221 protein-coding genes, 1 tRNA gene and 4 pseudogenes (2 of these 226 cut by a window edge) are annotated in these 219,747 nt (G+C 61.2%); 101 read left to right on the top strand and 125 right to left on the bottom strand.

The window, feature by feature from the left end:
• The 3 genes in view from AC1RTQ_RS01620 to AC1RTQ_RS01610 are tightly spaced (at most 59 nt apart) and all read left to right on the top strand, a layout consistent with a single transcriptional unit that may run on beyond the window.
• Window positions 1-247 carry the end of a chemotaxis protein CheW gene (locus AC1RTQ_RS01620; protein WP_304352161.1) on the top strand. 281 nt of this gene lie to the left of the window's left edge, so 247 of the gene's 528 nt are visible here — the last part of the coding sequence; the start codon falls outside the window, past its left edge; it ends in the stop codon at window positions 245-247.
• Window positions 248-266: 19 nt separating this feature from the next.
• Complete coding sequence (locus tag AC1RTQ_RS01615; RefSeq protein WP_492873877.1) at window positions 267-2,510, top strand: methyl-accepting chemotaxis protein; 2,244 nt, start codon at window positions 267-269, stop codon at window positions 2,508-2,510.
• A gap of 59 nt (window positions 2,511-2,569) precedes the next feature.
• On the top strand, window positions 2,570-9,298 hold the full coding sequence (locus AC1RTQ_RS01610; protein WP_492873875.1) for a hybrid sensor histidine kinase/response regulator: 6,729 nt from the start codon (window positions 2,570-2,572) through the stop codon (window positions 9,296-9,298).
• Between the two features lie 706 nt (window positions 9,299-10,004).
• Here AC1RTQ_RS01610 and AC1RTQ_RS01605 read toward each other — a convergent pair.
• The gene (locus tag AC1RTQ_RS01605) at window positions 10,005-11,495 is read right to left on the bottom strand and encodes a cryptochrome/photolyase family protein (RefSeq protein WP_492873874.1); all 1,491 of its coding nucleotides are present in this window, start codon (window positions 11,493-11,495) and stop codon (window positions 10,005-10,007) included.
• Between the two features lie 22 nt (window positions 11,496-11,517).
• Between AC1RTQ_RS01605 and AC1RTQ_RS01600 the strand changes: the two genes are divergently transcribed.
• From AC1RTQ_RS01600 to AC1RTQ_RS01560, 9 genes are all read left to right on the top strand, one after another.
• A complete protein-coding gene (locus AC1RTQ_RS01600; RefSeq protein ID WP_302089164.1) occupies window positions 11,518-12,117 on the top strand; it encodes a YqgE/AlgH family protein in 600 nt (199 codons plus the stop codon).
• Window positions 12,114-12,626: a Holliday junction resolvase RuvX gene (gene ruvX, locus AC1RTQ_RS01595; protein ID WP_492873871.1), complete on the top strand. Its 513-nt coding sequence runs from the start codon at window positions 12,114-12,116 to the stop codon at window positions 12,624-12,626. Before AC1RTQ_RS01600 ends, ruvX begins: the two co-directional genes overlap by 4 nt.
• Window positions 12,623-13,141 carry a bifunctional pyr operon transcriptional regulator/uracil phosphoribosyltransferase PyrR gene (pyrR, locus tag AC1RTQ_RS01590; RefSeq protein ID WP_003075383.1) on the top strand — a complete coding sequence of 173 codons (519 nt, stop codon included), beginning with the start codon at window positions 12,623-12,625 and terminating at the stop codon, window positions 13,139-13,141. Before ruvX ends, pyrR begins: the two co-directional genes overlap by 4 nt.
• A gap of 2 nt (window positions 13,142-13,143) precedes the next feature.
• Window positions 13,144-14,106: an aspartate carbamoyltransferase catalytic subunit gene (locus AC1RTQ_RS01585; protein ID WP_003051536.1), complete on the top strand. Its 963-nt coding sequence runs from the start codon at window positions 13,144-13,146 to the stop codon at window positions 14,104-14,106.
• Between the two features lie 186 nt (window positions 14,107-14,292).
• Complete coding sequence (locus tag AC1RTQ_RS01580) at window positions 14,293-15,585, top strand: dihydroorotase (protein WP_492873869.1); 1,293 nt, start codon at window positions 14,293-14,295, stop codon at window positions 15,583-15,585.
• A 186-nt stretch (window positions 15,586-15,771) separates the two neighbouring features.
• Complete coding sequence (locus AC1RTQ_RS01575; RefSeq protein WP_492873868.1) at window positions 15,772-16,533, top strand: lysophospholipid acyltransferase family protein; 762 nt, start codon at window positions 15,772-15,774, stop codon at window positions 16,531-16,533.
• 50 nt (window positions 16,534-16,583) lie between these two features.
• Window positions 16,584-17,492, top strand: a complete 909-nt coding sequence (locus AC1RTQ_RS01570) for a LysR family transcriptional regulator (RefSeq protein ID WP_492873866.1) — start codon at window positions 16,584-16,586, stop codon at window positions 17,490-17,492.
• A gap of 103 nt (window positions 17,493-17,595) precedes the next feature.
• The gene (locus tag AC1RTQ_RS01565) at window positions 17,596-18,984 is read left to right on the top strand and encodes an 8-oxoguanine deaminase (RefSeq protein ID WP_057093465.1); all 1,389 of its coding nucleotides are present in this window, start codon (window positions 17,596-17,598) and stop codon (window positions 18,982-18,984) included.
• Between the two features lie 286 nt (window positions 18,985-19,270).
• Entirely contained in the window at window positions 19,271-20,626 is a 1,356-nt protein-coding gene (locus AC1RTQ_RS01560) for a nucleobase:cation symporter-2 family protein (protein WP_492873863.1), read from the top strand.
• Between the two features lie 18 nt (window positions 20,627-20,644).
• On the opposite strand, the gene AC1RTQ_RS01555 is transcribed toward AC1RTQ_RS01560, so the two are convergent.
• On the bottom strand, window positions 20,645-21,655 hold the full coding sequence (locus tag AC1RTQ_RS01555) for a Bug family tripartite tricarboxylate transporter substrate binding protein (protein WP_492873861.1): 1,011 nt from the start codon (window positions 21,653-21,655) through the stop codon (window positions 20,645-20,647).
• A 133-nt stretch (window positions 21,656-21,788) separates the two neighbouring features.
• On the opposite strand from AC1RTQ_RS01555, the gene arsC reads away from it, so the two are divergent.
• The 9 genes from arsC to AC1RTQ_RS01510 all read left to right on the top strand — a co-directional run bounded on the left by arsC (window position 21,789) and on the right by AC1RTQ_RS01510 (window position 31,630).
• A complete protein-coding gene (arsC, locus tag AC1RTQ_RS01550; RefSeq protein WP_302089172.1) occupies window positions 21,789-22,169 on the top strand; it encodes an arsenate reductase (glutaredoxin) in 381 nt (126 codons plus the stop codon).
• A 160-nt stretch (window positions 22,170-22,329) separates the two neighbouring features.
• A complete protein-coding gene (locus AC1RTQ_RS01545; protein WP_492873859.1) occupies window positions 22,330-23,871 on the top strand; it encodes a Do family serine endopeptidase in 1,542 nt (513 codons plus the stop codon).
• Window positions 23,872-24,156: 285 nt separating this feature from the next.
• Window positions 24,157-25,716, top strand: a complete 1,560-nt coding sequence (locus tag AC1RTQ_RS01540; protein WP_492873857.1) for a phosphatase domain-containing protein — start codon at window positions 24,157-24,159, stop codon at window positions 25,714-25,716.
• A gap of 85 nt (window positions 25,717-25,801) precedes the next feature.
• Complete coding sequence (locus AC1RTQ_RS01535) at window positions 25,802-26,206, top strand: hypothetical protein (RefSeq protein ID WP_182284477.1); 405 nt, start codon at window positions 25,802-25,804, stop codon at window positions 26,204-26,206.
• Between the two features lie 146 nt (window positions 26,207-26,352).
• Window positions 26,353-27,012 carry a response regulator gene (locus AC1RTQ_RS01530; RefSeq protein WP_256494780.1) on the top strand — a complete coding sequence of 220 codons (660 nt, stop codon included), beginning with the start codon at window positions 26,353-26,355 and terminating at the stop codon, window positions 27,010-27,012.
• Complete coding sequence (locus tag AC1RTQ_RS01525; RefSeq protein WP_492873855.1) at window positions 27,009-28,376, top strand: ATP-binding protein; 1,368 nt, start codon at window positions 27,009-27,011, stop codon at window positions 28,374-28,376. The genes AC1RTQ_RS01530 and AC1RTQ_RS01525 overlap by 4 nt, the downstream gene beginning before the upstream one ends.
• A 156-nt stretch (window positions 28,377-28,532) precedes the next feature.
• Complete coding sequence (locus AC1RTQ_RS01520) at window positions 28,533-29,555, top strand: sensor domain-containing diguanylate cyclase (protein ID WP_492873854.1); 1,023 nt, start codon at window positions 28,533-28,535, stop codon at window positions 29,553-29,555.
• A 116-nt stretch (window positions 29,556-29,671) separates the two neighbouring features.
• On the top strand, window positions 29,672-31,141 hold the full coding sequence (locus AC1RTQ_RS01515) for a sensor domain-containing diguanylate cyclase (protein ID WP_492873852.1): 1,470 nt from the start codon (window positions 29,672-29,674) through the stop codon (window positions 31,139-31,141).
• A 183-nt stretch (window positions 31,142-31,324) separates the two neighbouring features.
• Window positions 31,325-31,630, top strand: a complete 306-nt coding sequence (locus tag AC1RTQ_RS01510; RefSeq protein WP_114863172.1) for an MliC family protein — start codon at window positions 31,325-31,327, stop codon at window positions 31,628-31,630.
• A 149-nt stretch (window positions 31,631-31,779) separates the two neighbouring features.
• Here AC1RTQ_RS01510 and AC1RTQ_RS01505 read toward each other — a convergent pair whose 3' ends face one another.
• On the bottom strand, window positions 31,780-32,670 hold the full coding sequence (locus AC1RTQ_RS01505; RefSeq protein ID WP_492873850.1) for a LysR family transcriptional regulator: 891 nt from the start codon (window positions 32,668-32,670) through the stop codon (window positions 31,780-31,782).
• A 166-nt stretch (window positions 32,671-32,836) separates the two neighbouring features.
• Between AC1RTQ_RS01505 and AC1RTQ_RS01500 the strand changes: the two genes are divergently transcribed.
• The 5 genes and pseudogenes from AC1RTQ_RS01500 to AC1RTQ_RS01480 all read left to right on the top strand — a co-directional run.
• Complete coding sequence (locus tag AC1RTQ_RS01500; RefSeq protein ID WP_492873847.1) at window positions 32,837-33,835, top strand: Bug family tripartite tricarboxylate transporter substrate binding protein; 999 nt, start codon at window positions 32,837-32,839, stop codon at window positions 33,833-33,835.
• Between the two features lie 76 nt (window positions 33,836-33,911).
• A complete protein-coding gene (locus AC1RTQ_RS01495) occupies window positions 33,912-35,195 on the top strand; it encodes a hypothetical protein (RefSeq protein ID WP_492873846.1) in 1,284 nt (427 codons plus the stop codon).
• 340 nt (window positions 35,196-35,535) lie between these two features.
• Complete coding sequence (chrA, locus tag AC1RTQ_RS01490; RefSeq protein WP_492873844.1) at window positions 35,536-36,891, top strand: chromate efflux transporter; 1,356 nt, start codon at window positions 35,536-35,538, stop codon at window positions 36,889-36,891.
• Window positions 36,892-37,046: 155 nt separating this feature from the next.
• Complete coding sequence (locus AC1RTQ_RS01485; RefSeq protein ID WP_492873842.1) at window positions 37,047-37,664, top strand: YdeI/OmpD-associated family protein; 618 nt, start codon at window positions 37,047-37,049, stop codon at window positions 37,662-37,664.
• Window positions 37,665-37,843: 179 nt separating this feature from the next.
• Window positions 37,844-38,200 (top strand): annotated as a pseudogene (locus AC1RTQ_RS01480) (IS30 family transposase); the annotation flags it as partial.
• Window positions 38,201-38,274: 74 nt separating this feature from the next.
• Here AC1RTQ_RS01480 and AC1RTQ_RS01475 read toward each other — a convergent pair.
• The gene (locus AC1RTQ_RS01475; protein WP_492873841.1) at window positions 38,275-38,775 is read right to left on the bottom strand and encodes a winged helix-turn-helix transcriptional regulator; all 501 of its coding nucleotides are present in this window, start codon (window positions 38,773-38,775) and stop codon (window positions 38,275-38,277) included.
• Window positions 38,776-38,929: 154 nt separating this feature from the next.
• Between AC1RTQ_RS01475 and AC1RTQ_RS01470 the strand changes: the two genes are divergently transcribed.
• From AC1RTQ_RS01470 to AC1RTQ_RS01450, 5 genes are all read left to right on the top strand, one after another.
• Window positions 38,930-39,715 carry an SDR family NAD(P)-dependent oxidoreductase gene (locus AC1RTQ_RS01470; protein WP_492873839.1) on the top strand — a complete coding sequence of 262 codons (786 nt, stop codon included), beginning with the start codon at window positions 38,930-38,932 and terminating at the stop codon, window positions 39,713-39,715.
• A gap of 27 nt (window positions 39,716-39,742) precedes the next feature.
• Window positions 39,743-40,177: a tautomerase family protein gene (locus AC1RTQ_RS01465; protein ID WP_492873837.1), complete on the top strand. Its 435-nt coding sequence runs from the start codon at window positions 39,743-39,745 to the stop codon at window positions 40,175-40,177.
• Between the two features lie 412 nt (window positions 40,178-40,589).
• A complete protein-coding gene (locus tag AC1RTQ_RS01460) occupies window positions 40,590-41,243 on the top strand; it encodes a cytochrome b/b6 domain-containing protein (protein WP_492873836.1) in 654 nt (217 codons plus the stop codon).
• A complete protein-coding gene (locus tag AC1RTQ_RS01455) occupies window positions 41,240-42,022 on the top strand; it encodes a molybdopterin-dependent oxidoreductase (protein WP_492873834.1) in 783 nt (260 codons plus the stop codon). Before AC1RTQ_RS01460 ends, AC1RTQ_RS01455 begins: the two co-directional genes overlap by 4 nt.
• Window positions 42,023-42,092: 70 nt before the next feature.
• Window positions 42,093-42,404 carry a hypothetical protein gene (locus AC1RTQ_RS01450; RefSeq protein ID WP_409814923.1) on the top strand — a complete coding sequence of 104 codons (312 nt, stop codon included), beginning with the start codon at window positions 42,093-42,095 and terminating at the stop codon, window positions 42,402-42,404.
• A 132-nt stretch (window positions 42,405-42,536) separates the two neighbouring features.
• Here AC1RTQ_RS01450 and AC1RTQ_RS01445 read toward each other — a convergent pair whose 3' ends face one another.
• Window positions 42,537-43,217 carry a phosphoribosyltransferase gene (locus tag AC1RTQ_RS01445; protein ID WP_492873832.1) on the bottom strand — a complete coding sequence of 227 codons (681 nt, stop codon included), beginning with the start codon at window positions 43,215-43,217 and terminating at the stop codon, window positions 42,537-42,539.
• A 386-nt stretch (window positions 43,218-43,603) separates the two neighbouring features.
• On the opposite strand from AC1RTQ_RS01445, the gene AC1RTQ_RS01440 reads away from it, so the two are divergent.
• On the top strand, window positions 43,604-43,972 hold the full coding sequence (locus AC1RTQ_RS01440) for a hypothetical protein (protein ID WP_492873831.1): 369 nt from the start codon (window positions 43,604-43,606) through the stop codon (window positions 43,970-43,972).
• Between the two features lie 649 nt (window positions 43,973-44,621).
• Here the strand turns inward: AC1RTQ_RS01440 and AC1RTQ_RS01435 are convergent.
• Window positions 44,622-44,828: a hypothetical protein gene (locus tag AC1RTQ_RS01435; protein ID WP_492873829.1), complete on the bottom strand. Its 207-nt coding sequence runs from the start codon at window positions 44,826-44,828 to the stop codon at window positions 44,622-44,624.
• Window positions 44,829-46,271: 1,443 nt separating this feature from the next.
• Here AC1RTQ_RS01435 and AC1RTQ_RS01430 point away from each other — a divergent pair.
• Window positions 46,272-47,465 (top strand): GmrSD restriction endonuclease domain-containing protein, encoded by a 1,194-nt coding sequence (locus tag AC1RTQ_RS01430; protein WP_492873827.1) that lies wholly within the window; start codon window positions 46,272-46,274, stop codon window positions 47,463-47,465.
• The gene (locus tag AC1RTQ_RS01425; RefSeq protein ID WP_492873826.1) at window positions 47,462-48,229 is read left to right on the top strand and encodes an MAE_28990/MAE_18760 family HEPN-like nuclease; all 768 of its coding nucleotides are present in this window, start codon (window positions 47,462-47,464) and stop codon (window positions 48,227-48,229) included. Before AC1RTQ_RS01430 ends, AC1RTQ_RS01425 begins: the two co-directional genes overlap by 4 nt.
• On the opposite strand, the gene AC1RTQ_RS01420 is transcribed toward AC1RTQ_RS01425, so the two are convergent.
• The 12 genes from AC1RTQ_RS01420 to AC1RTQ_RS01365 form a co-directional block, all read right to left on the bottom strand.
• The gene (locus tag AC1RTQ_RS01420) at window positions 48,166-49,278 is read right to left on the bottom strand and encodes a DNA cytosine methyltransferase (protein WP_492873825.1); all 1,113 of its coding nucleotides are present in this window, start codon (window positions 49,276-49,278) and stop codon (window positions 48,166-48,168) included. The two genes, AC1RTQ_RS01425 and AC1RTQ_RS01420, sit on opposite strands and share 64 nt — an antisense overlap.
• A gap of 123 nt (window positions 49,279-49,401) precedes the next feature.
• Window positions 49,402-50,541, bottom strand: a complete 1,140-nt coding sequence (locus tag AC1RTQ_RS01415; protein WP_492873823.1) for a tyrosine-type recombinase/integrase — start codon at window positions 50,539-50,541, stop codon at window positions 49,402-49,404.
• Window positions 50,526-50,762, bottom strand: coding sequence for a hypothetical protein (locus AC1RTQ_RS01410; RefSeq protein WP_492873822.1), 237 nt, complete (start codon window positions 50,760-50,762; stop codon window positions 50,526-50,528). Before AC1RTQ_RS01410 ends, AC1RTQ_RS01415 begins: the two co-directional genes overlap by 16 nt.
• A 16-nt stretch (window positions 50,763-50,778) precedes the next feature.
• Window positions 50,779-51,297 carry a DUF4406 domain-containing protein gene (locus AC1RTQ_RS01405; protein ID WP_492873821.1) on the bottom strand — a complete coding sequence of 173 codons (519 nt, stop codon included), beginning with the start codon at window positions 51,295-51,297 and terminating at the stop codon, window positions 50,779-50,781.
• Window positions 51,294-51,548 carry a hypothetical protein gene (locus AC1RTQ_RS01400; RefSeq protein WP_492873819.1) on the bottom strand — a complete coding sequence of 85 codons (255 nt, stop codon included), beginning with the start codon at window positions 51,546-51,548 and terminating at the stop codon, window positions 51,294-51,296. The genes AC1RTQ_RS01405 and AC1RTQ_RS01400 overlap by 4 nt, the downstream gene beginning before the upstream one ends.
• A 3-nt stretch (window positions 51,549-51,551) precedes the next feature.
• Entirely contained in the window at window positions 51,552-51,752 is a 201-nt protein-coding gene (locus AC1RTQ_RS01395; RefSeq protein WP_492873818.1) for a hypothetical protein, read from the bottom strand.
• A 26-nt stretch (window positions 51,753-51,778) separates the two neighbouring features.
• Window positions 51,779-52,006, bottom strand: a complete 228-nt coding sequence (locus AC1RTQ_RS01390; protein ID WP_492873817.1) for a hypothetical protein — start codon at window positions 52,004-52,006, stop codon at window positions 51,779-51,781.
• 21 nt (window positions 52,007-52,027) lie between these two features.
• Window positions 52,028-54,076 (bottom strand): replication endonuclease, encoded by a 2,049-nt coding sequence (locus AC1RTQ_RS01385; protein ID WP_492873816.1) that lies wholly within the window; start codon window positions 54,074-54,076, stop codon window positions 52,028-52,030.
• A gap of 2 nt (window positions 54,077-54,078) precedes the next feature.
• Complete coding sequence (locus AC1RTQ_RS01380; RefSeq protein ID WP_492873815.1) at window positions 54,079-54,513, bottom strand: hypothetical protein; 435 nt, start codon at window positions 54,511-54,513, stop codon at window positions 54,079-54,081.
• A gap of 13 nt (window positions 54,514-54,526) precedes the next feature.
• Entirely contained in the window at window positions 54,527-54,712 is a 186-nt protein-coding gene (locus AC1RTQ_RS01375) for a hypothetical protein (RefSeq protein WP_492873813.1), read from the bottom strand.
• Window positions 54,713-54,803: 91 nt separating this feature from the next.
• Window positions 54,804-55,379 (bottom strand): Ogr/Delta-like zinc finger protein, encoded by a 576-nt coding sequence (locus tag AC1RTQ_RS01370; protein WP_492873812.1) that lies wholly within the window; start codon window positions 55,377-55,379, stop codon window positions 54,804-54,806.
• Window positions 55,372-55,830 (bottom strand): hypothetical protein, encoded by a 459-nt coding sequence (locus AC1RTQ_RS01365; RefSeq protein WP_492873810.1) that lies wholly within the window; start codon window positions 55,828-55,830, stop codon window positions 55,372-55,374. Before AC1RTQ_RS01365 ends, AC1RTQ_RS01370 begins: the two co-directional genes overlap by 8 nt.
• Before the next feature lie 69 nt (window positions 55,831-55,899).
• On the opposite strand from AC1RTQ_RS01365, the gene AC1RTQ_RS01360 reads away from it, so the two are divergent.
• From AC1RTQ_RS01360 to AC1RTQ_RS01340, 5 genes are all read left to right on the top strand, one after another.
• Window positions 55,900-56,247 (top strand): helix-turn-helix domain-containing protein, encoded by a 348-nt coding sequence (locus AC1RTQ_RS01360; RefSeq protein ID WP_492873808.1) that lies wholly within the window; start codon window positions 55,900-55,902, stop codon window positions 56,245-56,247.
• Between the two features lie 64 nt (window positions 56,248-56,311).
• Window positions 56,312-56,845, top strand: a complete 534-nt coding sequence (locus AC1RTQ_RS01355; RefSeq protein ID WP_492873806.1) for a hypothetical protein — start codon at window positions 56,312-56,314, stop codon at window positions 56,843-56,845.
• A 12-nt stretch (window positions 56,846-56,857) separates the two neighbouring features.
• Entirely contained in the window at window positions 56,858-57,205 is a 348-nt protein-coding gene (locus tag AC1RTQ_RS01350; RefSeq protein ID WP_492873804.1) for a YdcA family protein, read from the top strand.
• 304 nt (window positions 57,206-57,509) lie between these two features.
• Window positions 57,510-58,049, top strand: a complete 540-nt coding sequence (locus AC1RTQ_RS01345; RefSeq protein WP_492873803.1) for a hypothetical protein — start codon at window positions 57,510-57,512, stop codon at window positions 58,047-58,049.
• 46 nt (window positions 58,050-58,095) lie between these two features.
• Window positions 58,096-59,025, top strand: a complete 930-nt coding sequence (locus AC1RTQ_RS01340; RefSeq protein ID WP_492873801.1) for a DUF6216 family protein — start codon at window positions 58,096-58,098, stop codon at window positions 59,023-59,025.
• A gap of 5 nt (window positions 59,026-59,030) precedes the next feature.
• On the opposite strand, the gene AC1RTQ_RS01335 is transcribed toward AC1RTQ_RS01340, so the two are convergent.
• The 28 genes from AC1RTQ_RS01335 to AC1RTQ_RS01200 all read right to left on the bottom strand — a co-directional run bounded on the left by AC1RTQ_RS01335 (window position 59,031) and on the right by AC1RTQ_RS01200 (window position 83,768).
• On the bottom strand, window positions 59,031-60,182 hold the full coding sequence (locus AC1RTQ_RS01335; protein ID WP_492873800.1) for a contractile injection system protein, VgrG/Pvc8 family: 1,152 nt from the start codon (window positions 60,180-60,182) through the stop codon (window positions 59,031-59,033).
• 9 nt (window positions 60,183-60,191) lie between these two features.
• Window positions 60,192-60,641 (bottom strand): phage tail protein, encoded by a 450-nt coding sequence (locus tag AC1RTQ_RS01330; RefSeq protein ID WP_492873799.1) that lies wholly within the window; start codon window positions 60,639-60,641, stop codon window positions 60,192-60,194.
• Between the two features lie 5 nt (window positions 60,642-60,646).
• Window positions 60,647-64,423, bottom strand: a complete 3,777-nt coding sequence (locus AC1RTQ_RS01325) for a phage tail tape measure protein (RefSeq protein WP_492873797.1) — start codon at window positions 64,421-64,423, stop codon at window positions 60,647-60,649.
• Between the two features lie 42 nt (window positions 64,424-64,465).
• Entirely contained in the window at window positions 64,466-64,636 is a 171-nt protein-coding gene (locus AC1RTQ_RS01320; RefSeq protein WP_492873795.1) for a hypothetical protein, read from the bottom strand.
• Window positions 64,637-64,646: 10 nt separating this feature from the next.
• Window positions 64,647-64,766 carry a GpE family phage tail protein gene (locus AC1RTQ_RS01315; RefSeq protein ID WP_149354373.1) on the bottom strand — a complete coding sequence of 40 codons (120 nt, stop codon included), beginning with the start codon at window positions 64,764-64,766 and terminating at the stop codon, window positions 64,647-64,649.
• An 8-nt stretch (window positions 64,767-64,774) separates the two neighbouring features.
• Window positions 64,775-65,116 (bottom strand): phage tail assembly protein, encoded by a 342-nt coding sequence (locus AC1RTQ_RS01310; RefSeq protein WP_280009666.1) that lies wholly within the window; start codon window positions 65,114-65,116, stop codon window positions 64,775-64,777.
• A gap of 41 nt (window positions 65,117-65,157) precedes the next feature.
• Window positions 65,158-65,667, bottom strand: a complete 510-nt coding sequence (locus AC1RTQ_RS01305) for a phage major tail tube protein (RefSeq protein WP_492873793.1) — start codon at window positions 65,665-65,667, stop codon at window positions 65,158-65,160.
• 26 nt (window positions 65,668-65,693) lie between these two features.
• On the bottom strand, window positions 65,694-66,902 hold the full coding sequence (locus tag AC1RTQ_RS01300; RefSeq protein ID WP_492873791.1) for a phage tail sheath subtilisin-like domain-containing protein: 1,209 nt from the start codon (window positions 66,900-66,902) through the stop codon (window positions 65,694-65,696).
• A 42-nt stretch (window positions 66,903-66,944) separates the two neighbouring features.
• Entirely contained in the window at window positions 66,945-67,226 is a 282-nt protein-coding gene (locus tag AC1RTQ_RS01295) for a hypothetical protein (protein ID WP_492873790.1), read from the bottom strand.
• Between the two features lie 123 nt (window positions 67,227-67,349).
• Entirely contained in the window at window positions 67,350-67,835 is a 486-nt protein-coding gene (locus AC1RTQ_RS01290) for a hypothetical protein (RefSeq protein ID WP_492873788.1), read from the bottom strand.
• A 7-nt stretch (window positions 67,836-67,842) separates the two neighbouring features.
• On the bottom strand, window positions 67,843-71,523 hold the full coding sequence (locus tag AC1RTQ_RS01285; protein ID WP_492873786.1) for a tail fiber protein: 3,681 nt from the start codon (window positions 71,521-71,523) through the stop codon (window positions 67,843-67,845).
• Between the two features lie 26 nt (window positions 71,524-71,549).
• Window positions 71,550-72,098, bottom strand: coding sequence for a phage tail protein I (locus AC1RTQ_RS01280; protein WP_492873784.1), 549 nt, complete (start codon window positions 72,096-72,098; stop codon window positions 71,550-71,552).
• A complete protein-coding gene (locus tag AC1RTQ_RS01275) occupies window positions 72,091-73,008 on the bottom strand; it encodes a baseplate assembly protein (RefSeq protein WP_492873782.1) in 918 nt (305 codons plus the stop codon). Before AC1RTQ_RS01275 ends, AC1RTQ_RS01280 begins: the two co-directional genes overlap by 8 nt.
• Window positions 73,005-73,355: a GPW/gp25 family protein gene (locus tag AC1RTQ_RS01270; protein ID WP_492873780.1), complete on the bottom strand. Its 351-nt coding sequence runs from the start codon at window positions 73,353-73,355 to the stop codon at window positions 73,005-73,007. Before AC1RTQ_RS01270 ends, AC1RTQ_RS01275 begins: the two co-directional genes overlap by 4 nt.
• Entirely contained in the window at window positions 73,352-74,023 is a 672-nt protein-coding gene (locus tag AC1RTQ_RS01265; RefSeq protein WP_492873779.1) for a phage baseplate assembly protein V, read from the bottom strand. Before AC1RTQ_RS01265 ends, AC1RTQ_RS01270 begins: the two co-directional genes overlap by 4 nt.
• A 453-nt stretch (window positions 74,024-74,476) precedes the next feature.
• A complete protein-coding gene (locus AC1RTQ_RS01260) occupies window positions 74,477-74,749 on the bottom strand; it encodes a DUF3850 domain-containing protein (RefSeq protein WP_492873778.1) in 273 nt (90 codons plus the stop codon).
• On the bottom strand, window positions 74,746-76,920 hold the full coding sequence (locus tag AC1RTQ_RS01255) for an NAD(P)-binding protein (RefSeq protein ID WP_492873776.1): 2,175 nt from the start codon (window positions 76,918-76,920) through the stop codon (window positions 74,746-74,748). The genes AC1RTQ_RS01260 and AC1RTQ_RS01255 overlap by 4 nt, the downstream gene beginning before the upstream one ends.
• Before the next feature lies 1 nt (window position 76,921).
• Window positions 76,922-77,521, bottom strand: coding sequence for a hypothetical protein (locus AC1RTQ_RS01250; RefSeq protein WP_492873774.1), 600 nt, complete (start codon window positions 77,519-77,521; stop codon window positions 76,922-76,924).
• A gap of 115 nt (window positions 77,522-77,636) precedes the next feature.
• Window positions 77,637-78,098 (bottom strand): phage virion morphogenesis protein, encoded by a 462-nt coding sequence (locus AC1RTQ_RS01245; RefSeq protein ID WP_492873773.1) that lies wholly within the window; start codon window positions 78,096-78,098, stop codon window positions 77,637-77,639.
• Entirely contained in the window at window positions 78,098-78,598 is a 501-nt protein-coding gene (locus AC1RTQ_RS01240) for a phage tail protein (protein ID WP_492873771.1), read from the bottom strand. Before AC1RTQ_RS01240 ends, AC1RTQ_RS01245 begins: the two co-directional genes overlap by 1 nt.
• Entirely contained in the window at window positions 78,595-79,083 is a 489-nt protein-coding gene (locus AC1RTQ_RS01235; protein ID WP_492873769.1) for a hypothetical protein, read from the bottom strand. Before AC1RTQ_RS01235 ends, AC1RTQ_RS01240 begins: the two co-directional genes overlap by 4 nt.
• The gene (locus AC1RTQ_RS01230; protein WP_492873767.1) at window positions 79,080-79,655 is read right to left on the bottom strand and encodes a glycoside hydrolase family 108 protein; all 576 of its coding nucleotides are present in this window, start codon (window positions 79,653-79,655) and stop codon (window positions 79,080-79,082) included. Before AC1RTQ_RS01230 ends, AC1RTQ_RS01235 begins: the two co-directional genes overlap by 4 nt.
• Window positions 79,652-80,116 carry a hypothetical protein gene (locus AC1RTQ_RS01225; RefSeq protein ID WP_492873766.1) on the bottom strand — a complete coding sequence of 155 codons (465 nt, stop codon included), beginning with the start codon at window positions 80,114-80,116 and terminating at the stop codon, window positions 79,652-79,654. The genes AC1RTQ_RS01230 and AC1RTQ_RS01225 overlap by 4 nt, the downstream gene beginning before the upstream one ends.
• Before the next feature lie 29 nt (window positions 80,117-80,145).
• Window positions 80,146-80,358 (bottom strand): tail protein X, encoded by a 213-nt coding sequence (locus AC1RTQ_RS01220; protein ID WP_492873764.1) that lies wholly within the window; start codon window positions 80,356-80,358, stop codon window positions 80,146-80,148.
• A gap of 2 nt (window positions 80,359-80,360) precedes the next feature.
• Window positions 80,361-80,948, bottom strand: coding sequence for a head completion/stabilization protein (locus AC1RTQ_RS01215; protein WP_492873763.1), 588 nt, complete (start codon window positions 80,946-80,948; stop codon window positions 80,361-80,363).
• A gap of 20 nt (window positions 80,949-80,968) precedes the next feature.
• A complete protein-coding gene (gpM, locus tag AC1RTQ_RS01210) occupies window positions 80,969-81,823 on the bottom strand; it encodes a phage terminase small subunit (protein WP_492873762.1) in 855 nt (284 codons plus the stop codon).
• A 68-nt stretch (window positions 81,824-81,891) separates the two neighbouring features.
• Window positions 81,892-82,905: a phage major capsid protein, P2 family gene (locus tag AC1RTQ_RS01205; RefSeq protein ID WP_492873760.1), complete on the bottom strand. Its 1,014-nt coding sequence runs from the start codon at window positions 82,903-82,905 to the stop codon at window positions 81,892-81,894.
• Window positions 82,906-82,943: 38 nt separating this feature from the next.
• Complete coding sequence (locus AC1RTQ_RS01200; protein WP_492873758.1) at window positions 82,944-83,768, bottom strand: GPO family capsid scaffolding protein; 825 nt, start codon at window positions 83,766-83,768, stop codon at window positions 82,944-82,946.
• A 306-nt stretch (window positions 83,769-84,074) separates the two neighbouring features.
• On the opposite strand from AC1RTQ_RS01200, the gene AC1RTQ_RS01195 reads away from it, so the two are divergent.
• Window positions 84,075-85,835 carry a terminase large subunit domain-containing protein gene (locus AC1RTQ_RS01195; protein ID WP_492874508.1) on the top strand — a complete coding sequence of 587 codons (1,761 nt, stop codon included), beginning with the start codon at window positions 84,075-84,077 and terminating at the stop codon, window positions 85,833-85,835.
• Entirely contained in the window at window positions 85,832-86,842 is a 1,011-nt protein-coding gene (locus AC1RTQ_RS01190; protein WP_492873756.1) for a phage portal protein, read from the top strand. Before AC1RTQ_RS01195 ends, AC1RTQ_RS01190 begins: the two co-directional genes overlap by 4 nt.
• A gap of 307 nt (window positions 86,843-87,149) precedes the next feature.
• On the opposite strand, the gene AC1RTQ_RS01185 is transcribed toward AC1RTQ_RS01190, so the two are convergent.
• The 3 genes from AC1RTQ_RS01185 to dmeF form a co-directional block, all read right to left on the bottom strand.
• Window positions 87,150-87,362, bottom strand: coding sequence for a hypothetical protein (locus tag AC1RTQ_RS01185; protein WP_492873754.1), 213 nt, complete (start codon window positions 87,360-87,362; stop codon window positions 87,150-87,152).
• 262 nt (window positions 87,363-87,624) lie between these two features.
• A tRNA-Arg gene (locus AC1RTQ_RS01180) sits at window positions 87,625-87,699 on the bottom strand.
• A gap of 51 nt (window positions 87,700-87,750) precedes the next feature.
• Window positions 87,751-88,710 carry a CDF family Co(II)/Ni(II) efflux transporter DmeF gene (dmeF, locus tag AC1RTQ_RS01175; RefSeq protein ID WP_492873752.1) on the bottom strand — a complete coding sequence of 320 codons (960 nt, stop codon included), beginning with the start codon at window positions 88,708-88,710 and terminating at the stop codon, window positions 87,751-87,753.
• Between the two features lie 71 nt (window positions 88,711-88,781).
• On the opposite strand from dmeF, the gene AC1RTQ_RS01170 reads away from it, so the two are divergent.
• The gene (locus tag AC1RTQ_RS01170) at window positions 88,782-89,057 is read left to right on the top strand and encodes a metal/formaldehyde-sensitive transcriptional repressor (RefSeq protein ID WP_003075449.1); all 276 of its coding nucleotides are present in this window, start codon (window positions 88,782-88,784) and stop codon (window positions 89,055-89,057) included.
• Window positions 89,058-89,096: 39 nt separating this feature from the next.
• Here the strand turns inward: AC1RTQ_RS01170 and AC1RTQ_RS01165 are convergent, their stop codons facing one another.
• Genes AC1RTQ_RS01165 through AC1RTQ_RS01135 form a run of 7 tightly spaced genes read right to left on the bottom strand, consistent with a single transcriptional unit; the run spans window position 89,097 to window position 98,510 of the window.
• Window positions 89,097-89,372, bottom strand: a complete 276-nt coding sequence (locus tag AC1RTQ_RS01165; protein WP_492873750.1) for a hypothetical protein — start codon at window positions 89,370-89,372, stop codon at window positions 89,097-89,099.
• A gap of 57 nt (window positions 89,373-89,429) precedes the next feature.
• Window positions 89,430-93,680 (bottom strand): translocation/assembly module TamB domain-containing protein, encoded by a 4,251-nt coding sequence (locus tag AC1RTQ_RS01160; protein ID WP_492873748.1) that lies wholly within the window; start codon window positions 93,678-93,680, stop codon window positions 89,430-89,432.
• A gap of 2 nt (window positions 93,681-93,682) precedes the next feature.
• Complete coding sequence (locus AC1RTQ_RS01155; RefSeq protein WP_492873746.1) at window positions 93,683-95,590, bottom strand: autotransporter assembly complex protein TamA; 1,908 nt, start codon at window positions 95,588-95,590, stop codon at window positions 93,683-93,685.
• A 4-nt stretch (window positions 95,591-95,594) separates the two neighbouring features.
• Window positions 95,595-96,782, bottom strand: coding sequence for a vWA domain-containing protein (locus AC1RTQ_RS01150; protein ID WP_053281880.1), 1,188 nt, complete (start codon window positions 96,780-96,782; stop codon window positions 95,595-95,597).
• Window positions 96,783-96,800: 18 nt separating this feature from the next.
• Window positions 96,801-97,403 (bottom strand): GNAT family N-acetyltransferase, encoded by a 603-nt coding sequence (locus tag AC1RTQ_RS01145; RefSeq protein ID WP_302089197.1) that lies wholly within the window; start codon window positions 97,401-97,403, stop codon window positions 96,801-96,803.
• An 11-nt stretch (window positions 97,404-97,414) separates the two neighbouring features.
• A complete protein-coding gene (locus tag AC1RTQ_RS01140) occupies window positions 97,415-97,636 on the bottom strand; it encodes a hypothetical protein (RefSeq protein ID WP_492873743.1) in 222 nt (73 codons plus the stop codon).
• 31 nt (window positions 97,637-97,667) lie between these two features.
• Window positions 97,668-98,510, bottom strand: coding sequence for an AAA family ATPase (locus AC1RTQ_RS01135; RefSeq protein ID WP_034366252.1), 843 nt, complete (start codon window positions 98,508-98,510; stop codon window positions 97,668-97,670).
• Window positions 98,511-98,626: 116 nt separating this feature from the next.
• On the opposite strand from AC1RTQ_RS01135, the gene AC1RTQ_RS01130 reads away from it, so the two are divergent.
• On the top strand, window positions 98,627-99,289 hold the full coding sequence (locus tag AC1RTQ_RS01130; protein WP_034366246.1) for a c-type cytochrome: 663 nt from the start codon (window positions 98,627-98,629) through the stop codon (window positions 99,287-99,289).
• Window positions 99,290-99,449: 160 nt separating this feature from the next.
• Here AC1RTQ_RS01130 and AC1RTQ_RS01125 read toward each other — a convergent pair whose 3' ends face one another.
• Window positions 99,450-99,902 carry a DUF1841 family protein gene (locus tag AC1RTQ_RS01125; RefSeq protein ID WP_302093200.1) on the bottom strand — a complete coding sequence of 151 codons (453 nt, stop codon included), beginning with the start codon at window positions 99,900-99,902 and terminating at the stop codon, window positions 99,450-99,452.
• 16 nt (window positions 99,903-99,918) lie between these two features.
• On the bottom strand, window positions 99,919-101,811 hold the full coding sequence (kefC, locus tag AC1RTQ_RS01120; protein WP_492873741.1) for a glutathione-regulated potassium-efflux system protein KefC: 1,893 nt from the start codon (window positions 101,809-101,811) through the stop codon (window positions 99,919-99,921).
• Window positions 101,812-102,013: 202 nt separating this feature from the next.
• Here kefC and AC1RTQ_RS01115 point away from each other — a divergent pair, with 202 nt between their 5' ends.
• Both AC1RTQ_RS01115 and AC1RTQ_RS01110 read left to right on the top strand, forming a co-directional pair.
• Entirely contained in the window at window positions 102,014-102,646 is a 633-nt protein-coding gene (locus AC1RTQ_RS01115) for a LysE family transporter (protein WP_034366236.1), read from the top strand.
• Window positions 102,647-102,778: 132 nt separating this feature from the next.
• Entirely contained in the window at window positions 102,779-103,243 is a 465-nt protein-coding gene (locus AC1RTQ_RS01110) for a MaoC family dehydratase (RefSeq protein WP_409814871.1), read from the top strand.
• A 102-nt stretch (window positions 103,244-103,345) separates the two neighbouring features.
• On the opposite strand, the gene AC1RTQ_RS01105 is transcribed toward AC1RTQ_RS01110, so the two are convergent.
• The 3 genes from AC1RTQ_RS01105 to AC1RTQ_RS01095 all read right to left on the bottom strand — a co-directional run bounded on the left by AC1RTQ_RS01105 (window position 103,346) and on the right by AC1RTQ_RS01095 (window position 105,113).
• Entirely contained in the window at window positions 103,346-103,720 is a 375-nt protein-coding gene (locus AC1RTQ_RS01105) for a DUF4148 domain-containing protein (RefSeq protein ID WP_492873739.1), read from the bottom strand.
• Between the two features lie 87 nt (window positions 103,721-103,807).
• Complete coding sequence (trmL, locus tag AC1RTQ_RS01100) at window positions 103,808-104,302, bottom strand: tRNA (uridine(34)/cytosine(34)/5-carboxymethylaminomethyluridine(34)-2'-O)-methyltransferase TrmL (protein ID WP_492873737.1); 495 nt, start codon at window positions 104,300-104,302, stop codon at window positions 103,808-103,810.
• A 70-nt stretch (window positions 104,303-104,372) separates the two neighbouring features.
• Window positions 104,373-105,113, bottom strand: coding sequence for a phosphoribosyltransferase family protein (locus AC1RTQ_RS01095; RefSeq protein WP_492873735.1), 741 nt, complete (start codon window positions 105,111-105,113; stop codon window positions 104,373-104,375).
• 90 nt (window positions 105,114-105,203) lie between these two features.
• Here AC1RTQ_RS01095 and AC1RTQ_RS01090 point away from each other — a divergent pair, with 90 nt between their 5' ends.
• The 7 genes from AC1RTQ_RS01090 (at window position 105,204) to AC1RTQ_RS01060 (ending at window position 111,879) form a co-directional block, all read left to right on the top strand.
• Window positions 105,204-106,112 (top strand): class I SAM-dependent methyltransferase, encoded by a 909-nt coding sequence (locus AC1RTQ_RS01090; RefSeq protein WP_492873733.1) that lies wholly within the window; start codon window positions 105,204-105,206, stop codon window positions 106,110-106,112.
• Between the two features lie 579 nt (window positions 106,113-106,691).
• On the top strand, window positions 106,692-108,266 hold the full coding sequence (gene coxB, locus AC1RTQ_RS01085) for a cytochrome c oxidase subunit II (RefSeq protein ID WP_492873731.1): 1,575 nt from the start codon (window positions 106,692-106,694) through the stop codon (window positions 108,264-108,266).
• 34 nt (window positions 108,267-108,300) lie between these two features.
• Window positions 108,301-109,944, top strand: a complete 1,644-nt coding sequence (gene ctaD / locus AC1RTQ_RS01080) for a cytochrome c oxidase subunit I (RefSeq protein WP_034366217.1) — start codon at window positions 108,301-108,303, stop codon at window positions 109,942-109,944.
• Between the two features lie 10 nt (window positions 109,945-109,954).
• On the top strand, window positions 109,955-110,065 hold the full coding sequence (locus AC1RTQ_RS01075) for a cytochrome oxidase small assembly protein (RefSeq protein ID WP_232538029.1): 111 nt from the start codon (window positions 109,955-109,957) through the stop codon (window positions 110,063-110,065).
• A 35-nt stretch (window positions 110,066-110,100) separates the two neighbouring features.
• Window positions 110,101-110,715, top strand: coding sequence for a cytochrome c oxidase assembly protein (locus AC1RTQ_RS01070; RefSeq protein ID WP_302089205.1), 615 nt, complete (start codon window positions 110,101-110,103; stop codon window positions 110,713-110,715).
• Entirely contained in the window at window positions 110,712-110,909 is a 198-nt protein-coding gene (locus AC1RTQ_RS01065; RefSeq protein ID WP_003051791.1) for a DUF2970 domain-containing protein, read from the top strand. Before AC1RTQ_RS01070 ends, AC1RTQ_RS01065 begins: the two co-directional genes overlap by 4 nt.
• 88 nt (window positions 110,910-110,997) lie before the next feature.
• Complete coding sequence (locus AC1RTQ_RS01060; protein WP_302089206.1) at window positions 110,998-111,879, top strand: cytochrome c oxidase subunit 3; 882 nt, start codon at window positions 110,998-111,000, stop codon at window positions 111,877-111,879.
• Window positions 111,880-112,010: 131 nt separating this feature from the next.
• Here AC1RTQ_RS01060 and AC1RTQ_RS01055 read toward each other — a convergent pair whose 3' ends face one another.
• Window positions 112,011-112,253 (bottom strand): twin transmembrane helix small protein, encoded by a 243-nt coding sequence (locus AC1RTQ_RS01055; RefSeq protein WP_302089207.1) that lies wholly within the window; start codon window positions 112,251-112,253, stop codon window positions 112,011-112,013.
• Window positions 112,254-112,267: 14 nt separating this feature from the next.
• On the opposite strand from AC1RTQ_RS01055, the gene AC1RTQ_RS01050 reads away from it, so the two are divergent.
• The 5 genes from AC1RTQ_RS01050 (at window position 112,268) to AC1RTQ_RS01030 (ending at window position 117,387) form a co-directional block, all read left to right on the top strand.
• Window positions 112,268-113,080 (top strand): SURF1 family protein, encoded by an 813-nt coding sequence (locus tag AC1RTQ_RS01050; protein WP_492873728.1) that lies wholly within the window; start codon window positions 112,268-112,270, stop codon window positions 113,078-113,080.
• Window positions 113,016-113,765 carry a redox-active disulfide-containing membrane protein gene (locus tag AC1RTQ_RS01045; RefSeq protein ID WP_492873726.1) on the top strand — a complete coding sequence of 250 codons (750 nt, stop codon included), beginning with the start codon at window positions 113,016-113,018 and terminating at the stop codon, window positions 113,763-113,765. Before AC1RTQ_RS01050 ends, AC1RTQ_RS01045 begins: the two co-directional genes overlap by 65 nt.
• A gap of 76 nt (window positions 113,766-113,841) precedes the next feature.
• The gene (cyoE, locus tag AC1RTQ_RS01040; RefSeq protein ID WP_304351127.1) at window positions 113,842-114,765 is read left to right on the top strand and encodes a heme o synthase; all 924 of its coding nucleotides are present in this window, start codon (window positions 113,842-113,844) and stop codon (window positions 114,763-114,765) included.
• Between the two features lie 6 nt (window positions 114,766-114,771).
• Window positions 114,772-115,386 (top strand): SCO family protein, encoded by a 615-nt coding sequence (locus AC1RTQ_RS01035; RefSeq protein WP_492873725.1) that lies wholly within the window; start codon window positions 114,772-114,774, stop codon window positions 115,384-115,386.
• A 225-nt stretch (window positions 115,387-115,611) separates the two neighbouring features.
• Window positions 115,612-117,387 (top strand): putative bifunctional diguanylate cyclase/phosphodiesterase, encoded by a 1,776-nt coding sequence (locus AC1RTQ_RS01030; RefSeq protein WP_492873723.1) that lies wholly within the window; start codon window positions 115,612-115,614, stop codon window positions 117,385-117,387.
• Window positions 117,388-117,405: 18 nt separating this feature from the next.
• Here AC1RTQ_RS01030 and AC1RTQ_RS01025 read toward each other — a convergent pair whose 3' ends face one another.
• The 12 genes from AC1RTQ_RS01025 to AC1RTQ_RS00970 form a co-directional block, all read right to left on the bottom strand.
• The gene (locus AC1RTQ_RS01025) at window positions 117,406-118,569 is read right to left on the bottom strand and encodes a hypothetical protein (RefSeq protein WP_492873721.1); all 1,164 of its coding nucleotides are present in this window, start codon (window positions 118,567-118,569) and stop codon (window positions 117,406-117,408) included.
• A gap of 30 nt (window positions 118,570-118,599) precedes the next feature.
• The gene (locus AC1RTQ_RS01020) at window positions 118,600-119,190 is read right to left on the bottom strand and encodes a hypothetical protein (RefSeq protein WP_492873720.1); all 591 of its coding nucleotides are present in this window, start codon (window positions 119,188-119,190) and stop codon (window positions 118,600-118,602) included.
• Window positions 119,187-119,828, bottom strand: coding sequence for a DMP19 family protein (locus tag AC1RTQ_RS01015; protein ID WP_492873719.1), 642 nt, complete (start codon window positions 119,826-119,828; stop codon window positions 119,187-119,189). Before AC1RTQ_RS01015 ends, AC1RTQ_RS01020 begins: the two co-directional genes overlap by 4 nt.
• A gap of 3 nt (window positions 119,829-119,831) precedes the next feature.
• Window positions 119,832-120,770 (bottom strand): DUF6999 family protein, encoded by a 939-nt coding sequence (locus AC1RTQ_RS01010; protein ID WP_492873717.1) that lies wholly within the window; start codon window positions 120,768-120,770, stop codon window positions 119,832-119,834.
• 31 nt (window positions 120,771-120,801) lie between these two features.
• Window positions 120,802-122,736 (bottom strand): iron-containing redox enzyme family protein, encoded by a 1,935-nt coding sequence (locus tag AC1RTQ_RS01005; RefSeq protein WP_492873716.1) that lies wholly within the window; start codon window positions 122,734-122,736, stop codon window positions 120,802-120,804.
• 17 nt (window positions 122,737-122,753) lie between these two features.
• Window positions 122,754-123,686: a fatty acid desaturase gene (locus tag AC1RTQ_RS01000; protein WP_302089218.1), complete on the bottom strand. Its 933-nt coding sequence runs from the start codon at window positions 123,684-123,686 to the stop codon at window positions 122,754-122,756.
• Window positions 123,687-124,430 (bottom strand): sterol desaturase family protein, encoded by a 744-nt coding sequence (locus AC1RTQ_RS00995; protein WP_492873713.1) that lies wholly within the window; start codon window positions 124,428-124,430, stop codon window positions 123,687-123,689.
• A 252-nt stretch (window positions 124,431-124,682) separates the two neighbouring features.
• Window positions 124,683-125,681 (bottom strand): Bug family tripartite tricarboxylate transporter substrate binding protein, encoded by a 999-nt coding sequence (locus AC1RTQ_RS00990; RefSeq protein ID WP_492873712.1) that lies wholly within the window; start codon window positions 125,679-125,681, stop codon window positions 124,683-124,685.
• A gap of 142 nt (window positions 125,682-125,823) precedes the next feature.
• Window positions 125,824-126,768, bottom strand: a complete 945-nt coding sequence (rpoH, locus tag AC1RTQ_RS00985; protein ID WP_304351268.1) for an RNA polymerase sigma factor RpoH — start codon at window positions 126,766-126,768, stop codon at window positions 125,824-125,826.
• 188 nt (window positions 126,769-126,956) lie between these two features.
• The gene (locus AC1RTQ_RS00980) at window positions 126,957-127,142 is read right to left on the bottom strand and encodes an integrase core domain-containing protein (protein WP_492873709.1); all 186 of its coding nucleotides are present in this window, start codon (window positions 127,140-127,142) and stop codon (window positions 126,957-126,959) included.
• Window positions 127,069-127,383 (bottom strand): hypothetical protein, encoded by a 315-nt coding sequence (locus tag AC1RTQ_RS00975; RefSeq protein ID WP_492873708.1) that lies wholly within the window; start codon window positions 127,381-127,383, stop codon window positions 127,069-127,071. Before AC1RTQ_RS00975 ends, AC1RTQ_RS00980 begins: the two co-directional genes overlap by 74 nt.
• Window positions 127,356-127,703: a hypothetical protein gene (locus AC1RTQ_RS00970; RefSeq protein ID WP_492873706.1), complete on the bottom strand. Its 348-nt coding sequence runs from the start codon at window positions 127,701-127,703 to the stop codon at window positions 127,356-127,358. The genes AC1RTQ_RS00975 and AC1RTQ_RS00970 overlap by 28 nt, the downstream gene beginning before the upstream one ends.
• Before the next feature lie 180 nt (window positions 127,704-127,883).
• Here AC1RTQ_RS00970 and AC1RTQ_RS00965 point away from each other — a divergent pair.
• From AC1RTQ_RS00965 to AC1RTQ_RS00955, 3 genes and pseudogenes are all read left to right on the top strand, one after another.
• A pseudogene (locus AC1RTQ_RS00965) lies at window positions 127,884-128,529 on the top strand (IS66 family transposase).
• Window positions 128,529-128,648, top strand: coding sequence for a hypothetical protein (locus tag AC1RTQ_RS00960; protein ID WP_367882815.1), 120 nt, complete (start codon window positions 128,529-128,531; stop codon window positions 128,646-128,648). The pseudogene AC1RTQ_RS00965 and the gene AC1RTQ_RS00960 overlap by 1 nt, the downstream one beginning before the upstream one ends.
• A 469-nt stretch (window positions 128,649-129,117) precedes the next feature.
• On the top strand, window positions 129,118-129,627 hold the full coding sequence (locus AC1RTQ_RS00955) for a DUF1993 domain-containing protein (protein ID WP_492873705.1): 510 nt from the start codon (window positions 129,118-129,120) through the stop codon (window positions 129,625-129,627).
• Window positions 129,628-129,647: 20 nt separating this feature from the next.
• On the opposite strand, the pseudogene AC1RTQ_RS00950 reads toward AC1RTQ_RS00955, so the two are convergent.
• Window positions 129,648-129,790, bottom strand: a pseudogene (locus tag AC1RTQ_RS00950) (transposase); the annotation flags it as partial.
• Between the two features lie 112 nt (window positions 129,791-129,902).
• Window positions 129,903-130,844, bottom strand: coding sequence for a LysR family transcriptional regulator (locus AC1RTQ_RS00945; protein WP_302093202.1), 942 nt, complete (start codon window positions 130,842-130,844; stop codon window positions 129,903-129,905).
• Window positions 130,845-130,952: 108 nt separating this feature from the next.
• Between AC1RTQ_RS00945 and AC1RTQ_RS00940 the strand changes: the two genes are divergently transcribed.
• The 3 genes and pseudogenes from AC1RTQ_RS00940 to AC1RTQ_RS00930 form a co-directional block, all read left to right on the top strand.
• Entirely contained in the window at window positions 130,953-132,119 is a 1,167-nt protein-coding gene (locus tag AC1RTQ_RS00940; RefSeq protein WP_492873703.1) for a mandelate racemase/muconate lactonizing enzyme family protein, read from the top strand.
• A gap of 35 nt (window positions 132,120-132,154) precedes the next feature.
• A complete protein-coding gene (locus AC1RTQ_RS00935) occupies window positions 132,155-133,138 on the top strand; it encodes a tripartite tricarboxylate transporter substrate-binding protein (protein WP_492873702.1) in 984 nt (327 codons plus the stop codon).
• A gap of 120 nt (window positions 133,139-133,258) precedes the next feature.
• A pseudogene (locus tag AC1RTQ_RS00930) lies at window positions 133,259-133,375 on the top strand (aromatic compound catabolic protein); the annotation flags it as partial.
• A gap of 250 nt (window positions 133,376-133,625) precedes the next feature.
• On the opposite strand, the gene AC1RTQ_RS00925 reads toward AC1RTQ_RS00930, so the two are convergent.
• Together AC1RTQ_RS00925 and AC1RTQ_RS00920 are read right to left on the bottom strand one after the other, a co-directional pair.
• Window positions 133,626-134,258, bottom strand: a complete 633-nt coding sequence (locus AC1RTQ_RS00925) for a LysE family translocator (RefSeq protein WP_492873701.1) — start codon at window positions 134,256-134,258, stop codon at window positions 133,626-133,628.
• Between the two features lie 612 nt (window positions 134,259-134,870).
• Window positions 134,871-136,016, bottom strand: a complete 1,146-nt coding sequence (locus AC1RTQ_RS00920) for an AraC family transcriptional regulator (RefSeq protein ID WP_492873699.1) — start codon at window positions 136,014-136,016, stop codon at window positions 134,871-134,873.
• Here AC1RTQ_RS00920 and AC1RTQ_RS00915 point away from each other — a divergent pair.
• The 6 genes from AC1RTQ_RS00915 (at window position 135,976) to AC1RTQ_RS00890 (ending at window position 143,831) form a co-directional block, all read left to right on the top strand.
• The gene (locus AC1RTQ_RS00915) at window positions 135,976-137,559 is read left to right on the top strand and encodes a long-chain-fatty-acid--CoA ligase (protein WP_492873698.1); all 1,584 of its coding nucleotides are present in this window, start codon (window positions 135,976-135,978) and stop codon (window positions 137,557-137,559) included. The two genes, AC1RTQ_RS00920 and AC1RTQ_RS00915, sit on opposite strands and share 41 nt — an antisense overlap.
• A 70-nt stretch (window positions 137,560-137,629) precedes the next feature.
• A complete protein-coding gene (locus tag AC1RTQ_RS00910; protein WP_492873697.1) occupies window positions 137,630-138,424 on the top strand; it encodes a crotonase/enoyl-CoA hydratase family protein in 795 nt (264 codons plus the stop codon).
• Window positions 138,425-138,468: 44 nt separating this feature from the next.
• Window positions 138,469-138,786, top strand: a complete 318-nt coding sequence (locus AC1RTQ_RS00905; protein ID WP_238707865.1) for a DUF485 domain-containing protein — start codon at window positions 138,469-138,471, stop codon at window positions 138,784-138,786.
• A complete protein-coding gene (locus AC1RTQ_RS00900; RefSeq protein WP_492873696.1) occupies window positions 138,783-140,351 on the top strand; it encodes a sodium:solute symporter family transporter in 1,569 nt (522 codons plus the stop codon). The genes AC1RTQ_RS00905 and AC1RTQ_RS00900 overlap by 4 nt, the downstream gene beginning before the upstream one ends.
• Window positions 140,352-140,375: 24 nt before the next feature.
• Window positions 140,376-142,202, top strand: a complete 1,827-nt coding sequence (locus AC1RTQ_RS00895; protein WP_492873694.1) for an acyl-CoA dehydrogenase — start codon at window positions 140,376-140,378, stop codon at window positions 142,200-142,202.
• A gap of 105 nt (window positions 142,203-142,307) precedes the next feature.
• Complete coding sequence (locus tag AC1RTQ_RS00890) at window positions 142,308-143,831, top strand: CoA-acylating methylmalonate-semialdehyde dehydrogenase (protein WP_149357367.1); 1,524 nt, start codon at window positions 142,308-142,310, stop codon at window positions 143,829-143,831.
• Between the two features lie 461 nt (window positions 143,832-144,292).
• On the opposite strand, the gene AC1RTQ_RS00885 is transcribed toward AC1RTQ_RS00890, so the two are convergent.
• Window positions 144,293-145,858 carry an MFS transporter gene (locus AC1RTQ_RS00885; protein WP_492873693.1) on the bottom strand — a complete coding sequence of 522 codons (1,566 nt, stop codon included), beginning with the start codon at window positions 145,856-145,858 and terminating at the stop codon, window positions 144,293-144,295.
• Between the two features lie 127 nt (window positions 145,859-145,985).
• Between AC1RTQ_RS00885 and AC1RTQ_RS00880 the strand changes: the two genes are divergently transcribed.
• Window positions 145,986-146,954 (top strand): LysR family transcriptional regulator, encoded by a 969-nt coding sequence (locus AC1RTQ_RS00880; protein WP_302089235.1) that lies wholly within the window; start codon window positions 145,986-145,988, stop codon window positions 146,952-146,954.
• A gap of 160 nt (window positions 146,955-147,114) precedes the next feature.
• On the opposite strand, the gene AC1RTQ_RS00875 is transcribed toward AC1RTQ_RS00880, so the two are convergent.
• The 8 genes from AC1RTQ_RS00875 to AC1RTQ_RS00840 all read right to left on the bottom strand — a co-directional run bounded on the left by AC1RTQ_RS00875 (window position 147,115) and on the right by AC1RTQ_RS00840 (window position 155,626).
• Window positions 147,115-147,975 (bottom strand): alpha/beta fold hydrolase, encoded by an 861-nt coding sequence (locus AC1RTQ_RS00875; RefSeq protein WP_003075542.1) that lies wholly within the window; start codon window positions 147,973-147,975, stop codon window positions 147,115-147,117.
• A 57-nt stretch (window positions 147,976-148,032) separates the two neighbouring features.
• Window positions 148,033-149,064, bottom strand: a complete 1,032-nt coding sequence (gene dmpG, locus AC1RTQ_RS00870) for a 4-hydroxy-2-oxovalerate aldolase (protein WP_492873691.1) — start codon at window positions 149,062-149,064, stop codon at window positions 148,033-148,035.
• A 14-nt stretch (window positions 149,065-149,078) separates the two neighbouring features.
• Entirely contained in the window at window positions 149,079-150,029 is a 951-nt protein-coding gene (locus tag AC1RTQ_RS00865) for an acetaldehyde dehydrogenase (acetylating) (RefSeq protein ID WP_492873689.1), read from the bottom strand.
• Between the two features lie 22 nt (window positions 150,030-150,051).
• Window positions 150,052-151,029, bottom strand: coding sequence for a Bug family tripartite tricarboxylate transporter substrate binding protein (locus AC1RTQ_RS00860; protein WP_492873687.1), 978 nt, complete (start codon window positions 151,027-151,029; stop codon window positions 150,052-150,054).
• A gap of 11 nt (window positions 151,030-151,040) precedes the next feature.
• Window positions 151,041-152,018: a Bug family tripartite tricarboxylate transporter substrate binding protein gene (locus AC1RTQ_RS00855; protein WP_256494736.1), complete on the bottom strand. Its 978-nt coding sequence runs from the start codon at window positions 152,016-152,018 to the stop codon at window positions 151,041-151,043.
• Window positions 152,019-152,083: 65 nt separating this feature from the next.
• The gene (mhpD, locus tag AC1RTQ_RS00850; RefSeq protein WP_034349610.1) at window positions 152,084-152,866 is read right to left on the bottom strand and encodes a 2-keto-4-pentenoate hydratase; all 783 of its coding nucleotides are present in this window, start codon (window positions 152,864-152,866) and stop codon (window positions 152,084-152,086) included.
• A gap of 22 nt (window positions 152,867-152,888) precedes the next feature.
• A complete protein-coding gene (locus AC1RTQ_RS00845) occupies window positions 152,889-153,854 on the bottom strand; it encodes a 3-carboxyethylcatechol 2,3-dioxygenase (RefSeq protein WP_302089248.1) in 966 nt (321 codons plus the stop codon).
• A gap of 2 nt (window positions 153,855-153,856) precedes the next feature.
• On the bottom strand, window positions 153,857-155,626 hold the full coding sequence (locus AC1RTQ_RS00840; RefSeq protein ID WP_492873685.1) for a bifunctional 3-(3-hydroxy-phenyl)propionate/3-hydroxycinnamic acid hydroxylase: 1,770 nt from the start codon (window positions 155,624-155,626) through the stop codon (window positions 153,857-153,859).
• Between the two features lie 327 nt (window positions 155,627-155,953).
• Here AC1RTQ_RS00840 and AC1RTQ_RS00835 point away from each other — a divergent pair, with 327 nt between their 5' ends.
• Complete coding sequence (locus tag AC1RTQ_RS00835; protein WP_003071383.1) at window positions 155,954-156,739, top strand: DNA-binding transcriptional regulator; 786 nt, start codon at window positions 155,954-155,956, stop codon at window positions 156,737-156,739.
• A 479-nt stretch (window positions 156,740-157,218) separates the two neighbouring features.
• Here AC1RTQ_RS00835 and AC1RTQ_RS00830 read toward each other — a convergent pair whose 3' ends face one another.
• Entirely contained in the window at window positions 157,219-158,163 is a 945-nt protein-coding gene (locus tag AC1RTQ_RS00830; protein ID WP_492873683.1) for a LysR family transcriptional regulator, read from the bottom strand.
• 115 nt (window positions 158,164-158,278) lie between these two features.
• Between AC1RTQ_RS00830 and AC1RTQ_RS00825 the strand changes: the two genes are divergently transcribed.
• The 5 genes from AC1RTQ_RS00825 to AC1RTQ_RS00805 all read left to right on the top strand — a co-directional run bounded on the left by AC1RTQ_RS00825 (window position 158,279) and on the right by AC1RTQ_RS00805 (window position 164,057).
• Entirely contained in the window at window positions 158,279-159,268 is a 990-nt protein-coding gene (locus AC1RTQ_RS00825) for a Bug family tripartite tricarboxylate transporter substrate binding protein (RefSeq protein WP_492873682.1), read from the top strand.
• A 2-nt stretch (window positions 159,269-159,270) separates the two neighbouring features.
• A complete protein-coding gene (locus tag AC1RTQ_RS00820) occupies window positions 159,271-160,320 on the top strand; it encodes a 4-hydroxythreonine-4-phosphate dehydrogenase PdxA (protein WP_492873680.1) in 1,050 nt (349 codons plus the stop codon).
• A gap of 60 nt (window positions 160,321-160,380) precedes the next feature.
• The gene (locus tag AC1RTQ_RS00815) at window positions 160,381-161,553 is read left to right on the top strand and encodes an L-rhamnonate dehydratase (protein WP_492873678.1); all 1,173 of its coding nucleotides are present in this window, start codon (window positions 160,381-160,383) and stop codon (window positions 161,551-161,553) included.
• Between the two features lie 11 nt (window positions 161,554-161,564).
• The gene (locus AC1RTQ_RS00810; protein ID WP_302089255.1) at window positions 161,565-162,494 is read left to right on the top strand and encodes a dihydrodipicolinate synthase family protein; all 930 of its coding nucleotides are present in this window, start codon (window positions 161,565-161,567) and stop codon (window positions 162,492-162,494) included.
• A 114-nt stretch (window positions 162,495-162,608) separates the two neighbouring features.
• The gene (locus AC1RTQ_RS00805) at window positions 162,609-164,057 is read left to right on the top strand and encodes an aldehyde dehydrogenase family protein (RefSeq protein ID WP_492873676.1); all 1,449 of its coding nucleotides are present in this window, start codon (window positions 162,609-162,611) and stop codon (window positions 164,055-164,057) included.
• 88 nt (window positions 164,058-164,145) lie between these two features.
• Here AC1RTQ_RS00805 and AC1RTQ_RS00800 read toward each other — a convergent pair whose 3' ends face one another.
• Window positions 164,146-164,358, bottom strand: a complete 213-nt coding sequence (locus AC1RTQ_RS00800; RefSeq protein WP_302089257.1) for a hypothetical protein — start codon at window positions 164,356-164,358, stop codon at window positions 164,146-164,148.
• A gap of 238 nt (window positions 164,359-164,596) precedes the next feature.
• Between AC1RTQ_RS00800 and AC1RTQ_RS00795 the strand changes: the two genes are divergently transcribed.
• Both AC1RTQ_RS00795 and cutA read left to right on the top strand, forming a co-directional pair.
• A complete protein-coding gene (locus AC1RTQ_RS00795) occupies window positions 164,597-165,601 on the top strand; it encodes a 2-dehydropantoate 2-reductase (protein ID WP_492873675.1) in 1,005 nt (334 codons plus the stop codon).
• 42 nt (window positions 165,602-165,643) lie between these two features.
• Complete coding sequence (gene cutA, locus AC1RTQ_RS00790) at window positions 165,644-166,018, top strand: divalent-cation tolerance protein CutA (RefSeq protein ID WP_302089259.1); 375 nt, start codon at window positions 165,644-165,646, stop codon at window positions 166,016-166,018.
• A 108-nt stretch (window positions 166,019-166,126) separates the two neighbouring features.
• Here the strand turns inward: cutA and ftsY are convergent, their stop codons facing one another.
• Window positions 166,127-167,293 carry a signal recognition particle-docking protein FtsY gene (ftsY, locus tag AC1RTQ_RS00785; RefSeq protein WP_492873674.1) on the bottom strand — a complete coding sequence of 389 codons (1,167 nt, stop codon included), beginning with the start codon at window positions 167,291-167,293 and terminating at the stop codon, window positions 166,127-166,129.
• 64 nt (window positions 167,294-167,357) lie between these two features.
• On the opposite strand from ftsY, the gene AC1RTQ_RS00780 reads away from it, so the two are divergent.
• From AC1RTQ_RS00780 to coaD, 4 genes are all read left to right on the top strand, one after another.
• Window positions 167,358-168,791 carry a M16 family metallopeptidase gene (locus AC1RTQ_RS00780; protein ID WP_492873672.1) on the top strand — a complete coding sequence of 478 codons (1,434 nt, stop codon included), beginning with the start codon at window positions 167,358-167,360 and terminating at the stop codon, window positions 168,789-168,791.
• Between the two features lie 17 nt (window positions 168,792-168,808).
• Entirely contained in the window at window positions 168,809-170,161 is a 1,353-nt protein-coding gene (locus tag AC1RTQ_RS00775) for a M16 family metallopeptidase (protein WP_492873671.1), read from the top strand.
• Window positions 170,158-170,868, top strand: coding sequence for a 16S rRNA (guanine(966)-N(2))-methyltransferase RsmD (gene rsmD, locus AC1RTQ_RS00770; protein WP_492873669.1), 711 nt, complete (start codon window positions 170,158-170,160; stop codon window positions 170,866-170,868). Before AC1RTQ_RS00775 ends, rsmD begins: the two co-directional genes overlap by 4 nt.
• A 160-nt stretch (window positions 170,869-171,028) precedes the next feature.
• A complete protein-coding gene (gene coaD / locus AC1RTQ_RS00765) occupies window positions 171,029-171,523 on the top strand; it encodes a pantetheine-phosphate adenylyltransferase (protein ID WP_302089263.1) in 495 nt (164 codons plus the stop codon).
• Window positions 171,524-171,527: 4 nt separating this feature from the next.
• Here coaD and AC1RTQ_RS00760 read toward each other — a convergent pair whose 3' ends face one another.
• The 5 genes from AC1RTQ_RS00760 to AC1RTQ_RS00740 all read right to left on the bottom strand — a co-directional run bounded on the left by AC1RTQ_RS00760 (window position 171,528) and on the right by AC1RTQ_RS00740 (window position 175,472).
• Entirely contained in the window at window positions 171,528-172,583 is a 1,056-nt protein-coding gene (locus AC1RTQ_RS00760; protein ID WP_492873667.1) for a zinc-binding metallopeptidase family protein, read from the bottom strand.
• 120 nt (window positions 172,584-172,703) lie between these two features.
• On the bottom strand, window positions 172,704-173,024 hold the full coding sequence (locus AC1RTQ_RS00755) for a BON domain-containing protein (protein WP_003074528.1): 321 nt from the start codon (window positions 173,022-173,024) through the stop codon (window positions 172,704-172,706).
• Window positions 173,025-173,096: 72 nt separating this feature from the next.
• Complete coding sequence (locus AC1RTQ_RS00750; protein WP_492873665.1) at window positions 173,097-173,639, bottom strand: hypothetical protein; 543 nt, start codon at window positions 173,637-173,639, stop codon at window positions 173,097-173,099.
• Between the two features lie 163 nt (window positions 173,640-173,802).
• The gene (locus tag AC1RTQ_RS00745; protein WP_003051882.1) at window positions 173,803-173,964 is read right to left on the bottom strand and encodes a DUF1328 domain-containing protein; all 162 of its coding nucleotides are present in this window, start codon (window positions 173,962-173,964) and stop codon (window positions 173,803-173,805) included.
• Between the two features lie 158 nt (window positions 173,965-174,122).
• Window positions 174,123-175,472 carry a sensor histidine kinase gene (locus AC1RTQ_RS00740; RefSeq protein WP_492873663.1) on the bottom strand — a complete coding sequence of 450 codons (1,350 nt, stop codon included), beginning with the start codon at window positions 175,470-175,472 and terminating at the stop codon, window positions 174,123-174,125.
• A 133-nt stretch (window positions 175,473-175,605) separates the two neighbouring features.
• Here AC1RTQ_RS00740 and AC1RTQ_RS00735 point away from each other — a divergent pair, with 133 nt between their 5' ends.
• Window positions 175,606-176,238, top strand: a complete 633-nt coding sequence (locus AC1RTQ_RS00735; RefSeq protein ID WP_003051886.1) for a response regulator — start codon at window positions 175,606-175,608, stop codon at window positions 176,236-176,238.
• Window positions 176,239-176,295: 57 nt separating this feature from the next.
• Here AC1RTQ_RS00735 and AC1RTQ_RS00730 read toward each other — a convergent pair whose 3' ends face one another.
• From AC1RTQ_RS00730 to gpmA, 4 genes are all read right to left on the bottom strand, one after another.
• Window positions 176,296-176,676, bottom strand: coding sequence for a response regulator (locus tag AC1RTQ_RS00730; protein ID WP_492873661.1), 381 nt, complete (start codon window positions 176,674-176,676; stop codon window positions 176,296-176,298).
• 106 nt (window positions 176,677-176,782) lie between these two features.
• Entirely contained in the window at window positions 176,783-177,550 is a 768-nt protein-coding gene (locus AC1RTQ_RS00725) for a HesA/MoeB/ThiF family protein (RefSeq protein WP_492873660.1), read from the bottom strand.
• Window positions 177,551-177,625: 75 nt separating this feature from the next.
• Window positions 177,626-179,137, bottom strand: a complete 1,512-nt coding sequence (locus AC1RTQ_RS00720) for a S41 family peptidase (RefSeq protein WP_492873658.1) — start codon at window positions 179,135-179,137, stop codon at window positions 177,626-177,628.
• Window positions 179,138-179,269: 132 nt separating this feature from the next.
• Complete coding sequence (gene gpmA, locus AC1RTQ_RS00715; protein ID WP_003066733.1) at window positions 179,270-180,013, bottom strand: 2,3-diphosphoglycerate-dependent phosphoglycerate mutase; 744 nt, start codon at window positions 180,011-180,013, stop codon at window positions 179,270-179,272.
• 285 nt (window positions 180,014-180,298) lie between these two features.
• On the opposite strand from gpmA, the gene AC1RTQ_RS00710 reads away from it, so the two are divergent.
• The 4 genes from AC1RTQ_RS00710 (at window position 180,299) to AC1RTQ_RS00695 (ending at window position 182,825) form a co-directional block, all read left to right on the top strand.
• On the top strand, window positions 180,299-180,706 hold the full coding sequence (locus AC1RTQ_RS00710) for a rhodanese-like domain-containing protein (protein ID WP_087080738.1): 408 nt from the start codon (window positions 180,299-180,301) through the stop codon (window positions 180,704-180,706).
• Between the two features lie 73 nt (window positions 180,707-180,779).
• Window positions 180,780-181,037: a glutaredoxin 3 gene (grxC, locus tag AC1RTQ_RS00705; protein WP_302089270.1), complete on the top strand. Its 258-nt coding sequence runs from the start codon at window positions 180,780-180,782 to the stop codon at window positions 181,035-181,037.
• 198 nt (window positions 181,038-181,235) lie between these two features.
• The gene (gene secB / locus AC1RTQ_RS00700) at window positions 181,236-181,697 is read left to right on the top strand and encodes a protein-export chaperone SecB (protein WP_003066740.1); all 462 of its coding nucleotides are present in this window, start codon (window positions 181,236-181,238) and stop codon (window positions 181,695-181,697) included.
• 117 nt (window positions 181,698-181,814) lie between these two features.
• Window positions 181,815-182,825: an NAD(P)H-dependent glycerol-3-phosphate dehydrogenase gene (locus AC1RTQ_RS00695; RefSeq protein WP_492873654.1), complete on the top strand. Its 1,011-nt coding sequence runs from the start codon at window positions 181,815-181,817 to the stop codon at window positions 182,823-182,825.
• A gap of 167 nt (window positions 182,826-182,992) precedes the next feature.
• Here AC1RTQ_RS00695 and AC1RTQ_RS00690 read toward each other — a convergent pair whose 3' ends face one another.
• A complete protein-coding gene (locus tag AC1RTQ_RS00690) occupies window positions 182,993-183,883 on the bottom strand; it encodes a DMT family transporter (protein WP_492873653.1) in 891 nt (296 codons plus the stop codon).
• A gap of 289 nt (window positions 183,884-184,172) precedes the next feature.
• Window positions 184,173-185,420 (bottom strand): diaminopimelate decarboxylase, encoded by a 1,248-nt coding sequence (gene lysA, locus AC1RTQ_RS00685; protein WP_492873651.1) that lies wholly within the window; start codon window positions 185,418-185,420, stop codon window positions 184,173-184,175.
• Window positions 185,421-185,525: 105 nt separating this feature from the next.
• On the opposite strand from lysA, the gene AC1RTQ_RS00680 reads away from it, so the two are divergent.
• Window positions 185,526-186,452 carry a LysR family transcriptional regulator gene (locus AC1RTQ_RS00680; protein ID WP_409814726.1) on the top strand — a complete coding sequence of 309 codons (927 nt, stop codon included), beginning with the start codon at window positions 185,526-185,528 and terminating at the stop codon, window positions 186,450-186,452.
• An 87-nt stretch (window positions 186,453-186,539) separates the two neighbouring features.
• On the top strand, window positions 186,540-186,911 hold the full coding sequence (locus AC1RTQ_RS00675) for a polyhydroxyalkanoate granule-associated phasin (RefSeq protein ID WP_302089275.1): 372 nt from the start codon (window positions 186,540-186,542) through the stop codon (window positions 186,909-186,911).
• Window positions 186,912-186,931: 20 nt separating this feature from the next.
• On the opposite strand, the gene AC1RTQ_RS00670 is transcribed toward AC1RTQ_RS00675, so the two are convergent.
• Both AC1RTQ_RS00670 and AC1RTQ_RS00665 read right to left on the bottom strand, forming a co-directional pair.
• Entirely contained in the window at window positions 186,932-188,413 is a 1,482-nt protein-coding gene (locus AC1RTQ_RS00670) for a SulP family inorganic anion transporter (protein WP_492873649.1), read from the bottom strand.
• 91 nt (window positions 188,414-188,504) lie between these two features.
• Entirely contained in the window at window positions 188,505-188,954 is a 450-nt protein-coding gene (locus AC1RTQ_RS00665; RefSeq protein ID WP_003072667.1) for a MaoC family dehydratase, read from the bottom strand.
• 99 nt (window positions 188,955-189,053) lie between these two features.
• Here AC1RTQ_RS00665 and AC1RTQ_RS00660 point away from each other — a divergent pair, with 99 nt between their 5' ends.
• On the top strand, window positions 189,054-189,455 hold the full coding sequence (locus AC1RTQ_RS00660; protein WP_492873647.1) for a hypothetical protein: 402 nt from the start codon (window positions 189,054-189,056) through the stop codon (window positions 189,453-189,455).
• 163 nt (window positions 189,456-189,618) lie between these two features.
• Here AC1RTQ_RS00660 and panC read toward each other — a convergent pair whose 3' ends face one another.
• Both panC and panB read right to left on the bottom strand, forming a co-directional pair.
• Window positions 189,619-190,458, bottom strand: coding sequence for a pantoate--beta-alanine ligase (gene panC / locus AC1RTQ_RS00655; RefSeq protein WP_302089278.1), 840 nt, complete (start codon window positions 190,456-190,458; stop codon window positions 189,619-189,621).
• 128 nt (window positions 190,459-190,586) lie between these two features.
• On the bottom strand, window positions 190,587-191,456 hold the full coding sequence (gene panB, locus AC1RTQ_RS00650; RefSeq protein WP_302089279.1) for a 3-methyl-2-oxobutanoate hydroxymethyltransferase: 870 nt from the start codon (window positions 191,454-191,456) through the stop codon (window positions 190,587-190,589).
• A gap of 202 nt (window positions 191,457-191,658) precedes the next feature.
• Here panB and AC1RTQ_RS00645 point away from each other — a divergent pair, with 202 nt between their 5' ends.
• The 6 genes from AC1RTQ_RS00645 (at window position 191,659) to yiaA (ending at window position 196,135) form a co-directional block, all read left to right on the top strand.
• Complete coding sequence (locus tag AC1RTQ_RS00645; RefSeq protein WP_492873645.1) at window positions 191,659-192,393, top strand: Crp/Fnr family transcriptional regulator; 735 nt, start codon at window positions 191,659-191,661, stop codon at window positions 192,391-192,393.
• A 130-nt stretch (window positions 192,394-192,523) separates the two neighbouring features.
• Window positions 192,524-192,823 (top strand): DUF4148 domain-containing protein, encoded by a 300-nt coding sequence (locus tag AC1RTQ_RS00640; RefSeq protein WP_409814710.1) that lies wholly within the window; start codon window positions 192,524-192,526, stop codon window positions 192,821-192,823.
• A 162-nt stretch (window positions 192,824-192,985) separates the two neighbouring features.
• Window positions 192,986-194,164, top strand: coding sequence for an aminodeoxychorismate synthase component I (pabB, locus tag AC1RTQ_RS00635; protein WP_492873643.1), 1,179 nt, complete (start codon window positions 192,986-192,988; stop codon window positions 194,162-194,164).
• 2 nt (window positions 194,165-194,166) lie between these two features.
• On the top strand, window positions 194,167-194,799 hold the full coding sequence (locus AC1RTQ_RS00630; RefSeq protein WP_492873641.1) for an aminotransferase class IV: 633 nt from the start codon (window positions 194,167-194,169) through the stop codon (window positions 194,797-194,799).
• Between the two features lie 49 nt (window positions 194,800-194,848).
• Window positions 194,849-195,421, top strand: a complete 573-nt coding sequence (locus AC1RTQ_RS00625; protein WP_492873639.1) for a DUF4274 domain-containing protein — start codon at window positions 194,849-194,851, stop codon at window positions 195,419-195,421.
• Window positions 195,422-195,616: 195 nt separating this feature from the next.
• Entirely contained in the window at window positions 195,617-196,135 is a 519-nt protein-coding gene (gene yiaA, locus AC1RTQ_RS00620) for an inner membrane protein YiaA (RefSeq protein ID WP_492873638.1), read from the top strand.
• Between the two features lie 27 nt (window positions 196,136-196,162).
• Here yiaA and AC1RTQ_RS00615 read toward each other — a convergent pair whose 3' ends face one another.
• From AC1RTQ_RS00615 to panD, 3 genes are all read right to left on the bottom strand, one after another.
• Entirely contained in the window at window positions 196,163-196,858 is a 696-nt protein-coding gene (locus AC1RTQ_RS00615; protein WP_492873636.1) for a tRNA-uridine aminocarboxypropyltransferase, read from the bottom strand.
• A gap of 125 nt (window positions 196,859-196,983) precedes the next feature.
• On the bottom strand, window positions 196,984-197,349 hold the full coding sequence (locus AC1RTQ_RS00610; protein ID WP_492873634.1) for a 5-carboxymethyl-2-hydroxymuconate Delta-isomerase: 366 nt from the start codon (window positions 197,347-197,349) through the stop codon (window positions 196,984-196,986).
• Window positions 197,350-197,387: 38 nt separating this feature from the next.
• The gene (panD, locus tag AC1RTQ_RS00605) at window positions 197,388-197,768 is read right to left on the bottom strand and encodes an aspartate 1-decarboxylase (protein WP_003065787.1); all 381 of its coding nucleotides are present in this window, start codon (window positions 197,766-197,768) and stop codon (window positions 197,388-197,390) included.
• A 347-nt stretch (window positions 197,769-198,115) separates the two neighbouring features.
• Here panD and AC1RTQ_RS00600 point away from each other — a divergent pair, with 347 nt between their 5' ends.
• Window positions 198,116-199,144 (top strand): porin, encoded by a 1,029-nt coding sequence (locus AC1RTQ_RS00600; protein WP_492873631.1) that lies wholly within the window; start codon window positions 198,116-198,118, stop codon window positions 199,142-199,144.
• Window positions 199,145-199,306: 162 nt separating this feature from the next.
• Here AC1RTQ_RS00600 and AC1RTQ_RS00595 read toward each other — a convergent pair whose 3' ends face one another.
• From AC1RTQ_RS00595 to AC1RTQ_RS00575, 5 genes are all read right to left on the bottom strand, one after another.
• Window positions 199,307-199,672 carry a 6-pyruvoyl trahydropterin synthase family protein gene (locus AC1RTQ_RS00595; protein ID WP_003065792.1) on the bottom strand — a complete coding sequence of 122 codons (366 nt, stop codon included), beginning with the start codon at window positions 199,670-199,672 and terminating at the stop codon, window positions 199,307-199,309.
• A 153-nt stretch (window positions 199,673-199,825) separates the two neighbouring features.
• Window positions 199,826-200,464 (bottom strand): 7-carboxy-7-deazaguanine synthase, encoded by a 639-nt coding sequence (gene queE / locus AC1RTQ_RS00590; RefSeq protein ID WP_492873629.1) that lies wholly within the window; start codon window positions 200,462-200,464, stop codon window positions 199,826-199,828.
• A gap of 136 nt (window positions 200,465-200,600) precedes the next feature.
• Window positions 200,601-201,458, bottom strand: coding sequence for a segregation and condensation protein A (locus AC1RTQ_RS00585; protein WP_302089288.1), 858 nt, complete (start codon window positions 201,456-201,458; stop codon window positions 200,601-200,603).
• 70 nt (window positions 201,459-201,528) lie between these two features.
• Window positions 201,529-201,735 (bottom strand): DUF3460 family protein, encoded by a 207-nt coding sequence (locus AC1RTQ_RS00580; protein WP_003051953.1) that lies wholly within the window; start codon window positions 201,733-201,735, stop codon window positions 201,529-201,531.
• A gap of 117 nt (window positions 201,736-201,852) precedes the next feature.
• Complete coding sequence (locus AC1RTQ_RS00575; protein ID WP_304350568.1) at window positions 201,853-202,311, bottom strand: hypothetical protein; 459 nt, start codon at window positions 202,309-202,311, stop codon at window positions 201,853-201,855.
• A gap of 106 nt (window positions 202,312-202,417) precedes the next feature.
• Here AC1RTQ_RS00575 and AC1RTQ_RS00570 point away from each other — a divergent pair, with 106 nt between their 5' ends.
• Window positions 202,418-202,924: an outer membrane protein assembly factor BamE gene (locus AC1RTQ_RS00570; RefSeq protein ID WP_302089290.1), complete on the top strand. Its 507-nt coding sequence runs from the start codon at window positions 202,418-202,420 to the stop codon at window positions 202,922-202,924.
• Window positions 202,925-203,247: 323 nt separating this feature from the next.
• Window positions 203,248-203,955: a YitT family protein gene (locus AC1RTQ_RS00565; protein ID WP_492873623.1), complete on the top strand. Its 708-nt coding sequence runs from the start codon at window positions 203,248-203,250 to the stop codon at window positions 203,953-203,955.
• 167 nt (window positions 203,956-204,122) lie between these two features.
• Here AC1RTQ_RS00565 and soxZ read toward each other — a convergent pair whose 3' ends face one another.
• The 11 genes from soxZ to AC1RTQ_RS00510 all read right to left on the bottom strand — a co-directional run bounded on the left by soxZ (window position 204,123) and on the right by AC1RTQ_RS00510 (window position 216,602).
• Entirely contained in the window at window positions 204,123-204,452 is a 330-nt protein-coding gene (gene soxZ / locus AC1RTQ_RS00560) for a thiosulfate oxidation carrier complex protein SoxZ (RefSeq protein WP_302089292.1), read from the bottom strand.
• Window positions 204,453-204,638: 186 nt separating this feature from the next.
• On the bottom strand, window positions 204,639-205,145 hold the full coding sequence (locus AC1RTQ_RS00555; RefSeq protein ID WP_492873621.1) for a thiosulfate oxidation carrier protein SoxY: 507 nt from the start codon (window positions 205,143-205,145) through the stop codon (window positions 204,639-204,641).
• Window positions 205,146-205,296: 151 nt separating this feature from the next.
• Window positions 205,297-206,628, bottom strand: a complete 1,332-nt coding sequence (locus AC1RTQ_RS00550) for an NAD(P)/FAD-dependent oxidoreductase (RefSeq protein ID WP_492873619.1) — start codon at window positions 206,626-206,628, stop codon at window positions 205,297-205,299.
• Window positions 206,629-206,816: 188 nt separating this feature from the next.
• Window positions 206,817-207,839, bottom strand: coding sequence for a YeeE/YedE thiosulfate transporter family protein (locus tag AC1RTQ_RS00545; RefSeq protein ID WP_492873618.1), 1,023 nt, complete (start codon window positions 207,837-207,839; stop codon window positions 206,817-206,819).
• A 187-nt stretch (window positions 207,840-208,026) separates the two neighbouring features.
• The gene (locus AC1RTQ_RS00540; protein WP_409814682.1) at window positions 208,027-209,304 is read right to left on the bottom strand and encodes an NAD(P)/FAD-dependent oxidoreductase; all 1,278 of its coding nucleotides are present in this window, start codon (window positions 209,302-209,304) and stop codon (window positions 208,027-208,029) included.
• On the bottom strand, window positions 209,305-209,649 hold the full coding sequence (locus AC1RTQ_RS00535) for a c-type cytochrome (RefSeq protein ID WP_409814679.1): 345 nt from the start codon (window positions 209,647-209,649) through the stop codon (window positions 209,305-209,307).
• A 324-nt stretch (window positions 209,650-209,973) separates the two neighbouring features.
• Entirely contained in the window at window positions 209,974-210,273 is a 300-nt protein-coding gene (locus AC1RTQ_RS00530; RefSeq protein WP_492873615.1) for a hypothetical protein, read from the bottom strand.
• A gap of 169 nt (window positions 210,274-210,442) precedes the next feature.
• Window positions 210,443-212,602: a methionine--tRNA ligase gene (gene metG / locus AC1RTQ_RS00525; RefSeq protein ID WP_492873613.1), complete on the bottom strand. Its 2,160-nt coding sequence runs from the start codon at window positions 212,600-212,602 to the stop codon at window positions 210,443-210,445.
• 229 nt (window positions 212,603-212,831) lie between these two features.
• Window positions 212,832-214,577: a diguanylate cyclase domain-containing protein gene (locus tag AC1RTQ_RS00520; protein WP_492873611.1), complete on the bottom strand. Its 1,746-nt coding sequence runs from the start codon at window positions 214,575-214,577 to the stop codon at window positions 212,832-212,834.
• 75 nt (window positions 214,578-214,652) lie between these two features.
• Window positions 214,653-215,939 carry a patatin-like phospholipase family protein gene (locus AC1RTQ_RS00515; protein WP_492873609.1) on the bottom strand — a complete coding sequence of 429 codons (1,287 nt, stop codon included), beginning with the start codon at window positions 215,937-215,939 and terminating at the stop codon, window positions 214,653-214,655.
• 93 nt (window positions 215,940-216,032) lie between these two features.
• The gene (locus AC1RTQ_RS00510) at window positions 216,033-216,602 is read right to left on the bottom strand and encodes a restriction endonuclease (protein WP_302093205.1); all 570 of its coding nucleotides are present in this window, start codon (window positions 216,600-216,602) and stop codon (window positions 216,033-216,035) included.
• A 123-nt stretch (window positions 216,603-216,725) separates the two neighbouring features.
• Between AC1RTQ_RS00510 and apbC the strand changes: the two genes are divergently transcribed.
• Both apbC and AC1RTQ_RS00500 read left to right on the top strand, forming a co-directional pair.
• The gene (gene apbC / locus AC1RTQ_RS00505; RefSeq protein ID WP_492873608.1) at window positions 216,726-217,817 is read left to right on the top strand and encodes an iron-sulfur cluster carrier protein ApbC; all 1,092 of its coding nucleotides are present in this window, start codon (window positions 216,726-216,728) and stop codon (window positions 217,815-217,817) included.
• On the top strand, window positions 217,817-218,788 hold the full coding sequence (locus AC1RTQ_RS00500; RefSeq protein WP_492873607.1) for a LysR family transcriptional regulator: 972 nt from the start codon (window positions 217,817-217,819) through the stop codon (window positions 218,786-218,788). The genes apbC and AC1RTQ_RS00500 overlap by 1 nt, the downstream gene beginning before the upstream one ends.
• Here AC1RTQ_RS00500 and AC1RTQ_RS00495 read toward each other — a convergent pair.
• Window positions 218,785-219,747: the end of a xanthine dehydrogenase family protein molybdopterin-binding subunit gene (locus tag AC1RTQ_RS00495; RefSeq protein ID WP_492873605.1), read on the bottom strand. It continues 1,404 nt past the right edge of the window; the window shows 963 of its 2,367 coding nt (coding positions 1,405-2,367); its start codon lies off the right edge, out of view — the gene reads right to left on this strand; the stop codon is at window positions 218,785-218,787. The two genes, AC1RTQ_RS00500 and AC1RTQ_RS00495, sit on opposite strands and share 4 nt — an antisense overlap.

The following is a 219,747-nucleotide window of genomic DNA, read 5'->3' as shown; positions in this document are numbered from 1 at the left end:
TGAGCAGGAACTGATGGACTGCAGCCTGCTGGCCTTCAACCCTGCCTTGGAGGTCAACGCGGCCCTGCTGGCCGATCGTCTGCTTGGCCTGCGTGGCGCCGACGCGTTTTCCAGGTCCGAGCCCGCGCCTGAGCACTCCCCGAGTTTCTTCGGAGCCGTCCATATCGATGCGAGCGGCCGCCGCTGGCAGGAGCTGAAATTGCAGCCCCTGTCTCAAACCGCCAAATTTTTGAGCATTCGTGCTTGAGGTTCCTGGATACAGCGCTATGTCCTTTGCACAGAAAATAAATCAGTTGTTCCGACGCAAGCCCAATGCGGCAGCCGCCAGTGGTGATAGCAGCATGATGGGAGACACGGTCGTACAGGATCTGTATGACGGCTCGCTCAACAGCGTGCAGGGAGCACCTTCCGTCTTCGGTGTCGAGGAATCGGCCCGTGCGGATGAGCTGGTGAGCCTGCCCATTCTCGGCACGGCCACGACGGCCAAGCACCAGCGCACCCTGTTCACCCTGCTCGGTGGCTCGGTGCTGGTACTGGTGGTGCTGTCGGCCTGGATGCTGCGCGAAGCCGGCAACTCCAACCAGCAGCTGGCGGCAACCGGTCAGGCGCTGATGCAGTCGCAGCGTCTGGCCAAGTCGGTCTCCATCGCCATGACAGGGGCAGCTCCCGCGTTTGCCGACGTCAAGGACAGCTCCGGTGTTCTGGCGCGCAACGTGCGAGCGCTGGCTGCCGGCGATTCCGATCTCGGCGTGAATGCACTGGGCGGTGGTTTGCAGGACGAGCTCAGCTCCATCAGCACCCTGATGGAGCGCGCTGAAAAGAGTGCGGGGCTGATCCTCGGGCAGCAAAAGACGCTGACCCAGGTGGGCGACGCGCTGCGCACCATTAACCGCCAGTCCTCCGATCTGCTGGAAACCGCAGAAACCATTTCATCGCTGAAGCTGCAGCAAGGCGCCGGCGCGGCCGAGATCTCTGCAGCCGGCCAGCTCGTGATGCTGACCCAGCGTATTGCCAAGTCGGCCAACGAATTCCAGACCCTGGAGGGTGTGAGCCCCGAGGCCGTTTTCCTGCTGGGCAAGGACTTGAACTCCTTCAAGGAAATCTCCGAAGGTCTGCTCAACGGCAACGCCGAGATGCGGCTGTCGGCGGCACGCGACCCCCAGGTGCGTGAACAGCTCGAGACGCTGATCAAGCAGTACGACGATACGCGCACGCAGGCCAGCGCCATTCTGGGCAATCTGCAAGGTCTGGTGTCGGCCCGTGAAGCGCAGGCCAGCATCAACAACGACAGCGAACTGCTGCGCCAGCAGCTGGAGCAGCTGCAGACGGCTCTGCAGGGACAGGGTGGGGTCAGCATGCTGCAGCTGGCTCTGCTGACCATCGCCATCTTGACCGTGGTTCTGAGCGGTGTCGGCATCTCGCGCGTGCAACTGCTGGACAGCCGGGCGCGCCAGCAGGAAGCCGAGCGCCACCAGGTCGATGCCCGTTTGCAGGAACAGGAAGCCAAGCGCATCAACGATGCCAACCAGGCCGCCATTTTGCGTTTGATGAACGAGCTGCAATCGGTGGCCGAAGGCGATCTGACGCAGGAAGCCACCGTGACCGAGGACATCACCGGCGCGATTGCCGACTCGGTGAACTACACGGTGGAAGAGTTGCGCGCGCTGGTAGGCTCGGTGCAGAACACCGTGACCCGCGTGGCCCAGACCACCGAGCAGGTGGACGTCACATCGACCGAGCTGCTGGCTGCATCGAACGAGCAGCTGCATGAAATTCGCGAAACCGGCAAGTCGATTCTGGACATGGCCGGCCGTATCAACAACGTCTCGGCCCAGGCGCAGGAGTCGGCCCAGGTGGCCCGCCAGTCGCTGCAGGCTGCGGACTCGGGTCTCAAGGCCGTGCAGAACGCCATCGGCGGTATGAACTCCATCCGCGATCAGATCCAGGACACTTCCAAGCGAATCAAGCGCCTTGGCGAATCGTCCCAGGAGATTGGTGAAATTACCGAACTGATTTCGGACATTACCGAGCAGACCAACGTGCTGGCGCTGAACGCCGCCATTCAGGCCGCATCCGCCGGTGAAGCCGGTCGCGGCTTCTCGGTGGTGGCCGAAGAAGTGCAGCGTCTGGCGGAACGCTCGGCAGACGCCACGCGACAGATTGCCGCGCTGGTGAAGGCGATTCAGACCGATACCCAGGATGCCGTGGCCGCCATGGAGCGTTCTACCCAGGGTGTGGTCGAAGGGGCCCGTCTGTCCGACTCTGCGGGTACCGCACTGTCTGAAATCGACAGCGTGTCGCGCCGACTGGCCGAGCTGATCGAGCAGATCTCCAGCTCCACTTCGCGTGAAGCCAATATGGCCAACGGCGTGGCGGAAAACATTCAGCACATTTTTGCCGTGACCGAGCAAACCGGCGAGGGCACCCGCACCACGGCACAGCAGGTGCGCGAGCTCTCCCATATGGCTGAAGAGCTGCGTCAGTCCGTTTCCCGATTCAAGATTGCCTGATTTGACTGGCTCTTTCTCTCATAAAAATGCACGACCCTTGAGGGTTAAGGAACTAGAGCATGTCAGTGGTTGACGACTCGCCAATACGTGCAGCCATGTCTGCAACTGCAGAGCAGGATCTGGGGCCGCTGGCCTGGGTGCTCGATGAAGTGCGCAAGTCGCTGGAGGCCGCGTCCAAGGCGGTGAACCGTTTCATGCGCGATGCGGATGCAGCCCGTTTGTCTGATCTTGAGGAGTTGGATACATCGGCACTGCGCATTGCTCGCCAGCAACTGCACCAGGCCTGTGGCGCGCTGGAGATGGTGGGCGTCAACGCTCCGGCGCAGGTGATGCGCAGCATGGAAGCTGCGGTCAACCGCTTTGTACAGCGTCCCGAATACTGCACGCAGGAAGCGGCGACCACGCTGGAGCGCACGCACTTTGCGCTGATGGAATTCCTGGAGGCCGTGCTGGCCGGCCAGCAGGTCTCCGCCGTAGCCTTGTTCCCCCAGTATCGTGAGACCCAGATGCTGGCCGGCAACGACAAGGCACACCCGGCAGACCTGTGGCCGGCGGAGCGCCGTGCGCGCGAGCCCCGCTGGACCGGAACCATGCCCGAGCCTCTGGCCTATGGCCCGCATGCACGTGCCATGCTGGACGGCGTGGTGCTGCGCATGGTCAAGAGCGACGACCGGGAGGCGGCAGCGCAGATGTGCGAGCTTTGCCGGCGCTTTGCAGCCGCTCAGCCCGAAGATGTGGCGGCGCGCAGCTTCTGGAAGATTGCCGCGGCCTTCTTTGATGCTCAGGCGCGCGGGCTCATCACGGCAGACATCTACGTCAAGCGCATGGCTTCGCGCGTGCTCATGCAGTACGCCAGCATGGCCAAGGGCGACAGCCTGCCGCCCGCCCGTCTGCTGCAGGACCTGATGTTCTTCTGCGCGCAGGCCAGGCCCCGCGAGCAGGCCGGCGACAGCCTGAAGGCCGTGCACGAGGCCTATGCCATGGAGCACATGCCGGTGGTGGACTACCACGTGGCGCGCTATGGCCGTTTCGATCCCTCGGTGCTGGTGCAGGCGCGCAAGCGCATTGCGGCCGCCGCCGAAACCTGGTCAGCGGTCGCCGGTGGTGATCGCAGCAAGATCAGATCCATGGCCGAGCAGTTCGGGCTGGTGTCCGAGTCGCTGGTCAAGTTGCAGCCTGTCAGCCACGGTCTGGCGCGCGCGCTGATTCGTGTCGCCGAGACGGTGGAGCGCATCGGCGAACCACCTCCGGCCGAGTTGGCTATGGAGGTGGCGACCGCAGTGCTGTATCTGCAGGCCAGCTTCATGACGGCCGGGCATGACGACGAAATACAGGCCGCCCAGTCCAGGGTGCTGGTGCAGCGTCTGGATGCGGCGCTGCATGGTGCTCAGTCCGAGCCGCTGGAAATCTGGATGGAGGAGCTCTACCGCCAGGCCAGCGACCAGCAGACCATGGGATCGGTGGTGGGCGAGCTGCGCATCACCTTGGGCGAGGCAGAGAAGCATCTGGATCTGTTCTTTCGCAACCCCTTTGACACCTCGGTGCTGGCCTCGGTGCCGGGCCAGATGGGGCAAATGCGTGGCGTGCTGTCGGTGCTGGGCTTCGAGCAGGCCGCGACCGCCATGCAGCGCATGCGTGACACCGTCGAGCATCTGATGCTCGGCGAGGTGACGGTCGAGAATCAGCCGCGTATCTTCGAGAAGCTGGGCAGCAGTCTGGGCGCCATGGGTTTTCTCATCGACATGCTCAGCTACCAGCGCAATATGGCGCGCAAGCTGTTCGTCTATGACGAGGAAAAGGACGAGCTGCGCATCGTCATGGGTCACAGCCGCAGTCGCGGCCCCGAAGCCTTCCGTCCGACCGTGGATATTCCCATGGACGGCGTGCCGTCTGCGCAGCCTGCGGTCTCTGCATCCGCCACAGTTGCCACACCAACAGCGGCCACCCCAGCAGCTGCCGCGGCCGTCGAGCCTTCGGTCGCTGCACCGCCGCCGCCCACCCAAGTGCGGCCGGTGGCCCAGCCGCAGCCCTTGCACGCCCGACTCACTGACGACGAGGACAGCCCGCCCTGGGCTGCGACCGAGCCCGGTGCCTTGCCCGATTTCGAGGCCATGGCCGCACCCGTTGTGGCCGAGCCGGCAGTGGCAGGCTCCGATGCTCTGGCCGATGCCATGGCCCAGGTGTTTGCGGACATGCAATCGGGCAGAGCGGCAGCGGATGACGCCGTCGCCGCCTCCCATTCAGGCCAGGATCTGACCGGCCCGAGCGGCGCAGCAGCGGCTGCGACAGAGCCCCCGTCTGCGTCCGCCGAGCTGAGTGCCGAAGAGCTCGATGGCGACGACGAGCTGCTGTCCATCTTCCTGGAGGAAGCCCGTGAAGTCGTGGATAACGGCCTGCAAGCCTTGCAGGCTCTGGCCGATGAGCCCGGCAACCTGAGCGAGCAGACCACGCTTCGCCGGGCGTTTCACACGCTCAAAGGCAGCTCGCGCATGGTGGGGCTGGATGAATTTGGCGAAGCTGGCTGGGCCATGGAGCAGATGCTCAATGCCTGGCTGGCAGAGCAGCGGCCCATGCCGCAGGCCATGCAGCAGCTGGCTCAGGACGCCCTGAAAGCCTTTGCTGTCTGGGCGCAGGATATCGAGAACCAGCAGGCGCAGAACTGGTCGGCCACGGCCTTCCGCGCTGCCGCCGACGCCATGCGCCTGCAGGGCGAGCGTGCCGATGTGGCCCTGGTTCCGCGTCGCTCCGAGCGCGTGCAGCGCACGGAGCCGCTGTGGGACGTGGCCGAGGCGTCAGCCTCCGCAGCGCAGGAACCAGTGCACGAGCCGGTGCAGGAGCTGCCGCCCGCTCTGGCCGAGGAGCTGGCCGAGGAGCTGGAGTGGCCGCCGCAGTCCGGGGCCGTGGCTGCAGAGCTCGGCGCCGATGCCCAGCCAGCCCAGAGCGAGCCCGCATTTGCCATGCCGGAACTGGACTTCTCCCTGGAGGAGCTGCCCTCCGTGCCTGTGCAGGAGCCTGAGCTTGTGCCTGAGCCGGAATCGGCAACGGCCGACTTTGCCTTGCCGCAGCTGGATATTCCCGACGATCTGCTGCAGCAGCTGGCAGCACCGGAGCTGCTCGAAGCATCCGCGCTGCCCACGCTGGAGTTGGAAGGCGAGCGCGAGCCGGAGCAGACCGAATACGCTGCTGCCGATGCGGTGATCGAGGCTCAGCCCTCGCCAGAGCAAAGCAGCGGTGTGGACGAGGTGCAGGAGCTGGACTTCGCCGCCTTCGAAGCGGCCATGCGCGAAAGCGAAGAGGCTGCCATCGCCGTGCAGACCGGCATGGAGACTGGCCCCGAGGAGACGGCCTCTGTTGAAACGGCCTCTGTTGAAACGGTGGCCGAGTTGCCATCCGCAGAGGCTGTGCGCGAGCTGGAGGCCATTGAAGCCTTGCTGGATGGCGTGCCCGAGCCGGTCATGGCCGAAGAACCCGTTCAGGCCGCAGAGCCCGTTCAGGCCGAGCCCGAAGTCCCGGCGATGGAGCCGGTGTCCGGGCAGACAGCCGAGGAGCCGGACGACGGCTATCGCAATATTGACGGCCTGCGCATCAGCGCAGCGCTGTACAACGTCTATCTCAACGAAGCGGATGACTGGTCCGAGCGACTGGGCGAGGCGTTGCAGCAGTGGCTGCAAGAGCCGGCCGAAGCCATTCCCGATGATGCGATCGCGCTGGCGCATTCGCTGGCAGGCAGCTCCGGCACCGTGGGCTTCAAGGCCTTGTCGGAGCTGGCGCGTTTGCTCGAGCATGCACTGCTGCATCTGCAGCCTCAGGGCTATGCCAGTGCGCTGCAGATTCAGCAATGCGTGACCGCATCCGATGAAGTGCGCCGTTTGCTGCATCAGTTTGCAGCAGGCTTCCTCAAGGACGCCTTGCCCGCTGTCGAAGACGCGCTGCGTGAAATCCTGAATACTCCGATCGATGCCGGTGCAGCAACTGACACTGCCGATCTTGAGCTGTCCGCTCTGACCGATCTGGCCGAGCTGGATGAGGCACAGTGGCCCGAGGTGCAGGTGCTGCAGCCGCCTGCAGATCCCAAGGACTTGCCACTGGACTTTGCTGCCGAGCTGTCGCAGGAGCCGAGCTTGCCCGAGCGTGCGGGTGATGGGCTCGAGGCGGTGGCCGAGGAAGACGCGGGAGCATCAACAGCCGACCCGTTGCTGGGTGCCGTGGTGCCAGCCGCAGATCAGGCACCGTATTCCATGGTGCCTGCCGCAGGCAGCATGGCGCATGAGGCCGAGCTGCAGCGCCGCATCGATGAAGCCATTGCTCTGGCGGTACATGCCGGAGATGACGAAGACGATATCGATGTGCTCGATCAGGTCGATGCCGACCTGTTTCCCATTTTCGAGGAAGAGGCCATCGACCTGCTGCCCAAGCTCGGTGCTGCACTGCGCCGCTGGCATGGGCGCCCGAAGCTGGATGAGGCTCGCAACGAAGCCCTGCGCGCGCTGCACACCATCAAGGGCAGTGCCCGCCTGGCGGGTGCCATGCGCATGGGTGAGATGGCCCACCGCCTGGAATCGGCGGTGGAGCGTATCGACCAGGAGCGTCCCGTAGCCGACGCGATAGAGCCGCTGCTGAGCCGCTTTGACGCTTTGCAAGCCAGCTTCGATGTGCTGCGCATGGCGGGTGAGCAGGAGCCCGAGCAGCCGCTGGCGCAACTGGACGACCACCTGGCACAGCCTGCACTGCATCTGGGTACGGCTGAGCCCGAGGCGACGCCGACCGCGACGGCTGCTGAAGCCGGTGAGAAGAGCACCACAGAGACCGCGCAGGCGATTCAGCTGCCTGCGCCGGTGGTGCCACGCGCCGCATCGCAGCAGACCGTGCGTGTGCGTGCGCAGCTGCTGGACCGCCTGATTTCCCAGACCGGTGAAGTGCTGATTGCCCGCTCGCGTGTCGATGCGCGGCTGTCGCAGGCGCGTTCGGCGCTCAATGACTTGACGGGCAACCTGGAGCGCCTGCGCACGCAGCTGCGCGACATCGAGGTGCAGGCCGAAAGTCAGATGCAGTCGCGTCTGGCCCTGTCCAAGGACACGGCAGCCGGTTTCGATCCGCTGGAGTTCGACCGCTTCACCCGCGTGCAGGAGCTCACGCGCATGATGGCCGAGTCGGTCAACGACGTGGCCACCGTGCAGCGCAATCTGCAGCGCGACCTGGCCGCTGCCGAAGACGATCTGGTGGCCCAGGGCCGGCAGGCGCGTGATCTGCAGCGCGATCTGCTGCGCACGCGCATGGTGGAGTTCGACTCCTTTGCCGAGCGTCTGTACGCCGTGGTGCGCCAGACGTCCAAGGAAATGGGCAAGCAGGTGCGCCTGAACATCCTGGGCGGCACCATCGAAATGGACCGCGGCATGCTGGAGCGCATGATGCCGGCCTTCGAGCATCTGCTGCGCAACTGCGTGGCTCACGGCATCGAATCTCCCGAGCGGCGCCAGGAGCTGGGCAAGCCGGCTGTCGGCACCATCGAGATCGTGCTGGGTCAGGAGCGCAACGACGTGGCGCTGTCCGTGGAAGACGACGGCGCCGGTCTGGATCTGGAGCGGATTCGCAGCAAGGCCATCAGCCTCAAGCTGTGGACCGACGAGCGCCCCATGACGCTGGAAGAGGCGGCGCGTCTGATCTTCGAGCCGGGCTTTACCACCGCCGCCGAGGTGACGGGCGTTGCCGGTCGCGGCATCGGCATGGATGTGGTGCGCTCCGAAGTCAACGCGCTGGGCGGTCGTATCGAGACCCATACCGAACCCGGCAGGGGCAGCGCCTTCCGTCTGGTGCTGCCGCTGACCACGGCCGTGACCCAGGTGGTGATGCTGCGCATGGGCGCCGTATCCATGGGCGTTCCCGCCAACCTGGTGGAAATCGTGCGCCGCGTGCCCGTCGATGTGCTGGAGGAAAGCTACCGCAAGCAGGAGTTCCAGGACGGCAGCGAAGTCATGCCTTTTTACTGGGCCGGCGCGCTGTGGCAGACCTCGCTGCGCAGCGAGGAGAACCTTGGCCGCACGCGCCCCGTGGTGATCGTGCGCAGTGCCTCGCAGCGCGTGGCGCTGCATGTGGACGAAGTGCTGGGCAACCAGGAAGTGGTGATCAAGAACCTGGGCCCGCAGTTGTCGCGCCTGCCGGGCCTGACCGGCATGTCCGTGCTGCCTTCGGGGGCCGTGGTGCAGATCTACAACCCGGTGGCGCTGGCCAACGTCCACGGCGAGCATGTGCGTGCCATGCTGGCCAAGGCCGAGCAGGCCGCAGCCGATGGCGAACTGCAGGCGCGTTCAGGCGGTGCCGATCTGCTGGGTGCCGAAGCTGCGCAGACCACGGTGCCACTGGTGCTGGTGGTGGATGACTCCATCACCGTGCGCCGCGTCACCCAGCGTCTGCTGCAGCGTGAAGGCTACCGTGTCACGCTGGCTGCCGACGGCCTGCAAGCCATGGAGCGTCTGCAGGACGAGCGCCCGACCCTGGTGCTGTCCGACATCGAAATGCCACGCATGGACGGCTTCGATCTGTTGCGCAATATTCGCGCCGATCAGAAGCTCGAAGGCCTGCCGGTGGTCATGATCACTTCACGCATTGCCCAAAAGCACCGTGAAATGGCCCGTGACCTGGGCGCCAATCACTACCTGGGCAAGCCTTACTCCGATGAGGAGCTGCTGGGTCTGATCCAGCACTACGCCTTGCAGCGCAGCGGCCCTGCACCCGAGCGCAGCCCGCTTGGCGGGCCCGTGGTGGATGGGGTGGGAGCTGTAGTCGAATAAGGTTTGCTACTGATAAGGGAGCGGCTTGCGCTGGTCATTATTGAATTTCAGATTGATATCAATCTGAAATGCATGAGGGACTTGCGCAAGCCGCTTCTGTTTTTGGTGTGTGCTTCTTTGGGTGTCGTGGTTTGTTTTTGATGCAGAGGCCGGGACTCACCCCCCAGGCGACCTTCTTTTCTTGCTCGTGCAAGCAAAGAAGGCAAAAGAACACGCCCCGATTGCCTGCGTCCCTGCGCTTCGCTCCGGGCAAACCTGCGTCACGCAATTCAGGCTGAGGTGCGGCAAAACTCGCTGCGCGCCCTTGGCGCTGCGTTCAAACACGTTGCCGCAAGCCAGATCGCAAAGCAACGCTGTCCTTCGGCAGCGTTGCCTGCCGCCTGAACCGCGTGCCGCAGGCGCAGCCAGACGGGTGGGAGCGGAGAGCCTGCAAGACTTGTGGCGAAATCGGGCTCAAGCGCTTGCCTGAATTGCGGTGGCAGCTATCAAATCTATTTCTGAGCTATTCCGTTTACGGTATGGCCCCTTTGTGCCCACGCTTGCGACGGCGGCCTCTTGCGGCGTGCAGTTGCACCGCAGAGTGAAACTGCATCGTTATCACTTGGGCAGCAGGGGCTGGCTCTTTGCCTGCTTTCTTGCTGAAGATGGTAGGTCGCCCGCCGCAGCGAATTTCCGGCCTCTGTCGCCAGCCAAGCAGAAAAAAACCTCAAGACTCCTTCTTCAAAACCCCATACCGCGCCAGCGTCCTCTCTCTGGCGACAGCATGATCCACCACAGGCAACGGGTAGCTGCTTCCAAGCACGACACCAGCGGCCGCCAGCTCCAGCGGCTTGGCCAGCCAGGGGGCATGCCGCAGTTTGCTCGGCAACTGAGCCACTTCAGGCACATAACGCGCGATGAACTTGCCGTCCGGATCGAACTTCTCGCTCTGGGTCACCGGGTTGAAGATGCGGAACCAGGGCTGGGCATCGCAGCCCGTGGAGGCCGCCCATTGCCAGCCGCCGTTATTGGCCGCCAGGTCGAAATCATTGAGCTTTTCGGCGAAATAGGCCTCGCCCCGGCGCCAGTCCAGGCCCAGGTCCTTGACCAGAAAGCTGGCCGTGACCATGCGCAGCCGGTTGTGCATATAGCCGCTGGTATTGAGCTGGCGCATGGCGGCATCGACCAGCGGGTAGCCGGTGCGGCCCTCGCACCAGGCGGCGAAGAGGGCCTCGGCCTCGGCTCCCGTCTCCCACTCGATAGCGTCATACGCAGGCTTGAAGCTGCGCTCCACGACATAGGGCTGGTGGGCCAGGATCTGGAAGTAGAAGTCGCGCCAGATCAGCTCGCTGAGCCAGGTGGCCGCGCCTTCGCGCGCCGCGGCAGACCAGTCCTCGTTGTGAGCCGCCTCGTGGGCGAGGCGGGCCAGCTCGCGTATCGAGACGGTGCCAAAGCGCAGATGCACACTGAGGTAGCTGGGCCCCTTGAGGGCCGGAAAGTCGCGCGCCGTCTTGTACTGCGGCAGGCGCGGAAGAAAGTCGGCCAGCAACTGGCGGGCGCCGCTGACGCCGGTGGGCAGGCGCAGGCCGGCCAGCGCGTCCGGGGCAAAGCCCAGATCCGCAGCCGAGGGAGTCGGGCGGCGCTCGGTGTCCGGCAGATCGGCCAGCCTGGCCGCGAGATCGCGCTCGCTGGGGTAGGCCGAGAGGTAAAAGGGCGTGACCTTCCTGAGCCAGGCGTTCTTGTAGGGCGTGAAGACCGAAAACGGCGTCAGGCTCTGGGTCAGCACCTCGTCGCGCGCAAAGATGCGGTGGTCCTTGAAGCGCAGCAGCAACTGCCCCTGGCTCTTGAGGCTGCGCGCCACCAGGGCGTCGCGGGCCAATGCCGCCGGTTCGTCGTCGTCGTTGCAGAAGACGGCACCTGCGCCCAGTTGCCGGGCCAGGGCCGGGATGATGTCCTGGGGCAGGCCGCGCCGGGTGATCAGCCCTGTCTGCGGGCGTCCCGAGGTCTCGCGCAGGGTTGCATCCAGCTCGGCCAGACTCTGGCAGATGAACTCCACACGGCGGTCGGCGTGGGGCAGGGCGGCAAGAATGCTGTCGTCGAAGACAAAGACGCAATACAGCTTTTCGCATTGCTGCAATGCATGGTAGAGGGCCGCGTTATCGGCCAGACGCAGGTCGCGCCGCAGCCAGATCAAGCCCACAGGGTAAGAAGGAGTCATGGATCGCCAGTAAAATCGCTGTATGTCTGCAGAATCTGCGCCTATCAACTTGACGCACCACTTCCTGATTGCCATGCCCGGCCTGGAAGATGAGTCGTTTTCGCGCAGCGTTGTCTACCTGTGCGAGCATAGCGAGCGTGGCGCGCTCGGTCTGATTATCAACAAGCCCTCCAAGCTCAGCCTGCAAGGCCTGCTGCAAAAAGTGGATTTGGGTCTCAAGCGCGATGACTTGCGCGACCAGCAGGTCTTTACCGGTGGCCCGGTGCAGACCGATCGCGGCTTTGTGCTGCATGAGCCCATGGTCATCGAAGGCGCACCCGAGAACGAATCGGCCTATGCCTCGACCATGACCATTCCAGGTGGCCTGGAGATGACCACTTCCAAGGACGTGCTCGAAGCCCTGTCGGATGGTGCCGGCCCCAAGCGCGTGCTGGTCACGCTGGGTTACTCCTCCTGGGATGAGGGCCAGCTCGAATCCGAAATCGGTGAAAACGCCTGGCTGACCGTGGAAGCCGACCCCGATGTGATCTTCAGCACCCCGGTGGAGGAGCGCTATGACCGCGCTCTGGGCCTGCTGGGACTGCAGCGCTGGATGTTGTCCCCAGAGTCGGGTCGCGCATGAACGATATTTCCTCTTCCAACAAGGCCGCCGATGCGGCCTTTTCCTCGACTTTTTCCTCGGCCGAAAATGCGGCTGCCAGGCCTGAGGCGGCGCCCGCACCGCAAAAGCCCGAGGTGCCGGCCCATTTCCAGCAGTTCCTGGGCTTTGACTTCGGCATCAAGCGCACAGGCTGCGCCTCGGGCAACCGCGTGCTGGGCGGCGCCAACCCGCTGCCCACCATCAAGGCCGAAGGGGCGGATGCACGCCTGGGCGCAGTGGAAAAGCTGATCCGCGAGTGGCAACCCAATGCCCTGGTGATCGGCGTGCCCTACCACCCCGATGGCGCGGCCCACGAGAACACGGCCCGGGCCCTGAAATTCGGCCGCCAGCTCAGAAGCCGCTTCAAGCTGCCGGTGTACGAGGTGGACGAACGCTACAGCACGACTGAAGCCCTGGCGGGTGGCGCACGCGACGCCGACGCGGCTTCGGCCTGCATCATTCTTGAACAGTTTTTGAGGAGTCTCCCATGAGTGAAACCATTGCGGGTCAGGGCAGCCTGATCCTGGACGCCGAAGCCCTGTATAGCGAGCTGCTGCGCGGCGTGCAGCGCATCATGGGGCCGAACACCCGGCTGGCGGGCATCACCTCGGGCGGTGCCTGGCTGGTCGAGCGCCTGCACAAGGATCTGAACCTCAAGGGCAAGCCCAGCGTGCTGTCTTCCTCGCTGCACCGCGACGATTTTGCCCAGCGCGGCATGGCTTCCAGCGCCCAGACCCAGATCGCCTTCGATGTGAACGGCGCCGATGTGCTGGTGCTCGACGATGTGCTCTACACCGGCCGCACCGTGCGTGCCGTGCTCAACGAACTCTATGACTACGGCCGTCCCGCCAGCGTGCGACTGGCCGTCCTGGTGGACCGGGGAGGGCGCGAGCTGCCCATCCAGGCCGACTTTGCCGCAGCGCGCGTGGCGCTGCCGGCCGACCGTTCCCTGGCGCTGGCGCGCGACGAGGGCGGTGTTTTCCACTTCCGTATTCAAGAGGCCTGATCGTGCTGTACAAGCGCAACCCCCAACTCAACAAGAACGGCGAGCTGATCCACCTGCTCTCCACCGAAGGCCTGTCCAAGGACATCCTGACCCAGATTCTCGACACGGCCAGCAACTTCGTCAGCGTCAACGACCGTGAAGTCAAGAAGGTGCCGCTGCTGCGTGGCAAGAGCGTGTTCAATCTGTTCTTCGAGAACAGCACGCGTACCCGCACCACCTTCGAAATTGCGGCCAAGCGCCTGTCGGCCGACGTGTTCAACCTGGACATCGCGCGCAGCTCTGCCAGCAAGGGCGAAACCCTGCTGGACACCATCGACAACCTCTCGGCCATGGCGGCCGACATCTTTGTCGTGCGCCACAGCGAGTCGGGCGCCCCCTATCTGATCGCCAAGCATGTGGCGCCCCATGTGCATGTGGTCAATGCCGGCGACGGCCGCCATGCCCACCCCACCCAGGGCCTGCTGGACATGTACACCATCCGCCACTACAAGCAGGACTTCTCCAATCTGCGCGTGGCCATCGTGGGCGACGTGCTGCACTCGCGCGTGGCGCGCTCGGACATCCACGCCCTGACCACGCTCGGCGCTGCCGAGGTGCGCGTGGTCGGACCGCGCACCCTGGTGCCCTCGGACATGGCCAGCATGGGCGTGCGCGTCTTCCACAATCTGGAGGAGGGCATCAAGGACTGCGACGTCATCATCATGCTGCGCTTGCAGAACGAGCGCATGAGCGGCGCGCTGCTGCCTTCGAGCCAGGAATACTTCAAGAGCTTCGGCCTGACCGAAAAGCGCCTGGAACTGGCCAAGCCCGATGCCATCGTCATGCACCCCGGCCCCATCAACCGCGGCGTGGAGATCGACTCCGCCGTGGTGGACGGCCCGCAGGCCGTGATCCTGTCGCAGGTGACCTTCGGTATCGCCGTGCGCATGGCTGTCATGTCGATCGTCGCGGGGAATGAGGCTTGAACACCCCCTGAGCCGCTGCGCGGCTTCCCCCTCTCTCGCGATGCGGGAGGGGGACGACGCCTTCGCTGCGAGGCGGCTCTTGCTCGGCGTCCCTGGCTTGGAGCGCGCCGGTTTTCAGATAAGTAATATTTTTGTAGCTGCTAGCGCTTGTGTGGCAAGGGCTGGAAGCCAATTTGGTGCCAAACCATGAAGATTCTGATTCGCAATGGCCGGGTGATGGACCCGGCACGAGGTTTCGACCAGCAGGCCGATATCGCCATCGATGGCAGCGTGATCGTCGCCATCGGCACGGTGCCCGATGGTTTTGTGGCCGAGCGTGAAATCGACGCCTCGGGCCAGTGGGTGCTGCCCGGTCTGGTGGACCTGGCCGTGCGTCTGCGCGAGCCCGGTCACGAGCATGAAGGCATGCTGCAGTCCGAGATGGCTGCTGCCGTGGCCGGCGGCGTGACCAGCCTGGTCTGCCTGCCCGATACCGAGCCCGTGCTTGATGAGCAGGGCCTGGTGGAAATGCTCAAGTTCCGTGCCGAGAAGCAGCACAAGTCGCGTCTGTTCCCCATGGGCGCGCTGACCATAGGTCTCAAGGGTGAGACGCTGACCGAGATGGCCGAGCTGACCGAGTCCGGCTGCGTGGCCTTCGGTCAGGCAGATGTGCCGCTGTCCAGCATCACCACACTGAGCCGTGCGCTGAGCTACGCCAACACCTTTGGCTATGCCGTGTGGCTGCGCCCGCAGGACAAGGATCTGGGCAGGGGCGTGGCCGCCAGTGGTGCGCTGGCCACCCGCATGGGTCTGGCCGGGGTGTCCGTGGCGGCAGAGACGATTGCGCTGCACACCATCTTCGAGCTGATCCGTGGCTCGCAGACCCGGGTTCACCTGTGCCGCATCTCCAGCGCCGCCGGCGTGGAGCTGGTGCGCCGAGCCAAGGCCGAAGGTCTGAACGTGACCGCCGACGTGTCCATCAACTCGTTGCTGTTGACCGAGAACGACATCGGCTACTTCGAAAGCAGCGCCCGTGTGGTGCCGGTGCTGCGTCAGCAGCGCGACCGCGATGCGCTGTCTGCCGCGCTGGCTGACGGCACCATCGATGCGCTGGTCTCCGATCACTGCCCGGTGGACGAAGACGCCAAGGTGCTGCCTTTTGCCGAAGCCGAACCCGGTGGGACCGGCGTGGAGCTGCTGCTGTCGATTGCCGTGAAGTGGAGCCGCGACTACAGGGTGCCGCTGAACCGCGCACTGGCTGTCGTGACTTCGGCGCCCGTTGCCGTGCTGGGCAGCGCCCTGGGCGAGCAGCAGTCTCTGCTGGGGCAGCTTAACGTGGGCGGCGTGGCAGATCTGTGCATCGTCGACCCAGAGGCTGCGTGGACGGTCGACCCCAAGGCGCTGCAAAGCCAGGGCAAGAGCACGCCATTCAACGGGTACGAACTGCCTGCGCGGGTGGTAACGACTATCGTTGACGGCGCTGTCGCTTATCAACGATAGGCTCCCCCTGAGCGGCTTTGCCGCTTCCCCCTCTCTCGATGCGTTGCATCGGGAGGGGGACGACACCCTCGGTGCGCGGCGGCGCTTCCTCGGTGCCTCTGACTTTGCATTGCGCCAGTCTTAGCGCTTGCCGGTTTCAAGTTGGTGCAACTTGTGCGAGGCGAGTCGCTACACTCATCGGAAATCATGGCAAACGGCTTGCAAAAAATCAGAACCGGCTCGCGTGCGGTATGGCGCGGACTGCGTCTGCTGGCCCATGTGGCCAAGGGCGCCTGGATCGTGGCGTTTCGCTTTCCACAGCTGCACTACCTGCAGCAGCACGAGCATGTGCAGGCTTGGGCCGCAACGCTGCTGCTGCGGGCCGGGGTGCAACTGCAGGTCAAGGGGCAGCCACCGGCCAAAGGGCCGGTGCTCATGGTCAGCAACCATATCTCCTGGCTCGATATTCCGCTGCTGCATGCGGCGCGCCATTGCCGTTTCATCTCCAAATCCGACGTCAAGGGCTGGCCCATCATCGGCACGCTGGCGACGGCTGCAGGCACGCTCTACATCCAGCGCAGCTCGCGCCGCGATGCCGTGCGCATGGTGGCAGCCATGGAAGATGCCTTCAAGCGCGGCGAAATCCTCGCCGTTTTTCCCGAAGGGACGACGGGCGATGGACGCAGCCTGCTCCCGTTTCACTCCAATCTGCTCGAAGCCGCCGTGCAATGCGATGCGCCGGTACAGCCCGTGGGGCTGCGCTTTGTCGATGGCAAGACAGGCAGCACCAGCTATGCCGCAACCTATGTGGGCGACGAGACCTTGCTGGGCTCCATCTGGCGCGTGCTTTGCTCGGAGCAGCTGATAGCCGTGGTGCACTATGGCGATGCGCAGAGCGCACAAGGTCGCGACCGCCGCGCCTGGGCCAAGGACCTGCACACCGAAGTGGACAGGCTGCGCCAGAACTAGGTGCTCTGCCGGCGCTTTGCGCACCCATTCAAACCCTGTAGGCTGCGCGCATGCACGCCAGAGTTTTGCGTTATCTCGATGAAGTGGTTCGCCGCGGCTCCATCCGCAAGGCGGCCGAGCACCTGCATGTGGCTCCCACGGCCGTGAACCGGCAGATTCTCGATCTGGAGGCCGAGCTCGGGGCGCCGCTGTTCGACCGCATCCACAACCGCCTGCGCCTGACGCCTCTGGGCGAGATGGTGCTGACCCATGTGCGCAGCACCTTGCGCGAACATGCAGCGCTGCGCGAGCGCATTGCCGACTTCAAGGGCATGAGACGCGGCGAGATCACGGTGGCGGCCACATCGGGCCTGGCAGGCTCCTTGCTGCCATCGCTGGTACATGACTTTCGCAGCAGCCATCCGGGCATGGTCGTGCGTGTCATCGACTTGCCGACACAGGCCATTGTGTCTGCCGTGGAAGCCGGGGAGGTGGATCTGGGTCTTGCCTACGATCTGACCCCCAGACCCGGTCTGCGCATGCTGGCGGCCAGCGAATGGCAGATCGGAGCCATCCTGCCGATCAAGCACCCGCTGGCCCATCATTCGTCGCTGCTGCTCAGCGAATGCGTGGGCCATCCGCTGATTCTGCCAGCACCGGCTCTGACCATACGCAGTCTGCTCAACGAAGCCTTCGCGCGCAGTGCCATCGAGGTGACGCCGGTGGCCGAGTCCACCTCCATGGCCTTGATACAGCGCCTGGTCATGCTGGGCGAGGGCATTGCCTTGCTCAACGCTCTGGATGTACTGGAGGAGCTCGATCGCGGTTCGCTGAGCTTCGTGCCTCTGCGCGATGCGCATCTGCAGCGCCAGACCCTGATGCTGTTCGTGCGCAAGGGCGCGGAGCTGAGCGCGGCTGCCGAGCTCATGGCGGCAAGCATCGAATCCGCGCTGGCGCGGCTCTACGCCAGAAAACACTGATTCACCGTCCACATTTTGTGGACATGCTTGGCTGAATTCAGCGCTATCGCGCGCTTGGGTGCCTCTCTAGACTTGCGCTTCTTGTTTAGAGAGGAAGAAACCCATGACCCTGATTGCCCTGAATGCCGACGTACTGGTCACCATGGATGCGCAACGCCGCGAGATCAAGGACGGTGCGCTGGTGGCGGACGGCCCGGCCCTGCTGTGGGTGGGTGCAACGGCCGAGCTGCCGGCGCAATACCGCCGCATGGCCGACGAGGGCCAGGCGCGCGTGCTGGACATGCGCGGCAAGGTCGTGACGCCGGGCCTGGTCAACACCCACCATCACATGTACCAGAGCCTGACGCGTGCCGTGCCGGCCGCCCAGGATGCCGAGCTGTTCTCGTGGCTGCAGAACCTCTACATGCTGTGGTCGCATCTGACACCCGAGATGATCCATGTCTCGACCCAGACCGCCATGGCCGAGCTCATGCTGTCGGGCTGCACCACGACCAGCGACCATCTGTACCTGTTTCCCAATGGCTCGCGCCTGGACGATTCCATTGCGGCTGCGCAGCAGATGGGCATGCGCTTTCACGCCGCGCGCGGCTCCATGAGCCTGGGCCGCAGCAAGGGCGGCCTGCCACCCGATGTGGTGGTGGAGGAGGAAGAGGCCATCTTGCGCGACAGCCTGCGCCTGATCCAGCAGTACCACGACGGCTCGCGCCACTCCATGCTGCGCGTGGTTCTGGCCCCATGTTCGCCGTTCTCGGTGACGCGTGATCTGATGCGCGAATCGGCGGTACTGGCGCGTGCGCACGGCGTCTCGCTGCACACCCATCTGGCCGAGAACGACAACGACGTGGCCTTCTCGCGCGAGAAGTTCGGCCTGACCCCGGCGCAATACGCCGAGGACCTGGGCTGGGTGGGGCGCGACGTCTGGCATGCGCATTGCGTCAAGCTCGATCCCGAGGGCATTGCGCTGTTTGCGCGCACCGGCACCGGTGTGGCGCACTGTCCATGCTCCAACATGCGCCTGGCATCGGGCATCGCACCCATCCGCAGCATGCGCGATGCCGGCGTGTCCGTGGCCCTGGGGGTGGACGGCAGCGCATCGAACGACGGTGCCCACATGCTGGGCGAGGCGCGCCAGGCCATGCTGCTGCAGCGCGTGGGCTACGGCCCGGCGGCCATGAGTGCCCGAGAGGCGCTGGAGATCGCCACGCTGGGCGGTGCGCGCGTACTCAACCGCGATGACATCGGCGCACTGGCTCCGGGCATGTCTGCCGACTTCGTGGCCTTCGACATGGAAGACGTCGGCTATGCGGGTGCCGGCCACGACCCTGTGGCAGCGCTGGTGTTCTGCACGCCGGCCAATGTGTCCAGCAGCGTCATCAACGGGCGTGTGGTGGTCGAGGACGGGCGTCTGCTGACCGCCGACCTGCCCGTGGTTCTGGGCCAGCACCGCCATCTTGCGTGCAGCCTGTTCGAGCGAGCTGCCGCAGGGCATTGAGACTTTTCGGTGACGGCCATCGTGGGTCCATTGCGATGGCCGGACATCGGTGTGAGAGAGATTCCAAGCCTTTGTGGCACTGGAAGAAAAGTGGGCTCGGGACTGGTGTCAGGTGACTTGGAGTGCCAGAAATTCTTTCTCGATGCTGGACACGCTATACGGCGCCGCGCATGGGCTGTATCGGCAACGGCATATGAGAGCTCCCGGTTGCGTGCTTAGTCTTGTGGCCTTCGCGGGGAAGCCTATTCCCCGGCGATTGCATACCTAAAAAACAGGAGACAAGACCATGGAAAAGCTGCTTTACGGGGTGGAAGACCGTCCACCCAGCCTCATCACCACCACGCTGCTTTCGCTGCAGCATCTGCTCGCCGCGCTGGGCGGCATCATCGCCGTGCCACTGGTGTTCGGCGGTGCGCTCAAGCTGCCGGCCGACCAGATCGTGGCCCTGGTCAATGCGGCGTTGCTGGGCTCGGGCGTGGTCACCATCATCCAGTGCCGTGGCGTGGGGCCGGTCGGCATACGCCTGCCTTGCGTGATGGGTACCAGCTTCGCTTTTGTTGGCGCGGGCATCAGCGTGGGACTGGAGCACGGCGTGCCCGGCATCCTGGGCTCCTCGCTGGTGGGCTCGCTGGTGATGATCATCGGCAGCTTCTTCATGCCGGTGATCCGTCGTTTCTTTCCGCATACCGTGACCAGCGTGGTCGTGACCATGATCGGGCTGTCGCTCACGCCCGTCGCGGTGGACTGGGCCGCAGGCGGCGTGGGCAGCGGCAGCTATGGTGCGGTGGGCAATCTGGCGATTGCCGGCTTTGTGCTGGCGCTGGTGATCGGCTTTGTGCAATGGGGCAAGGGCGTGATCTCGGCATCGGCCGTGGTTCTGGGCATTGCCTGCGGCTATCTGCTGTGCCTGGCACTGGGTCTGATCGATTTCACCCAAGTGCGCGAGGCGCCCATCTTCGCGATTCCCCAGCCGCTGCATTTCGGCATGAGCTTTCCGGTATCGGGCATCGTTGCCATGTCCATCGCCTTTCTCGTGACCATTGTCGAGACCACGGGCACTTTCATGGCCCTGGGGGCGGCAACACAGACGCCTATCCGAGGCAAGCGCCTGTCCAGCGGCATGTTGTGCGACGGCGTGGGATCGGCCTTTGCCGCCGTGATGTCGAGCCCGCCGGTTTCCACCTTCGCGCAGAACGTGGGCGTGGTGTCGCTCACCGGCGTGGCCAGCCGCCATGTGGTGATGCTGACCGGCGTGATGCTGCTGCTGGCCGGACTGTTCCCGGTGCTGGGAGCGCTGGTGGTGACGATTCCCCAGCCAGTGCTCGGCGGTGCGGGCCTGATGATGTTTGCCATGATCATCCTGGCGGGCATCCGCATGCTCAGCAGCGCCGAGCAAACACGGCGCAGCGGCCTGATCATTGCAGTCTCGCTGGGCTGCGGTCTGGCCGTGACGGTGCGCCCCGATCTGCTCTCCAAGATGCCTGCCTTTGTGCGCGAGGTTTTCGGCTCGGGGATTACCGTGGGTGCGCTGGTGGCCGTGGGCCTGAATCTGCTGCTGCCGGGGCGCGAGTTCGATGCCCACGAGGAAGAGCGGGAGTCCGCAACGGCAGCCCCGGTTGCGACCAGTTCCGCCGCAGCCTGAAGCGCAGGCCCTGGGCGCTTAAAGCGTCATCTTGCTGTCGACGATGACCTTGCGCCAGCGCGCGAGGTCCTTGACGATGAGGTCGGCAAAAACCTTGGGCGTGCTGGGCATGGGCTGGGCGCCTTCGCTTTGCAGACGCTCGAGGATGGCGGGGCTTCGGAGTGAGGCATTGATCTGCTGATTGATCTTGGCGACCACGTCGGCGGGCATATTGGCAGGGCCGACCACGCCATACCATTGGTCGGCCTCAAAGCCGGGCAAGCCTGCTTCGGCCACGGTAGGCACATTGGGTAGTGCAGGGATGCGCTGGGGTGATGAAACGGCGATCGCCTTGATCTGGCCGGAGCGGATTTGGGCCAGCACGGCAGGGATGCCGGTGAACAAGGCCTGAACCTGGCCGGCCACCAGGTCATTGACGGCCGGTGCCGTGCCCTTGTAGGGCACATGCTGCATCTTCAGCCCGGCTTGCAGGCTCAGATAGGCCATGGTCATATGCGCGGCACTGCCGTTGCCCCCCGAACTGAAATTCACTGCGCCCGGGTTGGCCTTGGCGTAGCTGATGAACGATGCCAGATCATTGACCGGCAGCGATGGATGCACGACCAGCACGTTGGGCACACGCGCCACCCAGGCCAGAGGCGTAAAGCTCTTGATAGGGTCGTAAGGCAGCTTGGGGTAGAGCGTGGGTGTAACGGCCAGCGTGCCGACATGGCCCATGAGCAGGGTGTAGCCATCGGCACTGGCCTTTGCCACGCGGTCCGCACCAATGCTGCCGCCTGCGCCGGCGACGTTTTCCGGCACCACGCTCTGGCCCCAGGCGGTCGTCAGCTCATGACCTATGGCGCGACCCAGAATGTCTGCAGAGCCGCCGGGCGTGAACGGGATGACCATGCGTATGGCTTTGCTGGGGTACCTCGAGTCCTGCGCAACAGCAGTGCCGGCCAGACTGCCCAAGGCGGTGGCTGCAGCCCATTGGCTCCATTGGCGACGGTTCAAAGTGGAGGGTTCACGTGCGGTGAAAGCGGGCATATTGTCTCCTCATGATGTTTTGCAGACAGTCTATGAGATGGCGCTCTGCCTGGTTCTGGTGCAGCCGGCATAGCTGCTATGCAGTGACTGCCTGCCAAGCCTTGGACAGGCACAGGCTCGCTACACTGCAGTCATGGCTACAAGTACAGACACCCCCGTGAATCGCCCTGACATCACCATTTTTCACAACAACCGCTGCAGCAATTCGCGCGGCGCGCTGGCGCTGCTGCGCGAGCATGGCATTGAGCCCAATATTGTGGATTACATCGCCACGCCGCTCACTGCGCCGGAGCTGGCCGAGCTGGTGGCGCATCTGGGCGTGCCCGTGCGTGACTTGCTGCGTAGCAAGGAAGCGCAGTTCAAGGAGCTGGGCCTGGATAACCCCGCTGTCAGCGATGTGCAGCTGATTCAGGCCGTGGCCGCGCACCCGGTGCTGCTCAATCGCCCCATCGTGGTCACGCCCAAGGGTGCCATGCTTTGCCGTCCGCCGCAGCGGGTGCTGGAGCTGATCTGAGGCTGCAAAGAGCCTGAGCACGCCGGACAGCGTGCGAGCCGGCGGCTGCCGGATCAGGCCTTTGGCCCACAGCTGCACGGGCCTAAGTCTGGCCTAAGTGTGCATGTTCAAACTCCCCTTCAACGACACCGATCCGGTGCTTTTCTTTGAAAGGATGACCATGAACACAATTCTGTCCACACCTCGCCGACTGGTGATGGCCCTGGTGGCTGCTGGTGCGATTGGCGCACTGGGCGCTACTGGCGCCGGCCTGGTGGGAACCCGCAGCGCTGCCCAGGCGCAGGTGACGCAATCTGCAGTGGCTGCGCAGCCCGCAGCCCTTAACCTGCCTGCGGTGAATGCCCCCAATTTTGCAGATATCACGGCGCGCAACGGCGCGGCCGTGGTCAATATCAGCGTGGTGGGTTCCTCTCGCGCCATGAGCGACGATGAAGGCGACCAGACCACCGAACGCCAGCAACAGGGCCCGGGCATCAGCCCCGACGATCCCTTCTTTGAATTCTTCCGCCAGTTCGGCATTCCAGGCATGCCCGGTGGTCAGGGCATGGGGCCGCGCGCGCAGCAGCCCGATACACCCATGCGCGGACAGGGCTCGGGCTTTATCGTGTCCAGCGATGGCGTGATTCTGACCAACGCCCATGTGGTGCGCGGAGCCAAGGAAGTGACGGTCAAGCTCAACGACCGTCGCGAGTTCAGGGCCAAGGTGCTGGGAGCCGACCCCAAGACCGATGTGGCGGTACTCAAGATTGACGCCAGCGGCCTGCCCACGGTCAAGCTGGGCCAGACCAGCCAGCTGCGTGTGGGCGACTGGGTGCTGGCGATCGGCTCGCCCTTCGGCTTTGAGAGCAGCGTGACGGCTGGCGTGGTGAGTGCCAAGGGGCGCTCTCTGCCTGACGACTCCTTTGTGCCTTTTCTGCAGACGGATGTGGCGATCAACCCCGGAAACTCTGGGGGCCCGCTTTTCAACGCACAGGGCGAGGTCGTGGGTATCAACAGCCAGATCTACACCCGCTCGGGCGGGTATCAAGGGGTGTCGTTTGCGATTCCCATCGAACTGGCAACCCGAGTGCAGCAGCAGATTCAGGCAACGGGTAAGGCACAGCATGCCAAGCTGGGCGTGAGTGTGCAGGAGGTCAATCAGGCCTTTGCCGATTCCTTCAAGCTGGATAAGCCCGAAGGCGCATTGGTGGCTAGTGTCGAAAAGAATGGCCCTGCCGCCAAGGCCGGACTGGAACCAGGCGATGTGGTGCGCAAGGTGGATGGCAAGCCCGTTGTTGGTTCGGGCGATCTGCCAGCCTTTATCGGACAGGCCTTGCCGGGGCAGAAGGTAACGCTGGAAGTCTGGCGCAAGGGTGAATCCAAGACTCTGAGTGCGACCCTGGGCGATGCCAGCGATAAGGCTGTGAAGGTGGCCAAGTCTTCTCCCGATGCAGACAAGGGCAAGCTGGGGCTGGCGCTGCGCCCCCTGCAGCCTGAGGAGAAAAAGCAGATTGGTGTGGACTCCGGCCTGCTGGTGGCTCAGGCCAGCGGCCCGGCTGCAGCAGCAGGCATCAGCCAGGGAGATGTGCTGCTGTCCATCAATGGCGCACCTGCCGGAAATATCGATGAGGTGCGGGCCGCAGTCGCCAAAGCGGACAAGACCGTGGCTGTGCTGATCTGGCGTGATGGCAACAAAATCTTTGTGCCGGTGCGACTGGGCTGACAGACGCACTTAATAAGCAGAAAACCGCAACCTCCCGGGTTGCGGTTTTTCTTTATCTGCTTTTATTGATTTAAAGCAAAAAATATATGAATAAATGAATATTCGATGATTTTTTACATAATGTTGTCATATTTCAAGAAGTAACGAGTTTCAGGAGAGGTAATGCCATAGACTGTCAAGTTGACGTATTCATTTGTCTTTTTGACGTCATGTGGTGGCGATTCAGCTTGACCGCAAATACATCGTGACGGCTCTTCGGAGCAGGCGTTGCGACGGGAGGAGTTTTTGAATCAGCAACACAGTCTGCAGGTGCAAGGCCTGGGCGTTTCATTTGGTCAACGGGTGGTTCTGGCTGAAGTGGATTTCACGCTGCCGCAATTAGGCGTAACCGCTTTGCTGGGTCCTGCGGGCACGGGCAAGTCCACGCTGCTGCGCACGCTGGCCGGGCTGAATGCGAGCAATCCGCGCTTTCGCAGCTGGGGGCAGGTGGTCTATGCCGCTCAGCCATTGCACATGCCTTTGAGCGTCGACGGCGCGCAGGCCTTGCCGCGCCTGGTACAGCAGCATGCCCGGCTTATGCGCGCCAGTACCCTGGATGCTCTGATCGAGAAAGCACGTCGGACCGAGCACCGTGCGCCACTGGAGTGGCGTCGGTGGGTGACTGCACAGCTGCAGCACTATGGCTTTGCCGAGCTGGCCCAGGCTCTGGATAAGTCCACCATGCTGTTGAGCGCGGTGCAGCAACGCGCCGTAGCCATTCTGCGCGAGGCCTGGGCCCGGCCTGCGGTGTTGATGGTGGATGAGCCAACGGCCGACCTGGAAGGCTATGAGGCATTTTTGTTGCTGGACTTGATCAGGCAGATCGGTCAGCAGCGCAGTGTGCTGCTGATCACGCACCAGCAGCAGCATGCCCAGGCTGCTGCGCAGCAGATGCTGTTGCTCGCAGGCGGGCGTATCCAGGAAGCCGCAGCAATGGCTGCGTTCACTCAGCGGCCGCTCAGTGCCGCCGGTCAGCAATTCCTGCGTACCGGCAGCTGCGCTGTCCCCATGCCGGGCACCCCCTTGAATGAGCTGGCCGACGATGTGCTGCCGCCACCTCCCTTGCCTGCCGCCGCCTTGGCGGCCATTGCCGAATTTTCCGACCTGCCTGCATCTTCGGCAGCAGTGAGTGAGGTCGTGGCTCCCCTCAAATTAGAACCCGTGCTGCCTGCGTCAACGTCGGTCTCTGCGCCTGAGCCTGCTCTGCCGCAACCGGCAGCGGTCGCGTCATCTGGCCTGTCCCCTGCAGCCCGCTATCAGCCTCGCACCCCGAATGCGGCTGTGCTGATGGAAATGCAGCCATTGCTGGCCGCTGAAAATGCCATGCCAGCCAGCCGTGGCCCGAACGGATTTTCCTGGCTGGTGCCAGGGAGGCTGGCAGGTACGCCCTGGCCGGGCGTGGTGCACGACATGGACTCCGACCTCAAAGCTCTGAGCCGTTGCGGCATCACCATGCTGATCACGCTGACGGAAAAGGACTTCCCGCAGGATGCCTTGACCCGCAATGGGCTCAAGAACTTTCACCTGCCGGTCTATGACCAAGAGCCACCGACAGTGGCACAGATGCAGATGCTGCTGGCACGCATGTCGGTCGCTCTGCGCCGTGGAGAAGTGCTTGCCGTGCACTGCCTTGCCGGATTGGGCCGCACCGGAACCGTGCTTGCCGCCTGGCTGGTGCGCGAGGGCCTGACTGCCGAAGAGGCTTTGCGCCGTGTGCGATTGATTGATGCTCAGTATGTGCAATCCGAGGCGCAGGAAGCGCTTCTTTATGAATTCGAAAACGCACTGCTGCAAAAGATGGCGTGATGTTTTCAAGATCACCAAAGCATGGCCGCTGCGGACTGCAAACGGCCATGACGCGAAAGATTAGCAACAGGAAAGTGAGAGCGTAATGAGTTTGGATACCGTATTGACGAAGGCCGTGGCTTCGGTCCCTGAGTGCCTGGCCGCTGGTTATGTGGATGCTGCTTCGGGCATGTTGCTGTCGATTCGCACCGTGGACTCCCATCCGCGTGAGGTGATTGATCTGGTGGCGGCGGCTACGGCCGACCTGTTCAACGGCCCCAATATCTCCATGATTGAGACCTTGTTCAAGCGTTCGCGCGGTCTCAGTGATGATGGTCACCACTATTTTCAGGAAATCATCGTCAACAGCGATAACCTGATTCACGTCTTTCTGCGTAGCAAGGCGGTGCCCGACTATGTGGCAGTCTTTGTCTGTCGCCGTACCGCCAACCTGGGCATGGCATTGACCAAGGCTCGTATGGCGATGCCCGGCATCGAAGCTGCGGTGTAACCGGCAGCCCCTCATGTGAGGTGGCGGCTTGCCCGCTTGGGCTGGGGCCGCCTCGCTTGCCGCCTTGCGGGCATGCAGGCCGCGTGCGATGCACCCTTTGTTTCTGGTGCTGGGCATTCCTGCTGTAGCGGCGCTATCCTTGCGCCATGCGTTTACTGCTCGTTGAAGATGACACCATGATTGGTCAGGCCGTGCTGGCGCTGCTGCGCGGTGAGGGCTATGTGGTGGACTGGGTTCAGGATGGAGCCCAGGCCGATACGGCCTTGCATGGCCACCAGTACGATCTGGTGCTGCTCGATTTGGGATTGCCCAAGCTTGACGGCTTGCAGGTGCTGCGCCAGTTGCGTGCGCGCAAGGATGCCACGCCGGTGCTGGTTGCAACCGCCAGGGACGCCGTGGGTGACCGCATTGCGGGGCTGGACGCCGGGGCCGATGACTATGTCATCAAACCCTATGACATGGATGAGCTGCTGGCCCGCATTCGCGCGCTAACGCGGCGTGCTGCGGGGCACCTGGATGCGGTGTACGAACATGGCGGCGTCATGCTGAACCCCAATACTCGCGAGGCCAGCGTGAATGGTCAGCCGGTCACTCTGTCAGGTCGTGAATGGGCAGTGCTGCAGGCATTGCTGGCAAGGCCGGGGGCCACGCTGTCACGTCAGCAAATCGAAGACAAGCTCTATGGCTGGGGCGACGAGGTCAGCAGCAATGCGGTGGAGGTCTATATCCACGGGCTGCGCAAAAAGCTCGGCGCCGCAGCAGTGCTCAATGTGCGCGGTCTTGGATATATGGTGCCCAGACCGTGAGCAAAAACCAGGCATTGAAGCGGCTGAAGCTGCCTGGTTCGCTGGGCGCACGCCTGCTGCTGTTCATCGGCATGGCGATTTTGCTGGTGGCTGTTCTGCAAGGGGCTTTTGCCTATCGCAATGCTCTGGAGCAGACCGATACCCTGTTCGACTACCAGATGCAGCAGACGGCGTTTGCACTGCGGGCAGGTCTGCCGGTCGACGCCAAAGGCAGGCCCCAGGGAACGCCGCCCGAAGATGAAAACAACGAGTTCATTGTCCAGGTCTGGACCAATGAGGGACTGAGAATCTTCGAGTCGGCTCTGGGCGATGCCTTGCCCCAGATGGCTGTGCTGGGCTTTGCCGATGTGCCTGCGCGTGGCACGACCTACCGTGTGTTTTCACTGCAGACACGCTCTCAGGTGATTCAGATTGCACAGGACATGCGCGTGCGTCAGATGCTCGCGCGTGATGCCGCCTGGCGCAGCTTGTTGCCTGTGGTGTTGCTGTTGCCGCTGCTGGCGCTGGCCGTGTGGTGGGTGATTCGCCGTTCACTGACTCCCGTGCATCGGGTGCGCAGGGAGTTGGCCCTGCGTCAGCCCCAGGATCTGGCACCCGTGGCGGAGCATGATCTGCCGGATGAGATGCGCCCGCTGGTAGAGGAGCTCAACAGCCTGCTGCAGCGCGTACGGCAGGCTTTTGAGGTCCAGCAGAATTTCGTGGCAGATGCAGCGCATGAGCTGCGCTCGCCGCTGGCCGCGTTGCAGCTGCAATTGCAACTGCTGCGCAAAGCGACGGACAGCGCTGAGCGCGAGGCAGCGCAGGCTCGTCTGGCCCAAGGGATCGAGCGCGCCAGGCGACTGGTGGAGCAGTTGCTGGCATTGGCCAGGCAGGAAGCCAGGCCGCAGAGTGAAGATGCGCCGCTGGCTGACTTGCGCGTGCTGGTCGAGCAGGCCCTGGCTGATGCCGCGCCGGCTGCCCAGGCCAAGGGGCTGGACATGGGCCTGAGTGAGGACCCGCAGCAGCAGTCCGCATTCAGCGTGCCTGCAGACGCCGGGGCACTGGCGGTGCTGCTGCGCAATCTGCTGGACAACGCGATCAAATACGTGCCTGGCGGAGGACGGGTCGATGTGGGCTGGTTGCAGGACGAGCACGGACGTGCACTGGTGGTGGAAGACTCGGGGCCTGGCATTGCACAGGCCGAGCGTCAGCGCGTCCTGCAGCGCTTTGTGCGAGGTCAAGGCGCTGGTGGCATGGCCGGCGGCAGTGGCCTGGGACTGGCCATTGCGCAAAGCATTGCGCAAAGCAGCGGTGCCCAGTTGTGGCTTGACGAGTCGCCGCAACTGGGCGGTTTGCGTGTCAGGGTTCTGTGGCCTTGGGCCTAGTCTGACAATCGATTGCTTGAAAATATGAGCGTCGGAATCTGGCTTTCATTGCATGATTGAAAGATAGTCTCAGTCGAATGAAAGTGATGATGCCCAGGCTCTAGGCTTTGCTTGAGCTGCCGCACTTGTCGTTCGGTCGTACCCCCAAATTGCACCATGCCATCAATTATTCAACGTCTTTCCCAGACAGTCTCCGCATCTCAGAATTTGCCCAGCTTCACGCGACCTCTTCTGGAAATCATGGTGGAAGTGACTGATCTGGAGTCGGCCTATCTCACCACCGTTGATGAGGCACGCGGTATTCAGAATGTTCTGTACTCCTTGAATACGGGAGGAATGAAGATCCCCGAAGGGCTGGAGGTGCCCTGGCACGACACCTTGTGCAAGCGCTCGCTCGACGAAGGGCGTACCTTTACTGACAATGTTGGCGAGTGCTGGGGCGACTCGGATGCAGCGCGTCAACTGGGTATCCAGACTTATGTGAGCACGCCCGTGCGTTTTTCCAATGGTGCGCTGTTCGGCACTTTGTGTGCAGCCAGCGACCATTCCGTCGCTCTGGCAGCAGAGGCAGAGGATCTGCTGCGCCTGTTTGCCAAGATCATTGCAGGTTTTGCCGAGCGCGAGCAACTGGTGAGATCGCTGCAGCATGCCAACCAGGAGCTGGCCTCGCTGGCCATGCTCGATGCCCTGACTGGATTGCCCAATCGTCGCTGCGTGACCGAGGAGCTCAACCGGCTCATTGCTCATTGCCGCCGCACTCGTGAATGGGTGCTGGTGGGCTTTGTGGATCTTGACCGCTTCAAGCAGATCAATGACCAGTTTGGTCATGAGGCTGGGGATGCGTTGCTGCGTGCCATGGCCGAACAATTGCGAGCAGGACTACGCAGCAGTGACATGCTGGCTCGTTTCGGTGGCGATGAATTCGTCATGGTCGGTGCAGGGCCTCTGCTGGATGAAGACGCTGAGGCCGTGATCAGGGAGATGCAGTTGCGACTGAGCAAAGCCTCTGTCGCCATCTTGCAATTGGCCGACGGACGTGAGATCAAGTACGCAGGAGCCAGCGTGGGCATGGTCTGTTTGATGCCCGATGACACCGATGTGGACGATGCTCTGCAGAAAGCCGATGCTGCGATGTACAAAGTGAAAGCCGCAAGGCAGAGACAGCCTGAGGTGATCTGACTTAAAGACTCCCTGGGAGTCTTTTTCATTGCTGCACGACAGTCGATCGACCTGGTAAAAGAGGGCCGCGTGCAGGCTTGAAGTCTCGGTAATAATCGTTGGCGGAGGTATTGTTTGTGAAAAATTCGCTCGCAGAAGGTCTGGACTTCGAGGATATGTTCAACCTGGCCCCGGTATCGCTCTGGATGGAGGATTACAGCGGCCTGAGACAGATTTTCGATCAATGGCGGGCGCAGGGCGTGAGCGATCTGCTCAGTTTTCTCAAAGAAGATCCGGAGCGGCTCAAGCTTTGCAGTCAGTCCTACAAGGTGCTGCGGGTCAATCAATACACGCTTGAGTTGTTCAAGGCCGAAGATGAGGAAACCCTGAAGAGCCGGCTGAGCGAGGTCTTTCGCGGCGACATGCTCGACAGCATCATGAGCGAACTGGTCGCTCTCTGGGAAGGTGCGCTCAATTTCGAGACCCGTTCGGTCAACTATGCCCTGGATGGACGGCGACTTGATGTGCAGGTGAGGGCGCGTGTACTGCCGGGTTACGAGAAAAGCTGGAGCCGGGTGCTGGTTTCTCTGGAGGATGTGACTGGGGAGGTGCAGAGCACGATGAAGCTTCAGCGCAGCGAGCAATACTCCAGAGACCTGTTCGAGTACTCGCCGGTGTCGCTGTGGGTCGAGGACTTCAGCGTGGTCAAGCGCCTGATGGACGATGTTCGAGCGCGCGGAATCACCGATTTCCGGACTTTTCTGAAAGTGCATCCGGAATTCGTGACCCGCTGCATGCAGGAAATCCAGGTGCTCGATGTCAATCGCCAGACGCTGCAAATGTTCGGTGCCCAGAGCAAGCAGCAACTGCTGCAGAATCTGTCCAAGGTTTTCAGGGGCGAGATGTACGATTCGTTTGCCGAGCAGCTGATAGACCTTTGGGAGGGTAAGCTGGTGCAGCAGCGGGAAGTGGTGAACTACGGGCTGGCTGGCGATGTGCTCCATATTCATATGGAGTTCGCCATCATGAGCAGCCATGCGGAGAAATGGGGCTTGGTGCTGCTGTCACTAGTGGATATCACCGCTCGCAAGAAGGCCGAGGCTTATCTTGAATATCTGGGCAAGCATGATGTGTTGACCCAGTTGCGCAACCGCGCTTTCTATACCGAAGAGCTGAACAGGCTGTCGCGCAAAGGGCCCTGGCCCTTGTCGATGCTTGCCATCGATATGAATGGACTCAAGGTCGTCAACGACGAGCATGGTCATACTGCAGGCGATGCCATGCTGAGGCGTATGGGAGAAGTTCTCGCCAAGGCAGTGGATGCGCCGGCCTGCGCCGCCCGCATCGGCGGCGATGAGTTTGTCGTGCTTTTGCCGGGAACCGATGAACGCGGTGCCGTGGCCTTGAAGGAGCGCATCTTGTCCTTGCTGGAGCTGAACAATCAGTTCTATCCGGGTCACAGCATCCAGGTCTCCATGGGCCATGCCTGTGGCCAGGAAGGCACGCCGATAGAAAGCATTGTTCAAGGGGCGGACAAGGCCATGTATGCCGAAAAAGCACGCCTTTACCGGGACAAGGAGCGCGACAGACGTGTGAGCTCAGCCTGAGCTCAGGTATGCGTCAATCAAGTTCCGCTTCGCGTTGCAGTCTGACTGCCGGAGCTTGTAGCGGGTTGGAGCATTCCAACCTGTCGAGGCAAAGGCGATCCGCCAAGTTCTGGAAGTGCTTCAAGACACAAGAGTTCTTCATGGCTGCCTGAGTCTTGCCCTGAAATATCACGGGAGAAGTCTATGAAAGTCATCGGGCTTGCCATGCTAGCCGCAATCGCCGTCAGTGCCTGCAGTTCTGCGCCGTCTCAAGATGCAGACCGTGAAGTTGCATTCACCTGTGCAAACGGAGAATCCATTTCGGTGCGTTTCTCGCCTGCCAACAGCAAAGCAGTCTTGATACGCGGCGGTCAAGGCATAGAGCTTCCACAGCAGCCAAGCGGCTCCGGATTTGTTTATAGCAACGGGCCCAATACCATCCGAGGAAAAGGACTGGATCTGACGGTCGAAGTCGGCCGCATGGTGCCGATCCAATGCAAGGCCCGGTAAGGGGCCCTCTGACTATCGCCGGAATTCAACCGCATCCATGCGCATATGCTCTGTTGCGGGCGCAGACCGTTGAGGCGCATTTGGCGTTCGCAGCCATCTGACGCTGGAGTCTTCTTGAGTGGTTAGCCTTTGCCGCAGAGCCGGGCTGCTTATGTTGCCAGCTGTTTTTGCAGCTCCTCGACGAAGCATTGCGTGCGTTCCGAAGGTGCCGAATGACTTGGCAGTGCTAGCGCCACCTCTACTGAGCACTCGGGCAGGAACGGTTTGATGCAGAGGCTTGACGCAAATGTTGCCGCCACGTAGGGGTTCACTACGCCCAAGCCTGTACCTTGCGCTGCGAGGCAGCAGATGGTGGAAGAGTAGGTGGTCTCGACAGTTGAGCTGGGCCGGACATCATGCTCGAGCATGGTTCGCTGCAGTTGCAGGTAGATGTTGTCGTCCGAATTCAAAGTCAGCAGCAGCTGGTTTTCCAGGTCCTGGACATGCAGGCTGCTGTGCTGTGCCAGCGGATGGCCCGGATGCATGACGCAGACGGCCTGGGTCTGATGCAGAACGCTTGCGTTGAGTTCAGGAGAGCCAATGGCCATGGTGCTGACCACCAGGTCAAACTGGCCGTGCAGCAGTCCTTGCCGAAGATGTGTAGTGCCTAGCGTCTGCAGACTGATGTGCGTGCCCGGGTAGTGCCGCAGAAAATTGTGCAGGGCCGCAGGAACGATGGACAAGCCCAGTGCCGGGGTGCAGCCTATGCGCAGAGTGCCTGCACCGAACTGCCGCAGCCCCTGAAGGTCGCGCTCAATGCGGTCCAGACCGACGAAATGTTGCTGCACCGTCGAAAAGAGCTCCCGCGCCTCTGCAGTCGGGCGCAGCCGCCCTTTATGCATATCAAACAGCTTCAGGTCCGCGCCCGTCTGCATCTGAGCCAGCAGACGGCTGATGGATGGTTGGGTGGTGTGCAGCAACTGCGCAGCGGCGATCGTGGTGCCGGTTTGCATCACGGCACGAAATGCTTCAATTTCTTTAAAACTCAAAGGGCGTGGCATGGCGCAATCGGTTGGATGCTGAGAGGCAAGGGTATACCAGCTGCGTATAGATGAGTTTGAAAAATGAATTTTTCCGATTAGGTTAGGCTTTCTACACTGACTTCCATACGAATAAGTGCATGCGTTTTCAGGAATTGAAGGCGCATCAAATCCAAGGAGTCATTAGATGGTTTGCATTAGCGCTCGTCGCTCTCTGTGTATGGGAATGCTGGCTGCCGCAACGTTGGCAAGTGTGGGCTCAGCCTGGGCTGAAGGCAGCTCCGCATATCCCAATCCTGCTCGTCAAATTCGCATCATCGTGCCGTTCACTGCGGGTGGCAGCTCGGACGTGCAAGCCCGTATGCTTGCCGACAGGCTCGGCCGTATGTGGAATCAAGCCGTGGTGGTCGAGAACAAGCCCGGTGCAGGCGGCCATCTGGGTGGGAAATACGTGTCCGATCAGCCGGCAGACGGCTACACGCTGATGGTGGGGTCGATCGGATTGCATGCTGCTTACGCGGTCTACAAAAAGCTGCCTTACGACCCTGCCAAGGAGTTGCGCGTTGTCACCGTGCTGGCGGAGATGCCCCATGTCGTGGTCGCAACCCCCAATCTTCCGGTCAGGAATCTGCAGGAGCTGACCGCGCTTGCCAAGCAGGAGCCAGGCAGCATCAATTTTGGCTCTGCTGGCGTGGGCTCGTCGGTTCATATGATGGGGGAGCTGTACAAGCTGCAGTCCGGTGCGCCTATTGTTCATGTTCCTTATCGTGGCAGTTCTGCCGCGCTCAACGATTTGCTTGGCGGCCAGATTCAGCTGATGTTCGAGAACCCACCGACAGTGCTGGCGCACGTCAAGGGCGGCAAGCTCAAGGCACTGGCGGTCACAGGCAATGAACGCCTGGCAGCATTGCCGGATGTGCCGACGGCCAGCGAGGCCGGAATGAAGGACTATGTGGCCACATCATGGACCACGGTCGCCGTGTCTTCCAAGGTGCCTCAGGCAGTGGTGCACAAGCTCAGTGAAGACATCCGCAAGGTGGTCAATACGCCCGAGTTCCGCAAGGGTCTGCAGGATCAAGGGATGAGTGCCGTGGCCAATACCCCGGCAGAGGCGCAGAGCCTTGTGGCCAGGGAAAAGCAGCGCTGGGATCAGGTGATCGCTGCCGGAAAGATTACGGCGAACTAATCAGGGCCGGGCTTCTTCATGCCCTGCATCGCTTTCGAGTCGCAGCCTGAGCTGCGACGCTACTGCTTGACATCCAATGACGACCTCTTCTCATTCTTCTTTTGCTCCCTGCCGACGCGTGGGTAACGGCAGCCTTCATCACTTCTTTGGCTACTACAACAAGTCCAACTGGGACAAAAGCAATCGCCTGCTGGCAGCCCAGCAAACGCCCTGGATGGACATCTATCTGACGCCAGAGGTCAAGGCCACGATTGGCTATTTCGACACGCAGGACGGTGACCGCTTTCACGCAGTGGGCGAGACCGGTGCCTGGAACTTCCAGATGGGCAGCCAGCTGCAATGGCTTGACGGCGCACCGGGCCGCAAGCTGATCTATAACGATCGCACGGGCGATATGTCCGCTCGTTACCCGGGCTTGGGTGCCGTGGTGGTGGATGTGGATTCGCAAGAGCGCCGCGTTATGCCCATGCCCGTGTATGTGGTGGCACCCAGCAGTGCCTGGGCGCTGTCGGTCAACTACCGGCGTCTGTACATCACGCACGAGACCATTGGTTACAGCGAGCCGGGCCAGCCTTTTGAATTGCCTCTGGCGCCCCCCGATGACGGCATCTGGCGCATGGAGCTGGCGACAGGCGATGCCCGGTTGCTGGTCAGCTATGCGCAACTAAAGGCATTCCATCATGTGCCGTCGATGGACAAGGCCATCCACTGGGTAAGCCATATCGAGATCAACCCTGCTTCCTCACGCATACTTTTTCTGCATCGCTGGACAGAGCGTGTGAAAGATGAGACCTGCTTTCTGCACCGCCTGATAACCATGAATCCGGACGGATCGGACATGCGCTTGCTGGAGTGCTCGGATCATCCGCTGCCGCAGCTGGCCGACGACTTCGACCCCAGTGCCGTAGGTACGTTTGACTATGAAAAGTCGGAGTACCAGATCTCTCATCCCCTGTGGCAGGACAACAAGCACATCATTGTCTGGGGGCCGCATGCCGGCGAGATCCACTACCACCTTTATCACGACGTTGAGGGAGGCGAGGTGCAGGTGGTTGGCCGCGATGTGCTGGTGGAAAACGGGCATATGACGTTCTCGCCGGTGAGCACACGCTGGATGCTGAGTGATACCTATCCCGACGACAGCACGCACGAGCGCTTTCTGTTCCTGTTCGATATGCAGACCGGCGAGCGCCACAATCTCGGCAGCTTCTATGCCACCCCGGAACTGAGCAAGGAAAACCGGTGTGACCTGCACCCGCGCTGGAGCCGGGATGGCAAGCAGGTCTGCATTGACTCGGTACATGAGGGCCAGCGCCAGATGTATGTGCTGGATGTCTCGTCGATTGTGGAAGCAGCCTGAATATTGAAAGCAGGTCCATCGGTGATGCGGTTCTAGGGATCTGAGCTGCGGTGTGCTTCAAGGGGGGAAATCCGGCGCTCGGCGCCTTCATCTGCGCGAGAGATCTGCCGCGAAGGAGCGCTGGGCGTCAGAGACTGAAATGCATGCTCTTGCGGAACACGGCAAGTGCGGCTGTGTTCCATATGCTGGCGCTGCTCTCGGTCGCTGCAGACTTTGTCTTCTGCGTGTACGAGAGCCCCGGGCGATTGGGCTAGAATTTCTGCATCGGGAAAGCAGCCTCCCGTCCCGCAAGGGTAGACGGTGTCCCGTCCAAGAGCTGGGTATTCCCTATGGAGTTTTTATGGACACCGCTTTGCCCAGGCCCACCGATCCGGTTGTGCCGGCTTCTCTTTCTCTTTCGGAAGCGCTGCGTTTTTGGTTCAAGCTGGGCTTCATCAGCTTTGGCGGCCCCGCAGGTCAAATAGCACTCATGCATGAGGAGCTTGTAGACCGCCGCCGATGGATTTCAGAGAAGCGATTTCTCCACGCCCTGAACTACTGCATGCTGCTGCCGGGGCCCGAGGCTCAGCAGCTTGCCACCTACCTGGGATGGTTGCTGCACCGGACATGGGGCGGCATTCTGGCAGGGGTTCTCTTTGTCCTGCCATCGCTGTTCATCATCATGGCTCTGGCCTGGCTGTATATGGCCCATGGCGACATGCCGGTCATTACAGGCATTTTCTATGGCATCAAGCCCGCTGTGACGGCGCTTGTGGCACAGGCGGCCTACCGGGTGGGCACCAGGTCGCTCAAGAGTAGCTGGCATTGGGGAATTGCGGCTGCTGCGTTTCTCGCCATTTTTGCCCTCAATGTTCCGTTCCCGCTCATTGTCATTGCGGCTGCAGCCATCGGTTTCATCGGCGGTAAATTGCGCCCCGAGGCCTTTGGTGGCTCCAGTCATGAAAAAGGCAATGCGCGTCAGTCACTCGGGGCTGCATTGATCGACGACGACACTCCCACTCCTGCGCATGCCCTATTTTCCTGGCGAGGATTCTGGAGGGTGTCGCTGGTCTGCCTGACGCTGTGGGCCAGCGTGATGGGCGCGCTCGCCATGGCGTTTGGTCTGGAGTCTGCCTTGGTACAAATGGGGTGGTTCTTCACCAAGGCCGCGCTGATGACTTTTGGTGGCGCCTATGCGGTGCTTCCCTATGTGTACCAGGGCGCGGTGGAGAACTTCCATTGGTTGACTGCAACACAAATGATCGATGGCCTGGCTTTGGGGGAGACCACTCCGGGCCCGCTCATCATGGTGGTGTCCTTTGTGGCCTTTGTAGGCGGCTGGACAAAGGCGATCTTCGGTGTGGATTCGCTGCTGCTCGCTGGAGTCGTCGCAGCAGTGATCGTGACCTTCTTCACTTTTCTGCCGTCGTTCTTTTTCATTTTCCTGGGGGGCCCCTTTATCGAGTCCACCCACGGCAAGCTTAAATTCACCGCGCCATTGGTCGGAATCACCGCTGCGGTCGTGGGTGTCATTCTGAATCTGGCGGTCTTCTTTGCCTACCATGTCGTTTGGCCCCAAGGCTTTGCAGGACACATGGAGTGGCCGTCGATTGCCATTGGGCTGGCAGCAGGCATTGCGTTGCTCCGCTTCAAGATCAATGTCATCTACGTCATTGTGGCGGCAGGGCTGACAGGATTGCTTGCGCAGTTGTGGTGATCGCTCGAGCCCCGGGTCTGGGGGCGAGTCGTGGGGCGTTTTGCGACTGCCACAGGTCGGGCGCTCTGGTTAAACTTGTCTTTCCCTGCCATCAATCAGGCTCCTGTCTCTATGCCACGAGCCGCGCTGATGCTCATGTCGCATAGGTCCAGGTGATGCCTACCGTCAAATCCAGCATCCCGCTCGAACTTGCTCCAACCCTGTTCAAGAGCGCCAAAGCCTTCGAGGTCTGGCTGAAGAAGAATCACGCGACTTCCGATGGCCTCTGGCTCAAGATCGCCAAGCGAGGCTCCAACGAGACAAGTGTCACCTACCCCGAAGCGGTGGAGATTGCGCTGTGTTGGGGCTGGATCGATGGACAGAAGAAAAGTCTTGACGATCAACACTATCTTCAGCGCTTTACGCCGAGGCGCGCGCGCAGTGTCTGGTCGAGAATCAATGTCAACAAGGTACAGGCACTCATTGACGCGGGCCGCATGCAGGCCCCGGGTGAGGCTCAGGTAGCGGCAGCCAAGGCTGACGGGCGCTGGGCGCGGGCCTACGACGGTGCGCGTACGTCCACGGTGCCTGAGGATCTGCAGGCTGCACTGGAGGCCGAGCCGGCGGCCAAGACTTTCTTTGCCAGCATCAATGCCTCCAATCGCTACGCGATACTGTGGCGTATCCAGACGGCTGCGAGAGCCGAGACGCGCGCCAGGCGCATCGCTCAGTTGGTGGGAATGCTTGCTCGCGGCGAAACCATCCATCTCTTCAGGCCCCGTGCCAAGGCTTGATTGCGAAGTTCGCACGCGTATGGGCATTATTTGCATTGAGCGGCCCGTGTTCCTGTTGCTGTCTGGTTGCCTGCGGCGAAAAGCATGACTCATATACCAGCGCCAGAGAAGGGCGGGTCGATATTCACGCTGACGAGGGAACGGGTTGGGTGACGGGTGGGGAGATGAAGCCTGGGGGCAAAGACTCGCAGACAGTCGTCAACGCGCTCATTAAGCATGCTCGCAAACTGCCGCAGGAACTCTCAAAGTCGCTAACCTGGGACAGGGGCACCGAGACGCATGCCCATAAGCAATTCACCTTGGCCACGGACATCCAAGTCTACTTTTGCGACCCACAAAGCCCATGGCAGCGGGAAAGTAACGAGAACATGAATGGGTTGCTCAGGCAGTACATGTCCAAGGGCATGAACCTATCGGGGCTGTCCCTGCATCAACTCAACGCGATAGCGAGACAATTAAACGAGAGGCCGCGCAAGACGCTCGGCTTCCATACACCCGCTGAGATGTTCAGCGCATGTGTTGCATTGACCGGTTGAATCCACAGCCAAAACCAGACATTGCTCGGTTAGGCAGCAGCGCAACTCCTGCCTTTGTCACGAGTTCGATGAGACTATGTTGGTGAGCCAGCGTTTCGTTCTAAACGCCATTTCACCCGCTCATCAGCCCCTGGGCCTGCAATCACAGTGATGTCGCGGGCCTCTACAGGCTTACCTAGTTGACTGTCGATCACTGCAAGTTTCACAGGGTGGCCAGTTTGCTTGTTCACAAATTGCAGAGGCGGACCCGCCAAGTTGCCCATGTTCCAGTGGTCACCCACTTGAACGAATGCCTGCATTACCAAGCTGATGTCCTGACCACGTTCTGTAAGAACATACTCGTAGCGGTCAGGTTTGGATTGATATTTCCTGCGTTCAATCAGACCGGCAGCTTCCAGAGATCTCAGGCGATCTGACAAGGTCGCATTGGTCACGCCCGTCGATTGCTTTAAATCGTCATAGCGGGCGAGTCCTAGCAGGAGGTCTCGCATGATCAGCACCCCCCAGCGATCGCCTAAAGCGCCCATCACATCGGCGACTGAGCATGTCATTCCCTCAAACCCTTTAGCTCGCATTGCTCACTCCAATTCTCTAGATATGGACCCAACGCGATCCGCAAGAAGGCATTGATTGTAGATCTTCTGCTTGCATAACTCTAGTTATTGGAGTTAGCATGAAGTTACTCTAATAATTAGAGTGAATGTTTCGCAACATATCTGGAGATCGATCGTGGAAAAGAATTTGGGAACTGCCATAGTCACCGGTGCCTCCTCAGGCATTGGTGCTGTCTACGCGGACCGGCTTGCCGCACGTGGCTATGACCTAGTGCTCATTGCGCGTCGACGTGAGCGGCTGGAAAAGCTGGCCGTTGCATTGCGCATAAAACACCGTCGGCATATCGAGGTTGTGCAAGCAGATCTCGCAAATGAAGCAGATCTGCTTCGCGTCGAAGCATTGGTCTCTGATGCTGCTGACGTAAGTTTTCTGATCAACTGCGCTGGCTCGGGAGCCTTGGGTATGGCTGCTCAGGTTCCCACAAGCGCGGTCGCCGCTATGCTGAAGGTGAATGTGATCGCGCTGACACGTCTGTCGATGGCTGCAGCCAAGCGTTTCGCTGCCGCCAAGAGCGGCAGCATCATCAACATTGGGTCCATCCTGGCGTTGATGCCTGCTCCAGGTGCGAGCAGCTACAGCGGCTCCAAAGCCTATGTACTCAATTTTTCACGTGCATTGCAAAGCGAACTTCAAAACAGCGGGGTCAGAGTTCAAGCGGTGATGCCGGGGCCCATTCGCTCCGAGTTCTTCGGAGACACACCTGCCCCGTTTCCAGATCAACTTTTCATGAGTCCCGAAACACTGGTTGATACGGCTTTGGCGGCTTATGACCAGGGCGAGGTGGTGACTTTCCCCAATTTGGGCAGCATGGATTCATGGAATGCGTTCGAGCAGGCTCGCTCCGTCATGGTCCACGGTGTCACTCAAAGTGGCGCTTCCGCAGAACGCTATAGCCACTGAGCTTGTTCAATTCACTGAAAGTTCACTATGCCCCTCTGGAAAATTTACCATCCCGCAAAAGCGTTCTCAGAAGAAGACAAGCAATCTATTGCACAGCGCATCACTGGCATGTATGAAAGCTTTCTCCCACGCTTCTATGTCAATGTGTTCTTCCACGAACTATCCAAGTCCAGCTTCTATATTGGAGGCGAGCCCACAGATGATTTCGTTAGAGTGACCATCGCGCATCTAGCCCGCTCAATGAAAGATGCAGAGGCTCAACAAAGATTTCTTCAAGGCTGCGCCAAGATCTTGGAGCCGTTTGTCGCTGCACGTGGACTTCGCTGGGAGCTACATGTCGATGAAACGCCGTTTGAGTTGTGGACTGTCAATGGCCTGAAACCTCCATTGCCCAACACCCCAGAAGAGCAGCGTTGGAGGAAGGAAAACCGTGCTATTGCCTATGGCTCAGAGGCTTCTTAGAGGAACCTGGATAAGGGATGTTGGCTAACAACATTAGTTTGCCAACCTTATTTCTGCAAAGTGGCGTCAGTGCGGTACGCCACTGTCACCTCCATAGAATCAGCAAAAAGTGATGCAAACGCAGATTGCAGATCCAGTGGCCTGCGATTCTGGTTGGACTTCTCCAGGTGCAAGGTGCTGTTGCATGGGATTGGACTCCAGGCTCACCTGCTACTCAATTCCGGGGGGGACGTCGGCCGCACATTGCAGCCGTTCAGTGCTGCCCAACAGCGTTGCTGACACGACCCTCGACTCTTAAACCTCTCCCTGCATAGTTGGCCGATCCAGGCCTTCAACCTCTGTTACTAAAGTATCACGATTTATTGAGCTTTCCGTGAGGACTTTGAGACTCGGTGCGCTGAACAATGCACTTATGCCATCCCTCACACATCAACCACCCAAACGCAGTGCCACTCTGCAGCCGCTGTGGCTACGCATCACCCACTGGCTAAATGCCGTGGCTGTGCTGATCATGGTGATGAGTGGTTGGCGCATCTATAACGCTTCGCCTATTTTTGACTTCACCTTCCCAAACGGCATCACCTTGGGTGGCTGGCTGGGCGGTGCGCTGCAATGGCACTTCGCAGGTATGTGGCTGTTTGTGCTCAACGGGCTCGCTTATCTATTGCTGAACTTGATCACCGGCAGGTTTGGACGTCGCATGCTGCCAGTCTCTCCACGGGGCATATTGCGGGACGCTTGGCTCGCACTGACGGCTCGCCTGTCCCATGCGGATCTAGGTCATTACAACCAGGTCCAGCGTGCTGCCTACCTCTTTGCCGTCGCGGACCTGATCTTGCTGGTGCTCAGCGGCCTTGTTATCTGGAAGTCGGTGCAATTTCCGCTACTGCGTGAGCTTATGGGTGGCTACGACATGGCCCGGCGCATTCATTTCTTCTGCATGACGGCCATCGTCTGCTTTGTTGCCGTACACCTCCTGATGGTCGTACTGGTTCCACGCTCACTGCTGGTCATGCTGCTGGGGCGCGCGACATTCCGCAGCACCGACAAAGAGAGCTCATCATGAACACATCTATCTGGCACAGGGACAATGCCGAAGCCGTCGTTGCGGAAGCTCGCAATCTGATCAAAAAGCAACTGCCGCAAGCATCGCGCAGGCAGTTTCTGGCGCGTGGGCTCACCCTGGGCGGCTTGGGCTTGCTCAGTGGGTGCCGCATCGACGACAGCCCCACTGCCGAAGCAGCGTTGACGCGTATCTCGCATTTCAACGATCGGGTGCAGGGGTGGTTGTTCGACTCCTCACGCCTTGCTCCCACTTACCCCGACTCCATGATCACCCGGCCGTTTCCCTTCAATGCTTTCTACGACGAAAGCAAGGTGCCAGAGGTCGATGCGTCCAGCTTTCTTTTGGAGGTTACGGGCCTTGTGGCCAACAAGCGTCGCTGGACACTGGATGAGCTGCGTGCCTTGCCGCAGTACGCGCAGGTTACGCGCCACATCTGTGTGGAAGGCTGGAGCGCCATCGGTAAATGGGGTGGACCACGTTTTGGCGACTTTCTACGCGCCGTGGGGGCAGACCTCAGCGCTCGCTATGTGGGCTTTCAATGTGCCGACGACTACTACACCAGCATTGACATGGCGACGGCCTTGCATCCGCAGACACTGCTCGCACTCGACTGGGATGGGCAGCCTCTGCCACCCAAGTACGGCTTCCCAATGAAGCTGCGCATGCCTACCAAGCTTGGCTACAAGAATCCTAAACACATACAGGCCATCTTCGTGAGCAATACCTTCAACCGAGGCTACTGGGAAGACCAGGGCTACAACTGGTTCGGTGGCAGCTGACGACGTTTTCCTCTCCGATCTCCACCGCGGCGTATGCCGTCTATTTCACCTGAGCCAAGAAAGTACCATCATGAAACACGCATTCACCACCACCGCGCTCTCCATGTGTCTGGCACTGAGCGCTACTTCGGTTTTTGCCGCCGATGCTATGAGCAAAGATTCCATGGGCAAAGATCAAATGGCGATGGAGAAGCCTGGCATGGGCAAGGACTCCAAGCACAAAGATGCCATGGGCATGGACAAAGGAATGGGCAAAGGCGCGATGAGCAAGAGCGACAAGTCCGCCATGGATCACATGGGTAAGGACAAGATGTCCAAGGGGGCCATGGACAAGGAAGGGATGTCGAAAGACTCCATGTCTAAGGACGGGATGAGCAAATAATCAATATCGGGTGGCGAGCCCTGTCTTCGTGCTCGTCACTCGAGCGTCTGCTTCTGGCCGATCTGCGAATTTCGCAACTCGTTTTGAGTGCCGTTTTTGACGCGCTACGGCCTGTCGCCTGTCGCCTGCCGTTCAGGGAGGGGCGCCTGCTTGTCGCGTTTCCCTCCGCCAAGCAAGGCGAAGCAGCGTTTTCACCTCTTTATCCGTGGTCTGTGCGAAATCTCGGTAGTACTGACCAACGGACTGGAAGGGCTTCGGGGTGAGCTGACAGATCAGTTGATCGACAAGAGGGCGCAGCATCGCCAGTGTCTCAACGGGGGCGACCGGCACGGCGACAACGATGCGCGCCGGTGCCTGCTGGCGCACCGCCACAATCGCCGCACGCATGGTGGCACCCGTCGCTATCCCGTCATCGACCAGTATCACCCGTTGCCCGACCATGATTGGCGCAGGACGTTTGCCTCTATAGACTTGGTCTCGTCGCTGCAACTCCAGGGTTTCCTCGTGAATTGCTGCGTCGATGGCCACTGGGGAGATGTGCAGGTCACGGATGGCGCCATCGTTAAACACCTGTACGCCGCCACTGGCAATGGCTCCCATCGCCACCTCTTTGTGACCGGGTATGCCCAGCTTGCGCACTAGGATCAAATCCAGCCGCAGGGCCAGCGCATTGGCAACTTCATAGGCGACAGGAACACCGCCCCGCGGCAAGGCAAGCACTAGCACATCGGCTTGCTCACGAAACTCTCTCAAAGTCGCAGCCAGGGTTTGACCAGCCTCTGCCCGGTCACGAAACGGAATATCCCACTTCATGTCTCTGGCTCCTCACCGTTCAAAACGTTGAACTACTCCTGATTTTCGCGCTTTGGGTGGAAGCTTGGTTGACAACTAGAGGCTGATCCAGACTCTGCCCTCAACTCCGAGGCGCGCCACGACGCCCACGCCGCGCCCGCCCGCTTCGTGGGGCGCAAATTACTACCGAGTCGGCCCACCGCTAAGCCGCGCCAATGCACGCAATGCATGGCATTGGGGTGGCGTTTTGTATTACGGGAACTTACGAAGTTTTAAGGACAAGCTGTGCATCCGCCGCAGTGCTTGCGACGACATCCAGCCTGCGGGCCTTGGGTTTGAGGATTGCATGCACACAGGCTGCGCTTACTTTTGCGTTCTGAGCTGCGGCGGGCTATGACAAGGAAAAGATGATGCGGCTGCTGGAGTCAAAGCGGGCCATCCATCTGACCTCGAATGATTGCTACCACCGCCTGCGGGAGCTGAGAGAGCACATCGGCGGCAAGCGCACCTTCATGCGCAGCAACGCCAACATGTACGAGAGCCGGGATCAGGTGGAGTCCATGCTTGACATGACAGAGCTGCGACTGTCATTGCCTTTTGACAGAGGCTTCAAGGACTCCTTCGGGAGTCCTTTTTTTGTTGAGGCGGTCAAGGGCCAAGAGCAGCAAAAGATCCAGCAGATCTATGCGGCTGCAGGCTTACGCTTGTGTCGCTTCTTCTTCGGTGCTGGTGGCTTTGCATGCAATGCGGCCTGGAACTCGGGACTCTGCAAATGAGCTGCCATCATTTGATGCCCTTCGTACGCACACTTGGCAAACTCCCATATGTTGCGTAGGTGGGTGTCGAAAAGCTGGTGTGTTTCGTTGAGATATGCCAGTGAAGCCTCGCAGCCTTCAGAAGTCTGCAAGTCGAAGTTTCCAAGAAAGTGATGTACGAGCTGGTTTCGACGCTCAAGCACGATTGACAGGTCTTGCGAAAGGCTTGCGTGATATTCGGAGGGCACCTGAACGTTGAATCGAAATGTCAGGTGTCCTTTGGACTCTGCTTTGTCGAGCTCACGGGTATCCTCTGCAGAACCTTCAATCCTCAAGTATTTGGCAAGTAGCTCTTCTTTGAGCCAGCCAAGCGTGGATCCGTTCACCGTCTCTTCGCGAGCGTGGGCGTCTGCTTTCACATTTTCCGGAGCCACGGAAACGAAGCGACCTACCACGAGACCCTTGAGCATTAGTTCTAGGTGCTGGCACCGCAGAAGTGCACGGCCCAGCAAGCAGTGAATGTCTGTTAGTAAAGATTCGCTCTGTGGGTCGTGGCTCATTGAGCTAAGCGCCGATTTTCTGTGGATTTGTGACTTCGCTTGCCCGCTGTGGCCGACGGCTCGACACACAGCGGATGTTGAGTAGCTATTTTCTCGGAAGAGCGTCAAGTCTACTTCTTGCCACCCCCGGCTGGTGCATTGCTACGGCCACCGCCCGAAACGTTGCCTGTGGTGCTTGGCCAGCCACCGGCCTTGCCCTGGCCACGGCCGCCGCTGGAGCCGGAGCTGCCTCCTTTGCTGCCGCCACCTTGAGACCCGCCCCCACCTTGTGAGCCGCCGCTGCGACCGCCACCACCGCTCATGCCACCTTTGTTCATCGCTGTCTCCTAGCCGGTTTGAGTAGGCGACGCGTCACTATCCGGCTTTCGTAGCGCGTCGTAGAGAACGATGAACCGTATCAAGCTGCCTTGCTGTCGAAGATGTTAAGCGAGGTGAATCTGTTCCCACGTTCCCACTGAGAATTTGGCTGTTCCCACTGCGAGTGGGAACACTTTTATTGAATGAATTCAAAGGCTTGTAAACGTTATTTGCGTTTGTTCCCGCGTTCCCACTAAAAAAGATTCATATCCCGAGGAAAGTTGCATGAGTGCATGCAGTTGCCGCGCCTGTTCAACGAGTTTTGACCGAACGAATGCAGTTTGAGCGGTGGCCCCGGAGGGGGCTGGGCAAGGCCTTCTGTGCGCTGCAACGGGTGGCAGTGAGGCAGGCATGGCACCAGAGAAGACAGTGCTTGGGCAGCCTTCTGGAGCCGATAGGGGCCAGCATGGCTGTGGTCACGGCCTGCAGGGCATGCCCAAAAGCATTTCTCTATGACGCGGATGCCCCGAGCCGCATGTGCCCGCTGTTCTGCGGCTCTCTATAGGGGGTTGTGTTGTACGACCGGCCACGGGTCCTTCCCGCATAGCTTGGAAGCGGGTAATTCGAGCCGCATGTGCCCGCTGTTCTACGGCCCTCTATAGGGGGTTGTGTAGTAAGACCGGCCACGGGTCCTTCCTGCATGGCTTGGAAGCGGGTAATTCGAGCCGCGTTGTCGGACTGTTCAGCGGGTTGCTAAGGGGGGTTAAGTGAAGATCTGAACTCTACGAATCAGCAGAGTTGTGCAGTCGTAAGTTTTGAGATGGCAACCGCAGGGGGTTAAGTGAACCTGGCCTGTGGGGGTATCTGGCCCGGATCCTTGGGGGTACATCGGCAGGATCTGGGGGCACAAATGAAATGTGCCCCCAATTTTTGAAAGCATGCCCCCAAATGTGCCCCCACATATGCGTGGATGCCATTGGACTCTGATGGACTTCAGTGGAAAGAAAAAGGCCGTTTTCAGAGGAGAAATAAAAAAGTCCGGAAGCCTTTGGAAGCTACCGGACTAGAAAATGGTCCCCGACAGGAATCGAACCCGTTTTATGTAAGGTTCGGTGGTTTTCTGTCTGCCTTCACTCCGTGGAGTCAAAGGCGAACTTTGATGAAGTTCAGTTTTTTGGGGCCGCATGTCCCACCTCATGTCCCATTTGTATGGCACGGTCTAAGCAAGGCATTTGACGCTGATCGAAGCAGACTGAGTAGTAGGCCGCTACCTTTTGACAGGCCTCTTGGTGTCAAGTGCGTCCCATAGTCAAGTTGCTCAGGAGGCCTGCTATTTGGCTGTAGGCACCCAAGCGGGTAACATCTGGCAACATTGATGTGCTATCAAGGTTTTGAGGCTCCCTCGACCTATGCAAACTTAGATAGCCTAGATAACTATTATTTTGATTTATCAAGGGACAGGCATGCCGGATAACGCACAGCTACAGCTGGTCGATGGCGACAGGGCGAACATTGTCGACGGGCAGATTGAAGAGCTACAGAAGATCACTGACTACGAGATCAAGGAGTGGCCAATCGGCGTGTTGGTTGAAAAATTCACTAATGGTCGCGAGACAGATGAGTCGGAAATATTCATTCCAGACTATCAGCGCGAGATGGTTTGGTCAGCGAAGCAGCAGTCGCGCTTCATTGAGTCAATTCTCATAAAGTTACCTGTGCCGTTCATCTTCGCTGCTGATGTAGGGCAAGGAGATCGCGAAGGTGCCCTTGAGATCATCGACGGATCCCAACGTATCAGAACTTTGGACAACTTCCTCTCAAACAGGCTGCAGTTGGTTGATTTGCAAAAGCTCACGGCAGCGATTGGCATGCGATTTTCGGATCTCAGCAAGCCACGGCAAATGCGATTCACGCGAACCACTATTCGTGTCATTGAGCTGACTGAGAAGGCGGATGAGGACGCTCGTCGTGAAATGTTTGATCGCCTGAACTCCGGCGGGACCAAGCTGACGGGCATGGAGGTCCGCCGAGGCGTGGTCGACGGTCCATATATGGCATTTATCACTGAATGTGCTGCCATTGCGGATTTTAAAGCCCTTGTCCCGTTGAGCGATAGAAACGCTAAGCGCAAGGAATATGAGGAATTTGCGCTACGGTATTTTGCGTACTTGAACAATTACCTAGCATTCCAAAAGAGTGTAGATACCTTTTTAACTGACTACTTAAAGGATAAGAACAAGAGCTTCAATGATGCAGAAAAGCAGGGAATGCTTGATGAATTCCTGCGTATGTTGAACTTTGTTTCTCAGTATTTCCCTAATGGCTTCAAACGCGTTGGCTACAACACTGTGCCTCGCATTCGTTTCGAGGCCATTGCAGTTGGTGTCTCGCTTGCACTTCGCGAAAATCCTGACCTTGTCCCCAGTGAGGTACTTAAATGGCTAGACAGTAAGGAATTTATCAAGCATACCCGCTCTGATGCCAGCAACTCCAGGCCGAAGCTCATCAACCGCATTCACTATGTGCGCGATAACCTATTGGGCAATAAATTCGAGGAAGATCCGGAGACTGGGGAGGTTGAAGCTAGTGCGAACGCCGATGCTCCACCGGACGAACCTGATGAGGAAGGCACGGTACAACAGGGACTTTTCTCATGAGCCGCGTGCCATTGACTGAAGCACTTTTAGATGAGCGCAGTATTGAAATTACCACCTACTTGGCGTTTCTGAAGGTTGCTATTGAACGGCGCGCTGAACTAAGAGCGAAGGACGGTGCACTCATTTTTCCGCTGTCCCATGAGCTTACTCACACGCTCAAGGCAAATCTCGTTTTGCTTCTGTATAGCACTGCAGAGGCAACGTTGATCCAGTTATTGGATGAGATTCATGACGTTATTGGAAATAACTGCTCCAGTGTCGATGCTCTCAACGGGGACCTACTAAAAGTTGTCTTAAAGACGATCAAGAAGGACAAGAGTACAACGGTACTCGCCTCTGCTGCTCCATTACATCAGAGCTTGTTCACTTACTGGATTGCAGACTGGCAAAGCCGCACAAATGCCAAAGATAAACGGGTCGATGGCATCTCCGGAAGCGTGGATGGCCTCGTCTTCTATGAACAGCTTAGAAAGTTTGGCGTATTGGCTCAAACGCAAAACGATAGGCCACCTAGTCACCTGACAAGCCCTGCTCTGCAGGCAGTCAAATCTAAGAGAAATCTCCTAGCTCACGGCGAAAAAAGCTTCACAGACCTTGGTCGAGACCTGTCGGTCGACTCCTTGGAGTCAGATTACGACGCAGTGTTTCAGACACTGCGTAACATTGCCACGGAGGTCAATCAATACCTTGTGGGTCAGCGTTACTTGGCTGAGCCGCCAGTCGCCCCCGAAGTCTTGCCCGAAGCAGCAGCTACTGATGCTTGAAGGGACTTTGCGACCGCTTCTCCAAGCTTCGGTGGGACGGCATTTCCGATCAGCCTCGCAACAGTCTTGATGGTTGCCTTTTCGCCTTCCCGAATAAATTGATAGGACTCCGGGAAGGACTGAAAAATGGCTGCTTCGCGCAGAGATATGCCTCGATGCTGCTCGGGGTGTCCAAAGCGGCCGTTACCAAATCCATTGCACAAGGTCGTCATAGTAGGTGCAGGCTTGTCCCACTCCATGCGACCGTAGACACCTGCGGAGTGCTTGCCACTTTCGCGTTGATGGCAAGCAGCCACTAGATGGTCTGGCCAGTCGCGCCAAGTACCTCCGGGCTTGCTTGCTCGAATGCGTGCACGGTTTAGTTCTGAAAGAGTCGATGCGATATGCAGTGGGTCGCTTTTGCATGCTTGACCATCTTTGAGTCTCTTCAGATGTCCAACGGCTTGACGCACTGTCACCCAATTTCCGGACCCTTTATGGGTTGGTTCAGGTACAGATACAGGACCCACTCGGGAGGCTACCAGCACTAGCCGTTTTCGCTGTTGGGGAGCTCCGTAGTCAGCCGCATTCACCACTGCGTAAGCCACCTGATAGCCGCCTCTTTTCAAGGCTCGCAGAAAGTCCTTGAAAGGTTGTGCCTTCTGAAGCCGTGGAACGTTTTCCATGGTAACAAGGTCCGGTTGACTCTCATCCACGAGGCGAGCGAATTCCCGAAGCAAACGCCACTTGGCTTTATCGACCGTGGCTGTGTTAGCGTAGCTAGAGAACGGCTGGCAAGGTGCGCATCCAGCTAACAAGCGTACGGCACCTGGCGACCACAGTGCATTCAGTTCCTGGCCACTTATTGAGGTGACGTCGCGCAGCAGGAATTTTGCGTCTTCATGGTTTGCTTCATATGGGTACTCGCAGGCGGGGTCTACGTCGATCCCGGCAACCACGCGAATCCCTTGAGCAGCAAGCCCGCATGAGAGGCCTCCGACACCGCAAAAAAGATCAATCCCCTCAATAGAAGTGGCATTGATTAGGTTAGAACTCAATTTGACTGACATAGCTAAATATGATTTTCGCATCTTCGCATATCACTTGGGTTTGGCTGACGATTGGGGCGCTGCCGCCGCAATAAGCTGGTCACCCACTGGCGCGAGATGCAGTTACAGATACACCCTTCCAGTTCAGCAAGGCTGGTGTGGATGAGCCCCCTGAGTTAGATAGGAGTCAAGTTTTCTTTTCTCAGCTCCTTGGTCTGCACCTTCAATCCATCGGCTGTACACGCGGAAAAACATCTCTATGGAGTGCCCCATCTGCATGGCCACCCAGCCCGGTGTGATGCCTGCCATCAGGCACATGGTTGCGAATGTGTGGCGGGTCTGGCGGGCATCGCGGTAGCGCAGGCCCAGCGCGCTGACGGTAGGGCGCCACCATGCATCCAGTGGAATGTCAGTGGATCCAAAAGGCTTGCCCTGCTCAGTCTCAAACACATAGACGGCATTCTTGTGGCTGCTCGCTTTTTGAAGGCGCAATGCCTCCAGGGCATTGGCAGTGAGCTCCACCGTGCGGGTGTTGCCGGTCTTGGTTCCTTTTTCCTCGCCGCGCGTCCTGGCGGCATCGACCAGCATTTTCCCGGCCTTGAGGTCAACCTTGCTCCACTGCATCGCAATCTGCTCGGACGGCCGCATGCCCGAGAAGAAAGCCAGCTCGAAATAGTTGCGAGCCTGACCGGCAGGCATGGACTGGATGATCTGATTGACCTCATGCAGCGGAAACGGGTCCGGCCCTGGCTTCTGATGGCGGCGCATCTGCACATGGTCATGCAACGGCTCTGCCACGAGCTTGGCCTTGAACCCGTATTCCAGCACCTGGCGCAACACGGTGGCCACGTTGTTGAAGGTCTTGCCATTGGACGGGAAGTCCGCCAGCAGCTTCATCAACGCGCGGTAGTCCAGGCTGGCCAGCCGCATTTCCATCAGCTCGTTGTAGTGGTAGCTGGTCAAGGTCTGCTCATAGTGGTGGAAAGTGCTGTGCTGCACTTGCGGCTTTTTCACACGCAGCCACTCACCGGCCAACTGCTTGAAGGTGAGGGACTGCGCATCCTTGACGGCGCGCGGCGAGTCCGGGAAGTAGTCCGCCAGGGCAAATGCCCCGCGCTCGATCTTGGCCAGTATCTCCAGTCGCAGTCGGGCCGCGTACTGGATATTTGCTGGCGTAGGCGCCAAGTCCAGGCGCTCGCGCCCGAAGCCCTGAGCGCGCAGGTCGATCTGCAGGTGTGACTCCCGAACAATCACCCCTGTGGTTTTGGCTACTGCTCTTGGCATGTTTTTGCCTTCTTGCGGCCTCGGTTGCTGCGCACGCTGGGCGTCTTGTCGACCAACGCATAGAACCCGTTCATGTTGATGAGCTTGCGGCCTCCAAACCATTTCCAGACCGGACCTTCTGGCCAGATGCCGGAAAGCCCTGTGCGTTCGTGGAAAAAGGATTCCGGCAGCCCTGTTTCAAAGCCGGCTTTCTCGATGGTGACCCAAGTAGATTGATTCATGATTTTTCTCCAGTGCTCAGGCTGTGGCCTTGTTCGTGCTGTTGATGTGGATGCTGATGGCGGCCTCGATCACCTCCAGGCCCAGGGACTGGGCAATGCTGTATTCCAGGCGGGCGCCCTTGCTGTTTTCCCAGCCGGGCAGCAGGTAGATGGCCTCGCAGCTCACCAGTTGCCACAGGGCCATGCGCATGTATCCGCGCCAGGAGCCGCAGGGCGGGGCGGGGTTCTCTGCTGGGTTCTCCACATGCCAGCCGCGCGCACGCAGCTCGGCAGCCTTGTCGTTGAAGGTCGGATAGTTCAGCTCAGGCAGGCCACTCATGGGCCCGGACAGATAGACACGCTTTGCACCCTGGCGGGCCTGCATGACTTCCAGCATGGAGAAGATGCAACGCAGGTCTTGCTTGCCCAGCAGAATCTGGCCCATGTGGCGCACCCTGTCTGCGATGTAGTGGCGCGCAAAGGCCCAGCCCATGGCGCCACCGCCAAGCAGTGCCAGCTTGAGGACGATCAGTCGAATAAGGTTCACCGTGTTCATTGCTCAGTCCTCCAGACGCCGGGCGCTTCTGCTGCGGTAGCCGCAGCCTGCGTGGACCGCATACCGTCCAGAACGACCCATGCGGTGTGCAGTTCCTGCTCGTGGTTCATCAGCGCGCGGCCGTGTTGGCTCTGCCATTCGCTGGCTGGCAAGTGCTCAACCTTATTCGTGGCTTCGCGCAGGTCGGCGTTTAGGCGGCCGATCACTACTTGCAGCGCTTCGGAAAATTGCTGTGTGCCACTCATATTCATGGTTCAGCCCTCCACGCGCTCAACACGCAGCACGCCCTGGCCGCTGGCCACATGAGCATTGACTTTGGCCTGGGTGGGATTGCCTGCCTTGATGCGGATGGTGGGTAGCAGGCCCGCGTCGGCCAACGCCTCCACGTTGCCGGCCGTGTTGGCAGGGATGAGGATGGCGCGATAGCTATGCAGAGCGGTGATGTTCTGGTCCATGGTGTTACCTCCTGATGTGGGTTGGGTTAGACGGCGTGCTTGAAAAGTGGGACAACCTGGGCGGTCGGCTCCAGCTCCAGCGCTTGCTGGGCCTGGGCGAACTCGGTGGCAGCGGCTTCGCGCTGGGCTTTGGCTTGCTCGCGGCGGATGGCGGCAAAGCGCTTGGCCAAGTCGGTGCTCTCGGCGCGCGTGTACTTGAAGCCAGCGGCCGGATTGACGGCTGCGCGGCTGGGTTCGGTGCGTTTTGCGTGCATGGCGAGTCCTCCTGTGATGGATCAATGGGTGGTTTGGAAGAAATGGGCCGCTTGCTGGAAGCGTTGGGCCATCGTTTTGGGCTGGTACAGGACCGAATCGGGGCTGTCGGGACTTGTCCAGTCCTCTGCCTCGTGGTTGCCGCGGCCAAAAAGCTTGCGCCAGGTGTCGCCGTTTAGGCGCTGCGTACAGTTATTGAAACCAGTCCAAGCGCGCGGCAGAGCCGCGCGTGCATCGCCTAATGCCAGCGTCTTGCCGCTGTCGGAGTCGGTGCATTTCTCGGGGTCGAATGCTTCGGTGGCTGCATGGATGCTGCGCCATGCAATACGGCGTGAAATGAGCCAGCGGCCTTGCAGGGTCTGCAGGCCCACCACACGGCCGGTCTTGATGATTTCGCCGTATTGATTGACGGAGCCAGCCAGCGGCTTGAGCGACTTTTCAGGATTGGCTTTTAGCTCTGCAGCTGCCTGCTCATAGTTGCGGATCGGGCGGCGCGTAATGCGCAGATACCAGTTCCTGCGGCCAACGCAGTGCCCGCCCATCGCCTCCATGAATAGGCGCCAGTCGGCTTTGATGTCTTCGCCGTGCTTGTGACATGCACCCCAGGCCTTCCAAGTGGTCTTGTCGCCGTCCAGGCGCAGCGCATCGATCTGGTCTTTCCCGACTCGGCGCAGCTCTCGCCAGACGCAGACGCTGGGCATTCCGATGGCTTGAAACTGCCGAATTCCCCAGCAAGCGGCCCAGGCGTCCACACGGCAATGCCCTGGCATTTCATTCTGTGCCACATCCCAGAGCTGGCCTTGCACAACGTCCAGATGATCGGCAAGAGCCGCATGGCCCACGCTCTTGGCGATGTACTTAGCCACGTAGCCAGCAGCACCGCCGCCGATCATGCGTTTGATGTTGACGCGATTCTTGGCTGCACCGCGTTCGTCGCCGTCTTCACTCAGCCACCATCTACGGATAGCTGCCTCAATGATCTGGGCATGGGCCTCACACTCGGCCCACACCAGGGCATGCCAGTGCGGTGTGGCATCGTGATGCGGCTCCGCCACGCGGATGCCGTACATCTTCACATTCACCTTTTTTCGGCCCAGATAGGCACGAACACGCTGCCACATCTTGCGCAGCCACTGCTGGGCGTCGCGTGGTGTGCTCACCCCGTCATAGTTTTTGTTCGGGCGCGGCCTGCCGCCAGCACCCAGCGTGACGGGGTGAAAGCGACTTGGAACTGTCAGAGTGAGGAAAAGGCCCACATGGTTGCGGGCATCGGCATACTCTTCTGCGCCACGAATGCGCGTCATCAGCTCGCCGCCACGAATGACGGGGTTGGACGGAGACAAGGCAGACAGCTCCGCCAGTGTGAATATCTGACCTGCCTCGTTCTTGAACAGGCTTTGCTTGAGAGCGTTCTGATTGCGCTCGATCTGCCCCAGACGGCTGCGCACCGTGGCGTCACTGGCATAGCCGCCGTTCATACGGTTGACCAGCCCAAGGCGCACAGCACCCGCCTCCACTGTGCGGGCGACATGCTTGCGCAGCATGCGCCGCCACCAAGACTCATCCATGCCACGCTTGATGGCAGGCTCGCCCACCAAGGGGGCTGACTCTTGCAAGCCCAACATGCGGAGCATCAGCCGCAGCATGTCAACTCGGCCCGCCACATCCATCTGGATTTCTTCTGACTGAGCGCCCGAGTCCATCTCACCAACGCCGTGGGCCAGTCGTTTGGCCATCTGGCAGATTTCCCAATCACTCAGGTTCCATTCACCAGCGCGCCCATACTTGGCCGCAAATTCATCAATGGCCTGCAAAGCGTCATAGCTGGCTTCCCATTCCATGGGAGCAAGCGCGCCCTCCGTGGACTCCGCTTTGCCCAATCCAAGCAATCGGATCGGCTGGCTCCACTGTGGTGGGAGCGATTTTTCCAATGCCGTAAAGGCGCGCTCAACCATGCCGCGATGCCACTTGAGCCGATTCCACGGCCGCAGTGCCTCGGCACGGCGTTCCGCCTTCAGTTTCTCGGCTTCCTGTGCATCAATGGCTGGGTGTTTGGGCGCGCGTGAGGTCATGCTCATGTCCTCGTTCGCAATGCGCTGATGTGCTGGACTGCTGCATGCAGGCCGCGCAATTCAGACTTCACCGCCTGACGTTCGGGCGGCGTGAACTCTTGCCATGCGCGCGTGGCCACGATGCCGAGCTGCTCATAGTCATCAGCTTGAAAGCCGCTGATGAGCAGCAAGAGCGCGCGATATTTCTCTGGCAAGGCATGCCATTCACGGCTCTCAACGTCGCTGAATCTGCCTTTGGTCACGTCCTTGACCATTTCGTCCTGTACCTTGCGCAGGCGCTTGCGGCATGCTTCCGGGGTCAGGTCGCGGTATTCCTCCCGCAGGATTGGCGCAGGGGCAGGGTGCAGCACTGCCGGCGCATTCATTCGCGCAGGCGCCAGTGAGGGGCTGGCCTTGGCCAGTGCCTCCACAAACTGCTGAATCGAGATGTGGCCCAAGTCCATAGACGCCTCAGGCAGACAGGCGCACGGCGCTCAGAAATAGCGGGTCGCCGTAATTCCGTTCGACGAATGACTGCGCCAATGCACGATTGAGCGAGGTAATCACAAACACGCGCGCCACACCTTGGCCGTCAACATGGCGCACCCGGTAACGGTTGCTGCTTGCTCTTATGCAGAGTGCTTGAAGTGCTGACATGGTGTTTCTCCAGTTTTTTGGGCGTGAAAAGGGCCGCAGGGCCAGCAAACTGGCTCTGTCAGCGGTGTGGAAAGGGGAAGCGGTTAGGGCGCTAAGTGCGCGGCGGGTCGGGCGGTATGCCTGCGAACAGGTCGCCCGTTACCGGCTCGGTGTGCTCGGGCACATGGTCTGCAGAGCGCGCAACATCCATCTGGGTACGTACCAAGTCACGGCGCACATGGGTGGATATGGGCAGGTTCACTGCCGGGTCAGGGGTGGCGCTGGGGGAGATCGTGTAGTGAATCTCCATGACTGCCTTGAACGTATGGCCGCACTCGTAGTTGGTGCAGCAATAGATGAAAGTGCGAGTCAACGCGCTGGTTTCAAAGCTGGTGCGCGAGTTGCAAGGCGACTTGCAATGCGGGCAGCGCAGGCGCGTTCTGTCGCGCGGGATGCTCTTGGGCTTGGGGTCAAGAACAAGCGGCGGCTGCTTCTTGGTGGGTGCCACGGCCTGACCGTTCGCAGTGTTACAGCCTTGCCCGGTTTGTCCCACAGCTTGAGACTCCACCACGCCCATGCTGACCTTACGCACGCCTACGCCCAGGGCAGCCTGCGCAAAACTACGATGCGCCTGCAGACCGGGCTCTGCATTGAAAGGATCGTTTTCGACCATGGGCACCTCACTCATAGCTGACAGCACCCACTGTGGGCGTGGCCACAGCGCGCTGCTGTATGCGTTGGCGGTAGATCGGCATGCCCATGCGAAACACGGCCCGCGCAAAGTTGCCGGGGCGGCGCGATTCGTTACGGGCCATTTCTTCCACATCGGCCTGCTCGGCAGGTGGCAGGCGCATGGCAATCGGCTTTTCATTGACCAGACCACTGGCGGCCTGCCAGCGGCTGCGGGCCGGCTGGGCCACATCGGCCTGCAGTGTCAGAAAGCCTTGCTCGCGGTACACGGCCAGACCTAGCAAGTAGACCATGCGCGCAAAGTTGCCCGCAGGGCGGTCCTCTGCGCGGGCCAATTGCAGCACTTCGTCCAGCTCTTGCTGGCCCAGGCGAATGGCAATGGGCTTGTCCACAGAGGCCACAGTAAGAGCGGCATGCGTGGATGTCTGCAGGTTGGCGGTGGCGGTCATGTACGATGAGAACTGAGATTTACAACGTAACAGCATCTTCGCTCACAAAAGTGAGCATGTCAATACATCATGGATGAATTTTGTGAGCCTATAGGCGAGCGAATCAAAGAAGAGCGCTTCCGTCTAGCTATGCCACAGCTTGCATTTGCAGAGGCATGCAATGTGTCGAGAGGTGCCTTGCTCAAATGGGAGAAGGGCGAAGCCACACCGAATGCCAGCGTTTTGGCACTGATGGCCGGTCTTGGCGTTGATGTGCTCTATGTGGTCACGGGACAGAGGGCCAATGCATCGGAAACAACGCTTGCGCCCGCTGAGCGTGAACTGCTGCAAGCGTGGCGTAACAGCACCTCCGAAGGCCGTGCTGCCCTGGAAGCTGTTGCGAAGCTCGCTTTTTCGTCAGAACAGAAAGAGAAATAGGTAAGAACCGACTTTCGGGCTGACGGTCCAGAGAGACTGCGGCTCACTAAAGAGGGGGAGTGCAATGCTGGTTTTAGAGAACGCCCGTTCAACGCGGCGAGGTCTTTTCACAGCCTTGGTCGCTGCTGCATTGGGATTGCTCGCAGGTTGCGCGCCGCACGACGGCAGCAGCACCGTCGAGGCAACCCAACAAGCGCCGCGTGCAGCTCAGCTGGATGAGGCGGGAATGATCGCCGCTGTTGGCCGCCCTGTGGTCAGCGAAACCCGCCTTAATGATGGCAAGGGCTATAGCTTCCTGACCGACAAGTGCGGCAAGAGCGTGTGCGGGCCGGATTTCGGCCTTGAATTCCGCCGCGGTCGTGTGAATGTGTATTGGGAGTTTTTCAGGGACGACGACGGCGAGACCTTTGAAGCAAAGAACGCCGAAAACCTGCAGTTGGCCGCTCAGGTGTTGACCTATGCGCTTGGCGAAGACTCCGCACGTCAGTTGCTGGAAAGCGCCAAGAACGGCGACCCCGTGCGCGACGGCAAGTTTGCTGGCAAGCGCGTTGGGCTGTCCACCGGCCCCACCTCAACGCTAGTGCAGATTTTTCTCTAAATAGGCGACGCTATGTTTGCGCGCTTATTCAGGGCTACCTGCGCTTGTCTTGTATTGGCTACGACCGTTGCCCAGGCGAATGCTGCCAACTATCCATGCTCAGGCCGTAAGGGCGGTGTATCGCATTGCCAGGGTGAGCTGTTTATCTGCAATGACGGCTCCGTTAGCGGCTCTAAACGCAACTGCAGCGCAGAGATGGGCGGCGGTGCCAGCCGCGCGCTGGGGCTGACGTCGCAGCCTAAGCCCACCCAATCCGCCGGCGGTGATTGCAGTTGCCGTAGCGGAAGTATTTGCACCGGGCCACGCGGTGGGCAGTATTGCTATTCGGATTCGGGGCGCAAGAGTTATGTGCGGCGATGAGGCTTAGATGAGCACTCGCCTTTTTAGTAGATTTTTCAACGCAGACCACGTCTAGAGAGGGACATATGGTTGATATTCGTAGAAATCCCCCCCCACCACCTCCCCCGCCACCTCCTCCGCCACCACCACCGGCGCCCAATGTGAACAACGATGGTGGGCGAATCGAACGAAATCATGATGTTCAGCGCAACATCGCTCCACCACCTCCGCCTAGACGATGAGGTAGCGCTCGCTATGGGTGTACCTGCAGCAAGTACGCAAGCATTGATTTGGCTTGTATTTACTGTGTTGTGAACATGGAGTCATGAACAATAAATCAATTACCCCCGCTGCAGTCGTGCATCCAAGCCCCACCGATCCCACTCCATTCGAGCGGGATCGATGGGATATTTTGCATTGGGCCAAAGTCACTTTTCGATATCACAAAAAACGGGAGTGGTTTTTTAACTTCTGTGATCTAAGCACGCAGTTTGTCTGCACTTTGGCGGGCTTGGCATTATTCGCTAAGTTTTTCGCCGAGGTATGGGTGGCAGGGGCAGTGGTCGCAGTACTGTCGATACTGGCCTTGCTGGTGCGTTACGGCGATTGTAAGCTGCGCCATATTGAGCTGGCCAAGCGGGCGCAGCAATTGATTGGTGAAATTGAAAAGCTGCCTATTGCTGATGTGGCATCGCAGAATATTGCACATTGGTCGCAAGTACGTAGCCAAATTAATAGCGATGAGCCTCCGTGTATCAAAACGCTTGTGGCTTTGTGCGAATGGGAACAGTGCGTTGAGGATGGCTGGCCTGACCACGCGCCAAAACTAAGTGCCTTCCAAAAAATACATAAACATTTTTGGTGATTATATTTTATTCCTGTCGGGTTATAAAATAAATTAAGAGACGATAATGGAATCGATACCGGTTAATGCAATTAATAAAATAGTTGAGCAATATGGAATTATTGCTGCATTAGTTGTAATTTTATCTTTTGCATCTTTGATATTTTATTCGGTGTGTAAGGCTGGATCCTCCTATTTTCTAGTTGATCGCTTATGGAGGTTATCTGGCGGATCTGATAAATTTATCAACAAAGAAATGTCCAGCCAGTGGGAGCGTGTTTCTGACTTGGAAATATATGCCTTTAAAACAAATTTGAAGATACGAAGCTTTGACGATTTTTCAGGTTTAAAGAAATGGATTGATTTCAATAAAATTCCTGAGCGAGAGTTTTTTAAAATTTCAAGATTCTTTTGTATGGAAAGCATGAGTTTTCCATATAAAAATTTTAATGCAATAAGCTGGTTATCAATCGTTGCAATCGTAGGATCTGTTTTTATAAATATGTTCCTGACGTCGTACTATCAATATAATAGTAAAGCTGCTTATCTAACTGTACGGAAAACGGAACTTGAGTTCAAATATTATAAAGATAAAGCGATAACTCACGGAATTACTTTTAATAAGACGGTGTGTGAGAATAAGGGTAATATTAAGGCAGTATTTCCTAAAGAAATTACTTTGTATGATAGGGCTGTCATATGTGATTTAATTAAGTATGATAAAGATTATAAATATCTATTATCTACAATAAATATGCAAAAAGCCTTTTCTGCTATTCTTATATTTTTTGCTTTGTGCTTATTCTTTTATTTTTCATTATTTGCGATAAGGAATAGTATTCTTCAAAACTTTATCTATAAATATATATTGTCAGGGGCGGCTACTCCAGCAGATGTAAGAAAAGAGAATAAAATTTGGCAGAAGTATTCAAGTACGACAAAAGCAATTAATGATTTGAAATTCGAGTTGCTAAAGTTAAATAAATTATCCAAGTAATTCCTTTAGCTTGGATCTGCCTCATCCCCTCCATCAACCCCTTCACTCTGCTGAGTCTCCAGCGTTAGCTGGCTGATGTAGCCGCTGTTGCTCAGGCTGTGGCGCACAGCGGTGACCATCCACACGGTTTCATCGATCTGCTTTTTCCAGCCGCTGACGATCACCGGCCGCTGGGGCATGACATCGGCACGGCCATAGGCCAGGGTGATGTCAAAGGAGTAGATGCCGCGCTGAATGCGCAGCCATTCGGCACGGGCGGCGGCCAAGGCGTCCGCCTCATTGGCATAGGTCTGGCGCAAGGTCTTGGCCCGGCCGCTGATGCCTGCCACTACGCTGGAGCGGGTGCCGCGCTTGATGTTGTTGTAGAAGGCTTTGACGCCGCTATACGAGTCACGGTCTGAGCGCGCCCAGCGGTGCTGGTCGCCTGCATCGCGGGTGATGGTGACGGGCGGCAGCTCTTTACCGCTGGGTGTGCGGGCCTTGCGTGCCTGGCTAAACAGCAGCGTGCCGTTTTTGATGTTGCACAGGCAATCCATCTGCTTTCCCAGACGGCGCAGAAAGGAGGCATCGGACTCCTGCGCTTGATCGGCGTGGCCAATCTTGCGCGCGGCAATCTCCTTATCAATGCTGACCTTGAGTTTGTTCTGCGCACCAATGCTTTGCACGATGGTGCCCACGGTGGTCTTGTGCCAGCTGCGGTCCTTGAGGGTGCGCAGCTCGTCCAGCATATTGGCCGCACGGCCGCGCAGGGTGATAGTGTCCGGGGCTCCGCTGTATTCCACGGCCTGGATGGTGTAGCTGCCCTTATCTACCAGCCCCAGGGGAAAGCCGCCCATTTCGTCTGCCGTTGGCGCCCGGTAGGGGCCGCTGCCAGGACTGAGCTGCCAGCCTATGGCCACGGTCATGGGGTCGCCGGTTTCGGGAAGCTCCACGGCGCCGTCATGGTCGCTGATGACGATTTCCACCTCATCGGCTTCCCCGTCGCGGTTGTCGGTGATGTTGAGGCTGACCAGACGCGGTGCGAAGCGGTCAGAAACATCCTGGCCCTTGACCGTCACGCGCCAGATGGGCGTGAGCTGCAGGAACAGGCGGCGGTTACTGCTGCCTGTGGTGCTGGCCGTGGGCAGGGTGGCGCGGATGTCGGAAATATCGCTCATGGCCTGCCCTTAACTCATGCTCACGGCGTCGGATGTTTCCAAGTCGCCCATTTCATCGGAGTAGCCGCCGTCACCCTCATCGTCCTGGTCGATGCGGCGTAGGGTCAGGCTGAATTCAATCTTGCGGGCCGTGCCGTCCACCTCAAAGAAGGTTTTGGTTTCCTGCATTTCGGTGATGACATAGGCGCCGTAGATGGTGCCGCTGCCCTCCACCAGTGCCCAGGCCAAGCCGGTGTTACCCATGCGGCGCAACTCGTCCAGGCTGGCGGGCTTGCCCTTGAACTCGGGGACCATGCTGCCGCTCAGGGTGATGATGTCCTCGCCATAGCCCAGGTATTGCGAGGTATCGCGCCCGCCCACAATGCTCTGGGTGGGGTGCTTCCAAGAGGTACGGCGCTGCAGCTCTTGATACGAAAGGGTATCGAGGCTGAAAACAAAGAGGCCGAGACACATTTGCATGGCGATCAATTCCAATCTGTAAAGCTGCTTTGCAGGCGTGCGGCCTTGGCGCGCTCGCGCTGCTCGATCACTCGCTCCACCTCCCTGCCTATAGCCTGCAGGTCCATGCCGGGGGCGGCGTGAATCTGGATGGTGATGGTGTCGCCATGGATCACGGGGGCAGGGCGCGCAGCTGCGGGTGCAGGGGCAGCCAGCACCGGGCGGCGATCAATCTGCACGGGGTCGGCCATGGCGGGCATTGTTGGCAGTTGCTGCGCAGAAATGGCCTGCATTTGCTTCATGACGGGCTGCAGCTGCACGGCCTGAGCAGGTACAGGCGGCAGCTTCTGCAGCGCTGGCAGCATCGGCTTTGCGGCGGGCGGCAGCGCCTGGTCCGCAGCGGCCTGCAGTTGCACGACATGAGCAGGCACAGGCGGCAGCTTTTGCAGCATGGGCAGCAGCGGCTGCGCGGCGGGTGGCAGAGCCTGTGCCACAGCGGGCTGCAGCTGCACGACCTGGGCAGGCACGGGCGGCAATGCCTGCAGCTGCACTACCTGGGCGGGCACAGGCGGCAGCGCCTGCAGTGTGGGCAGCAGCGGCTGCGCAGCGGGTGGCAGCGCTGGTGCGGCAGTGGTCTGCAGCTGTACGACCTGGGCGGGCACGGGCGGCAACGTCTGCAGATCGGGCAGCAGTGGTTGTGCGGCGGGTGGCAGCGCCGGGGCCACAGCAGTCTGCAGCTGCACGGCCTGGGCAGGCACGGGCGGCAGCTTCTGCAGCGTGGGCAGCAGCGGCTGCTCAGCGGGTGGCAGTGCCGCGGCCGCAGTGGGCCGCAGCTGTACGGCCTGGGCGGGCACGGGCGGCAGCTTCCGCAGCGTGGGCAGCAGTGGCTGTGCGGCGGGTGGCAGCGCTGGGGCGGCAGCGGTCTGCAACTGCACGACTTGGGCGGGCATATCGACCTGCGGCACGGGCATTATGGGCGCGGCCATGGTTGGAGCGGCCAGCGTGACCCCTGTTGCCATGGCCATGGCCGCAGCAGACTTGCGCACCATGCCCAAGGTGCGGTCAATACCAATGGCTGCACCTTCGCCCACGTTGACGCCTGCCGCCATGAAAACGCGGCTAGGGCTGTGAATGCCCAGCTTTTCCTTGAACCAGCCAATAGCCGAATCTGCAGCACCGCCCACTGCATCGCGCACCATGGCCAGCTTGCTGGTGATGCCGTTGACCAGCCCCTGGATGATGTTGGCTCCGAACTCGCTGAATTTGGTGGGCAGCTCAAGGCCAAAGTAGCTCATGACGCCAGCAAAGGCCTGATAGAACAGACCCAGCGGGCTCCAATTGACGATGGCCGTGCTGATGGTTTGCAGCACTGCAGGGAAAGAGCCGCCCAGCTGCTGCCAGACCGTGCTGGCGGTACTGACCATTGCGGCCCACATCTGGCCAAGCATGGATGCAATGCCACTCCACACGGCAGAGGCCGTGTCTTTGATGCCTTGCCACATGCCAGAGAAGAAGCTCGGCAGACCCGCCCAGATGGACTGCGCCGTGCTGACTGAGCTGGACCACAGGCCGGAAAGACTGGCTTTGATGGATGTCCAGGCCGCCGCGGCTTGAGTCTTGACGTTGCCCCAGACCCCGGAGAAGAAGCCAGAAATGGCGCTCCAGTTTTTATAGATCAGGTAGGCCGCGCCTGCGATGGCCGCGATGGCCAGCACAAACCAGCCCACAGGCGTGGTCAGGAGTGCCACGCCCAGCTTGACGATGACGCCCATGGTTGCACGCAAGGCCACCATGAGGCCAGAGAACAGGGCGCCGGTGAGCTTGCTCACCCAACCCGTCAGCGCACTGATGCCCGCGCTCAGCATAGGCACCTTGATGCCGATCATGCCGAACAGAAAGCGCATCAGCATGAACTTGCCTGCGATCAAGGCCAATGGAATCAGCAGAGTGCCCAGCACGACCATCAGGCCGGCCAGCACGGCCATGGTGCGAGCAATGCCGGCAGTCAAGGCTGGGTGTTGCTTGATCCAGCCGCCCACGCTGCTGGTGATGTCGCCAATAGCCTTAATCACATCCTTGGCGTCGTCCTTGATGGTGTCGCCAATGTCTGCCATGACATTGGTGAACCCGCCCTGGGCGGCTTCCATGACGTTGCTCAGCGTGCCTAGCTGCTCATTGACGCGCTGCTGCAGGCTGGCCTGGGCGTCCATCTTGGCCACGGTTTCCTTGTAGCCTTCGTAGCCCTTGGCCATGAAGTTGCGCAGCACCTGCAGATTCTGGGCATCCGTACCGAACAGCTCCGACAGCACTTCATTCTTGAGAATGTCGTTTTCACCCAGAGCCTTGAGCTTGTCCAGCTGAGCGAACAGGTTTTCGATGCCCGCAAACTTCCCCTGCTTGTCTGCAAATTTCAGTTTGATGCCCCGCTTGGCCAACATGTCGTTGGTCTTTTTGAGCTTCTTGCTGTCGAGTCCAGCGGCGAACACTTTGTCGATGGCGTTGCCAGCGCTGCCGCCGTCCGTCATGCCTGCCTGATTCATCATCACCAGCAAGGGGGAAAGCGTCTTGTAGGCTTCCTGCCCCTTTTGCCGAATCAAGGACATGGCTCCCGCCATCTTGGTGATGCCAGCCAACTGGTAATTCTGGTCGGCCCCGAGGTAGGCATTCTTTTGCAGTACATCCATCAGGCCGAGCATTTCGCCCTCGGTGGCCTGGGTGGCGTCCTGCATCTTGGCAGCAAATGCAGCCGCCCCTGTGACGGGCATTTTCAGCTGGACACCCAGCAGGGCAGCGGCTTCGCCCGTACCGCCCAGGATGGCCTGCGCAGAGATGCCTTCCTTGCGCAGCACAGTCATCATCTCGATGAAGTCAGCGGTTGTACCGGGCAGGCGGTCCCCCAGGCGCTTGGCCAGGGCATCGATCTGCGCGAACTCGGCCTGGACGCTGCCATCCGATTGCATCATGGCCGCCCGCAGCTGGGTCGATGCATCTTCCTGTTGGGAGAACGCGCCCAGCGTGGCCTGCACCGGCTTGGCCAGGGTGCGGCCCTCGGCCACCATGCCCACGCCCAGACCAACGGCCATGCCTGCGTGCATCATTGACTTGGCGTGATTCGCCTTGAGCGCGGCCAGCTTGTCCTGCTGGGCCTTGAGCCCCGCAAGCGCTTGCTTCTGGCGGTCCATAGCAGCAGTGGCGGCCTCGATCTGGACTTTCTGATTGCGGGACTGCTGACCCAGGCGTTCGGTGCTGATGCCTGCGCGCTCCAGCCGCTGCTGGTAGCCCTGCAACCGTTCCTTGCCGTTGTCGATCTTGCCGCTGAGCTGGGCAATGCCCGCCTCAGTGGTCTTGATCTGGGTGCGGTATTTGCTCAGCGTGGAGTTGGAGCGCTCATAGGCAGTCTGACTGCTGAGCAGCCGGATGCGGGCCATCTCCAGCTGGCGGCTGAATTCGGGGGTAGCGGTGGCGCCGTCCTGCAGCGCCTTGGTGAGCTTGCTGTGAGACTCGCGCGCGGTCTTGAGCGATGCGGTAATGTTCTTGTGCCGCTCGCGGTGCTCCACAAGGCTGGCATTGCTGCCGGCCAGCTTGGTCTGCAGGTCTTGCAGGTCGCGTTGCTGGCCACGCAGTTGAACGCGGGTCTTGCGCAGGCCATCAATGTCTTGCTGGGCTTTTTCGAGGTCGCGCAACTGGTCGCGGGTGGACTTGAGCGCGGCGGCGGCATCCTTGCTGCCGGACTGAATGCCGCGCAGCGGCGCAAGCACTCTATCGCGCAGCTCCAGAATGAGCCGCAGGCGGGTGTCAGACATGGGCACCCCCTTGCGCCAGGGCGCGGGAGTGCAGGGGGGCGGCTAGTCTTTTTCGGCCAGCAGGCGCTCGATTTCGCGGGCCTGGGCGCGGTCGTCCTTGGCGCTGGTGTGCGCCCAAAGGCCAGTGGCAGCCATGATGGGCGCCAGGGCAAAGCCCAGCACGACCAGGGCGGCCAGTGCAAACAGCGCAATGAGGAAGAGGTCGGCAAACATGGCCCATATATTACACACCCTGATGTTGGGCGCGAATGCGGGCTCGTTCACGCCATTCCATGAGGTCGGCCAGCGTCATGTCCTCCACGTCCGCCGGCCGCCAATGAAAGACCATGGCCAAGTCGGCCATGGCGTCCTCTACGCTGTCAGGTATTCCGCGCGGATACTCTTGCGGGCGAAAAAACTAGCCACCTTCATGCTCAGCTCGGCAAGGTCGGCCGGGTCGAGCTGGGCCACCTCATGCTGCAGCAGGGTGGGGGTGGTGATACGTGGCAGCAGCATCTGCACAGAGCCCACATCCAGATTGAGCAGCTCGCCCAGCTTGATGCCACGCAGTTGGCCGGCCAGTGGCTTGCGCAGGGTGATGGCCGTGACTTCGGTGTCGCCGCGCTTGATGGGGTAGTCCAGTGTGACAACTTCCACGCCTTCGACCACGGGAGTGGCGCCTGCGCTCAGGTCCTTGGTTTCGTTTTCGTTCATGGTGATGTGCTCTCAGAAAAAGGGAATTGCAGGGCGCTCGATCACATACCGATAGCGCGGCGGATTTTGGAAAGAACGTCCTGGCCATCGACGTTGAAGACTAGGCCGGGCATGTCGATCTCGATCACATCGCGGCCGTCCACGGTCAGCTTGTAGTAACTGACGCTGATGGTGTGGGTGTGCTCGGTGTCGTCGCCCGCCTTGGCGTCGCCGGGGTCGATTTCGCGGACGCGGCCGCTGACCAGAATTTCCACGGCCGTGACCACGGCAGTGCCGTCGTCTTCATAGGCGCCCGCAAAGCGCCACTGATTGGCGTTGTGGGTCTTGCCACCGAATGCGCGGTAGCCGTCCAGCAGAAAGCCGCCAGCCTTAAAAGCCAGCTCCAGCTTTTCCAGGCCGAGGTCCACCTCGATGGGGCCATGCATGCCGCCGCCGCGCCACTCTTCGACTTTGCGGGTGAGCTTGGGCACGGTCACGCTGTCGATCTGGGCGCGCCACACGTTGCCGTCGCCAAAGAGGTTGAAGTTTTTGAGTTTGGAAGGCAGTGCCATTGATTGGTGCTCCTATGGTTTCAGGCTCAGGCCTGGATGGCAGCCGCGAACTCGGCCAGGAAGTCGTCCGTAATGGATTGCTCAAAGATGAGGTTTTCCAGCGGCGGCACGGGCGTGTAGCGGTAGCTGATGAGCAGGCGGCCGGCTGCAAGGTCTTCCTTGCTGTTGCGGTCGGGGTCAAAGTAGGCCTCGGCGCCGATCAGGTAGCCACCGCCCACGAGTTCGCGGAAGCGGCTATTGATGTAGCCCAGCATGTCGCGCACAAGGCTGGGGTGCATGGGCTTGTCCACGAACACAAAATGCGCGTCGGCAATCGTGTCCGCCAGAACTTGGGCCGTGCGGGTGTAGTTTTCAAAAGAGAACTTGCCGCCTTTCTCTTCGCAGGTACGCGAGCCCCAGAAGCGGTAGCCGCTGCGGCGGATGATTGTGGTGACTTCCAGGGCATTGAGGTATCCCGCATCGCTGGCCGGGTTCTGCAGGTCGAAGAACACGGGCACGGTGATGCCCTCGGGGCCGTTGATGACGGCATTGCTGATGTTCTTGTGCCAGCCCACTTCCTGGTCCAGCTTGGCGCGCAGACCCAGGGCATAGGCGGGCGCGGCAAGGGTGACGGCAGCGCCTGTGCCCTCGGCGCCGCCTGTGCTGTCCCAGGCCATGAAGTTGGGCCACAACACCATGACTTCACGCTGGCCGAATTCCTCGCGGTAGGTGGTGGCCTCTTCCTTGGTCTTGGCATAGCCGCCCGTGGCATCGCGCGCCGCCACATAGGTGAAGGCGCGCAGGGACTGCGCAGCGCTGGCCAGGGCATTGGCCACGGCCTTGGTGTCCAGCTCGGGGGCACCGATGATGCGGGGCTTCACGCCCAGCTCGGATTCCGCCGCCAGCAGTGCCTGGATGCCTGTGCGCTGGCCGGTGGCGGTCACGGTGCCGATGACGTTGGTGGTAGTGGCTGCAATGTCGGCGCCTTCTTCCACACGCACCACGATGGTCAGGGCGCGCGATTGGCCGCTGATGGCCGTCAGCGCTTTGGCCAGGGTGCCGCCCTTGCCAGCCTTGCCAATGCCGCCTGCCGGGTTGGTGAGCAGCACAGGGGTGTTGATGGGGAATGCTTCGTCATCGGCATCCGGGGCCGTGGCCACCAGACCGATGACGGCAGTGGATACAACGCGGATAGCCGCGCCTGCGCCCGTAGTCTCGATGACACGGACGCCATGGTGATATTCAGTTGCAGCCATGTGGCTTCCTTTGAATGAGGGGATGGAAGGGAGTGATGGCGCTCAGGCCGCCGCAGAGTCGGCAGCGGTGGCTTGACCCTTGCCGCGCTTGGGCTTGGTCTTGTCCTGGTCTTCGGCGGCGGCTTGATCGGTGCTCGCGCTGGCAGGCTGTTCAACAGCCTCTGCGCCTTGGGTATTGGCCTGGACTTGCACCTGGGCCTGCAGCTCATTGAGCAGAGGGGCCACTTGCTTGAAAGGACGATCAGCCACGCAATCGAGGATGAAATGGGCGGCTTCTTGCGTGACGGTCAGCGTCACGATATTGGGATTTGTCGATTGAGACATGGGCTTTGCATAGGGGGTGGGTTGCTGGTCCCCTATGGTTGCGCCGGGTGCCCGAATGAGCCAGCGCGGCCCGTTGTGGCGGTGACTTGCACGTAACTGGCCCGCACCCTGGGCCTGATTTCGCTACACCGCCACGCTTTTAGCGTAGGTAAACATCTCGTCTAGGTCAGCTTCCGAGAGCTGCAGCAGTTGGGCCATGGTTTGCATGGCCGGGCTGCCTCGTTCCCAGGTCGTGGCGCGCTGGTATCCGATTTTTACGGTGTAGCGCTGCACCTCGTCCGGGATGCTGGCGATTTTTGCCAGCACATCGTCCTCTGTAATGCGCTTGATGGCAAAGAGTGCAACCAGACCCTGCGCAGGCGTGCAAGTTGTGGGCGCCGCCTTGGGCTGCTCTGGAGTTGTCGGCGTGGTTTCGGGCTTGACGATTTCCCAGCCTGTGGCCACACGCCGCACCCGCTCGCCTTCGCCCGGCTTAAACGTTGGCGGCGCATCCTCATATGCGTTGCGCGGGATGTGGAAGACGCCCGGCTCCTCCGGGCTTTCGTCCGCTGTGGTGATGCCTACAAACCATCCATCGTCATTGCACTGAAAAACAATCTTTTCTTTCATATCTGCCTCACAGGTACTTAATCAGGCCCATAAAAGCCACGTTTCGCGGGCGCGTTTCAGATCCATAGCGTCCCTCGGATGCAAGTCCGCTGGCGTATGGCCATGTACGTGCGGGTTCTGGCGGGTTATCCGCTGGATTAGCGTTTGAGCCTCCAGCGGTGTAAATCCAAAGATCATCCCGAATGCCCCATCCCGTACCGTCTGGACCCGCTGGCGAGCTGGTTGGCAGGTTGTGCTGGTGGGTTTGCACAGTGTCCACCTGGGCAGACCCGAGAACACGGCTCGCATCAATTCCGCGTCCGTCATCCCAGAAGCGTGGGAACTCACCACGGGTTTCAGGCACGTTGAATGTGGTCGATCCATCGCCCGCCCCGAATTGCGTGCCAATCACCGCGAACAGTTTTGCGTATGCTGTGCGGCTGACTGCTGCGCCGTTGGTTTTCAGGCACCCCGCAGGCACGGTAGAACCGGCATACATGAAGATCGACCCGGTGGGCATGTGGTCGCTGATCGTGTCCACAAGACCCTTGGGGGTCACGGAGCGAGTGGTATCAGTACCCGCCTTTGCCTCAGCTACTGTTGCCAGCTCGCTTACACCGCTTACGGTTTCAGTCGCTGCCGCCAGCGCATGCGTGTGGCTGGTGGTCGTGACTGCATTGGCTGTTGTGCCGCTCAGTGTGGCGGGCGTGCCCAATGTCAGCGTGCGGTCTGCCGTGAGGTTTCCGCCGCCCGTCAGACCATTGCCTGCCACGATGTTGCGCGCAGCCAGGGCGCCGTCCGTGATGCCGTAGCCCGCCAGCGTGGTGGGCTTGCCGGTAACGCTGCCCCAGGCCGGGGTGACGGTCACGGTGCCTGCCGCCGTCAGACGCCCCTGGGCATCGACGGTGAAGGTGGGCGCCGCAGTGGCGCTGCCGTAGCTGCCGGCTGTCACTGTCGTGTTGGCCAGGGCAATGGTGCGGTCTGCGGTGAGGTTGCCGCCACCACTCAGACCCGTGCCCGTGTTGATGGCGCGGGCGGCCAGGGCGCCGTCCGTGATGCCGTAGCCTGCCAAGGTGGTGGGCTTGCCGGTGACGCTGCCCCAGGCCGGGGTGACGGTCACGGTGCCAGCCGCCGTCAGCCGCCCCTGGGCATCGACGGTGAAGGTGGGTGCCGCCGTGGCGCTGCCGTAGCTGCCCGCCGTCACTGCCGTGTTGGCCAGGGCAATGGTGCGGTCTGCGGTGAGGTTGCCGCCACCACTCAGACCCGTGCCTGCAGTGATGGTGCGGGCGGCCAGGGCGCCGTCCGTGATGCCGTAGCCCGCCAAGGTGGTGGGCTTACCGGTGACGCTCGCCCAGGCCGGGGTGACGGTCACGCTGCCGGCAGCCGTCAAGCGCCCCTGGGCATCGACGGTGAAGGTGGACATAGCCGTGGCGCTGCCGTAGCTGCCTGCCGCCACTGTGGTGTTGGCCAGCGCAATGGTGCGATTGACCGAGAGGTCGCCGCCGCCTGTCAGACCCGTGCCTGTGGCGATGGTGCGCTCATCGGTCAGGCTCTTGCGCCATGCACTCCAGCCCGTGTTGTAGCGCGAGCGGGTCCACTGGTCGCCGTTGTTGTAGTGGGTATAGGTTTGGGTGCTGATGGATGCGCCGTCCCCGATGACCAGCAGCGTGCCAGCGGCAGCCACCGGGTAATTGGCGCCGCCCGTGGCGTTGGCATTGGTGCTTTGCGTGTAGATGCCTCGGGCCGTCACCGTATTGAGGTCCACACCGTTGCCCAGGGCCGATGCCATGGTGACGAAAGCGCCGTCACCCAGGTCTGCCACGCTCAGGTTGACCTGATGGGTGTGGCTGGTAGCCGTGGCCGCATTGGTGGTGGCACCCGTCAGCGTGCTGGGGGTTCCCAGGGTTAGCGTGCGGTCTGCCGTGAGGTTGCCGCCGCCCGTCAGACCATTGCCCGCCACGATGTTGCGTGCAGCCAGGGCACCGTCCGTAATGCCGTAGCCCGCCAGCGTGGTGGGCTTGCCGGTGATGCTGCCCCAGGCCGGGGTGACGGTCACGGTGCCGGCCGCCGTCAGCCGCCCCTGGGCATCGACGGTGAAGGTGGGCGCCGCCGTGGCGTTGCCGTAGCTGCCCGCCGTCACTGCTGTGTTGGCCAGGGTAATGGTGCGGTTCGCGGTCAGATTGCCGCCGCCCGTCAGGCCTGTGCCTGCCGTAATGGTGCGAGCGGCTAGAGCCGCATCCGTGATGCCGTAGCCCGCCAGCGTGGTGGGCTTGCCGGTGACACTGCCCCAGGCCGGGGTGACGGTGACGCTACCGGCAGCCGTCAGCCGCCCCTGGGCATCGACGGTGAAGGTGGGCGCTGTCGTAGCGCTACCGTAGCTGCCCGCCGCCACTGCCGTGTTGGCCAGGGCAATGGTGCGATTGTCCGAGAGGTCGCCGCCGCCCGTCAGGCCGGTGCCTGTGGCTATGGTGCGCTCATCTGTCAGGCTCTTGCGCCATACGCTCCAGTTCGCGTTCAGGCGGGAACGTGTCCATTGGCTGCCGTTGTAGTAGTGGGTATAGGTTTGCGTGCTGATGGATGCACCGTCCCCAATGACCAGCAGGGTGCCAGCCTCTGGCGCGGGGTAATTGCTGCCGCCTACGGCGTTGGCATTGGCGCTTTGCGTGTAGATGCCTCGGGCTGTCACCGTATTGAGGTCCACACCGTTGCCCAGGGCCGATGCCATGGTGACGGCAGCGCCGTCGCCCAAGTCCGCCACGTTCAGGCTGACCAGATGGGTGTGACTGGTGGCCGTGGCTGCATTGGTAGTGGCACCCGTCAGCGTGCTGGGGGTTCCCAGGGTCAGCGTGCGGTCTGCCGTGAGGTTGCCGCCGCCCGTCAGACCATTGCCTGCCACGATGTTGCGCGCAGCCAGGGCGCCGTCCGTGATGCCGTAACCCGCCAGCGTGGAGGGCTTGCCGGTAACGCTGCCCCAGGCCGGGGTGACGGTCACGGTGCCTGCCGCCGTCAGCCGCCCCTGGGCATCGACGGTGAAGGTGGGCGCCGCAGTGGCGCTGCCGTAGCTGCCGGCTGTCACTGCCGTGTTGGCCAGGGTGATGGTGCGATTGGCGGCAAGGCTGCCACCGCCCGTAAGGCCCACGCCTGCCGTGATGACCGTGGCAGCCAAGGCCCGCGCGTTGAACAGTGTCTTGACGCTGGCCGCCGTGAGAGCGCGCACGGCATCTGCCAGCCCGTTGGCCTCGGCTTCGGTGGCTAGCTCCACCACGCCCTGGCGGTCAGTGGTCGCCGGCGGGTTGATGAAATTGGTTTCCCCGAACTGCAGGGTGCTGATGTTGACGGAGCCGTCCAGCACGCGCAGATCGGTGGACAGCAGGAAGATGGACGCGGCCGACTTTTCGAGAATCACGGCCGCCTGGCTGTAGGTGCCCAGCAGCACGCCGTTATCGAGGTACAGGCCCAGGCCGCGCACGGTATAGGTCTGGTTGCCATCGTCGCGGATGGTGACGTGGATGGTGTCCTTTGCCACCACATCCCCGGCAATTGTGGTGATGCGCTTGATTTCGTTGGGGATGGTGGTTAGCGCTTCGGTGGGCGTGAAGGCGGTGGCAGTCACGCCGACGCTGACCAAGGTGCGCGCCAAGGTCCCATTCTTGGCGGCGTTCACAAGCGCCTGCCGCCCTGCGGTGGTGAGTTTGAAGATGATGGCCATAGGGTGCGGTTGAGGTTGCCTTGGGGTCAGCCCACATCCATGTCAAGCCGCGTGTATGCCACCGGCCTGCCCACACATGCGAGCTGGATAGATGCCTGGGCGTTGAGCCCCTGGATGAAGGTGAAATGGGAGCGCAGCGGCTTGACGCGCGAGACTTCGGCCATAACGTCCTGCACGAATGCGGCGCTGGCCTGCTCGCCGTCCTGGCCGGTCATGGTGAATACCAGTTCAAAGGTATGCGGCGTGCCTTTGGGCGCGGTCTGCCACCATTCGCGGATGCTGATGGCGCCGCCGAAGCTGGCCACGGTGTCGCGCACGCTCTTGAGGGTGCCGCGTTGCCGCTGGACCTGAATGGCATTGCGGACCAGAGCCCGTTTGATGGCCTCGGGCCACTCGCTGCGCCATGCCTCCACACCCATGGCCCAGGCGAGCCAGGGCAGAAACTCCAGAGGGCATGTGTCGGGGTTCCACAGGGCGCGGTGCGGCTGGTCGATGGCATCAAGGTGCTTGACCATGACCGACTCGGCCGCTCGGTCCAGCGGCGTGGCGTTGGGTGGGAGCAGGGAATCAGCCAACGATGCCCCCGTGCGTCACGTTGATGGCGGTACACCAGCTGGCCTGCGTTTCGCCCACAACCACATCCGCGGTCGGGCTGGTCAGCTCCACACGGTCCACGCCCTCGATGTGCAGGGCGGCATAGATGCCGGACAGGGTGGGGCGCCGGCCGATGCGGTGCATTGATTCGGCATAGGCCGCCACGCGCTGCTGAGCGGTGGTCAGTACGCTGGACGAGTCCGGCCCCGGCAAGGTGTAAATCTTGGCGGCAATCTGGTAGTTGACGATGGTGGCCGCCTGGACGATCACCTCATCCGTGAGCGGGCGGATGTCGTCCGCATTGACTGCGGCCGACACGGCATTGAGCAGGGCTTGACTCGGCACGCCGCTACCCACACGGGAGAGCACAGAAACCACGACACGGCCCGGCGTGGGGCTGGTGGCCGCCGCGTCCAAGACTTGACCGTCTGCGGTCTTGGCATGGAAGACATAAGCCCCCACAGGCCCGGCCACACTGTAGCCGCGCGGGGCCAACTGGATGCGGGCGCGGAATGTGTCGTCATCCTCATAGACGGCCGCCACGGGCGGAATGGCCGCAGGCTGGGCGGGGACGATGACAAGGCGCACGACGCCAAAGATGGCGGCAAGCTGGTCCAGGTCGCTGCCGCGCGAATAGGCCAGCATGACGGCGTGCGCGCTGTCGTTTCTGTCGCTGTGCTCGATCACTAGCTGCATTGCCAGGCGCTCCAGCCATTTGGTCAATGGCTCGGACTCCAGGGCCAGGGTGTCGCTGACGGCAGAGCGGGCCTCGGCGGGCATGGCCGCCACGAGGTCAGCCTTGAGCGCAGAAAGAATGGTTTCAAACACCGGCACCACCACCACGGCAGGCGCCGGCAGCTTGCTCATGTCAATGATTTGGGCATTGCTCATGTGCTGGCACCTTGGGCGGGTTGGATGGTCACGGCTTGGCTGCGTGTGGACGCTTGCCCACGATCCTGGCGCTCCAGTTGCAGCACGGCCCGGCCGCTGGCGTCAAAGCCGAGAAATGCACGGCGCAGGCGCGTGCGGGGCTCGTGTTTCATGATGGCCTGCGCTGTGGCCGCTTGCAGCCGCAGGATGTTGGCGGGCGTCATTGGCTGGTCGATGAGCTGCGGGATGAAGCTGCCATAGCCCCGGCGCATGACGCGCGAGCCGATGGGCGTGGTGAGAATGTCCGTGATGGACTGGCTGATGTGCGCCGCGTAGTCGATGCTGCGGCCGGTGTTGACGTTCATCATGCTGCGCCCCCGATAGGCGCGCTGGTGTTGCCACTGCCCGGATACACCCCGCCATGGGGGTGGGTGCGCAGGCTTACGCCGTCGGCAATCACATCCTGGGTCGTGCGCAGCGTGCCCTGGATTTCGGCCGCACCGTTGGCGCCCTCGGCGGTCCCACTGCCGCGCATGCCGCCCTGATAAGTCAAAGAGCCTTTGACGAGACAGTGGCCGGTCATGGTGACTTGTGGGCTGTCGATGGTGACGCTATCCGGTGCCACTAGCTTGGCCGTACCGCCACCGGGCAGCGCGGCCACGAGAGCATGGGCCGCGTGGTCGTACTCGATCACGGCGCCGTCCGGGTATTTGGTGATGGTCTTATTGGGGTCGCTGCTGGGCGCTGGCTTGCCGGTGCTGTTGAGCCCGACGATGACCACGGCCGCGCCCAGGTCGCCGCTGGGGGACAGCACGGTGGCTTGTTCGCCCACAGTGGGCGGGTTCCATGTGGTGGTGCCGCCTGCACGGGCCTCGTGATAGGGGCGCCAGTCCGTGACCAGCTCGCCCAGGGAGACACGCACAAGCGCAGGTTTGCCAGAGCCGCCGTGGTCCACGGAATGGATGGTCCCCACGCGGATCATGTTGTGCAGCAAGCGCTGCATATCGCCAATGGCGAGGGCCGGATCAGAATTCATGCGCCGACTGTGCCTACCCGAGCGCGCGAGCGCGAGCGTAGGGTGGTGTGGTCGCGATGAAGACGCACGTCTAAATCAGTTCATGATTTGAGAAAGAACATAAGGGTGAGGGATTGATACCTACCCGCACTACTTTCAAGATGAACGTCCTCAATTCTTTTGAACTGGTGCTATTTACCCGATGCTTCCGTTCGTATGTTTTTACGTCAAATCTATGCTGAATTGGTTGTGACTACGGTGCGGTATCGTTGGTCCAAAACAGCATTGTCTTATTTGGATGTGCTACAGAAATCGACGGCTGCATTACAAATATCTGCAATGGATTTTTAATAGAAAAAATACTTCATTTTTCAGTCATAATTTGAAATACATGAATTTCCATTAGAGGAGGAAGCTTCTAATTTTGGGCTAATTGGCTGTTCGAAAAAACACAATCCGGTGAACAGAGCCTTCTTAAGATTTCAATCTCTTGATGCTAAGGATGCAAAAGTCGACGTGAAGTGCCTCTTCGGAAACTGCACAGGGTTCATTAGCAGAGGTCAATGAAGTAATCATCACGAGACATGATCTTCCTGTAAATTCTCCACTGCGAGGTTCAAACTCCTTAAGATGTAGATGATCACCTACATGGTAGCCTCGATCATCGCGTCGCAGTTCGTGAGTTCGTTCCCCAGATGCAATTGGGTTGAAGAATTTAGGCCAACTTTTAACAATATGGGTTTTCATGGCGCAAACGAAGCCTGTATAGGCGAGAAATCAGAGTAATCAAAATTTAGCTGTAGCGGACTCTGCAGTTGAGGAGGTTCGAAATCTTCAACTAAACTAATGACTCCTTTAACGGAATCTGGTAGACGTTTAGGTGAATTAATCGCATTGGCGAGTTCTGCTAAAGGGACGTTCTTCACTCTGTCGACAGGGGAAATCGCTAACCGAGCAAGCGCTTTAATAAATGAGTTAGTCATACTAACAACGTTATTTAATATCTTGTCATCAACAAAAAAATCTTTATCGGTACTATCAATGTAAAGCACTCCAAAAACAGGAGATGGTAGTGTATAAGCCAATTTATCTTCAGGCTCCAGAAGAGGAATGGCAAGTACAAAGCTCACTTCTTTCGACATTTTTCGAGACGCTTCTTTAAGTCGAACCTTTCCCATAGCGGTGTTTAATCTTGCTGCAGAGACCCCTTTAACAGATCTAACAATGCGGCGGCACGTATATGCTTGTCCAATCGTGCCATTAAGGGCAGGAAAGGTACGACCAGCGGCGCTTACTGTTCCCCGTGCATCAGTAGTCCCTTCATAGTCGCAAGCCTGCTGCAACAACTCTTCACCGTTGAAAACCATTGCACGATGTAGTGTCACCCGCAAGCGCTTGCTTGATGCATGGTTTGTCAGAAGCAAACCTGCAATAGCAGCACAGAATGCGGTTGCAAGCATTTCGGTCGGACCTGGCAAGTACTCACGTCTCCAATGGGAACGTTTGCTATCGTCGATTCGCTCAGTATTTTTGGTGGGGCCTGGATAGTCAAAATAGCCGCCCGGCCATCGCGCTTCATCTGTCTGTGAGAATGGATCCGGACGAGCGCCTCCGCGCCGCGTTTCGATTGCCTTATAGAGCCCTTCCGACAGCATATCTTTCAGAAGTGAGTCTCGAAGAGTTCCATGTCGCCTGATGATTCTGTTTTCGGATATTTGATGTTGGGAAACCAATATTTTTTCGGCTTGATTCGATGGAACAAAACCCCCGCACTTGTAAAGCAGAAATACCAATAGCTTGTTCTGAAATGAAATCCTGGATGTAGATGGATCGAACAGTTGCGATAGCTTGCGTACCTCAAGTCGAAGAATTACATCGGTGTCACGGCGTAGGCGTCGGCGCAATTTGTCTAGTGCTAAATAGAACTCTTCGCTTATTGTCGGTTCATACTCCATTTTTTCTAAATCAGAAAACAGCCCGGTTTTATGAGGGCTTTCTGCATAAACTTTATGAAGACGTTGGACGTATTCCAGTAGTTTCCCGTGTCCGGCAAATATTTCGTCAAGAATTCGATCTTGCCGATACTGAGAAATTCGCGCGCGTAATAAATCAATCATTGCGCCATCACCCTGACCTGAGACTAGGTAGGTGCGTCGCGGCTCGTCTAAGCTTGGTTGACCATGAGTTTCATTTCGCCAGTAAGATAGAACTCCATCCTTTTCTAACCCGAATCCCACAGTTAGAACGACAGCATCGAAGTTTTTCGAATTGCCAACACTAAGGCTCTCCAACCCTCCAAGCGTTGTTCCGTCTAACGGGCAGCGTTTTTCCCCGACCCACTCGATAGTCAAGCAGGTGTCATTTGTAGTCGATTCATGGATCTGTAGGTGCCGAGCATTGCAATAAAGCGTAATGCTATCGTCAGAAAATTCTTTACTTGTATTGCGCCATTGCGAAAGAACCTGAACTACCACATCTGATGCACGCGATGCAGTCCAGTTCAATACTGGGAGCATTGCCGCGATTGATTGACTTCCTGTTCGGGGCCAATCATATATCCGAGGATGAAGCCAGCGAGAGTCACTCCCTTGTTGAAGGGGTAATAAGGTGTCTCGCTGCTCGAATAATGTAATGTGCGCGTTAACATTTTTCTTGAGAAGCGCTGCAGCTAGCGTCAACCCTGCAAACCCCGCCCCAACGATAGCGATATTCTTCTTTATATCAGAAGCACTTTCGCCTGGTATAACTGCTTCTATCAATTCTGATTCCACTAGCGACCACGCCATATTTAAGGACCGTGTCTGCTGACTGAAGACGGTTACCCCTGTGTCGAATGTGCCTACCAAATAAAGGGATGTGCCTTCAACACGAAAAGTTTTAATCAGTTCCCCGCCTTTATGCTTGCTAGTGGTATTCAAGTCAAACTCCATTGTGCATATTCAGAAAGCGGGCTAGATCCGCAGACGAAAAGTCGTCGTCCACGACTAAGGTGCGTTCCGGAGGCAAATCTTCCACGATTTCTTCAATTTTCTGACAGGCGGTCTGAACGAAGGGTTTAAAGCTCGCTTCGCTCCTACGGCTTCGGCGCTCCAGCCTCTCAATAATTGTGTCGGGGCTCTGGCGCAGAAACAGATATGCGGCTGGAGGGCCAATGCGTAGCATTAGCGCTTCATAGACTGACTTATAGGCGTTGAAATCGACATCAAGTCGCTGCGATGCCCACAATAGATCAGTAGGGAACGACCAGTCGCAGATGGCAACTCCCGCTTCTGGAGCGGTTGTCACAAGATGAGCGTGCTGAATCAAAAAGGACAGATCGTATCCTAGGTAGCCGAGTGACCGAATTGCTCTCTCATCGCCCCAAAATGCATTACGGTCATGTTCCTCACCCAGTACATGCTGATCAGACGCAGCGATGTGCTTGGCCAGCGTAGTCTTCCCTGCGCCAAATACCGCAATAATTTCAACGCGCGCTTTGGGCAGCGAATGTTCAAGTTCAGGGACAGATAAGGTAAGCATGTGACGTAGCCAGAAAATTGGACGTATTCTCGCCTGCTAATCAGCTTGGTGGCGCATATGAGATTCCAGACCCTATAAAAGATATCAAAGCTTGGCCGTGGATCTGCAGCCAATTTCAAGTTGCCTGCTTAAGCAGGATGTCCTCTATGTCCTTGATTTCCTGCTGCGTGTAGCCCAGCAGCTTGCGGCTCGCATACTTCACCACAGGGCTGTTGCGGTCGCGGCGGTCTACCTTGTCGCGCAGGCCGTAGTGATGGACGCGGGCCACGTAGGACACGCGGGGATTCATGGCCACGCTGGCCATGTCTGCAGTGGCTTTGCGCTGCAGGTTGCGAGCCTTGCGCAGCCCCATGAACATTTGCCCACGAATGGCGCCCTGGCGCTTGGCCAGCTGCTCGCGCGGGCGGCGTGGCTCATATGGGGAGCCGTCCGGGTTGCGCTGGTCAGCAATGCGCTGGGCTTGGCTCTTGCGCAGATAGGTGGCCACCTCCAGCATGGCGGCCTTGCGGCCTGCCGGCTCCATGCGCTGCAGCAGAGGCGTGGCCCACTCTGCGAGCTGCTCCAGGGCGTCGGCCATCACTCAAGCCCCTGTGTCTGGTGCCACTCTGCGCCGATCTTTCCGCCCAGGTAAAGGCTGTAGTCGCCGGTTGCGTAGGGCTTGGGGCTGTATATCTCGCCCCTGTGTTCTGCGGTCAGGCGCTGGCGGCCTTGGTCGTCCTTGTCTTCCTTGACGATGACTGTCTCGGTCAAGTCCACCTCAATCACAAGGTCCACTTTGTCATTGGCCAGGACTTCGACATCAAAGCGCAGCCCCTTGGCGGCCTTTTCCTTGTTCTGCAGCAGGTCCGGCTGGTAGGTGCTGAGCCAGGCCAGGATGGGAACGGCGAACAGATCCATATTGCCCGCGAAGTCCAGCATGATGAGGCGCACCGTGAAGCGGTATTCAAAGGAAAGCGTTTCGCCGCTGCGCGCCACCATGTTGCCGGACTCCACAAACATCTTGAGCCGCTGCGGGTCGGTCTGCAGCTCAGGGATGGCACCCGTAAGGAAGTTGCGCAGGGCTTGCGGTTTCTTCATGGCTGTGCCCCGTTGGCTTGGCGCATTACCTGGGCGTATCCGTCAATACAGGTGTTGAGGTCCCTGATTGCGTTGTCGCCGTCTTCGGTGATGCGGACAAGAGCTGCAGCATCCGCTGGGTCAATGTCGGCTCTCGCTTGGACAGGCCCAGCGGCGGCACTGTGACTGCTTCCCGGTTGGACGGCGGTGCGGACTGACAGGCGCAGAGCGCCACTGCGCAGGTCAGAGTCAAGGCGATCAAAGGCTTTTTGGGCATCGGCTTTGTCCAGTTGGTTACGGTCCAGCAGTTGTCCGAGCTGCCCAGCCAGTTGGCCGCTGCGCTCGATGGAGAACTCCAGGCGCTGGACAGCGGCGGCGCTGTGCTGGGCCTGGGCCTTTTGTATGCCCCGTTCTTCCGCGCGCTGGTCCACGGCGTAGAGCAGGACCAGTAAGGCGATGGGGACGACCAGCCGGGTGAGGGTGGCGATGATGCTGGCGGGCGTCATGCTGGCAGGAATGGTTTGCCGCCCAGGAATTCACCCAGGGCACGATTGAGCTGCCAGCCGTATTGAAAGGCCTCATCCTTGGGCCGGCGCTCGGCCAGCTCCTGCAGATACACGGACTGGCGGGCAACGACCATGCCAAAGAGCACGCCACCGCCTTCACGCCCGCGCTTTTTGAGGAAGGCACGCAGGGCCGCCAGGGTGATGGTGCCGATTCGGCCGTCATCTTCCAAGTCGTCATAGTCGGCCTGCTGGCGGTTGAGCACATTCAGCGCCCGCTGCAACTGAGCTGCGGCAGTCTTCTGACCGGCCAGGACGCCGAAGTCCAGCAGGCATTCCGCAAGCGCCGGGTAGACCTCATCGACCAGATGAAACTTTGGCTCCACCCAGTAGCGGCGCAGATAGATGCTTTGCGCTGTGGCATGAGGCAGGTCACGCATGGAGCCGGTGTAGCCATAGGCGCGAGCCGTGGCCACGGTGATGCCGAACTTGGTTTCGCCGCCCGAGTCCTTGGGGTCGTTGACGTAGCCGCCCTCGCGCTCGATTAATTCATTGATGTAGGTAACGGCGCTCATTCGGCACCTCCCTTGCGGCCCGCAGCGCCATGGCCCGCAATGTCACCACGCAACTGGTCGGCCATTTCGGTGATGGTCTGGCCTTCGCTGCGCTTGAGCCAGAGGAAGACGCCCGCCACGATCCACGGGCCAGGGATGGAGCAGACCACCAGCACGCAGCCCGTGATGATGAAAAAGCCCGCAATGGACGGCACGGCGGCCATGGTGGCCAGACGCATCCCAGCCTCAAAGACGCCCGGCCAGTGCTGCATGAGCAGCACCAGTGCAGGCACGCCCAGCACAAAGCCACTGACCAAGCAGGCCAGGACGCGGTTGAGCAGGTCGCCGCGCGGGTCGGTGCTGCGAAGCGGCACGAAACGCAGGCCCAGCCAGAAGGCAATCAGGCTGGCAATGACCGGCAGGGAGAAGAGGGCGAGCTTGTAGCCCGCGAAGGTGCCGACAGCAGAGGTGGGTTCAGACATGGCAGTGAGGTGGTTTGGTTGAGCAGGCGTCAGTCCCACAGGGAAATGGTTTTCGGTGCGGTGGGGGCGGTGGGCGGGTCGGGCAGGATGACCCGCCGACCCAGGGGCAGAACGGGACCAAGCGCGGCAAGGCCTGGGTTCAATGCATAGGTGGCTTCTGTCACCCCTGCAGTGGTGCCCAGGTGGCGTAGACAAAGCATGTCCACGGTGTCCCCTTGCTGTGCCTGGACGTTGATGGTCATGGCTAGATCAGCTCCGATTCCATGCGGGCCACGCCCAGGATGTCGCGCACGGCGCGCAAGGCGTCAGCGCGGTAGTCGCTGGCCTGCAGGTCGCGGCGCTCATCGCCGGGTTCGGTGCGCCCGGTGGCGTCTGCGCCGGCATAGCGCTCGATGAGGTCGGCCTTGGCATAGGCGTAGACAGCGCGCTCAAAGCGCAACACGTTGACGCTGGTGCCGTTGATGGCGATGGCCGGGACAGAGGAAAGCGCATCGAACCCGGCAGCAGCTTGCGCGGCAGCCCAATTGCTCAGGTCCTTTATGACGCTGGCCAGGGCGTTGGCGGCGGCGTGGGTGAGGCGGGCAGCAGTCACGGAGCCGTCTACGTCTACGCTGTCGCGCAGCTTGGCGAGGTCGATGTGGGGCCAGAAGCTGCCAGCGTCCAGCACACCCGTAATGGGCGGCTTGCTGGGCGGGTCGGTCACGATGATGGGCGGCGCGTTGGCAATCAGGGTCATGGTGCTGGGCTGGTGTGGTGCCAACGTAGTGGGCGGTGGTCGCAGGGCGTTGCGGTAGGCCGAAGCCTTCGCGCGGCCCTGCGAGCCGCCCAGCACGGGGGCTGTGCTCGGTGGGTTTAGCGCTTGCCCTTGGCTGCGGGCTTGGCGGTGGCGGCTCGCTTGCGTGGTACAGGGGCAGCGGTGGCAGTTGCAGCTGCCGGTGCAACGGGTGCCGTCGCGTCATTGGTCTGGGGTGGTGCCGCCAACGCGCGCAGCTTGCGCTCGATGCGCTCCATGTCCTTTTTGACGCCGCTCTGCGCATCCAGCTTGAGCGCCTGAGCCAGCAGCGCCTGGACGCCGCCCAGGGTTTCCTGGGGGATGTCGTCCAGCGCCGGTTCCTCGGCGGTCTGGACCTTGCCCAACATGGCATAGGCCGTGGCCTTGTAGAGCTTGGCGCGGGCTTGGTCGGGGGCATCCAGGCTTTGCGTGATGCCATCCACAGCGGTCAGGTGCTCAGCCGGGTGGGTGTCATCCGGCACCATGCCACTGGCGTCCGGCTTGATGGGGTTCCACTGGCCGCCCAGGTAGGCGCCCGCAAACTCGTCCATGAGCAGGGCGGCGGTGCTGCGGTGGTACTGGTCGGGCAGGGGCAGCTTGTGCTGCACGGCATAGGCGGCCATGCGCAATGCCAGTCCGTAAGCCCCGGCGTCAATGGCCCAGACCATGGTGGTGGTGAGAACCAAATCCTTGGCGCCCCGGCCATTGGTCAATGCGCCTTCGATCCAGGGCAGGTAGTCGGGCAGCATGGTGGCCTTGGCTTGGCGCTTGAGCTGTACCGATTCCATGTTTTTGAGTGTGCGCTTGTCGGTGGCCAGCTTGGCCATCATCAGCTCGTATTCGCTGCCCTGTACCTCAATGCCGAACGGACTTTCGGCCTGGGCCTTTGCAGCCAGCACGCGGGCGCGGTGACGCTGTGCGGGGGTGAGTTGCATGATGCGTTCTCCGGTAGTTGCGGATAGAGGCCGCAGCCTGATGCGGACTGACGGCGGCCCGGCTGGGCTTAGGCCTCGACGATTTCGATGTTTTCGACCACGGCAGCGAGGCCGATGTCTTCCACCACGTAGGCGTCATTGCTGGACTCGTAGTTCTCCACGCGGTTGCGCTTGGGGTTCTCGACGATGTAGCGGCGACGGCCGCCGCGCTGCCAGTACACAGAGAGGTTGTCCAGCGTGGTGATGAACAGACCGTTTTCAGGGAAGAACGGCACTTGCACGGCCTGCAGACCGCCCACGCGCTTCTGGCTGATAACGATGTCTGCCGCCAGTGTTTCGCTGGGTGCCTGATTGGTATTGACCAGCGGGAAATACTTGTCGTGGAGCAACTTGGCACCCATTACGCAGACAAGGTTGGGGTTGTTGCGGTGCCAAGGGTCCAGCATCTGCTTGGCATCAAAGACTGCGGCGTCCAGATTCTTGAAGTCGCCAGAAGCGCCGATGACGACCTTGCCCGCCACCTTGCCTTCGTGCATGACGCTCTGGGGTGCCTCTTCGCGCATCTTCTGCAGCCAGCCCTTGTTCACGTCCTGCAGCAAGGGGTTGGCCGCAAGGTCTGTATTGGGCTCGATGGCCACGCCGTTGAAGCCGATGCACATGCGGTCCAGCGCTTGACGTTGGGCCAGCATCCGCGCCACACGGATCTGGAAGTCGGGGAACTTGGCCCAGGCGTCGATGAGCGCATATTTCAGGTGCGAGTCATAGTTGGTCTGCTGGCAGTGGTAGCCGCGAGCGTTGATACCGCTCAGGTCGCGGGTCTGGCGGTCCTTGCTGTCCGTGTTGGTGCGGCTGGCAATGGGGCCGGACAGCGACAGGCCAAGCTTTTCGCCTTGCATCTCATCCACGGGGATGATGTTGATTCGCTGCAGGAATTCGCTGGACTCCTGCATGGCGCTTTCCAGCTTTTGCTGGACGCTGGGAGCGACGGCAAATGCTTTGCTGGTGTCGTCGGCATTGACGCCATTGAGCAAAGCCACACGGGCGAGAAGTTCGTTATAGCTTTTACGGCTTTCGTTGCGCATGAATGGTTCCTTGAAGTGGGATGGATTGGGCGGACGGGTCAGAAATCGGTCTGTTGCTGACCGGCGCCGCCATTGGCCACGGGGCGGCGGTTGGGGGCTTCGGTGTTGTCCAGCTTGGCGAACTGCTGCTTGAGCTGGTCGATGTCCGCACTCATGGCTTGCAGCGACTGGTCGGTCTTGGCCTGAGAGGCTTGTGCAGCCTGGACATGCTTGGAGAAGTTTTCGCCCAGCTCGCCGAAGCCATCAGCCACAGCTGCAAAGCGGGCGTCGTCGGTGACTTCCTTGCCGGTGAACTTGGCCACGGCGGCGGCAATGCTGGCCTTGAAGCTGGCCACGATGCCGGCGCTTTCGTCTTCCAGCTCCAGAGCCAGGGGCTCGGCCACGGAAAACACATCGTCGGGTTGTTCCTTGCGCAGCTTGAAGGGGTTGGCGTCCGGGTTCTTGGCAGCGAACTCCAGCATTTCGGTGCCCAGGCTGGCGGGGTTGTCGGTGACGGCCAGACCGACGAGATAGGCCTCGCCGGAATCGGCGAAGCTGGGGCGGACCTCGATAGAGGTGTAGAGCTTCTGGCGGCGCTTGTTGAGCTCGACCAACTCGTCGGTGGCATCTATCTGGGCGAGCAGAGCCAGCTTTTTCTGGCCGCCAATGTCCACCTCTTCAGTCTTGACGGCCAGCACATCGCCATAGGCGCGGAAGTCGCTGTTAGGGCCGTAGCCGCGGATGTGCTCCATGTTGACGCGGGCGCCGTACACCTTGGGGTTGTAGTGCTTGGCGATCTGCAGCAGCCATTCGCGGTCAATGGTGCGGCCGTCAGAGGTGGCGCCTTCGACGGCGACGCGGAAGAAGCGGGATTTCTTGGACATGGATGGATGAGCCTCGCTGATGGGTTTGCCGGTGTCCGGCGGTGAGTTCGCTGTGAGTTCTCATGGTGTCCAGCGGTCTGCGCCGCGTCACGCGGGTGTCGTTGTGGCGGCGCGGTGGACGTAATCGCGTGCTGGTTTAGTTGGTGCCCGCCCGGAAAACTGCCTGCCATGGCACGAAAGAAACCGACCGGGGAGGACTGCGCCCCATTTGCCGCTGGCGAGCCGCCACAGGCCAAAGGCACCAAACAGAAGGACGCTGATTTCGGTGCGCTCGTGCTCGCCCAGGCCCAGGAGCAGGGCAGCGCCATGCAGGCGGCTGTGCTGGCCAATAGCTCGCAGCCCAAACAGGTGGCGCGGTATCTGTACTGGCAGGGCTGGCGGCCCAAGCTGATAGCGGAAAAGCTGGGCGTTCCTGCAACCACGCTCTACGGCTGGCGCGATGCGGAAGAGTGGGACAAGTTCACGCCACTTGATCGCGTGAACGGTGCGCTTGAGTTGCGCATGGTTCAGCTCATCATGAAGGACGAGAAGACGGGCGGCGACTTCAAAGAAATCGACCTGCTCGGCCGCCAGCTGGAGCGCACGGCCCGAGTGGAGCGCTACCAAGAAACCGGCAAGGAAGGGGACCTAAACCCAAACATTGCCCGCCGCAATGCAGCACCCAAGCGCAAGCCCAAGCGCAACGAGTTCACGCCCGAGCAGACAGAGCAGCTACTTGAGATATTCCATGCAGGGAATTTTGGGTATCAAAACCGATGGTTTGAGGCCCAGAAAGAGCGCACGCGCATTCTGCTCAAGTCGCGCCAGATTGGAGCTACCTACTACTTTGCCCGCGAAGCCTTGATTCGCGCAGTGCTCGAAGGGCGCAATCAGATTTTTCTGTCCGCATCCAAGGCCCAGGCGCACCAGTTCAAAAACTACATGGTGGCTTTTGCCAATGAAGTGGGGGTAGACCTGGGCGGCGATCCCATGGTGTTGTGGAATGGCGCCGAGCTGCATTTCTTGGGCACCAATGCCAAGACGGCCCAAGGCCGTAGCGGCGATTTCTATTTCGATGAGTTCTTTTGGACAGGCAATTTCAAGGAACTCAACAAGGTGGCCAGCGCCATGGCCACGCATAAGCACTGGCGCAAGACCTATTTCAGCACCCCATCCGCAAAGAGTCATGAGGCCTATTCGTTCTGGACCGGAGAGGACCGTAACCGGGGTCGGGACAAGACCAAACATATGCAGATTGACCTGAGCCACAAGGCACTGGCCAACGGCCTGCGCTGTGCTGATGGTCGATTCCGCCACATCGTGACCATAGATGACGCTTTGCGCCTGGGTTGCAATCTGTTTGATCTGGCCGAGCTGCTGGAAGAGTACCCGGACGACGAATTTGCCAATCTCTTCCGCTGTGAGTTCATCGACGACAGCAATTCACAGTTCACGCTGCAGATGATGCAGGCGTGCATGGTGGATTCGTGGGAGGCATGGGCCGACGACTTCAAGCCACTGGCGCAGCGCCCGTTTGCGTGGCAGCCGGTCTGGGTTGGCTATGACCCCTCGTTTACCGGCGACACGGCCGCCCTGGTGGTGATCGCGCCGCCCAAAGTGCCGGGCGGCAAATTCCGCCTGCTGCACCGCCAGCAGTTCCGGGGCGCTGACTTTGAGGCCCAGGCCGAGTACATCCGCAGCATCACCGTGCAATACAACGTGACGTTTATGGGCATCGACACCACGGGCTTGGGCCAGGGCGTCTATCAGAACGTCATCAAGTTCTACCCGCAGGCGCGTGCCTATCACTATGACTTGGCGCTTAAGGCGCGGCTGGTGCTCAAGGCCAAGCAGGTCATCAGTAAGGGCCGCCTGGAAATGGACGCCGACTGCACCGATGTGGCCGCCGCGTTCATGGCCATCAAGAAGGTGCTGACGCCCAGCCAGCGCCATGTCACCTATCAGTCCGGCCGCTCGGACGACATCGGCCACGCCGATCTGGCCTGGGCGGTCATGCACGCACTGGATAACGAATCACTCGCCGGGGATGTCCACGGCGGCAGCTCATCTGTAGAGGTTTACGAATGACCAAAAAGAATCCCACCCCCATGGCCAAGGCAGAAACACAGGGAGGGCAGGTAGAGGTCTTCACCTTCGGGGACCCCGAGCCGGTCAGCCGCCTGCGCCTACTGGACTACGTGGAAGCGATGTTTAACGGTCGCTGGTATGAGCCGCCGTTTCCGCTCGATGGACTGGCAGATGCTTTCCGAGCATCGCCGCACCACAGCTCTGCCATCTACCTGAAACGCAACCTGCTGACTGCGAGCTTTGTCCCGCATCCGCTGATGTCGCGCGAAACCTTCAAGGCCTGGGCCACGGACTTTCTGGTGTTCGGCAATGGATACCTGGAAGCCCGCCGCGCTTTGTCCGGCCGCACCATGCGTTTTGAACATTCGCTGAGCCGGTACATGCGCCGGGGCCAGGAGAAGCGCTATTTCTACGTGCCGAACTGGCGCGAAGAACATGAGTTTGTGCCTGGTTCCGTCTTCCATCTGCGAGAGCCAGACATCAATCAGGAGCTGTATGGCCTGCCCGAGTACCTGGGCGCGTTGCAGTCGGCGCTACTGAATGAGTCCGCCACGGTCTTCCGGCGCCGCTACTACGAGAACGGAAGCCACGCCGGCTTCATCATGTACCTGAGCGACAGCGCTGTGAGCAATGGGGATGTGGAGAAGCTGCGTGAGCAGCTGCGCAAGTCCAAGGGGCCGGGCAACTTCCGCAATCTGTTTGTCCACGCCCCAGGCGGTAAGCCCGAAGGCCTCAAGCTGATACCAGTGAGCGAGATTGCTGCCAAGGATGATTTCAGCGCAATCAAAAACGCGAGCAAGGACGATGTGCTGGCCGCGCATCGCGTACCGCCTGGACTGCTGGGCATCATCCCCAACAATACGGGCGGCTTCGGCAATGCCAGCCAGTCACTGCAGGTGTTCTACGAGAATGAAATAGTCCCACTGCAGGGACTGTTTGAGACATTCAACGAGTGGGCGGGTATGGATGTTGTGAGGTTTGCACCCCGGACGGGCAGCGAAACCTAAGCCGATCCACCCCAAGATCAGCAGGGCGCCTAGGCGCCCTTTTTTGCGCCCGCACTGCGTCACCCCTTCGCGCCGCCGCACGCGCGCGCCAAGGCCGTAATCCAGGCCTTCCCGGCACGGTTTCACCCATGACCCAGGCCTGCAATCCAGACCCGAAGCCGCCCCCTCAATCCCTTGGCGCGCCATGACGCCCCCGCCGCGCCTGCCCGCTTCATGGGCCGCAAATTACTACCCGGTCGGCTTACCTCAAAGCCCCGCCAATGCACGCAATGCATGGCATTTGGGTGGTGTTTTGTATTACGGAAAATTACGAGGTTTTAAGCACAAGCTTTGCATCCGCCGCCGTGCTTGCGACGACATCCAGCCTGCGGGCCATGGGCTTGAGGATTGCATGTACACAGGCTGCGCTTACCTTGGCGTTCTGAGCTGCGGCAAGCAGTTCACACAGCGCTCCGACCGATGCGCTTAGATCATCAATCTCGCTCTGAAATTGCTCATCTTCTGAGTTCTTTGCCGCCATAACTACCTAACAGATACTGTATGTGCGTACAGTATATTCCGCACATTACTGTGTGAGCAAACGCTATCTTTTTTATATCGAGGCCATGCGCAAAGGCCACTTCATGGCGGCATGGCTAGTAGAGCCGGACTGCAGTTGGGACGAAAAAAAACGCAGCGCCATTCAACACGGCCTGCGTTTATCAAAGTCTGAGGGTAAAAGCGAGGAAATGTCCCGCTTATGTCCCACTTCCACCAAAAACCATTGAAATTCAATGCTTTACTGGTCCCCCCGACAGGAATCGAACCTGTATCTGTCGCTTAGGAGGCGACCGTTCTATCCATTGAACTACGGGGAGGGACGCTGGATTCTACCCGTGTTGCCAGCCTGCGGAATCCAACCGACTTATTTATGCCGGCTCTGTACTGTTGACTTCGACAGAGACGTGGGAGAGTTCTTCGTGTACAGATAGCAACTGGCGGATGTAGTCGGGTGTGACCGTGGCTGCGCCCTCGACCTCGACTGCGATGATGCAGGCATAGTGGTTCTTGCCCACGCGCCAGACATGCAGGTCTGTGATGTTGACGGGTTGTGGACCTTGTGCAATGGCTTCACGCACTTCTTCCACGACGGGAGCATCCATTTCGGCATCGAGCAGCACGCGGCTGCTTTCGCGCAGCAGGCCTAAGGCCCATATTGCCACCATCACGGAGCCGACCAGGCCCATGACCGAATCCAGCCAGGCAAAGTCCAGGAGCATGCCGCCCAGCAACGCTGCGATGGCCATGACCGATGTGGCGGCGTCTGCAATCACGTGCAGATAGGCCGAGCGCAGGTTCAGGTCGCCAAGCGCGTGGTCGTGTCCATGGTGATGATCGCTGCGGTGCTCATGGCCTTGGTGATGGTGGTGCCCATCCTTGAGCAGCCAGGCACACGCCAAGTTGACCAGCAGGCCAAGAGTTGCCACGCCTATGGCCTGCTGATAGTGAATGGCGGCAGGCGAGAGCAGACGTTGTATGGATTCAAAAGCCATCAGGGCTGCAACCAGCAGCAGGCAGATGGCGCTGGTGTAGCCCGCCAGGATTTCTATCTTCCAGGTACCGAAGCTGAAACGTCTGTCATTGGCCAGTTTGCGCGCACCGGCATAGGCGCTGACGGACAGACCCAGCGCCAGCGCGTGTGAACTCATATGCCAGCCATCGGCCAGCAGGGCCATGGAGTTGAAGTAATAGCCGGCAGTGATTTCCAGCACCATCATGGCCAGCGTCAGCAACATGGCCAGCTTGGCGTTTTTCTCACCCAGCGGATTGCCTTGGTCAAAGCGGTGGGAGTGTTGCCGGGTCAGGGGGGAGTCGGTGTATGAGGTCATGATTGGCGTGTTTTTATATACTCTACCCCAGTATATTTTCCATGCCGACATGAGGACTACAATTCCTACCTATGTCGCATACCGTTTCGAATCAAAAGCCATTGCTCGCGCGCATTCGCCGTATCAAGGGGCAGACACAGGCTCTTGAGCGAGCTCTGGAAGAAGGGCAGGACTGTGCAGTGGTGCTGCAGCAACTGGCGGCTGTGCGCGGGGCCGTCAATGGTTTGATGCTGGAGTTGCTCGAAGGCCATGTGCGCGAGCATCTGGGGGCCGAGGCCGCGACGGCCGAGCAGCGTGAACAGGACCTGGAGCTGGTCGTGAAGGTGCTGCGTTCCTACGTCAAATAAGGCGTGGCAGCAGGCCGCTGAGGGCCTGAATAAAGTGGATCAGGACCGTAACTGCGCAACCAGATCATTGATGAATGGCTGTATCCCAGGATGCTTGCATAGCCATTCCCTGCCCAGAAATTCTTCGATCGACTGCTGCTGCAGCCCGAGGCCGGGCCGGCCAGCCGATGCGGCCTGCAGCAAGTCATGAGCGCGGTTCATGACTTGCTCGCTGTCTGCAGCTGCGGGCTCGCCCAGCTCCTGCATCCATTCCTGCTGGATGCGGAGTATGAGCTTGCCTGCGGCTTGCTCAAGCGCTGTGCGGTTGCGTGGCATCGCAGGATCGATAGCTGTTATTGCATGCCAGCAAGGGGATGAAGGCAGCTCTCATGCTTAGTCCTTGCGAACGGTATAGACGATGTCCATGGCGCTGGTCATGCCGGTCTGAGCGCGCAAGGTGACGCTGCGCGACAGGTCGTAGAAGATATAGATGATGCCCATGGCTCCCGACAGGCTCTGCTCGTAGGTCAGGTAGAGCTTGTCCGAAATGCGTTTGCCCATGGTTAGCGCCGCACCTGCTGCATCCGTGCCATCGCCGCCGCCTTTGAATCCGACTTCATCGAGCCCCAGGCTGCCCGCAATCTTGCCGCTGGAGCTGTTGCCGCCAGCCAGCAGGGCCATGGCGGCCTGCTGAAGCAAGGCGCTGCTGGCACCGCCGGAGGCAGGGTCGCGGCCCATGACTACCCAGGAGAGCTTTTCCGCGTCGGGCAGGGCAGGGTCCGAGTACAGCAGCACGCGTGGCGCACTGGCCGTGCCCAGCACTTGCACGCCGGCCTTGACGGCAATATTCGGGCGCAGCGCCAGTATGTCCAGCGAGGGGTTGTTATAGGGGCCATTGAAGCGGATCAGGCCGGTTTCCACATTCAGCGACTGGCCCCAGGCACGGTAGCGACCTTGCTCGGTACGGATTTCGCCAGTCACGCTGGGCGGGCCGCCGATGTAGCTGGCTCCTCGCACTTCGAGCTGGCCCAGCAGCCGCGTGGTGATGCCAAATCCTTGCAGCGCAAAGTCACGGCCCATGTCGAGCTTGACGAGAATGTAGGGCACCTTGCGCGGAGTGGCGCGGGCCTGCTCCTTGCGGGCCTGTTGCTCGCTACGTCGGCGTTCTTCCTCTTCGGCCTTGCGCGATGCCGCCGAGCGCACGACCACATCCTTGTCCAGCGATGGTGCGGATTCCTCGGGCAGGATGATGGAGGCTCTGTCGACCGTCAGGTCGCCGCGCAGCGTGAACTGGCCTCGCTCCAGTCGGGCCTGCAGATCGCCGGAGACGCTGACCTGACGATCGGCGCGCACCAGGACCTGCAGCTTGCTGGCCCTGGCCTGCAGATTCATGCTCAGACCTGATTCGCCTTCCGCACCCGGTGGTGTGAACTGGGCATAGCCCGAGCCGATAAGCTGGCCGCCGTCTTCGGGCGCTCGGGTCAGATTGCCGCTATAGCCCAGAATGCGCGCCTGGCTGCCCTTGCCGCCCTTGAGGCGCAGTTCGGTGATGTCCAGCCTGGTGCCTTGCAGCTTGGCGCGCAGAATGCCGTCGCGCAGGTCCACGCCATCGAGCAAGGACGCGATGTTGAGCCCATCGGCCTTGATATCGCCCAGCCACTTGGGGTCCTGCAAAGTGCCGCTGATGCTGGCATCAGCCGCCAAGCTGCCCTGAATGCGCCAGCCTGGTGGCGCAAACAAGGACCACAGTCCCATATCGGGCATATTGGCGTGCAACTGACCGGACAGAGGCGCCGTGGCGGGCAGCGACCAGCCGTCTTTCTGGTAGCTGAGCTGGGTGCGCAGGTCGGCACTGAGCTTGCCTGCGCGCTCGCTGTCCCAGAGCAGTTTGGCGTTGACCTGGCTGCCCTGAGCCTGCACGTTGAGGCGTATGTCCTTGATGCGCGAGCGCATGCCTGCGCCGCCGATCTGGCGCGTGCGTGTGCCGCCAGCGCGTGTGGCAGTGGGGCCGGTGGTCTGGATGACGGTGGTGCTGGAGCCATCGTCCACCGCCAGCCGCAGATCACCTGCGGCGCGCTCGACCGTGAGATCGGCCTTGAGATCCTTGCCCAGGGTGTCTAGGTTCCAGCGCGCGTTGAAGCTCAGGTCGCCGGAAATCCCTGCGGCCTCCAGTGGTGGGTCGTCATCGCCAAGGCTGAAGGCATCGACCCAGGCCAGTGGAATTCCAAGCGCCTGTCCTGCGCTGCGCACACCCCATTGGCCGCTGGTGGAGCGGGTGACGGAGCTCGCTTCCCATGCCAGCTGGGCGGGGGGCAGTGGCTCGCTGCTGGTAGGTCTAAGGCCCAATTTCGGGGGCGTGATCTGCAGTTTGCCGGCGCTGAGCTGATAGACGGTGCTGAGCACCGTGCTGCCGCCGGTGCGCTGCTTGATCTGCATGGGTGCGCCAGCTTGCAGCTGTACGACCCAGGGGCTGGGCTTGTTCTTGTCGGGAGTGAGCTGGGCTTGCAGCTTTTCCAGACTGGCCTGCCAGTCCAGCGGTGCCATGCCCTTGCCGCCGGCCAGGCCGGCCTGCAAAGCGGTGTCGAGCTGAATGCTCTTGCCTGCTTGCTGGGCCTGTGCGGTCAGGCCGACCCTGGCATTTTCGGGGCTGCCGTCAATGCTCAATGCCAGCGCAGGCAGGACGGTGCTCTGTTCGGCTGCGGCGCCGGCGGACAAATAGCGAATTTTCTCGGCGCGCAGCTTGGCCTGAATCTGCAAGCCACTGGCGGGAATGGCCGCGCCATGGGGAGCGCTCAGGCGCTTGAGCAGATTTTCCCAGCCGCCCTTCAAGGCCAGTTGCAGATCTGCGCTGCCATCGAGTTGCGCGCCGCCCAGCGGATCCTTGACGCCCGGCAGCTTGCGCAGCCATTGCGTGAGCGTGCTCATGGAGCTGAGCTGCAGCTGGCTTTGGACAACGCCGCTGGCAGGACCCATCTGTCCTTCAATGCTCAGCTGCGCACCGGGTGCGGCGGCCTTGAGTCGAGCCCTGGCCTGCTGGGTTTCGGTGTTGAATTCCACAGACGTGGCATCGATGCTGGCCTGCAGGGCTTCCAGCTGCAGCTTTTCCAGCTGCAGCAGCGGGGCCTGCCACTGGCCTTTGGCAGCCAGTGTCTGAATGCGCAGCGCCTTGCTGTCGCGCTTGCCGCCTGCGGCCTGCAGATTGGCGGCAAACACAATCTTGCTGGCAGCGGTATCGCCGCTGCCAGGCTCGGCTTGCACAGCCTTTGCGCTGATTTCGCCTCCCAGAGGGGCGGCTTCCATCGTGCTGTAGAGATCGGCCGGGTTGAGTTGTTCCACAGTGGCCAGACCTTCAAACAACCGGGTGCTCGGCGTGAACTGACCGCCGAGTGCGATATGGCCCTTGCCGATCTGGATACGGGAGTCGTTCACCTGCCATTGCTGGCCGTCGAAATGGACTCTGGCCATCAGCTCGGCCACGGGCAGGCGTTGCCGGTCCCAGGGGCCGGGCAGCGCGTTGCTGAAGCTGGTGCTCAGGTTCCAGGGCTGAGTCTCCAGGTTCGCAGCTGCAGCTACCGTTTCGTCGGGGCCGGCCTGCAATTGGCCGGTCAACAAGGTGCGCGGTCCTTGAGGCCAGAATGCCGAGACATCGAGATTGCGGAGCTGGGCCTTGGCAGCCAGCAGCGGCTGACTGCGCCAGGGCATGATGCTGGCCGCCACATCCGCCTGCATGGGGGGAGTATCTGCAGCTGGCCCGGGCTTCGAGCCTGAGGGCTGCCGATTGTTGTTCTGCTCGGGGGCGAGATCTGTGTTGCTTTGACGGTCTGCACCGGAGTTGGAGGTCTCGGCGCTGGCATTGGCGTTGGCTTTGATCTCCAGCCTGGCCTCGTCGGTGGCCAGCGTGCCTTCGGCTGTCACCCTGGCCTGCACGGCGATGGTGCTGAGGGCGTCATCGCTTTTGTCCAGCGGGTTGGGCACTTGCACATCGCCTGTTGCTTCGGCCTGCAAGGCCATGGGGGCAGCGCCCTGCAACTTCAGCTGGGCCTGGTAGGCTCCCTGGGCAAAGCGCAGACTGCTGACTTTGAGTTCATGGTCTGTGCCGGTGTATTCATAGCGACCGCGCAGGTCCTGCACCACGGCTTCGGGCGGGCCTTGCCAGATGATCTGATCGACCTTGAAGGGCAGCTCTATCTTCACCGGCAGGGTCAGCGACTTCAGCGGTTCGCTGGCGGGTTTGTCGGGGTCGGGGGTGCTGGAAATGCGCAGCTCGGCAATATGAACCTCGCCCAGCTTGAGTGTGCGCGACAGCAGCAAAGGCCTGAACTGCCAGCCGATCTGAGCTTCCCTGACTTCGACCTTCATGGTCGGGCTTTGCCATTGCAGCCATCCGATGCGGCCGCCGTTCTTGACGCTGCCCGTGACCTCTTTGGCGACCAGGGACTGGTCTGCGGGCATCCAGCCGGCCACACGCTGCAGTGTCTGGTTGAGCGAGTCGTCCTTGCCAATCCACCACAGCAGGCTGCCAAGCGCCAGCACCAGGGCGAGCAGGGTCGCTGCAAAGGTCCAGCCCAGCGCACGTAGCCAGCGGCGGCGTTTGAGAGGCGAAGAGGAGGCCTTGGTGGGAGGGGATGTGTTTTGTTCTGCCATGCTTAAAACGTGAAGCCCAGACGCAGGTGCAGGCGCAACTGCTGCTCCTGTGCGCCCCAGGCGAGATCTGCTTGAATTGGGCCGACCGGGCTTTTCCAGCGAATGCCGGTGCCAAAACCGACGCGGGTGTAGAGACGGTTGATGTCATCGCCCACGGTGCCGGCATCGATGAAGACGGCGTGCTCGAAGTCCTGCGTATTGCCCTTGATGGTGATAGGCCGTTGCCACTCCACGCTGCCCATGGCCAGATAGCGGCCCGCAATCACACGGCCGTTGTCGGTGCGAGCGCCAATCGATTGATAGCCGTAGCCGCGCACCGTGTTGTCGCCACCCGTCAGAAACATGATGGTGGTGGGCAGATCCACATCTTTCTTGGCCATGACGGCGCCGATTCCCGCCTTGAGCTGCAGGCGGCTGTGGCGCCTGGTTTCCTCGTCACGCTCGCCCAGCGGTATCAGGCTGAGCCAGCGCCCAGTGAGGCGCCCGAACGGCGAGCGCTGCGGCGTCAGCGTGGTGCCGGCACCAGCCTCCAGGGCCAGGCCGAAGCCCGAGGTAGGCAGCAGATTGTTGTCGAAATAGCGGGCCGTCCAGCCATAGTTGGCCAGCAGCGAGGAGGCACCGGGCGGCGCGCCTGCTCCCTGGGTCTTGGCGTAGTCGTACTGCAGGTACATATTGCGCTCTATGCGGTCTTCGGCCTTGGAGCGGCCAAAGCGCATCTGCGCACTGTTGGTGTAGAAGTCGCCTGCAGGTGCACGCTCGAGCTTGCCGCTGGCAAACCAGCGCCAGAGATCCTCTCCGGGAAGGCCAACCAGCTGCGTGGAGATCAGCGGGTTCTTCCTGTCCAGCTGTAGCTTGCTGACGGCACGCCAGTTCAGACCGGGTACCTTGTTGTAAGTGTGATCGATGGACAGGCGCGGTCCGGTGTCCGTGCTCAGGCCCACACCGAACACCCATTTCTGCAGCTTGGCTTCGCGCACCTTGGCAATCACGGGCGAGGTGATGGCTGCCCCCTGATTCTTGCGCTGCTCGTCGCGCTCTGCTTCGGTCGCGGCCTGTTGCGGCGAATCGGCCAGGGAGAGAAATACCGAGTCGTAATAGCCGCTGCTGACCAGGCGCTGCTGCGCATCGAGCATGCTTTGCAAGTCATATTCCTGACCTTCCGGCAGGCGCGCGATACGGGCCGTGCGCACCGGGTCGTAACGCTCGGCACCATCGATCTGCAGCGGACCGAACGTATAGGCAGGGCCGGGGGCATAGCTCACGCTGACTTGGGCCTGGTTGGTGTCTGCATCTACATCGGCCAGACTGCTATCGATGCGTGCCAGCGGGTAGCGGCGCTTTTGCAGCTCCTTGAGACCACCGCTCTTGGCGCTGCTCCAGGCCGATTGCGAGAACTGTTCGCCGGCCTGCAGCGGCCAGGTTTCCTCGATATGCAGGCGCTGCGAGGTTCCCAGCTCGTCGCTGGCATTGATGCCGGCAAAACGCACCTCGGATTTCTCAATGATGGTGGGCGGGCCCGGATCGACCTTGACCACCACTTTGCGCGGCGCTTCCTCCTCGGGGGTATCGGTCAGCTCGACAGTCACCGTGGGGCTGAAATAGCCCAGGGTGCCTATCAGCTCGCGCACGTTGGCATCGGTCGCGCCCAGCAGGCGCGTCAGCTCGCGGCGCTGCAGATCGGGTTGGTGGCGAAAACGCTTTAGCTCAAGATGCTGCTCCAGCAGCGCACGGACTTGTTTTGGGGCATCGACTTCCAGCGTGAAGGCCGGCGGGCCGCTGGTATCGATGCCCATGGCTTCGGCTTCTTTATCTTTGGGGGAAAGCAGGCTGCAGCCGCTGAGGAGCAAGGCGGCTCCCAAAAGCAAAGCCGGCCTCAAGGCCGGCTTTTTCAAGGGCAAGGTCTGGGGCATGCCCCTATTTTGACAGCATGCGCATGGCGTCTTCCAAGCCTTTGAGCGACAAAGGGTACATGCGGTCTCCCATCAACTGCTGAATGATGCTGATGCTCTGGCGGTACTGCCATACGCCCTGTGGCTCCGGATTGATCCAGGCAAAGTGCGGGAAGGCATTCGTCAGGCGCTGCAGCCACTCGGCACCGGGCTCCTCGTTCATGTACTCGACCGAGCCGCCGGGTTGCAGGATTTCATAGGGGCTCATGGTCGCGTCGCCGACAAAGATCAGCTTGTAGTCCTTGTTGTACTTGCGAATGATGTCCCAGGTCGGAAATTTTTCGGCAAAGCGGCGGCGGTTGTTCTTCCACATGAAGTCGTAGACACAGTTGTGGAAGTAATAGAACTCCAGATGCTTGAGCTCGCTCTTCACGGCCGAGAACAGCTCCTCCACGCGCTGTATATGCTCGTCCATGGTGCCGCCCACGTCCATGAGCAGCAGCACTTTCACATTGTTATGCCGCTCGGGAATCATCTTGATGTCGAGATAACCCGCATTGGCGGCCGTGGAGCGGATGGTGTCCGGCAGATCCAGCTCCAGCTCGCTGCCCTGGCGCGCAAACTTGCGCAGGCGGCGCAGAGCGACCTTGATGTTGCGCGTGCCCAGCTCCTGGGTGTCGTCATAGTCACGGTAGGCTCGCTGCTCCCAGACCTTGACGGCGCTCTTGTTGCGGCCCGGCCCACCAATGCGTATGCCCGCCGGGTTGTAGCCGCCATGACCGAAGGGGCTGGTGCCGCCCGTACCAATCCATTTGTTGCCGCCTTCGTGGCGCTCCTTTTGCTCCTCCAGACGCTTCTTGAGCGTCTCCATCAGCTCGTCCCAGCCCATGGCTTCGATCTTGGCCTTGTCCTCGGGGCTGAGCTCGCGCTCCAGAAGCTTTTGCAGCCAGTCCTGCGGAATTTCCTTGCTCAAGTCGGCCAGCATCTCCACGCCCTTGAAATAGGCGGAAAAAGCGCGGTCGTACTTGTCGTAGTGCTTCTCGTCCTTGACCAGAATGGTTCGGCCCAGGTGATAGAAGTCGTCCAGGCTCCAGCGATCCTCGCTCTTGGGGCCGATGATGCCCGCGTCCAGTGCTTCCAGCAGAGCCAGAAACTCCTTGACCGACACAGGCAGTTTGGCGGCACGCAGGGTATAGAAGAAATCGATCAGCATGAAAAATGCCTCCAGCGCTTATGCAGCGGGTGCATGCTGCTCTAGCAGGTAGAGCAGTTGTGCACGGGCTTCAGGCCATTCGCCACTGCGCATGCTGTACATCACGGTGTCGCGAATCGTGCCGTCGCGGCGCAGCGCATGGCCGCGAATCACGCCATCCTTCTTGGCTCCCAGCCGCTCGATGGCGCGCTGGCTGGCGAAGTTGAAGTTGTCCGTGCGCCAGCCCACCACATGGCAGCCCAGCGTACCGAAGGCATGGGCCAGCAGCAGCAGCTTGGCAGAGGTGTTCACATGGGTGCGCTGCACGCTTTTGGCATACCAGGTGTAGCCAATCTCCACGCGGCGAATGGCGGGCACGATGTCGTGATAGCTGGTCGTGCCCAGCACCTTGCCGCTGGCATCGTCAAGCACGGCGAATGCAAAGCGGTGGCCTTGGTCACGGCCCAGCAGCGCGGTCTCGATATAGCTGCGCACCTCGCCAGGTTCGGGCACGGAAGTCACGCGAATCTTCCACAGCTCTCCATCGGCAGCGGCTGCGGCGAGGCCCGTCTCATGGCTCAGGTCCAGCGGCTCCAGCCGCACGCCGCGGTCGCGCAGAGTCACGGTTTCTACAAAAGTCATGGCTTGCTCACTCAAAGAGGTTTGCGCTTGCTGCGCCAGAATCGGGCCAGCTTGAGACCCAGTCCTCCACCCAGACCCACCATGGCGATGGCGGCAATGCTGCCAGCGCCATAACCCTGGGCGAACAGATCCAAGCCCAGTACATGGGACAGGCCCCAGCCCAGCAGGGCGCCGCCCACAAAGCCGACGGCGTCGGAGCCGCCTTCCAGCAGCAGTTGTTGTGCGGTGCTCATGGGCTGTGTCTCCTCGGTTTTTGATGTCGGCTCAGCGATTGCGCTGGTTCATGAAGACCAGCTTTTCAAACAGGCTCATATCCTGTTCGTTCTTGAGCAAGGCGCCAACCAGGGGGGGCACGCTGACCTTGCCTTCCTCGGATTGCAGGGCCGATGCAGGAATTTCCTCGGCGACCAGCAGCTTGAGCCAGTCGATCAGCTCGCTGGTCGAAGGCTTTTTCTTGAGGCCGGGCAGATTGCGCACATCGTAGAAGACCTTCATGGCCGCGTTCAGCAACTCGCCCTGCAGCTTGGGGAAGTGCACGGCCACAATCTGGCGCATGGTGTCGGCATCGGGGAACTTGATGTAGTGGAAAAAGCAGCGGCGCAAAAATGCGTCAGGCAGTTCCTTTTCGTTGTTCGAGGTGATGAAGACCAGCGGGCGGTGCTTGGCGCGGATCATCTCATGGGTCTCGTAGCAATAGAACTCCATGCGATCGATCTCGCGCAGCAAGTCGTTGGGGAACTCGATGTCGGCCTTGTCGATCTCGTCGATCAGCAGGGCCACAGGGCGTTCCGCAGTGAAAGCCTGCCAGAGCACGCCCTTGACGATGTAGTTGTGAATGTCCTTGACGCGCTCGTCTCCCAGCTGTGAGTCGCGCAGACGGCTCACGGCGTCGTACTCGTAAAGGCCTTGCTGGGCCTTGGTGGTCGACTTGATGTGCCACTGCAGCAGTGGCATGTCCAGCGCCTGAGCCACTTCCTCGGCCAGCATGGTCTTGCCCGTGCCGGGCTCGCCCTTGATGAGCAGAGGGCGCTGCAGGGTAGCGGCAGCGTTGACGGCCAGCATCAGATCTTGCGTGGCCACGTATTTGTCGGAACCTTGAAACTTCATGGGCGGTATCAGCGTAAGTATTGATAAGCGTGCGAAATTCTCACTGCCATAATCGTTTGCACTGCAGCAAGGCATTTGAGCACCCGTCTGAACTCTTGAAGGATTGTGCGCGCAAAATGATAAAAACTTGGACCACGGTATTGGCAGTAGTTGTCGCATCAGTGACCGGCGCGGCAAACGCCCAGGCTGTCAAGGGCGATGCAAAGGCCGGCGAAGGCAAGATCGCCATGTGCATAGGCTGTCATGGCATCACCGGTTATCAGGCCAGCTTCCCTGAGGTTTACAAGGTGCCGATGATCGGCGGGCAGAACGAGGCCTATATCGTTTCGGCTCTGAATGCCTATAAAAAAGGCGAACGAAAACACCCCACCATGCGTGGCATTGCCGACTCGCTGAGCGAGCAGGACATGGCCGATGTGGCGGCCTTCTATGCAGGTCATGGCAAGGCCAAGGACGGCAAGGCCAAGGAGGCGAACCCTGCTGTCACGGCGCTACTGCAAAAAGGTGCCTGCTTCTCCTGTCACGGTGAAGGATTTTCAAAACCCATTGACCCGTCCTATCCCAAGGTGGCAGGGCAGTATTCGGACTATGTTTTCCGCGCGTTGCAGTCCTATAGAACCGATGGCAATCCGCTCATCGGGCGCAGCAATGGCGTGATGGCCGGCATTGCCAAGCAGTTCAAGAGTGACGAGCTGCAGCAGCTCGCCAAGTACATCGGTAGCCTGGACAGCGAGATGCAGGTAGTGGCGCAGCCGCACTTCCGCCTGGGCCAGAAATAGACCTTGTTTCAGAAAAAGCAAAAAGCCCGTGAAAACGGGCTTTTTGCTTTTTCTCAACTGGATGCAGCTCAGGGGCCCTGTACCCGGGGCTTGGAGGATACAGGGCAGGAACCCTCCTGCAGCGATTGTGTCATTTCCCCGCCGGAGGCTGCGCAGCACATCAAGGGGTACTTTTAAAACTGCCGTCGGTGGTGGCCAGACGCTGAACTCCGGCGACATACGCCTCACCATCGGGCGGGCGTCCCGAGCGTTGGCTTTCCCAGAGCATCTGGCCCAGGCATTCCATGGCAGCGTGATGGGCGTCATGCAGATCACGCTTTCTTGTCAACAGTTCCACGGCCTGGCGTATGCCGCGTGGCGAGTCCACGCTGCACTGCTCGCTGATGGACAGATGCATGGACAGGTGCAGAAACGGGTTGGTACGCTCGGTCTCCGCGTCGTAGTTACGCGCCACGGCGGCATCCACGTCGGAGAGCTCGTCGAAGTACTCGGGGTGCTCGTCTATCCACAGGCTGGCCAGCGTCTCGATGGCCTCCATGGGCGCGCCGCTGATCATCTTGGCGCGCACACTGCAAAAAAATCGCCGTACGTCGGCTTGACTCGGGTTGAACATGATGGCGCGCAGCGTATCACGGCTGCCGGGCATCAGCCGGACTGTGGTCTTGCTCGCCGGCCGGGGCGGTATCCGGTGTCTCTGCGTTGCCAGCCAGGAGGTCGGCACGTTCCTTGGCCATTTGCTCCACCAGTTGCTGGCGGCCCTGCTTGGCCACCGCAATCAGCTGGTTCTTGTCCTTGTAATGCGGGTACATGCGCTCGGCCAGTGCCAGATTGTGTTCCCTGAAGCGTGCCGTGATGCGTTTGGCCTCGGCCGGACTCTGACCTAACAGCTCCAGCACCGACTGGGCCGAGATCAGGCTGGACTCGAACACTTCACGCTGGGCATGCTCCACACCCAGGTCGCGCAGTTGGAACCAGTGATTGAGATCCCGGGTGCGGGCCACGATCTCCAGGTTGGGGAAATGCTTGCGTACCTGGCTGGCTATCTTGAGGGACTGCTCGGGAGTGTCGACGGCAATCACCAGCACATGAGCCTTGGCTGCGCCTGCAATGCGCAGCAGATCCATGCGAGTGGCATCGCCGTAAAACACCCGGTGGCCATAGATCTGCGCGGCCTCCAGCATTTCCACGCTATGGTCCAGGATGGTCGGGCGTATGCCCTGGGCCAGCAACACGCGAGCCACGATCTGGCCGTAGCGGCCGAAGCCGGCAATGATGATGGGCGAGTCCTGAGGCTCGGAGATCTCTTTGGCCTTGTCGGAGCCGCATTCCTCATCCTTGATGGTGGAAAAGCGGCGCAGCAGCAGTTTGTCCAGCAGCACCAGCAGCAGCGGGCCCAGCAGCATCGACAGAGCCACGGCCGCGACCAGCATGGACGAGACGCTGTGGCGAAACACCTTGTACTGCGCCGCCGTCTGAAACACCACAAAGGCGAATTCCCCGCCTTGTGCCAGCATCAGCGTGAACACCGGGCGTTCGCGCCAGGGAATCTGCATGAATTTGGCCAAGCCGAAGATCATCACTGCCTTCAGTGCAATAAAGCCCGTCACCATGGCGGCCATGGCCCAGGGAGACTGGAGGATGACACCAAAGTCAATGCTCATGCCCACGGCCATGAAGAACAGGCCCAGCAGCAGCCCTTTGAACGGCTCGATATTGGTTTCCAGCTCGCTGCGGTATTCGCTGTCGGCCAGCAGCACGCCGGCAAGGAAGGCACCCAGCGCCATGGACAGGCCCACCTGTGTCATCAGCATGGCAATGCCTACGACCAACAACAAGGAAGTGGCGGTAAAGATCTCGGGGGTCTTGCTGCGCGCAATCCAGCGCAGCAGAGGTTGCAGCAGCAGGCGGCCGCCGATGATGACGGCGCCAATCGTGCCCACGGTCTTGAGAATGGCCAGCCAGACATGGCTGTCACAGTGGCTTGCATGGGCGGCCTTGTAAGCGCCGAGAATCGGAATCAGCGCCAGGATGGGGATGGCCGCCACGTCCTGGAACAGCAGGATGGAGAAGGCGGCCTGTCCGCTGGGAGTACGCATCAGATTGCGCTCGGCCATGATCTGCAGGCAGACAGCGGTAGACGACAGTGCCAGGCCCATGCCCGCAATCAGGCTGACGCGCCAGGACAGACCGAAGGCCCAGGCGGCCAGAAACAGAATGCCGGTGCAGACCACCATTTGCGCCATGCCCCAGCCAAAGATCGGTCGCCGCAGCTCCCAGAGGCGCTTGGGCTGTAACTCAAGTCCGATCACGAACAGCATCAGCACCACGCCAAATTCGGCAAAGTGCAGGATGTCGTCCACATTGCGCACCAGGCCAAAACCCCAGGGGCCCATGGCAATGCCGGCGCCCAGGTAGCCGATGATGGCTCCCAGGCCCAGGGCTCTGGCGATGGGGACAGCCAGAACCGCCGCCGTAAGATAGATGAAGCCGTAAGTCAGCCAGATGGGAGAGCCGTGTTCCATGGGAATGTTATGTGGTGTTAACCCTAGAGAGATTCCATTTTGGCACCCTCAGCCAAGCGTCAGATTTTTGACAGAAAAAAAAGGCACGAATGGTTATCTCGTGCTTATAGCGCCTGGTCAACCATGCGTCTGCAAGTTGACAGCGCAACTTTTAAGATAGGCGCTTTGTGACTGGCGCTGAAGATCGGCGTTTGGAGTGAGTATGGATCTGCACACCTGGTTTGCTTTTTTTGTGGCCTCCTGGATCATCGCGGTCTCCCCGGGGTCGGGGGCAGTGCTGTCCATGAGTCATGGCCTGTCCTACGGTGTGCGCAAGACCAGCGCCACCATCATGGGTCTGCAACTCGGGCTGCTGCTCATCTTGTTGATAGCAGGTGCCGGCGTGGGCTCGCTGCTCATGGCGTCCGAGTGGGCCTTCAATGCCGTCAAGATCGTGGGCGCTGGCTATCTGATCTATCTGGGCATCAGCCAGTGGCGTTCGGGCGGCTCGCCGCTGGCTGCGCAAGAGGCGGTGCCCGAGGCCAGTCTCAAAAAGCGCGTGCTGACGGGCTTTCTGACCAATGCCACCAATCCCAAGGGCATCATCTTCATGGTCGCCGTGCTGCCTCAGTTCATGACCACCAGCCGTCCTCTGGCCCCTCAGTTGGCCATTCTGGCCGTGACCATGCTGGCCGTGGACACCACGGTGATGCATAGCTATGCCGCAGGTGCCAGCGCCTTGCGTGGCCTGATGCGCAGCGCACGCGCCATGCGCAATCAGAACCGCGTGTTCGGCGGCCTGCTGATGGCCGTGGGCACAGGCCTGTTTTTTGTTCAGCGCTCCAGCGAAGCCTGAGCTGCTTTGAAAAGCATAGCTGCCAGCATATGAATACATTGAGCCAGCGGCATATTTGATCGACTCATCTAGGGTAAGCCCCTTGTCCCGCGTCAGACATGGCGCAGGGCAGGGGGCTTCTACATTGGGGGCATGAAAACCTTTCGCTCCTACTCCGAAGTGCTGGCCTCGATTGGGCAGGAAGTCGCCGTCAGCGACTGGATCACCATCACACAGGCCCAGATTCAAATGTTTGCTGATGCCACGGGCGATCAGCAATGGATTCATACCGATCCCGAGCGCGCAGCACAGGGGCCGTTCGGCGCGCCGATTGCCCATGGCTTTCTCACGCTGTCCCTGCTGCCTCAGTTTTTCGAAGGCACCTTCAAGATCGAAGGCGCCAAGATGGGGGTGAACTACGGGCTCAACCGTGTGCGCTTCATGGCCCCGGTGCCCGTCAACAGCCGCTTGCGGGCCCGCATGACATTGCAGGCGGCGGAGCGCATCGAGCCGGCCGGCATCCAGATGACCTGGCAGGTGACGGTGGAGCGCGAGGGCAGCGACAAGCCTGTGTGCGTGGCTGAGTCGCTGGCGCGCAGCTTTGGTGCTGAGGCCTGATTCGCGGCGTAATTTTCAAGCCATGAAAAAAGCCCCTTGGCTCGACCTTGGGGCTTTGTTATTGAGCCGCACCTTGCTCAGCAGGGTGCTGCGCAGGGGCTTTCATTCGCCATAGTTGTCCAGCAAACCGGCCTTGCCTGCGGCAATGGTTTCCTGGCGCACTTGCTCACGGCTGAGGTCGCTGGATTGCTGTTGCTGGGACAGAGGCAGATAGGCATCGCCAACGGGCTGCAACTGACCCCTGGCCATGGCGTCCTGCACCTGAGCCTTGACCTGGGCACGGGTCAGGGTGGACTGAGAGGCCACTTCGGGAGGATAGTGATCACCGGTGAATTCAAAGCCTGCGGCCTGTGCAGCGGCGGCGGACATGGCCAGGGTGGCAACGATGGCGAGGCGGTTGGCGTATTTCATGATTCGTCCTTTGGGTACATCGGGCCTGCAGTCCTGGCGGATATCGTCGGTCGGCTGCAAGTCCATGAGTCGTACTTTAGGACGATCTAATCGAGAGAAAAACCCCTTGTTGCGCAACTTATTGTTCCGAAAATAGAGACAATAAGCGGGAACTTAAAGAGCCGTCTTGGGCTCTGCAAGGGCAGCTCCCGCGAAGCCCTGCTGGCGCCAGGCTTCAAACACCGTCACGGCCACGGCATTGGATAGGTTCAGGCTGCGCTGAGATGCCAGCATGGGCAGGCGCAGTCGCTGCTCGTTGGGGAACTGGGCGCGCACCTCGGCTGGCAGTCCCTTGCTTTCAGAACCAAAGACCAGCCAGTCGCCCGCCTTGAATTCCATGGCATGGGCCGGACTGCTGCTGTGCGTGGTCATGGCAAACATGCGCTCGCGCTGCGGCTGACAGGTTTCGAGGAAAACGTCCCAACTGGCGTGGCGGGCCACATTGGCGTACTCGTGATAGTCCAGTCCGGCGCGGCGCATATGCCGGTCCTCCATGGAAAAGCCCAGCGGCTCGATCAGATGCAGGCTGCAGCCCGTATTGGCGGCCAGACGGATGACATTGCCCGTGTTGGGAGGGATCTCGGGCGCCACAAGAACGATATGAAACATGGGGCGCTATTGTGCAGCCCGGCTTTTACCCACGCTGCCGCCTCCGCAGTTCCAGACTGGCGAATATGGGTCAAGGAGCGCGTGCCAGCACGATGGCGCTGACCGATGCCGCGCCAGCCGACAGCAAGCTGCCTGCCAGCGCATCCAGCGTGGCACCGGTGGTCATCACGTCGTCGAGCAGCAAAATCTCCCGTCCTTTCACCAGAGCCTGTCGAGCCGGGGCGAGGCTGAAAATGCCGCGTAGCTGGCGCAGTCTTTGTTCCCGGCTGGAGACATGTTGGGGCAGCTCCAGATGTTGGCGTTGCACAGCCCCGCTCAGCAAGGGTAGAGGCCTGTCGTATTGCTCCGAGAGGGAGCGTGCCAGCAGCAGGCTGTGGTCAAAGCCGCGCTCGCGCACGCGCTGTGCGGAGGTCGGCATGGGCAGCAAGGCATCGCAGGCCCGCAACTGCTCCCTGACTTCGGGGTGACTGGCCATCAGCCTGCCCAGACTGCGCACCAACCCCAGATCGGCCTGAAATTTGTAGCGTGTGATGAGGTTTTGCCAGGGGTAGGCGTAGTCCAGCGCGGCGCTGCAGCGCTTGAGTCGGGGTGGTTGCTTGAGGCAGTTGCCGCAGAGGCTGACCAGAGCGGGCAGCGGCAGTGCACAGCTGTGGCAGCGGTGCTTGTGCTGAGCCCAGCGTGCATGGCAGTCGCGGCAGATGCGTGGCCCCGGCCAGCGTCCACAGACTGCGCACTGGCTGGGCAAGGTATCCAGCCAACGCTGCTGCTGGCGGCGAAGGTTTGAAAGCCATGTCGCATGAAGGTCGGGCATGGAATCAATATACTCGCGCCGCATTGATCTTCACTCCGGCAGTTGGTGAGCGGCTCGCTTGCTCGACTCTCTGCCTGCTTTTGTCTGCCCATGTCCCACGTCCTGCCTCCAACAATTGATTCTGCAGCTGCAAACCATTGGCAAATGGCCGCTCCGGCCGAATCCCCCTGGTTGCACGAAGAAGTGGCCAGTCGCATGCAGCAGCGCCTGGACTGGATAGTGAAGCCGCCTGAGAAATGGTGCCACTGGGAGCCGGTTCGCGGCGGCATGCAGGCTCACCATCTGCTGCGCGAGCGCTATCCGCAGGCCGAATGCACGTTCTATGAACCCGTAGCCCGCCGCGAGGCCGTGGCCCAGGACAAGCTCGGCAGCCGCTGGTGGCAGCTCTCGCGCTGGAAGGGGGCTGCCGTGCAGATGGGGGCGCCTGCAGATGCCAGCATGGACATGCTCTGGGCCAATATGCTGCTGCATACGGCCGCCGATCCGCAGACCCTGATCGAGCGCTGGCACAAGGCGCTCAAGGTCGACGGCTATGTCATGTTCTCCTGCCTCGGGCCGGATACGGTGCAGCAACTGCATCGGCTCTACGCCGAACTGGGCTGGGGCCCGGCAGGTCATACGTTTACCGATATGCATGACTGGGGCGACATGCTGGTGCATTCCGGCTTTGCCGAACCGGTGATGGACATGGAGCGCATCACCCTGACCTTTGCCACGCCGCAGCGTCTGTTGCAGGAGCTGCGCGAACTGGGCCGCAATCTGCACCCCGGGCGTTTTGCCGGCCTGCGCGGCCGTGGCTGGAAGGCCGAGCTGCTGCAGAAAATGGCGGAGCGCTGGGCCGACAAGCAGCCCGATGGCCAGCTCTCGCTGACCTTCGAGATCGTCTATGGCCACGCCTACAAACCGCAGCCCAAGCTGCGTCTGGAAGCCAACAGCGCCGTGTCGCTGCAAGACATGAAGGCCATGCTCAAGCAACCGCGCAACACGGGTTTGCGATAGCACATCTGTCGTTTTCCGGTCTTTGATTCGACACAAAGCTGCCTACAATTTCCCCAAGTTATTTCATCGATAGCAGCAATCCTTCGGGCTTCTCTCCTGCCTGAAGGAAAACAGACAGTGCGGTCCAAGCCGCCAGGGGAGATATCGGGTGTTTCGCTTTGCCAAGGGGACTGGCCAGCGGGTTCGACAGCGGCCGGTTTTCGTATTTCATCATCACCACAAGCCAGCCTTTTGCTGCGCTGACGCATCCCTGTGGCCGGCGGTTGTCGCGGTGCCGGGGCGTCCCATCTTCTCCCCTTCTGTCTTGGCTGCCAGGCCAGTTGCAGCCATGTCCGGCACTTGCCGTGAGATGCGCTTGCCAGTACGAGTTTCAAGTCCGGTCAGGCCCGCTTGCGCAAGGTCGATTGGCATGGGTTTCCGGTACATGCATTAGTGAATGCGCGCAGACAGTGCTATCAAATTCTGGGGCATGCTGCGTTGAAGTTCGCGAGGTAGTGTGAGTGTCACAGCCTTCTGGCCAGCCAAGGCAGAAGCGGTGTGAGCGAGTGGACAACTGAGGCTTAGAGGTAAGTGAAAACGATGAAAAACATTTCCACCAAGCTGGTTCCCTGGAGTATGGCCTTGGCGGCGTGGGGTAGTTCCATGGCCTATGCGGCGCAGGATCTGCCGGGAGGCCCTGCCGTCAACCAGCTCAATCTGCATCCGCCTGTGACACGCATTGCCGTGGAACAGCACTGGCTGCACTGGATGATGCTCATCATCTGCACGGTGATCTTCATCGCGGTGTTCGGGGTGATGTTCTATTCCATCTGGAAGCACCGCAAATCCCAGGGTGCCAAGGCCGCGAACTTCCATGAATCGGTCAAGGTGGAAGTGGCCTGGACGGTGGCTCCCTTCATCATCGTGATTCTGATGGCGTTGCCCGCCACCAAGGTGCTGGTGGCACAGAAGGACACGACCAATGCCGACCTCACCATCAAGGCCACCGGCTATCAGTGGAAGTGGGGCTATGACTATCTGAGCGGCGAGGGTGAAGGCCTGGGCTTTGTGTCCACGCTGGACAACGCCCAGCGCCAGATGTCCAACAGCGGCGATGTGAGCAAGGCGCCCAACGACTACCTGCTCAGGGTCGACAACCCGCTGGTCGTGCCCGTGGGCAAGAAGGTGCGCATCATCACCACGGCCAACGATGTGATCCACTCCTTCATGGTGCCGGCCTTTGGCATCAAGCAGGACGCGATTCCCGGCTTTGTGCGCGATACCTGGTTCAAGGCCGAGAAGACCGGCGACTACTACGGCCAGTGTGCCGAGCTGTGCGGCAAGGAGCATGCCTACATGCCCATCCATGTGAAGGTGCTGTCTGCCGAAGACTACAGCGCCTGGGTGGCCGAAGCAAAGAAGAAGCTGGCCGCCAAGGCCGATGATCCGAACAAGGTCTGGGTGCTGGCCGATCTGGTGGCACGTGGCGAAAAAGTCTATGCCGCCAACTGCGCTGCCTGCCACCAGGCCAATGGCAAGGGAGCCGGTCCCATCAAGCCGCTGGACGGCAGTCCCGTGGTGCTGGGCCCCACGGCCGACATGATGCATGCCGTGCTCGAAGGCCGCGCCAACGGTGCCATGCCGGCCTGGAAGCAACTGAGCGACACCGAACTGGCCGCAGTGGTGACCTTTGCCAAGAACCATTGGAGCAACCAGACCGGCCAGCTGGTGCAGCCCGCCCAGTTCGTGGCTGCGCGTGGCGGCAAGTTCCCTGAAGGCGGGGGTAGTGCTGCCCCCGCAGCTCCTGCTGCCGACTCTGCCGCCCCTGCGCAAGGTGCAGCCGCTGCTGCCAGCGACGCCGGCCCATATCAAGTCTTTTTCGAGACCGGCAAGAGCGTGCTGGACGACAAGGCTCAGGCTGCGGTGAAGAAGGCGGCCGAGTACTGGAGTGCCCACAAGGACGGCAAGATTGCTCTGTCGGGCTTTGTGGACTCCACCGGCAACGCCGACAAGAACGCGGAGCTGGCCAAGGAGCGAGCCAAGGCGGTGGCCAAGCTGCTGGAGGACAGCGGCATTGCCGGTGACCGCATCGAGCTGCGCAAGCCCGAGACCATCACGGCTGCGGCAGGCGCGGACCAGCAGGCACGCCGTGTTGACATCACGGCCGCGAAGTAAGCCCCGGGTATAGAGATCGATTGGAGAAAAGAATATGAGCGCCGTAGTTCCTCCCGTCCACACCCACGAGGGCCATGGTCACGACCATGGGCATGACGACCATCACCACGCCATGCCGTCGGGCTGGCGCCGTTGGCTGTTTGCCACCAATCACAAGGACATCGGCACGATGTACTTGCTGTTCTCCTTCACCATGCTGATGGTGGGAGGCATTCTGGCCATGTTGATCCGTGCTGAGCTCTTCGAGCCCGGTCTGCAGATCGTCAACCCCGAGCTGTTCAACCAGCTCACCACCATGCACGGCCTGATCATGGTGTTCGGCGCCATCATGCCGGCCTTCGTGGGCTTCGCGAACTGGATGCTGCCGCTGCAGATCGGTGCGTCCGACATGGCGTTTGCGCGCATGAACAACTTCAGCTTCTGGCTGCTGATTCCTGCCGGCATCATGCTGGTGGGCTCGTTCTTCATGCCCGGTGGTGCGCCGGCGGCTGGCTGGACGCTGTATGCGCCGCTGACGCTGCAGATGGGTCCGTCCATGGACACCAGCATCTTTGCCATGCACATCATGGGCGCCAGCTCCATCATGGGCGCGATCAACATCATCGTCACCATTCTGAACATGCGCGCGCCCGGCATGACGCTGATGAAGATGCCGCTGTTTGCCTGGACCTGGCTGATCACCGCCTATCTGCTGATCGCCGTGATGCCGGTGCTGGCCGGCGCCATCACCATGACGCTGACCGACCGCCACTTCGGCACCAGCTTCTTCAATCCTGCGGGCGGCGGCGATCCGGTGATGTACCAGCACATCTTCTGGTTCTTCGGCCACCCCGAGGTCTACATCATGATCTTGCCGGCCTTCGGCATCGTCAGCCAGATCGTGCCCGCCTTCAGTCGCAAGAAGCTGTTTGGCTACACCTCCATGGTCTATGCCGTGGCGGCCATTGCCATCCTGTCCTTCATCGTCTGGGCGCACCACATGTTCACCACGGGCATGCCGGTCACGGGGCAGCTGTTCTTCATGTATGCGACCATGCTGATCTCCGTGCCCACGGCCGTGAAGGTGTTCAACTGGACAGCCACCATGTGGCGCGGCTCCATGAGCTTTGAAACCCCGATGCTGTTCGCCGTGGGCTTCATCTTCGTGTTCACCATGGGCGGCTTCACGGGACTGATACTGTCCATGGCGCCCATCGACATCCAGCTGCAGGACACCTATTACGTGGTGGCCCACTTTCACTATGTGCTGGTGGCCGGTTCGCTGTTCTCCATGTTTGCCGGCTATTACTACTGGTCGCCTAAGTGGACGGGCGTGATGTATTCCGAAACGCGCGGCCGCATTCATTTCTGGGGCTCGCTGATCTTCTTCAACATCACTTTCTTCCCCATGCACTTCCTGGGTCTGGCCGGCATGCCGCGTCGCTATGCCGACTACCCCATGCAGTTCGCCGACTTCAACATGATTGCCTCCCTGGGCGGTTTTGGCTTCGGCCTGATGCAGGTCTATTTCTTCGTGTTCGTCGTCTGGCCCGCGATGCGCGGTCACGGCGAAAAAGCGCCGCAAAAGCCCTGGGAAGCGGCCGAAGGCCTGGAATGGGAAGTGCCTTCGCCCGCTCCGTTCCACACCTTCGAGACGCCACCCAAGCTCGATGAAACCGCCACCAAGGTGATCGGCTGAGGAGGCGCGCATGACGACACAGGAGCAACGCAAGGCGAACCTGAGGCTGGGACTGATCCTTGCCTCCACGGCTGCCGTGTTCTTTATCGGCTTTGTGGTGAAGATGGCCTGGCTGCATTGAGCCAGCCCGATGGCAACTGAGTGGAGGAGCTTGAGGTGAGCATAGCCAAGGAAAACGCGAAGATGGTGGGCAAGCTGGCGATCGTTGCCCTGGGCATGTTTGCGTTCGGCTATGTGCTCATTCCCATCTACAAGCATATCTGCGAGCTGACGGGCATCAACATCCTGTCGCTGTCCGAAAAACAGGTGCCCGGTGCCGGCGTGGCGGGCCGCGACGTGAAGCTTCCGCCCAACAGCCAGATCGATACCAGCCGCACCATCACCGTGGAGTTCGATGCCAATGCACGCGGGCCCTGGGACTTCAAGCCGGCCAAGCGTTCGGTGCAGGTGCACCCCGGCGAGCTCGCCACGGTGATGTATGAGTTTCAGAACGTGCAGAACCGCCGCATGGCCGCCCAGGCGATCCCTAGTTACGCACCACGCCAGGCTACGGCTTTCTTCAACAAGATGGAGTGTTTCTGCTTTTCGCAATACACGTTGGAGCCTGGTGAAAAGCGTGAATGGCCGGTGGCCTTTGTCATCGATCCGCGCATCTCCAAGGACGTGAAGACCATCACGCTGTCCTACACATTCTTCGAGGTGGGAGGCAAGACCCCCGCAGCGCCCGAAGGCAGCACGGCTGCAGCCGTCACACAAGGAGGCAGCTCATGACGCAGGACGCAAAGAAGACCGGATTTTGGCGCAGCATTGTTGCCGTCGCCTGGGCCATGCTGGGCGTGCGCAAGGGCAAGGAGTACGAAAAGGATTTCGCCAGCATCACGCCGCTGCATGTGATTGCCGTGGGGCTGGTAGCGATTTTTGCCTTGGTATTAGCGTTGATATGGATCGTTAACCTGGTCGTTTAGCCTTGGCTGAAACAGGTGTGGCGAATGCAGTGCAAGTGATAGTGGAGCGTCGGTCAAAACAACGATCAACAGAGTCAGGAGCCGAGTGATGAGTGCAACCCCGCAGGGCGCAACCCCTTACTACTATGTGCCAGCCGAATCCAGCCATCCCGTGATGGCTGCCATAGGTCTGTTCTTTGTGATTCTGGGTGCAGGCACCTGGATCAATGGTCACGGATGGGGAATGTATTCCCTGTTCGTCGGTCTGGTCTGGTGGCTGTCCGTGCTGTTCGTCTGGTTCCGCGATGCAGCGCGCGAAAGCGAGGCCGGGCTCAACAGCCGCAAGATCGACCTGTCCTATCGCTGGAGCATGAGCTGGTTCATCTTCTCGGAGGTGATGTTTTTCGGCGCCTTCTTCACCGCGCTGTGGTGGGCGCGCGCGCACTCGGTGCCGGTGTTGGGCAGTCTGGCCAATGAGCTGCTGTGGCCCAACTTCCAGGCCGTGTGGCCCAGCGTGGCCCCCGGTACCACGGCGTCGCCCGCGAATATTGTCGAGCCCTTCAAGACGGTGGGCCCGTTCTGGCTGCCCACCATCAACACGGCGCTGCTGCTGACTTCGGGCGTGACGCTGACCATCGCCCACCATGCGCTGCAGGTCAACCACCGCGCGCGCTGCATCGGCTTCATGTGGGTGACGGTGATTCTGGGCTTTGTCTTCCTGTGCGTGCAGGGCTACGAGTACCACCATCTCTACAACGACTACAACCTCAAGCTCAACTCCGGCGTTTTCGGCTCGACCTTCTACATGCTGACGGGCTTTCACGGCTTCCACGTGCTGGTGGGCATGCTGATGCTGTTCTTCATCACCATCCGCCTGATGAAGGGCGACTTTACCGACAAGCACCACTTTGGCTTCGAAGGCGCGGCCTGGTACTGGCACTTTGTGGACGTGGTCTGGGTCTTTCTTTACATCCTCGTGTACTGGATGTAAGACTCTCAAAAATAGAAGCGTCTTGCGCAAGACCAGCATGGATTTCAGCATCAAACAATGCTGAATCCATTGAATGGCAAGCGCAAGGCGCTTTTGTTTTAGGAGCGCTGAAAAGCGCTGCACGAAAGCGGCTACTGCCCGGGCTGCCATCCCGTGGGCTGTATCCAGCCCAGCTTGGCCGCCATCAGAACGCAGAGAAACAATGCAATCGACAAAGCCACGCGAAGGGCGAGGGCGCGGAACATCTTGCGGCTGCGCTCGGCATCGTCGGCCTGCGAGCTTTCGCCGCCATCGCCCCTGCGCATCATGAAGAACAGCGCACTGCCAAGGCTCGCCAAAATGGCGAGAAAGGCGAGAATGATCACGAATTTCATGAACGGATTATCTGGTGCGCATGTCCCGATTTCCAGACCTCTGGCGGTTTCTACTGATTTCTGCGGCGGCCTTGATCTGCGTGGCCGTCACTGCGTCGCTGGGCTTTTGGCAACTGGGCCGGGCCGCGCAGAAACAGGCTGTTTTCGATGCCATCACGCGCCAGCAGGCGCTGCAGCCCTGGCATAACGCAGAGCTGGCCGCCGAAGTGTCTCTGGCGGCAGACTCCGCCGGCGAAGCGCGCAAGGCGCATCTGCTGCATAGGCCCGTGCAACTGCAAGGCCAGTGGCTGGCCGAGCAGACCCTCTTTCTGGACAACCGCCAGATGCAGGGCCGCGCCGGCTTCTATGTACTCACGCCCTTCAGGCTGAGCGCTCCTCATGAACACACGGTGGTCATCGTGCAGCGTGGCTGGGTGCCGCGCAACTTCATGGACCGCACGGTTCTGCCCGAGGTGCAGACCCCTGCAGGCCTGGTCGGTATCGAGGGCCGACTGGAAGCGCCGCCCTCCAGGCTGATGGAGCTGGAAGCCGCCCATGGCGGGGCAGACCCTGATGAGCAAAAGTCGCGCATCCGACAGAATGCAGACATCGCACTGTGGGCGCAGCAAAGCGGCTTGCCGCTGCTGGCCCTGAGCGTGGTGCAAGGCGGCGGCGCCAGCGAAGGCTTGCAGCGCGACTGGCCGCAGATCAATGCCGGGGTGCAAAAGCACTACGGCTATGCTTTTCAGTGGTTCGGACTCAGTGTCTTGGTGGTGTTGCTCTATGTCTGGTTTCAACTCGTCCGACGCTTTTACCCCCGCCGCCGTGCAGCGCAGCCCGAGGGATGAACCGCTGAGCTTTGCTGTCCACAGCCTGCCCGATCCCGCGCAAAGCCGCACACAGCAGGCGCTGCTGGCGCGCAGCGGTCGCTGGAAGATGCTGGCCGTGCTGCTGGTCTGTGCGGCGCCGGTGCTGGCCTCCTACTTCACCTACTACGTGTTGCGCCCCTCGCAGCAGCGCAGCTATGGCGAGCTGATTGCCGAGCAGCCCGGCCTGCCCGATGTGCAGGCGCAGACGCTGGACGGGCGCAGCGTGAATCTGAACAGCCTCAAGGGCCAGTGGCTGCTGTTGAGCACCAGTGCCGGCGATTGCGGGCAGCGCTGTCAGGAACATCTCTACCTGCAGCGCCAGCTGCGTGAAACCCTGGGCCGTGAAAAGGACCGGCTGGACTGGGTCTGGCTCATCAACGACCAGCAGCCCGTGCCTGAAAAAATCCTGCCTGCTGCCGAGCAAGCCATAACGGTACGTGTGCCCGCTGCAGTCATCGGCAACTGGCTCAAGCCCGAGACCGGGCATGCACTGGACGAGCATCTGTATGTGGTCGATCCGCAGGGCCACTGGATGATGCGCTTTCCTGCAAGCATGGACAAAGCTGCAGCCGGCAAGGCCAAGCGCGATCTGGAACGGTTGCTGCGCGCCTCTGCCTCATGGGACGAGGCCGGGCGAGCTACGGCCGATGCAGCAAAGAAATAGGTGTTGAAGCCGGCATTAGCCTGCTTTCGCAAAGCACATTACCGGCCATCTGGTTCATCGTCAGCGAGGAGGGCGCATGCAGGCAGAAATCTCGGATTTGAAAGGTGCTGTTCCAGACTCGATGGCGGCTTCTTCGCGCTGGGCACAGTACCACGCGCTGACCAAGCCCAAGGTGGTGCAGCTCATCGTCTTCTGCGCCTTCATCGGCATGGTGCTGGCCGTGCCGGGCGTTCCCGGCTGGCAGGATTGGGGCCGCATGCTGGCGGCCTGTGCCGGCATCTGGCTGGTTGCGGCAGCGGCAGCGGCGTTCAACTGCCTGGTCGAGCGCAGCATCGATGCACGCATGAAGCGCACGGCCTGGCGGCCCACGGCGCGCGGCGAGCTCTCGCATTCCCAGGCCTTGCTGTTTTCGGCCTTGCTGTGCGCTGCAGGTGCCGCCATCTTGCTGCTGGCCGTGAATGCTCTCACGCTGTGGCTGACGCTGGCCACCTTCATTGGTTACGCAGTGATTTATACCCTGGTGCTCAAACCTTTGACGCCGCAGAACATCGTCATCGGCGGGGCATCGGGTGCCATGCCGCCCGTGCTGGGCTGGGCCGCGATGACGGGGCAGGTAGGGCATGAAGCCCTGCTGCTTTTTCTCATCATCTTTCTCTGGACGCCGCCGCATTTCTGGGCGCTGGCGCTGTACCGTGTCGAGGACTACCGCCGCGCCGGCCTGCCCATGCTGCCGGTCACGCATGGCAATGCCTTCACGCGACTGCAGGTGTTTCTCTATACCCTGGTGCTGTTTGCCGGCTGTCTGCTGCCTTTTGTGGTGGGAATGAGCGGCTATTTCTACCTTTTTGCCGCAGTGATTCTGGGGTTGGGCTTTTGCGGTTATGGTTGGGCACTGCTGCGCAACTACTCGGATGCGCTGGCACGCAAGACCTTCCGCTTTTCCCTGATCCATCTGAGCCTGCTGTTTGCAGCGCTGCTGGTGGATCATTACCTAGCCTGACAGACCATGGATAAACGAGCTGTGCTGCGCGTACTCGGCGCTTTAGGCGCCGCAACAATGGCCGGTGCGGCCACATTGACATTGACTGCCTGCAAGGACGACAGCAAGCCCAAATTTCAGGGCGTGGATGTGACGGGCGCAGACTATGCCAAGGACATTCCGCTGACCGATGTCCACGGGAAAAAGCGCAGTCTCAAGGATTTCTCGGGCAAGGTGGTGGCCGTGTTCTTCGGTTACACCCAGTGCCCCGATGTCTGTCCCACCACGCTGCAGGAGCTGCTTGAAGTCAAGCAGGCGCTGGGCGCCGATGGCGACAAGCTGCAGGCCGTTTTTGTGTCGCTGGACCCCGAGCGTGATACGCCGGAGGTACTCAAGGCCTATCTGGCCAACTTCGACGAGAGCTTTGTGGGGCTCAGCGGTACGGCCGACGAAATTGCTGCCGTGGCCAAGGACTTCAAGATATTCTTCAAGAAGGTGCCAGGCAAGGTCGAAGGAACTTACACACTCGATCATTCGGCCGGTACCTATCTTTTCGATCCCCAGGGCCGGTTGCGCGTGTACGAGCGCTATGGCGCGGGACCGCAGTTGCTGACTCAGGACGTGAAGGCACTGCTGGGCTGAAGCGTTCGCGACCAGCAGCATTGGTCTCGGGTTCTGAAATTTATTGTTACATGTTGGTGTTTGATGTAGCGCAATGAGAGCGTGCGATGTCACGCGCATAGTGAGCGACTTCAAACACTTGGCAAGGCTCGATCCGGCTTCCTAGAGCTGGGCATGCAGGCCGGTGATGCAGCATGGGGAGTGGCTGCACGCAGGGACGCCAGAGTGGATATCTGGAGTCTGTGTATGGCCGAGTGCCCTTTTTCTTCAATGCTCAAACCGGTGTCTGAACCAGCGCTGGCGGACTGCCAGCGCCGGTTGCGACTGGCCATGTCGGCCTGGCAGGAGGGGGTGAGTCTTTCTGCCATGCTGAGCCGGCGTGAGCAGCAGGCGCTGGATGCGGCTCCGGATGGCATTTTGCTGGTGGACCGCGACGGGAACATCGTGACGGCCAATGCCGCCATGCAGGCCATTTCAGGCTATGGGCGCAGCGAGCTCGAAGGGCAGGCGCTGGACATGCTGCTGCCGCCAGAGTTCCAGGCCGGGCATGGTCATTACCTGCGCAGCTACTTTGCCCAGCCATCGCGCCGGCCCATGGGGCTTGGCGGTGTGCTGTGGCTGCAGCGCAAGCAGGGCAATGCCGTGCCGGTGGACATTGCTCTTGGCTATTTTGGCGATGACGACAAGGGCTTGGCCATAGCCTTTGTGCGCGATGTGACGGAGCTGCATCAGATGCAGCAACGCCTGAAGTTCCAGGCCACCAAGGACACCCTGACCGGCCTCAATAATCGCTGGCAATTCGGCCAGGAGTTGCAGGAGCGACTCAAGTTGGCGCAGGCCGACGGCGAAGCACTGGCCCTGCTGCAGCTGGATCTCGACAATTTCAAGGCCATCAATGACGGCTACGGACATGCAGCAGGCGATCAACTGCTGCGGGAGGTCGCCAGGCGGCTGAAGTCCCAGCTGCGCAGCGAGGGCGTGCTGGCACGCCTGGGTGGCGACGAATTCATGGTGCTGCTGGTGGGTGAGAATGCGGCCCGAGCCCGCTTCTGGAGCGAGCAGATACTGGCTGCGCTCTCCATCCCCTTCAAGCATGACGGGCTGGCGCTGGATTTTGGTGCCAGCGTGGGCATCGCCTTTTATCCCGACGATGCGCAGACCGGTGACGACCTGATGCGTTTCGCCGATATGGCAATGTACAGCGCCAAGGCTCAGGGGCGCGGCCATGCGGTGTTTTTCGAACCCGCCATGGGCAAGGAAATGGCCGAACGCGTGCAACTGGCCGAGCGCTTGCGCATGGCGCTCAGCTATGGCGGTTTGCAGCTGCACTACCAGCCTCAGGTCAAGGTCGAGAGCGACACAGTGGTGGCTGTTGAGGCCTTGCTGCGCTGGCATGATCCCTTGCTGGGCAATGTCAGCCCGACACGCTTTATTCCGGTGGCCGAGGCCTCGGGCCAGATCGTGGCTCTGGGCAACTATGTGCTCGACGCAGCCTGCAAGCAGATCGCTTTGTGGCTCAAGGCCGGTACGCCGCTGCGGGTTGCGGTCAATCTTTCTGCCTATCAACTGCGGCAGGTGAATCTTGTCGAGCATGTCAGCAGCTGTTTGCAGCGCTATCAGGTACCGCCGCAATGGCTGGAGCTGGAGGTGACCGAATCCCAGGCCATGATCAACCCGGCTCAGGGAAGCGAAGTGCTGCAGGAGCTGGCGCGGCTGGGAGTGACGATTGCGCTGGATGATTTCGGCACCGGCCATTCGTCATTGGCCTATCTTCAATATCTGCCGCTGCAGCGCGTCAAGCTGGGGCGGGAGTTTCTGTTTCCCTCGCCTTGCCGGGACAGACTGATGGGCGGCATTGTGCATATGGCCCATGCGCTGGATCTGGAGGTCGTGGCCGAAGGTGTCGAAGAGCTCGATCAGCTGCAGCTGCTGCGCGACATCGGCTGCGAGTTTTTCCAGGGCTGGCTGCATTCGCGCGCCATGCCCGCCGAGCAGGTGCAGGGCTGGCTGGCAGCGGTTTGATGATATTGACTGACGGAATTAGCGTGGCCGCTGCTTCCAGTCAGGCTCGGGAAAATGCTCGTTGGATGCGGTGACGATCAGGTCCAGCACCGGCTTGCCCTCCTCGTCGAAGCGCACTCCGGGGCCCCAGCGCGCCTGCTGGCGCTGGCCCGAGAACCAGAACAGCTTGCGCTCCCAGCTGCCGGGCTTGGGCGGCTTGCAGTTGGCCTGAATCAGGTGCTCCTGTATGCGTTGCAGACCTGCCGTGAGACGCCACGGGGCCAGTTGCAGAAGCGCGGCTCGCAGCTCTCGCACCCAGGGCTCTGGCGCGGGCGAGAAGCGCCGGAATGACTGACCTGCGGCAAGTCTTCGCACGCGTTCATGCAGCTCGACGCCATACAGTGCGCAGGCCTCGCTGACCTTGCCTTGTGCCATCAGACTGCGTGCCTTGCGCTCCAAAGCCGAGTCCTTGGGGTGCTCTGCTGGCGACCACAGCCAGCGGGCATCGCTCCATTGATGGCGGCAGTTGTAGAGAAACTCGGACGACAGAAGCAATTGCCATCCCGGCATCTTTGACTGCATGACCGATCGAACCATCAGGCAGGGCTGGCGCTTGCGTGTGGCAGGGCCATAGGCCGCGAGTATGGCAGTGGTGCGCGCTGCAGGTCGTCCGCGATCATCGCGCGGCCAGGATTGAAGCAGGCGCATGAGGTCGACAGCGGCCACATCGGCCTTGAGCCGTTCAAGCGCCTGTGGAGCATCCGCGAGCTTGTCCAACAGGTCGAGGTTCAGATCCTGATCCACCGGGGGGACACAGGCCTCAGTCTCATCGGTAGATGGACTGCAAGCCATGGCCTGGATGGTGACTTGTTCCGGTGCTGCATCAGGCGCTGCCCGCCATTCATGCAGCAGCTGTGCAAAGCGCCCGGGGTTGCAGCTGACTTCATGGTGTATGACTTCACCGGCCGCATCGCGCAGCGTGATCCAGGCATGAAGCCGATGCTCCGCGCCCAACTGCATGGTCTGCTCATACCTGGTGGCCGAGAAAGCGCCGTTGCCACCGTGGTGCACAAAGAATTCGACATCCATGCAGCCGGCTGCCACGCGGCTGGTGATGCGTGTTCTGGCTGCGTCCTTGTGTTCGGCCTGGCAATCCGGCAGCTGCAGCCATTGCTGCGAAATCTGGGCAATGAAGTCTTGCATGAAGAAGATGGAAAAAGCGTCGGACCTGCGTCAGTCGTCAAAAAGACCGATGTAGCTCAGTCCGTTGTAGAGCTTGTCCGGATCGGTGATCGGTTCGGTGGGGTCGGCATAGACAAACATGGCGTTGGCTGTGTGAATGCCCTGGGTTTCACAGGCCTGCACGATGAGCGCGAGCGATGTGTCGCAGTCCAGAGTGCTGTGGCTCACCAAGGCAGAGACAGGGACAGGCTCGGGCAGCCAGATCATCAGCAGCAGGTCTTCGTCGAACAGAAATTGTCTGCCCAGATCCTGGCAGAAGCCGCAGCCCGTGACATCTTGCTTGCTGCTTTCAATGTCTTCAACTTCCAGCTCCCAGTAACTGTCTGCATGTTCAAAGTAGCGGGCAAATTCCGGCTCGCCCAATGGCGTATTTCCTATCCAGAAATGCAGTGCAGAAAAAGGCGCAGGCGGTGGTGTCGGACCCAACTCCTCGACCCAGTCGAACAGGGTTCCGGGCTTGAGGCGGTGGCGCTTTTCCAGCTCCGCAAACCCGCCGCCGGGTGTGCGGTTCAGCGCTTCGTCCACCAGGGCCTTGCGAAATGCCAGCGAATAGGTCTTGCCGGATTTGTTTTCAGACCTCATTGGGCGGGTCCGTAGTGCATGACCACGAGCTTGTTCAGGGGCTCCGGGTAGTCCCAGAAGGCTTCTTCCAGTTCCTGCAACTGCTCATGTTCGGCGTCCGTCAGCAGCTCAGGCAGGTCGGAGAAGTCCATATTTTCTGGCATGTCTTCGAAGCGCCTGAGCGCCGCAAACATGTCTTGCAGACATTGCTGCGTGACGGGCGCGCCTATGGCCTGCAGAGCCTGCAGGGTGAGCTGATGGTTTTCCACTCCCCAGTTGCCCAGAAACTGCAGAAAGCCGCCGTTGTTGATATCGGCTTCCATGCGCCACAGAGCCACCAGTTCATGCTGGACCGGGGATATCAGGGTGACGTCCCATTGGGCGGCGAGCAGCGCGCCCATGGCCTGGTTGTAGAGACTGTCCTGATCCAGGTCCCAGACGCTGACCATGCCTGCGGGCGATGGCGGCCACAGCGCCGGCCAGTTCAGAGCGTGATCCTCGTCGCTCAGAACCCATTGCAGCCTTTGCTCGGGTGTGGCTTTTTCGAGGCGGATATGCCGCTGAATGGGCTCGGCCAGTTCACGTCCGTCCGCGAGTGCCAGCCAGATGGTCTGCTCGTCGATGCGAACGCCTGTGATGCGGTTGCTTCGTGGGTCCATGGCTCAGCTTTGTGCGGCGGTCTGATCCATCACCGTCTCGGCGGCCTGGTGCATCTTGGCCAGCTCGCGCGCGGGAATGGGGTGCTCGCCGTTGGCCATGCGTGTCAGCAGCGAGTGCAGCATCTCGGTGGAGAGGCCGTGCAGCACCAGGCGGTAGGCCGCATACAGGGTGGATAGCGGCACCATGGGATGCTTGTTGTTGAGCAGCACCAGATGCTCTGGCGATGCCAGGATCTTGGCGCAGTAAATGGCAACGGTTTCGTCGAGCTGCAGCGAGTTGCTGGCGCGCCAGAAGTCGTTGTCGGTCAGCAGTAGCTGGTAGATGGGCGTGTACAGCTCGATGGCGCTTTGCAGGTCGATGACGTTGAAGCGACCGCGCGGCATGTCTTCGAGCCTGAGATCGGACTCGCGGATCATGGAGAAGTCGGGCTCGGCCACGGGCACCAGCTCCTGCCCGTTCTCGCGCAGTGCCTTGTTCAGGCGGATCACGAAGTTGAAGAGGTTGAGGTCGTGCTTGAGAAACAGCTCGTCCTTCACATCGTCAATTTCCATAGGCATCAAAGGCGCGGTGCTGACCTTGGTCGGGGCATTGGCAGCGACGAAGGCCAGTACCTGGGAGCCCAGGTGAAAGTGGCGCATGATGAGCCAGTTGGCCTCTGGCGAGAGAAATTTCTTCATGCCGAAGGCCAGCAGGCGGTGCAGCAGCATGGAGTGCGACCAGCGCTTGGGCAGAAAGATCTTCAGCGCCTGAATGATGATCATGGACAGCCGCGCCAGCGGTCGCATGGCGGGCAGAAAGAACTGGCGCGAGCTGCTGCTGCAGTCGCGCAGCCAGGCGGCCTTGACCTCATCGGGCAAAGGTGTGCTCTGGTCGAGGTAGAGCGCCAGCCAGGGGCTGGGGTCGCGCTCGTCCCAGACATGGTCGTTGAACTCGTTCTTCATGAATCCTCCCGGTGCTTCTTGCTGTTTCTGGTTATCGCTCGGCCAGCACATGTTGGAACTGCATCAGGTACATGGCTGCCGTGTTGCGTGCGGTCTGCAGGATGGCCTGCTGGGCCGTGCCTTCACTGTCCAGCTCCAGGGCCATCTGCACGGCCAGCAGCCAGCGCTCCAGGTGGTTCTCGTCATTGGCACCGTGGTATTCGAGAAAGCGGAAGGCATCGGGCGGCAGCGGCAGGCTCTGGCGCAGCAGGGGCAGCAGGCTGGGAACGATGCGCTGACCCGTGCCTTCGATGATGTAGATGGCGCCCAGCAGGCCGATCGGGTTGGGCGTGGCAGCCAGGTTGTGCAGATAGGCATTGAGCGCTTCGCCGCCGGGGTTGCGGCGCAGGCGGTTGATGTCTGTCTCTGTGCCGCCAGCCTTCAGGTAGTCGCTGTGCAGAATCTTGAAGTCGTTCTGCTCCTCGCCTGCATGCAGGTCGATCAGTGAGGCGAGCGTGGCGTAGTCACCGGTCAGCGAGGCCGCGCCTTCGCGCATCCACAGACTGCCTTCGCGCACCTGCGGAATCCAGTGGCTCATCCAGCGCAGATAGTCGGTGATCTGCAACTGGCGCGTGCGCATGCGCTGGAGCAGGGGCGTGCGCCAGACATTGCTGCGGTAGTCCTGCCAGATGCTGGCCAGCTCGGTCAGCAGTGGTGCCAGTTGCGATGGCGCAGCAGCCGGGTCATGGGGTGCGGCGATGGTGGATACATCGGGAAGAGCATCATCCGGCAGCGCTGCTGACTGTGCAGATTTCCGAGGGAAACTGGCCTCTGGCGTTTGCTCGGTACTCGCATCCGGCTCTACTTCCCATAGCATGTAGCCTGCGGTAAAGCGGCCCGACTCGGGGATGAAGCAGAGCACGGTATCGCCTGCTTTCAGGCGCTGACCCTGTTTTTGCAGAAACTCCGACAGCATGATGAAGATGGAGGCTGCACCCGTGTTGCCGCGCCAGGCCAGATTGCTCCACCAGCGCTCGCGCGGAATGCTGAGCTGGGCCTTGCCCAGCAGCTCGTCGACAACGGGGATGAAGCGCTCCGACGAGTAGTGGCAGAGAAAGTGGTCTATGCCGCGTTCGGGCACCCAGCCCTGGTGGGCAAGGGCTGCATATTCGTGAATGCAGACATCGAACAGATGCGGCAGCAGGCGAATGTCCTGGCGCAGCGCCAGAGCGCCTGCGGCCTCGGCATCGCTCCAGGCGGGGAAGTCCAGATGGCTTGTGCCGCGATCGGCCGTCAGGCCCAGTTGCATGCACACGGGGTAGTCGCCGGCAAAGCTGCGCTGGTGCGTCCACTTGAGCTTGAGGCGCAGTCCGTTGGCCTGGGGCAGGGCCTTGGGGCCGCCCAGCAGCACGGCGCCCGCGCCGTCGGACAGCATCCAGCGTAGAAAGTGGGCGTCAAAGTCGGTGTCATAGCCCTGGGCCGCAAAGCGCGAACGCTTGAACAGGCGCGAAGGCATTTCACTGGCCACCGACAGGGCCAGCGCATGGGCGCCGCTTTCCACGGCCATGGCAGCGGCCTGCATGGCGCCCACGCTGGCGGCGCAGACGCCGTGCACGGACAGCGTTTCCATGGGCGGGGCGGCCATCTCGCCCTGAATCATGCTGGCAAAGCCGGGCATCAGCGCATCGCCTCCCGAGGAGCCGCTGGACAGAAAGCCGATATCAGAGAGCTTTTTGCCAGCCAGAGCCAGGGTCTCCTCGATCGCGCCAGCTGCCATGCGGGCGTTGCTGAACACCGTCTGGCCTTCGCCATTGATGGCGTAGTGGCGAGTCTGGATGCCGTTCTCGGCCAGGATGCGGCGCTTGATACGCTCGGAGATGCGGTTCAGCGGTGCGACAAACGCATCCATGCCAGCATTGTCCACTGGGGCACCAGGCAGAAACATGCCGGCAGATTGCAGATAGACGTTGGAATAGGCAACAGGCATAGATCCTCAACAGGTTTTTACTTCACAGAGTCGGGTGGCATCTGCGGCTGGGTTCTTGCCGCGGGCCAGACCAGACCCAATACAAACACGCGTCCCATATAAGGCAGCAGGCCACCCTCGTTCAATGAAGGTGTGACCCGTTGGCGGTAAATGCGCTCGTGCAGCCCGCTCAGGTCGGACCAGTGGGCATGTGGGCATTCATGGTGCGCGGTGTGCAGGCCAATATTAAAAAGCAGGGGGTTGACCAGGCCTTCAAAGTTGCGCGCGTAGTTCAGCTCGATACCCGGAGTATTGCGCTGCGCTCTGGTCAGTGGTCGGCCATCGGCGTGGGCATGCTGCAGATAGTTGGTGGCCAGCAGCCAGTGCAGACCGTGCAACTGGGGAACGATGATGAAGATCAACGCCTTTTGCCAGTCCAGCCAGAGAAAAAAGCTCCAGCTGCCCAGCCACAACGCGTATTGCCCCATGCAGTAGCGAAAGGCTCCAGGCCAGCGACGGCGCAGGTTGTTCAGCCAGCGAAAGAACAGCGGATACAGCACGAAAGCCGCCTGAACCGGATGAAGCAGATAGCCCCACAGATGGTTGGTATCGCCGCCCCACTCAGGCCGGTAGGTGCGTGCCAGATCGCGCGGTCCATGGCGAAATCGATGGTGATTGGCCACATGGGCGGGCCAGAACACAAAGGTGGGGTGGCCTTGAAGCAGGGTCAGCCAGTAATCGGTGAAGCGGTTGGTCCAGCGCCCCCACCACATGCGCACATGGGTGTGGTTGTGGTGAATCACGCCTACGCCCAAGGTCAGAAACAGCTCGATGCTGTAGAGAATGAAGCTGAAGCCATGCCTCCATTGCCACCACACGAGCAGCGGCAGCAGGAGCATGTAGAAGACGGATTGCCAGTCCCGCCAGTGGCGCAGGACTGGATACCGGCGCTGGCCTGGGTGCCTGCTCATTCAGTGACCGGAGCTTTTGGAGGTGTTGTCTGCGACCCGCGTGCGCATGAGCTGGTCCATGAAGGACAGCGCAAAGCCATAGTTGCCCGCCGGGCGCGCGTGGTGCAGATGGTGACGGCGGCTGGCGGCCAGTGGATGGGTATCGGGGACTGAGGGGAAAAAATCGTAGTTGGAATGGCCGATCAGATTCAGGATCAGGCTCAACACCGGCACAGAGGCCAGCGACCAGAAATAGAAGTCATGCACCAGCATGGGCAGCAAGATGATGTTGCCCAGCATCAGCGCCTCGATGGGGTGAAAGCTGTAGGTGGACCAGGGCGTGGTCACCACGGAACGATGATGGTCGCCGTGATAGCGCACCAGGCGGCGTGTGTGCAGCAGGCGGTGGTTGATCCAGAAGTGCACATCGTTCCAGATCAGCAGCGCAAAGATCTCCACAGCAATGCGTCCGGCGCTGGCTGTGGGCGAGAGCTGGGCCCAGCCCAGTTGCAGAAAGCCCCAGGGAACGATCATGCCTATGCCGAAGATCAGTATGGAATGAAAGGACTGGCGCCATTCACGTTGCAACTGGTCGGGCTTGAGCGGACGTATATCCAGCGGCCTGCCGATACCGGCACGGGCAAGAGTTGCCGTCAGAGCACCCATGAGCAGGCCGCCCAGCAGATAAATCCCCCCGAAAAAAACCAGGCCCAATGCCATGACTTGCCAGGCATTGAGTTGCGTGAACCAGGTACCAGCGTCCATGAAGGCTCCAAAAGCGGTGGCGCTGCCCTAGATACAACAATGCGCCCAACGGCATAGCGTAAACCCATGCCTGTCGGGCGCATGATAAAGGACGCCGCAGTAGCTTCAACCGATACCCGGAGTAGCGCTCAGAGCACGGGATGTCGGAAAACTGGAGATGTCCCAACCGGGAGATGACCAGCAAGGGCTGCCCCGTAGCAAAGGCCGTCGTCCCCCTCTGAGGAAGACGCAAAGCGGCTCAGGGGGCGGCTTTTACTGCGCCGTGATGCCCTGCTCGCGAATGATGGTGCCCAGCGCCTTGACATCCTGCTGGATGCGGTTGCTCAGGCCTTCGGGCGAGCTGCCCACGGCTTGCCAGCCTTGCATGGACAGCTTCTGGCGCATCTCGGGCGTACGCACGATCTCGCTGACGGCGGCCGCCAGCTTGTCCACATGGGCCTTGGGCATGGACCTGGGCGCAGCCACGGCGTTCCAGATTTCCAGATCAAAGTTGTTGACGCCGAGCTCTTTGAGGCTGGGAAGGCCGGGAGCCAGCGGGCTGCGTGCTGCAGAGGTCACTCCGATGCCGTGCAACTTGCCGGCCTGAATCTGTGTCATTGCCAGTGCCGGAGGGAGCATGGACAGCTTCAAGTCGCCGCCCTGAATGCCGTTGAACACCTGGGGGTAGCCGGTATAGGGCACATGCACGGCCTTGATGGCCGAGCGGCTCTTGAGCAACTCCATGCCCAGGTGACCCACGGTGCCGACACCGGGCGAGCCATAGCTCCATTTGTCGCCAGCCTTGGCAGCCGCTTCCATAAAGGCCTTGCCTTGTGGGGCCGACGCAGGGGCCACCAGCACCAGCGGAGCCACGCCGATCAGGCTCACGGGCTGCAGGTCCTTGATGGGGTCATAGCGCACGGCAGGGTTGAGCATCTTGGCAATGGTCATATTGCCGTTGATCATCACGCTGAAGGTGTAGCCATCAGCCTTGGCGACATATTCGCCGGCGATATTGCCGCCAGCACCCACGCGGTTTTCCACGATGATGGTCTGACCCAGCTTCTTCTCCAATGGCTCGGCCAACGCGCGGGCCGTCAGATCGGGCGAGGAGCCTGCGGGGAAGCCCACGATCAGGTGCAGGGGCTTGTCGGGCCAGTTGTCGGCTGCCAGGACGGCCGGAGCCATTGCTGTCGCCACCATGGCGACTCCTGCAGCAACCAGGCTGCGGCGGGACAGGTTCTTCAAGATGCGCGAAGTGCGAATAGGCATGGCAGGTCTCTTTTGAATTCTTGATAGGCGATCGGTGTGCATGAGAGCATGCATCAATGCCGAAAAATAAAAAACCCGGAAATTATCCGGGTTTGAGGTTCAGCATTTCAGCCTTTTAAAGGCTTGGAGCGCATGTTGGCGTTTACGCAAACTCGGCCAGCGCTTTTTTCATCTTTTTCATGGCAGCTACCTCAATTTGGCGAATGCGCTCGGCGCTCACACCGTATTCGGCAGCCAGCTCATGCAGCGTCATGCCGCCAGAGCCGTCGTCATTGACCTTGAGCCAGCGCTCTTCAACGATGCGGCGGCTGCGGTCATCCAGGCCTTCCAGAGCCATGACCAAGCCATCGGTTGCCAGATGATCGCGCTGGCGCGATTCGAGCATGGCTGTAGGTTCGTGACTGGCATCAGCCAAGTAGGCGATAGGGCCGAAGGCCTGTTCTCCATCATCACTGGGAGAGGGATCCAGCAGCACATCGCCACCGGCCAGACGGGTCTCCATCTCAATGACCTCTTCACGCTTGACGTTGAGCTTTGCAGCGACCGCGTCAATTTCGTTCGAAGTCAGGGTCTCGCGCAGGGCCAGATCGTCGTCGGCCATGGCGGCATCGGACTTCAGGTCCTGCTTCATCGAGCGCAGATTGAAGAACAGCTTGCGCTGGGCCTTGGTCGTCGCGACCTTGACCATGCGCCAGTTCTTCAGGATGTACTCGTGGATCTCGGCCTTGATCCAGTGCATGGCGTAGCTGACCAGACGCACGCCTTGATCGGGATCGAAGCGTTTGACAGCCTTCATCAGGCCCACATTGCCTTCCTGAATCAGGTCGCCGTGAGGCAGGCCATAGCCCAGGTACTGGCGCGAGATGGAGACAACCAGACGCAGGTGGGACATCACCAGACGCCCGGCGGCGTCCAGATCATTGTGTTCTTTGAGCTTGCGAGCGTAGTCCTGCTCTTCCTCAAGGGTGAGCATTGGCATACGATTGACCGCCGAGATATAGGCATCCAGGTTGCCCAGCGGAGGTACCAGCGCCCAAGGGTTCGCGGGCGCCAAGGCAGTAGCAATGGAGCCGGAGGCAGTTTTCATTGCAGGTTTCCTTTCTTCCATGATCTTCATATTAGCACTCCGTTAGAGAGAGTGCTAAAGACAAAGTTCCCACAGTTTTTGTTGGTTTTTGGCGGCGCAGGCGGCTCGTTGTCGATTCTTCTTGAACTTTGTACTTTTCTCACGCAGTTTTGTACTTGACCTGCCTGGTTTAATCGAGACAGTTTTTCCTAGGAGACGATGGGTTGCAGTTCCTGGCAGAGCTCGCGTTTGAACTTTGCCGGGGTTGAGTATTGCAGACTGCTGTGGGGGCGCACCTCGTTGTAGTGATTGCGCCAGGCGTCAATCAGTACGGCGGCCTCGCGGCGTGAGCGGAACCACTTGATAGACAGGCACTTTGTCGCGGAACTTGCCATTGAAGCTCTCGTCGGTGCCGTTCTGCCACAGCTTGCCAGGATCGTTGAGCACGGTGACGATGCCAGACTGCGCGATCCATTCCAGGATGGCTTGGCTGACGAACTTCGGCCCGTTGTCCGCGCGCATGAACAGCGGCGCGCCGTGCAGGCTCACCAGCCGCGAGAGCACTTCGCTCACCCGCTTGGAACGGATGGCCCCGGCGACATCGATGGTCAGGCACTCCCATGTGTATTTGTCCACGACCGCAGGCACTTGATCTGTTGACCGCTGGCCGTGGTGTCGAAGACGAAGTCATAGGCCCAGACCATGTTGGCCTTGAACGGCGTGTGGATGCGCTTGCGTGGGCGTTTTCTGGGCACCAGCAAGCCCGCCTGACGCCACAACTGGTGCGTGCGCGACCAGCTCAGCTCGAAGCCCTCGCAACCCGGTAATACGCGGATGCACCGGTAGCCGTAGCGCGGATACAGGGCCGACAGTTCCCTCATCGCAGCGAGCACTGGTGCATCCTTGGCCGGCAGGCGAAGCTGGTAGCTGGGCGTGGCACGCGACGTATTAAGCAACTCCGCAGGAGTGGCGCAGACTCAGGCCCCGTGTGCGCATGAAGGCCAGTTGCTCGCGCCGAGCCTGCGGGCTCACCATTTTTTGCGTTGACCTCCTTGAGGATCTCGGTGTCCAGATCCCGCTAGGCAAGGAGCTTTTTCAGGCGGCTGTTCTCAAGCGCCAAGGCCTTGAGCCGCTTGATGCCGGCCGCCTCCATCTGGCCGAAGTGCTTGCGCTTCCGTGAATCGACTCTTTTTCATGGGCTCCTCTTCGGGTGGGAGCCATCTCCCTGGATATCAATGTCTCGGAGAAACCGGGCAGGTCATTTCTATGGCTACCTGCAGGTTGATGGGTATGCGGGGTACAACACCATGCAAGCGGCTGCACGCTTAGGCTGTATGGCACATGTGCGCAGAAAGTTCGTTGAGGTCCAGCAATCCATCCCCGCTGCCAATGCTAAGGAGTCGATTGCATTGCAGCCTATTGGGCTGATTCAAAAGCTGTATGTGATTGAAGCGCAGATGAAAATGGCTGAAGTGTCAGAGCGCAAGCGAGTGCGGCAGCATTCCAATCTTGAACCAGCTCAAAGCGTGGCTGGACGAGCACGTAAAGCTTGTAGCGCCCAAATCACAGCTGGGCAAAGCCATTCACTACGCACTGCGCCAGTGGTCCTATGTCATTCGCTATGTTGAAAATGGACTTCTGAGCATTGACAACAACATTGCAGAACGCAGTATCAAGAATCTTGTCATCAGCCGGAAGAACTGGCTGTTTTCAACCATCTGTGGATGGCGCATATGCAACGGCGGTGTTGACCACTATGGTCCGATCCGTACCAATACCTAGTGCAGGTACTCAACAAGCTACCGCACGCCGAGAGCGAAAAAGATTTCGAAGAGATGATCCCTTGGAATGTGAAGGCAGGGCTAGATGTCGCCGATTTGCAAGCACGCCTCGCTGCTTGACCACTCATGGTTTTCAGATGAACGCCTTGTATGTGTAGTTGTACAGCGGCTTTGCAGCGATCGCAGTCTGTCGAGCATCTGTATTTGACTTCCGCTTTGGGCTAATGAACGGCCCTTCGACACGGTTATTCCAACGATCGCGAAGAAGAAAGTTGGCCATGAATGGCGTCAGTTCACGAAGCGAAGGAGGATTCGCAGTACTGGCGAAGAGATAAATCCCCCTGTGGAATAGAGTCCGTGATGATTTGCGCCTGCTTCGACCTCATCCTTGCCATCCACACCTTGAATACCCTCGGTAATGTGCTAATTCCCGTGCTGCACGAACAGCGCTTGGAAACCGTATCAGGTCGCGCAGACTACAAGCTTCATACATGATGTTTGTCCTTTTACTGTTAGCCTTCCATGGTCGGCATGGGCCTCTGCCATGCCAGCTCCGGCCATCGTGCCCAATCTGAAAAGTGAATTCACTATGACAAGCTCGCTGTACAACGCCTCCGTTCCCGTCATGCTGCAGATGTTGCGTGCCCTGTCCGATGTGCTCAAGAAGGCTGAAGACCACGCGACGCAAAAAAATATCGAGCCCAATGCTCTTCTGCAGGCGCGACTTTTTCCCGACATGTTTCCGCTAGTACGTCAGGTACAGATCGCCTCAGATTTCTCCAAGGGCATTGCCTCCCGTCTGGCTGGTGCCGAGGTGCCATCCTGGCCCGACACTGAGGTCAGCTTCGCCGACCTGCAAGCATTGGTCGCCAAGGCTGTAGCCTATCTGGAATCCTTCAAGGCCGAGCAATTTGATCTCAGCGAGAGCCGCGAGATCGTGCTGCGCCCCGGCACGCCAAAGGAAAAGAAGCTGACCGCCAGTGCATATCTTCTGCACTATGGTCTGCCGCAGTTCTTCTTCCACGTGACTACCGCCTATGCCATCTTGCGCCACAACGGTATTGAGATTGGCAAGCGCGACTATATGGGCGCCTATTAACACGAGAGGCGCCACTCAACCAAGCCAAGCAGGCTCTTGATGGTCAAGAAAAATGAATGGCTGCATCCGAGAACTGCGGGCTGCGCCTGCGTTTTCCGCTGGGTGCGACAAACCATTGCCTGCGCTTGTCCAGCCAGAGGGTCGACCAGCCCCGGGCCTTCAACGCTGCGTTGTAGCTGGGTCAGTTGGTCGTGCGATGCCGGGCTTGGAGTGGGAGGGCTGCCCCATCACTCGAGGTCACTAGACGGCAGAGAGCAATTACGCCACCTGATGCGTCAACGGCCGGGAATTTGGGCGTGCAGCTCCGCTGGTTTACCCGTCACTGACTGCACGACCGTGCCCCACAGAGCTTCTGCAGCGTTCCCCAACTGCGAATGTGCTCGATAGACTCGGATTTCAAGATCGATATTCCACGCTTCAGTGGCCGCTGCAACCAACGTGCCTGCTGCAAGGTCATCGCCGACAAGGCTTTGAGGCAGCCAAGCGATGCCTCTGCCTTCGAGTGCCATCGTCCGTAGTACGGATGCCAAGTGGGCAGTGAAGACTGTTTGTGTTTGAAGCGCTCCTAGCGCATGGTCGATGGTTTTATGAAGGATACTGCCCAGCCCGGATTCCGCGCTGTAGGCCAAAAGAGGGGCAACCGTCCCGGGGCGTTCCAATTGGTGAAGGGCTTGGCCCTTTGGCCCCATGGCGGAAACAGGGTGCAATACATCGATACCCACGCAGATGGATGGGTAGCCTTGCATCTGAAGCTGACTTGGCGCTTGAGCGTGGGCATGGCACAGAACGAACTGCACCTTGCTTTGAGCCAGGAGAGCCTCGCACCGATGGAGCATGTCCGACTCCAATTGAAGCGTCCCCGCCATCGTATGCGCTTCAAAGCGCCGCAACCAGCCAGGCACGAAGGTCAGCGACAGCGCATGTGTCGCAGCGAATCGCAAGCTTTTTGAGTTCGCTTCTGCCACTGCACGCGCAGCCCCCGGTAGCCGCGCAATCTCAGCCAGTAATTCTGGCGCGATAGCCTGAAACCACTGCCCGGCCTCAGTGAGCTTGACGGGCTGTGTGCTTCTGTCAAAAAGCTCCGTCCCCAACCACTCCTCCAGCGCTCGGACGCGGCGACCGAATGCGGGCTGGGTCATATGACGATCTTCAGCGGCCCGAGAAAAATTTCCTACTGAGGCCAAGACCAAAAAATCTTCAAGCCAGGAGATGTTCATTGCCGGTGCCTTGAAAGCATTAAAGAGTAGAAAAACAGCATTGGTCAATCAGTGCGCGGCTGCGGATCATACCGACTCAGACATTTGTTTCGTTACCCGGAGTCAAGCATGAAGATTGTTGAGATCAGAGAGAAAACCATTCCTATCAGTTCGCCCATCCGCAATGCGTACATCGACTTTAGCAAGATGACGCTGAGCCTGGTGGCGGTGATTACCGACGTGATCCGCGATGGCAAGCCGGTGGTGGGCTATGGCTTCAACTCCAATGGCCGCTATGGTCAGGGCAAGCTGATGCGTGAGCGCATTATTCCTCGCGTGCTGGAAGCCAATCCGGATTCGCTGATCGATGCCAGCGGCAAAAACCTCGACCCGCACAAGATCTGGAACGCGATGTTCACCAACGAGAAGCCAGGCGGACACGGCGAGCGCTCCGTGGCCATCGGCACCATCGATATGGCTGTGTGGGATGCCGTCGCCAAGATTGAAGGCAAGCCGCTCTTCCAATTGTTGGCAGACCGTTATGGCAACGGCACGCCAAACCGCAAGATATTTGTGTACGCCGCTGGCGGCTACTACTACCCCGGCCAGGACCATAACAAGCTGAAGGACGAGATGCGCAGCTACATTGATCGCGGCTATACCGTGGTCAAGAAGAAGATTGGTGGTGCGTCGCTCGACGAAGATCTCCGCCGTATCGACTCCATTCTCAGCGTGTTGAAAGACGGCCAGAAGCTGTGCGTGGATGCCAACGGCCGCTTCGATCTGGACACATCCATCCAGTACGCCAAGGCGCTCTCTCAGTACGACCTCTTCTGGTACGAAGAGCCAGGCGACCCGCTCGACTTTGAACTACAGGCCACCTTGCGCAACTACTACAAGAACCCTATGGCCACCGGGGAGGATCTGTTCTCTATGCAGGACGCGCGGAACTTGATCCGTTACGGCGGCATGCGCCCCGATCGCGACTGGCTGCAATTTGACTGCGCTTTGAGCTATGGCCTTGTCGAGTACCTGCGCACGCTGGACATGCTCAAGGAACATGGCTGGTCAGCCAGCCGCTGCATCCCACACGGTGGACACCAGATGTCGCTGAACATCGCCGCCGGCCTGGGCCTGGGAGGCAACGAGTCGTACCCGGACCTGTTCCAACCATTCGGCGGCTTCCCCGACGGCGTGAAGGTGATTGACGGCCACGTGACATTGCCCTATCTGCCCGGGATTGGCTTCGAGGGCAAGGCTGATCTGTACGCGCAAATGCAGGCTCTTTCCGCCTGACCTCAACAAAAAACACAAAATCAGGAGACAAGGTCATGGGCATTTTGAAACAACAGGTGGCTGTCGCGGCCATAGGCCTGATCACCGTTAGCACCTCGGCCTGGGCAGAATTTCCGGTTAAACCGATCACCCTCGTCGTCCCGTTCTCAGCTGGCGGCCCCAGCGACAAGATCGCCCGTGACCTGGCAGAAGCGCTGCGCAAGCCCCTGGGCCAGGCCGTGGTTGTCGATAACACGGCAGGCGCTGGCGGAACCATTGGTGCGGCGCGGGTAGCACGTGCCACACCAGACGGATACACCTTACTGGTGCACCATATCGGGCTGTCCACCGCGCCGGCCCTTTATAAGAAGCTGCCTTACAAGACGCTGGAGGATTTCGAGTACCTAGGCCTTATCAATGAGGCTCCATCGACCCTGATTGGCAAGCCTGGCTTAGCCGCCACCCAGCTGGCAGAACTGCGTACATGGATTAGCGCTAATGAGGGAAAGGTCAATCTCGCCAATGCCGGTGTGGGCTCCGCATCCCATCTGTGCAGCCTTGTCCTGCAGGCAAGCCTCAAATCAAAAATGACTCTCGTGCCGTACAAGGGCACTGCGCCGGCCATGACCGACCTGATGGGCGGGCAGGTCGATCTGATGTGCGAGCAGGCAACCAACGCAGTGCCGCAGATCGAAGCAAAAAAGGTCAAGGTGTACGGTGTCACCAGTCAACGGCGGATGACCCTACCGGTGCTGGCCCAGGTGCCCACGCTAGCGGAAGCTGGGCTTACGGGCTTTGAGATGTCGGTGTGGCACGGCGTCTACGCGCCTAGGGGCACGCCGCCTGCTGTCCTGGCCAAACTGAATGCGGCCATCCGCACCGCGCTCAAGGATCCCGAACTCATCATGCGGGAAGAAGCGCTGGGGGTGCGCGTCGTGACCGACTCCCGCCTGGAGCCCGCCGAGCACAAGAGGTATGTTGAAAGTGAAATGAATCGCTGGTCCAAGATCATCAAGGATTCCGGCGTAACGGCCGATTGACTTTTCACCCCTTATGTCGGCTTGGACAGGGGCCTGGTTCACCCAACCAGAGCCTTTGTGCCTGGGTTCCCCTCCTTAGGTCCCGCGGTGTGGCATTCACGGACCGCCCAAGCCAGTTCAGGCCGGCAGGTAAGTACAGCGGAGGGGCGCATTGTTGGACCAGATGGAACGCTGTATGCTCACGCCACCACGACTTCCTGGATACTCCATCAGCCCATCGACGGGGAACCATCATGAGCAATGCCGGCATATTCGGTATCAAGAAAAAAGGACCGTGAACCGTGCTTAGCACGCCTAGGTAGGCGAAGTTCAAGCGGCAGCAGTGGGTCCAATGTGCCAAATGCTGCCAGCAGCCCCCTCATTGCGTAGCGGAATAAAATTCAAGGAAGCCCCCGAATAGCTTTCTTGATCGCCTGGAGAAACCTTCGCAGCCCTACTGCCAAGCACGCCTGATGCAAGAAATGCATGCGAATCATATTCGCTGACGTCAAGTCAGCTTTTGTCGAGTCTTCAGCAGGCTCAGGCCCAAGGCTATAAAGGTGCCCCCTATGATTCGGTTGAAAAGCTTTGCGCGTGATACCAGGTGGCTCCTGATCAGTGAAATGAAGATCACATAGCAGGCATGTGAGACTAGTGCGCAGCCTGCAAATGTCGCAGTCAGCAGCAGGTATTGAGTGAAAAGGGAAGTGCCCGGCACTATGAATTGTGGAAACAGAGCGGAAAAGAACAGGATCGATTTAGGATTAGTTATCGACACTCCCAATCCTTGTGCCAACAACTGCCAGTTCCCGCGCTGACGCGTCTGCGCGGGGACGGTAGCATCGCCAAGTATTCCGTCATTGCTACGCCAGCGCTTGATTCCAAGCCAGATCAGGTACATCGCGCCAGCCACCTTCATCAGCAGAAACGCATTCGATGACACGCTGAGAATTGTCCCCATGCCTATCATCGCTAGCCCTGAGACTATGAAAATTCCAACGGAGCTGCCCAGCGAACTCCAGGTAGTGCGCCGCATCCCCACTTCCATAGAGTTCGAGATAGCTAGCAAAACGGCTGGGCCTGGAGTAAAGCAGATCAAGAGTGAAATGCCGCAGAAAAGAAGCCAATGGTTCATTGCCATGGTGGTGTGTCCAGATTTGCTTTTGAGGGCGTCTATTATTGACGGCTGACAGCTAGCCAGATGCCGTGATCACCTGCTAAATGGCAATGTGTCTGCGGATTCAAGCGGTCAATACAACACGCGAGAGACTGCGCGGACAGCGGGAGGTGTCGCGCATGAAACAAACACGGCGCAACTACTACACCAAAAAACTCCTCGAATTTTGTCGATGGAATGTCCCTTGGCCCGCTTATTAACTGACTGGCGGACCTACACAAGTAAGTGCCTTTCGGCGCAGCGAGCGTCTTCATTGACGAGCAGTTCAACACAACTGCTCCTTCTAAAAGAGTTGTGATGGAGCTGCTGACGGGGAACCTCGACGGCTTAAATTTCACTGGCTCTCAAGGAGCCTCCAGAACCGATCGCCCCAGACTCGGGGCGTGTCGACCATTGACCGCGGAGACCAGACCGGCAGCGCCAGGATGGCGCGGTCTTGGGTATCGCCATTGCTCGGGCGATTGCGCAGCGTTTAGGCGACATGCTGAACTAGGAGGAGGCATCGTCGATGAGCTGGTCATATCCCGGGTGGTGCGGCGGGAGCCCCAAGCCGATGGCTGCACAAGGAGAGGCCGCTCATTGCAACGACTGTTGCGCAGCCCGGTAAGCGCCAGGTGTCATGCCTGTCCAATGGCGGAATGCCCGATGAAACACTGCCGGTGAACTGAATTCCAGCGCATAGGCAATCTCGCCTAACGAGACGTCATCGCGCACGAGGCTCAGAATGGCCAGATCCCGGCGCAGTTCGTCCTTGATGCTTTGAAAGGACAGGCCTTCATCCTGCAATTTGCGGATCAATGTTCGCGAAGACATGTGCAGCCGCATTGCCACTGCATCCAGCGTGTGCTTCAGATCGGCGTACAACAACTCGCGCACTTTCAACCGCATGGCGTGCTCATGGTAGGAGGTAAAAATCCAGTCACGGGGGGCTCGCTCTAGGAAGCTGCGTACCTCCAAGGCGCTGCGGGCAGAATGGATTTTTCCCAGGTCACCATCGAAGGTGATCTGCGAATACCTGCTGCCAAAGTCCACGGGGGCTGGAAACAGGATGGGATAGTCGGCAGCAAAAGCGGGGCGCGAAAACGCGAAACTCACGCTGCGCACCGGAACCTCTCTCCCGACAAGCCATGAAACGATGCCGTGCGTGAGCTTGAGCATCAGTGCGTGGCCGAAGCGGTTCACGCTAGAACTGGATGAGCGAGGGATAAGCTCCATGCACAGGTCGGCCTCTTTCTGGGTCAAATTCAAACGGTAGTCATCTAGCAGCAGATTCCAGACTTGTGTGAAACGGTACAGCGCCACACGGATGCTCGGCGCATCCATCACCGCCCGGACGATGTATTTCAATGAGCCAGTCCTGATGGGGCGGCTCCACAGTCCCATCATCTCATCGCCCGTTGCGCCGGCACTGGCGCGGTAGAGCCCCACCAACTGGTCATGCGTCAGCCGCGCGCCAGCTTGGTCGATGAAGGCCTTGACTATGCCTGCTTCCTTCAGGCAGGCGTCCAGATCTGGCTCTCGGAAAAGCATACGCAGGCTTTGCAGCAGGTCCTGCACGAGGGCAAACGACACCGTTGCTGTCGTGGCGGGTGAAATTGTCAGTTTTTGCATATGCCCCGTCAACTTTGGCAATTTAGCAGCCTGTGTCTTTTGCCTATTCTTCAGGCAAGGAGACAACGTAATGGAACAGCCTGGAAACATGATGAGCATTCCCTTGCTCATCAGCCAAATCCTAACCCATGCACTTGAAAATGACGGAGATCAGCAGATTTTGACTGCACTTGACGACGGAGGGCTGCATGCCTATTCGTACCGCGACTTCGGAGAAAGGGTTAGACAGCTGGCTGTCGGTATGAAAATTCGCGGCGTACAGAAAGGTGACAGGGTGGCGACATTGGCATGGAACACCTATCGCCATCTGGAGATCTATTACGCCACCGCCGGCCTTGGCGCAGTGTGTCACACGGTCAACCCTCGTCTGAGTCGTGAGCAAATCGTCTTCATCATCAACGATGCACAGGACAGCGTGCTGTTCTACGACGAGCACTTCGCAGAGCTGGTCGAGTTCCTGCGCCTGCGGTGCCTGAGCGTGACGCACTGGGTGCCACTTTGCGAGGGTGCTGAGGAAGGCTACGGCGCCTGGCTGGACAGCGACACCCATAACTTCGAATGGCCGGTGTTTGATGAGAACACTGCATGCGGTCTGTGCTACACATCCGGCACCACAGGCTCGCCCAAGGGGGCGCTGTACTCCCATCGCTCGACGGTACTGCACGCCTACGCATCGAGCCACCCCAATGCGCTTGCCATCTCGGCCAGCGATGCGGTGATGCCCCTGGTGCCCATGTTCCACGTCAACGCCTGGGGTTTGCCGTATTCCGCACTAATGTCTGGGGCCAGGATCGTTCTGCCGGGTTCGAACATGCAGGGCGACCGTCTCTACGCTCTTTGCGAGCGCGCGGGAGTGACGCTGTCGGCGGGTGTTCCCACTGTGTGGAAAGGGGTGCTCGACCACGTAGAAAGCCAGGACCAGGCCTTTAGCACGCTCCAGCGGCTAGTCATCGGTGGCGCAGCATGTCCGCCACACATGATCGCGGCCTTTGCGCAGCGCAAGGTTACGGTACACCATGCCTGGGGCATGACGGAGGTATCCCCCTTGGGCACCGTATGTCAGTTGCTGCCGCAGCATGCGTCGCTGTCCGATGATGAGACATTGCATGTGCTGTCGTCGCAGGGGCGCCCCTTATTTGGTGCACGCTTCAAGGTAGTCGACGACGAAGGGAAGCGCCTGCCTCATGATGGCATAGCTACAGGGACCGGGCATCTGATGGTGCAGGGCAACTGGGTCATTTCGCGCTACTACGGCAAGAGCGAGTCTGCAAATGAAGACGGCTGGTTTCGCACGGGTGACGTCGGCAGCATGGATGCGCATGGCTACATGCGCATTACCGACCGCAGCAAGGATGTCATCAAGTCCGGGGGCGAATGGATTTCTTCTATCGAGATGGAAAACATCGCTATGGAGGAGCCGGGTGTCGAGTACGCCGCCTGCATCGCCGAAGCCAGCGAAAAGTGGGGCGAGCGGCCCGTTCTGTTCATTGTTCCGAAGGCTGGAGTGGAACTATCGGCAGAGCACATGCTCGCGCGCTACCAGGGGCGTGTGGCCAAGTGGTCCATCCCTGACAAGGTGGTGTTCATCGACCACATGCCGATGACGGCGACCGGAAAGATCCAGAAGACGGCATTGCGCCAATGGCCGACTTGAGCCATTTCCCCTCTTTCTCTCTTTCGCCTTATTCCCTTCCCACTTTCACACATTACCAGGAGCCATTTCTATGTCCCATTCCATTTTGCTGACTTCCGAGCAGGACAATGTTGGCATTGTTACCCTGAACATGGAACACAAGCGCAACGCGCTCAACGAAGAGGCCATTGCGGCCATCGATGCCTATTTCTCGGCGATACCCAGCCACATCCGCGCCATTCTCCTAACGGCCAAGGGCGACCACTTCTGCGCCGGGCTTGATCTGAAGGAGCACCACGACAAGGAGCGCAGCGGCGTTGAATTCATGCGCGTGTGTCAGGGCTGGCACCGCGCGTTCGACAAGATCCAGAATGGCGGCATCCCTGTGGTCGCCTGCCTGCAAGGCGCCGTAGTAGGCGGCGGGCTGGAACTTGCCAGCGCGGCCCATGTCCGTGTGGCCGACAGCGGCACCTTCTTCGCGTTGCCCGAGGGAACACGTGGCATCTTCACTGGCGGCGGCGCTACTGTGCGCACGGCGCGCATCATCTCCGCACCGCGCATGGTTGAGATGATGCTCACGGGCCGGGTCGTCGATGCGCATGAAGGTCGTCAGCTGGGCCTGGCCCACTACGTGTGCGACACCGCCAAAGGTGAGAAGCCCGCCCTCGAGCTGGCGCTTTCCCTGGCAAAAAAGATCGCGGGCAACGCAACCTTGTCCAACTACGCGATCGTCAGTGCCATCAGTCGTATTGCAGACATGTCGGCCACGGACGGCCTGTTCACCGAAGGGCTGGTGATGGCCATGATCCAACAGGGGCATGACGTGCAGCAGCGGCTGGGCGAATTCGTCAACAAAAAGGCCCCGAAGGTCCAACTGGGCAACTGAATCGAACTTCGCCCGATGCCCCACAACAACAACGGAGACAAGTGATGCTTTCGAACGAGGAAATCTGCCGGCGGTTGCCCGGCCACCCTGGCTACGAGCAGCTCAAGGCACAACGCCGCCGAATGGCCTTCGCTTTCGCCGGTGTGTGCCTGGGGCTGTGTATGGCCTTCATCCTGACGGCGGTCCTATCGCCAGCCAGCCTAGCCGTGCCATTGAACCGTGCGGGCACGCTCACCGGCGGCGTGGCGTGCGCCATCGGCCTGATTGCGCTGTCATGGGTGCTGACCGGCATCTATATCCACATCGCCAATACACGCTTCGACGCTTCGTACGAGCGGCTGCTGTCGGAGGTACGGGTATGAACACGCAGGCCATCCTGATCTTCGCGGGCTTCGTCGCCATCACCCTGGGCATCACCTGGTGGGCATCGCAGCACACGCGTTCTACCTCGGACTTCTACACTGCAGGCGGTGGCATCACCGGCACCCAAAACGGCTTGGCTATCGTGGGCGATTACATGTCCGCCGCCACGCTGTTGGGCATCTCCAGCCTGGCATTTTCCAATGGCTTCGACTCGTTGCTCTATGCGGTGTGCGCTTTCATGGGCTGGCCAATGATCATGTTCGTGATCGCCGAGCGATTGCGAAACCTTGGGCGCTACACGCTGAGCGACATCATCTCCTACCGCCTGGACGAGCGCAGCACACGAATCTTTACCGCCATCAGCTCGCTGACAGTGGTGCTGTTCTACCTCATCGTGCAAATGGTCGGTGCCGGGCAACTGGTGCAGCTGCTGTTTGGCGTGGACTACACCTACGCGGTCATCGCTGTTGGCCTGTTGATGATGGTGTACGTCGTGGTCGGCGGCATGGTTGCTACCACCTGGGTGCAGATCATCAAGGCCGTACTGATGCTGGGCAACGGCATCGTGCTGACGGTGCTGGCACTGCGCTATTTCAATTTCGATTTTTCAGCCCTCGTTGCTGCTGCCGCCAGTCACCACCCCGCGGGCGAGGCGATGAAGGGCCCCTGGAAACTGATGGCGAACCCGTTTTCGGGCCTTTCGTTGGCCGTCTCGCTAGTGTTCGGCATTGCGGGACTTCCGCACATCATGATGCGCTTCTTTACCGTGCCTGATGCGCGCGCAGCTCGCAAATCTGTGTTCGTCGCCACCGGCCTGATGGGCGTGTTCTTCGTGGTCATCTGCTTCCTGGGCCTGAGCGCCATGGCCATCCTGCCGAACTACCCCGCGTTCTATGTCGATGGCAAGGTGGGTGGCCCGGTGCTGGGTGGCTCGAACATGCCCATCATGCACCTGGCGACGGCACTGGGCGGGAACCTGCTGTTCGGCCTGTTGGCCGCCGTGTCGTTCGCTACCATTCTCGCGGTGGTTAGTGGCCTGACGCTAGCTGGGGCCTCAGCCATTGCCCATGACCTGTACTCTAAGGTGTTCAAGAACGATCACGTCTCGCCCCGAGAGGCCATGCGCGTGAACCGTCAAGCCTCCATTGGCATCGGCATAGCCGCCATCGTGCTGGGTCTACTGTTTCGCGACCAGAACGTGGCCTTTCTGGTGGCGCTGGCTTTCAGCATTGCCGCTTCGGCCAACTTCCCGGTGCTGCTCATGTCCATGTATTGGCGCGGACTGACGACCCGCGGCGCGCTGGCGGGTGGCCTTACGGGGCTGGGCATAGCACTGGCGCTGGTGGTGCTCTCACCCGCCGTGTGGGTGCGCATCTTTCACTTCGCCGAGCCGGTTTTCCCCTATGACTACCCCACGTTGATTTCAATGCCGCTGGCGTTCCTGGTTATCGTCGTGGTGTCCCTCATGGACCGCTCGCCGCGCGCCGCTCTGGACAGAGCCGGATTCCCGGCGCAGGAAGTGCGCGCTGAGACCGCTGTGGGCATCGCCGCCGTATCTCACTAGACGACCCCCAGGAGACATCAGACCATGACCTACGTTGCACCCATTGACGACATGCTGTTTTGCATGCGGGAGCTTGCCGGGCTGGCAGCGACTGCACGACTGCCGGGATTGGAAGACGCCGGTATGGAGACGGCGCAAGCCGTGTTGCACGAGTGCGCTAAGTTCACCCAAAGCGTGGTAGCTCCGTTGAATGCGATCGGCGATAAGAAACCCTCGACCTGGACAAATGGCGTGGTGACGACCACGCCCGGCTTCAAGCAGGCTTACCAGCAGTTCGTGGAAGGGGGCTGGCAGGGCTTGCAGCACCCGCTGTCTTTTGGTGGCCAGGGCCTGCCTAAGACCATAGGCGCGGCGTGCGCGGAAATGTTCAGTAGCGCCAACATGAGCTTTGCGCTTTGCCCGCTCTTGACCGACGGTGCCATTGAGGCGCTGCTGACGGCGGGCAGCGACGAATTGCAGGCCACCTACTTGGCGAAACTGGTGAGCGGCGAATGGACAGGCACCATGAACCTCACCGAGCCGCAGGCTGGTTCCGATCTGGCGCTGGTGCGCACTAAGGCTGACTCACAGGGCGACGGCACATACAAGGTCTTCGGTACCAAAATCTTCATCACCTACGGCGAGCACGACATGGCGGACAACATCGTCCATCTGGTTCTGGCCCGCGTGGCAGGAGCTCCGGAGGGTGTCAAGGGCATTAGCCTGTTCGTCGTGCCCAAGTTCCTCGTGAATGCCGATGGCTCGCTTGGTGCGCGCAACGACGTGCACTGCGTCAGCATCGAGCACAAGCTCGGCATCAAGGCCAGCCCCACGACCGTGCTGCAGTTTGGCGACGGCACGGCGGCGAGCATTGCAGATAGCGTCGGCCCCGGCGCCGTGGGCTATATGGTCGGTGAGGAGAATCGCGGCCTTGAGTACATGTTCGTCATGATGAACGCGGCCCGCTACGCCGTTGGTGTGCAGGGCATTGCCGTGGCTGAGCGTGCGTACCAACAAGCCGTGACCTACGCCAAGGAGCGAGTGCAGTCGCGCCCGGTGGACGGCAGCGGCAAGGCCAGCGCCACCATCATCCATCACCCTGAAGTACGCCGCATGCTCATGACCATGCGCGCGCTCACCGAAAGCTGCCGCGCCATGGCCGCCGTGGCGGCCGCTGCGCATGACGGAGCGCACCACCACACGGATGCCGAGACACGAGAGCGCCTTCGTAACTTCTACCAATTCCTCGTTCCTCTGGTCAAGGGCTACAGCACCGAGATGAGTCTGGAAGCGACCTCGTTGAGTGTCCAGGTGCATGGGGGCATGGGCTTCATCGAGGAAACGGGTGTTGCACAGCATTACAGAGATGCGCGCATCCTGCCCATCTACGAAGGTACGACGGCTATCCAGGCCAATGATCTGGTGGGCCGCAAGACGGTGCGCGATGGCGGCCAAACCGCCAAGTCTATTGCCGCACAGATCACCCAGACCGAGGATGCCCTGGCCTCGCGGACAGACAGCTCGGCCGCACAGGCCATGCACCGCCGCTTGCGCGAGGCCCGGCAGGCATTCGAGCAGGCAGTGGATTTCGTGTTGGGGAACATTGCATCGCACCCCAACAGCGTCTACGCCGCTTCAGTGCCTTACCTGATGCTGGCGGCCAGCACTGTCGCGGGCTGGCAGATGGCCCGAGCACTGCTGCGTGCGCAAGATCTGCTGGCAAGTCAGCAGGGCGATACGGCCTTCCTGAGCGCCAAGATCGCCACAGCGCATTTCTACGCTGACCACGTGCTATCCAAGGTGCCTGGTATGCGCGACACCCTCATCGAGGGCAGCACAAGCACGCTGGCTCTTGTGCCCGAAGCATTCTGACATTGAAAAGATTGCTTTGGCACAACCGGATAAGCGCGAGAGGCTCCCTTCATGAGAGCAATTTAAGACCATTCACATCTTCTTCCATTGAACAGGAGTTTCAACATGACCGACATTCGCATTGGGGCTGAGGTCGCCCACTACATCTGCGGCACGCATCAGGCTGGCAATGGCACTCGCACGCAACCCATCTACAACCCAGCTACTGGCACTGTGAGCCGGCAAGTACGTCTGGGTACGGCGCAGGATGTGGGCGCGGCCGTGGCTGCAGCGCAGGCCGCCTTCCCGAAGTGGGCAGACACGCCGCCGATCCGCCGCGCGCGAGTGATGTTCAAGTTCCTCCAATTGCTCAACGAGCATCGCGACGAGCTGGCCCACCTGATCACGGCCGAGCACGGCAAGGTGTTCACAGATGCGCAGGGCGAGGTAAGCCGCGGCATCGACATCGTGGAATTCGCCTGCGGCATTCCGCAGCTGCTCAAGGGTGATTTTACCGAGCAGGTCTCCACGGGCATGGACAACTGGACGCTGCGCCAGCCGCTGGGCGTGGTCGCTGGCATCACGCCTTTCAACTTCCCGGTGATGGTGCCGATGTGGATGTTCCCGGTTGCTATCGCGGCAGGCAACACCTTTGTGCTCAAGCCCAGCCCGACCGACCCCAGTGCCTCACTGTTCATGGCCGAGTTGCTCATGGAGGCCGGACTGCCTGATGGCGTGTTCAACGTGGTCCAGGGCGACAAGGTGACCGTCGATGCGCTGCTGGAACACCCTGACGTGAAGGCCATCAGTTTCGTCGGCTCCACGCCGATTGCAAACTACATCTATGAGACCGGCGCACGCCACGGCAAGCGTGTGCAGGCCCTGGGCGGTGCCAAGAACCACATGGTGGTGATGCCCGACGCCGATATCGACCAGGCGGTGGACGCACTGATCGGTGCCGGTTACGGCTCGGCCGGCGAGCGCTGCATGGCCATCAGTGTTGCGGTGCTGGTGGGCGACGTGGCCGACAAGCTGCTGCCCAAGCTGATCGAGCGTACCAAGGCTCTGAAGGTACTCGACGGCGAGAACCCGGCTGCCGAGATGGGCCCCATCGTAACGCGTGTCGCGCACGAGCGCATCAGCGGCTATATCGCGCTGGGCGAGCAAGAGGGTGCGAAGCTGCTGGTCGATGGCCGCGGCTTCGACGGCATGACGGCGGGCGAAGGCTGTGGCGATGGCTTCTGGCTTGGAGGCACGCTGTTCGACCACGTGAGGCCAGAGATGCGCATCTACAAGGAAGAGATCTTCGGCCCTGTGCTGGGCTGCGTGCGCGTGAAGGATCTTGCCGAAGCCGTGGACCTCATCAACGCCCACGAGTTTGGTAACGGCGTGGCTTGCTTCACGCGCGACGGCAATGTGGCGCGTGAGTTCAGTCGTCGCATCCAGGTGGGCATGGTGGGCATCAACGTGCCGATTCCGGTGCCTATGGCCTGGCACGGCTTCGGTGGTTGGAAGCGCAGCCTGTTTGGCGACATGCACGCCTACGGTGAAGAAGGCGTGCGCTTCTACACCAAGCAAAAGTCGATCATGCAACGCTGGCCGGAGAGCATCGGCAAAGGTGCCGAATTTGTGATGCCCACAGCAAAGTAGCAGCCAATGACAGGGCGAGAAACAAGCGGAACGTATATGGGAATGCGGTATGTGGATTTTCGCCGATTGTCACGAGGGATGCTTTGGCCTGTCAGCGTGCCCAGGCGGTGGCTGCAATAAATTGAGGTAGCGATGCAACTGCGGGTGGCGGCGATCGCTGTGAGCCAGCCTTTAGGCCTGAGTTCAGCTTCAGGCTGATCGCGGTCGTTTGTGACTCAGTGCCTAAACAGCAGCAATCGCCAACACCAGTCGTGGAACGTCAGGTGTCTTGAACGGCCACATCACCCTCGTAACTGGCCACTTGCTTGCGTGGTTCACAGCGCATCGGCCTGAATGCCCGTTTCTTCGCACCATCGAGTCGTGGCTACGTCGAACTTGCGATGCGTTCGGCAACGTTTCGCCGATAGAGTCCGAGCGGCAACATTCACTGGACTGCCCATCGGCATGGACCACCATAAAAGTCACCGGGCTGTCCTGCGACCCGAAAAGATCACAAAGCTGCCCAGTGCCAGCAGCCACACGGCGATGGCGGCATAGAGCATTACGCCGCCAAAGCTGTGTACCAGCGCCTGGCGGGCAATGTCTGTCAGTGCCTGTGGCGAAGTGACGGCACCAGCGCCTGCCTGCAGGGCGTGCAGGTTGCCAGAGACAATGCCGTTGGCCATCTCGCGCAGCGCTGCAGCATCTACGGGTTCACGCAATGCGGTTTGCAGATGCTGCTGCACACCATGCACCAGCAGGAAACCCATCAGCGCGATATTGATAGACAGCGTAATCATGCGGGCACTCATGTCGATGCCGGACGCCATGCCGGCGCGTGCGCTGGAGACCGCTGCCGTGGTGGTATTTGTCACCGGGGTGTTGGTGATACCCAGCCCTGCGCCGGCAATCAGGCAGCCCGGCAGCACGTAAAGCCAGTGGCTGTGGGCGAGCTGGCTGCCAGCGAGCATCAGCATGAATCCAAGACCGATGGCGAATAGCCCCAGCGGAATGGCGATACGCGGGCCATAGCGCATGGCGATGCGTTCTCCAACCACCGGGAACACCAGCGTGGGAAGGGTGTAGGCGAGCAGCGAGACGCCGGCGGCCGTGACATCCTGACCTAGCGCACTTTGAAAATAGATGGGCAGGTAGATGATGAACGCCCAGAAGCTGAAGTTCATGCCCATGGAGCCCAGCAGCGCACCGGAGAAATTGCGCACCCGAAAGACGGAGAAGTCGAACATGGGATGCTGGGCACGCAGTTCCACCCACACAAAGGTCGCAAAACTCAGCAGACCCACAGCCATGGCGGCCAGCGCAGACATGCTGCCAAAACCGGTATCGGAGCCCTGCGTCACAAAGAACGCCAGGCCGAATACCGCGAGGGACAGCGTGACGATGCCGGCAAGATCCAGCGCGCCGGCCTTGGGGTCATGCGATTCCTGCACGGCGATGGTGGCCAGAAAGAAAGTCAGCGTGGCAATCAGCACGTGTACCCAGAACACCCAGCGCCAGTCCGATAGGGCGACGATCACGCCGCCAATCAGCGGGCCAAAGCCCAAGCCTATGCCGAGCATGACTCCCCAGGTGCTGAAGGCGCGGCTGCGCTCGGCGCCTTGCGGAAATTGATGCGAGAGGACGGCTACCAGGCAGATCAGCATGGCGCCGCCGCTGGCCCCCTGAAACACGCGGCTGGCAATCAGCATCGGTGTGTTCCATGCCAGGCCGCACAGCAGCGATGACAACGCGAAGAGGGCTATGGAGATCAGAAAGACCCGCTTGCGGCCAAACCGGTCTGCCAGTGTCCCGGTGGCCATGAGCACCGAGACGCAGGCGATGGTGTAGGCATTCATGATCCACTGAATGCCTTTGAAGTCACTGTGCAGAACGGACTCCAGCGTGGGCAAGATGACAGGCACGCTGGAGATTTCAAGGCTGAACATCAGTGCGGCCAGACAGACCGATAGCAGTGCAATGCGATTGCGCCGGGTCGGTGCCGGCTCCAGGCTGCTGGTGTTCAAGAGATCAACATCATTAGAGGACATGGTTGCGCACTCCAGAAAAGGGAAACGGCGTTCTTGCGCAGAACGTTCAATGCGAGTCTATGGGAATAGAATTCTTAAATTCACGCATTGATTTCCCATTTTTGGGGAACTAAAGGACCCAATAGACATGACTGTGCAAGACCCTCTGGAAGGAGTCTCCACCTTTGTGCAGGTGGTGGAAGCGGGCGGCTTCACCGCGGCTGCCCTGCGGCTTGGCGTGACGCGCTCTGCTGTGGGAAAGGCCGTTGCCAGGCTGGAGGCACGTCTGGGCACGCGGCTACTGCAGCGCAATACGCGCACCCAGACCTTGACTGCGGAAGGGCAGATCTACTACGAGCGCTGCACCCGTGCACTCAAGGAGCTGGATGCAGCCGAGGCGGATCTGGACAGTGGCCGCATGGAGCCCATCGGCCGCCTGCGGGTCAGCGTGCCAGAAGGCTTTGGGCAGCTGTGCGTGGCGCCAATACTGCTGAATCTGACGCGTCTGTATCCGCAGCTGAGTATCGATCTGTCGTTTGGCGACCGTACAGTCGATCTGATCGAGGAGGGATTTGACCTGGCCATACGCATAGGCCCGCTGCAAGACAGCGGCACCTTGTCTGCGCGCCTGCTGGGCACACAGCACATCAGCATCGGTGCTTCCCCGGCCTATCTGGCACGCCACGGCACGCCCGGCAAACTGGAGGAGCTCGATGGTCATGCGGTCATCAGTTACTCGCGCTCGGGTGTCGTTGCTCCGTGGAATGTTGCGCCAGTGGCAGGGCGAGGCGCTAGCTCGGACTACCGCCTGCAGGTGCGCTCCCAGATCAGCATGGACGATATACAGGCCATTGCCGCTGCTGCTGTGGCGGGCTACGGCATTGCCTGGGTCCCTTGCTGGCTGCTGAGCAGCTATGCCAAGCGTGGCGAGCTGGTGCACATCTTGCCCGACTATCGAGCCCGCTCTTACGAGATCCATGCACTCTGGCCACAGGCACGGCAATTACGTTGCAAGTTGCGGGTGGCCATTGACGCGCTGGTGGCCGAGATTCCGGCTTTGCTGAATGCCGATGATGATGCGGTGGCAAAAAACGACAAGTCAATCCGTTCTCGGTAAGGGCTGCGCTTTTCCACTAGCGGAGCATGGCCCGGGCGGATGTGTTCGAGCCGCTGACCTGAATTCCTGCCCAGCATCCCAAACAAGCCATTGAGCTGTTGCCCATGCATGGCATTCCTCTCAATGGCTTGCTCCCACTTCTTGCGGGCTCACTGGCCGGTCAGCGCGCGAGAAAGTCTTGAACCATATTGTTGAAGACTTCGGCGTGCTCCCACTGTGCCCAATGGCCGCACTGACTGAACACGTGGAATTCCGAGTTGGGAATGCCCCAGAGCAGACGCAGGCCGATGTCCAATGGCACAAAGCGGTCGTCACGGCCCCAGATGATCAAGGTCCTGGCCTTGATTTCAGGCAGGCGCGCGCCGTAGTCGCTGAACTGCTTCGGGTTGATCTGGGCGCTCTTGACGAAGTTTTCGAGGTGATCACGGCGGGCCAGGATATTGCTCAGACGCTGCTGATAGAGCTCTTCGGTCAGGCTGCTGGTGTCGTACACAAACACATTCATCATGCGCTTGAGGTTCTCCACCGTGGGGTCGCGGTACAGCGCGCCGATGAGCTTGATGCCTTCGGCGGGCATGGGCACGAGGGCGCTGGGTCCGCCGGTGCCGCCGCCCATGAGGATGAGCTTGCCCACCATCTCGGGGTGGGCCAGCGCAAAGCCCACGGCGCTATGACCGCCCATGGAGTTGCCGATGATGTGAACCTTGGCGATGTCCAGCGCGTCCAGCACGCCTTTGAGGCAGCGTGCGTTCAGATCCGAGCGCGAGCCTGTGCTGACGATTGTGTCGCTTTTGCTCCAGCCGGGGCAGTCCAGCAAAATGACACGGTATCCCGCATCCACCAGCGGCTCGATATTGCGGTGGAAGTTGGCCCAGCCGCTGGCGCCTGGGCCGGAGCCGTGCAGCATGACCACGACTTCGCTGCCGGAGCCGACATCGTTGTAGTGCAGCCTCAGGGGCTGTCCCGCCTCGGTGATCGTGACAAAGCGACTGCTGGAGGCTTCCGTGTTGGGGGCGTTCATAAATGACTCCGTGAAGGCGGCAGCCACGGCTGGCTGACCGCAGGGATGGTGAAAAGGTCAGAGGGGGGCGGCTTCGCGTTGCCTCAGCAGGTCCAGGGCGACGTCGACAATCATGTCTTCCTGACCGCCGACCATGCGGCGCTTGCCCAGCTCGACCAGGATGTCCACGGCCTTGAGTCCGTATTTGGCGGCAGCCACTTCAGCGTGACGCAGGAACGAGCTGTAAACGCCTGCGTAGCCCAGTGCCAGCGTCTCGCGGTCCACGCGTACCGGACGGTCCTGCAGCGGGCGCACGATGTCGTCGGCCGCATCCATGAGCTTGTACAGATCGGTGCCGTGGTTCCAGCCCAGGCGCTCTGCGGCTGCAATGAACACCTCCAGCGGAGCATTGCCGGCGCCCGCGCCCATGCCGGCCAGGCTGGCATCCACGCGGTCGCAGCCTTCTTCCACGGCCACGATGGAGTTGGCCACGCCCAGGCTCAGGTTGTGGTGGGCGTGCATGCCGGTCTGGGTTTCGGGCTTGAGGATGTCCTTGAAGGCCCTGAAGCGCTCCCGCACATCGTTCATGCCCAGCGCGCCGCCGGAGTCCACCACATAGCAGCAGGTGGCGCCATAACTTTCCATGAGTTTGGCCTGTTCGGCCAGGGCCTTGGGCGAGGTCATATGGCTCATCATCAAGAAACCCACGGCTTCCATCCCCAACTGGCGTGCGTACTCGATATGCTGGCGGGACACGTCGGCCTCGGTGCAGTGGGTGGCCACCCGCACCACGCGCACACCGGCGTCGTAGGCGGCCTTGAGGTCGTGGACGGTGCCAATGCCCGGCAGCAGCAAGGTGGTGATCTTGGCGTGCTTGACCACGCTGGCCACGGCCTCTATCCACTCCAGGTCGGTATGGGCACCAAAGCCATAGTTGAAGCTGGAGCCTTGCAGGCCGTCGCCGTGGGCGACCTCGATCGAGTCGACCTTGGCCTCATCCAGTGCCCGGGCAATCTGCCTGGCCTGCTCCACGCTGTACTGGTGACGAATGGCGTGGCTGCCGTCGCGCAGGGTCACGTCGGAGATGTAGATTTTCTTGGTTGGCGTCATGGTGTGTCGTCTCCTCAGGCGGCCACGGCAAGCGTCGCCAGCATGCGCTCGGCCATGTGCTCTGCAGTGCGCAGTCCGGCGCTGGTCATGATGTCCAGGTTGCCGGCGTAGGCGGGCAGATAGTGGGCCGCGCCCTCGACTTCCAGAAAGATCGAGGTTTTCAGGCCCGTGAGGGCATGGCCCACGCCGGGGATACGGATCGGGGTGTCGATACGGTCGAACTGCACCTTCTGCTTCAGGCGGTAGCCCGGCACATAGGACTGCACGGCAGCGGCCATCTGCTCTACCGATGCGGCAATGGCGGCCTCGTCGGCCAGCTCGCTCAGGGTGTAGACCGTGTCGCGCATGATCAGGGGCGGCTCGGCCGGGTTCATGATGATGATGGCCTTGCCCTTGGTGGCTCCGCCCACGACTTCGATCGCCTTGGACGTGGTCTCGGTGAACTCGTCGATATTGGCGCGGGTGCCGGGGCCGGCACTCTTGCTGGCGATCGAGGCAATGATTTCGCCGTAGTGCACCTTGGCCACACGAGAGACGGCGGCCACCATGGGGATGGTGGCCTGGCCGCCGCAGGTGACCATGTTCACATTCGGCGCGTCCAGATGCATGTCGCCGTTGACCACGGGAATGCAGTACGGGCCGATGGCCGCCGGCGTCAGGTCGATCATGCGGATGCCGGGCTTGAGGCTGCGCAAAAAGGCGTCGTTCTTCACATGTGCGCCGGCGCTGGTGGCATCGAACACAAAGTCGATGTCGGCGAACCCGGGCATGCGCGTGAGGCCTTCCACGCCTTCGTGGGTGGTGGCCACGCCCATGCGGGAGGCGCGGGCCAGGCCGTCGGAGTGGGGATCGATGCCGACCATGGCGCCCATCTCGATGTTTTTGCCATGGCGCAGGATCTTGATCATCAGATCCGTGCCGATATTGCCGCTGCCGATGATGGCGGCCTTGAGTTTGCGCGTCATAGCGTTTACCTTCAGAGAAAAATCAGTCGATACCGGCTCCGCTGGACTGGATCAGCGGTGCCCAGCGTGCGATCTCGCTGTGGATGAATTGCTTGAATTGCTCCGGGGTTTGCGGATAGGCCTGCATGCCCTGGCTTTCGAAGCGTTTCTGTATGCCCGGCTCCCGCAAGGCTGCGACCAGCGCACGGTTCAATGTCTGGACCACCGTGGCAGGCGTTCCGCTTCGCACGGCAGCGCCGAACCAGACGCCTGCATCGACACCGGACACTCCCAGCTCGGCCAGGGTGGGAACGTCGGGCAGTTGGGGGCTGCGTCTTTCAGAGGCAATCGCCAGCGCGCGCAGCTTTTTGCTGCGGATCAGGGCTTCGGTTGAGCTCGTGGGATCGAACATGAAGTCGACCCGGTTTGTCATCACGTCCTGCAGTGCCGGCACCGAGCCTTTGTAGGCCACATGAGACATGCCGCCACCGGTTTTGCTGCGAAACAGCTCCCCCAGCAGGTGGCCGATGGAGCCCAGGCCTTGTGATGCAAATGTCAGGCCTTGCTTGCTGCTGCGGGAAAGCGCCACCAGCTCGCTCAGCGTCCTGACAGGACTGGCGGCCGAAACCACGAGCACCAAAGGAGAGGTGACCAGAGACGTTACCGGCTCGAAGTCCTTGACGGGGTCGTAGGAAAACTTGCGAAACAGCGTCGGGTTGATGGCAAACATGGCCGTGCCAGCCACATACACGGTGTGTCCATCGGCGGCCTGTTGAAGCACTGCACTGGCCGCAATCTGCCCGCCTGCGCCCGGCTTGTTGTCAACAATCACGGGCTTGCCCAGCTGCTGAGCCACATGCTGACCGAGGGCACGGGCCATGACATCGCTGATGCCGCCGGCGGAAAACGGCAGCACGAGTGTGATGGGCTTGACGGGAAAGGCCTGCGCTGAGCCGAGGCCGCCGATCGACAGGCTGCTCAAGCCCAGAGCCGACTGCAAAAGAGTTCGACGATGCAACATTGGCGGCTTTCTCACTCGATCGAAGCGCCGCTGGCCTTGACCAGAGGGCCCCATTTGGTCAGCTCCGACTGCATGAAGCTGCCAAACTGGGCCGGGGTTGACGGGAACGCCTGCATGCCTTGATCGGCAAAACGCTTGACCACTTCGGGGTCCTTCATGGCCTGGTGGATGGCATCGTTCAGACGTTCAACCACCGCCGCAGCAGTACCTGTCTTGACCACGGCACCGAACCACACGCCGGCATTCACACCGGGCACGCCAAGCTCGGCCAGGGTGGGTACGTCCGGCATTTGTGGCGAACGCTTGTCGGCCGCAATCGCCAGGGGCTTGAGTTTCTTGCCGGCCACCAGGGGGGCTGTGGTGATGACCGGATCGAACATGAAGTCCACCTGTCCACCCATCACGTCCTGCAGTGCGGGGGCGGAGCCTTTATAGGCAACATGGTTGAACTTTCCGCCAACCTTGCCACGGAAGGTCTCTCCGAGAAGATGGCCGATGGAGCCCATACCCTGCGAGGCGAAGTTCAGTCCGTCCTTGCGGCTCTTGGCCTGGGCTATGAGTTCCTTGACGCTGGTCAGTGAACTATTGGCAGGCACGACCAGCACCAACGGCGAAGCGATCAGCGAAGTGACGGGACTGAAATCCTTCAGCGGGTCATATGAGAAATTGCGAAACAACGAGGGGTTGATGGCAAACATCTCGGTGGCACCGACATACAGGGTATGACCGTCGGCCGCTTGCTGGCGCACATAGGCCGCCGCAATCTGGCCGCCTCCGCCGGGTCGGTTGTCAACGATGACAGGCTTGCCAAGCTGCTCCCCCATCTTGCTTGCCAGTGCACGTGCCACGGCATCGGTGATGCCTCCGGCCGGGAAGGGAACGACCATGGTCACGGCACGGTTGGGGAAATTCTGCGCGATGGCGGGTGTGCCCACGCAGGCAGCGAGCGAGGCAGCACCGGCTGCGAACAATTGACGTCGATTCCACATGATTTGTCTCCTGAATAATCGTTATGAGCAATGGAAAACGGGGCCGGGAATGCTTTCGAGAAGATTCACCGTTCAAACTGCGCGTACACGGAGCCGACGCCGCTGATGTGGGCTTCGAAGCGATCGCCGGCATTCACTGCGACCATGGGGCCCAGGGCGCCGGTCAGCACGAGGTCGCCGGCTCGCAGCGCCTGGCCGAGGCTGGCGAGTCGGCGGGCCAGCCAAACGGCGGCATTCAGGGGATGGCCCAGGCAGGCTCCACCGGAGCCGGTGGAGACGACATCGCCATTGCGTGTCATCTGCATCTCGCACAGCTTCAGATCCAGTGCGTTGAGCGCAGTCGGTACGGCGCCCAGCACGACCAGACCGCTGGACGCGTTGTCGGCCACGGTGTCAATGAAGCGGATGTTCCAGTCGGCAATGCGGCTGCCCACGATCTCGATGGCCGGAAGCACATAGGCGGTGGCGCTGATGACATCCACCAGCGTGGTGTCGGGTCGCTCCAGATCCTTGGCCAGCACCAGCGCCACCTCGGCCTCGACCTTGGGCTGAAGCGTCCGCGACAGGGGCACGACCTCATCGTCGCCATAGAGCATGTCGGCGAACAGCGTGCCGAAGTCGGGTTGGTCCACGCCCAGCTGCTTTTGCACGGCAAGGGATGTCAGCCCGATCTTGCGACCCACAATCCGGCGCCCCTGACTCTGTGCATACAGCACATTGGCCAGTTGCACGGCATAGGCGCTGTCGTTGTCGGCGATCTCCTCGCGCAGGGGAGCAATGGGGGTGGCGGTGGCTTCCGCGTGGCGCAGGCGTTCGGCCCAGACCTGTATTTGCTTGGTGGTCGGCATGGCAGTCTTGAAAGTATGAGGATCAGTGGTGCATGAACATCACGCCATAGCCCGCAATGAGCGATGGAATGGCGCGGTAGGTCCGTACAGGGCAGGGCAGACGGGTGTTGGCAGGCAGGGCGGAGCGCGCCACCAGCCAGGTCTTGGACTCATGGGCAGAGTTGCCGGCCATGGCGCCGATCGAGGCTTCGCTCATTGCACATAAGCCGTCCAGCTGGCCGCTGGCCATGGCGTCCATCCATTGCAGATCCCACTCGGGGTTGAGCGGCTTCATCCAGCTGTCGCCATTGGCCAGAGCCAGACCGGCTGCCTTGACGCGCTCGGTCTTGAGCTCGCGCTCCTGCTCTGTGGGCGTGGAGCGCACGGTAATGCGCTCGCGTACGGCTGGGTCAGGATGGGCCAGTGTCGGCACGGGAGGCTCGTGCGACAGCCCGCCCGAACCAATCAGCAGTGTGCGCTGTGGCAACCGGTCGAGAAAGCTGCCAATGCCTTCTCCCAGTGCCTTGCATCGGGCCATGCGCGCAATACCGGGTTGGGCTACTGCATTCATGAAGATGGGAATGACAGGCGGCGTGTCCATCTCGTCCCCCCACAGAAACTGCAGGGCCTGCGAAAAGCCGTGATCGACCCACATGCGCCGCGACACCGCGATATCGAAATGTTTGTCCATCAGGTGGTCGGCCAGCGCTATGGCCAGTTCTCCAGCCACATTGAGAGGACCGGCTGGAGACAGATAGTCGCCCACGGCCGTTGCCTGGCTGCCGATGCAAAACGGCGGCATCAGCTCATTGAAGAAGCCGTTGTAGTGGTCCGGACCCAGCAGCACGATGAGCTCTGGCGAGAACTCGTGAACGGCCGCGCGCGCCGCAGCAATCGCCTGGTCGATGGCGATCTGATCGTCTGCAGCGACAGGGTTCAGACCGAGCAAAGGCGAGTGCGACATGCCAAGAAATGCCCGGCGCGCAGTGGCGATGGCGCTACCACTCATCTTCATGCCTCCAGTGGGGAATGCAGTACCCGGGCCATCTGACGGGTGACAGCGCTGACCTCCTGCGGAGATGCCAGCGCCGCGACAAAGCGGTCCGGGCGCACGAACACCACCGACTTTCCCTGGGCGGTGAACCAGTCCTTGAGGCGGCCTTGTTCGTCGCCAACGGTCAGCACGCCATCGCGCGTGGGCGTTGGATGAAGCAGCTGGCCAGAGGGCATGGCACGAATGAAGCGAGCGCCAAGGCGCTGCCAGAAGTTCAGAGCCGCTTCGTCCATGCCATAGCTGGGGTCCGTACCCCAGGCCAGAATGCAGAAATTCAGTCCGACAAAGTCGTCCAGCAGGCCAGAGTGGCCGTTCGCAGTGGCCACCCGAGGCTGAATGAACATCCGGCCTACGGGACTGGAAGCCGCTGTCTCCAGGCCATGCACCAGACGCCCCACCAGAGACTCCTTTTTTTCCGCCATCAGGCCCAGAAGGCGGCTCAAGGGAGTGTTGCCCGAGCGGTCCAGCAGAGCGGCGAACGGTGTCCTGGCTCCTTGATTGCCGGTGCCCGTGTGGTGCAGCACCACGCCCTGCTCGTAGCGCGGCATGGGTTTGAAGCGCATCTCGGCGAAATACTGCTTGACGGGCGGCACAGCGTTCAGGGCCAGCATCACCGTGTCGCGTACTTTGGCGGCGGTATGGCTTTCAGGGGCAAAGATGTCGCCTGCCACCTCGGACAAATGGATCATGCTGCGGGCATGGTCGCGGCGTTCCTGTTCGTAGCTATCAAGCAGGCCGCTGCCGGCCTCTCCCCTGATGACCATGGCCAGCTTCCAGGCGAGATTGCTGGCATCGCGCATGCCGCTGTTGTAGCCCTGGCCCTGCCAGACCGGCATGATGTGCGCGGCATCGCCTGCCAGCAAGACTCGTCCGACCCGAAACTGCGCCGCCAGTCGTGCGTTGTGCGTATACACGCGCTTGCGGATGTAGTCGACCTTGTCTGGATCTGCGACGACCTTGCGCATCAGTTGGGCAAGGTTCTCCGGCTTTGAGAGCTGCTCTTCGGTCTCCCCAGGCATGACCATGAATTCAAAGCGGCGAATGCCATGCGGCAGGGCTGCAGAGACGTAGGGGCGCTCCGGGTCGCAATGCATGTCGATATGAGGGGTTCCCAGGGGGTCATTGCGTACATCAACCACAATCCATTGATTGGGTTTGGTACGGCCCTCAAAGGGCACGTTCAGCGTGCGACGCACCAGACTATTGCCGCCATCGCTGGCGACCAGGTACCTGGCGCGCAGTGTGCGCTCTACGCCCTCGGAACTCCTGAGTGTGGCGGTGACGCCAGCATCGTCCTGGGTAAAGCCGTGAAGCTCCTGACCCAGCAGTACCTGGACCTGTTCAAAGCGCTGCAGCCCCCGGTACAGGATGTCGTCTACCTGAGGCTGGATGAAGGCGTTGCGGCGGGACCATCCGTACTCATCGGTGCGAGGCTCGATCGAGGCAAAGCACTGGCCGTTGGCGGTGTAGAAGCGCATCCAGTGATGAGGGGTGATGTGTGCCTGTACTTGATCGGACAGACCTGCTGCTTGCAGCGTGCGCAGTGATTCGTCGTCAATGCCGATGGCTCGGGGGTAGTCAATAATCTGTGGCAGCTTCTCTGCCACGATGACGCGTACACCAGCCAGCCCCAGAGTGTTTGCCAGTGTCAGCCCTACCGGGCCGGCGCCAATGATCAGGACATCGGTATCGTCTTGACTCGCTTGGTTTTCTTGGGGGGCGTTCATTTTCAGTCTCCGTATTGGGTGAGCGCATCGAGTGCTGTTTTGATCATTGTCAAAACACTCGAGGAGTCTGAAAACACTGTGCACCTGGTGCACCTATTGCTAGGTGCATACCCTTGCTGTCACCGCTTGCACCGTCTTCCAATCCGTTGACGTGAGACCACGTAAGGTGGGCGTCGGGATGGTGCATGACAAAGCTGCGCGCGGTTGCGCATCGAGTCGGGAATATTCATGGAGCGCAGCAGCACAGCACCCGGCGGTTGCGCCGTATGGCCTGCGGTATTCATACTTGGGCATTCCCAGGAAATCTTCACTTTTGAGCACAGTCCCATGAATGACTACAAGGATGTACGCAGCTTGTCGCGAGGGCTGGCTCTGCTGCAGGCCATGAATAGAGCCCCTGGCGGCATCGCTTCAACCACGGCACTGGCACAGGCATGCGATATTCATCGCACCACCGTCAAGCGATTGATGGAGACCTTGCGGGCGGAGGGTTTCGTGCGCAGGGGGGAGAAAGACGGGCAGTACTACCTGACTTTTGCAGTGCGCAGCCTTAGCGAAGGACTTGTCGATGATGCCTGGGTTGAGCAGGTCGCACTACCGCTGATGCGTGCTGCTGTGCCCGAGCTGCTTTGGCCTTGCGATCTGGGGACCGTGGAAGGCGGCTTTATGGTGGTGCGTGAGAGCACGCACCGTTTCAGCCGGTTGTCTCAGCATCGCGGCATGATTGGAGAAAAATTGCCGCTGTTCTTCACGGCGATGGGACGCGCCTATCTGGCGTCTTGCACCAAAGACGAGAAGGAAGGCTTGCTCTCGTTGCTCGCTCAGCGTGACGATGCCACTGGTGCCATGGCAAGGGATAGAGCATCGGTAGAGCGTTTGATTGAAGAGACGCGCCAGCGAGGATATGGCATCAGCGATGGTGACTGGCATCAGCAAGCGCCGTTTGGAGCAGTCGCAGTGCCCTTGAAGTGTGGACGTCGTTTGATAGGAGGTCTGAATCTGGTCTTCCCGAAGTCTGCTGTCGCCAGGGAGGAGCTGCTTGCCCGCTATCTTCCCCGATTGAAGAAGCTGGCGGTGCGCATGGGCAAGGATGTGGCGCCTTGGCTGGACTAGATGTTCAACCGGGAAGGTCTGGTTTTCGTGGGACTTCCTGTCTGTTCAAGCCGCTCTCGACTCTTCGTGCAAAGCAACAACCTGCTTCGCGCATCTCTGGAGTGGTCGCATCGTCATTCAGAACCAGTCACCCCGCAGATAGCCCTGCGGTTCCAGGCATGAAGGACGCGCTCGCCGATCCACTTGCCGATCTGGCGGCCACTTCGGCGCACAGCGGTTGGCCGAGTTTCAGCAAGCGCAGCCCATGTTCATCAAGGCCTTGGGTTTGATGGCGCATGCGCTGGGCGGCCAGTGATTCTTCGGTCTTGAATGCGCAGCCCTGAGGCCCAGGATTTTCAAGGGCGCTTGAGAGCCTGAGCGCCTTGGATCTGAGTGCCTTGGGCATGGGACGCCTCTGAAGGAAGAGACGGGGCGCTTGTGCAAGACCGAATTGGCAAGAGTGCCGCTCAAGAGTGCAGCTCAAGAGTGCAGCTCACTTTTCAGGCCGCTGCGTCGTGACGGTGCAGCAGATCCAGGAACATCTGTGCCGAGCGGCTGATGGGCCGATCCTTGCGTACCAGGCTGCCATAAGCCTCCAGGCTGCGCCTTGTCTGATACGGCAGGATATGCAGCATGCGGTGGGCGGCATGAAGATCTGCCACCGTGCGCGGAATCACGCCCACCATGTTCGAGCTTCGCACCAGATTGATGGTGGTGAGTATGGAGCCGGTTTCGATCAGGCCGCGTGGCAGCGGCAGACTGTGCTCGCGAAACTCCTGCTCGATCAAGGTGCGCATGGGGCTGCCGGGCGGCTGCATTACCCAGCCATGTCCCTGCAAGGCCTGCAGGCCGGGCCGCTGCAGCGACAGCAGAGGGTGCTCCTCCCGCACGATGAAGGCCAGCTGCTCGTCGTCGATCGGGCAAAAGCGGCAATCGCTGCCCGCTTCATTGGTCATGCGCCCGACGACCACCTCCAGCACGCCCTCACGCAGCTGCGCCAGCAAGCGATCGCTGGTGTCCACGGCCACTTCCAGCTCCAGCAGGGGCAGCTGTTTTTTCAGCTCCAGCAGGGCCTGGGTAAGCCGCCCGGGCGATGCGGCCATGATGCTGCCCACGGCCAGCCGTCCGGAGCTTCCCTGGCGCAGCTCGCCCAGTTCGCGATTCAGGGCCTCGATATTGCCGCGCAGCGAACGGAAATACTCCAGCACCCGCTCGCCTGCCGCATTGCGCTGCAGCCGCCGGCCCACCCGCTCGAACAGCGGCTGACCCAGGGCATCTTCGAGCTCCTGCAGCATCTTGGTGGCGGCCGGCTGGGTCAGACCGAGCTCGGCCGCTGCCGCGCGCAAGGTCTGGCGCTCGTCGATGGCCAGTATCAAGGCCACCTGGCGCATGCGCAGCCGGTTCAGCAGCTGTGGCGTGTTGTCGCGTTTGTCGATCGATCCCATGGCATGGCTTCTTATTGCTTCAGGTTATCGATTAATCAATAACTTTCAGTTTACGCATATCAGCGGCTTCCCTAGGATCGGGCTGCGATGAAATAAAAAAGCCAAGGAGACCAATGTGCAAAGACGTCATCTACTTTCTCTAGCCGCAGTGTGCGGCGCCGCCGCGCTGCCCTGGCAGGCCCAGGCCCAGGCCCAGGCACAGGACTCTGCGAACTGGCCCGTCAAGCCCGTGCGCATGCTGGTGGGCTCCGCTCCCGGAGGCGGCACCGATGCCATGGCCCGCGCCGTGGCCGACAGGCTGGGGCCGCTGCTCAAGCAGCCGGTGATCGTGGAGAACCGGCCCGGCGTCTCCAACACGCTGGCCGTGGACATGACGGCCAAGGCCACGGACGGCCACACCATGGTCATGGGCGTGGTCACGGCCCATGCCATCGCGCCGCATCTGCTCAAGCTGGGATACGACAACAACCGGGATCTGGTGCCCGTGGCCTTTGTCGGCTCGGTGCCCAACGTGCTGGTGGTGGGCAACTCCGTTGCCGCCAACTCGGTGGCGGAGCTGGTGGCCATGGCCAGGAAGAATCCCGGTCAGATCAATTTCGCCAGCAGCGGCACGGGCAGCACCCAGCATATCGCTGCCGAGGTGTTCAAGGATGCGGCAGGCATTCAGATCACCCATGTGCCCTACAAGGGCAGCGCCGCCGCTCTGGTCGATCTGGTCAGCGGCCAGGTGCAGATGAGCTTCGACACCATGCCCTCGGTCATAGGCCAGATCAAGGCCGGCAAGCTGCGCGCTCTGGCGGTCACTTCGCCCCAGCGCAACCCCCAGCTGCCCCAGGTGCCGACCATGGCCGAAGCGGGTCTGCGCAATGTGGAAATCAGCGCCTGGTACGGCATCTACATGCCCGCCTCCACGCCCAAGGCGGTGCAGCAAAAAGTGCATGACGAGGTCAACAAGGTCATCGCCATGCCCGAGACCAAGACCCGTCTCGAAGCCGTGGGTGCCGAGTTGCGGCCCATGTCCCAGGCCGACTTTGGCAGCTTTCATCTCGCCGAGTACAAGCGCTTTGGCGACATCATTCGCAAGAACAACATCAAGCTGGATTGAGCATGAGCAAGGTTTCTCTTCCCGTTGTCGCCCTGACCCTGGGCGATCCTTCCGGCATCGGCGCCGAACTCATCGCACGCTTGCTGGCCAGGCCGCAAGCCACCGAGCAGGCGAATCTGGTGCTGATCGGCGATCCCTGGCTCTGGGAGCAGGGCCAGCGCATCGCCGGTGTGCAAGTGACAACCGTTGCGCTGGACGGCCTGTCCGCAGCGCGCGAGCGTGCCGATACGCGGCTGCCGGCCTTTGTGGCCGTGGACACCGTCGCCCAGGCCGATGTGGTGCAGGGGCAGGTGGGGGCGGCGGGCGGCCGCTCGGTGCTGCAGGTGCTCGACCAATGCATGGATGCGGCACTGGCGGGCGATATCGACGCCATCTGCTTTGCGCCCTTGAATAAGCAGGCCATGAAGCTGGGCGGCCTGCGCCACGAGGACGAGCTGCACCACTTTGCCGAGTACCTGGGCGTGACCGGCTACTTCTGCGAGTTCAACACGCTGGGCGATCTCTGGACCTCGCGCATCTCTTCGCACGTGCCGCTCAAGGATGTGGCCGGCTATCTGAGCGTGGAGCGCATCAGCCAGGCGGCCGAGCTGATCTACAACGCCTTGCGCGCCAACGGTTTTGCGGCACCCAAGGTGGCGATTGCCGGCTTCAACCCGCACAACGGCGACGGCGGCACCTGCGGCCGCGAGGAAATCGACATCATCGCGCCCGCCGTGCAGGCCCTGCAGGCGCGCGACTGGCCCAGCGATGCGCCGTTCCACGGCCCGTTCCCGGCCGACACCATCTTCCTCAAGGCCCAGGCCGGCGAGTACCAGGCCATCGTGACCATGTACCACGACCAGGGCCAGATCGCCATCAAGCTGCTGGGCTTCTCGCGCGGGGTGACGGTGCAGGGCGGCCTGCCGATTCCCATCACCACGCCGGCCCATGGCACGGCCTACGACATCGCGGGCCAGGGCAAGGCCAATGCGGAGGCCACCTGGCAGGCGCTGCAGATTGCCGCACGCATGGGGGCCGCCCACCGCGATCGCCAGGCCGCCCCAGCCGTCTGAGCCCATTTTCCGGGCGGCTTGGGCCGCCTGTCCCACTCACTCTTTTCTTCCGAGGTCTGTATGAAGATCAAGTCCGTCCGCGCCCGTGTCTATCAATGGAAGGGCAAGACCGTTCCGCCCCAGGGCAACTTCTGCTCCAACGCCATGGATCTGGTCTATTCCAACACCGAGTCCATGAGCACCTTCCGCTTCCATTCGTGGACCGTGGTCGAGATCGAAACCGATGACGGCATCATCGGCCTGGGCAATGTGGCCCTGGCGCCAAAAATAGCCAAGGCCATCATCGACGAGTACCTGGCGCCCCTGGTCATCGGCCAGGACCCCTGGGACTACGAATACCTGTGGCAGCGCATGTACCGCGCCACCCACGCCTGGGGCCGCAAGGGCGTGACCATGGCCGCCATCTCGGCTGTGGATCTGGCCATCTGGGACATTCTGGGCAAGAGCGTGAACAAGCCCGTGTTCAAGCTGCTGGGCGGGCGTACCAAGGAAAAGATTCCCTGCTACTACAGCAAGCTCTACCGCACGGACCTGAAAGAGATGCAGGACGAGGCGCAGAAATTCCTCGATCAGGGTTTCAAGGCCTTCAAGATGCGCTTTGGCTACGGCCCGGCCCATCTGCAGGACGGCGTGCGCGAGAACCTCAAGTCGGTCGAAGCCATCCGTGAAGTGATCGGCTACGACACCGACCTGATGCTGGAGTGCTATATGGGCTGGAACCTGGAGTACGCCAAGCGCATGCTGCCCAAGCTCGCCAGGTTCGAGCCGCGCTGGCTCGAAGAGCCCGTGATCGCCGACGACATCGACGGCTACGCCGAGCTCAACGCCATGAACATCATCCCCATCTCGGGCGGCGAGCACGAGTTTTCGCTCTACGGCTTCAAGCAGCTGCTGGACAGGAAGGCCGTCTCCGTCGTGCAGTACGACACCAACCGCGTGGGCGGCATCACGGCGGCGCACAAGATCAATGCCCTGTGCGAGGCCTATTCCGTGCCCGTGATCCCGCATGCCGGCCAGATGCACAACTACCACCTGACCATGAGCACGCTGGCCTCGCCCATGGCCGAGTACTTCCCCATCTTCGACGTGGAAGTGGGCAACGAGCTGTTCTGGTACATCTTCGACGGCGAGCCGGTGGCCGACAACGGCTTTTTGCAGCTGCGCGACGACGTGCCGGGCCTGGGCCTGTCGCTCAAGAGCGAGTACCTGGATCAGTTCGACATCATCGAATAAGGAGCCGCACCATGCCTGGACTCTCGAACCCGCGCTACCGCGGCATCTACCCGGTGGTTCCCACCACCTTCCACGAGGACGGCACGCTGGACCTGGCCAGCCAGAAGCGCTGCCTGGACTTCATGATCGACTCGGGCGTTCATGGTCTGTGCATCCTGGCCAACTTCTCCGAGCAGTTCCTGGTCTCGGACGAGGAGCGCGAAATCCTCACGCGCACGGCGCTGGAGCATGTGGCCGGCCGCGTGCCCGTGATCGTGACCACCACCCACACCAGCACCAAGGTCTGCGCCGAACGCAGCCGCCGCGCCCAGGACATGGGCGCCGCCATGGTCATGGTCATGCCGCCCTACCACGGTGCCACCTTCCGCTTTGGCGAAGCCCAGGTGCAGGCCTTCTACCAGGGCGTGTCCGACGCCATCGACATCCCCATCATGGTCCAGGACGCGCCGGCCGCAGGCACGCCGCTGCCGCCCGCCTTTCTGGCCCGCATGGCCAAGGAGATCGAACAGGTCAGCTACTTCAAGATGGAAACCGCCGGTGCAGCAAACAAGCTGCGCGAGCTGATCGCCCTGGGTGGTGAAGCCATCGAAGGCCCGTGGGACGGAGAGGAAGCCATCACCTTGCTGGCCGACCTGGAGGCCGGCGCGACCGGTGCCATGACCGGCGGCGGCTTTGCCGACGGCATACGCCCCATCATCGAGGCGCACCGCGCAGGCGACAAGGACAAGGCTTTCGAGCTGTACCAGCGCTGGCTGCCGCTGATCAACCACGAAAACCGCCAGGCCGGTTTCCTGGCCGCCAAGGCGCTGATGAAGGAGGGCGGCGTGATCGCCTGCGACGCGCCGCGCTCGCCCTGGCCGCCCATGCATCCCGAGGTGCGCCGCCAGTTGCTGGACATCGCACGCCGGCTGGACCCGCTGGTGCTGCGCTGGGCCCGTTGAGACGACTATGAATACAGGAGCTGTTAGCGCTTGTTGATTCAAGAATTCAGATACTTTTCATTCTGATATCTATGAATAACGGGCGCAACAAGCTCCTTTATCAAGAGCATATCCATGACCCCACACCACAATCTGATCAACGGCCAGTGGACGGCTGCTGACAGCTACGCCTCCAACACCAACCCCAGCGACCTGTCCGATGTGATCGGCGAGTACGCCCAGGGCGGTGCGTCCGACGTGCAGGCCGCCGTGGCCGCTGCCGCTGCTGCGTTTCCCGCCTGGTCCACCTCGGGCATCCAGGCGCGCTCCGACGCCCTGGACAAGATAGGCACGGAGATCCTGGCGCGCAAGGCCGAGCTCGGCGAGCTGCTGGCCCGCGAAGAAGGCAAGACCCTGCCCGAGGCCATTGGCGAAGTCGGCCGCGCCGGCCAGATCTTCAAGTTCTTTGCCGGCGAATGCCTGCGCCTGACGGGCGAGACCGTGCCCTCGGTGCGCCCCGGCATCGGCGTGGAGATCACGCGCGAGCCGATGGGCGTGGTCGGCCTGATCACGCCCTGGAACTTCCCCATCGCCATCCCCGCCTGGAAGATCGCCCCGGCCCTGGCCTTCGGCAACTGCGTGGTGCTCAAACCCGCCGATCTGGTGCCCGGCAGCGCCTGGGCCCTGGCCGACATCATCCACCGCTCGGGTCTCCCCGCCGGCGTCTTCAACCTGGTCATGGGCCCGGGCCGCGTCATCGGCGAGGCCCTGGTCAATCATGCCGATGTGGCGGCCATCAGCTTCACGGGCTCGGTGGGCGTGGGCCGCGGCATCGCGGCAGCCTGCGTGGCTTCGGGCAAGAAGGTGCAGCTGGAAATGGGCGGCAAGAACCCTCAGATCGTGCTGGACGACGCCGACCTGGAGCAGGCCGTAGAGCTGTCGGCGCAAAGCGGCTTCTACTCCACGGGCCAGCGCTGCACGGCATCGAGCCGCCTGATCGTCACTGACAAGATCTACCCGGCCTTCATCGAAGCCCTGCAGGCGCGCATGGCGCGCATCAAGGTTGGCGATGCACGCGCCGCCGGCACCGACATGGGCCCCGTGGTCAGCCAGGCCCAGCTGGAGCAGGACCTGAGCTACGTGGAAATCGCCAAGGCCGAAGGCGCGCGTCTGGCGGCCGGCGGTGCCCGCGTCGCCTGCCACACGGGCAGCGGCAAGCAGGGCTACTACATGGCCCCCACGCTGTTTGTGGACACCGAAGCGGGCATGCGCATCAATCGCGAGGAAGTCTTCGGCCCCGTGGCCAGCGTGATCCGCGTCAAGGACTACGAAGAGGCCCTGGCCGTGTCCAACGACACGCCGTTTGGCCTGTCGGCCGGCATTGCCACCACCAGCCTCAAGCACGCCACGCACTTCAAGCGCCACAGCCAGGCCGGCATGGTCATGGTCAACCTGCCCACGGCGGGAGTGGACTACCACGTGCCGTTTGGCGGACGCAAGGGATCGAGCTACGGCCCGCGCGAGCAGGGCCGCTATGCCCAGGAGTTCTACACCACGGTGAAGACGGCCTATACGCTGGCGTGATGCGCTGGCGTAATGCGCTGGCCTGCGTTTTTGCGGATTGCTGCTTCTGCCGGGCCTGGTGCCCGGCTTTTTCATGGCGCGGCGGCGATCAGTCCAGCAGCGCTGCCCTGATTGTCTTGACACCGTCGGCGTTGTCCCAGACCCCTTCTTCCAGCGCGTCGTGAATGGTCTTGTCCAGCGCGGCGGCCAGTTGCTCGCGTGTCTGGGCCGCCTGGGGGCTGGCGTCCAGCACGATGCGCAAGGCGGTGGCCAGTGCCGTGATCTGGGCTGTGAGATTGATGACGGCGGTGTTGGAGCTCATGAGTCGGTCCTTGAAATGTCGATGAACAGGGCAGCGGGCAGGGCGCGCAGTGCGGCGTGCCCAGCTGTCAACGGCCCTCAGTGTCGCGCGGGTGGATACTGCTGTTAACGTATCAACAATGAGCGGCGGCCGTGACGATCTCGCCTGGTTTCAGGGGGCGAAAGTCTTCAGGTGCTTTGCGGTAAAGCGCCGGCAGCTACTGTTTTTGAGATTGATATAAGACAGGAGAGACAAGAGCATGCGTCTGAAGAGAGTCTGTATTTACGGTGCCGGCGCCATTGGCGGCTGGCTGGGCGTGGCGCTGGCCAAGGCGGGCTGCGAGCTGAGCGCCGTGGCGCGGGGCCAGACGCTGGCTGCGCTGCAGCATGGCGGCCTGACGCTGGTGCATGGCGAGGAGAGCGAGACCGTGGCCGTCAATGCGCAGCAGGACCCGGCCGCTGTGGGTGTGCAGGATCTGGTGGTGATTGCCGTCAAGGCGCCGTCCATGCCCGATGTGGCGCGTGCCGTCGCACCGCTGATCGGCCCGCAGACCCTGGTGCTGACCGCCATGAACGGCGTGCCCTGGTGGTTTCTGGCCGGTGGCGTGGATGCCGGCCTGCGCGGCCTGCAGCTCAAGGCCGTGGATCCGCAGGGCGAGATCGCGCGCGCCATTCCCACCGGGCAGGTGCTCGGCTCGGTGGTGCATGCCAGCTGCTCGCTCGACGCGCCGGGTGTGGTGCGCCGGCATTTCGGCAACAGCCTCATCGTCGGCGAGCCCATGGCCTTGCCCGGCGATGCGACCACGCCGCGCCTGCTGGCGCTGGCCGAGCTGCTGCGCGCGGGCGGCATCGAGGTCAGGCTCAGCGACAACATCCAGCGCGACGCCTGGTACAAGCTCTGGGGCAATATGACCATGAACCCCGTCAGTGCGATCACGGGTGCGACCACGGACAGGATTCTGGGCGATGAGCTGGTACGCAACTTCATCACGGCGGTGATGCTGGAGGCCCGGGAAATCGGCGCGCGCATCGGCCTGCCGATTGCCGACAGTCCGCAGGACCGCCATCAGGTCACGCTCAAGCTGGGCGGCTTCAAGACCTCCATGCTCCAGGATGTGGAAGCCGGCAAACCGGTGGAGCTGGACGCCCTGGTGGGCGCCGTGCGCGAGATGGGGGCCATGTGCGGCATGAGCACGCCGTTCACCGATGCGCTGCTGGGGCTGACGCGGCTGCGTGCGCAACAACTGGGTTTGTATCCGTTGTAACGCTCGGCGGATCGTGACGGTCTTGGGCCTAGACTAGTCGGCATGAGCACTACATCTACCCAGACTGCACCTCTCAAGTCCGCCCGTGCGCAGGACCTCCATTGGGCCACGCTGTGCGTGGTGACGACGACCGTGGGGCATTCGGCCGAGGCCGAGGACATGGCGCGGGCCCTGGTCTCGGCCAAGGCTGCGGCCTGCGTGCAGACCGAGCGCATCACCTCGTATTACGAGTGGGACGGTGTGCTGCAAACCGCTCCCGAATGGCGGCTGACCTGCAAGACCCTGCCCGAGGCCCTGGCGCGGCTGACGCAGCTGCTGCGCAGCCATCACAGCTATGAAGTGCCCCAGATCACCATGCGTACCGAGCGCTGCCTGAACGACTATGCCAAATGGCTCAAGCAGCAGGTGCAGCTCTGAAGTCTGAATAAAAAAAGGAGCGCCTTGCGCGCTCCCTTATTGGATTTCAATGCTAAATCTATCTGAAATCTTTATAGATAAAGCGCTGACAGCTATGGTTCTTACGGGTCAGGACAGCAGGGCCTGGGCGAACTCGCGTGCGCTGAAGGTTTCCAGATCCTCGATCTTCTCGCCCACGCCGATGAAGTAGACGGGCACGGGGCGCTCCTGCGCAATCGCGGCCAGCACGCCGCCCTTGGCCGTGCCGTCGAGCTTGGTGACGATCAGGCCCGTGAGCTGCAGCGCATCGTCGAAGGCGCGTACCTGGGTCAGCGCGTTCTGGCCGGTATTGCCGTCAATCACCAGCAGTACCTCGTGCGGCGCCGTGCCGTCGGCCTTGTTCACCACGCGCTTGATCTTCTTGAGCTCTTCCATCAGATGCAGCTGCGTGGGCAGGCGTCCGGCCGTATCGACCAGCACCACATCCTTTTTGCGCGCCTTGCCGGCGGAGACGGCATCGAAGCTCACGGCGGCTGGATCGCCACCGTCCTGGCTGATGATCTCCACGGTGTTGCGATTGGCCCAGACGCCCAGCTGCTCACGCGCGGCGGCGCGGAAGGTGTCGGCGGCGGCCAGCAGCACGGACTGCTCGTCGTCGGCCAGATGCTTGGTCAGCTTGCCGATGGAGGTGGTCTTGCCCGCACCGTTGACGCCGGCCACCATGATGACGGTCGGAGTGTGCTCGCCGATGGTCAGCGGCTTTTCCAGGGGCCTGAGCAAATCGGTCAGCGCATCGGCCAGCAGCGCCTTGACGGCGGCGGGCTCGGTGGTCTTGGTTTCCTTGACGCGGCGCTTGAGGTCATCGAGCAGATGCTGGGTGGCCTTGACGCCGGTGTCGGCCATCAGCAGCGCGTCCTCCAGCTCTTCATAGAGCCTGTCGTCGATTTGCGTGCCGGTAAAGACAGTGGCAATGCTGGAGCCGGTCTTGCGCAGACCGGCTTTCAGGCGTTCCATCCAGCTTTGACGGGAATCTGGGGCTTGCGGCTTTGCGGTAGGCTCTGGGGCTGCTACAAAATCCTGAGTAGCAGGCTGATCTTCGCCGGCCTTGGCCGTCGCACCGCCGCCAAAGGGCTTGCGCCACCAGGAGCTGCTGCCGTTTTCGGCAGGCGCAGCAGGCGTATCCTGTGGAGCGGGTCTGGTTTGTGCAGCAGGAGCGGGCGCCGCAGCTGCCTCGGCAGCGGGCGTGGTGTTCACCGCATCGGGTGAATTGGGCTTTTTCTTGAAAAAACTGAACATTGGCTGGTTTTTAGAATCGCATCATTCTATGAAACATGTACGCGCACTCCCTTTACTGGGCTTAATGGCCTGTTTGAGCGCTGGGGCAGCCTTGGCTGCGCCGGGCGCATCGTCGCAACCTGTGCCTGCTGCCGCCACGGCGGCCGTGCCGCAAGTGCAGCAGTTCACGCTGAAGAACGGCATGCAGCTGATCGTGCAGCCCGACCGGCGCGCGCCTACGGCCGTGCACATGGTCTGGGTACGTGTGGGCTCCATGGACGAGGTCGACGGCACCACGGGCGTGGCCCATGCGCTGGAGCACATGATGTTCAAGGGCTCCAAAAGCGTCAAGCCCGGAGACTTTTCCCGTCGCGTGGCGGCGCTGGGCGGCCAGGAAAACGCTTTTACCTGGCGTGACTACACGGGGTACTACCAGCAGATTCCGTCCAACCGTCTGGAAGACGTGATGAAGCTGGAGTCAGACCGTTTTGCCAACAACCAGTGGCCGGACTCCGAATTCAAGAAGGAAATCGAGGTCATCAAGGAAGAGCGGCGCATGCGCACCGACGACCAGCCGCGCGCCATGCTGATGGAGCAGCTGATGGCGGCCACCTTCATGGCATCGCCCTATCGCCGCCCCGTGGTGGGCTGGATGAGCGACCTGAACTCCATGACGCCCGGCGATGTGCGCGACTTCCACAAGCGCTGGTATGTGCCTGCCAACGCCGCCGTCGTGGTGGTGGGGGACGTGAACGTCAACCAGGTCCGTGCCTGGGCCGAGAAGTATTACGGCAGCATTTCTGCGCGCGCATTGCCGCAGCGCAAGCCGCAGACCGAACCCAGCCAGATCGGCGTGCGCCGCATCGAGGTCAAGCAGCCGGCCGAGCAGGCTTTTATCGCCATGGCCTATCGCACGCCCACCCTGAAGAGCGTGGACAAGCTGCAGGCCGAGGACAAGGACGCGCTGGCGCTGCTGGTGCTGTCCGCCGTGCTGGACGGTTATGACGGTGCCCGTCTGGAGCGCGCTCTGGTGCAGGGTGAAGGCCAGGCCAACGGCCGTGTGGCCGATAGCGCCGGCAGCTCGGCGAACATCATGGGACGCGGGCCCAGCCTGTTCATGCTGACCGGCGTTCCGGCCCAGGGCAAGACCGTGGCCGATGTGGAAGCTGCGCTGCGTGCCCAGATCAAGAAGGTGGCCGATGAGGGCGTGCAGGCCGATGAACTGGAGCGCGTCAAGACGCAGTGGATGGCTTCCAACGTCTATGAGCGTGATTCCGTCATGGGCCAGGCCCAGAACCTGGGCAACTACTGGATCCAGAACATGCCGCTGGATGCCGAGGACAAGCTGCTGGCCGAACTGCGCAAAGTCACCTCTGACGATGTGAAGGCCGTGGCCGCCAGATATTTTGGCGACGACCAGCTCACTGTCGGCACCCTGGTGCCTCAGCCTCTGCCGGCGGGTAGCAAGCCCCAGCGCCCCATGTCGGGCAAGGCGGATGCAGATAAATCCATGCACTGAGCGCAGCGGAGAAACATATGAAAACTATGAAAAAGATAGCTGCTGGCGCTTTTGTAGTAAGCGCTGGAATGGGTTTTTTGACCCAATCTGCCTGGGCCTTGCTGCCGATAGAGCATTGGACCCAGCCCAGTGGCGCCCAGGTCTGGCTGGTGCAAAGTCCCGGCATTCCCATGGTGGATGTGCAAGTGGACTTCGACGCCGGCAGCCGCCGTGATCCTGAGGACAAGGTGGGCCTGGCGACGGCCGTGGCCATGATGTCCTCCAAGGGCATCAAGGCGGCAGGCGATGCGCCTGCGCTGGATGAGAACGGCCTGGGTCAGGCCTGGGCCGATCTGGGTGCCAGCTTTGGCGCCAGCGCGGGGCGTGACAGCTTCAGCTATGGCCTGCGCACGCTGACCGAGCCCAATCTGCAGCAAAAGGCCGTGGCCCTGGCGGCACGCCAGATCGCCTCGCCAAGCTGGCCCGACGCCGTGTGGCAGCGTGATCGCGAGCGCTGGAGCGCCTCCATCAGGGAAGCCGACACCCGTCCCGGCACCGTGGCCTCCAAGGCCTTCCGCAAGGCCGTGTTCGGCAGCTCGCCCTATGGCTATCAGACCACGGTCGACAGCCTGGGCCGGATCGATATTTCGGCCATGCAGGACTTTCACCGCAAGCTGATTGCCGCCTGCCGCGCCAAGGTCAGCGTGGTGGGAGCGGTCAATCGCCAGCAGGCCGATGCCCTGGTCAAGCAGTTGCTGGGGCCGCTGCAGGCCACCAATGGCAACGACTGCCCGCCGCTGCCTGCCGTGAGCAAGGTGCAGGATCTGGAGCAAGCCAAGGTCGAGAACATTCCGTTCGAATCGGCCCAGGCCCAGGTGCTGATCGGCCAGCCTGGCATTGCGCGCAACAACCCCGATTTTCTCGCCGTGATGGTGGGCAACCATATCCTGGGCGGCGGCGGCTTCACCTCCAGGCTGATGGAGGAAGTGCGTGAAAAGCGGGGCCTGACCTATGGTGTCTCCAGCGACTTCTCGCCGGGCCTGGATCGCGGCGCCTTCATCGTCGGCCTTCAGACCCGTCCCGATCAGGCGGCCGAGGCACTCAAGGTCTCGCAGGACGTGTTGCGCAAATTCATTGCCGAAGGTCCTAGCGACAAGGAGCTCAAGGCGGCCAAGGCCAATCTGATCGGCGGCTTTGCCTTGCGCATAGACAGCAATCGCAAGCTGCTGGGCAATGTGGCCAACATCGCCTGGAATGGCCTGCCTCTCGATTATCTGGAGCACTGGACCGATCGCGTTCAGGCTCTGACCACCAAGGACGTGAAGGAGGCGATGCAGCGCATGGTTCAGCCCGAGCGCATGGTCACCATCACTCTCGGAGCCAAGCCATGAGCCGCAGTGCCATCAAGCTACACACCCCCGCAGGCCGCAAGGCGCTGGACAAGATGATTCACGAGTCCGAGCGCAAGGCGCAGGAGCTGGCGGCCAGCCGTCCGGCCCGCCCCGGAGCCAAGGCTGCCCAGCCTGCCGCTGCCAAGCCGGCGGCCACGGGGGCCGGTGAAATCCGCATCATCGGCGGGCAATGGCGTCGCACGCGTCTGGCCGTTGCGCAAAAGCCCGGTCTGCGGCCCACGCCCGATCGGGTGCGCGAGACCCTGTTCAACTGGCTGGGCCAGGACCTGAGCAACTGGAAATGCATCGATGCCTTCGCGGGCACGGGGGCACTGGGTTTCGAGGCCGCATCGCGCGGCGCCATCAGCGTCATCATGAACGAGCAGGATGCCGCCCTGGTGCAGCAGCTGCAGCGCCTTCAGCAAAAGCTCGATGCCCGGATGGTCAAGGTGCAGCGCGGCGATGCGCTGAGCTGCCTGAAGACCGTGGCAGGGCAGGATCTGATCTTGCTGGACCCGCCCTTCGGGCAGACCGAGCTGTTCGAGCCCGCGCTCAAGGCCGCCACGGCGGCCTTGAATGAGGGCGGCTTCATTTATCTGGAAGCTCCCGAAGCCTGGGCCGAGGATCGCTTGCTGGAAATGGGGCTGGAGCTGCACCGCTATCTGAAGGCCGGCGCCGTCCATGCGCATCTGCTGAAAAAGCAGTAAGGCTTTGCTGCCGCATCGGAAGCTGCAGGCGCTTCGAGCACAGGCGTCGGCAGCTCTTTTTTGCATGGGGCAGCGCTGCACAGGCCTGAATGCATAATCTCTTGACGCTGCACTGCAGCAACCCTCACCCTCATCAAGACCCGCAGGAGAGAGATAAGCCATGAGTCAGGACCTGATTGCTGTTTACCCCGGAACCTTTGACCCGATCACGCTGGGGCATGAAGATGTGGTGCGCCGGGCTGCACAGCTGTTTGGCAAGGTCATCGTGGCCGTGGCGGCAGGCCATCACAAAAAGACGCTGTTTTCGCTGGAGGAGCGCATTGCCATGGTGCGCGAGGCCTGCGCCAACTATCCGCAGGTGGAGGTGGAGAGCTTTGACGGGCTGCTGGCGCATTTTGTGCTCGCGCGCGGTGCCAAGGCCATGGTGCGCGGCCTGCGCGCGGTAACCGACTTCGACTATGAGTTCCAGCTTGCCGGCATGAATCGCACGCTGATGCCCGAAGTGGAAACCGTGTTCCTCACGCCCAGCGATCGCTATCAGTTCATCAGCTCCACCTTTGTGCGCGAGATTGCCACGCTCAATGGCGATGTGGACAAGTTTGTCTCCAAGGGCGTGCATGAGCGCCTGATGCTCAAGGTCGGCCGCAAGCCCTGAGCTTTCAGCTGCCCTGGCCCGCCAGCCTGCTGCGATAGCTGCTGATGGTCTCGTGGACAAAACGCAGCTTGTCCCAGGCCGGGCCCGAAATGGCGAATGGATAGGCGTCGCCATGGCCCAGGCTGCGGTTGAGGCTGTTGTGCAGCAGCGTCAGCGGCACCCACTGGGACTGCATCACCGAAAAATCGGGCGGCACCGGCCCCAGCGGGTTTTGAATGAGCTGCTGGCCGCTGCTCGGGATGTCCGGCACGGTAATGCAGGTGCCGTAGCTGGCTGCGGTCTCCAGCAAATCCACCATGTGCAGATAGTGAGCCCAGGTTTCGGCCCAGTCCTCCCAGGGGTGGGCCGTGGCATAGGCACTGATGAACTGATTGCGCCAGCTGTTGTCCAGCGGGTCCTTGCCGTAATGGCGCTGCAGCGCCTGGGCATAGTCCTGATTCTCATAGCCGAACAATGCCCTGAAGCGCTCCAGATGCTCGCTGTTCGCTATCAGCTGATCCCAGTAGAAATGTCCCGATTCGTGACGCAGATGTCCTGTCAGCGTGCGATAGGGCTCTTGCAGGGCCTGGCGGCGTTTGGCGCGCTCGTCGTCGTCTGCCTCCACGACGTTGAGCGTGATCATGCCGCTGGCGTGGCCGGTCATGACGGGATTCTGGCCGGGCAGGTCTGCGAGCAGGGAAAAGCGCGGCTCGGTCACGCGGTGCCCATGCGGGTCCAGCAGGCCCAGCTTGGCCAGGGTGTAGAACAGCCTACGCTTGACGACCTCGATCTTGGCCCAGCGCAGCTCATTGGCGGGATCGCTGCCGTCGGGCAGCCATTCGGTCTGGCGGCAGGAAACGCACAGCGTCTGCGGGTCTGAAGCCTCGATCGCAAAATTGCACAGGCTGATGTTGTGGCGGTGGGCGCAGGGGCGATAGCGTGCGTCGGGGGCCCCGGCCGACGCAAGAATGCCGACGCGCAGCTGATCGGGCAGAAATGCCTGGCTTGCGCCGCAATGCACGCATTGCAGGCTTTCAAAATAGATCAGGTGCCCGCAGGCCTCGCAGTTGAAGACTTGCATTCGAACACTTTAATGGCGAAGTCAGCCGCCATGTGTAGGAAAAAACAAAGCCAGCTCAAAAGCTGGCTTTGTGGCGGGAAGCGAGGCCCTCAGAAAGAGCCTTGCTTCATGCGTGCATCATCAGGGCCTGACCACGATGCTGTTGCGCACATCACGCACATGCTTGGTCGTGCGGGCAATTTCGCCGGCTCGGGCTTTTTCTGCTTCTGATTTGGCAAAGCCCGACAGCTGCACAGTGCCGTTCATGGTTTCGACGCTGATGGCGGTTGCCGAGACATTCTTGTCTTCGGCCATCTTGGCCTTCACCGCCGTGGTGATGCCTGCGTCGTCCACATAGGAGCCCACAGTCTGCTGGTCACGAGCAACCGAACAGGCCGTGGTACCCAGCACGGTTGTCGCAGCGACCAGACTGAAAGCCAAAGCACGAGTCAGATTCTTCATATGGTTCTCCCTTGGTTTTGAAAAGGCGCAGAGCACGCCTGCGAAGCTAGGAACGTCAGCACGTTCCAAGAGTTACTTCCTGCGCGAGCGGCCCAGAAAGAAGGCCGTCGCCAGGGCCGCGCCGGTCGCAGCGGCGATCAGCACGGAACGCCCGGGCTGTTCGGACACATACTTGGTGGTCGCATCCGCTGCGGTGTTGAACTGACGGCGTGCGCGGTGCGAGTTGTCGGCCCAGAAGTTGATGCTGCGCTCGGCCAGATCCTGTGCACGGTTGGCCAGGTTGTCGATCAGCGGGTTTTCGCTGTCGTCGAGATTGCGCATGTGACGCCCCGAGGAATCTATCGCCTCGGAGGCCGTGCGCCTTGCGCGGCGTGCAGTGTCTTCCACCTTGTCGGCAACATCCTCGGCCACGTCGCGTGCTTCGTTCACCATCTTCTGGGCGGCCTGCTTGCCTGAGTCCACGGCATCTTGCGCAGCGTCGGCCATCTTGTGCGCAGCATTCTGGGCGGATTGGGCGGCGTTCTTTGCCGTGTCCTTGACATCAGCCGCCACATCCTTGGCGGCGCCCTTGAGATCTTCAACCGTGTCCTTGGCGTCTTTTACGGCTTGGCTCATTGTTTGGAACTCCCTGAAATCTAGAAATTTTCGTGACAGCGTGTGCAGTAACGCCGGTCTGCGGAACTCTGCCTGCAGGAGGCAGAAGTTGAGAACGATCATGGCGAATACTGGTGGTTTGTGCAATGTGCATGAACAAAGTTCTACACATTCGGTGGCTTGGTCATTTCTTCACGAGGCCCATCAGGAAGGTGATGACGGCCATGACCAGAAAGACGAAAAACAGAATCTTGGCAATACCTACGGCGCTGGCCGCAATCCCGCCGAAACCGAAAACTGCAGCGATCAAGGCAATCACCAGAAAGACAATGGCGTAGTGCAACATGGTTTTCTCCTTTCGAATGCAGACCGACAGGCATTGATGTGCGGCCATGTATTGACTGTAGAGAACTGAGCAGCCAAAGCTTGACGGCAAGCTTCTGTCACCAGGGTCGGGGTATTTAGGGACAGTCATGTAGGACTGCGTTGACCTGCGCCCCGAGTTCAGGTGTTTGCCATGGTCAAAGGAATGACTGCCGAGATAGTGGTTCCCTTGCCGGGCTGGGATGCCACGGTGAGCCTGCCGCCAACGGCTTCGACACGGTGTTTCATGCCTGCCAGGCCATGGGAGTTGGGGCGCATGCTGGCCGGCTCGAAGCCTTGACCATCGTCCTGGATCTGCACGGCCACATAGGTGGGATAGTTGTGCACCGTCACGATGACATGGCTGGCCCTGGCGTATTTTCCGATGTTGGTGAGGGACTCCTGTACGACGCGATAGACCGTCAGCTGCGTGGATTCAGGCAGGTCCACTTGCTCCAGACTGCATTCCACCTCGATGTTGCTGCGCTCACCGAATTCTCGGGTCAGGATCTCCAGGGCGGTGGTCAGGCCCAGGTTGGACAGAGAAGAGGGGCGGAGGTCCTCGATGATGCGGCGTTTGAGAGCGATTCCGCTGTTGAGCGTCTCGATCAGATGGGTGATGCGTTCGGAGACGTCGGGTATCGAGGTGTCGATCTTGGACTTCAGGCGCGCCACGTCCAGTTTCGCGGCGGTCAGCAGCGAGCCCAGTTCGTCGTGCAACTCGCGTGCCAGGTGCGCTCGCTCATCCTCGCGTACCTGCTGCAAATGGGTTGCCAGCTCGGTGAGGGCCGCCGTGCGGTCGCGAACGACTTCCTCCAGACGATTGCGTTCATCGCGCTGAATCTCCTGCTCGCGCTGATGTGAGTGCTGCAGCGCATTGGCCTGTCGCAAATACATGAAGAAGCCCAGAATCCCCAGTGCGGTCACTGTCGCAATTCCCAGGCGTGACAGGCCCAGCGTTTGTTCGATATCCGCGAGATTGGACTTGACGCGCTGGTCGATGCTGTCCATCAGGGTTTTGATGTGGCCCCGTATGGCATCCATGTTTTCCATGCCTACGTCGGTAAACATCACAAAGCGCCACGCTTCATCGTTGCCCTGGCGATAAAGGCGCAGGCTCAGCTCCATTTCGCTGGTCTTGCGCTCGACCTGGCGGGCCAGCGGCGTGAAGGTTGCCAGCTCTTTGGGGTCCATGATGAAGATGCCGCGCAGGTCATCCATGCTGCTGCTGATGGCGGCGGAGGCAGAGTTATAGGGCTCGAGATAGCGCTCCTCTCCTGTCAGCAGGTAGCCGCGCAGGCCGGTTTCCGCATCCAGCATTTGCTGCATCAGCAAATTGAGCTTTGCTCTGGTGGCTTGCGTCTTGGTGAGCGTGTCCAGAGCATGCAACGAGCGCTTATAGCCTGCCTCATTAATGCTTACCATTAAGACTGCCGCAATGACTGCGATCGTCAGGCTGACTGCAATTTTGCGGATATTGGTCCAACGCATCTACATCCTCTCACCTACAAGGCAATTACCTGATATTCTGCATAACCGTAGCGTCAACGACTGACATCATAGTGCGGGTCTTAAAATGTGATGCGCCCTGGAGATGAGCGCAGTTTCATGAAAAGAGGTGTTCATGATAAAAGTAGGCATAGTGGATGACCATGCGATTGTTCGCTCGGGATTACGCCAATTCCTGTCGGAGCATGTAGATCTGAGGGTCGTGGGGGAAGCGGGCAACGGACGAGAGGCCATTGACCTGGTTCGGGAACATGAAATTGACGTGCTGCTGATGGACTTGTCCATGCCGGGGCAAAGCGGCATAGATGCCTTGGCCATGCTCAGAGCCAAAGCACCTGATATGGGCATCCTGATACTAAGTGGATACCCTGAGGAACATTACGCCATCAACTTGATTCGTCAGGGTGCCAGCGGATATCTCAACAAGGAGTGCGATCCTCAGGATATTGCAGAGGCCATCCGGACTGTGGCGCTGGGAAGGCGTTACCTGACGCCGGCAGTGGCAGATCTTTTGGCCCAGCAACTCAACCGCAAGGATGATGTTCCGGCACACGAGCAACTGTCGGAGCGTGAATTTCAGGTATTTTTGAAGCTCGCGCGCGGCGAGACGGCTGGAGACATCGCCAAATCGCTTTCGTTGAGTGTGAAGACAGTGAGCACTTACCGGACAAGGCTCATGGAAAAAATGGGCCTTTCCTCCAATAGCGACCTGACATACTATGCGCTGAAAAATCGATTGATCGATTAATGAAAGCTCAAATAAAAAAGGCTTGAGATATTCAAGCCTTTTTTATTTTGCGATATTTCAAGATTTACTGGTATTTAAATCAATACAGAAATCGATAAGCGCATCTATTTCATTGGATTTGTCAAATACGGCATCTGCGCTGAGTTCAAGGCAGCGCTGTCGTATATCGGCAGTCGCGTAATTGCTCAACACGAGCAGCTTTTTCTGCTGTGCTCGATGTTGAAGGCTTGTGACGATACCGAGACCACTGCCCTCGCGCAAGAACAGGTCCACGATGACCAGATCCCAGGCGTCAGGGTTTTGGCTGAGCCAGCGTACAGCATCGGCTTCGGTCTCTGCCACCCCGACCGCTTCCACATCGGCAAGCTCCGCCATCGTCGCAATCAGGTTGTCGCGAATCGTGGGATTGTCTTCAACAAAAAAAGTACGCAGTTTCACGACGGTGGCAAGCTGATGAGGTGGACGCCAAGGATCAAGCGGTAAGAGTCATTTCATTTCTCAATGTGGAAAATCCATTACGGCCCATGAAAAAATCATTGTATTGTCATTTTTTGTAATTTGTGTTTGGCGTTCCGCAGATATCACAGGTTTTAACCCTAGCAATTTTCATCCTACTCCACTCCATGGAACGTGCATCAAGCATTTGAAGTTGTCCGACAGAAGATCGGCCAAAACCGACAATCAGCTTCAGTGCTTCTGCTGCTTGCTGGGTGCCTATCAGTCCAACCAGCGGAGCAAAGACGCCCATGGTTGAGCACTGAACCTCTTCGAACTCAGCCTCTGGCGGAAAGACGCATGCATAGCATGGGCTGTCGGGGTTGCGTGGATCAATGACCATCAGCTGGCCATCGACGCGGATGGCCGCTCCTTCAATCAGGGGGATGCCGTGACGCACGCAAGCGGCATTGATGGCATGGCGGCTCTTGTAGTTGTCGGTGCAGTCGAGCACGATGCTTGCCTCGGGCAGCAGCTCGTCGAGCAGGGTTTCGGTTGCACGCTGCTGGATACAGCGAATCTCGATCCCGGGATTGATGGCATGTACGGCAGTGCGGATCGATTCCACCTTGGGCATGCCTATGCGTTCGGTCGTGTGGGCAATCTGGCGCTGCAGATTGGTCATGTCCACGACGTCGTTGTCGACGATGGTGATGCGCCCCACACCTGCCGAACCCAGGTAGAGTGCGGCAGGCGAGCCCAGGCCGCCGGCTCCAATGATCACTGCATGCGCCGCCAGAATGCGCTCCTGGCCTTCGATGCCGATTTCGTCGAGCATGATGTGACGGGAATAGCGTAGCAATTGATCGTCATTCATCGGTTTGCTTCCATGGTTCCAAGAAAAAAGCCGGGCAAGCCCGGCTGATTTTGAGCGGGTTCCATAACCCGGTGCTTATTTTTTGCTCTTGTCGGATTCGCCTTTTTCGGGCGCTTTCTTGTCGGCGGGCTTTTTGTCTGCAGCCGTCGCGTCTCCGGGCTTTTCTTCGATTTTGCGCTCCGTCAGGGTTTTGCTGACCTTGACGGGCTGGCCCTTGAGCTTGTTCAGTGCCTGTTGCAGCTGAAAGTCCTTTTCAGACCCGAATTCCGGCAGGCGACGTTCGGCAGCTGGCTTCTTGGCTTCCTCTTCCAGGCGCTTGCGTGCTTCCTCGCGGGCCTTTTCAAGTGAGTCGTTCTTGACCTCCGCACCTTGCCCGCTGGACAAGTGCTTTTCAAGGTCTGCTTCACGCATGCTCAGTGCAGCAAACAAATCGCCGTCTGCAGTCTCATCCACCATCACATCGGGCACGATGCCCTTGGCCTGAATGGATTTTCCGCTAGGCGTGTAGTAGCGCGCCGTCGTGAGCTTGAGAGCCGTATCGGGCCCCAGAGGGCGCACGGTTTGCACCGACCCCTTGCCAAAGGACTGGCTGCCCATGACGGTGGCGCGTTTGTGATCTTGCAGAGCTCCGGCCACGATTTCGCTGGCCGAGGCCGAGCCTTCGTTGACCAGCACCACCAGAGGCAGCTTTTTCAGTGCCGCAGGCAGGCGTTGCAAGGGGTCGCCAAAACCGCGCTGGGCGTAAAACTCGGGCGATGCCTTGTAGACGGCCTTGCTTTCGGCCAACTGGCCGTTGGTGGAAACCACGGGCACATCGGGGGGCAGGAAGGCCGCAGAGATGGCTACGGCCGCATCCAGCAAACCGCCGGGATCGTTGCGCAGGTCCAGCACCAGTCCCTTGAGATTGGGCTCCTGCTTGTAGATTTCCTCGACCTTGCGCACAAAGTCATCGACAGTGCGTTCCTGGAACTGGCTCAGGCGGATCCAGCCGTAGCCGGGCTCGATCACCTTGCCCTTGACCGACTGGGTCTTGATCTCTTCGCGTGTGATGGAGACAGGGAAGCTGCGGCTTTCATCCTTGCGCAGGATGTTCAGGCGCACCTTGGTATTGGGCTCGCCACGCATGCGCTTGACGGCGTCATTGAGCGTCAGGCCCTTGACGGCCGTGTCGTCGATCTTGGTGATCAGGTCGCCGGTCTTGAGTCCCGCGCGGAAAGCGGGCGAGCCTTCGATGGGGGAGACGATCTTGATCAGCCCGTCTTCCATGGTGATCTCGATGCCGACGCCAACGAACTTGCCGGAAGTGCCTTCCTTGAATTCTTTGTAGGTTTTCTTGTCGAAGTATTGGGAGTGCGGGTCCAGGCTGGAGACCATGCCGGAGATGGCATCGGTGATCAGCTTCTTGTCGCTGACCTGCTCCACGTAATCGGTCTTGATCAGGCCGAAGACGGCCGACAACTGCTGGATTTCTTCAAGTGGCAGAGGCGTCACACCCCCGCGAGCCAGCGTCTGCAGGGATACGGTGGTCAACGCACCGGCGACCACGCCCACAGAGATCCAGCCTGCAATTTTGATTTTTTGACCCATAGCACCCCTTAAACCATTCGCAATATACACCTTGGACGGCGGAAGGCCCATGAGGTTCCACAGGCCTTTTGCCGTGTCATTCCTGTTCAGACTGCGCAAGCGGCCTGAGCAGGGACGGTGAAGAGGTCTCTCTCAGGCCTTGCCCTGAGCCGCAACTGCCGCTGCTGCCTTGGCTGCGGCTTCGGCGTCGCCCAGGTAGTAGTGGCGGATGGGCTTGAGATCGGCGTCCAGTTCATAGACCAGAGGAATGCCGTTGGGCACGTTCACGCCCACGATCTGGTCGTCGGCGATGTTGTCCAGATACTTGATCAGGGCGCGGATGGAGTTGCCGTGGGCAGCAACCACCACGCGCTTGCCGGCCTTGATGGCGGGGGCGATGGACTCGTCCCAGAACGGCACAACGCGGGCAACCGTGTCCTTGAGGCACTCGGTCAGCGGGATCTGCTCGGGCTGCAGCTTGGCGTAGCGCACATCGCTGCGTTCGCTGCGGGGGTCGGTGGCTTCCAGGGCGGGAGGCGGCACGTCGTAGCTGCGGCGCCAGACCAGCACTTGCTCATCGCCGTACTGCTTGGCCATATCGGCCTTGTTCAGACCCTGCAGACCGCCGTAGTGGCGTTCGTTGAGACGCCAGCTATGCACGACGGGCAGCCAGGTGCGGTCCATTTCGTCTTGCACATGCCACAGGGTACGGATGGCGCGCTTGAGCACGCTGGTATAGGCCACATCGAAGTCATAGCCTTCTGCCTTGAGCAGTTGGCCGGCCTTCTTGGCCTGTTCGACGCCGGTGGCAGTCAGATCCACATCGGTCCAGCCGGTGAAGCGGTTTTCTAGGTTCCAGGTGGATTCACCGTGGCGGATCAGAACGAGCTTGTACATGGATTCTCTCAAAGTAGCAAAGCAGTAATGACACAAAGTCAAAACCGTGCATTTTAGGGGCTGGGCTTTGTCCGGGCATCAGGCAAGGAAAGCCGGACCGATCTGACGTCGGTCGGCCCGCTATTCCTGTAGCGAGCTTCGGGGATTGTGCGCAGCGCCCACTTGCGGCCCAGGGCACGTCAGCCGGGGCTATGGGCTTGCAGGCTGCAGGTCTGTGGCCCTTTGCTGCGGCCCGCAGGCTGGCCTGCCTCTAAAATCGGCCGGTTTGCCATCCCAAGGAATGACGTGAAATTCATCATTGATAACTGGTATTTGATCCTGATTGCTGTGGCTTCGGGTGTGATGCTGCTGCTGCCCGCGCTGCGCGGCGCGACCGGCGGTTCGCTGTCGGCAGCGGCTGCCGTGCACCTGATCAACCGCGAAAAAGCCGTGGTGCTGGACGTCTGCGAGCCTGAAGAGTTTGCCGCCGGCCATGTCAACGGAGCCAGGAACCTGCCCCTGAGCCAGTTGGAAGAAAAGCTGCCCACCACCGTCAAGAACAAGCAGCTGCCCGTGGTGCTGGTGTGCGCATCGGGCGCTCGCGCCGCGCGTGCCGAAGCCGTGGCCAAGAAGCTGGGTTACGAAAAGGCCCAGGCGCTGGCTGGCGGCATGAAGGCCTGGCGCGATGCCGGCCTGCCGGTTGAAAAAGCCTGATCCGGCCCCAACTGAGAACCCTGACGCATGCAGCGCTGCATGCGGCATTGCAAAAACACCGAGGAAGTTGCTCATGCAAGCCGTGAAGATGTACACCACCGCCGTCTGCCCTTATTGCATCCGTGCCAAGCAGATTCTCCAATCCAAGGGCGTGGAGCAGATCGAAGAGGTGCGCATCGATTTCGATACCGCTGCCCGCGATCACATGATGAAGACCACGGGCCGCCGCACAGTACCCCAGATCTTCATTGGCGATACCCATGTGGGCGGTTGCGACGATCTGATGGCCCTGGATGCCAAGGGCGGTCTGCTGCCCCTGCTGCAAAGCTGATTACTTGCCGTGCCACTGCCGCCAATCGGCATGAATTTGCGCTTTGTGCTGCTCGCTACGATGCAGCCTTTGGCTGTCACTGCATAATGCAAAGTGCTATTTCATGGAAATGCCTGCTGTGAGGATAGCTGTGTGCTGATTCTCTACGCAGGCATTTTCATTTCCTTCTCAAGATTTTTCTGAAAGACCTAGCTCATCATGGCCGAACAAGACAACAGCCCCGTGTTCCAGATCCAGCGCGTGTATCTGAAGGACCTGTCCCTGGAGCAGCCCAACTCTCCCGCGATCCTGCTGGAGCAGGAGCAGCCCAGCGTGGACATCCAGCTGGGCGTGGAAGCCACCCCCGTGGCTGAAGGCGTCTACGAAGTGGCCGTGACCGCCACGGTTCAGACCAAGATTCAGGACAAGACCGTGTTCCTGGTCGAAGCCAAGCAGGCCGGCATCTTCGAAATCCGCAATGTGCCCGAAGACCAGATGGGCGGCGTGATCGGCATTGCCTGCCCCCAGATCATCTACCCCTATCTGCGCGGCAACGTGGCGGACGTGGTGACCCGCGCCGGCTTCCCTCCCGTGCACCTGGCCGAAATCAACTTCCAGGCCATGTACGAGCAGCAGCAAGCGGCTGCCGCAGCACAGGCCGAAGGCCAGTTGCCCCAGTAAGCTGACGGCCATTGCCGATTCCTGCGATGTGCAAGAATCGGCAACCAGGCAAAAAAGAGGCCCTAGAGGCCTCTTTTTTCTTGTGGGTTGTGCGCAAACTGCTATCAAAATTCAGGTATGAAAATTCTTGTCATCGGCGCTGGCGCCTGGGGTACGGCCATGGCCATCAGCGCGGCCACCCATCCGCAGCAGGACCGCGTCAGCCTCTGGGCGCGTGACCCGGCGCAGGCGCAGCTCATGCAGGCCGAGCGCGCCAACAGCCGCTATCTGCCCGGCATCCGCTTTCCGGATGCGCTCACGGTGGTCAGCGGCGATGTGATGGAGCATGTGGCGGATGCCGATCTGATTGTGCTGGGCACGCCCATGGCGGCGCTGCGCCAGTGGCTGGGCCAGCTCAAGGATTGCCGCCGGCCCGTGGTCTGGCTGTGCAAGGGCTTCGAGGCCGTGGCCGCCGATGCCCCTGCCGGCAGCTATGGGTTGATGGCGCATGAAGTCTGCCAGCAGGTGGCTCCGCAGCTGCAAAGCGGTGCGCTCAGCGGCCCCAGCTTTGCAGCTGAGGTGGCGCGCCAGCAGCCTACGGCTTTGGTGGCAGCCAGCGCCCACGAGGGCGTGAGCGAGCTGCTGGTGTCGGCCTTTCACGGCGAGGCCATGCGCGTCTATGCCAATCACGACATCGTGGGCGTGGAAGTGGGCGGAGCCGTCAAGAATGTGCTGGCCATTGCCACGGGTCTTTGCGACGGCCTGCAACTGGGCCTGAACGCGCGCGCGGCCCTGGTCACACGTGGCCTGGCCGAGATGACGCGTCTGGGAGTGGCGCTGGGAGCGCGCGCCGAGACCTTCATGGGCCTGTCCGGCCTGGGCGATCTGGTGCTGACTGCGACCGGCGATCTCTCGCGCAACCGCAAGGTGGGTCTGCTGCTGGCCGAAGGCAAGAGCCTGGAGCAGGCCGTGACATCGCTGGGCCATGTGGCCGAGGGCGTGTACAGCGCCCGCACCGTGCTTGCCCGGGCACGCCAGCTCGGTGTGGAAATGCCCATCACCGAAACCGTGGTTGCACTGCTGGACGGCCAGTTGCCGGTCACCGAAGCCGTGCAGCACCTGATGGTGCGTGATCCGCGCGGTGAATAAGGCGATAAGGCAATAAGCCAATAAAACAATAGCTGCAAGCGCTTGATATTCATAGATTTCAGATATCTTTCTATCTGAAAGTCAATGAATGCAAGCGGTAGTAGCTATTGTTTTAAGGGTGCCGGCCGCTGGATTCAGGGCCGCTGGATTCAGGTGCGCCCGGGGCGCTACTTTGCTTCTCTGATGCTGAGCCAGGCGCTCGCCGCCCCGCACAGCGCAATGACGAGCATGCCCAGCACAGCCCATTGGTCGGGGATATGGCCGTAGACCAGCCAGCCGGCCAGCAGCGCGCAGGGAATCTGGCTGTAGAGAAACGGCGTGATGGTCGCGGGCTCGGCTTTTTCATAGGCCTTGAGCAGCATCAGATGTCCGACGGCGCTGCCTGCGCCCATGGCAATGGCGGCCAGCCAGAGCGCGGCGCTGTCGGGCCACTGCCAGGACCAGGGCAGGGCCAGGCAGGTCAGGCTCAGGGCCAGCAGGCTGGTGTAGATCTGCGTGGTCAGCGGGCGCTCCTTGCCCGCCATGCGGCTGCTGAGAATCTGATAGGCGGTGTTGGCCAGCAGTTGCAGCGCAGGCCAGACCAGGGCCCAGCCGCTGAACTGGCCGCCGCCGGGCCGCAGGATGACCAGCGTGCCCGCAAAGCCAAGCGCCACCAGCACCCAGCGCAAGGGGCTGACCTGCTGACCGAGCCAGAGCGCGGCCAGCAAGGTCAGGGCCAGCGGCGTCAGCGCCACGATGGCCGTGAACTCGGCCAGCGGCAGATAGCGCAGGCTGAGCATGGCCAGCGCATTGCTCAGGCAAAACAGAATGGCGCGCAGACACTGAAAGCCCGGGCGCCGGGTGCGAAAGATCTCCAGCCCGTGTCTTGCCACTGCGAAGCCTACGGTCAGCGCCGACTGCAGCGCATAGCGCAGCCACAGGGCCATCAGCAGCGGCAGCAGGGCGCCCGCATATTTGGAGCCCGTATCGAGGATCGAAAAACAGGCGCAGGCCAGCACCGTGAAGCCGATGCCCGTCAGCGTATGGCGATGGACTGAAGGGGCGCAGTGCTGTGACATGGAAGAACTTACCGGGCACTGGGCGGTGCCTAGAGAAAAGATTTCAGGTGATTTTGGCCTGAAGCGCCTGATGACTAAGCGCTAGCTGCTATTGAATTCATGGCGTGAACTCAATCATGGGGCGTGACGCAAGAGAGAGACAGCAAGCAAGGGCCTAGCCGGCCGCGCCGCAGCCAGGGCTGCCCCAGCGATGCTGTCGTCCCCCTCCCTTAGCGCGCAGCGCGTAGAGAGAGGGGGCGCCCGGCCAGGGGAAGGCGCGGGGCCGCCCAGGCAAGCGGCTCAGGGGGAGTTACAAACCAATCTCCAGCGCCAGCAGTTCTTCCACCGTCTGGCGACGGCGAATCAGCTGGGTCTGCGCGCCATCGACCAGCACTTCGGCAGCCAGTGGGCGGGTGTTGTAGTTGCTGGACATGGAGCTGCCGTAGGCGCCCGTGTCATGAATCACCAGCAGGTCGCCCACGCTGGCACCGGCCAGCGAGCGGGGCAGCACCACGCCGCCGTCGCCCTGGGTGAAGACATCGCCCGATTCGCACAGCGGGCCGGCCACCACGCTGTCCTGCGCGGGCAGGCTCTGGCCGTCGCGGCGCAGCACTTCCATGCCGTGGTAGCTGCCGTACATGCTGGGGCGCATCAGTTCGTTGAAGCCGGTATCGACCAGCACGAAGTGGTTGCTGCCCGCATTCTTGGTGGCGCGCACGGTGCCCAGCAGCACGCCGGATTCGGCCACCAGGAAGCGGCCGGGTTCGAGCTCCAGTCCCAGGCTGTGGCCCACCAGGCTTTCGGCCTGCTTGCGCGCCGCATCCCACAGGCCGTGGTAGTGGTTGGTGTCGATGGTGGCATCGCCAGCACGATAGGGGATGGACAGGCCGCCGCCGGCGGAAATCGCATGCAGGTCCACGCCCGCCGCCTTGGCGCGCTCGACCAGCTTGACCATGGCGCCGCAGACTTCCTGCAGATGGCCGTAGTCCACGCCCGAGCCGATGTGCATATGCAGGCCGGCCAGCACCAGGCCGCCAGCCTTGATGGCATCCAGTGCGGCTTCGAGTTCGCTGTGCCAGATGCCGTGCTTGCTGTGCTCGCCGCCGGTGTTGGTCTTGTTGCTGTGACCGTGGCCGAAGCCGGGGTTGATGCGCAGCCAGACATGGTGGCCCTTGGAGACGGCGGCCAGCTGGTGCAGCATGTCGATGGAGCCCGCATTCACGGGAACCTTGTGCTCCACCACGGTGGCCAGCGTCGCCTCGTCCATCACATCGGCCGTGAAGACGATGTCGGCAGGCTCGCCAAAGCCGGGCTTGAAGCCCGCGGCCAGCGCACGCAGGACTTCGCCGCGCGAGACCGCATCCACCTTCACGCCCTGCTCGCGCATGAGCTTGAGGATGTGGATGTTGGAGCAGGCCTTCTGGGCAAAGCGCACGGTGTCGAAAGCCTTGAGCTGGGCAATGCGCTCGCGGATGGTGGCGGCGTCATATACCCACAGCGGCGTGCCGTACTGGTCGGCCAGGTTCCAGAGCTGCGCGGGAGAGAAGGGGTTTGCCATGGAGGTCTCTTGAAAGGGAATAGTTCTGCGCATCATGCATGCGGCTATCTATTCAGTCCAATAGCTTGATTTATGAAGATTATTCAATATTGATATGCTCTGCGCATGACCGATTCAGAAGCTTCGCAGCGCATCACCCATCGCCATATCGAGGTGTTCCGTGCCGTCATGACGGCCGGCAGCGTCACCGGCGCGGCGCAGTTGCTCTATACCTCCCAGCCCACGGTGAGTCGCGAGCTGGCGCGCATGGAGCAACTGCTTGGCTATGCGCTGTTCGAGCGTGTGCAGGGCCGGCTGCGTGCCAATGCGCGGGCCTTGCTGCTCTGGGACGAGGTGCGGCGCAGCTGGCAGGGCCTGGAGCGCGTGATCGACCGCGCCGTGGAGCTGGGGCGTCCGCAGGGGGCGAGCCTCAGCGTGCTGTGCCTGCCGGCACTCAGCCACGCCTTGCTGCCGGGCGCGCTGGCACGTCTGCATGCCCGTCACGGCGCCGTGGCCGTGAGCGTGAGCACCCAGGAGGCGCCGCTGCTGCAGGAGTGGATGGCGGCCCAGCGCTTCGATCTGGGCCTGTCCGAGCTGGCCGATGCACCGCCGGGCACGCGCAGCCAGCCCTTGCCTGCCATGGACGAAGTGGCCGTGCTGCCAGCCAGCCACCCACTGGCGCAGAAGGCGCTGCTGAGCGAGCGGGACTTTGAAGGCGAATCCTTCATCAGCCTGGCGAGGGACGATCCCTACCGGGCCCAGATCGATGCGGTGTTTGCCCGCGCCGGCGTGCAGCGCAAGCTGAGCCTGGAGACCGCCAGCGCAGTGGCCGTCTGCGCCATGGTGCAGCATGGCCTGGGTCTGGCCGTCGTCAACCCGCTGACGGCGCGGGCCTGCGCCGGCCCGCAACTGGTGGTGCGGCCGCTGGCGTTCTCGATAGCGTTTCAGGTGCATATGCTGCTGCCGCTGCACCGGCCCGCCGATGCGGCCCTGCCCTGGCTGACGGCGGCACTGGAGCAGGAGGCGCTCGGCCTGCTTGGGCACAGGCGCTGATTTCGGCGGCAGGGCTTTCGCAGGTGAGCTTGCGCAAACTTCTATGTTGCAGTGCACAATAAAGCGCCTGAATGCAAGGAGCTACCCATGCCTGAATCCGCCATCCCTCACCGCACCGCCAGCGAGCTGCTGGACATCAGCATGGCCGTGCCTCAGGTCATCAACCACCGGCTCACGCGCATGGCGCTCAGCGGTCCGGTGCTCTCTGCGCGCGATCAGAAGGAGTTCACGCGCATGGTGGTGGAAAAGCAGGTCGCCTTCAGCCAGGCCTGGCTGACCATGGGGGCTGAAATGTTCAAGGTGCAGCAGCAGCTGTGTCTGGCCTGGATGCGCAACCCCTGGACCATGGGCCAGAATCTGCCCGTGGCGGCTGACAAGGTGGCGGCCAGAAGCCTGGCGCCGATTCGCCGCAAGGCCGTGGCCAATGCCAAGCGCCTGTCGCAGACCAGCCTGAAATAAGCGCTCCTCAGCCGCCGAACCTAGACCCTGATGCGCTCTATCAGCCGCTGACTGGCTTCATCCAGCCCCGTGAGCTCCACGCGGCAGCCATGCTGGCGCAGACGCTCCATGACCTTGTCCAGCGCGCCCACGGCGGTGATGTCCCAGAAATGCGCGCCACTGACATCGATGCGAGCCTGCCTGCCGGCTGCGGCACGCACGTCGAAGGCCTCGATCAGCGCATCGGCCGAGGCAAAAAACACCTGGCCGCTCACCGTCCAGGTATAGATATCGCCAGCCTCGTCCAGGCTGCCCCGGACCTGCAGCATATTGGCCACCTTGAAGGTGAAGAACACGCCCGAGAGCAGCACGCCGGCCACCACGCCGGCGGCCAGATTGTGGGTGGCGATGGTGATGACCACCGTCACCAGCATCACCGAGCTGGACAGACGCGGGTGGCGCACCAGATTGCCCAGCGACTTCCAGTCGAAGGTCGAGACCGACACCATGACCATGATGGCCACCAGAGCAATCACCGGCACCCGGGACACCCAGGGCTTCAAAGCGACCATCAGAATCAGCAGAAACACCCCGGCAAACAGGGTGGACAGACGACCGCGGCCGCCGTATTTCACATTGCCCACGGCCTGGCCGATCATGCCGCAGCCCGCAATGCCGCCGAACAGGCTGGCCGAGACATTGGCCAGGCCCAGGCCCGTGCATTCGCGGCTCTTGTTGCTGGGCGTGCCCGTGAGGTCGTCCACCACGGCTGCCGTGAGCACCGACTCCAGCAGGCCCACCATGGCAATGGCCAGGGCGGGCAGGGCGATGATGCGCAGCGTCTCCAGGCTGGCGGGGATTTCGGGCAGGGCGAACAGCGGCAGGCTGTCCGGCAGATGACCGAGGTCGGCCACGGTCTTGAGCGGCAGACCCATGAAGTTGGCCAGCAGCGTCAGCACCAGCACGCAGATCAGTGGTGAGGGAATGGCGCCCAGCGCCTTGAGCTGCAGTCTCTGTCCCAGCCAGGGCAGCCCGTAGATCAGGGCCAGGCCCAGGGCCAGCATGGCCCAGGTGGCGGTGTTGGCGCCACGCAGATGCGGCAGCTGGGCTGAAAAGATCAGAATGGCCAGCGCGTTGACAAAACCCGTGCGCACCGAGCTGGATACAAAGCGCACCAAGCTGCCCATCTTGCACAGGCCGAAGGCGATCTGCATGGCGCCGGCCAGCAGGCCTGCGGCCAGCAGATATTGCAGACCATGCGAGGCGACCAAAGGCGCGGCCACCAGGGCCACCGAGCCGGCCGCTGCCGAGACCATGGCCGGGCGCGCGCCGAACACGGCAATCACGATGCTGATGATGAAGGAGGCGTACAGCCCCACGGCCGGGTCCACGCCCGCGACAAAGGAAAAGGCAATGACCTCGGGAATCAGCGCAAACGTGGCGACGGCACCGGCCAGCAACTCGCGCGGTACGCTGGGCGCCCATTCGGCGCGCCATCGGCTCAGGGAAAAATTGGGGTTCATATCGCAGCAGCAAGTGAGGCGCTGCCTGTGCAGGGCAGACAGCGCCGGTGGGCGATATTAAGCAGTGCCCGGGACTTTTGCTGCGTGAGGGTCAGCCAGGGCGCTTGAAGCACACCATCTTGGGCCTGAAGCGCTGCAGCACCTCGCCGCGCTGGTTTTTGGTGTGGGAGAGCACGCGCACCAGGGCCCGGTTGGGTTTGGACTGGGAGGGAATGATCTCCACGATTTCGGACTCCACCTGCAGCACGTCGCCGGGGCGCGTGGGCTGGGGCCAGGCCAGCTCTTCCATGCCGCCGCCGATCACGCCGTCGGCCAGGGGAATGCTTTGCGTCACCAGCAGCATGCTGATGGAGGCCGTATGCCAGCCGCTGGCGGCCAGGCCCTGGAAGAAGGTGTGCTTGGCGGCTTCGGGGTCGAGGTGAAAGACCTGGGGATCGAACTGCCTGGCATAGGCAATGATTTGCGCCTCATCCAGCGGGTAGCCCTCGCTGACGAACTTCTGGCCTACGTACAGGTCATCCAGATACAGTTTTTCGCTCATTGGGCGCCTCTTTCATGCCGGTGTATGGGGTGGCGACAGTATGCGCGGCGGCGGCTCCGGCCGCTGTAGCCAAGGTGCCATAGCGCTATGCTTGGGCGCATGAATTTCGAGCTTGAAGATTCCGAGATTGCGGCAGTCAGCCTGCACAACGGCGCGTTGCAGATCCGCTTTTCCGCCGCCCGTGTGCATGACGGTGACCGCGCCGGGGCAGGCGAGGGGCTGTGGCAGCCGTTGCTATTGATATGCGAGCGCGTTGCGTCGACTGAGAAAGCGCCGGGGGCAGATTTGACGCCAATTCTGGCCGCTGTGGGCCGTGTCCGGCAAGCGCAGCTGCATATCGCCGGGCAGCGCCTGCACCGCCTGCCCCTGCCTTTTGCCAGCGATGCCGGTTTTGTGCTGGAGCTGGAAATGGGCGACGGCCTGTTTTGCCGGCTCAAGGGGCAGGGGCTTGCGCTGCAGGCTCTGCCCAGTCGATCATCGGTGGGCTCCTACCAGTGCTGAGAGCGCTACCAGCCTCTGCATTGCTCTTGAGGCAGGACACCGGCGCGGCCTGAGTCAGAGGCGCTGGGCAAAGGCCTGATTCTGGGCCGGCCGCGCCGCAGCAGGTGTGCCGCCCGCTGCCCGCATGCCCCCGCTACAAAGCGCCCAAGAGGGCTTCGAAATCCTAGAACTCCAGGTTGTCTATGAGCCGGGTGCTGCCCAGGCGTGCCGCGCCCAGGGCCACCAGATCGCCGCTGCGCGCATCGGCAGGCGTCTGCAGATCGCTGCGCTGGCGCACGCTCAGATAGTCGGGCTCCCAGCCCTTGGCGCGCAGCGCGGCCATGGCCTGCGCTTCGAGGTCGGCCAGATTGCCGCCCTGGCGCGCGGCATCGGCCAGGGCCTTGAGCGCCTGCGACAGCGCCATGGCCTGCACACGCTGCTCATCGCTGAGGTAGCCGTTGCGCGAGCTCAGTGCCAGGCCGCTGTCGGCGCGCGCCGTGGCGCAGCCGATGATCTCTATGGGCAGGGCGAACTGCTGCACCATGCGGCGGATCACCATCAGCTGCTGATAGTCCTTCTGCCCGAAAACGGCCGTGCCGCCGCCCGTGGTGGCAAACACGGCCTGGAACAGCTTCATGACCACGGTGCAGACGCCGGTGAAGAAGCCGGGGCGGAAGTGCCCCTCCAGAATATCTGCCAGTTGCGCATCGGGCTGGACCTTGAAGGTCTGCGGCTCGGGGTAGAGGTCTTTCTCCCTGGGGGCGAAGACGATGTCGCAGCCTTCGGCTTGCAGCTTGGCGCAGTCGGCATCGAAGGTGCGCGGGTAGCTGTCGAAGTCTTCGTGAGGCAGAAACTGCAGGCGGTTCACGAAGATGCTGGCTACGGTCACGTCGCCATGCTGGCGGGCCTGGCGCACCAGGCAGAGATGGCCCTCGTGCAGATTGCCCATGGTGGGCACGAAAGCAGGACGGCCGCGACCAGCCAGAGCGGCGCGCAGGTCGGCGATGGTGTGAACGATTTGCATGGCTCAAACAGTGGGGGGAAACAAATAGGACTTACGCACACAAGAGTGCAACAACGGCCTGCCTTCTGAGGCAGTCGCCTGGCCCGAGGCCGTTTTGCGTAAGTCGTGACAAAAACAAGGACCCGGACTCACCAGGCGTGCAGCGCATTGTCGGGGAAGCTGCCATTTTTGACGGCTTGCACATAGGCTTCCATGGCACCCTTGACGCTGCCTGCATCGGCCATGAAGTTGTGCACGAACTTGGCCATCTTGCCCAGGTTCACGCCCAGCATGTCGTGCAGCACCAGAACCTGGCCTGCCGTGCCATTGCCCGCGCCAATGCCGATGGTGTGGCACAGCGGCAGCTGCTCTGTCAGCTGGGCGGACAGGGCGGCGGGCACCATCTCCAGCACCAGCATGGCGGCCCCGGCGTCCTGCAACTCCAGCGCATGCTGGCGCAGCGTGGCTGCGGCCTGCTCGTCCTTGCCCTGGACGCGGTAGCCGCCCAAGGCATGCACGGTCTGCGGCGTCAGTCCCAGATGGGCGCAGACGGGCACGCCGCGATCGACGAGAAAGCGCACGGTCGGAGCGGTCCAGCCACCGCCTTCGAGCTTGACCATATGGGCGCCGGCCTGCATCAGCTCGCAGGCACTGCGCATGGCCTGCTCGGGACTTTCGGCATAGCTGCCGTAGGGCATGTCGGCAATCACCCAGGCCGTGGCCTGGGCGCGGTGCAGGCCGCGTGTGACGCTGGCCGTGTGATAGGCCATATCCTGAAGTGTCACGCCCACGGTGCTGTGCAGGCCCTGGCAGACCATGCCCAGCGAGTCGCCGACCAGAATGCATTCCACACCGGCGGCATCGGCCACGGCGGCAAAAGTGGCGTCATAGGCCGTGAGCATGGTGATTTTTTCACCGGCCGCGCGCATCTGGGCCAGGCGCGGCAGGCTCACGGGGCGGCGCTGGGGCTGGGGCGAAGAGGGGGGAATGGTGCCGTAAGGCGTACCGGTGGCGGTCATGAGCTGTCTCCTGATATGTCTATGGCCTGGCCCCGCAGAAAAGCCTGCAGGCAAATTTGCCCGCGAGTCTATGCGATGCTGCGCTGCAGCGCCACGTGAAAAAAGGGTATGGCTGCTGTCGGCCACCTTACTATGCTGTGTGGCCACGTACTGCACGGCCCTGCGTTCTGCGGCCTTCCATTTTTTTTGTACAAGGTTGTTCATGTCCATGGTCGAGCCCCAGCTGCCGTCGGTTTCTTCACCTGTTTCAGCCGTTGCCTGGCAGGGGCTGCGCAACGTGAGCTGGCTGGAGTCGCTGTCCGACGAGAGGCTGTCCGTGCTGGCGGGCCAATGTCTGTGGCATCGGCTGGAAGCGGGGCAGGTGCTGCACGGAGCCTATACCGATGAGCGCATGTACATGCTGATCAACGGCCAGCTCAGTGTCGGCAGCTACAGCGCTGGCGGGCGGGCCATGATTCTGGGCTATCTGGAGCCCGGCTACTTTTTCGGTGCGTTCTCGCCCAAGCCTCCGGTCAGACATGTGACCGTACAGGTTCAGGCCACGCATGAAAGCCTGGTGGCATCGCTCTCCAGTGCACAGCTCGAAGCATTGATCATGAGCGATGTGCTGGTCATGCGGGCCGTGGTTCAGCGGCTCAGCGAGCTGGCCGGGATATTGGCCCGGCGCGTGGTCAGTCTGGGAACCCTCACGGTGCGCGGCCGTCTGCATGCCCAGTTGCTGGAGCGCGCGGAGATGGCGGGAGTCGAGAACGACGAGGCGCTGCTTTCCCCGGCCCCGCGCCAGAACGACCTGGCCCTGATGCTGGGCACCAGCCGCGAAGAGGTCGCGCGCGAGATGTCGCGGCTCACGCGTCTGGGCCTGCTCAGGCGCGAGGGGCGCAATCTGCGTCTTTGCCGCGTCGATGGTCTGCGGTTGCTGCTTGAAGAAGCGCATTGATTTTTTGTAATGTGAAATGAGTTTTTGCGTGAGAAAACGCACAGACGGCCCGTGAGGCCGGGCGCATAGTTCAGTCGTGCAGCACGTGGCAGGTCTTCTTTCCGCTGCTGCGCCGTTGAAAGGATTGAAAATGCGCTCCCTCACCCGTTTGTTGACCGCAGCTGTGCTGACCGCTAGCGCCGCGGTTGCCATGGCTCAAGACCTCCCCCAAAATTCCGTAACCTCCAGCAAAAGTCGTGCCGAAGTGATGGCCGACCTTGAGATGTACCAGCGTGCAGGTCTTGGCTATATGCCCACGCCTGCGGCTTATGTCGAAACAGAATTCAGCACCGAGTACCGCAAGGCTTATGCCGAATATCAGCGTCTGCTGGCCAGCCCCGCCTACACGGCTGCCGTAGCCAAGTACCAGTCGCGACTGGGCGGCAAGTAACGGAGTTCTCTCTTAGCTACCCGACAGAGGTAGCCCATTGGTGGATGCGCGCTGAGGGATTCCTTCAGCGCGTTTTTTTATGCCGGCAATGTCAGTCTGATGGATATGGCAAGTTTGATAGCATTCGGCGCATATCGATAGTGCGCTTGCAGGTGATCTGACTTGAAAACCGTTCTTGATTTCACCGCTCCCTGGCAGGCGGGTGCTGCCCGTCTGCAGCATGGCTTTGGCGAGCCCGAGCGCATATTGCAGGCCCATGCTCCCGAGGATGTGCCGGCTGTGCTGGAGGCCGTGCAGCAGGCGGCCGAACAGGGCCTGTGGTGCGTGGGCTGGCTGGCCTACGAGGCGGCCGCAGCTTTTGACCGTGCCTATGCCCAGGCCGTGCATGCGGCGGCAGCAGGCCAGCCGCTGGCCTGGTTCGGCCTGCACCGGGCGCCGCTGGCTGCCTGCGGGCAGAACCCGCCCCTGGCTTCTGCGGCAATACATTGGCAGACGGCTCTGAGCCGCGAACAGTTCGATGCCCATGTGGCGCGCATTCATGCGGCCATTGCGGCGGGCGACTGCTATCAGATCAATTACACGGCCCCTCTGTCTGCCGAGCTTGCGCTGACGCAAGACCCTGATTCTTCGGCACTGGCCCAGGCGCTGTTCGCAAGGCTGCAGCAGGCCCAGCCCGGAGGCTATGCGGCCTTGGTCGATTGCGGCGACATGCAGGTGCTGTCGCTGTCGCCGGAGCTGTTTTTCGACTGGGACGGCGAGCGGATTCTGACCCGCCCCATGAAGGGCACCGCGGCGCGCGGCAAGACCCCTGAAGCCGATGCACAGGCTGCGCAAGCCATGCGCGAATCGGCCAAGGAGCGGGCCGAGAACGTGATGATCGTGGATTTGCTGCGCAACGATCTGTCACGCATAGCCGTGCCGCACAGCGTGCAAGTGCCGCAGCTGTTTCAGGTCCAGGCTCTGCCGGCCGTCTGGCAGATGACCTCGGATGTGGTGGCACGCACGCGCTCGGATGTACGACTGGTGGATGTGTTCAGGGCGCTGTTTCCTTGCGGCTCGATTACCGGGGCGCCCAAGCGCCAGGCCATGCGCCTGATTCGTGAGCTGGAGCCCGAGCCTCGTGGCGTCTACTGCGGTGCGCTGGGCGTGGTGCGACCCGGGGCGGAGTCGGGCAGTATTCACGCAACATTCAATGTTCCCATCCGCACCGTGGTGCTCAGCAACGGGCGCCTGAGCTGCGGCATAGGCAGCGGCATCACGGCCAGCGCCAATGCGGCCGACGAATGGATGGAGTGGCAACACAAGCAGGCTTTTCTGAAGGTGCTTGAGCAAGGCGTTTGAGCATGAACACGAATTTTGAAATCCTCGAAACCCTGGCACTCAAGGATGGCCGTTGGCAGAATTGGTCCTTGCACTGGGCTCGTTTGCAAATCACTGCGCAGCATTTCCGCTATCCCCTGATGCAGATGTCACTGGAGTGCGATATGGAGCGCATGGCCAGACAGACTCATGCCATGGGCGACTGGCGCGTGCGGCTGGCGCTTTCGGTCACCGGTGAAGTGCAGATCACGGCCGAGCCCTTGCCGCCCAGTGTCCAGCCTGTCTCGCTGCAGCTGGCGCATCAACCCATTGCAAACGCGGTGGCGCATAGCGATATGGTACGTTTCAAAACCTCGGTACGTCAGCATTACGACGCTTTCAAGCCCCAGAGCGCCGGCATTTTCGATATCGTGCTTTTCAACGAGGACGGGCAGATCACCGAAGGCACACGCGGCAATATTGCCGTGCAGCTGGATGGGCGTTGGGTCACCCCGCCGCTGCAATGCGGGCTGCTGCCTGGCGTGGGGCGGGCATTGGCCCTGTCCCAGGGCAGGCTGACAGAGCAGGTGGTGACGTTGCAAGAGGCAAACCATGCCAGCGGCTGGGCCTTTATCAATAGCCTGCGTGGCTGGCTGGATGCTCGTTTGATCGCCTAGGCCTGGTTTGTTATCGTGCGGATGTTAGCAACCTGGAGGAGTCTGAGCCATGGATGACGACGACTTTGATGCCCTGTATCTGGATCTGATGAAGGAGTTCCTGGCCACTGCCACGCCCCTTCAGTGGCTGGCGGTGGTCACCACCATGAACTACGACAACGGCAGCGCGCTGCCCGACTGGATCAGCAAGCATCCCAAGCTGGAGCCGGCTGTTGCCAAGGCCTTGTACTGGTATCAGCAGCCGGGCTACTTCCAGCACTATGCTTCGCAGGACCAGGTGCCCAGCATCAACCGCTCAGGCTGGGCCCGTGTGCAGGCGCTGAGCCAGCGCTTTGAACAGGGCAATCTTGCACCCGCAACCATTGGCTGGGATCCGGCCAACGATCTGGCCTCGCCCACGGGCAATGAAAAGCATCCTGGCTATGACTGGACCAGTGAAGCCGTCAAGGGCGATGAAGCCAAATGGCAGATTCCGGCCATCATGCTGCAGGCCGTGCCCGGCGAGCAACCCGATATCTACGCCTATGTCGACGAGCATGGCTGGGAAGACGGCATGCCGCCCCATGTCCAGGAAGAGCTCAATGCGGCCATGGATGGCGATGAAGTCGAGGATGAGGACTGAGACCCAGAGCCTGCGCGCGATGGCCTGGCAATGGTTGTCGCTCAGGGCATGCAAGCATGCTTGCAGCCCAAGGCCAGCGCCTGCTGAGGAAAAACAACTCTTTGGGTATCTTCTGGCGATACCATGTAAAGAAACTCTTGGCTTGAGCGAACGGATTTTCTACTATCCGTTCACCACAACTTCTGAGACCCGCTCATGAACTCGCAAGCCATCACCAGCCACAAGCCTTCCTCCGCCTTTGTCGGCGCATCCTGGGCCGCCTTGCTGCTGGGCATCGCCGCCTTCCTGGTCGGGCTGTGGAATGCCGCCATGCAGCTCAACGAAAAAGGCTTTTACTTTGCCGTGCTGGTGCTGGGCCTGTACTCGGCCATCTCGCTGCAAAAAACCGTTCGCGACAAGCTCGAAGGCGTTGCCGTGACCGGCATTTACTTCGGCATCAGCTGGGTGGCGCTGATCATCGCGGTGCTGCTTCTGGGCGCAGGTCTCTTCAACGCCACGTTGCAGCTCAGCGAAAAAGGTTTCTATGCCATGGCTTTTGCACTGGCTCTGTTTGGTGCGATTGCCGTGCAGAAAAACACCCGCGACAGCCTGAGCGCCGACGATGGAGCCGCAGAGCGCAAGCGCAGCAAGAGCGAGCGCAGCGGCCCTGCTCTGGTGATGACCGATCCCGCCAAGGCTGCCGATGTGCCCGAGCAGGTGGCCAACAACCGCTGAGCCGGGAAGCCGTTTGACGGCTGAGCATCAGGCGCTCCTTTGGGGCGCCTGATTGCGTTGGTGCAGCTGCAGTTGCTGCGCCACAAACTGCTTGAAGACTTCATGCAGTGCTGCATTGGCTGCCCCATCTGCACTCCAGTTGTGCAGCTGTGCCAGGGCCTGGGCTGCAGCCTCGAAGCTGGAGAGCTGCCCTGGCAGATGTGCCTTGCGGATGGTGTAGCCGGAGTCCTGCACGTCGAGCAGGGGCAGGCGCGGCAGGGCTTGCAGTGCAGGGTTGAGATAGAGCATCTTGCGGCTTTTGCGCCAGGTGCCGTCGATGACCACCAGCCGAAGGCGCTCTGGCGGCTGCGGCCAGGGCAAAGGCAGGGGGCTGGCCGCAGCCAAACCCAAGGCTGCATCCTGCTCTGCGGTATCGGGGTAGAGCAGCAGGCTGTGGCGTGGCGCACTATCGGCATCGGCATCGGCATCTGCCCGGCTGGCCCATCTGCCATGCAAAGCCGCGTCCAGCTCGGTGGTATCGAATTCCTCGCCCACCATGACCCGGCTATGCGGCAGGCACAGATGCAGCAAATGCCCCGTGCCCTTGGCTTCATGCACCTCCATGGGATGCATGAGGATCAGCACTTCGACCTGATGCGCGACCGCCTGGGCCAGCGCGCAGACGCAGGTGCGCAGTGCCCGGTGACAGTGGGGGCAGCGGGGGCGAGGGTCAGGTCTGCTCATGATTCAGGAGCTGCTTGCTCTTTCGAGGTAAGGGATTGATGCGATTTTTATCTCAGACCAAGGTTCCTGAAACAAAAACGCCCGCAAGCATGGCTGCGGGCGCTGTTGCAGCAGTCGTGAAGGACTTAAAGGCGACCCTTGAAGTAGGTGGCCTTGTCCATATCGGATACGTCCACGCTCAGCTGCACCATCACATCGGCAGGCTGGGGCACCAGGCGGCGCAGGACTTCGGCAATGCCGTCCGACATCTGCTTCTTGGCCTCGGTGCTGCGTCCTGCCATCAGCTGCAGGTGCACATGGACAAAGCCACGGTTATCGGGCTGGGTGCCGATATAGACATGGTCCATGTTCAGGCGGGCAATGCGGGCCTTCACATCGGCTTCATCGAGAACGGTGGGGTGGGAGCAGACCACGGCGTTGATGTCGCGCATCAGTGCGCGCTCGTCCAGGCCGGTCAGGTTGTCGGTGTATTCAATATGCAGATGAGGCATGGAGTTCTCTCGCTCGGTGTTGGAGGCAAAAGCCGTTTTTACAGCATCTGGGTGGGCACTTTGTGGCGCAACTCGACCTGTTTGTTGCTGTCGTCCACAAAGACCAGCTGCGGCTGGTGCTCGGCCACATCGCTTTCATGAACCTGGGCGAAGGCGGCAATGATGAGCAGATCGCCCACGCTGGCCCGGCGGGCGGCCGAGCCGTTGACGGAAATCATGCCCGAGCCGCGCTCGCCCTTGATGGCGTAGGTCACAAAGCGCTCGCCGTTGTCGATATTCCAGATATGGACCTGTTCGTTCTCAGCAATGTTGGCGGCATCCAGCAGATCCTCGTCGATGGCGCAGGAGCCTTCGTAGTGCAGCTCGCATTGCGTGGTTTTGACGCGGTGGATCTTGGATTTGAGCAGGGTGCGGAACATGATTGTCTCTCTGGGGCGCTTTGCGCGTTGCTGGAATGGGGCAGGCCTGTGCTTGCGAAAAATCACACAAGTCTAAATGCGATCGGTAAAACCCATGTAGTTCATTGAGGGCATTGACAGGGAAATGCGGCACCCGCGCATTCTCGATGTCGATAGTTCTGCCAGTCGCTGCTGTAGGACGATGTGACGATCGTCGTGGTGATAGTTGTTTTGTTGCAAATTTAAGGGTTGTAACTAATGTTTCATTTTCACTTTGTCTAATGACTTCAGTCCCAGACGGGGCCCGTCCAAGGCAGGCCGTAGCCGTACTGCATGGGCTTTCTCATTTCTACAAACAAGTGAACAGCATGAAACGAACTCTTCTCGCCCTTGCCGCCCTGACCGTCTCCGCCGGTGCCCTGGCTCAATCCAGCGTTACCGTCTTTGGCGTGGCCGACGTGTCGGTGGCCCACATCTCCACGACCGGCAAAAGCGTTTCCGGTCTGGCCAACGGCGGCAACTCCAGCAGCCGTCTGGGCTTTCGCGGCGTGGAAGATCTGGGCGGCGGCCTGAAGGCAGATTTCTGGCTGGAGGGCAGCCTGAGCGTGGACGACGGCACGGCTTCCGGCTTCAAGTTCGATCGCCGCTCTACCGTCAGCCTGCTGGGCAATTTTGGTGAAGTGCGCCTGGGCCGCGACAAGACCCCTGCCTACCAGAACCTGGAGACCTTCCACGCCTTTGGTGATACCGGCATGGGCGCCATCAACGGCCATAACCTGATCAGCGGCTCGGCTGCAGGCACCTCCGAAGGCTCCAACCCCAAGCGCAACTCCAACGCCATCAGCTATCTGCTGCCCCAGCTGGGTGGCGTCTACGGTCAGCTGACGCACAGCTTTGGCGAGCAGACCGACGACCACAGCCTGGCCAGCTCCACCGGCCTGCGTCTGGGCTATGCCAACGGTCCTCTGAACATTGCTGCGGCCTACGGCATCGCACGCGGCGGCACGGCTGCCGCTGGCGTGGACTACAAGACCATGAATCTGGGCGCCTCCTACAACTTCGGCGTTGTCACTCCCATGCTGCTGATCGCGTCCGACCGCGGCAACGGCAAGCGTGTCGATCTGTACAGCCTGGGCATGAAGATGCCTCTGGGTGCCGGCGAACTGCGTGCTGCCTACACCTGGTACAAGGACAAGAAGCAAAGCGATGCGGACTCCCAGCGTCTGGCTCTGGGCTATGGCTACAAGCTGTCCAAGCGCACCGAAATCTATGCAGCCGTGGCACGCATGAGCAACGACGACAAGGCTTCCCGCAAGCTGGGTTCGTCGCTGAGCCCTACACCCGCTGTGGGCAAGAGCCTGACGGGCTACGAAATCGGCCTGCGCCACAATTTCTAAGAGCATGGGCAGCAAAGAGCTGCGGTGGCTGCTCTCTGCTGCCTGATGATCTTGCCGAGTTAGGCCTCCTGGTGGGGAAGCCGTCTGACTCTCAGCAAGCTGGCCCCGCAATAGCGGGGCCTTTTTTGTGGGTTGGGTTTGGGGCTTGTGCGGTGGCTGTCTTCAGGACAGATCGAGCACACAGCCGTCGCCGATGCTGTCGCGCCAGACACGGATGCGGCTGGGCGCAGGCTCAAGGTCGGCCAGGGCATTGGCGATGAAGAGACAGAGGTTTTCCAGCGTGGGCTTGCCCAGGCCCGGCACTTCATCGAGAAAGTGGTGGTCGAGTTGATCGCGCAGCAGCTCCAGGCGTGCGCGCAGGTGGCCGAGGTCGATGACCATGCCGTTGTCCGGATTGCGCGGGCCTCTCACGCTGACTTCGGCCCAATAGGTGTGGCCGTGAATGCGGCGGCTGCTCTCGGTCTCGATAGCGCGCTCCAGGGTATGGGCGGCATCGAAGAAAAAACGCTGGTGAACGGTGAACTGCATATCAGTGATCGGTGACGCTGAGCATTGCCTTCGGCCTTTGAGCTGGGAACGGACCCCATGGCGGACGGCCAGCAAGGGCTCGGGCCGGCCGCGCCGCCCCGCAGCAAAGGCCGTCGTCCCCCTGGGGGGAAGGCGCGCAGCGACTCAGGGGGGTCATCTAATTCCAGTGAGCTTATGGGTTTGCAGGCTCAGACGCCAGCCGGGGCGCTGCATGCATTGCTCGATACAGGCGCCAATATTGCTGCTCTGCCGGGCGTTGTCCATGGGCTGCAGAAAATAGTGCTGGAACTCGGTGCTGGCTTCAATGGCTTCCAGATCGAACGTGGGCTGAGGCCAGACCAGCTTGAGCTCCTGGCCGCTGCGCTGAATCCATTCGGCACCGGCCTTGGGGCTGATACACAGCCAGTCTATGCCTTCGGGCGCGGCCACCGTGCCGTTGCTTTCTACCGAGATGCGAAAGCCGCGCGCATGCAGGGCGGCGATCAGGGCCTGGTCGACCTGCAGCAAAGGCTCGCCGCCCGTCAGCACCACCATGCGGTGCTGGCTGTCGTTGGCAGGCCACTGGCTGAGAATGCGCTCGGCCAGCGCATCGGCGGTGGCGAACTTGCCGCCCAGGGTGCCGTCAGTGCCGACAAAATCGGTATCGCAGAACTGGCAGATGGCATTGGAGCGGTCCTGTTCACGGCCCGTCCACAGATTGCAGCCCGCAAAGCGGCAGAACACGGCAGGCATGCCGGCCTGGCCGCCTTCGCCTTGCAAGGTGTAGAAAATTTCTTTGACGCTGTATGTCATGTCGAATGTGTCGCGTCAAGGCGCGGTGGAACAAGCGGCGGCTGCGCGGCAGCCCAGGATGTGAATGTAAGCCCTTGCTGAACTTCTCGTGGGCCCTAGGGTTACAAGGCCGAGGCTTGGCAACCGGTTTCAGGCCTCACACCGGGGTGTAGGCCAGGCGCACATAAATGGGCGCATAGGCTTCGGCCTGGGTGATTTCGATCAGCGTTTCCTTGGCCAGCTCCAGCATGGCGATAAAGGTCACGACCAGCACGGTCGAGCCTTTTTCCGGATTGAAGATGCGCTCGAACTCCACAAAACGCTGGCCCTGCAGCTGCTTGAGGATCTGGCTCATGTACTCGCGTACCGACAGCTCTTCGCGCGTGATCTTGTGGCTTTGCACCAGCTTGGCGCGCTTGAGGATGTCGCGCCAGGCCGCTTGCAGCTCGCCGATTTCCACATCTGGAAAGCGCGGCTGCAGGCTTTGCTCGATATAGACCGTGGCCTTGAGAAAATCGCGCCCGAAGGTGGGTAGCTGCCCCAGCTGCTGGGCGGCCAGCTTCATCTGCTCGTATTCGAGCAGGCGGCGCACCAGCTCGGCGCGCGGGTCCTCGGCCTCCTCGCCGCCCTCCTGCTTCTTGGGCGGCAGCAGCATGCGCGACTTGATCTCGATGAGCATGGCTGCCATCAGCAGATATTCGGCTGCCAGCTCCAGATTGCGGCTGCGCACCTCGTCCACATAGGTCATGTACTGGCGCGTCACGTCCAGCATGGGGATGTCGAGGATGTTGAAGTTTTGCTTGCGGATCAGATAGAGCAGCAAGTCCAGCGGGCCTTCAAAGGCTTCGAGAAAGACTTCCAGCGCATCGGGCGGGATATAGAGATCCTGGGGCAGCGCAAACAGCGGCTCGCCGTACAGGCGTGCCAGAGCCACCTGATCGACGACCGAAGGCGACGGGTCAGGGGCATCCGGGTTCTGGCCCGGCAACAGGGTCTGCTCTTCAGCCTCGCTCATGGTCTGCTATGGATTGCCGAACCGAGCGCGCTTGATGAGTAAGCGCTGGAGGCTGATTTCATCGAAAAGATCAGGAGTGGTTGGTCTGGTACACGTAAGGCTGTTGCTCCACGCGGCCGGCGCGCAGATCTTCCCAGACTTCATAGTTCACGTCCTTGTCCCACAGCAGGGCGCGACCGGCTTGCTGCTGCTTGTCCAGCTCGGGCTTTTGCTGCTTCAGGTCGTTGATGAAGTTGGTGGTGTCGGAACGGTAGTCGGGGCGACGGAAGAAAGACATATGTGTAGAACCTCTCAGAACAGCGGATTTTAGCCCGTCGCGGGCGCAAGGCCCGCTGCGGGCCTTTAGAACGTGCTTGCGATCTCTACGCGGCGCGAGGAGATCGCAAGCACGTTCTTATAGATCCTTGAGACAGATCTGCGCGAACTCCTTGCAGTCGGCAGAGGCCAGGGGCGAATCGACGATCTTGCGCAGCACGGCTGCAAATTCGGCGGCTCCGACCGGGTTCGGGTCGCCGCGCTGAAAGTCTTCATCCACGCGCATGGTGCGGTCCAGCCAGCCTATCACCTGCACGCTGGGCTGGCGCTCCAGCGACGCCAGCAAGGCCGGGGTGTAGGCGGCCATGGGGTGCTCCTCGATCAGGCTGCCGAACGGGCCCGGGCCGCCATAGTCCAGTTCGGGATAGGTTTCGATCAGCGTCAGGATATGCGGCAGAACCTGCTCCAGTGCTGCGTCCTGCAGTGTCTCCAGGTGCTCGTAGACGGGATCGATGATCAGCCATTTGTCCTGCTGATCCCGCGCCGCCTGCGCGGCGTTGGTGAATTGGGAAAACAGTTGCTCAAGGGTTGTGCTCACTGGGGATGGCTCCGTTTTGACAAGCGTTTGCAAAAGTGGCGCGTGCGCGCGGGTGGCTTGCTGTCAGAATTCGCATTCTGTATGGCAAGCATTGTGATTCAAGTCCATGAATATTTTTTCCCGTGTGACGGCGGCCCTGGCGGCAGCTGCAATCAGCACCCTGGCGCTGCTGGGGTGCGACGAGCAGAAGATCAAGGAGCTGGAGGAAGGCCTGTCCACCGAGGCCGATGTGCGCGCAAAGTTTGGCGAGCCAGAACGCATCTGGAACGAAGAGGATGGCTCGCGCACCTTTGAGTACAACCGCCAGCCGGCCGGTGCCAGGAACTACATGATCACCATAGGCGAGGACGGCAAGATGAGTGCGCTGCGCCAGGTGCTGGCTCCGCATGTGTTTGCGAGGATCGTGCCCGGCATGGAGGAAAACGAGGTGCGCCGCATGCTGGGCAAGCCCGCCAAGATGATGACTTACAAGCTCAAGCAGGAAACCGACTGGGACTGGAACTACATCGATCCGCCCACGCGCGAGATGCAGTTCACGGTGACCTTTGGCTCCGATGGCCGGGTGCTGCGCACGCTGAACCGCGAACGCCTGCCCGACGAGTCGCGCGGCTGAGCGGCCGCCAAGCGGCCGGATCGGCTCAAAGCCCTGCCTGCGATGGTGCAGTCAGGGCTTTTTTGCATCTTGATAGACAGGCCTGCGTGCATACGTTGGTGACGGGTGTGCTGGATTGCTTCTGAATTGATAGCTTGTAGTGCTTTAACCGTGTGCGATGAAGGCCGAAAAGCTTGAAATTCTGGGTAGAGGTGCTTCCGAAATTCCCCTTCGAGATTTGTTGCGTTGCAGCAAATCATGTGCATACCGCATGAGTCCATCCGTAAAATTAAGGGGTTTCCCGGTGTTATCCGCACCGGCACGCCCCGGTCTTTATCGAGATCATGGGCATCAATCTTGCTGTCTTACCCGACATGTCCACACCGCTATCTTCCTCGGCCAGCTCTGCTCTGGCCGGCCGCATGGATGCCCCCGCTGCTGCTGCACCGGCCACTTCGGGCCTGCGCCATGGCCGCTTCGAGGACGCGCAGGCCCTGTTCACGGGCTCGCTGTTTGTCTCCATCACCATGATGCTGTTTGCGCAGGCGGGACTGCTCACAGGCAGCACGGCGGGCGTGGCCTTTTTGCTGCACTATATGACGGGACTGCCTTTCGGTGCCGTCTTCTTTGTCATCAATCTGCCGTTCTACTGGTTTGCCTGGAAGCGCATGGGCGCGGAGTTCACCGTCAAGACCTTCATCTCGGTCGCCATGCTGGCACTGATGGCCGATGTGGGCCCACGCTTCATCCATATCGACTACCTGAATCCGCTCTATGCGGCCGTGGCTGGCGGCTTGCTCATGGGATCGGGTTGCCTGTTCCTGGCACGGCATCGCTCCAGTCTTGGCGGGGCCACCATCGTCTCGCTCTATCTGCAGGACCGCTACGGCATTCGCGCCGGCAAGGTGCAGATGACGATCGACTGCACAGTGGTGCTGCTGGCGCTGGCCATCGTGCCGCTGGAGCGCGTGGCGTATTCGGTGCTTGCGGCGGTGATCATGAGCATGTTTCTGTGGATCAGCCATCGTCCAGGCCGCTACCAGGGCAACTGAGGCCTGTCATCCATGAAAAAGCCCCGCTCCGGTGCAAACCGGGCGGGGCTTTTTCATCGCAGGGCCGACCCAAGATGAAAACGCCGGAGCCGCCTAGGCCCTCTTGGAGGGGCCGCAGCCACACGTAGTAGGCAGGCGCGGGGAGCCATTTTTCATGGGGCTTGTCATCAGGCGACGCTGATCGTCTTCTGGGCACTCAGCGTCTGGCCCTGCTCGTCCTTCCACTGCATCTGCAGCTCGCCGCTTTCCCGGGCCACAAAGGTGAACTCGATATAGGGGTTCTGCGCAATCGAGATGCCTGGCTCCCAGCTGAACAGCAAGGCGTTGCCCAGCCGGGCTTCGAAACGGCTCACGATATTGCGCGGACGCACCTTGCCCGTGGCCGGGTCGGTGCGCAGGCCGCTTTCCATGACATGTTCCATCTGCGCGCGCACGCGCAGCACTTCGCCCTTCTTGGGGTTGGCATTGCTGACCCAGACGCGGGGTGGTTTACTCATCAAAGTTCCTTTCAGTTCAGGCATCCATCGTGAATGTGGATGCAGCTACGGCCCGAACCAGAAGTGGGCCTGGGCCAGCAACCGCCGCGCAAAGGCCGCCCTGCCGCGCGGGCGGTGTCCCCCTCGGCCACGCAAAGCGTGGCACAACAGAGGGGGAGGGAGCGCAGCGACTCAGGGGGGCCAGATTCACATGCCGCAGCCGCTGGCGGCCACGGTCGTCGCTTGTGTGGCAACCAGTATCTTGCCGCTTTTCATGCGTGCCAGGGCGTGCACGGTCTGCGACTGGGACAGGCGTATGCGCACCGCCGCCTCGGCCGTTCCGGCCGCCGCCGTGAACTGCATGCGGCAGGCCAGCGGCGAGGGGTTGAGTTCGGCCAGCACGATGATCTCCTCGCACCAGTCCTGCTCGGTGATGGGCAGCGTCACCTTGACCTTGACGGGAACGGCGCTGGGGTTGTCGGCCAGCACGGGAACCTCCAGCTGCAGGCCTTCGGCCAGGCCGGGCTTGCCGCCCGTGAATTGCTCCATGTTCTTCCTGAACTCGGCCGGGTTCGGGGCCAGCGGCCCGACCAGCGAAGGCTTGGCCGCGCTGCTGGCCTGGGCCTGGGCCAGGGCCGAGACGGGAAGTGCCAGAGCGGCCCCAGCCGCCGCCGCCCCCAGCACCAGACTTCTACGGGAGGTGTGCTTGAACATTGCTTTTCTTCAATCCAATCAACAGAACTTCAAAACTCGCGCCAGCTTCAGGCCGCAGACGCCGAGCAAGAGCCGCCTCGCGGCGGGAGCGCCTAGCTGAGGGCGTCGCCCCCCTGGGGGGCAAGCCGCGTCAGTGGCTCAGGGGGAATGGTTAGATCCCCAGGAAATCTCCGAACTTGCCGTTGATCCAGGCAAAGTCTTCCTGGACCAGATCGGAGGTGCGCACATCCATGTCGATCTGGGTCTGGTTGACCTGGCCGCTGGCGTCCACCTCGTATTCGAACTTCACCGAAATTTCCTCCTGAGGGTCGCCGTTGACCATCATGTAGCAGAGGTTGTCGGGCAACCGGGCCACGACCTCCTTGCCGGCCACGCGCTCGGCAATGTTCCGGGCCACGATCTTGCCGACGTAATTGGCCACATGGCCGCTCTTGGGGTAGTGGCCGAACTGGGGCGAGATCGCGCCCATCAGATCGCCGACGAAATACACGCGGTCATCGCTTCTGGCGTGGAACAGGCGGTTGTGCATATCGGCCCAGCCCGTGGGCTTGCCGGTGGCCGCATCCTTGCCGATCAGATCGGCCTTCCAGACCATGTCGGCCGCCTGGTGGGGCGGCATGAGGATGGCATCGTCAAACTTGAAGTCGCCCGCGGCGGTCTTGATCTGCTTGTTGAAGGGGTCCACCTCCCTGACGCCGGCATTGGGCACATGGGTGATGATGTCTGCGTACAGCTCCTCGAAGGCCTGCTTGTAGCCCACGCCGATAGGGGCGATCTTGGGCTTGGGGTCGAGGATCAGGATCTTGCCGGGAATCTTGTTCTTCTTGATATGCCAGGCGATCAGGCAGGCGCGCTCATAGGGAGAGGGCGGGCAGCGATGCGGCGGAGGCGGCAGCGTCATCACCAGCGTGCCGCCCTTGAAGTTCTTGACCTTGCTCTTGAGCGAGAGCATTTCCTGATTCGGAATATAGGCGTTGGGAAAGTGGGTGCGCGTGTATTCGATGGCGCGCTGGTCGTTGCCGAACCAGGCCTCGTAGTCGTTGCGAATGCCGCCCGAGAGAATCAGGAAGTCATACTCGATCAGGCCATGGGCCGTGCGCACCAGCTTCTTGTCGCGCTCGAAACCGGTGACTTCGGTCTGCAGCAGCGTGTAGCCGTATTTGTTGGCCGGGTGCAGCATGTCGCGGTTCACGAAGTCCGTGCCGACTATGTCCACCAGCCACTTGTTGCTCATGGGGCCGGACCAGAAGGTCGGATTGCGCTCCAGCAGCACGACATCGGAAGCCGGAATCAGCTCGCGCAGATAGCGCGCTGCCGTGAGGCCGCCCCAGCCGCCGCCGCAGATCACGATGCGCGGCCCCTTGCCCTTGCGCGGCAGGATGGGCGACTGGCTGCTGATGATGGCGGGTGCAGCCATTGCCGGGCCGGCAGCGGCACCCAGAGCGAGTGCGGGCGGAGTCCAGAGGAAATGGCGACGTTGCATGAGCATTGTTCCTGTCATGGAAATGGGGCCTGATCAAGGCCTCGGATTCGGGGAAGGGGGAAGCAAGCTTGGGCGCAGCGCGATGGGATTGCCTCTCAGCCGACACGCGGCACAAGCAGAGCTGGTGGCTGGAGATTCTAGGATCAGGCCCTGATCCGGAACTGGTGAATACCCAAGCGAAGCCAGCGCTATTGCTGGCGCAGCAGGCGCAGGCTGAGAAGCGCTCCGAGCAGGATGCCGGCAACGGCCGCAAAGCTGGCCAGCGACAGCGTGGACAGCCCGCTCAGCCCCTGGCCGATGGAGCAGCCTGCGGCCAGCACGCCGCCAACGCCCATCAGCAGGCCGCCACCGGCGCTGGCAGCCAGGCGGCTGGTGGAGTCAAAGCCTTCCCAGCGCGCCGTGCGGCTGCCAAGGGCTGCGAGAAATGCGCCGGCGAGCACGCCCGCCGTCAGCGCCAGGCCTATGCCGGGATCGCGTCCCACGGACAGTTGCAGATAGAGCAGGGTCTCGGCAATCGGCCCGATAAAACTCAGCGAGGTGAGTCTGGCCGGCTCGAACTCATCGACTCCGATATGCGCAGTCAGCCACCAGCCGGCAGCCACCAGCAGGCCTATGAGCACCGCACCGGCCCACTGCAAGCGGCTTTGGCGCAGGCCGGGAAGCAGCAGGGCGTAGGCCAGCAGCAGCAAGGCCAGCCCAAGCGTCAGCAGCCATGCGTTCACGGAAGACAGATAGGCGGGCAAGGTGGCATGAGCCAGCGTGAGGGGGCCAAGGGCCTGAAGCCAAAGGCGCACAGGCGTCAGCACACCGGTCATGGCCAGTTGCGCGCCCAGCGCCAGAAACACGACGGTGACCAGGCAGCGCAGATTGCCCCCTGCCAGCAGCACCAGAGAGCGTGCTCCGCAGGCGCGGGCCAGCACCATGCCGATGCCGAACAGCCAACCGCCAATCAGCACGCCAGCCATGGAAAAGCTGGGCCGCGCAATGGCGGCCTGGCCCAGATCAAGCATTCCAAGAGCCTGCAGCCCCTGCGAGGCCAGCAAGGCCACGGCCAATGCCAGGGCAAAGGCCTGCAATGCAGGCGCCTGGCCGGGCGCGGCTTGCGCATCCAGCCCCATTTGCTGGCGCAGCCCGCGCAGCAGACAGAAACGCCCCAGCCGCGCGGCGACGCCGAAGGCCATGCCCAGCAAAAAAACAGACCACAACAACATATCGATGACTCAAGCAAGGCAAGCGGCAGCGCCGCCTTGAAATACGGCTGCTGCCGGCTTGGGACGCGCTGGGGAGGGCGACCAGGCAAGGGCCGCCCCGCAGCAAAGTCGGCGTTCCCCTTCCCCCAAGCGAAGCGCCACGAGAGAAGGGGGAAGGCGCGTCAGCGCCTCAGGGGGAAGCCTCTATTCACCCACCCCAGATATCCGCGCTGATGGACTTGTACCAGGCTGCGCCGTAGTCGGCCTCGGCCTTGCGGAAGGCGGCATCGCCGTTCATGGGGCTCACGCCGCCGGAGTCGGGCACCTCGATCAGCTTGCCCGCCGCCGAGCGGTAGACGCCGGCCACGGAGATGCCGTAGTCGGTGCCGATCAGGCTGTAGCAGGTGTTGGCAAAGGCCGCCGCAGGCAGGGGGCTGCCGCTCAGTTCGGCGGCAATCGCGGCAGCGGCCACCTTGCCTTGCGTATTGGCGGCAAAGCCCGACTTGGGCATGGGCGCGGCAATCGTGGCGTCGCCCAGCACATAGACATGCTGGAGCTGGGTGGATTCAAAGGATTCTGGCTTGACGGGCACCCAGCCGCTGGCGTTGGTCACGCCGGCGCGGTCGGCGATAAAGCCGGCCTTCTGGGGCGGGATGACGTTGAGCACATCGGCCTTGTGTTTGGTGCCGAATGCGGTTTCCACCTCCAGGTTCTTGGCATCCACGCGCGTGACCTTGCCGTCATCGGCCTGCTTGACCCATTCGATCATGTCGCCGTAGAGTGCCTTCCAGCCCTGAATGAACAGACCTTGCTTGGAGAAGGCATCCTTGTCGTCCAGCAGCAGAATCTTGGACTTCGGCTTGTGCTGCTTGAGGTAGTGGGCCACCATGGCTGCGCGCTCGTAGGGGCCGGGCGGGCAGCGGAAGGGGTTGGCAGGAATGACCATCACGAACTTGCCGCCATCGGGCATGGCTTGGAGCTGCTTCTTGAGCAACTGGGTCTGCGCTCCGGCCTTCCAGGCATGGGGGGCGAGCTGCGCGGCTGCCTCGTCATAGCCCTCCAGTGCATTCCAGCGCATGTCGATGCCGGGCGAGAGCACCAGCTTGTCATAGCTCAGCGCCTGACCGTTGGACAGCAGCACGCGCCTGGAGTCGCTCAGGACTTGGTCGGCCCGTGCGTGGACCACGTTCACGCCGGCCTTGCGCAGACCGCCGTAGCCGTGGCCAATGCTGTCCCAGCTGCGCAGGCCGGCCAGGTACAGATTGGAGAAGGGGCAGGTATAGAAGCGCTCGGCCGGCTCCACCAGCGTGACCTGGATATGCGGCGCGAACTGGCGCAGATAGCGCGCGGCCGTGGCTCCGCCAAAGCCGCCGCCGATCACGACCACATGGGCCGAGGCTGCCTTGGCCTGCACGATGGCGGGCATGGCGAAGCTGGCTGCGCCGGCGGCGGCACCGCCGAGAATTTGACGACGATTGATCTGCATTTACGGGCCCTTCTTGCTGAACCACTGGGCCAGCGCTTTGAGTTGCTCATCGTCGTAGCCCTTGGCCAGACGGGTCATGACGGTGGCGTCCTTGGCGGTGCCGGCCTTGAAGGCCTGCAGGCGCTGCAGCAGATGGGCCTCAGGCAGGCCGCGCAGCTGGGGAATGACGCCCGTGGAGCGGCCGTCCGGGCCGTGGCAGTTGGCGCAGCTGGCGGCCAGCACGGCCACATCCTGCACACGCAAGGAGGTGGCGGCAGAGCTGGCCAGGCCGGGCAGCGGCGCTGCCAGGGCAAAAGCCAGCCATAGCGCAGAGCGCGCTGAAGTGAGCAAGGGGTTCGATCGCATGGGGCCTCCCGTTGTCCCCACGCAAGGCCGCGCGGGGGATTTATGACTTCAATGCCTAGATGCGCGCGGCCTTTGTTATGTGTGGCGAATGTCGAGCATTCTTCTGAGCAGGGGCGGAGCAGGCAGAGCTGATGGAGTCGGATTCTAGAAAGTGGACCGGTCCTGACAAGCTCAATATCCCGGTGGTGTAACAGGAAGTTATTGGTTATTTAGTTATGCGCTGCGCTTGTGCTTGCGGGCGCGCGCCAGGGCATGAAAAAACCGTATTGTGCTATCTAATGTGTAGCACAAGGCGTTTTTCCGTGAACCGATGCGGGCGGTTTGTCAGTATTGCAGCGGCAGCCCTTCAGAGGGCGCGGCAGGTGTGGGGCTGGCGGTCGTTGCCGGCATTTCTGCCGTTGCGGCAGCGGTGGCCGACGGATCGCGGTAGCGAATATTCACGCCGCTGGTATCGGGCGGGGCCTCATCCATCAAGGCATCAGCGGCCTTGCCCACGCCCTTGCCCACGATCTTGGCCGTGCCGATGGCGGCATCGGCGGCCAGGCCCACAGCCCAGCCGTCACGCTGATGGCGGTGCCGGTGACGGCGATCACGGTGCAGCCCGAGAGCGCCAGGCTGAAGCATAAAGCCCCCAGGGCCGGGAAGCGCGGGGGCTTGCGGAGCATGCAAAGGGCAGAGCTCAGCTCGGGGGCAGCGAGCAAGGGCCTAAGGCGGCCCCGCCGCCCCGCCGCGAGGCTGTCGTCCCCCCGGGGGGAAGGCGCCGAAGGCGACTCAGGGGGGGTCATAGGTGGGATCAATGAATCCGCATGCCGGGCATGGCGCCGGGGAAGGGCTCCAGCACATAGATGCCGGGGTGGGTCTTTTCGTCGGCGTGGCTGGCGGCCAGCACCATGCCTTCGGACAGGCCGAACTTCATCTTGCGCGGTGCCAGATTGGCCACCATCACCGTCAGCTTGCCCTGCAGTTGCTCAGGCTGGTACATGCTGCTGATGCCGCTGAACACATTGCGGGTCCTGGGCTGGCCGTTCTCGTCCTTCTCGCCCACGTCCAGCGTCAGCTGCAGCAGCTTGGTCGAGCCTTCCACCGCCCTGCATTCCAGAATCCTGGCGATGCGCAGATCGACCTTGGCAAAGTCGTCGATGCCGATGGTCTCGGCCAGCGGCTCGCCGCCGGGGGCATTGGGGTCGATCACGGGCTCGGCCTTCTTGGCGGCCTTTTTCTCGGCCTTGGCGGGTTCGGCAGCAGGGGCGGCCTGGCCCGAACCTGCAGAAGATGGCGCTTCGAACAGGGCTTCGAGCTGCTTGGGATCGACACGCTGCATCAGGTGCTGGTAGATGCCGATCTGGTGGCCTGCTCCCAGGGGCTTGACCACGTCGGCAAAGCTCTCGGGCGGCACGATGAGGAAGTTGGCGACTTCTGCGGCCACGCCGGGCAGGATGGGGCTCAGGTAGATGGTCAGGATGCGGAAGGCTTCGATGCAGGTCGTGCACACATCGTGCAGGCGGGCATCCATGCCTTCCTTCTTGGCCAGCTCCCAGGGCTTGTTGGCGTCCACATAGCTGTTGACCTTGTCGCACAGCAGCATGATCTCGCGCGCAGCGCGGGCCGAGTCGCGGCCTTCGTAGGCGGCGACGATGGCGGCTTGCTGCTCGCGCAGCGCGGCCAGCAGGGTCTGGCCGTCTTCGCTGACCACGCCCAGCTTGCCGTCAAAGCGCTTGCTGATGAAGCCTGCGGCGCGCGAAGCGATGTTGACGTACTTGCCGATCAGGTCGGAGTTGACGCGCAGCATGAAGTCTTCGGGATTGAAGTCGATGTCTTCGTTCTTGCCGTTGAGCTTGGCGCCCAGGTAGTAGCGCAGCCACTCGGGGTTCATCTTGAGCGACAGGTACTTGAGCGGGTCGAGGCCGGTGCCGCGGCTCTTGCTCATCTTCTCGCCGTTGTTCACGGTCATGAAGCCGTGCACGCAGATCCTGGTCGGCGTCTTGCGGCCGCTGAACTTGAGCATCGCAGGCCAGAACAGCGTGTGGAAGGTGATGATGTCCTTGCCGATGAAGTGGTACTGCTCCAGAGCGGGGTCGGCCATATAGGCCTCGTAGTCCTCGCCGCGCTTGTTGAGCAGTTCCTTGAGCGATGCCAGATAGCCCACGGGTGCATCCAGCCAGACATAGAAGTACTTGCCCGGAGCATCGGGAATCTCGATGCCGAAATAAGGCGCGTCGCGGCTGATGTCCCAGTCGTCCAGGCCTTCGCTGGTCGAGCCGTCGGGGTTGGTGCGCACGCCGAACCATTCCTTGATCTTGGCCGCCACTTCGGGCTGCACATGCTTGCCGTTCTGCGTCCACTCGGTCAGGAACTCCACGGCGCGCGGGTCCGAGAGCTTGAAGAAGAAATGCTCGGACGACTTCATCACCGGCGTGGCACCCGACAGGGCCGAGAACGGGTTGATGAGGTCGGTGGGCGCGTAGACCGAGCTGCAGACTTCGCAGTTGTCGCCGTACTGGTCCTTGGCGTGGCAGCGCGGGCATTCGCCCTTGATGAAGCGGTCGGGCAGGAACATGTTCTTCTCGGGGTCGAAGAACTGCTCGATGGTGCGGGTTTCGATGAAGCCGGCCTTCTTCAGGTCCAGATAGATCTGCTTGGACAGCTCGTGGTTTTCGGCGCTGTCGGTGTTGCTCCAGTTGTCGAAGGCGATGTGGAAGCCGTCGAGGTACTGCTTGCGGCCGGCGGCGATGTCGGCCACGAACTGCTGGGGCGTCTTGCCGGCCTTTTCGGCGGCAATCATGATGGGCGCGCCGTGGGCGTCGTCGGCGCCCACGAAGTTGACCGCATTGCCCTGCATTCGCTGCGCACGCACCCAGGTGTCGGCCTGGATGTATTCCATGATGTGGCCGATGTGGAAGTTGCCGTTGGCGTACGGCAGGGCGGTGGTGACGAATAGTTTGCGTGCGGTCATGAGGGAACAGCTTTCACAGAGAACCCGCCATTCTAGAAGGGCTTGGCTCCAGGCTGCGGGCGCGGGTTTTGCGGCAGCGCCCGCCGAGATCGTTCGGCAACGATGGTTGCTTTGTTTTTTGTAGCTAGTTGCGCATTCTGTATATTGTTTTCAGTATAAAAACAATGTTAATTGTATATATGTAAAGCGTTAGTAGCTCCTGAATTAGAAGCGATAACCGAATCTGCGCTCAGCCGACCGAAGGCTTCTTGTTGCGATACATATCCTGGTCGGCCACCTTGAGCAGGCTTTGTGCATCCTGGGCGTCTCTGGGATACAGGGCCTGCCCCACGGATGCGCCCACGGTCACGGCTTCGCCCTCGGGAATGCCTTGCAGCGTGCTCAGCGGCTGTTGCAGCGCATGCTCTATCTTCAGGCGCACGGCCTGAACCTGATCCTCGTCGCTGACGCCGCGCAGGATGAGGATGAACTCGTCACCGCCCAGGCGGGCAACGACATCGTCGGGGCGCAGCAGATTGCGCAGGCGCAGGCTGATCTCGGCCAGTGCCAGATCGCCGTTGTCATGGCCCCAGCGGTCATTGAGCGGCTTGAAGCGGTCCAGGTCCACAAACAGCAGGGCAAATGGGGCGGCCATGCTCTGGCCGGGCAGGGGGCGGGTGAGTGTGGTCAGAATATGCTGCAGTGCGCTGCGGTTGCTGGCTCCGGTCAGTGGATCGGTAAACAGGCTGTGGCGCATGCGGTGGAAATTGTGGGCCAGCTCACCAATTTCATCGCGGCGCTGCACTTCGATCGGCGTGTCTATTTCGCCCTGACCCACGCTGCGTACGGCGCGGGTCAGCGAACGCATATCGTTGGCCACGGCGCCGAAGATGCGGGTGCCGATGACGACGGCCACGACCAGGGCCAGCAAGCCCAGGCTGCCCACCAGGGCCATATGGCGGTAGACGCCGGCCAGCATGTCCTTGTGTGGTACGGCCACCACGGCCATCCAGTCCTGACCGGCTCCATTGCTCAGACGCCGATAGGCAATGCGAATAGGGTTGTGCCTGTCATCTTCGAGCAGGGCCGTGCCGAGGGCGTCGCTGGACAGCGAGGACTGGAAGGCACCCTGGATTTTGTCGTACACCGCCTGAATCAGCGGGTCCTGGCTGTTGGTGGCGGTCATGCGCTCCAGCTTGCCGTCTTCGCGCCGGTGGATGTTGGGCATGCCGGTGGCGGCGATCAGGGAGCCGTCGGCCTCGATGATGAAGGCGCGGCCATGTTCGCTCAGGTGCAGCTGGTTGACGAATTCGTTGAGCGCGTGCAGCGAAATATCGGTGGCAACCACACCCTCGAGACGGCCCTTGCTGGAGAGAATGCGGCGTGCGCGCGTGAGCACCAGGTCCTTGGCACTGAAGTCGATATAGGCCGGAGTCCAGATCACATCGGCCGACTGCGCCGCAAGCTTGAACCAGGGGCGCTGGCGCGGCTCGAACAGATTGGTTTCGGTGGATTCGTAGATCGGCTTGGCATGCATGCCGGCGACCTTGAAGTAGCTGCGGTGCTCCCCGGGCTGAGTCTTGAGGCGCAGCTGGCCCAGTTCTGGGGCCACTCGCTTCAGCGCAATGCCCTGGCCCGCGATATTGGCGTAGTACACATAGTCATTGGGCTGGGTATGCAGCGAGGTCGCCACCCACAGCCGGGAGATCAGGTCGGGAATATGTTCGCGGATATCGGCTGCTACGGGCTGGCCGCTGGGGAACGCAGCTTCCAGCACGGCGCTGGAGGGGGACAGGTGGCGATCCACGATCAGCGCGATACGCTCGGCTTTCTCTTCCATCACCTGCCCGGACAAGGCGGACACCGTGTTGCTGCCGGTCCAGTACCAGAGCATGCCCAGGGCCGATGTCAGCAGCGCAATCAGGGCAACAAAAGGCAGGATCAGCGAAAGCTTGAGCGATTTGGAAGCGCGGATGGGCTGTGGGGATGGAGTCACTAGGCGGCTGTCGCAAAGATGATGAAGATCGTGCAAAGTGTCTCACGCATCATTTGCCGGCCTTCTTTCGCATCATCAACATTTGTTACATTCTTGAGGCCAACCCAGGAAGGCGCACAGCTCCTCACTTCGGGCCAGCGCGTCTTTGCGGCCCAGTGCTATCAGTTCACGGGTATAGCCTTGCTCAAACAGCAGGTAGCTGGCCAGCGCGCCATCGCGCATGGGGTTGCCCGTGTCGGCGCGCACGCCCAGCGTGGCCAGCAGGGTGCGCACCGGCCGCGGCAGCTTGTCGATGTGGCGCGTGGCAATATCGTCGATGCGCTCGCTGGGGGTGATGGCCAGTACCTCGATAGGGCGCAGCCGGCTGTGGATGCGCTCGGCCGGAGAAATCAGGCTCAGCGTCTGATTGATGCGTTCGGCACGCTCTATGTCCACAGCCAGCGTGTCCAGAAAAATGCTGGACAGCGCGTGCCCGGCCACCTGGGCCAGAGTGGGATAGCTGGCATCGACCTGCGGCTGGCTGCTCACAGGCTCGTGGCGTCTGCCCGCGCCGACGACCAGCAGTTTGCTGGCACCGAGATGAATCGCTGGTGCCAGGGGCGCAGTCTGGCGCATGGATCCGTCGCCGAAATGTTCGAGATGTCCGTCCATGGGCAGCGGCATGGCGGGAAAGATGAAGGGCAGGGCTGACGAGGCCAGCAGGTGGTCGGCGCTCAGCAGGGTCTGCACGGCCTTGCGCTGGTCGCGCACCCAGGGGCTCAGGGCCTCGCGGGTCTGAAAGAAAGTGATGTGCTGACCGCTGCTGTAGCTGGATGCGGTAATGGCAAGGGCGTGCAGATGACCGCTGTCGATGAGTTGTGGAATGCGCTCGAAGGGCATGAGGCTGCTGTTCATCAGGGTCTTGAGCGGAGCATTGTCCAGCAGCGAGCGCGGGCGCATGCGGCTCCAGCGGGCCAGCGCCCAGCCCAGCGACAACAGCGTCAGCCAGCGTGCGCCGCTGCGCAGCACGCTGAGCGAGTCGGCCTTGTAGATTTGCTCGGTATGCATATGGCCCCAGACATGCAGCATGCGCCGCACTGCGCTGTCAAAGGCATCGGCATGGCAAGCCAGGGCTGCGACATTGATGGCGCCTGCCGATGTGCCTGCAAGCACTGGAAAGGGATTGGGGCCATGCTGCAGACCGCGAGCGCGGCGCAGCTCGGCGATGGCGGCCAGCACGCCGACCTGGTAGGCAGCCCGGGCGCCGCCGCCGCTGAGCAACAGGCCGGTCTGCCCGATGCTGGAGCTAGGGCCTGCGGAGCTCTGCCGCTGTGCTTCGGCCAGACTGGGAGGGAGGGTGGGAGAGAATTTCACTGCCGCCATGGCTGCAGTGTGCCCGGATTGCGCTGTGGACGGTAGGTGAGCCTGGCCATCGAGCGTGCCGACGGCGCCCTGGGGGGCCGTCGGCCGCAGGCGTCAGCTCTTTTTCTGGTTCTTGGCGATCAGCGTGGCGATGGACTTGGCATCCAGCACCACCAACTGATTCTGCGCGGCCCAGCTGGCGGCATTCTCGCCCAGAGGCTGCAGAGCCACGTAAACGCAGAGATCGGCTTTGAGCTTGTGTTGCGCGGCCTGCAACTCGCGCAGCGGCTCCACGCCGTGGGCGGCGGCTTTCCAGCGGCGCGCGCCGACCACGCTGGTCTGGCCGTTGCGCGTCAGCAGCAGATCGGCGCCGGCCTGGTTCAGGCGCTGAACCTCATAGCCTTCGGCTTGCCAGGCCGTTTGCAGCTGTGCGCTGAAGTCGGCCCAGGACTGCTCGGCCATCACCTGTTGAATCTGCTCCAGCCTTGCCGGGCTGGGGGCCCGCAGCTGCCTGTAGCAGGCAATGCAGCCGACGACGAAGAATGGGAAGGCGCCCAGCGCGGCAAAAGGCGAAATGTCTTTGGGGAATACCGCCAGCGACACCAGCACCACGGCAGCGCAGATCGCAAAGCTGATCCACCAGCGCGAGCGCATCAGGACTGCGAACAGGGAATTTTCGGCCATCTTCAGTTTCACGGGCTGTCTCTCAAATCTTGGGCAAAGGGCTGCATTGTCTCCTGTGCACAGGGGTTGGACAGCTTCGCTAGACTATCCCTTATTGAAGAAACCTCTGGAAAACTAAATCCAATGGCTGTTACAGAACAAGCGCTTCTGAGCGCGCTGGCCACCGTGCTTGATCCGCACACTGGCAAGGACTTTGTGAGCACGCGCGCCCTGCGCAATCTGCAGATCGCGGGTGACGATGTGTCGTTCGACGTGGAGATGGGCTATCCCGCCAGCAGTCTGCATCCTGCGCTGCGCAGCCAGTTCATCGCTGCGGCCAGGACGGTGGCCGGCGTGGGCAATGTCTCGGTCAACATCACCACCAAGGTGGCCTCGCATGCCGTGCAGCGCGGCGTGCAACTGCTGCCCGGGGTGAAGAACATCATCGCCATCTCCTCCGGCAAGGGCGGCGTGGGCAAGAGCACGACCACGGCCAATCTGGCACTGGCGCTGGCCTCCGAAGGTGCGCGCGTGGGCATTCTGGACGCCGATATCTACGGCCCCAGCCAGCCCATGATGATGGGCGTCTCGGGCAAGCCCGAGAGCCACGACGGCAAGACCATGGAGCCGCTGGAGAACCATGGCGTGCAGGTCATGTCCATCGGTCTGCTGGTCAACAACGACCAGGCCATGATCTGGCGCGGCCCCATGGCCACCCAGGCGCTGGAGCAGATGCTGCGCCAGACCAACTGGAAGGATCTGGACTATCTGCTGGTGGACATGCCGCCCGGAACCGGTGATATCCAGCTGACGCTGTCCCAGCGCGTGCCCATGACGGGCGCCGTGGTGGTGACTACGCCCCAGGACATCGCCCTGATCGATGCCAAGAAGGGCATTCAGATGTTCGAGAAGGTCGGCGTGCCGATTCTCGGTCTGGTCGAAAACATGGCCGCCCATGTCTGCACCAATTGCGGCCATGTCGAGCATATCTTTGGCGCTGACGGCGGCAAGAAGATGGCCGGCGAGCAGAACATCGACTATCTGGGCGCGCTGCCCCTGTCGCTGCAGATCCGTCTGCAGGCCGACAGCGGCAAGCCCACGGTGGTGGCCGATCCCGAGAGCGAAGCCGCCCAGGTCTACAAAAAGGTCGCCCGCGATCTGGCCGTGAAGGTGGCTCTCAAGGCCAAGGACTTCTCCAGCAAGTTCCCCACGATCACGGTTAGCAGCAATACCTGATGAACCTTCTGACCTCCATGCGTTATCTGGTGGCGCTCAACGAGCACCGCCATTTCGCAAGGGCGGCGCAGGCCTGCCATATCACGCAGCCTGCACTGTCCAATGCGCTCAAGGCGCTGGAGGAGGAGTTCGGTGTCGTCATCGTGCGCAGGGGCCGGTCGTTTGCAGGTTTCTCGCCTGAGGGCGAGCAGGTGCTGGCGACAGCTCTGGCCATGCTGCGCGCAGAGGAGGGCTTGCGCCAGGAACTGAGCGCTGCGGCAGGAGCGCTGCGCGGCCAGTTGCGCATGGCCGCCGTACCCACGGCCATGCCCATGCTCACGCGCTTTGCGGCCATGCTGCGCCAGCGGCATCCCGGCATCATGCCTGTGGTGCTGTCCATGAGCTCGGCCGAGATCGAGAGCGGGCTCGAAGATCTGTCCCTGGACCTGGCTTTGGGCTACAGCGCGCGCATGCCGTCGCGCGGCCCGCGCCTGCAGTCCTGGCCTCAGTACCAGGAGCACTACTATCTGCTGTGCCGGGATACGCAGTGCGACAGCCGCCCCTTTGCTTTTGGGGCCGACATCGCCTGGAGCGAGGTGGCCGGCATGCCGCTGTGCCTGCTCACCCCCGACATGCACAACCGCACGGTGATCGACGAGGCCTTTGCCGCCGTGCAGCGCGAAGTGCAGCCCGCCATGGAAACGAATTCCGTGCTGAGTCTGGTCATGGCCGTGGCCGAAAGCATCCCCAAGGATGGAGGTGCCATGGTCACCGTGCTGCCTGGTGCCATGGTGGCCACGGTGCGCCACATGCCGGGCCTGATCGCGCGGCCGTTGCGGTCGCCCGAGTTGGTCACGCCTATAGGCTTCATGACTCAGCAGGGCATGGCACCCACGCGGGCTCTGTTGGCCGCGCTGGAGTTGCAGGACGATGCCGGATGGCGCGTGCAGTGCCTGCGGCACGCGGGGGCGTTGAAGGACTGGGCGGTTTAGGCGGGCTGGGGCCGCTGGCCTGCCAGCGCAGTCTCTGGCGCGGCATTCAGTGCAGTATTCAGCGCTGCGCGCACCACGTCGGGCGTGAAGGGCGCGGCGTAGAAGCGCCGGCCGGTGGCGTCGAACAGGGCATTGGCCAGCGCGGCCGGGCCGGGGACCGAGGCCGATTCGCCCGCGCCCATGGGGGGCTCGTCCTGGCGGGGCATCAGCACGACTTCGATGGGCGGCAGATCGCGGAAGCCGATGATGGGGTAGCCGCCCCATTCGCGGCTGGCCACGCCATGCTCGTTGAAAGCCACCTTCTCCATCAGGCTGCGGCTCAGCGTTTGTATGACGTTGCCGTGGATCTGGTGGCGCACGCCGTCGGGGTTGATCATCATTCCCGTGTCCTGGCCCACGACCAGGCGCTGCACGGCGATGCGTCCGCTGGCGGGGTCCACGGTGATGTCGATGACCCAGGCGGCCCAGGCCGCGCCAAAGCCGGGAAAGCGGCTGTGGATGTAGCGCGCATAGGCTATGCCGCGCCCGTGCAGCAGACCGTCGGTGCCGGGCTGTCCCCGGCTCCCGCGCTGGCCTTGCTGCCATTGCGCATGGTGGGCCGTGGCATCGATCAGCTCGACGGCACGTGGGTCGTCCAGATGGCGAACGCGGTAGTCCACGGGGTCGGCATCGGCCGCATGGGCCAGCTCGTCGATCATGCAGTCGTGGGCAAAAGAGTTGGGCAGGGCCGAGACGCCGCGCAGCCAGGACGAGCGCACGATGGGTGCCATGTCATGGCAGGCGATGCGCTGGCTGGGGTAGCGGTAGGGCGGCACGGCTGTGCGGTCGCCCATCTCCAGCGTGCGCGGCTCGCCCGGGATGCGGCCCGTGAGCAGCAGGGCCAGCAGCGGCGCGTCGTTGGAGGGGTAGCGCACGGCAAAGTCGTAGGCCAGCAGCTCGCCCCGGGCGTTGATGGCAGC

The sequence above is a fragment of the Comamonas sp. GW821-FHT11H03 genome, assembly GCF_058807955.1.
The sequence above is the reverse complement of the archived record's forward strand: the minus strand, read 5'-3'. Positions and strand labels throughout refer to the sequence as shown.

Excerpts from the sequence above, each read along its gene's own strand:
- AC1RTQ_RS01305 (WP_492873793.1), bottom strand. The coding sequence starts at position 65,667 with ATGGCACTGCCTTCCAAACTCAAAAACTTCAACCTCTTTGGCGACGGC.
- AC1RTQ_RS01240 (WP_492873771.1), bottom strand. The coding sequence starts at position 78,598 with ATGAAGAAACCGCAAGCCCTGCGCAACTTCCTTACGGGTGCCATCCCT.
- AC1RTQ_RS01355 (WP_492873806.1), top strand. The coding sequence starts at position 56,312 with ATGCTGGTTTTAGAGAACGCCCGTTCAACGCGGCGAGGTCTTTTCACA.
- AC1RTQ_RS00880 (WP_302089235.1), top strand. The coding sequence starts at position 145,986 with ATGACTGTGCAAGACCCTCTGGAAGGAGTCTCCACCTTTGTGCAGGTG.
- AC1RTQ_RS00680 (WP_409814726.1), top strand. The coding sequence starts at position 185,526 with ATGACCGATTCAGAAGCTTCGCAGCGCATCACCCATCGCCATATCGAG.
- AC1RTQ_RS01150 (WP_053281880.1), bottom strand. The coding sequence starts at position 96,782 with ATGCTGATCGATTTCTTCTATACCCTGCGTGCCGCCAAACTGCCTGTG.
- AC1RTQ_RS00945 (WP_302093202.1), bottom strand. The coding sequence starts at position 130,844 with ATGAACATCTCCTGGCTTGAAGATTTTTTGGTCTTGGCCTCAGTAGGA.
- AC1RTQ_RS01410 (WP_492873822.1), bottom strand. The coding sequence starts at position 50,762 with ATGAATCAATCTACTTGGGTCACCATCGAGAAAGCCGGCTTTGAAACA.
- AC1RTQ_RS01055 (WP_302089207.1), bottom strand. The coding sequence starts at position 112,253 with ATGAAATTCGTGATCATTCTCGCCTTTCTCGCCATTTTGGCGAGCCTT.
- AC1RTQ_RS00755 (WP_003074528.1), bottom strand. The coding sequence starts at position 173,024 with ATGAAGAATCTGACTCGTGCTTTGGCTTTCAGTCTGGTCGCTGCGACA.
- coaD (WP_302089263.1), top strand. The coding sequence starts at position 171,029 with ATGAGTCAGGACCTGATTGCTGTTTACCCCGGAACCTTTGACCCGATC.
- AC1RTQ_RS00980 (WP_492873709.1), bottom strand. The coding sequence starts at position 127,142 with ATGGCAAGTTCCGCGACAAAGTGCCTGTCTATCAAGTGGTTCCGCTCA.
- AC1RTQ_RS00890 (WP_149357367.1), top strand. The coding sequence starts at position 142,308 with ATGACCGACATTCGCATTGGGGCTGAGGTCGCCCACTACATCTGCGGC.
- AC1RTQ_RS00540 (WP_409814682.1), bottom strand. The coding sequence starts at position 209,304 with ATGCAGATCAATCGTCGTCAAATTCTCGGCGGTGCCGCCGCCGGCGCA.
- AC1RTQ_RS00820 (WP_492873680.1), top strand. The coding sequence starts at position 159,271 with ATGAGCAAGGTTTCTCTTCCCGTTGTCGCCCTGACCCTGGGCGATCCT.
- AC1RTQ_RS01325 (WP_492873797.1), bottom strand. The coding sequence starts at position 64,423 with ATGTCTGACACCCGCCTGCGGCTCATTCTGGAGCTGCGCGATAGAGTG.
- kefC (WP_492873741.1), bottom strand. The coding sequence starts at position 101,811 with ATGGAACACGGCTCTCCCATCTGGCTGACTTACGGCTTCATCTATCTT.
- AC1RTQ_RS01610 (WP_492873875.1), top strand. The coding sequence starts at position 2,570 with ATGTCAGTGGTTGACGACTCGCCAATACGTGCAGCCATGTCTGCAACT.
- AC1RTQ_RS01005 (WP_492873716.1), bottom strand. The coding sequence starts at position 122,736 with ATGCCTGTTGCCTATTCCAACGTCTATCTGCAATCTGCCGGCATGTTT.
- AC1RTQ_RS00595 (WP_003065792.1), bottom strand. The coding sequence starts at position 199,672 with ATGCAGTTCACCGTTCACCAGCGTTTTTTCTTCGATGCCGCCCATACC.
- AC1RTQ_RS01330 (WP_492873799.1), bottom strand. The coding sequence starts at position 60,641 with ATGCAAATGTGTCTCGGCCTCTTTGTTTTCAGCCTCGATACCCTTTCG.
- AC1RTQ_RS00865 (WP_492873689.1), bottom strand. The coding sequence starts at position 150,029 with ATGACGCGCAAACTCAAGGCCGCCATCATCGGCAGCGGCAATATCGGC.
- AC1RTQ_RS00555 (WP_492873621.1), bottom strand. The coding sequence starts at position 205,145 with ATGTTCAAGCACACCTCCCGTAGAAGTCTGGTGCTGGGGGCGGCGGCG.
- AC1RTQ_RS01275 (WP_492873782.1), bottom strand. The coding sequence starts at position 73,008 with ATGAGCAATGCCCAAATCATTGACATGAGCAAGCTGCCGGCGCCTGCC.
- secB (WP_003066740.1), top strand. The coding sequence starts at position 181,236 with ATGGCCGAACAAGACAACAGCCCCGTGTTCCAGATCCAGCGCGTGTAT.
- AC1RTQ_RS01385 (WP_492873816.1), bottom strand. The coding sequence starts at position 54,076 with ATGACCTCACGCGCGCCCAAACACCCAGCCATTGATGCACAGGAAGCC.
- AC1RTQ_RS00645 (WP_492873645.1), top strand. The coding sequence starts at position 191,659 with ATGTCCATGGTCGAGCCCCAGCTGCCGTCGGTTTCTTCACCTGTTTCA.
- AC1RTQ_RS01250 (WP_492873774.1), bottom strand. The coding sequence starts at position 77,521 with ATGCTTACCTTATCTGTCCCTGAACTTGAACATTCGCTGCCCAAAGCG.
- AC1RTQ_RS01460 (WP_492873836.1), top strand. The coding sequence starts at position 40,590 with ATGCCATCCCTCACACATCAACCACCCAAACGCAGTGCCACTCTGCAG.
- ruvX (WP_492873871.1), top strand. The coding sequence starts at position 12,114 with ATGAACGATATTTCCTCTTCCAACAAGGCCGCCGATGCGGCCTTTTCC.
- AC1RTQ_RS00675 (WP_302089275.1), top strand. The coding sequence starts at position 186,540 with ATGCCTGAATCCGCCATCCCTCACCGCACCGCCAGCGAGCTGCTGGAC.
- AC1RTQ_RS01030 (WP_492873723.1), top strand. The coding sequence starts at position 115,612 with ATGGCCGAGTGCCCTTTTTCTTCAATGCTCAAACCGGTGTCTGAACCA.
- AC1RTQ_RS00510 (WP_302093205.1), bottom strand. The coding sequence starts at position 216,602 with ATGGCCGAAAATTCCCTGTTCGCAGTCCTGATGCGCTCGCGCTGGTGG.
- AC1RTQ_RS01340 (WP_492873801.1), top strand. The coding sequence starts at position 58,096 with ATGGAATCGATACCGGTTAATGCAATTAATAAAATAGTTGAGCAATAT.
- gpmA (WP_003066733.1), bottom strand. The coding sequence starts at position 180,013 with ATGTACAAGCTCGTTCTGATCCGCCACGGTGAATCCACCTGGAACCTA.
- AC1RTQ_RS01115 (WP_034366236.1), top strand. The coding sequence starts at position 102,014 with ATGGATCTGCACACCTGGTTTGCTTTTTTTGTGGCCTCCTGGATCATC.
- AC1RTQ_RS01200 (WP_492873758.1), bottom strand. The coding sequence starts at position 83,768 with ATGTCCAAGAAATCCCGCTTCTTCCGCGTCGCCGTCGAAGGCGCCACC.
- AC1RTQ_RS01290 (WP_492873788.1), bottom strand. The coding sequence starts at position 67,835 with ATGAAAGAAAAGATTGTTTTTCAGTGCAATGACGATGGATGGTTTGTA.
- AC1RTQ_RS01245 (WP_492873773.1), bottom strand. The coding sequence starts at position 78,098 with ATGGCCGACGCCCTGGAGCAGCTCGCAGAGTGGGCCACGCCTCTGCTG.
- AC1RTQ_RS01205 (WP_492873760.1), bottom strand. The coding sequence starts at position 82,905 with ATGCGCAACGAAAGCCGTAAAAGCTATAACGAACTTCTCGCCCGTGTG.
- AC1RTQ_RS01505 (WP_492873850.1), bottom strand. The coding sequence starts at position 32,670 with ATGCCACGCCCTTTGAGTTTTAAAGAAATTGAAGCATTTCGTGCCGTG.
- rsmD (WP_492873669.1), top strand. The coding sequence starts at position 170,158 with ATGAGCCGCAGTGCCATCAAGCTACACACCCCCGCAGGCCGCAAGGCG.
- AC1RTQ_RS01190 (WP_492873756.1), top strand. The coding sequence starts at position 85,832 with ATGACCAAAAAGAATCCCACCCCCATGGCCAAGGCAGAAACACAGGGA.
- AC1RTQ_RS01315 (WP_149354373.1), bottom strand. The coding sequence starts at position 64,766 with ATGGCCGACTTGGCCATGGTCTTTCATTGGCGGCCGGCGGACGTGGAG.
- arsC (WP_302089172.1), top strand. The coding sequence starts at position 21,789 with ATGGCTACAAGTACAGACACCCCCGTGAATCGCCCTGACATCACCATT.
- AC1RTQ_RS00500 (WP_492873607.1), top strand. The coding sequence starts at position 217,817 with ATGAACCTTCTGACCTCCATGCGTTATCTGGTGGCGCTCAACGAGCAC.
- AC1RTQ_RS01285 (WP_492873786.1), bottom strand. The coding sequence starts at position 71,523 with ATGGCCATCATCTTCAAACTCACCACCGCAGGGCGGCAGGCGCTTGTG.
- AC1RTQ_RS01185 (WP_492873754.1), bottom strand. The coding sequence starts at position 87,362 with ATGGCGGCAAAGAACTCAGAAGATGAGCAATTTCAGAGCGAGATTGAT.
- AC1RTQ_RS01010 (WP_492873717.1), bottom strand. The coding sequence starts at position 120,770 with ATGAAGAACGAGTTCAACGACCATGTCTGGGACGAGCGCGACCCCAGC.
- AC1RTQ_RS01130 (WP_034366246.1), top strand. The coding sequence starts at position 98,627 with ATGATAAAAACTTGGACCACGGTATTGGCAGTAGTTGTCGCATCAGTG.
- AC1RTQ_RS01430 (WP_492873827.1), top strand. The coding sequence starts at position 46,272 with ATGCCGGATAACGCACAGCTACAGCTGGTCGATGGCGACAGGGCGAAC.
- AC1RTQ_RS00610 (WP_492873634.1), bottom strand. The coding sequence starts at position 197,349 with ATGCCTCATCTGCATATTGAATACACCGACAACCTGACCGGCCTGGAC.
- AC1RTQ_RS01060 (WP_302089206.1), top strand. The coding sequence starts at position 110,998 with ATGAGTGCAACCCCGCAGGGCGCAACCCCTTACTACTATGTGCCAGCC.
- AC1RTQ_RS01420 (WP_492873825.1), bottom strand. The coding sequence starts at position 49,278 with ATGTCAGTCAAATTGAGTTCTAACCTAATCAATGCCACTTCTATTGAG.
- cutA (WP_302089259.1), top strand. The coding sequence starts at position 165,644 with ATGAGCACTACATCTACCCAGACTGCACCTCTCAAGTCCGCCCGTGCG.
- AC1RTQ_RS01445 (WP_492873832.1), bottom strand. The coding sequence starts at position 43,217 with ATGAAGTGGGATATTCCGTTTCGTGACCGGGCAGAGGCTGGTCAAACC.
- AC1RTQ_RS01375 (WP_492873813.1), bottom strand. The coding sequence starts at position 54,712 with ATGTCAGCACTTCAAGCACTCTGCATAAGAGCAAGCAGCAACCGTTAC.
- AC1RTQ_RS01220 (WP_492873764.1), bottom strand. The coding sequence starts at position 80,358 with ATGACCATCAACGTCCAGGCACAGCAAGGGGACACCGTGGACATGCTT.
- AC1RTQ_RS01615 (WP_492873877.1), top strand. The coding sequence starts at position 267 with ATGTCCTTTGCACAGAAAATAAATCAGTTGTTCCGACGCAAGCCCAAT.
- AC1RTQ_RS01195 (WP_492874508.1), top strand. The coding sequence starts at position 84,075 with ATGCAGGCGGCTGTGCTGGCCAATAGCTCGCAGCCCAAACAGGTGGCG.
- AC1RTQ_RS01485 (WP_492873842.1), top strand. The coding sequence starts at position 37,047 with ATGCCTACCGTCAAATCCAGCATCCCGCTCGAACTTGCTCCAACCCTG.
- AC1RTQ_RS01270 (WP_492873780.1), bottom strand. The coding sequence starts at position 73,355 with ATGATGAACGTCAACACCGGCCGCAGCATCGACTACGCGGCGCACATC.
- panC (WP_302089278.1), bottom strand. The coding sequence starts at position 190,458 with ATGCAAATCGTTCACACCATCGCCGACCTGCGCGCCGCTCTGGCTGGT.
- AC1RTQ_RS00995 (WP_492873713.1), bottom strand. The coding sequence starts at position 124,430 with ATGGACGCTGGTACCTGGTTCACGCAACTCAATGCCTGGCAAGTCATG.
- grxC (WP_302089270.1), top strand. The coding sequence starts at position 180,780 with ATGCAAGCCGTGAAGATGTACACCACCGCCGTCTGCCCTTATTGCATC.
- AC1RTQ_RS00875 (WP_003075542.1), bottom strand. The coding sequence starts at position 147,975 with ATGAACGCCCCCAACACGGAAGCCTCCAGCAGTCGCTTTGTCACGATC.
- AC1RTQ_RS00830 (WP_492873683.1), bottom strand. The coding sequence starts at position 158,163 with ATGGGATCGATCGACAAACGCGACAACACGCCACAGCTGCTGAACCGG.
- AC1RTQ_RS01165 (WP_492873750.1), bottom strand. The coding sequence starts at position 89,372 with ATGCCACGCAACCGCACAGCGCTTGAGCAAGCCGCAGGCAAGCTCATA.
- ctaD (WP_034366217.1), top strand. The coding sequence starts at position 108,301 with ATGAGCGCCGTAGTTCCTCCCGTCCACACCCACGAGGGCCATGGTCAC.
- AC1RTQ_RS01400 (WP_492873819.1), bottom strand. The coding sequence starts at position 51,548 with ATGAATATGAGTGGCACACAGCAATTTTCCGAAGCGCTGCAAGTAGTG.
- coxB (WP_492873731.1), top strand. The coding sequence starts at position 106,692 with ATGAAAAACATTTCCACCAAGCTGGTTCCCTGGAGTATGGCCTTGGCG.
- AC1RTQ_RS00660 (WP_492873647.1), top strand. The coding sequence starts at position 189,054 with ATGAATTTCGAGCTTGAAGATTCCGAGATTGCGGCAGTCAGCCTGCAC.
- cyoE (WP_304351127.1), top strand. The coding sequence starts at position 113,842 with ATGCAGGCAGAAATCTCGGATTTGAAAGGTGCTGTTCCAGACTCGATG.
- dmeF (WP_492873752.1), bottom strand. The coding sequence starts at position 88,710 with ATGACCTCATACACCGACTCCCCCCTGACCCGGCAACACTCCCACCGC.
- AC1RTQ_RS00810 (WP_302089255.1), top strand. The coding sequence starts at position 161,565 with ATGCCTGGACTCTCGAACCCGCGCTACCGCGGCATCTACCCGGTGGTT.
- trmL (WP_492873737.1), bottom strand. The coding sequence starts at position 104,302 with ATGTTTCATATCGTTCTTGTGGCGCCCGAGATCCCTCCCAACACGGGC.
- AC1RTQ_RS00940 (WP_492873703.1), top strand. The coding sequence starts at position 130,953 with ATGAAGATTGTTGAGATCAGAGAGAAAACCATTCCTATCAGTTCGCCC.
- AC1RTQ_RS01495 (WP_492873846.1), top strand. The coding sequence starts at position 33,912 with ATGACGACCTCTTCTCATTCTTCTTTTGCTCCCTGCCGACGCGTGGGT.
- AC1RTQ_RS01600 (WP_302089164.1), top strand. The coding sequence starts at position 11,518 with ATGTCTGCAGAATCTGCGCCTATCAACTTGACGCACCACTTCCTGATT.
- AC1RTQ_RS00855 (WP_256494736.1), bottom strand. The coding sequence starts at position 152,018 with ATGTGGAATCGACGTCAATTGTTCGCAGCCGGTGCTGCCTCGCTCGCT.
- AC1RTQ_RS00615 (WP_492873636.1), bottom strand. The coding sequence starts at position 196,858 with ATGAGCAGACCTGACCCTCGCCCCCGCTGCCCCCACTGTCACCGGGCA.
- AC1RTQ_RS00885 (WP_492873693.1), bottom strand. The coding sequence starts at position 145,858 with ATGTCCTCTAATGATGTTGATCTCTTGAACACCAGCAGCCTGGAGCCG.
- AC1RTQ_RS01155 (WP_492873746.1), bottom strand. The coding sequence starts at position 95,590 with ATGCCCCAGACCTTGCCCTTGAAAAAGCCGGCCTTGAGGCCGGCTTTG.
- AC1RTQ_RS00725 (WP_492873660.1), bottom strand. The coding sequence starts at position 177,550 with ATGAATGACGATCAATTGCTACGCTATTCCCGTCACATCATGCTCGAC.
- AC1RTQ_RS01530 (WP_256494780.1), top strand. The coding sequence starts at position 26,353 with ATGCGTTTACTGCTCGTTGAAGATGACACCATGATTGGTCAGGCCGTG.
- panD (WP_003065787.1), bottom strand. The coding sequence starts at position 197,768 with ATGTTCCGCACCCTGCTCAAATCCAAGATCCACCGCGTCAAAACCACG.
- AC1RTQ_RS00955 (WP_492873705.1), top strand. The coding sequence starts at position 129,118 with ATGACAAGCTCGCTGTACAACGCCTCCGTTCCCGTCATGCTGCAGATG.
- AC1RTQ_RS00900 (WP_492873696.1), top strand. The coding sequence starts at position 138,783 with ATGAACACGCAGGCCATCCTGATCTTCGCGGGCTTCGTCGCCATCACC.
- AC1RTQ_RS00760 (WP_492873667.1), bottom strand. The coding sequence starts at position 172,583 with ATGCAAGTCTTCAACTGCGAGGCCTGCGGGCACCTGATCTATTTTGAA.
- AC1RTQ_RS00530 (WP_492873615.1), bottom strand. The coding sequence starts at position 210,273 with ATGCTTCAGCCTGGCGCTCTCGGGCTGCACCGTGATCGCCGTCACCGG.
- queE (WP_492873629.1), bottom strand. The coding sequence starts at position 200,464 with ATGACATACAGCGTCAAAGAAATTTTCTACACCTTGCAAGGCGAAGGC.
- AC1RTQ_RS00690 (WP_492873653.1), bottom strand. The coding sequence starts at position 183,883 with ATGTCACAGCACTGCGCCCCTTCAGTCCATCGCCATACGCTGACGGGC.
- AC1RTQ_RS00780 (WP_492873672.1), top strand. The coding sequence starts at position 167,358 with ATGGCCTGTTTGAGCGCTGGGGCAGCCTTGGCTGCGCCGGGCGCATCG.
- yiaA (WP_492873638.1), top strand. The coding sequence starts at position 195,617 with ATGAACTCGCAAGCCATCACCAGCCACAAGCCTTCCTCCGCCTTTGTC.
- AC1RTQ_RS01225 (WP_492873766.1), bottom strand. The coding sequence starts at position 80,116 with ATGTCTGAACCCACCTCTGCTGTCGGCACCTTCGCGGGCTACAAGCTC.
- AC1RTQ_RS00845 (WP_302089248.1), bottom strand. The coding sequence starts at position 153,854 with ATGAGTGGTAGCGCCATCGCCACTGCGCGCCGGGCATTTCTTGGCATG.
- AC1RTQ_RS01605 (WP_492873874.1), bottom strand. The coding sequence starts at position 11,495 with ATGACTCCTTCTTACCCTGTGGGCTTGATCTGGCTGCGGCGCGACCTG.
- AC1RTQ_RS01075 (WP_232538029.1), top strand. The coding sequence starts at position 109,955 with ATGACGACACAGGAGCAACGCAAGGCGAACCTGAGGCTGGGACTGATC.
- AC1RTQ_RS00740 (WP_492873663.1), bottom strand. The coding sequence starts at position 175,472 with ATGCGTTGGACCAATATCCGCAAAATTGCAGTCAGCCTGACGATCGCA.
- AC1RTQ_RS01135 (WP_034366252.1), bottom strand. The coding sequence starts at position 98,510 with ATGAAGTTTCAAGGTTCCGACAAATACGTGGCCACGCAAGATCTGATG.
- AC1RTQ_RS01110 (WP_409814871.1), top strand. The coding sequence starts at position 102,779 with ATGAAAACCTTTCGCTCCTACTCCGAAGTGCTGGCCTCGATTGGGCAG.
- AC1RTQ_RS01365 (WP_492873810.1), bottom strand. The coding sequence starts at position 55,830 with ATGACCGCCACCGCCAACCTGCAGACATCCACGCATGCCGCTCTTACT.
- AC1RTQ_RS01570 (WP_492873866.1), top strand. The coding sequence starts at position 16,584 with ATGCACGCCAGAGTTTTGCGTTATCTCGATGAAGTGGTTCGCCGCGGC.
- AC1RTQ_RS00570 (WP_302089290.1), top strand. The coding sequence starts at position 202,418 with ATGAATATTTTTTCCCGTGTGACGGCGGCCCTGGCGGCAGCTGCAATC.
- metG (WP_492873613.1), bottom strand. The coding sequence starts at position 212,602 with ATGACCGCACGCAAACTATTCGTCACCACCGCCCTGCCGTACGCCAAC.
- AC1RTQ_RS00600 (WP_492873631.1), top strand. The coding sequence starts at position 198,116 with ATGAAACGAACTCTTCTCGCCCTTGCCGCCCTGACCGTCTCCGCCGGT.
- AC1RTQ_RS00805 (WP_492873676.1), top strand. The coding sequence starts at position 162,609 with ATGACCCCACACCACAATCTGATCAACGGCCAGTGGACGGCTGCTGAC.
- AC1RTQ_RS00550 (WP_492873619.1), bottom strand. The coding sequence starts at position 206,628 with ATGCAACGTCGCCATTTCCTCTGGACTCCGCCCGCACTCGCTCTGGGT.
- AC1RTQ_RS00815 (WP_492873678.1), top strand. The coding sequence starts at position 160,381 with ATGAAGATCAAGTCCGTCCGCGCCCGTGTCTATCAATGGAAGGGCAAG.
- AC1RTQ_RS00925 (WP_492873701.1), bottom strand. The coding sequence starts at position 134,258 with ATGGCAATGAACCATTGGCTTCTTTTCTGCGGCATTTCACTCTTGATC.
- AC1RTQ_RS00585 (WP_302089288.1), bottom strand. The coding sequence starts at position 201,458 with ATGAGCGAGGCTGAAGAGCAGACCCTGTTGCCGGGCCAGAACCCGGAT.
- AC1RTQ_RS01390 (WP_492873817.1), bottom strand. The coding sequence starts at position 52,006 with ATGCACGCAAAACGCACCGAACCCAGCCGCGCAGCCGTCAATCCGGCC.
- panB (WP_302089279.1), bottom strand. The coding sequence starts at position 191,456 with ATGACCGCCACCGGTACGCCTTACGGCACCATTCCCCCCTCTTCGCCC.
- AC1RTQ_RS00990 (WP_492873712.1), bottom strand. The coding sequence starts at position 125,681 with ATGCCTATTCGCACTTCGCGCATCTTGAAGAACCTGTCCCGCCGCAGC.
- AC1RTQ_RS01045 (WP_492873726.1), top strand. The coding sequence starts at position 113,016 with ATGTCTGGTTTCAACTCGTCCGACGCTTTTACCCCCGCCGCCGTGCAG.
- AC1RTQ_RS00545 (WP_492873618.1), bottom strand. The coding sequence starts at position 207,839 with ATGTTGTTGTGGTCTGTTTTTTTGCTGGGCATGGCCTTCGGCGTCGCC.
- AC1RTQ_RS00840 (WP_492873685.1), bottom strand. The coding sequence starts at position 155,626 with ATGAACGCCCCCCAAGAAAACCAAGCGAGTCAAGACGATACCGATGTC.
- AC1RTQ_RS00795 (WP_492873675.1), top strand. The coding sequence starts at position 164,597 with ATGCGTCTGAAGAGAGTCTGTATTTACGGTGCCGGCGCCATTGGCGGC.
- AC1RTQ_RS01235 (WP_492873769.1), bottom strand. The coding sequence starts at position 79,083 with ATGACGCCCGCCAGCATCATCGCCACCCTCACCCGGCTGGTCGTCCCC.
- pyrR (WP_003075383.1), top strand. The coding sequence starts at position 12,623 with ATGAGTGAAACCATTGCGGGTCAGGGCAGCCTGATCCTGGACGCCGAA.
- AC1RTQ_RS00515 (WP_492873609.1), bottom strand. The coding sequence starts at position 215,939 with ATGGCGGCAGTGAAATTCTCTCCCACCCTCCCTCCCAGTCTGGCCGAA.
- AC1RTQ_RS01450 (WP_409814923.1), top strand. The coding sequence starts at position 42,093 with ATGAAACACGCATTCACCACCACCGCGCTCTCCATGTGTCTGGCACTG.
- apbC (WP_492873608.1), top strand. The coding sequence starts at position 216,726 with ATGGCTGTTACAGAACAAGCGCTTCTGAGCGCGCTGGCCACCGTGCTT.
- AC1RTQ_RS01500 (WP_492873847.1), top strand. The coding sequence starts at position 32,837 with ATGGTTTGCATTAGCGCTCGTCGCTCTCTGTGTATGGGAATGCTGGCT.
- AC1RTQ_RS00895 (WP_492873694.1), top strand. The coding sequence starts at position 140,376 with ATGACCTACGTTGCACCCATTGACGACATGCTGTTTTGCATGCGGGAG.
- AC1RTQ_RS01025 (WP_492873721.1), bottom strand. The coding sequence starts at position 118,569 with ATGCAAGACTTCATTGCCCAGATTTCGCAGCAATGGCTGCAGCTGCCG.
- AC1RTQ_RS01415 (WP_492873823.1), bottom strand. The coding sequence starts at position 50,541 with ATGCCAAGAGCAGTAGCCAAAACCACAGGGGTGATTGTTCGGGAGTCA.
- AC1RTQ_RS01435 (WP_492873829.1), bottom strand. The coding sequence starts at position 44,828 with ATGAACAAAGGTGGCATGAGCGGTGGTGGCGGTCGCAGCGGCGGCTCA.
- mhpD (WP_034349610.1), bottom strand. The coding sequence starts at position 152,866 with ATGCCGACCACCAAGCAAATACAGGTCTGGGCCGAACGCCTGCGCCAC.
- AC1RTQ_RS00775 (WP_492873671.1), top strand. The coding sequence starts at position 168,809 with ATGAAAACTATGAAAAAGATAGCTGCTGGCGCTTTTGTAGTAAGCGCT.
- AC1RTQ_RS01170 (WP_003075449.1), top strand. The coding sequence starts at position 88,782 with ATGTCGCATACCGTTTCGAATCAAAAGCCATTGCTCGCGCGCATTCGC.
- AC1RTQ_RS01395 (WP_492873818.1), bottom strand. The coding sequence starts at position 51,752 with ATGGACCAGAACATCACCGCTCTGCATAGCTATCGCGCCATCCTCATC.
- ftsY (WP_492873674.1), bottom strand. The coding sequence starts at position 167,293 with ATGTTCAGTTTTTTCAAGAAAAAGCCCAATTCACCCGATGCGGTGAAC.
- AC1RTQ_RS01300 (WP_492873791.1), bottom strand. The coding sequence starts at position 66,902 with ATGGCTGCAACTGAATATCACCATGGCGTCCGTGTCATCGAGACTACG.
- AC1RTQ_RS01125 (WP_302093200.1), bottom strand. The coding sequence starts at position 99,902 with ATGTTCAACCCGAGTCAAGCCGACGTACGGCGATTTTTTTGCAGTGTG.
- AC1RTQ_RS01510 (WP_114863172.1), top strand. The coding sequence starts at position 31,325 with ATGAAAGTCATCGGGCTTGCCATGCTAGCCGCAATCGCCGTCAGTGCC.
- AC1RTQ_RS01020 (WP_492873720.1), bottom strand. The coding sequence starts at position 119,190 with ATGAGGTCTGAAAACAAATCCGGCAAGACCTATTCGCTGGCATTTCGC.
- rpoH (WP_304351268.1), bottom strand. The coding sequence starts at position 126,768 with ATGAAAACTGCCTCCGGCTCCATTGCTACTGCCTTGGCGCCCGCGAAC.
- AC1RTQ_RS01405 (WP_492873821.1), bottom strand. The coding sequence starts at position 51,297 with ATGAACACGGTGAACCTTATTCGACTGATCGTCCTCAAGCTGGCACTG.
- AC1RTQ_RS00670 (WP_492873649.1), bottom strand. The coding sequence starts at position 188,413 with ATGAACCCCAATTTTTCCCTGAGCCGATGGCGCGCCGAATGGGCGCCC.
- AC1RTQ_RS01310 (WP_280009666.1), bottom strand. The coding sequence starts at position 65,116 with ATGAACGAAAACGAAACCAAGGACCTGAGCGCAGGCGCCACTCCCGTG.
- dmpG (WP_492873691.1), bottom strand. The coding sequence starts at position 149,064 with ATGACGCCAACCAAGAAAATCTACATCTCCGACGTGACCCTGCGCGAC.
- AC1RTQ_RS00720 (WP_492873658.1), bottom strand. The coding sequence starts at position 179,137 with ATGGGTCAAAAAATCAAAATTGCAGGCTGGATCTCTGTGGGCGTGGTC.
- AC1RTQ_RS01555 (WP_492873861.1), bottom strand. The coding sequence starts at position 21,655 with ATGCCCGCTTTCACCGCACGTGAACCCTCCACTTTGAACCGTCGCCAA.
- AC1RTQ_RS01475 (WP_492873841.1), bottom strand. The coding sequence starts at position 38,775 with ATGCGAGCTAAAGGGTTTGAGGGAATGACATGCTCAGTCGCCGATGTG.
- AC1RTQ_RS01035 (WP_492873725.1), top strand. The coding sequence starts at position 114,772 with ATGGATAAACGAGCTGTGCTGCGCGTACTCGGCGCTTTAGGCGCCGCA.
- AC1RTQ_RS01090 (WP_492873733.1), top strand. The coding sequence starts at position 105,204 with ATGTCCCACGTCCTGCCTCCAACAATTGATTCTGCAGCTGCAAACCAT.
- AC1RTQ_RS01335 (WP_492873800.1), bottom strand. The coding sequence starts at position 60,182 with ATGAGCGATATTTCCGACATCCGCGCCACCCTGCCCACGGCCAGCACC.
- AC1RTQ_RS01440 (WP_492873831.1), top strand. The coding sequence starts at position 43,604 with ATGATGCGGCTGCTGGAGTCAAAGCGGGCCATCCATCTGACCTCGAAT.
- AC1RTQ_RS00835 (WP_003071383.1), top strand. The coding sequence starts at position 155,954 with ATGAATGACTACAAGGATGTACGCAGCTTGTCGCGAGGGCTGGCTCTG.
- AC1RTQ_RS01295 (WP_492873790.1), bottom strand. The coding sequence starts at position 67,226 with ATGTCTCAATCGACAAATCCCAATATCGTGACGCTGACCGTCACGCAA.
- AC1RTQ_RS01140 (WP_492873743.1), bottom strand. The coding sequence starts at position 97,636 with ATGAGCACCGCACAACAACTGCTGCTGGAAGGCGGCTCCGACGCCGTC.
- gpM (WP_492873762.1), bottom strand. The coding sequence starts at position 81,823 with ATGCAACTCACCCCCGCACAGCGTCACCGCGCCCGCGTGCTGGCTGCA.
- soxZ (WP_302089292.1), bottom strand. The coding sequence starts at position 204,452 with ATGAGTAAACCACCCCGCGTCTGGGTCAGCAATGCCAACCCCAAGAAG.
- AC1RTQ_RS00665 (WP_003072667.1), bottom strand. The coding sequence starts at position 188,954 with ATGAGCGAAAAACTGTATCTGGATGACCTGTACGTAGGCCAGAAGTTC.
- AC1RTQ_RS00910 (WP_492873697.1), top strand. The coding sequence starts at position 137,630 with ATGTCCCATTCCATTTTGCTGACTTCCGAGCAGGACAATGTTGGCATT.
- AC1RTQ_RS01015 (WP_492873719.1), bottom strand. The coding sequence starts at position 119,828 with ATGGACCCACGAAGCAACCGCATCACAGGCGTTCGCATCGACGAGCAG.
- AC1RTQ_RS00535 (WP_409814679.1), bottom strand. The coding sequence starts at position 209,649 with ATGCGATCGAACCCCTTGCTCACTTCAGCGCGCTCTGCGCTATGGCTG.
- lysA (WP_492873651.1), bottom strand. The coding sequence starts at position 185,420 with ATGGCAAACCCCTTCTCTCCCGCGCAGCTCTGGAACCTGGCCGACCAG.
- AC1RTQ_RS00695 (WP_492873654.1), top strand. The coding sequence starts at position 181,815 with ATGAAAATTCTTGTCATCGGCGCTGGCGCCTGGGGTACGGCCATGGCC.
- AC1RTQ_RS01535 (WP_182284477.1), top strand. The coding sequence starts at position 25,802 with ATGAGTTTGGATACCGTATTGACGAAGGCCGTGGCTTCGGTCCCTGAG.
- AC1RTQ_RS01565 (WP_057093465.1), top strand. The coding sequence starts at position 17,596 with ATGACCCTGATTGCCCTGAATGCCGACGTACTGGTCACCATGGATGCG.
- AC1RTQ_RS00935 (WP_492873702.1), top strand. The coding sequence starts at position 132,155 with ATGGGCATTTTGAAACAACAGGTGGCTGTCGCGGCCATAGGCCTGATC.
- AC1RTQ_RS00860 (WP_492873687.1), bottom strand. The coding sequence starts at position 151,029 with ATGTTGCATCGTCGAACTCTTTTGCAGTCGGCTCTGGGCTTGAGCAGC.
- AC1RTQ_RS00630 (WP_492873641.1), top strand. The coding sequence starts at position 194,167 with ATGAACACGAATTTTGAAATCCTCGAAACCCTGGCACTCAAGGATGGC.
- AC1RTQ_RS01455 (WP_492873834.1), top strand. The coding sequence starts at position 41,240 with ATGAACACATCTATCTGGCACAGGGACAATGCCGAAGCCGTCGTTGCG.
- AC1RTQ_RS01260 (WP_492873778.1), bottom strand. The coding sequence starts at position 74,749 with ATGAAAACCCATATTGTTAAAAGTTGGCCTAAATTCTTCAACCCAATT.
- AC1RTQ_RS01545 (WP_492873859.1), top strand. The coding sequence starts at position 22,330 with ATGAACACAATTCTGTCCACACCTCGCCGACTGGTGATGGCCCTGGTG.
- AC1RTQ_RS01000 (WP_302089218.1), bottom strand. The coding sequence starts at position 123,686 with ATGAGCAGGCACCCAGGCCAGCGCCGGTATCCAGTCCTGCGCCACTGG.
- AC1RTQ_RS01320 (WP_492873795.1), bottom strand. The coding sequence starts at position 64,636 with ATGTTTGCCGACCTCTTCCTCATTGCGCTGTTTGCACTGGCCGCCCTG.
- AC1RTQ_RS00625 (WP_492873639.1), top strand. The coding sequence starts at position 194,849 with ATGGATGACGACGACTTTGATGCCCTGTATCTGGATCTGATGAAGGAG.
- AC1RTQ_RS00580 (WP_003051953.1), bottom strand. The coding sequence starts at position 201,735 with ATGTCTTTCTTCCGTCGCCCCGACTACCGTTCCGACACCACCAACTTC.
- AC1RTQ_RS01265 (WP_492873779.1), bottom strand. The coding sequence starts at position 74,023 with ATGAATTCTGATCCGGCCCTCGCCATTGGCGATATGCAGCGCTTGCTG.
- AC1RTQ_RS01230 (WP_492873767.1), bottom strand. The coding sequence starts at position 79,655 with ATGAGCGCCGTTACCTACATCAATGAATTAATCGAGCGCGAGGGCGGC.
- AC1RTQ_RS01520 (WP_492873854.1), top strand. The coding sequence starts at position 28,533 with ATGCCATCAATTATTCAACGTCTTTCCCAGACAGTCTCCGCATCTCAG.
- AC1RTQ_RS01370 (WP_492873812.1), bottom strand. The coding sequence starts at position 55,379 with ATGAGTGAGGTGCCCATGGTCGAAAACGATCCTTTCAATGCAGAGCCC.
- AC1RTQ_RS01350 (WP_492873804.1), top strand. The coding sequence starts at position 56,858 with ATGTTTGCGCGCTTATTCAGGGCTACCTGCGCTTGTCTTGTATTGGCT.
- AC1RTQ_RS01560 (WP_492873863.1), top strand. The coding sequence starts at position 19,271 with ATGGAAAAGCTGCTTTACGGGGTGGAAGACCGTCCACCCAGCCTCATC.
- chrA (WP_492873844.1), top strand. The coding sequence starts at position 35,536 with ATGGACACCGCTTTGCCCAGGCCCACCGATCCGGTTGTGCCGGCTTCT.
- AC1RTQ_RS00905 (WP_238707865.1), top strand. The coding sequence starts at position 138,469 with ATGCTTTCGAACGAGGAAATCTGCCGGCGGTTGCCCGGCCACCCTGGC.
- AC1RTQ_RS01360 (WP_492873808.1), top strand. The coding sequence starts at position 55,900 with ATGGATGAATTTTGTGAGCCTATAGGCGAGCGAATCAAAGAAGAGCGC.
- AC1RTQ_RS00640 (WP_409814710.1), top strand. The coding sequence starts at position 192,524 with ATGCGCTCCCTCACCCGTTTGTTGACCGCAGCTGTGCTGACCGCTAGC.
- AC1RTQ_RS00565 (WP_492873623.1), top strand. The coding sequence starts at position 203,248 with ATGGGCATCAATCTTGCTGTCTTACCCGACATGTCCACACCGCTATCT.
- AC1RTQ_RS00735 (WP_003051886.1), top strand. The coding sequence starts at position 175,606 with ATGATAAAAGTAGGCATAGTGGATGACCATGCGATTGTTCGCTCGGGA.
- AC1RTQ_RS01160 (WP_492873748.1), bottom strand. The coding sequence starts at position 93,680 with ATGGCAGAACAAAACACATCCCCTCCCACCAAGGCCTCCTCTTCGCCT.
- AC1RTQ_RS00920 (WP_492873699.1), bottom strand. The coding sequence starts at position 136,016 with ATGAGCAAGGGAATGCTCATCATGTTTCCAGGCTGTTCCATTACGTTG.
- AC1RTQ_RS01465 (WP_492873837.1), top strand. The coding sequence starts at position 39,743 with ATGCCCCTCTGGAAAATTTACCATCCCGCAAAAGCGTTCTCAGAAGAA.
- AC1RTQ_RS01105 (WP_492873739.1), bottom strand. The coding sequence starts at position 103,720 with ATGGACTTGCAGCCGACCGACGATATCCGCCAGGACTGCAGGCCCGAT.
- AC1RTQ_RS01345 (WP_492873803.1), top strand. The coding sequence starts at position 57,510 with ATGAACAATAAATCAATTACCCCCGCTGCAGTCGTGCATCCAAGCCCC.
- AC1RTQ_RS01425 (WP_492873826.1), top strand. The coding sequence starts at position 47,462 with ATGAGCCGCGTGCCATTGACTGAAGCACTTTTAGATGAGCGCAGTATT.
- AC1RTQ_RS01095 (WP_492873735.1), bottom strand. The coding sequence starts at position 105,113 with ATGCCCGACCTTCATGCGACATGGCTTTCAAACCTTCGCCGCCAGCAG.
- AC1RTQ_RS01575 (WP_492873868.1), top strand. The coding sequence starts at position 15,772 with ATGGCAAACGGCTTGCAAAAAATCAGAACCGGCTCGCGTGCGGTATGG.
- AC1RTQ_RS00800 (WP_302089257.1), bottom strand. The coding sequence starts at position 164,358 with ATGAGCTCCAACACCGCCGTCATCAATCTCACAGCCCAGATCACGGCA.
- AC1RTQ_RS00915 (WP_492873698.1), top strand. The coding sequence starts at position 135,976 with ATGGAACAGCCTGGAAACATGATGAGCATTCCCTTGCTCATCAGCCAA.
- AC1RTQ_RS01065 (WP_003051791.1), top strand. The coding sequence starts at position 110,712 with ATGACGCAGGACGCAAAGAAGACCGGATTTTGGCGCAGCATTGTTGCC.
- AC1RTQ_RS01145 (WP_302089197.1), bottom strand. The coding sequence starts at position 97,403 with ATGACTTTTGTAGAAACCGTGACTCTGCGCGACCGCGGCGTGCGGCTG.
- AC1RTQ_RS01580 (WP_492873869.1), top strand. The coding sequence starts at position 14,293 with ATGAAGATTCTGATTCGCAATGGCCGGGTGATGGACCCGGCACGAGGT.
- AC1RTQ_RS00745 (WP_003051882.1), bottom strand. The coding sequence starts at position 173,964 with ATGTTGCACTACGCCATTGTCTTTCTGGTGATTGCCTTGATCGCTGCA.
- AC1RTQ_RS00750 (WP_492873665.1), bottom strand. The coding sequence starts at position 173,639 with ATGAGCCAAGCCGTAAAAGACGCCAAGGACACGGTTGAAGATCTCAAG.